This is a genomic window from Brachybacterium sp. FME24 (assembly GCF_014897705.1).
Taxonomy (GTDB): Bacteria; Actinomycetota; Actinomycetes; order Actinomycetales; family Dermabacteraceae; genus Brachybacterium.
The window spans coordinates 1-226,848 of sequence record NZ_JABUXV010000003.1 but is presented as its reverse complement, the minus strand read 5'-3'; the positions used below and the strand labels follow the sequence as shown (position 1 = coordinate 226,848).

General features: G+C 69.2%; 213 protein-coding genes, 5 tRNA genes and 2 pseudogenes. 135 read left to right on the top strand and 85 right to left on the bottom strand.

Translation table 11 applies throughout. The features are described from left to right. Window positions 1–60: 60 nt before the first annotated feature. Complete coding sequence (ilvD, locus tag INT51_RS04750) at window positions 61–1,893, top strand: dihydroxy-acid dehydratase (protein WP_193104054.1); 1,833 nt, start codon at window positions 61–63, stop codon at window positions 1,891–1,893. 26 nt (window positions 1,894–1,919) lie between these two features. On the opposite strand, the gene cobA (INT51_RS04745) is transcribed toward ilvD, so the two are convergent. The 6 genes from cobA (INT51_RS04745) to INT51_RS04720 form a co-directional block, all read right to left on the bottom strand. Further along, the gene (cobA, locus tag INT51_RS04745) at window positions 1,920–3,479 is read right to left on the bottom strand and encodes a uroporphyrinogen-III C-methyltransferase (RefSeq protein ID WP_193104053.1); all 1,560 of its coding nucleotides are present in this window, start codon (window positions 3,477–3,479) and stop codon (window positions 1,920–1,922) included. Between the two features lie 80 nt (window positions 3,480–3,559). Further along, entirely contained in the window at window positions 3,560–4,486 is a 927-nt protein-coding gene (locus tag INT51_RS04740; protein ID WP_304502074.1) for a sulfite exporter TauE/SafE family protein, read from the bottom strand. Window positions 4,487–4,496: 10 nt separating this feature from the next. Continuing rightward, the gene (locus INT51_RS04735; RefSeq protein ID WP_193104052.1) at window positions 4,497–5,804 is read right to left on the bottom strand and encodes a sulfate adenylyltransferase subunit 1; all 1,308 of its coding nucleotides are present in this window, start codon (window positions 5,802–5,804) and stop codon (window positions 4,497–4,499) included. Then, window positions 5,804–6,769 (bottom strand): sulfate adenylyltransferase subunit CysD, encoded by a 966-nt coding sequence (cysD, locus tag INT51_RS04730; protein WP_193104051.1) that lies wholly within the window; start codon window positions 6,767–6,769, stop codon window positions 5,804–5,806. The genes INT51_RS04735 and cysD overlap by 1 nt, the downstream gene beginning before the upstream one ends. Further along, a complete protein-coding gene (locus tag INT51_RS04725) occupies window positions 6,766–7,623 on the bottom strand; it encodes a phosphoadenylyl-sulfate reductase (protein WP_193104050.1) in 858 nt (285 codons plus the stop codon). The genes cysD and INT51_RS04725 overlap by 4 nt, the downstream gene beginning before the upstream one ends. Then, on the bottom strand, window positions 7,620–9,368 hold the full coding sequence (locus tag INT51_RS04720) for a nitrite/sulfite reductase (protein ID WP_193104049.1): 1,749 nt from the start codon (window positions 9,366–9,368) through the stop codon (window positions 7,620–7,622). Before INT51_RS04720 ends, INT51_RS04725 begins: the two co-directional genes overlap by 4 nt. Before the next feature lie 332 nt (window positions 9,369–9,700). On the opposite strand from INT51_RS04720, the gene INT51_RS04715 reads away from it, so the two are divergent. The 3 genes from INT51_RS04715 (at window position 9,701) to ilvC (ending at window position 13,197) form a co-directional block, all read left to right on the top strand. Next, a complete protein-coding gene (locus INT51_RS04715) occupies window positions 9,701–11,458 on the top strand; it encodes an acetolactate synthase large subunit (RefSeq protein ID WP_370540780.1) in 1,758 nt (585 codons plus the stop codon). A gap of 50 nt (window positions 11,459–11,508) precedes the next feature. After that, complete coding sequence (ilvN, locus tag INT51_RS04710) at window positions 11,509–12,024, top strand: acetolactate synthase small subunit (RefSeq protein WP_193104136.1); 516 nt, start codon at window positions 11,509–11,511, stop codon at window positions 12,022–12,024. 141 nt (window positions 12,025–12,165) lie between these two features. Further along, window positions 12,166–13,197, top strand: a complete 1,032-nt coding sequence (gene ilvC / locus INT51_RS04705) for a ketol-acid reductoisomerase (RefSeq protein WP_193104047.1) — start codon at window positions 12,166–12,168, stop codon at window positions 13,195–13,197. An 85-nt stretch (window positions 13,198–13,282) separates the two neighbouring features. On the opposite strand, the gene INT51_RS04700 is transcribed toward ilvC, so the two are convergent. Further along, the gene (locus tag INT51_RS04700; protein ID WP_193104046.1) at window positions 13,283–14,074 is read right to left on the bottom strand and encodes an ABC transporter permease; all 792 of its coding nucleotides are present in this window, start codon (window positions 14,072–14,074) and stop codon (window positions 13,283–13,285) included. Further along, window positions 14,071–14,940, bottom strand: a complete 870-nt coding sequence (locus tag INT51_RS04695) for an ABC transporter ATP-binding protein (RefSeq protein WP_193104045.1) — start codon at window positions 14,938–14,940, stop codon at window positions 14,071–14,073. Before INT51_RS04695 ends, INT51_RS04700 begins: the two co-directional genes overlap by 4 nt. 185 nt (window positions 14,941–15,125) lie before the next feature. Between INT51_RS04695 and INT51_RS04690 the strand changes: the two genes are divergently transcribed. From INT51_RS04690 to INT51_RS04645, 10 genes are all read left to right on the top strand, one after another. Next, window positions 15,126–16,100, top strand: coding sequence for a TetR/AcrR family transcriptional regulator (locus INT51_RS04690; protein ID WP_193104044.1), 975 nt, complete (start codon window positions 15,126–15,128; stop codon window positions 16,098–16,100). A 180-nt stretch (window positions 16,101–16,280) separates the two neighbouring features. Then, the gene (gene serA, locus INT51_RS04685; protein ID WP_193104043.1) at window positions 16,281–17,888 is read left to right on the top strand and encodes a phosphoglycerate dehydrogenase; all 1,608 of its coding nucleotides are present in this window, start codon (window positions 16,281–16,283) and stop codon (window positions 17,886–17,888) included. A 37-nt stretch (window positions 17,889–17,925) separates the two neighbouring features. After that, window positions 17,926–19,005: a 3-isopropylmalate dehydrogenase gene (locus INT51_RS04680; RefSeq protein WP_193104042.1), complete on the top strand. Its 1,080-nt coding sequence runs from the start codon at window positions 17,926–17,928 to the stop codon at window positions 19,003–19,005. Between the two features lie 39 nt (window positions 19,006–19,044). Then, on the top strand, window positions 19,045–20,136 hold the full coding sequence (locus tag INT51_RS04675; protein WP_193104041.1) for a branched-chain amino acid aminotransferase: 1,092 nt from the start codon (window positions 19,045–19,047) through the stop codon (window positions 20,134–20,136). Between the two features lie 7 nt (window positions 20,137–20,143). Beyond that, window positions 20,144–21,766: a citramalate synthase gene (gene cimA / locus INT51_RS04670; RefSeq protein WP_193104040.1), complete on the top strand. Its 1,623-nt coding sequence runs from the start codon at window positions 20,144–20,146 to the stop codon at window positions 21,764–21,766. 49 nt (window positions 21,767–21,815) lie between these two features. Continuing rightward, the gene (locus INT51_RS04665) at window positions 21,816–22,343 is read left to right on the top strand and encodes a glycine cleavage system protein R (protein WP_193104039.1); all 528 of its coding nucleotides are present in this window, start codon (window positions 21,816–21,818) and stop codon (window positions 22,341–22,343) included. A gap of 56 nt (window positions 22,344–22,399) precedes the next feature. Beyond that, window positions 22,400–22,963, top strand: coding sequence for a histidine phosphatase family protein (locus INT51_RS04660; RefSeq protein ID WP_193104038.1), 564 nt, complete (start codon window positions 22,400–22,402; stop codon window positions 22,961–22,963). Between the two features lie 11 nt (window positions 22,964–22,974). Further along, window positions 22,975–23,232: a hypothetical protein gene (locus INT51_RS04655; protein WP_193104037.1), complete on the top strand. Its 258-nt coding sequence runs from the start codon at window positions 22,975–22,977 to the stop codon at window positions 23,230–23,232. A 157-nt stretch (window positions 23,233–23,389) separates the two neighbouring features. Further along, window positions 23,390–24,415, top strand: a complete 1,026-nt coding sequence (locus INT51_RS04650; protein WP_193104036.1) for a serine protease — start codon at window positions 23,390–23,392, stop codon at window positions 24,413–24,415. Window positions 24,416–24,543: 128 nt separating this feature from the next. Next, window positions 24,544–24,933 (top strand): hypothetical protein, encoded by a 390-nt coding sequence (locus tag INT51_RS04645; protein WP_193104035.1) that lies wholly within the window; start codon window positions 24,544–24,546, stop codon window positions 24,931–24,933. Window positions 24,934–25,026: 93 nt separating this feature from the next. Here INT51_RS04645 and INT51_RS04640 read toward each other — a convergent pair whose 3' ends face one another. Then, on the bottom strand, window positions 25,027–27,594 hold the full coding sequence (locus tag INT51_RS04640; protein ID WP_193104034.1) for an RNA helicase: 2,568 nt from the start codon (window positions 27,592–27,594) through the stop codon (window positions 25,027–25,029). Between the two features lie 58 nt (window positions 27,595–27,652). Continuing rightward, entirely contained in the window at window positions 27,653–28,645 is a 993-nt protein-coding gene (locus INT51_RS04635; protein WP_193104033.1) for a 3-methyladenine DNA glycosylase, read from the bottom strand. A gap of 177 nt (window positions 28,646–28,822) precedes the next feature. On the opposite strand from INT51_RS04635, the gene INT51_RS04630 reads away from it, so the two are divergent. Further along, the gene (locus tag INT51_RS04630; RefSeq protein ID WP_193104032.1) at window positions 28,823–29,365 is read left to right on the top strand and encodes a DUF2199 domain-containing protein; all 543 of its coding nucleotides are present in this window, start codon (window positions 28,823–28,825) and stop codon (window positions 29,363–29,365) included. A gap of 16 nt (window positions 29,366–29,381) precedes the next feature. Here the strand turns inward: INT51_RS04630 and INT51_RS04625 are convergent, their stop codons facing one another. Together INT51_RS04625 and INT51_RS04620 are read right to left on the bottom strand one after the other, a co-directional pair. Beyond that, window positions 29,382–29,597 carry an ECF-type sigma factor gene (locus INT51_RS04625; RefSeq protein WP_193104031.1) on the bottom strand — a complete coding sequence of 72 codons (216 nt, stop codon included), beginning with the start codon at window positions 29,595–29,597 and terminating at the stop codon, window positions 29,382–29,384. Between the two features lie 111 nt (window positions 29,598–29,708). Continuing rightward, window positions 29,709–30,791: an LLM class flavin-dependent oxidoreductase gene (locus tag INT51_RS04620; RefSeq protein WP_193104030.1), complete on the bottom strand. Its 1,083-nt coding sequence runs from the start codon at window positions 30,789–30,791 to the stop codon at window positions 29,709–29,711. A gap of 309 nt (window positions 30,792–31,100) precedes the next feature. Here INT51_RS04620 and INT51_RS04615 point away from each other — a divergent pair, with 309 nt between their 5' ends. Continuing rightward, window positions 31,101–31,427: a DUF4333 domain-containing protein gene (locus tag INT51_RS04615; protein ID WP_193104029.1), complete on the top strand. Its 327-nt coding sequence runs from the start codon at window positions 31,101–31,103 to the stop codon at window positions 31,425–31,427. A gap of 63 nt (window positions 31,428–31,490) precedes the next feature. Here the strand turns inward: INT51_RS04615 and INT51_RS04610 are convergent, their stop codons facing one another. After that, window positions 31,491–32,009 carry a hypothetical protein gene (locus tag INT51_RS04610; protein WP_193104028.1) on the bottom strand — a complete coding sequence of 173 codons (519 nt, stop codon included), beginning with the start codon at window positions 32,007–32,009 and terminating at the stop codon, window positions 31,491–31,493. A 208-nt stretch (window positions 32,010–32,217) separates the two neighbouring features. Between INT51_RS04610 and INT51_RS04605 the strand changes: the two genes are divergently transcribed. The 7 genes from INT51_RS04605 (at window position 32,218) to INT51_RS04575 (ending at window position 36,095) form a co-directional block, all read left to right on the top strand. Further along, window positions 32,218–32,994, top strand: coding sequence for a fumarylacetoacetate hydrolase family protein (locus INT51_RS04605; RefSeq protein WP_193104027.1), 777 nt, complete (start codon window positions 32,218–32,220; stop codon window positions 32,992–32,994). 148 nt (window positions 32,995–33,142) lie between these two features. Continuing rightward, entirely contained in the window at window positions 33,143–34,573 is a 1,431-nt protein-coding gene (gene gltX / locus INT51_RS04600; protein ID WP_226831977.1) for a glutamate--tRNA ligase, read from the top strand. 182 nt (window positions 34,574–34,755) lie between these two features. After that, a tRNA-Gln gene (locus INT51_RS04595) sits at window positions 34,756–34,827 on the top strand. Window positions 34,828–34,860: 33 nt separating this feature from the next. Further along, window positions 34,861–34,933 (top strand) — tRNA-Glu (locus tag INT51_RS04590). A 28-nt stretch (window positions 34,934–34,961) separates the two neighbouring features. Next, window positions 34,962–35,034, top strand: a tRNA-Glu gene (locus INT51_RS04585). A 28-nt stretch (window positions 35,035–35,062) separates the two neighbouring features. After that, a tRNA-Glu gene (locus INT51_RS04580) sits at window positions 35,063–35,135 on the top strand. 120 nt (window positions 35,136–35,255) lie between these two features. After that, complete coding sequence (locus INT51_RS04575; RefSeq protein ID WP_193104025.1) at window positions 35,256–36,095, top strand: universal stress protein; 840 nt, start codon at window positions 35,256–35,258, stop codon at window positions 36,093–36,095. A gap of 5 nt (window positions 36,096–36,100) precedes the next feature. Here the strand turns inward: INT51_RS04575 and INT51_RS04570 are convergent, their stop codons facing one another. Then, window positions 36,101–36,835, bottom strand: coding sequence for an IclR family transcriptional regulator (locus tag INT51_RS04570; RefSeq protein ID WP_193104024.1), 735 nt, complete (start codon window positions 36,833–36,835; stop codon window positions 36,101–36,103). 141 nt (window positions 36,836–36,976) lie between these two features. On the opposite strand from INT51_RS04570, the gene leuC reads away from it, so the two are divergent. The 7 genes from leuC (at window position 36,977) to INT51_RS04535 (ending at window position 44,043) form a co-directional block, all read left to right on the top strand. Continuing rightward, entirely contained in the window at window positions 36,977–38,416 is a 1,440-nt protein-coding gene (leuC, locus tag INT51_RS04565) for a 3-isopropylmalate dehydratase large subunit (RefSeq protein ID WP_193104023.1), read from the top strand. Window positions 38,417–38,430: 14 nt separating this feature from the next. After that, window positions 38,431–39,051, top strand: coding sequence for a 3-isopropylmalate dehydratase small subunit (gene leuD / locus INT51_RS04560; RefSeq protein WP_193104022.1), 621 nt, complete (start codon window positions 38,431–38,433; stop codon window positions 39,049–39,051). A gap of 124 nt (window positions 39,052–39,175) precedes the next feature. Beyond that, entirely contained in the window at window positions 39,176–40,492 is a 1,317-nt protein-coding gene (gene murA / locus INT51_RS04555; protein ID WP_193104021.1) for a UDP-N-acetylglucosamine 1-carboxyvinyltransferase, read from the top strand. Between the two features lie 51 nt (window positions 40,493–40,543). Then, window positions 40,544–41,128: a hypothetical protein gene (locus tag INT51_RS04550; protein ID WP_193104020.1), complete on the top strand. Its 585-nt coding sequence runs from the start codon at window positions 40,544–40,546 to the stop codon at window positions 41,126–41,128. Beyond that, window positions 41,125–41,928: a 1-acyl-sn-glycerol-3-phosphate acyltransferase gene (locus tag INT51_RS04545; protein ID WP_193104019.1), complete on the top strand. Its 804-nt coding sequence runs from the start codon at window positions 41,125–41,127 to the stop codon at window positions 41,926–41,928. The genes INT51_RS04550 and INT51_RS04545 overlap by 4 nt, the downstream gene beginning before the upstream one ends. Next, on the top strand, window positions 41,925–42,914 hold the full coding sequence (locus tag INT51_RS04540) for an NAD(P)H-dependent glycerol-3-phosphate dehydrogenase (RefSeq protein ID WP_193104018.1): 990 nt from the start codon (window positions 41,925–41,927) through the stop codon (window positions 42,912–42,914). Before INT51_RS04545 ends, INT51_RS04540 begins: the two co-directional genes overlap by 4 nt. 13 nt (window positions 42,915–42,927) lie before the next feature. Then, window positions 42,928–44,043: a D-alanine--D-alanine ligase family protein gene (locus INT51_RS04535; RefSeq protein WP_193104017.1), complete on the top strand. Its 1,116-nt coding sequence runs from the start codon at window positions 42,928–42,930 to the stop codon at window positions 44,041–44,043. Window positions 44,044–44,061: 18 nt separating this feature from the next. Here the strand turns inward: INT51_RS04535 and INT51_RS04530 are convergent, their stop codons facing one another. Continuing rightward, a complete protein-coding gene (locus tag INT51_RS04530; RefSeq protein ID WP_193104016.1) occupies window positions 44,062–44,556 on the bottom strand; it encodes a DUF3515 domain-containing protein in 495 nt (164 codons plus the stop codon). A 33-nt stretch (window positions 44,557–44,589) separates the two neighbouring features. Here INT51_RS04530 and thiL point away from each other — a divergent pair, with 33 nt between their 5' ends. Genes thiL through INT51_RS04515 form a run of 3 tightly spaced genes read left to right on the top strand, consistent with a single transcriptional unit; the run spans window position 44,590 to window position 47,673 of the window. Further along, the gene (gene thiL, locus INT51_RS04525) at window positions 44,590–45,588 is read left to right on the top strand and encodes a thiamine-phosphate kinase (RefSeq protein WP_193104015.1); all 999 of its coding nucleotides are present in this window, start codon (window positions 44,590–44,592) and stop codon (window positions 45,586–45,588) included. Window positions 45,589–45,637: 49 nt separating this feature from the next. Continuing rightward, on the top strand, window positions 45,638–46,714 hold the full coding sequence (locus INT51_RS04520; protein WP_193104014.1) for an NAD(P)-dependent alcohol dehydrogenase: 1,077 nt from the start codon (window positions 45,638–45,640) through the stop codon (window positions 46,712–46,714). Between the two features lie 5 nt (window positions 46,715–46,719). Further along, a complete protein-coding gene (locus INT51_RS04515) occupies window positions 46,720–47,673 on the top strand; it encodes a GNAT family N-acetyltransferase (protein ID WP_193104013.1) in 954 nt (317 codons plus the stop codon). A gap of 3 nt (window positions 47,674–47,676) precedes the next feature. Here the strand turns inward: INT51_RS04515 and INT51_RS04510 are convergent, their stop codons facing one another. Beyond that, window positions 47,677–48,423 carry a peptidase E gene (locus INT51_RS04510; RefSeq protein WP_193104012.1) on the bottom strand — a complete coding sequence of 249 codons (747 nt, stop codon included), beginning with the start codon at window positions 48,421–48,423 and terminating at the stop codon, window positions 47,677–47,679. Window positions 48,424–48,550: 127 nt separating this feature from the next. After that, entirely contained in the window at window positions 48,551–48,748 is a 198-nt protein-coding gene (gene rpmB, locus INT51_RS04505; RefSeq protein WP_304502073.1) for a 50S ribosomal protein L28, read from the bottom strand. Between the two features lie 308 nt (window positions 48,749–49,056). On the opposite strand from rpmB, the gene INT51_RS04500 reads away from it, so the two are divergent. Together INT51_RS04500 and rsmD are read left to right on the top strand one after the other, a co-directional pair. Next, the gene (locus INT51_RS04500; protein WP_193104010.1) at window positions 49,057–51,267 is read left to right on the top strand and encodes an ATP-dependent DNA helicase RecG; all 2,211 of its coding nucleotides are present in this window, start codon (window positions 49,057–49,059) and stop codon (window positions 51,265–51,267) included. Window position 51,268: 1 nt separating this feature from the next. Beyond that, complete coding sequence (rsmD, locus tag INT51_RS04495) at window positions 51,269–51,829, top strand: 16S rRNA (guanine(966)-N(2))-methyltransferase RsmD (RefSeq protein WP_193104009.1); 561 nt, start codon at window positions 51,269–51,271, stop codon at window positions 51,827–51,829. On the opposite strand, the gene INT51_RS04490 is transcribed toward rsmD, so the two are convergent. Beyond that, window positions 51,784–52,653: a helix-turn-helix transcriptional regulator gene (locus INT51_RS04490; RefSeq protein ID WP_193104008.1), complete on the bottom strand. Its 870-nt coding sequence runs from the start codon at window positions 52,651–52,653 to the stop codon at window positions 51,784–51,786. The genes rsmD and INT51_RS04490 overlap by 46 nt on opposite strands. Window positions 52,654–52,754: 101 nt before the next feature. Between INT51_RS04490 and INT51_RS04485 the strand changes: the two genes are divergently transcribed. From INT51_RS04485 to INT51_RS04475, 3 genes are read left to right on the top strand one after another with little or no spacing between them, the layout of a single operon-like run. Next, window positions 52,755–53,519 (top strand): SDR family oxidoreductase, encoded by a 765-nt coding sequence (locus tag INT51_RS04485; RefSeq protein ID WP_193104007.1) that lies wholly within the window; start codon window positions 52,755–52,757, stop codon window positions 53,517–53,519. A gap of 18 nt (window positions 53,520–53,537) precedes the next feature. Next, entirely contained in the window at window positions 53,538–54,110 is a 573-nt protein-coding gene (locus tag INT51_RS04480; protein WP_193104006.1) for a GNAT family N-acetyltransferase, read from the top strand. Between the two features lie 54 nt (window positions 54,111–54,164). Continuing rightward, window positions 54,165–54,545 (top strand): DUF3224 domain-containing protein, encoded by a 381-nt coding sequence (locus tag INT51_RS04475; protein ID WP_193104005.1) that lies wholly within the window; start codon window positions 54,165–54,167, stop codon window positions 54,543–54,545. Window positions 54,546–54,559: 14 nt separating this feature from the next. On the opposite strand, the gene INT51_RS04470 is transcribed toward INT51_RS04475, so the two are convergent. Both INT51_RS04470 and INT51_RS04465 read right to left on the bottom strand, forming a co-directional pair. Further along, a complete protein-coding gene (locus INT51_RS04470; protein ID WP_193104004.1) occupies window positions 54,560–55,210 on the bottom strand; it encodes an NAD(P)H-binding protein in 651 nt (216 codons plus the stop codon). Window positions 55,211–55,354: 144 nt separating this feature from the next. Beyond that, window positions 55,355–58,096 (bottom strand): LuxR family transcriptional regulator, encoded by a 2,742-nt coding sequence (locus tag INT51_RS04465; protein ID WP_304502072.1) that lies wholly within the window; start codon window positions 58,094–58,096, stop codon window positions 55,355–55,357. Between the two features lie 263 nt (window positions 58,097–58,359). Here INT51_RS04465 and INT51_RS04460 point away from each other — a divergent pair, with 263 nt between their 5' ends. From INT51_RS04460 to mutM, 8 genes are all read left to right on the top strand, one after another. After that, window positions 58,360–59,376, top strand: a complete 1,017-nt coding sequence (locus INT51_RS04460) for a protein kinase (RefSeq protein WP_193104003.1) — start codon at window positions 58,360–58,362, stop codon at window positions 59,374–59,376. A gap of 103 nt (window positions 59,377–59,479) precedes the next feature. Further along, window positions 59,480–60,055, top strand: a complete 576-nt coding sequence (locus INT51_RS04455) for a small multidrug efflux protein (protein WP_193104002.1) — start codon at window positions 59,480–59,482, stop codon at window positions 60,053–60,055. Window positions 60,056–60,119: 64 nt separating this feature from the next. Next, window positions 60,120–61,061: a CPBP family intramembrane glutamic endopeptidase gene (locus INT51_RS04450; protein ID WP_193104001.1), complete on the top strand. Its 942-nt coding sequence runs from the start codon at window positions 60,120–60,122 to the stop codon at window positions 61,059–61,061. 114 nt (window positions 61,062–61,175) lie between these two features. Then, a complete protein-coding gene (locus INT51_RS04445; protein ID WP_193104000.1) occupies window positions 61,176–62,123 on the top strand; it encodes a CPBP family intramembrane glutamic endopeptidase in 948 nt (315 codons plus the stop codon). 115 nt (window positions 62,124–62,238) lie between these two features. Continuing rightward, window positions 62,239–62,730, top strand: coding sequence for a pantetheine-phosphate adenylyltransferase (coaD, locus tag INT51_RS04440; RefSeq protein ID WP_193103999.1), 492 nt, complete (start codon window positions 62,239–62,241; stop codon window positions 62,728–62,730). A gap of 57 nt (window positions 62,731–62,787) precedes the next feature. Beyond that, complete coding sequence (locus INT51_RS04435) at window positions 62,788–63,381, top strand: DUF177 domain-containing protein (RefSeq protein WP_193103998.1); 594 nt, start codon at window positions 62,788–62,790, stop codon at window positions 63,379–63,381. Then, entirely contained in the window at window positions 63,381–64,133 is a 753-nt protein-coding gene (rnc, locus tag INT51_RS04430; protein ID WP_193103997.1) for a ribonuclease III, read from the top strand. Before INT51_RS04435 ends, rnc begins: the two co-directional genes overlap by 1 nt. A gap of 3 nt (window positions 64,134–64,136) precedes the next feature. Next, the gene (gene mutM, locus INT51_RS04425) at window positions 64,137–65,069 is read left to right on the top strand and encodes a bifunctional DNA-formamidopyrimidine glycosylase/DNA-(apurinic or apyrimidinic site) lyase (protein ID WP_193103996.1); all 933 of its coding nucleotides are present in this window, start codon (window positions 64,137–64,139) and stop codon (window positions 65,067–65,069) included. Between the two features lie 811 nt (window positions 65,070–65,880). Here mutM and INT51_RS04420 read toward each other — a convergent pair. Further along, entirely contained in the window at window positions 65,881–66,303 is a 423-nt protein-coding gene (locus tag INT51_RS04420) for a hypothetical protein (RefSeq protein ID WP_193103995.1), read from the bottom strand. A gap of 305 nt (window positions 66,304–66,608) precedes the next feature. Continuing rightward, window positions 66,609–67,169, bottom strand: a complete 561-nt coding sequence (locus tag INT51_RS04415; protein WP_193103994.1) for a hypothetical protein — start codon at window positions 67,167–67,169, stop codon at window positions 66,609–66,611. 686 nt (window positions 67,170–67,855) lie between these two features. Between INT51_RS04415 and INT51_RS22815 the strand changes: the two are divergent. Both INT51_RS22815 and INT51_RS04405 read left to right on the top strand, forming a co-directional pair. After that, window positions 67,856–67,963: pseudogene (locus tag INT51_RS22815) on the top strand (zinc finger domain-containing protein); the annotation flags it as partial. 32 nt (window positions 67,964–67,995) lie between these two features. Continuing rightward, a complete protein-coding gene (locus INT51_RS04405) occupies window positions 67,996–68,583 on the top strand; it encodes a response regulator transcription factor (protein WP_226831972.1) in 588 nt (195 codons plus the stop codon). 1 nt (window position 68,584) lies between these two features. Here the strand turns inward: INT51_RS04405 and INT51_RS04400 are convergent, their stop codons facing one another. From INT51_RS04400 to INT51_RS04380, 5 genes are read right to left on the bottom strand one after another with little or no spacing between them, the layout of a single operon-like run. Next, a complete protein-coding gene (locus tag INT51_RS04400) occupies window positions 68,585–69,724 on the bottom strand; it encodes a sensor histidine kinase (protein WP_193103992.1) in 1,140 nt (379 codons plus the stop codon). Then, window positions 69,721–71,394: a thiol reductant ABC exporter subunit CydC gene (cydC, locus tag INT51_RS04395; protein WP_193103991.1), complete on the bottom strand. Its 1,674-nt coding sequence runs from the start codon at window positions 71,392–71,394 to the stop codon at window positions 69,721–69,723. Before cydC ends, INT51_RS04400 begins: the two co-directional genes overlap by 4 nt. Next, complete coding sequence (gene cydD, locus INT51_RS04390) at window positions 71,391–73,082, bottom strand: thiol reductant ABC exporter subunit CydD (RefSeq protein ID WP_193103990.1); 1,692 nt, start codon at window positions 73,080–73,082, stop codon at window positions 71,391–71,393. Before cydD ends, cydC begins: the two co-directional genes overlap by 4 nt. A 10-nt stretch (window positions 73,083–73,092) precedes the next feature. After that, complete coding sequence (cydB, locus tag INT51_RS04385) at window positions 73,093–74,175, bottom strand: cytochrome d ubiquinol oxidase subunit II (RefSeq protein ID WP_193103989.1); 1,083 nt, start codon at window positions 74,173–74,175, stop codon at window positions 73,093–73,095. A 16-nt stretch (window positions 74,176–74,191) separates the two neighbouring features. After that, window positions 74,192–75,748: a cytochrome ubiquinol oxidase subunit I gene (locus tag INT51_RS04380; protein ID WP_193103988.1), complete on the bottom strand. Its 1,557-nt coding sequence runs from the start codon at window positions 75,746–75,748 to the stop codon at window positions 74,192–74,194. Window positions 75,749–76,180: 432 nt separating this feature from the next. Here INT51_RS04380 and INT51_RS04375 point away from each other — a divergent pair, with 432 nt between their 5' ends. The 5 genes from INT51_RS04375 (at window position 76,181) to proB (ending at window position 82,725) form a co-directional block, all read left to right on the top strand. Further along, window positions 76,181–79,075, top strand: coding sequence for an Rne/Rng family ribonuclease (locus tag INT51_RS04375; protein WP_193103987.1), 2,895 nt, complete (start codon window positions 76,181–76,183; stop codon window positions 79,073–79,075). 255 nt (window positions 79,076–79,330) lie between these two features. Then, a complete protein-coding gene (gene rplU, locus INT51_RS04370) occupies window positions 79,331–79,639 on the top strand; it encodes a 50S ribosomal protein L21 (protein WP_193103986.1) in 309 nt (102 codons plus the stop codon). Window positions 79,640–79,675: 36 nt separating this feature from the next. Then, window positions 79,676–79,930, top strand: coding sequence for a 50S ribosomal protein L27 (gene rpmA, locus INT51_RS04365; RefSeq protein WP_193103985.1), 255 nt, complete (start codon window positions 79,676–79,678; stop codon window positions 79,928–79,930). A gap of 96 nt (window positions 79,931–80,026) precedes the next feature. Further along, window positions 80,027–81,559 (top strand): GTPase ObgE, encoded by a 1,533-nt coding sequence (obgE, locus tag INT51_RS04360; RefSeq protein WP_193103984.1) that lies wholly within the window; start codon window positions 80,027–80,029, stop codon window positions 81,557–81,559. Window positions 81,560–81,648: 89 nt separating this feature from the next. Then, the gene (gene proB / locus INT51_RS04355) at window positions 81,649–82,725 is read left to right on the top strand and encodes a glutamate 5-kinase (protein WP_304502078.1); all 1,077 of its coding nucleotides are present in this window, start codon (window positions 81,649–81,651) and stop codon (window positions 82,723–82,725) included. A gap of 4 nt (window positions 82,726–82,729) precedes the next feature. On the opposite strand, the gene INT51_RS04350 is transcribed toward proB, so the two are convergent. After that, complete coding sequence (locus INT51_RS04350; RefSeq protein ID WP_193103983.1) at window positions 82,730–83,365, bottom strand: DedA family protein; 636 nt, start codon at window positions 83,363–83,365, stop codon at window positions 82,730–82,732. 163 nt (window positions 83,366–83,528) lie between these two features. On the opposite strand from INT51_RS04350, the gene INT51_RS04345 reads away from it, so the two are divergent. The 7 genes from INT51_RS04345 (at window position 83,529) to INT51_RS04315 (ending at window position 87,470) form a co-directional block, all read left to right on the top strand. Beyond that, entirely contained in the window at window positions 83,529–84,824 is a 1,296-nt protein-coding gene (locus tag INT51_RS04345; RefSeq protein WP_193103982.1) for a glutamate-5-semialdehyde dehydrogenase, read from the top strand. A gap of 88 nt (window positions 84,825–84,912) precedes the next feature. Further along, a complete protein-coding gene (locus INT51_RS04340; protein WP_193103981.1) occupies window positions 84,913–85,092 on the top strand; it encodes a hypothetical protein in 180 nt (59 codons plus the stop codon). A 35-nt stretch (window positions 85,093–85,127) separates the two neighbouring features. Then, window positions 85,128–85,706: a nicotinate-nucleotide adenylyltransferase gene (gene nadD, locus INT51_RS04335; protein ID WP_226831971.1), complete on the top strand. Its 579-nt coding sequence runs from the start codon at window positions 85,128–85,130 to the stop codon at window positions 85,704–85,706. Continuing rightward, on the top strand, window positions 85,699–86,319 hold the full coding sequence (locus INT51_RS04330; RefSeq protein WP_193103979.1) for a hypothetical protein: 621 nt from the start codon (window positions 85,699–85,701) through the stop codon (window positions 86,317–86,319). The genes nadD and INT51_RS04330 overlap by 8 nt, the downstream gene beginning before the upstream one ends. Beyond that, window positions 86,316–86,693 carry a ribosome silencing factor gene (gene rsfS, locus INT51_RS04325; RefSeq protein ID WP_193103978.1) on the top strand — a complete coding sequence of 126 codons (378 nt, stop codon included), beginning with the start codon at window positions 86,316–86,318 and terminating at the stop codon, window positions 86,691–86,693. The genes INT51_RS04330 and rsfS overlap by 4 nt, the downstream gene beginning before the upstream one ends. Continuing rightward, the gene (locus INT51_RS04320) at window positions 86,690–87,343 is read left to right on the top strand and encodes a histidine phosphatase family protein (protein WP_193103977.1); all 654 of its coding nucleotides are present in this window, start codon (window positions 86,690–86,692) and stop codon (window positions 87,341–87,343) included. Before rsfS ends, INT51_RS04320 begins: the two co-directional genes overlap by 4 nt. Before the next feature lie 54 nt (window positions 87,344–87,397). Further along, window positions 87,398–87,470, top strand: a tRNA-Ala gene (locus tag INT51_RS04315). A gap of 152 nt (window positions 87,471–87,622) precedes the next feature. On the opposite strand, the gene INT51_RS04310 is transcribed toward INT51_RS04315, so the two are convergent. The 3 genes from INT51_RS04310 to INT51_RS04300 form a co-directional block, all read right to left on the bottom strand. Then, window positions 87,623–88,846 (bottom strand): MFS transporter, encoded by a 1,224-nt coding sequence (locus tag INT51_RS04310; RefSeq protein WP_193103976.1) that lies wholly within the window; start codon window positions 88,844–88,846, stop codon window positions 87,623–87,625. Further along, a complete protein-coding gene (locus INT51_RS04305) occupies window positions 88,843–89,373 on the bottom strand; it encodes a helix-turn-helix transcriptional regulator (RefSeq protein ID WP_193103975.1) in 531 nt (176 codons plus the stop codon). Before INT51_RS04305 ends, INT51_RS04310 begins: the two co-directional genes overlap by 4 nt. A 62-nt stretch (window positions 89,374–89,435) precedes the next feature. Continuing rightward, a complete protein-coding gene (locus INT51_RS04300; protein ID WP_193103974.1) occupies window positions 89,436–90,437 on the bottom strand; it encodes an aldo/keto reductase in 1,002 nt (333 codons plus the stop codon). 100 nt (window positions 90,438–90,537) lie between these two features. Between INT51_RS04300 and INT51_RS04295 the strand changes: the two genes are divergently transcribed. Then, window positions 90,538–91,377 carry a helix-turn-helix transcriptional regulator gene (locus tag INT51_RS04295; RefSeq protein ID WP_226831947.1) on the top strand — a complete coding sequence of 280 codons (840 nt, stop codon included), beginning with the start codon at window positions 90,538–90,540 and terminating at the stop codon, window positions 91,375–91,377. Window positions 91,378–91,380: 3 nt separating this feature from the next. Here INT51_RS04295 and INT51_RS04290 read toward each other — a convergent pair whose 3' ends face one another. The 4 genes from INT51_RS04290 to INT51_RS04275 are packed head-to-tail and all read right to left on the bottom strand — an operon-like array spanning window position 91,381 to window position 94,767. Further along, a complete protein-coding gene (locus tag INT51_RS04290) occupies window positions 91,381–92,403 on the bottom strand; it encodes a nitronate monooxygenase family protein (protein WP_193103973.1) in 1,023 nt (340 codons plus the stop codon). Next, window positions 92,400–93,704 (bottom strand): acyltransferase, encoded by a 1,305-nt coding sequence (locus INT51_RS04285; RefSeq protein WP_304502069.1) that lies wholly within the window; start codon window positions 93,702–93,704, stop codon window positions 92,400–92,402. Before INT51_RS04285 ends, INT51_RS04290 begins: the two co-directional genes overlap by 4 nt. 8 nt (window positions 93,705–93,712) lie before the next feature. After that, complete coding sequence (locus INT51_RS04280; protein WP_193103971.1) at window positions 93,713–94,297, bottom strand: GyrI-like domain-containing protein; 585 nt, start codon at window positions 94,295–94,297, stop codon at window positions 93,713–93,715. Next, window positions 94,294–94,767, bottom strand: coding sequence for a MarR family winged helix-turn-helix transcriptional regulator (locus INT51_RS04275; RefSeq protein WP_193103970.1), 474 nt, complete (start codon window positions 94,765–94,767; stop codon window positions 94,294–94,296). Before INT51_RS04275 ends, INT51_RS04280 begins: the two co-directional genes overlap by 4 nt. A gap of 57 nt (window positions 94,768–94,824) precedes the next feature. Here INT51_RS04275 and INT51_RS04270 point away from each other — a divergent pair, with 57 nt between their 5' ends. Beyond that, window positions 94,825–95,661, top strand: a complete 837-nt coding sequence (locus tag INT51_RS04270) for an alpha/beta fold hydrolase (RefSeq protein WP_193103969.1) — start codon at window positions 94,825–94,827, stop codon at window positions 95,659–95,661. Here the strand turns inward: INT51_RS04270 and map are convergent. Next, window positions 95,645–96,415 carry a type I methionyl aminopeptidase gene (gene map / locus INT51_RS04265; protein ID WP_193103968.1) on the bottom strand — a complete coding sequence of 257 codons (771 nt, stop codon included), beginning with the start codon at window positions 96,413–96,415 and terminating at the stop codon, window positions 95,645–95,647. The genes INT51_RS04270 and map overlap by 17 nt on opposite strands. 66 nt (window positions 96,416–96,481) lie before the next feature. Between map and INT51_RS04260 the strand changes: the two genes are divergently transcribed. Continuing rightward, complete coding sequence (locus INT51_RS04260) at window positions 96,482–96,745, top strand: helix-turn-helix transcriptional regulator (protein WP_193103967.1); 264 nt, start codon at window positions 96,482–96,484, stop codon at window positions 96,743–96,745. On the opposite strand, the gene INT51_RS04255 is transcribed toward INT51_RS04260, so the two are convergent. The 6 genes from INT51_RS04255 to INT51_RS04230 are packed head-to-tail and all read right to left on the bottom strand — an operon-like array spanning window position 96,714 to window position 101,373. Beyond that, window positions 96,714–97,328: an endonuclease III domain-containing protein gene (locus INT51_RS04255; protein ID WP_193103966.1), complete on the bottom strand. Its 615-nt coding sequence runs from the start codon at window positions 97,326–97,328 to the stop codon at window positions 96,714–96,716. The genes INT51_RS04260 and INT51_RS04255 overlap by 32 nt on opposite strands. Before the next feature lie 22 nt (window positions 97,329–97,350). Next, a complete protein-coding gene (locus tag INT51_RS04250) occupies window positions 97,351–98,403 on the bottom strand; it encodes a sulfate/molybdate ABC transporter ATP-binding protein (protein ID WP_193103965.1) in 1,053 nt (350 codons plus the stop codon). Beyond that, the gene (locus tag INT51_RS04245) at window positions 98,400–99,170 is read right to left on the bottom strand and encodes an ABC transporter permease (RefSeq protein ID WP_193103964.1); all 771 of its coding nucleotides are present in this window, start codon (window positions 99,168–99,170) and stop codon (window positions 98,400–98,402) included. Before INT51_RS04245 ends, INT51_RS04250 begins: the two co-directional genes overlap by 4 nt. Further along, window positions 99,167–99,910, bottom strand: a complete 744-nt coding sequence (modA, locus tag INT51_RS04240) for a molybdate ABC transporter substrate-binding protein (protein WP_193103963.1) — start codon at window positions 99,908–99,910, stop codon at window positions 99,167–99,169. Before modA ends, INT51_RS04245 begins: the two co-directional genes overlap by 4 nt. Continuing rightward, window positions 99,907–100,314 (bottom strand): molybdopterin-binding protein, encoded by a 408-nt coding sequence (locus INT51_RS04235; protein WP_370540779.1) that lies wholly within the window; start codon window positions 100,312–100,314, stop codon window positions 99,907–99,909. Before INT51_RS04235 ends, modA begins: the two co-directional genes overlap by 4 nt. 30 nt (window positions 100,315–100,344) lie before the next feature. Beyond that, window positions 100,345–101,373, bottom strand: a complete 1,029-nt coding sequence (locus INT51_RS04230) for a YeiH family protein (RefSeq protein WP_193103961.1) — start codon at window positions 101,371–101,373, stop codon at window positions 100,345–100,347. A gap of 71 nt (window positions 101,374–101,444) precedes the next feature. Here INT51_RS04230 and INT51_RS04225 point away from each other — a divergent pair, with 71 nt between their 5' ends. After that, entirely contained in the window at window positions 101,445–102,353 is a 909-nt protein-coding gene (locus INT51_RS04225) for a LysR family transcriptional regulator (protein ID WP_193103960.1), read from the top strand. 30 nt (window positions 102,354–102,383) lie between these two features. Here the strand turns inward: INT51_RS04225 and INT51_RS04220 are convergent, their stop codons facing one another. Continuing rightward, entirely contained in the window at window positions 102,384–102,845 is a 462-nt protein-coding gene (locus tag INT51_RS04220; RefSeq protein ID WP_193103959.1) for a hypothetical protein, read from the bottom strand. 98 nt (window positions 102,846–102,943) lie between these two features. Between INT51_RS04220 and INT51_RS04215 the strand changes: the two genes are divergently transcribed. Further along, complete coding sequence (locus INT51_RS04215; protein ID WP_193103958.1) at window positions 102,944–103,300, top strand: cupin domain-containing protein; 357 nt, start codon at window positions 102,944–102,946, stop codon at window positions 103,298–103,300. A gap of 6 nt (window positions 103,301–103,306) precedes the next feature. Here INT51_RS04215 and INT51_RS04210 read toward each other — a convergent pair whose 3' ends face one another. After that, window positions 103,307–104,965, bottom strand: a complete 1,659-nt coding sequence (locus tag INT51_RS04210; RefSeq protein ID WP_193103957.1) for an HNH endonuclease signature motif containing protein — start codon at window positions 104,963–104,965, stop codon at window positions 103,307–103,309. A 538-nt stretch (window positions 104,966–105,503) separates the two neighbouring features. Between INT51_RS04210 and INT51_RS04205 the strand changes: the two genes are divergently transcribed. The 8 genes from INT51_RS04205 to INT51_RS04170 all read left to right on the top strand — a co-directional run bounded on the left by INT51_RS04205 (window position 105,504) and on the right by INT51_RS04170 (window position 113,179). Further along, window positions 105,504–106,499 carry an NYN domain-containing protein gene (locus tag INT51_RS04205; protein ID WP_193103956.1) on the top strand — a complete coding sequence of 332 codons (996 nt, stop codon included), beginning with the start codon at window positions 105,504–105,506 and terminating at the stop codon, window positions 106,497–106,499. Window positions 106,500–106,618: 119 nt separating this feature from the next. Then, window positions 106,619–107,497, top strand: coding sequence for a formate/nitrite transporter family protein (locus INT51_RS04200; protein WP_193103955.1), 879 nt, complete (start codon window positions 106,619–106,621; stop codon window positions 107,495–107,497). Then, window positions 107,494–110,058, top strand: coding sequence for a nitrite reductase large subunit NirB (gene nirB, locus INT51_RS04195; protein WP_193103954.1), 2,565 nt, complete (start codon window positions 107,494–107,496; stop codon window positions 110,056–110,058). Before INT51_RS04200 ends, nirB begins: the two co-directional genes overlap by 4 nt. Then, a complete protein-coding gene (nirD, locus tag INT51_RS04190; protein WP_193103953.1) occupies window positions 110,055–110,438 on the top strand; it encodes a nitrite reductase small subunit NirD in 384 nt (127 codons plus the stop codon). The genes nirB and nirD overlap by 4 nt, the downstream gene beginning before the upstream one ends. Further along, on the top strand, window positions 110,435–111,205 hold the full coding sequence (gene cobA, locus INT51_RS04185) for a uroporphyrinogen-III C-methyltransferase (protein WP_193103952.1): 771 nt from the start codon (window positions 110,435–110,437) through the stop codon (window positions 111,203–111,205). Before nirD ends, cobA (INT51_RS04185) begins: the two co-directional genes overlap by 4 nt. Beyond that, window positions 111,202–112,038 carry a uroporphyrinogen-III synthase gene (locus INT51_RS04180; RefSeq protein WP_193103951.1) on the top strand — a complete coding sequence of 279 codons (837 nt, stop codon included), beginning with the start codon at window positions 111,202–111,204 and terminating at the stop codon, window positions 112,036–112,038. The genes cobA (INT51_RS04185) and INT51_RS04180 overlap by 4 nt, the downstream gene beginning before the upstream one ends. Next, window positions 112,035–112,751 (top strand): sirohydrochlorin chelatase, encoded by a 717-nt coding sequence (locus INT51_RS04175; RefSeq protein ID WP_193103950.1) that lies wholly within the window; start codon window positions 112,035–112,037, stop codon window positions 112,749–112,751. The genes INT51_RS04180 and INT51_RS04175 overlap by 4 nt, the downstream gene beginning before the upstream one ends. A gap of 53 nt (window positions 112,752–112,804) precedes the next feature. Beyond that, complete coding sequence (locus INT51_RS04170; RefSeq protein WP_193103949.1) at window positions 112,805–113,179, top strand: DoxX family protein; 375 nt, start codon at window positions 112,805–112,807, stop codon at window positions 113,177–113,179. Window positions 113,180–113,190: 11 nt separating this feature from the next. On the opposite strand, the gene INT51_RS04165 is transcribed toward INT51_RS04170, so the two are convergent. Then, window positions 113,191–114,000 (bottom strand): cation-transporting ATPase, encoded by an 810-nt coding sequence (locus tag INT51_RS04165; RefSeq protein WP_193103948.1) that lies wholly within the window; start codon window positions 113,998–114,000, stop codon window positions 113,191–113,193. Between the two features lie 153 nt (window positions 114,001–114,153). Here INT51_RS04165 and INT51_RS04160 point away from each other — a divergent pair, with 153 nt between their 5' ends. The 4 genes from INT51_RS04160 (at window position 114,154) to INT51_RS04145 (ending at window position 117,414) form a co-directional block, all read left to right on the top strand. After that, the gene (locus INT51_RS04160) at window positions 114,154–115,113 is read left to right on the top strand and encodes a squalene cyclase (protein WP_193103947.1); all 960 of its coding nucleotides are present in this window, start codon (window positions 114,154–114,156) and stop codon (window positions 115,111–115,113) included. 484 nt (window positions 115,114–115,597) lie between these two features. After that, a complete protein-coding gene (locus tag INT51_RS04155; RefSeq protein WP_193103946.1) occupies window positions 115,598–115,813 on the top strand; it encodes a hypothetical protein in 216 nt (71 codons plus the stop codon). A gap of 90 nt (window positions 115,814–115,903) precedes the next feature. Beyond that, window positions 115,904–116,665 (top strand): hypothetical protein, encoded by a 762-nt coding sequence (locus INT51_RS04150; protein WP_193103945.1) that lies wholly within the window; start codon window positions 115,904–115,906, stop codon window positions 116,663–116,665. Continuing rightward, complete coding sequence (locus INT51_RS04145; RefSeq protein ID WP_193103944.1) at window positions 116,665–117,414, top strand: hypothetical protein; 750 nt, start codon at window positions 116,665–116,667, stop codon at window positions 117,412–117,414. Before INT51_RS04150 ends, INT51_RS04145 begins: the two co-directional genes overlap by 1 nt. 91 nt (window positions 117,415–117,505) lie before the next feature. On the opposite strand, the gene INT51_RS04140 is transcribed toward INT51_RS04145, so the two are convergent. Together INT51_RS04140 and INT51_RS04135 are read right to left on the bottom strand one after the other, a co-directional pair. After that, window positions 117,506–117,811 (bottom strand): hypothetical protein, encoded by a 306-nt coding sequence (locus INT51_RS04140; RefSeq protein WP_193103943.1) that lies wholly within the window; start codon window positions 117,809–117,811, stop codon window positions 117,506–117,508. A gap of 50 nt (window positions 117,812–117,861) precedes the next feature. Beyond that, entirely contained in the window at window positions 117,862–118,812 is a 951-nt protein-coding gene (locus INT51_RS04135; protein ID WP_193103942.1) for an SMP-30/gluconolactonase/LRE family protein, read from the bottom strand. A gap of 287 nt (window positions 118,813–119,099) precedes the next feature. Between INT51_RS04135 and INT51_RS04130 the strand changes: the two genes are divergently transcribed. The 8 genes from INT51_RS04130 (at window position 119,100) to INT51_RS04095 (ending at window position 128,821) form a co-directional block, all read left to right on the top strand. After that, window positions 119,100–120,737 (top strand): ABC transporter substrate-binding protein, encoded by a 1,638-nt coding sequence (locus INT51_RS04130; protein WP_193103941.1) that lies wholly within the window; start codon window positions 119,100–119,102, stop codon window positions 120,735–120,737. Further along, a complete protein-coding gene (locus tag INT51_RS04125) occupies window positions 120,734–121,816 on the top strand; it encodes an ABC transporter permease (RefSeq protein WP_193103940.1) in 1,083 nt (360 codons plus the stop codon). Before INT51_RS04130 ends, INT51_RS04125 begins: the two co-directional genes overlap by 4 nt. 1 nt (window position 121,817) lies before the next feature. Beyond that, complete coding sequence (locus INT51_RS04120; protein WP_193103939.1) at window positions 121,818–122,849, top strand: ABC transporter permease; 1,032 nt, start codon at window positions 121,818–121,820, stop codon at window positions 122,847–122,849. Beyond that, window positions 122,846–124,540: an ABC transporter ATP-binding protein gene (locus INT51_RS04115; RefSeq protein ID WP_193103938.1), complete on the top strand. Its 1,695-nt coding sequence runs from the start codon at window positions 122,846–122,848 to the stop codon at window positions 124,538–124,540. The genes INT51_RS04120 and INT51_RS04115 overlap by 4 nt, the downstream gene beginning before the upstream one ends. A 332-nt stretch (window positions 124,541–124,872) precedes the next feature. Next, on the top strand, window positions 124,873–126,090 hold the full coding sequence (locus INT51_RS04110; protein ID WP_193103937.1) for a metallophosphoesterase family protein: 1,218 nt from the start codon (window positions 124,873–124,875) through the stop codon (window positions 126,088–126,090). Window positions 126,091–126,183: 93 nt separating this feature from the next. Beyond that, window positions 126,184–126,555, top strand: coding sequence for a YciI family protein (locus tag INT51_RS04105; RefSeq protein ID WP_193103936.1), 372 nt, complete (start codon window positions 126,184–126,186; stop codon window positions 126,553–126,555). Then, the gene (locus INT51_RS04100) at window positions 126,552–127,871 is read left to right on the top strand and encodes an RNA polymerase sigma factor (RefSeq protein WP_193103935.1); all 1,320 of its coding nucleotides are present in this window, start codon (window positions 126,552–126,554) and stop codon (window positions 127,869–127,871) included. The genes INT51_RS04105 and INT51_RS04100 overlap by 4 nt, the downstream gene beginning before the upstream one ends. Window positions 127,872–127,996: 125 nt before the next feature. Then, window positions 127,997–128,821, top strand: coding sequence for an alpha/beta fold hydrolase (locus tag INT51_RS04095; protein WP_193103934.1), 825 nt, complete (start codon window positions 127,997–127,999; stop codon window positions 128,819–128,821). Between the two features lie 21 nt (window positions 128,822–128,842). On the opposite strand, the gene INT51_RS04090 is transcribed toward INT51_RS04095, so the two are convergent. The 4 genes from INT51_RS04090 to INT51_RS04075 form a co-directional block, all read right to left on the bottom strand. Beyond that, window positions 128,843–129,496 (bottom strand): (deoxy)nucleoside triphosphate pyrophosphohydrolase, encoded by a 654-nt coding sequence (locus tag INT51_RS04090; RefSeq protein WP_226831946.1) that lies wholly within the window; start codon window positions 129,494–129,496, stop codon window positions 128,843–128,845. A gap of 34 nt (window positions 129,497–129,530) precedes the next feature. Next, the gene (locus tag INT51_RS04085; protein WP_193103933.1) at window positions 129,531–130,625 is read right to left on the bottom strand and encodes a hypothetical protein; all 1,095 of its coding nucleotides are present in this window, start codon (window positions 130,623–130,625) and stop codon (window positions 129,531–129,533) included. 94 nt (window positions 130,626–130,719) lie between these two features. Further along, window positions 130,720–132,603 (bottom strand): DNA helicase RecQ, encoded by a 1,884-nt coding sequence (gene recQ, locus INT51_RS04080; protein ID WP_193103932.1) that lies wholly within the window; start codon window positions 132,601–132,603, stop codon window positions 130,720–130,722. Window positions 132,604–132,837: 234 nt separating this feature from the next. Beyond that, on the bottom strand, window positions 132,838–133,470 hold the full coding sequence (locus INT51_RS04075; RefSeq protein ID WP_193103931.1) for a maleylpyruvate isomerase family mycothiol-dependent enzyme: 633 nt from the start codon (window positions 133,468–133,470) through the stop codon (window positions 132,838–132,840). A gap of 105 nt (window positions 133,471–133,575) precedes the next feature. Here INT51_RS04075 and INT51_RS04070 point away from each other — a divergent pair, with 105 nt between their 5' ends. Both INT51_RS04070 and INT51_RS04065 read left to right on the top strand, forming a co-directional pair. Further along, window positions 133,576–134,262 (top strand): helix-turn-helix domain-containing protein, encoded by a 687-nt coding sequence (locus INT51_RS04070; protein ID WP_193103930.1) that lies wholly within the window; start codon window positions 133,576–133,578, stop codon window positions 134,260–134,262. A 97-nt stretch (window positions 134,263–134,359) separates the two neighbouring features. Beyond that, complete coding sequence (locus INT51_RS04065) at window positions 134,360–135,595, top strand: Fic family protein (RefSeq protein ID WP_226831945.1); 1,236 nt, start codon at window positions 134,360–134,362, stop codon at window positions 135,593–135,595. 6 nt (window positions 135,596–135,601) lie between these two features. On the opposite strand, the gene INT51_RS04060 is transcribed toward INT51_RS04065, so the two are convergent. After that, window positions 135,602–135,964 (bottom strand): DoxX family protein, encoded by a 363-nt coding sequence (locus INT51_RS04060; RefSeq protein WP_226831944.1) that lies wholly within the window; start codon window positions 135,962–135,964, stop codon window positions 135,602–135,604. After that, window positions 135,958–136,560: a TetR/AcrR family transcriptional regulator gene (locus INT51_RS04055; RefSeq protein WP_193103929.1), complete on the bottom strand. Its 603-nt coding sequence runs from the start codon at window positions 136,558–136,560 to the stop codon at window positions 135,958–135,960. Before INT51_RS04055 ends, INT51_RS04060 begins: the two co-directional genes overlap by 7 nt. A 317-nt stretch (window positions 136,561–136,877) precedes the next feature. Here INT51_RS04055 and INT51_RS04050 point away from each other — a divergent pair, with 317 nt between their 5' ends. Continuing rightward, on the top strand, window positions 136,878–137,867 hold the full coding sequence (locus tag INT51_RS04050; protein WP_193103928.1) for a TM2 domain-containing protein: 990 nt from the start codon (window positions 136,878–136,880) through the stop codon (window positions 137,865–137,867). Between the two features lie 92 nt (window positions 137,868–137,959). Here the strand turns inward: INT51_RS04050 and INT51_RS04045 are convergent, their stop codons facing one another. Then, on the bottom strand, window positions 137,960–139,537 hold the full coding sequence (locus tag INT51_RS04045) for a DHA2 family efflux MFS transporter permease subunit (protein ID WP_193103927.1): 1,578 nt from the start codon (window positions 139,535–139,537) through the stop codon (window positions 137,960–137,962). A 160-nt stretch (window positions 139,538–139,697) separates the two neighbouring features. Beyond that, a complete protein-coding gene (locus tag INT51_RS04040) occupies window positions 139,698–140,705 on the bottom strand; it encodes an alpha/beta fold hydrolase (protein WP_226831943.1) in 1,008 nt (335 codons plus the stop codon). A 46-nt stretch (window positions 140,706–140,751) separates the two neighbouring features. Here INT51_RS04040 and INT51_RS04035 point away from each other — a divergent pair, with 46 nt between their 5' ends. Further along, window positions 140,752–141,360 (top strand): TetR/AcrR family transcriptional regulator, encoded by a 609-nt coding sequence (locus tag INT51_RS04035; protein ID WP_193103926.1) that lies wholly within the window; start codon window positions 140,752–140,754, stop codon window positions 141,358–141,360. Here the strand turns inward: INT51_RS04035 and INT51_RS04030 are convergent. Beyond that, the gene (locus tag INT51_RS04030) at window positions 141,332–143,380 is read right to left on the bottom strand and encodes a GMC oxidoreductase (RefSeq protein ID WP_193103925.1); all 2,049 of its coding nucleotides are present in this window, start codon (window positions 143,378–143,380) and stop codon (window positions 141,332–141,334) included. The two genes, INT51_RS04035 and INT51_RS04030, sit on opposite strands and share 29 nt — an antisense overlap. Window positions 143,381–143,705: 325 nt before the next feature. On the opposite strand from INT51_RS04030, the gene INT51_RS04025 reads away from it, so the two are divergent. The 4 genes from INT51_RS04025 to INT51_RS04010 all read left to right on the top strand — a co-directional run bounded on the left by INT51_RS04025 (window position 143,706) and on the right by INT51_RS04010 (window position 147,399). Then, window positions 143,706–144,515: an endo alpha-1,4 polygalactosaminidase gene (locus tag INT51_RS04025; RefSeq protein WP_193103924.1), complete on the top strand. Its 810-nt coding sequence runs from the start codon at window positions 143,706–143,708 to the stop codon at window positions 144,513–144,515. Window positions 144,516–144,689: 174 nt separating this feature from the next. Beyond that, on the top strand, window positions 144,690–145,739 hold the full coding sequence (locus INT51_RS04020; protein WP_193103923.1) for a hypothetical protein: 1,050 nt from the start codon (window positions 144,690–144,692) through the stop codon (window positions 145,737–145,739). Between the two features lie 53 nt (window positions 145,740–145,792). Beyond that, a complete protein-coding gene (locus tag INT51_RS04015) occupies window positions 145,793–146,683 on the top strand; it encodes a hypothetical protein (RefSeq protein ID WP_193103922.1) in 891 nt (296 codons plus the stop codon). Continuing rightward, window positions 146,680–147,399 carry a hypothetical protein gene (locus INT51_RS04010; RefSeq protein WP_193103921.1) on the top strand — a complete coding sequence of 240 codons (720 nt, stop codon included), beginning with the start codon at window positions 146,680–146,682 and terminating at the stop codon, window positions 147,397–147,399. Before INT51_RS04015 ends, INT51_RS04010 begins: the two co-directional genes overlap by 4 nt. 68 nt (window positions 147,400–147,467) lie before the next feature. Here INT51_RS04010 and INT51_RS04005 read toward each other — a convergent pair whose 3' ends face one another. Continuing rightward, window positions 147,468–147,968, bottom strand: a complete 501-nt coding sequence (locus INT51_RS04005) for a hypothetical protein (RefSeq protein WP_193103920.1) — start codon at window positions 147,966–147,968, stop codon at window positions 147,468–147,470. Between the two features lie 113 nt (window positions 147,969–148,081). Between INT51_RS04005 and INT51_RS04000 the strand changes: the two genes are divergently transcribed. Genes INT51_RS04000 through INT51_RS22515 form a run of 3 tightly spaced genes read left to right on the top strand, consistent with a single transcriptional unit; the run spans window position 148,082 to window position 149,110 of the window. Continuing rightward, window positions 148,082–148,813, top strand: coding sequence for a hypothetical protein (locus INT51_RS04000; protein WP_193103919.1), 732 nt, complete (start codon window positions 148,082–148,084; stop codon window positions 148,811–148,813). Beyond that, the gene (locus INT51_RS03995; RefSeq protein WP_193103918.1) at window positions 148,810–148,977 is read left to right on the top strand and encodes a hypothetical protein; all 168 of its coding nucleotides are present in this window, start codon (window positions 148,810–148,812) and stop codon (window positions 148,975–148,977) included. Before INT51_RS04000 ends, INT51_RS03995 begins: the two co-directional genes overlap by 4 nt. Before the next feature lie 10 nt (window positions 148,978–148,987). Further along, window positions 148,988–149,110, top strand: a complete 123-nt coding sequence (locus INT51_RS22515) for a hypothetical protein (RefSeq protein WP_255509768.1) — start codon at window positions 148,988–148,990, stop codon at window positions 149,108–149,110. A 30-nt stretch (window positions 149,111–149,140) separates the two neighbouring features. Here INT51_RS22515 and INT51_RS03990 read toward each other — a convergent pair whose 3' ends face one another. From INT51_RS03990 to INT51_RS03980, 3 genes are all read right to left on the bottom strand, one after another. Beyond that, window positions 149,141–149,521 carry a hypothetical protein gene (locus tag INT51_RS03990; RefSeq protein WP_193103917.1) on the bottom strand — a complete coding sequence of 127 codons (381 nt, stop codon included), beginning with the start codon at window positions 149,519–149,521 and terminating at the stop codon, window positions 149,141–149,143. 917 nt (window positions 149,522–150,438) lie between these two features. After that, window positions 150,439–151,248, bottom strand: coding sequence for an ADP-ribosylglycohydrolase family protein (locus tag INT51_RS03985; protein WP_193103916.1), 810 nt, complete (start codon window positions 151,246–151,248; stop codon window positions 150,439–150,441). Window positions 151,249–151,322: 74 nt separating this feature from the next. Beyond that, complete coding sequence (locus INT51_RS03980; protein ID WP_193103915.1) at window positions 151,323–151,964, bottom strand: hypothetical protein; 642 nt, start codon at window positions 151,962–151,964, stop codon at window positions 151,323–151,325. Window positions 151,965–152,373: 409 nt separating this feature from the next. On the opposite strand from INT51_RS03980, the gene INT51_RS03975 reads away from it, so the two are divergent. Both INT51_RS03975 and INT51_RS03970 read left to right on the top strand, forming a co-directional pair. Continuing rightward, window positions 152,374–153,258, top strand: coding sequence for an Ltp family lipoprotein (locus tag INT51_RS03975; RefSeq protein ID WP_304502068.1), 885 nt, complete (start codon window positions 152,374–152,376; stop codon window positions 153,256–153,258). Between the two features lie 475 nt (window positions 153,259–153,733). After that, entirely contained in the window at window positions 153,734–154,303 is a 570-nt protein-coding gene (locus tag INT51_RS03970; RefSeq protein ID WP_193103914.1) for a DapH/DapD/GlmU-related protein, read from the top strand. 99 nt (window positions 154,304–154,402) lie between these two features. Here INT51_RS03970 and INT51_RS03965 read toward each other — a convergent pair whose 3' ends face one another. Continuing rightward, window positions 154,403–154,759: a helix-turn-helix transcriptional regulator gene (locus tag INT51_RS03965; protein ID WP_226831964.1), complete on the bottom strand. Its 357-nt coding sequence runs from the start codon at window positions 154,757–154,759 to the stop codon at window positions 154,403–154,405. A 52-nt stretch (window positions 154,760–154,811) separates the two neighbouring features. Here INT51_RS03965 and INT51_RS03960 point away from each other — a divergent pair, with 52 nt between their 5' ends. After that, the gene (locus INT51_RS03960; protein WP_226831998.1) at window positions 154,812–155,009 is read left to right on the top strand and encodes a hypothetical protein; all 198 of its coding nucleotides are present in this window, start codon (window positions 154,812–154,814) and stop codon (window positions 155,007–155,009) included. Window positions 155,010–155,291: 282 nt separating this feature from the next. Here INT51_RS03960 and INT51_RS22810 read toward each other — a convergent pair. Continuing rightward, window positions 155,292–155,930 (bottom strand): annotated as a pseudogene (locus INT51_RS22810) (phosphotransferase enzyme family protein); the annotation flags it as partial. 411 nt (window positions 155,931–156,341) lie between these two features. Here INT51_RS22810 and INT51_RS03950 point away from each other — a divergent pair. Further along, on the top strand, window positions 156,342–157,367 hold the full coding sequence (locus tag INT51_RS03950; protein WP_193103912.1) for a Gfo/Idh/MocA family protein: 1,026 nt from the start codon (window positions 156,342–156,344) through the stop codon (window positions 157,365–157,367). A 51-nt stretch (window positions 157,368–157,418) separates the two neighbouring features. Here INT51_RS03950 and INT51_RS03945 read toward each other — a convergent pair whose 3' ends face one another. Beyond that, window positions 157,419–158,306 (bottom strand): helix-turn-helix domain-containing protein, encoded by an 888-nt coding sequence (locus tag INT51_RS03945; protein ID WP_193103911.1) that lies wholly within the window; start codon window positions 158,304–158,306, stop codon window positions 157,419–157,421. Window positions 158,307–158,397: 91 nt separating this feature from the next. Between INT51_RS03945 and melA the strand changes: the two genes are divergently transcribed. From melA to INT51_RS03920, 5 genes are all read left to right on the top strand, one after another. Beyond that, complete coding sequence (melA, locus tag INT51_RS03940; RefSeq protein WP_193103910.1) at window positions 158,398–159,786, top strand: alpha-galactosidase; 1,389 nt, start codon at window positions 158,398–158,400, stop codon at window positions 159,784–159,786. A 42-nt stretch (window positions 159,787–159,828) separates the two neighbouring features. Next, window positions 159,829–161,112, top strand: a complete 1,284-nt coding sequence (locus tag INT51_RS03935; protein WP_226831942.1) for an ABC transporter substrate-binding protein — start codon at window positions 159,829–159,831, stop codon at window positions 161,110–161,112. After that, window positions 161,096–161,998 (top strand): carbohydrate ABC transporter permease, encoded by a 903-nt coding sequence (locus INT51_RS03930; protein WP_193103909.1) that lies wholly within the window; start codon window positions 161,096–161,098, stop codon window positions 161,996–161,998. Before INT51_RS03935 ends, INT51_RS03930 begins: the two co-directional genes overlap by 17 nt. Next, window positions 161,995–162,882 (top strand): carbohydrate ABC transporter permease, encoded by an 888-nt coding sequence (locus tag INT51_RS03925; protein ID WP_193103908.1) that lies wholly within the window; start codon window positions 161,995–161,997, stop codon window positions 162,880–162,882. The genes INT51_RS03930 and INT51_RS03925 overlap by 4 nt, the downstream gene beginning before the upstream one ends. A gap of 76 nt (window positions 162,883–162,958) precedes the next feature. After that, the gene (locus tag INT51_RS03920; RefSeq protein WP_193103907.1) at window positions 162,959–163,720 is read left to right on the top strand and encodes a cyclopropane-fatty-acyl-phospholipid synthase family protein; all 762 of its coding nucleotides are present in this window, start codon (window positions 162,959–162,961) and stop codon (window positions 163,718–163,720) included. An 18-nt stretch (window positions 163,721–163,738) separates the two neighbouring features. On the opposite strand, the gene INT51_RS03915 is transcribed toward INT51_RS03920, so the two are convergent. From INT51_RS03915 to INT51_RS03890, 6 genes are all read right to left on the bottom strand, one after another. Next, window positions 163,739–164,707 carry an aldo/keto reductase gene (locus INT51_RS03915; RefSeq protein WP_193103906.1) on the bottom strand — a complete coding sequence of 323 codons (969 nt, stop codon included), beginning with the start codon at window positions 164,705–164,707 and terminating at the stop codon, window positions 163,739–163,741. Further along, window positions 164,704–165,465: a VOC family protein gene (locus INT51_RS03910; protein WP_193103905.1), complete on the bottom strand. Its 762-nt coding sequence runs from the start codon at window positions 165,463–165,465 to the stop codon at window positions 164,704–164,706. Before INT51_RS03910 ends, INT51_RS03915 begins: the two co-directional genes overlap by 4 nt. 13 nt (window positions 165,466–165,478) lie before the next feature. Beyond that, window positions 165,479–166,327 carry a carbohydrate ABC transporter permease gene (locus INT51_RS03905; protein WP_193103904.1) on the bottom strand — a complete coding sequence of 283 codons (849 nt, stop codon included), beginning with the start codon at window positions 166,325–166,327 and terminating at the stop codon, window positions 165,479–165,481. Next, entirely contained in the window at window positions 166,324–167,196 is an 873-nt protein-coding gene (locus INT51_RS03900) for a carbohydrate ABC transporter permease (protein ID WP_193103903.1), read from the bottom strand. The genes INT51_RS03905 and INT51_RS03900 overlap by 4 nt, the downstream gene beginning before the upstream one ends. Before the next feature lie 86 nt (window positions 167,197–167,282). Next, window positions 167,283–168,590 (bottom strand): ABC transporter substrate-binding protein, encoded by a 1,308-nt coding sequence (locus INT51_RS03895; RefSeq protein ID WP_193103902.1) that lies wholly within the window; start codon window positions 168,588–168,590, stop codon window positions 167,283–167,285. A 240-nt stretch (window positions 168,591–168,830) separates the two neighbouring features. Continuing rightward, window positions 168,831–170,027: an ROK family transcriptional regulator gene (locus INT51_RS03890; protein WP_193103901.1), complete on the bottom strand. Its 1,197-nt coding sequence runs from the start codon at window positions 170,025–170,027 to the stop codon at window positions 168,831–168,833. Window positions 170,028–170,144: 117 nt separating this feature from the next. Here INT51_RS03890 and INT51_RS03885 point away from each other — a divergent pair, with 117 nt between their 5' ends. Next, window positions 170,145–170,942 carry a sugar phosphate isomerase/epimerase gene (locus INT51_RS03885; protein ID WP_193103900.1) on the top strand — a complete coding sequence of 266 codons (798 nt, stop codon included), beginning with the start codon at window positions 170,145–170,147 and terminating at the stop codon, window positions 170,940–170,942. 79 nt (window positions 170,943–171,021) lie between these two features. Here INT51_RS03885 and INT51_RS03880 read toward each other — a convergent pair whose 3' ends face one another. Both INT51_RS03880 and INT51_RS03875 read right to left on the bottom strand, forming a co-directional pair. Next, window positions 171,022–174,147, bottom strand: coding sequence for a hypothetical protein (locus tag INT51_RS03880; RefSeq protein WP_193103899.1), 3,126 nt, complete (start codon window positions 174,145–174,147; stop codon window positions 171,022–171,024). A gap of 420 nt (window positions 174,148–174,567) precedes the next feature. Continuing rightward, window positions 174,568–176,121: a DUF1846 domain-containing protein gene (locus tag INT51_RS03875; protein WP_193103898.1), complete on the bottom strand. Its 1,554-nt coding sequence runs from the start codon at window positions 176,119–176,121 to the stop codon at window positions 174,568–174,570. Window positions 176,122–176,624: 503 nt separating this feature from the next. On the opposite strand from INT51_RS03875, the gene INT51_RS03870 reads away from it, so the two are divergent. From INT51_RS03870 to INT51_RS03815, 12 genes are all read left to right on the top strand, one after another. Continuing rightward, the gene (locus INT51_RS03870) at window positions 176,625–177,917 is read left to right on the top strand and encodes an extracellular solute-binding protein (protein WP_226831941.1); all 1,293 of its coding nucleotides are present in this window, start codon (window positions 176,625–176,627) and stop codon (window positions 177,915–177,917) included. Between the two features lie 14 nt (window positions 177,918–177,931). Next, window positions 177,932–178,888 carry a carbohydrate ABC transporter permease gene (locus INT51_RS03865; RefSeq protein ID WP_193103897.1) on the top strand — a complete coding sequence of 319 codons (957 nt, stop codon included), beginning with the start codon at window positions 177,932–177,934 and terminating at the stop codon, window positions 178,886–178,888. Between the two features lie 4 nt (window positions 178,889–178,892). Continuing rightward, on the top strand, window positions 178,893–179,753 hold the full coding sequence (locus INT51_RS03860) for a carbohydrate ABC transporter permease (protein ID WP_193103896.1): 861 nt from the start codon (window positions 178,893–178,895) through the stop codon (window positions 179,751–179,753). Between the two features lie 98 nt (window positions 179,754–179,851). Next, on the top strand, window positions 179,852–180,658 hold the full coding sequence (locus INT51_RS03855; RefSeq protein ID WP_193103895.1) for a ThuA domain-containing protein: 807 nt from the start codon (window positions 179,852–179,854) through the stop codon (window positions 180,656–180,658). Continuing rightward, window positions 180,655–181,824: a Gfo/Idh/MocA family protein gene (locus INT51_RS03850; RefSeq protein ID WP_193103894.1), complete on the top strand. Its 1,170-nt coding sequence runs from the start codon at window positions 180,655–180,657 to the stop codon at window positions 181,822–181,824. The genes INT51_RS03855 and INT51_RS03850 overlap by 4 nt, the downstream gene beginning before the upstream one ends. Before the next feature lie 32 nt (window positions 181,825–181,856). After that, the gene (locus INT51_RS03845) at window positions 181,857–182,837 is read left to right on the top strand and encodes a LacI family DNA-binding transcriptional regulator (RefSeq protein WP_193103893.1); all 981 of its coding nucleotides are present in this window, start codon (window positions 181,857–181,859) and stop codon (window positions 182,835–182,837) included. Window positions 182,838–182,968: 131 nt separating this feature from the next. Continuing rightward, the gene (aqpZ, locus tag INT51_RS03840; protein ID WP_193103892.1) at window positions 182,969–183,715 is read left to right on the top strand and encodes an aquaporin Z; all 747 of its coding nucleotides are present in this window, start codon (window positions 182,969–182,971) and stop codon (window positions 183,713–183,715) included. A gap of 374 nt (window positions 183,716–184,089) precedes the next feature. Beyond that, window positions 184,090–185,301 carry a peroxidase-related enzyme gene (locus INT51_RS03835; RefSeq protein WP_193103891.1) on the top strand — a complete coding sequence of 404 codons (1,212 nt, stop codon included), beginning with the start codon at window positions 184,090–184,092 and terminating at the stop codon, window positions 185,299–185,301. 44 nt (window positions 185,302–185,345) lie between these two features. After that, window positions 185,346–186,419, top strand: a complete 1,074-nt coding sequence (locus INT51_RS03830) for an ABC transporter substrate-binding protein (RefSeq protein ID WP_193103890.1) — start codon at window positions 185,346–185,348, stop codon at window positions 186,417–186,419. Next, window positions 186,416–187,519: an iron ABC transporter permease gene (locus tag INT51_RS03825; RefSeq protein WP_193103889.1), complete on the top strand. Its 1,104-nt coding sequence runs from the start codon at window positions 186,416–186,418 to the stop codon at window positions 187,517–187,519. The genes INT51_RS03830 and INT51_RS03825 overlap by 4 nt, the downstream gene beginning before the upstream one ends. Next, complete coding sequence (locus tag INT51_RS03820; RefSeq protein WP_193103888.1) at window positions 187,516–188,388, top strand: ABC transporter ATP-binding protein; 873 nt, start codon at window positions 187,516–187,518, stop codon at window positions 188,386–188,388. The genes INT51_RS03825 and INT51_RS03820 overlap by 4 nt, the downstream gene beginning before the upstream one ends. Beyond that, window positions 188,385–190,310: an FAD/NAD(P)-binding protein gene (locus INT51_RS03815; protein ID WP_226831940.1), complete on the top strand. Its 1,926-nt coding sequence runs from the start codon at window positions 188,385–188,387 to the stop codon at window positions 190,308–190,310. The genes INT51_RS03820 and INT51_RS03815 overlap by 4 nt, the downstream gene beginning before the upstream one ends. Window positions 190,311–190,379: 69 nt before the next feature. Here INT51_RS03815 and INT51_RS03810 read toward each other — a convergent pair whose 3' ends face one another. The 5 genes from INT51_RS03810 to INT51_RS03790 form a co-directional block, all read right to left on the bottom strand. After that, window positions 190,380–191,372, bottom strand: coding sequence for a glycoside hydrolase family 130 protein (locus tag INT51_RS03810; protein ID WP_193103887.1), 993 nt, complete (start codon window positions 191,370–191,372; stop codon window positions 190,380–190,382). Window positions 191,373–191,451: 79 nt separating this feature from the next. After that, entirely contained in the window at window positions 191,452–192,288 is an 837-nt protein-coding gene (locus INT51_RS03805; RefSeq protein WP_193103886.1) for a carbohydrate ABC transporter permease, read from the bottom strand. A gap of 1 nt (window position 192,289) precedes the next feature. Beyond that, the gene (locus INT51_RS03800; protein WP_193103885.1) at window positions 192,290–193,213 is read right to left on the bottom strand and encodes a carbohydrate ABC transporter permease; all 924 of its coding nucleotides are present in this window, start codon (window positions 193,211–193,213) and stop codon (window positions 192,290–192,292) included. Continuing rightward, window positions 193,210–194,517, bottom strand: coding sequence for an extracellular solute-binding protein (locus tag INT51_RS03795; protein WP_193103884.1), 1,308 nt, complete (start codon window positions 194,515–194,517; stop codon window positions 193,210–193,212). Before INT51_RS03795 ends, INT51_RS03800 begins: the two co-directional genes overlap by 4 nt. A 29-nt stretch (window positions 194,518–194,546) precedes the next feature. Further along, complete coding sequence (locus INT51_RS03790) at window positions 194,547–195,581, bottom strand: LacI family DNA-binding transcriptional regulator (RefSeq protein WP_193103883.1); 1,035 nt, start codon at window positions 195,579–195,581, stop codon at window positions 194,547–194,549. Window positions 195,582–195,946: 365 nt separating this feature from the next. Between INT51_RS03790 and INT51_RS03785 the strand changes: the two genes are divergently transcribed. From INT51_RS03785 to INT51_RS03770, 4 genes are all read left to right on the top strand, one after another. Then, the gene (locus tag INT51_RS03785; RefSeq protein ID WP_193103882.1) at window positions 195,947–197,080 is read left to right on the top strand and encodes a LacI family DNA-binding transcriptional regulator; all 1,134 of its coding nucleotides are present in this window, start codon (window positions 195,947–195,949) and stop codon (window positions 197,078–197,080) included. Further along, window positions 197,077–197,994 carry a phosphodiesterase gene (locus INT51_RS03780; RefSeq protein ID WP_193103881.1) on the top strand — a complete coding sequence of 306 codons (918 nt, stop codon included), beginning with the start codon at window positions 197,077–197,079 and terminating at the stop codon, window positions 197,992–197,994. The genes INT51_RS03785 and INT51_RS03780 overlap by 4 nt, the downstream gene beginning before the upstream one ends. Further along, window positions 197,991–198,824 (top strand): HAD family hydrolase, encoded by an 834-nt coding sequence (locus INT51_RS03775; protein ID WP_193103880.1) that lies wholly within the window; start codon window positions 197,991–197,993, stop codon window positions 198,822–198,824. Before INT51_RS03780 ends, INT51_RS03775 begins: the two co-directional genes overlap by 4 nt. A gap of 104 nt (window positions 198,825–198,928) precedes the next feature. Continuing rightward, a complete protein-coding gene (locus tag INT51_RS03770; RefSeq protein ID WP_193103879.1) occupies window positions 198,929–199,651 on the top strand; it encodes a hypothetical protein in 723 nt (240 codons plus the stop codon). A 46-nt stretch (window positions 199,652–199,697) separates the two neighbouring features. Here INT51_RS03770 and INT51_RS03765 read toward each other — a convergent pair whose 3' ends face one another. Then, complete coding sequence (locus INT51_RS03765) at window positions 199,698–200,921, bottom strand: MFS transporter (RefSeq protein WP_193103878.1); 1,224 nt, start codon at window positions 200,919–200,921, stop codon at window positions 199,698–199,700. A 317-nt stretch (window positions 200,922–201,238) separates the two neighbouring features. Between INT51_RS03765 and INT51_RS03760 the strand changes: the two genes are divergently transcribed. The 5 genes from INT51_RS03760 to INT51_RS03740 are packed head-to-tail and all read left to right on the top strand — an operon-like array spanning window position 201,239 to window position 206,880. Beyond that, a complete protein-coding gene (locus INT51_RS03760) occupies window positions 201,239–203,059 on the top strand; it encodes an ABC transporter substrate-binding protein (RefSeq protein WP_193103877.1) in 1,821 nt (606 codons plus the stop codon). A gap of 9 nt (window positions 203,060–203,068) precedes the next feature. Then, window positions 203,069–204,079 (top strand): ABC transporter permease, encoded by a 1,011-nt coding sequence (locus INT51_RS03755; RefSeq protein ID WP_193103876.1) that lies wholly within the window; start codon window positions 203,069–203,071, stop codon window positions 204,077–204,079. A 1-nt stretch (window position 204,080) separates the two neighbouring features. Further along, window positions 204,081–205,088: an ABC transporter permease gene (locus tag INT51_RS03750; RefSeq protein ID WP_193103875.1), complete on the top strand. Its 1,008-nt coding sequence runs from the start codon at window positions 204,081–204,083 to the stop codon at window positions 205,086–205,088. Further along, window positions 205,085–206,026, top strand: a complete 942-nt coding sequence (locus INT51_RS03745) for an ABC transporter ATP-binding protein (RefSeq protein WP_193103874.1) — start codon at window positions 205,085–205,087, stop codon at window positions 206,024–206,026. Before INT51_RS03750 ends, INT51_RS03745 begins: the two co-directional genes overlap by 4 nt. Then, window positions 206,023–206,880, top strand: a complete 858-nt coding sequence (locus tag INT51_RS03740; protein WP_193103873.1) for an ABC transporter ATP-binding protein — start codon at window positions 206,023–206,025, stop codon at window positions 206,878–206,880. The genes INT51_RS03745 and INT51_RS03740 overlap by 4 nt, the downstream gene beginning before the upstream one ends. Here the strand turns inward: INT51_RS03740 and INT51_RS03735 are convergent. Then, window positions 206,870–207,493 (bottom strand): TetR/AcrR family transcriptional regulator, encoded by a 624-nt coding sequence (locus INT51_RS03735; RefSeq protein ID WP_193103872.1) that lies wholly within the window; start codon window positions 207,491–207,493, stop codon window positions 206,870–206,872. The genes INT51_RS03740 and INT51_RS03735 overlap by 11 nt on opposite strands. 118 nt (window positions 207,494–207,611) lie before the next feature. Between INT51_RS03735 and INT51_RS03730 the strand changes: the two genes are divergently transcribed. Then, complete coding sequence (locus INT51_RS03730) at window positions 207,612–208,436, top strand: sugar phosphate isomerase/epimerase (RefSeq protein ID WP_193103871.1); 825 nt, start codon at window positions 207,612–207,614, stop codon at window positions 208,434–208,436. Then, on the top strand, window positions 208,433–209,566 hold the full coding sequence (locus tag INT51_RS03725; RefSeq protein ID WP_193103870.1) for a Gfo/Idh/MocA family protein: 1,134 nt from the start codon (window positions 208,433–208,435) through the stop codon (window positions 209,564–209,566). The genes INT51_RS03730 and INT51_RS03725 overlap by 4 nt, the downstream gene beginning before the upstream one ends. An 89-nt stretch (window positions 209,567–209,655) precedes the next feature. Here INT51_RS03725 and INT51_RS03720 read toward each other — a convergent pair whose 3' ends face one another. The 5 genes from INT51_RS03720 to INT51_RS03700 form a co-directional block, all read right to left on the bottom strand. Then, window positions 209,656–210,378, bottom strand: a complete 723-nt coding sequence (locus INT51_RS03720; protein ID WP_193103869.1) for an MgtC/SapB family protein — start codon at window positions 210,376–210,378, stop codon at window positions 209,656–209,658. 179 nt (window positions 210,379–210,557) lie between these two features. Next, the gene (locus INT51_RS03715) at window positions 210,558–212,093 is read right to left on the bottom strand and encodes a UDP-N-acetylglucosamine 1-carboxyvinyltransferase (RefSeq protein WP_193103868.1); all 1,536 of its coding nucleotides are present in this window, start codon (window positions 212,091–212,093) and stop codon (window positions 210,558–210,560) included. Between the two features lie 258 nt (window positions 212,094–212,351). Continuing rightward, window positions 212,352–212,888, bottom strand: coding sequence for an HNH endonuclease (locus INT51_RS03710; RefSeq protein WP_193103867.1), 537 nt, complete (start codon window positions 212,886–212,888; stop codon window positions 212,352–212,354). 198 nt (window positions 212,889–213,086) lie between these two features. Continuing rightward, a complete protein-coding gene (locus tag INT51_RS03705; protein ID WP_226831939.1) occupies window positions 213,087–214,337 on the bottom strand; it encodes a DUF418 domain-containing protein in 1,251 nt (416 codons plus the stop codon). A gap of 55 nt (window positions 214,338–214,392) precedes the next feature. After that, entirely contained in the window at window positions 214,393–214,974 is a 582-nt protein-coding gene (locus tag INT51_RS03700; RefSeq protein WP_193103866.1) for a small multidrug efflux protein, read from the bottom strand. A gap of 349 nt (window positions 214,975–215,323) precedes the next feature. Between INT51_RS03700 and INT51_RS03695 the strand changes: the two genes are divergently transcribed. Then, window positions 215,324–217,027 carry a sodium:proton antiporter gene (locus tag INT51_RS03695; protein WP_304502067.1) on the top strand — a complete coding sequence of 568 codons (1,704 nt, stop codon included), beginning with the start codon at window positions 215,324–215,326 and terminating at the stop codon, window positions 217,025–217,027. Between the two features lie 197 nt (window positions 217,028–217,224). Then, a complete protein-coding gene (nagE, locus tag INT51_RS03690; protein ID WP_193103865.1) occupies window positions 217,225–219,156 on the top strand; it encodes an N-acetylglucosamine-specific PTS transporter subunit IIBC in 1,932 nt (643 codons plus the stop codon). Window positions 219,157–219,224: 68 nt separating this feature from the next. Here the strand turns inward: nagE and INT51_RS03685 are convergent, their stop codons facing one another. Together INT51_RS03685 and INT51_RS03680 are read right to left on the bottom strand one after the other, a co-directional pair. Continuing rightward, window positions 219,225–219,965 (bottom strand): TSUP family transporter, encoded by a 741-nt coding sequence (locus INT51_RS03685; RefSeq protein WP_193103864.1) that lies wholly within the window; start codon window positions 219,963–219,965, stop codon window positions 219,225–219,227. Window positions 219,966–220,006: 41 nt separating this feature from the next. Next, the gene (locus INT51_RS03680; RefSeq protein WP_193103863.1) at window positions 220,007–223,927 is read right to left on the bottom strand and encodes a phosphodiester glycosidase family protein; all 3,921 of its coding nucleotides are present in this window, start codon (window positions 223,925–223,927) and stop codon (window positions 220,007–220,009) included. Between the two features lie 144 nt (window positions 223,928–224,071). Here INT51_RS03680 and INT51_RS03675 point away from each other — a divergent pair, with 144 nt between their 5' ends. From INT51_RS03675 to INT51_RS03660, 4 genes are all read left to right on the top strand, one after another. After that, window positions 224,072–225,472, top strand: coding sequence for a hypothetical protein (locus tag INT51_RS03675; RefSeq protein WP_226831938.1), 1,401 nt, complete (start codon window positions 224,072–224,074; stop codon window positions 225,470–225,472). A gap of 175 nt (window positions 225,473–225,647) precedes the next feature. Further along, complete coding sequence (locus INT51_RS03670; RefSeq protein WP_193103862.1) at window positions 225,648–225,881, top strand: hypothetical protein; 234 nt, start codon at window positions 225,648–225,650, stop codon at window positions 225,879–225,881. Window positions 225,882–225,993: 112 nt separating this feature from the next. Further along, complete coding sequence (locus tag INT51_RS03665) at window positions 225,994–226,431, top strand: GNAT family N-acetyltransferase (RefSeq protein ID WP_193103861.1); 438 nt, start codon at window positions 225,994–225,996, stop codon at window positions 226,429–226,431. Between the two features lie 274 nt (window positions 226,432–226,705). Next, window positions 226,706–226,848, top strand: a 143-nt coding sequence (locus tag INT51_RS03660) for a leucine zipper domain-containing protein (RefSeq protein ID WP_193103860.1), incomplete at its 3' end; no start/stop codon positions are given.

Below are 226,848 nucleotides of genomic sequence, written 5' to 3'. Positions count from 1 at the left end.
CCCACTACTAGTATTCGGACCGTCTTGGTGGGCAGGGGCCGCCCATGGCCTAATGGTCGTATGCCTCAGCTCCGTTCCCGCACCTCGACCCACGGCCGCAACATGACCGGTGCCCGCGCCCTGTGGCGCGCGACCGGCATGCAGAGCGGTGACTTCGGCAAGCCCATCGTCGCGATCGCGAACTCGTACACCCAGTTCGTCCCCGGTCATGTGCACCTCAAGAACATGGGCGACCTCGTCGCCAGCGCGATCTCGGAGGCCGGCGGGGTCTCCAAGGAGTTCAACACCATCGCCGTGGACGACGGCATCGCCATGGGCCACGGCGGCATGCTCTACTCGCTGCCCAGCCGCGACATCATCGCCGACTCCATCGAGTACATGGTCAATGCCCATACCGCGGACGCCCTGGTGTGCATCTCCAACTGCGACAAGATCACCCCGGGCCACATGATGGCCGCGATGCGCCTGAACATCCCGGTCGTCTTCGTCTCCGGCGGGCCGTCGGAATCGGGCAAGCCCATCGAGGGCGTCACCGAGAACCGCATCGACCTGGTCGATGCGATGTCCCTCAGCGCGGACGACTCCATCACCGACGCCCAGCTCGCGGAGGTCGAGGAGAACGCCTGCCCCACCTGCGGCTCCTGCTCGGGCATGTTCACCGCGAACTCGATGAACTGCCTCACCGAAGTGCTGGGACTGTCGCTGCCGGGCAACGGCACCACACTGGCCACCCATGCCTTCCGCAGGGAGCTGTTCCTCGAGGCCGGCCGGAAGATCGTGGACCTGTCCAGGCGCTACTACGAGGACGACGACGAGTCGGTCCTGCCGCGCTCGATCGCCACCAAGGCGGCCTTCTCCAACGCCATGGCCATGGACGTCGCGATGGGCGGTTCCACCAATACGGTGCTGCACATCCTCGCCACCGCGATCGAGGGCGAGGTCGACTTCGGCCTGGACGACATCGACCGCATCTCCCGCCTGGTGCCGACCCTGTCCAAGGTCGCCCCCAACGGCACTGCCCACGTGGAGGACGTCCACCGAGCCGGGGGCATCCCCGCGATCCTCGGCGAGCTCGACCGTGCCGGCCTGCTGGACCACACCGTCCACACCGTGCACTCCCCGGACCTCTCCAGCTGGCTGGCCGAATGGGACATCCGCGGCGGCTCGGCCTCCAAGAAGGCGGAGGCCCTGTTCCATGCCGCCCCCGGCGGGGTGCGCACCACGCAGGCGTTCTCCACCACGAACACCTGGGACGAGCTGGACACCGATGGCGAGGAGGGCGTGGTCCGTGCGGTCCCGCACGCCTACACCAAGGATGGCGGCCTCGCCGTCCTCAAGGGCAACCTCGCCGCCGAAGGCGCCGTGTTCAAGACGGCCGGCATCTCCGAGGATCTCTTCCACTTCGAAGGGACCGCGGTGGTCTGCGAGTCCCAGGAGGAGGCGGTCCAGAAGATCCTCGACAAGACCGTCAAGGACGGCGACGTGGTGGTGATCCGTTTCGAGGGCCCCCAGGGCGGCCCCGGGATGCAGGAGATGCTGTACCCGACCTCCTTCCTCAAGGGACGCGGCCTGGGGAAGACCTGCGCGCTGATCACCGACGGCCGCTTCTCCGGCGGCACCAGCGGTGTCTCCATCGGACACATCTCTCCGGAAGCGGCCGAGGGTGGCCTCATCGCTCTGGTCGAGGACGGCGACCGGATCATCATGGACGTCGACAAGCGCCTCCTGGAGCTCGACGTGGACGAGCAGGAGATCGCCCGCCGCCGGGAGGCGAAGGGTCCGCTGCCCTGGCGTCCCGCACAGCGTGAGCGCAGTGTCTCCCAGGCGCTCAAGGTCTACGCGCACCTGGTGCGTTCGGCCACCTACGGCGCCACCCGGCGGCACCTGGACTGATCCCGCCGGACTGATCCGGGTCGCGCTCAGGCGCCGAGGATCGAGCGGTACCGGTCCACGGCGACCTCCGCGACCAGGTGATGGTCGCCGAGGGGGGCGGAGACGAGGTCCGCCCCGGCGTCGTCGAGCTGGGAGTGGAACTGTCCGGGAGCGAGCAGGTAGGTCGCGACGGCGATCCGGTTCGCGCCCGCGGTGCGCAGGCGGTCGACGGCCTCGGCCACCGAGGGTGCTGCGGCCGAGATGAAGCCGACGGCCACCTCGCGGCCGAGCTGCGCCGCGAGCAGGCGGCCCATCTCCTGGGCCATCTCCTGGCCGGCCGGGTCCCGGGTTCCCGCCACCGCCATCACCACCGGGTCGGCGCTCGAGGCCCCGGCCTCCGTGAGCCGCTGCGCCATGACCTCCGCCAGCCGGGGGTCGGGGCCGAGCGGCCCGGCGGCGACCGCATCCCGGTCCGCGACGGCGGCTGCGATGTCCTGCCTGACATGGAAACCGGTCGAGAGCAGCAGCGGGACCACCACGGTGGCGGGCGGGACATCGTCCTCTCGGGTGCGCACGTCCGAGGCCACGGAGGACAGGTCGGCGACCACCTCGGCCACGTCGGGGGACTGCACGTCGACATAGGCCTCGCGCACCGGCACCTCGGGCACGAGCGCCGTGATCCGGCGCAGGATCGCCCGCACCATGTCGCGGCCTTCGCGCAGGCGGGTGCCGTGGGCGCAGCCGATGAGGGTCGGGACGGTCGCCGGGGGCGGGGTCTGCTCGGGACGCGGCAGGGACTCGCGGCCGGCGCCGTGGACCGGGTCGGCGAGGATCGGAGGCTCCAGGAAGCCCTTGGCGGCGGTGCGACCGACGGTGATCACGGCGGGGTGGGAGATCTCGGCGTCGGCGGCGACCTGCTCGATGGTGGCCAGGGTGCCGCGCACCACCTTCTGATCCGCCATCGTCGCACTCTGCACGATCGCGACCGGGGTGGCCGCGTCGACCCCGTTCAGCAGGGATTGCGCGACCAGCCGCGGCAACCATTCCACGCCCATCATGAGCACTGTGGTGGTGCCCGGGTCCCGCAGGGCGGCGAGGTCCGCCGGCCCCAGGTCGCCATGGGCGTTGACGATGTGGAGGGCGACGGCGGTGCCACGATGGGTGACCGGGACGTCCCCGGCGGTGGGTCCGGCGATCGACGAGGTCACGCCCGGGACGACCTGGACGGGGACGCCGACGGTGCGGCAGGCGAGCACCTCCTCGCCGCCGCGGCCGAGGACGAAGGGATCCCCGCCCTTGAGGCGGGCCACCCGATGACCGGAGAGTGCCTTCGACACCAGCAGCTCCTCGATGCCGGACTGGCGCAGGGAGTGCGCACCCGGTCGCTTGCCGACGTCGATCACCTCGACCTCCGCGCCGAGCAGCTCGGTGAGACCGGCCGGTCCCAGTCGGTCCACCACCACCACGTCGGCCTGGCGCAGCAGAGTCAGGCCGCGCACCGTGATGAGGTCCAGGGCGCCGGGGCCACCACCGATGAGGGCCACGGAACCCGGCTCGAGCACGGCGGTGGACAGGGCATCGCCCAGCGCAGGGTGGGGGGAGGTCATAGTGGACTCTCGATCAGGACAGCACTGGACAGGACAGGACAGGACAGGCGGGGCACAGCAGGAGATGTCTGCGCGGGCGCTCAGGGGGCCGGCGCGGAGAGAGGCCGGGGGCGGTCCTCCACGGCGATCACGGCGGGCTGTGTGCGTGAGGCCCGGTGTCGTCGCAGGGCGACGACGAGGAACAGCAGGCACAGCAGCGCCCCGACGATCTGCGCTGCGAGCCGCACAGGGGGTGCCACCGCGAGAGCGGTGAGCGTCGGCCCGAGGTTCAGGGTGATGATCAGGCTTCCGACGAGCACCCCCAGCATGCCCGCCGGAAGGCGGCCCGCCAGCCGTGCCGCGATCGGAGCGGCGAGGACGCCACCGATCATCAGGGCGAGGGTGAGCCCGAGGGACACACCGCCGAGGCCCAGACCCAGGAGGAAGCCGATGCTCGCGCAGACGGTGACCACGAACTCGGCGGCGGCGACGGAACCGATCACGGTGCGGGGCGCCGTGCGCGCCGAGGTCAGCAGGGTAGAGGTCACCACCGGCCCCCACCCGCCACCGCCCGTGGAATCGACCAGACCACCGACCAGTCCCAGGGGAATCAGCAGACGCCCGCCCGGGCTCCCGGGGGCCGTCGTGGTCGCCCGGTCGCGACGGGTGGTGAAGCGCAGCACCACCAGGATTCCCAGGGCGAGCAGCAGGGCCGACATCACCGGTGCTGCGGCGTCGAGGGAGAGGGCGGACAGCACGGTCGCCCCGACCAGGGCACCGATCCCACCGGGGACGGCGAGACGGGCCACGATCCGACCCTCGACATTCTTCGCCTGCCAATGACTGGCCCCGGAGGCGAGCGTGGTGCCCAGCTGGGCGAACTTCACCGTCGCGGCGACCACGGCCGGTGCCATGCCGGTCGCCAGCAGGAGCGAGGCCGAGGTGACGCCGTAGCCCATCCCGAGAGCACCGTCGACCATCTGGGCCAGGAACCCGGCGATCGCGGCGGGCAGCAGCTCCACGACCACGAGGCCCGACTCAGGACCGCACAGGGACGTCGACCATCCCCGCGGCGAGGGTGGTGGCGTCCTGGGGGTCGATCACGATGAATGCCCCGCCCTCGCGGGAGACGGAGTACGACTCCAGCGGCAGCGCCTGGGCGAGGTCCAGGTCCACCCGGACCAGGTCGTTGAGCTCCGCCTGCTCGGCCGGTGCGTGCTCGAGGGTCGAGATGTCCAGGCGATCGCGGACTGCGCCCACCTTCGCCTGCACGGTGCTGGTGCCGTGCTTGATCAGCACCCGGGCGCCCGGTCGCAACGGGGACTCGGACAGCCAGCAGAGCACGGCGGAGAAGCTCCGGCTGGGAGCGGGCACGTCACCGGCGGCGAGCAGATCGCCGCGGGAGAGATCGACGTCCTCGCTCAGACGCACCGTGACCGACAGACCCGCCTCGGCGCGCTGCACACTGGAGCGGTCGAGGTCGATCCCGGCCACCGTGGTGGCGCGACCGGAGCCGGCGACGACCACGCGATCGCCCACTTCGATCGCTCCGGAGGTGATGAGTCCCGCGTAGCCGCGGTAGTCGATGTGGGCGGCGTCCCGGGCACCGTGCTGGGGACGGATCACCAGTTGGACCGGCATCCGGAAGGCGTCGTTCCGCAGGTCCCGGGCGGCCGGCAGCGATTCCAGCAGGGCCAGCAGGGTAGGCCCGGTGTACCAGGGAGTGGACCCGGCGGCGTGCACCACGTTGTCGCCGCGCAGCGCCGAGAGCGGGACCACCGGCGGGACGGGCAGGGAGAGCGCATCGGCCACCTCGGCCAGCTGGGAGGTGACCTGCTCGTGCACCTGCAGGGGATCCTCGACCAGGTCGATCTTGTTCAGGGCCACGACCACGTGGGGGACCCGCAGCAGCGAGGCCACCGCGAGATGGCGACGGGTCTGCTCGACCACTCCGTTGCGGGCGTCGACCAGCACCACGACCACGTCGGCCGTCGAGGCCCCGGTGACGGTGTTGCGGGTGTACTGGACGTGCCCCGGGGTGTCGGCCAGGACGTAGGACCGCTCGGCCGTCGCGAAATAGCGGTACGCGACGTCGATCGTGATGCCCTGCTCGCGCTCGGCGCGCAGTCCGTCGGTGAGCAGGGCGAGCTCCGCCAGCTCGCCGGTCCAGCCGCGGCGCCGGCTCGCGTCCTCGACCGCTGCCAGCTGATCGGCCAGCACGGACTTCGTGTCGTGCAGCAGCCGGCCGATCAGGGTCGACTTGCCGTCGTCCACGCTGCCGGCGGTCGCCAGGCGAAGGAGGGTCGGGGTCGTGGTCGGGGCGATGGTGCTCGTCGTGGTGCTCATCAGAAGTAGCCCTCCTTCTTGCGGTCCTCCATGGCGGCCTCGGAGAGGCGGTCGTCGGCGCGGGTGGCGCCGCGCTCGGTGACGGTGGTCGCCGCGACCTCGGCGATCACCGCCTCGACGTCCCGGGCGGTGGAGGCGACGGCGCCGGTGCAGGACATGTCGCCCACGGTGCGGTAGCGGACGGTGCGCACGCTCGGCTCCTCGTCGTCGCGCAGCTGAACCCAGTCCCCGGGGGACAGGAGCATGCCGTCGCGCTCGACGACCGCCCGCTCGTGGGCGTAGTACAGCGAGGGAAGGGCGATGTCCTCGCGGGCGATGTAGCGCCACACGTCCAGCTCGGTCCAGTTCGACAGGGGGAAGACGCGCACGTGCTCGCCCGGGCGCCGCCGGGTGTTGTAGAGGTGCCACAGCTCGGGGCGCTGGTTCTTGGGATCCCAGTGTCCGAAGGAGTTGCGGAGGCTGACGATGCGCTCCTTGGCGCGGGCCTTGTCCTCGTCGCGCCGGCCGCCGCCGAAGACGGCATCGAAGCGATGCTCCTCGATCGCGTCGAGCAGGGGCATGGTCTGCAGAGGGTTGCGGGTGCCGTCGGCGCGTTCGCGCAGCCTTCCGTCGTCGAGGTAGTCCTGCACCGAGGCGACATGGAGCTGCACGCCGTAGTGCTCCACGGCGGCGTCCCGGAACGCCAGCACCTCCGGGAAGTTGTGCCCGGTGTCCACGTGCAGCACGGGGAAGGGGACCGGGGCGGGCCAGAGCGCCTTCTCCGCGAGATGCAGCATCACGACGGAGTCCTTGCCCCCGGAGAACAGCATGACGGGGCGCTCGAGCTCGCCGACCACCTCACGGATGATGTGGAGGGCTTCGCTCTCGAGCGCGTCGAGCAGATCGGGCGGGTCCGTCGAGGGGACCGTGGACAGGGCAGTGGCGGTCGCGGCGGTGGGCCGCGGGTCCGGGATCAGGGTCGTCATCGGTTCTCCTGGGCGGTGTCGACGGTGAGCAGGGACAGCGGGGTGACGGTGGACGAGGCGCCGCCGGAGAGAGTGTCGCCGGAGGGACTGTCGCTGGAGGAGTGCAGGCCGCACTCGGTCTTGGCGGAAGCCGCCCAGCGCCCTGCGCGGGGGTCCTCGCCGGGGGCGACAGCGCGCGTGCAGGGCGCGCAGCCGATGCTCGGGAACCCTTGCTGCAGCAAGGGGTTCTCGGGCAGCCCATGGTCGTGCGAGTAGCCCATGAGCTGTCCGAACGACCAGGTCACCAGCGGGTTGATCTTCACCAGGTCGAAGGACTCGTCGTAGGAGATCAGAGGAGCGTTCGCGCGGGTGGGACCCTCCTCTCGTCGCACCCCGGTGACCCAGGCGTCGTACCCGGACAGGGCCTTGCGCAGCGGGTCCACCTTGCGCAGCGCGCAGCAGGTGGCGGGGTCGCGGTCGTGGAGCCGGGCGCCGAGCGCGGTGTCCTGCTCGGGCACCGTGCGCTCGGGGAGCACGTCGACCACCGTGACGTCGAGTTCGCGGGCCACGCGGTCCCGGGTCTCGAGGGTCTCGGGGAAGTGATAGCCGGTCTCGAGGAACAGGACGTCCACCCCCTTCTGGTGACGGGCGACGACGTGCGGGAGCACGGCGTCGGCCATGCTGCAGGCGACGGCGAGGTCGCGGCCGAAGGTCTGCGCCGCCCAGGCGCTCGCGGCCTCGGCGAGCTCGTCGGGGCCGAGCTCGTCCTCGAGCGCCGCGAAGCGCTGCGAGGCGTCGTCGGCGAGGGCGCGCAGTCGGGCGGTGCGCTGAGCCCGATCGGCCGTCGCGGCGGTGGTGTCCTTCGTCGTGCTCATCGCAGCTCCTCGTCCTCGGCGCGGTGCGCCCACACGGCGAAGGATTCGCCGGGGGCTCGGGATCCGACGAAGCGCCGCACGACGCGTTCGACGTAGTCGGGCAGGTCGCGGGCGGCGACCTTGTGCTGGCGCAGAGTGCGGCCGAGCTGAGGCTGCTCGAGCTCGGGAGCTGCCAGTGACCCCCCGAGGTGCACCTGGAACCCGGGCAGCTGCTCGCCGTCTGCAGTGGTGATGATCTGGCCCTTCAGGCCGATGTCCGCGGTCTGGATCCGGGCGCAGGAGTTCGGGCAGCCGTTCACGTGCAGGCTGATCGACTGCTCCAGCTGCGGCGTGAGATCGCTCAGCCGCTCCTCCAGGACCGAGATGGTGTGGGCGGCGGTGTCCTTGGTGTCGACGATCGCCAGCTTGCAGAATTCCAGCCCGGTGCACGCCATGGTGGAGCGGCGGAAGGGGCTGGGACGAGCGCTCAACCCGAGCTCGTCGAGGCCGGCCAGCAGTTCGTCGACCCGGTCGGCGGGGACCCCGAGCACCACGAGGCTCTGGAACGGGGTCAGTCTCACGGAGTCGGCGCCGACGGTCTCGACGAGGTCTGCGAGTGCAGTCAGCAGACCACCGCCGACCCGGCCCACCGTGGTGGCGGCACCGACGTAGAAGCGGCCATCCTTCTGGGGATGGACGCCGACGTGGTCGCCGGGGCCGACGGGGGCGCCCGGAGCGGGGCCGTCGGCCAGGGCGTAGCCGAGATACTCCGTCTCCAGCACCTCCCGGAACTTCTCGGGGCCCCAGGCGGCCAGGAGGAACTTCAGTCGGGCCTTGTTCCGCAGCCGGCGGTAGCCGTAGTCGCGGAAGATCCGCACCACCCCGTGCCAGACGTCGGCCGCCTGCTCCTCGCGCACGAAGGCGCCGAGCCGCTCAGCCAGCCGCGGCGTGGTCGACAGTGCGCCGCCCACCCACAGGTCGTAGCCCGGGCCGAGCTCGGGATGGACCACGCCGACCAGGGAGATGTCGTTGATCTCGTGGACGACGTCCTGGCTCGGGTGGCCGGTGATCGCGGTCTTGAACTTGCGCGGCAGGTTGGCCAGCTCGGGGTCACCGAGGTAGCGGCGCTTGATCTCGGCGATCACCGGGGTGGGGTCGATGATCTCGTCGGCCGCGATCCCTGCCACCGGGCTGCCGAGGAAGCCGCGCGGGGTGTCGCCGCAGGCGGTCGTGGTCTCGAGGCCGACGGTGGCCAGGCGGCTCCAGATCTCCGGGACGTCCTCGATCCCGACCCAGTGGTACTGGATGTTCTGGCGGTCGGACACATCGGCCGAGCCGCGGGCGAGCTCGGTGGAGATGCCGCCGAGGACTCGCAGCGCCTGCGGATCCAGGGCGGCTCCGTCGGTGCGCACCCGCAGCATGAAGTAGCGGTCCTCGAGCTCGTGGGGCTCGAGCTGGGCGGTGCGCCCGCCGTCGATGCCGGGCTTGCGCTGCGTGTACAGGCCCCACCAGCGGAAGCGGCCGTGGAGGTCGTCCTCCGGGATCGAGTCGAAGCCCCCGGGAGCGTAGATCTGCTCGATCCGGTCGCGGACGTTCAGGCCGTTGTCGGCGGCCTTGAGCTCCTCGTTCCCGTTCAGTGGGGCCGGGCCATCGACCTTCCACTGTCCCTGCGGTTTCTCGGTGCGGGGTGGGCGCACTCGTGGGGGAGCGGCAGCTGGTCGAGCGGGACCGGCCTCGCTGTTCTCGACGGTCTCGGTACGCGGCATGCCTCGAGGATGCACGCTTATGTCGGCCATTACAAGCGCTTTGGGCGATTGTGACGGCGTGCGTCCCGGCGGTCATCTCGCGATCCGGACGGGTGGCGTGCGTCGCGGCGAAGGCCCTAGCATGTGGTGCATGCAGATGATTCTTCTCGTAGTTACCGAGCGCGGCTGACCCCGTTCGTTTCGTCGAGACGTCATCCGCGCCCCTCCCTGAGCCCCAGGCGGAGGGGCTTTTTCGTGTCCCGGTCATGGGTGCGGAGCGTGTCGGAGGGGGATCGCGGACTGCAGAGAAGGTGACCGCCATGCCCACCGTCCGAGACGACGAAGGAGTTCCGATGACCGGACAGCAGATGACCGGCGCGCAGGCGCTGGTCGAGTCCCTCAAGCACGCCGGGGCCGAGGTCGTCTTCGGCCTTCCCGGCGGTGCCATCCTGCCTACCTACGACCCTTTGATGGACGCCGAGGGCCTGCGCCACGTGCTGGTCCGCCACGAGCAGGGAGCCGGGCACGCCGCGAGCGGCTACGCCCACGCCACCGGCAAGGTCGGCGTGTGCCTGGCGACCTCGGGTCCCGGCGCCACCAACTTGATCACGGCGATCGCCGACGCCCAGATGGATTCCATCCCGATGGTCGCGATCACCGGCCAGGTCGGCTCCGCGTTCATCGGCACGGACGCGTTCCAGGAGGCCGACATCGTCGGCATGACCATGCCGGTCACCAAGCACAACTTCCTGGTCTCCGACGCCGATGACATTCCCCAGGTGATCAAGCAGGCCTTCCATATCGCCTCGACCGGTCGGCCCGGCGCGGTGCTCGTGGACGTCACCAAGGACGCCCAGCAGGCGCAGACGTCCTTCGTGTGGCCCGAGGCACTGAACCTGCCGGGCTACCGCCCCGACCCGCGACCTCACAACAAGCAGATCCGCGAGGCCGCCCGGCTCCTGATGGAGGCCAAGCGCCCGGTGTTCCTGCTCGGCGGTGGCGTGCTGCGCGGCCGCGCCAGTCAGGAGGTCGGTGAGCTCATCGATGTCTCCGGGGCGCCGTTCGTGACCACTCTGATGGCCCGCGGTGCGCTGCCCGACTCCCATCCCAGTCACCTCGGCATGCCGGGTATGCATGGCACCGTCTCCGCGGTCTCCGCCCTGCAGCGCTCGGACCTCATCGTCAACATCGGGGCGCGGTTCGATGACCGCGTCACCGGCGTCCTGGAGTCCTTCGCTCCCGGTGCGAAGATCGTGCACGCCGACATCGACCCGGCGGAGATCTCCAAGAACCGCGACGCCGACGTGCCGATCGTGGGCCAGGCCGCCGAGATCGCCCGCGCTCTGACCGCCGAGCTGCGCGAGAGCATCGCCGTCTCGGACGTCCGCGACTACGCGGCGTGGTGGAACACCCTGGACATGCTCCGGGACAACTACCCGCTGGGCTGGAGCGAGACCGAGGACGGCTTCACCGCGCCGCAGAAGGTGATCTCCCGGATCGGAGCCATCTCGGGTCCCGAATCGATCTTCGTCGCGGGCGTGGGTCAGCACCAGATGTGGTCCAGCCAGTTCATCACGTACGAGCAGCCCCGCTCGTGGATCAACTCCGGGGGCCTGGGCACCATGGGGTACTCGGTGCCCGCGGCCATGGGTGCCAAGGTCGGTCAGCCCGACAAGGTCGTGTGGTCCATCGACGGTGACGGCTGTTTCCAGATGACCAACCAGGAGCTCGCGACCTGCGTCATCAACGACATCCCGATCAAGGTCGCGATCATCAACAACTCCAGCCTCGGCATGGTGCGGCAGTGGCAGAACCTGTTCTACGAGAAGCGCTACTCCCATACCGACCTGAACACGGGGCACGGCACCCGTCGCGTTCCCGACTTCGTCAAGCTCGCCGATGCGTACGGCGCCGCGGGTCTTCGCTGCGAGCGCGACGAGGACATCGATGCGACCATCCAGCAGGCGATGGAGATCAACGACCGACCGGTGGTCGTCGACTTCACGGTCAGCGCCGACGCCATGGTGTGGCCGATGGTGCCGTCGGGGGTCTCCAACGACGAGATCCAGATCGCGCAGGGCATGAGCCCCGAGTGGGAGAGGGACATCTGATCATGACCACCACCAATTCCGTGAACCCCCCGAGCACCTCGGACTACGTGATGACTCCGGACAGCCAGACCCTCTCGGTGCTGGTCGAGAACAAGCCCGGTGTGCTCACCCGCGTCACCGCTCTGTTCTCGCGGCGCGGGTACAACATCTCCTCGCTCGCGGTCGGACCGACCGAGCATCCGGAGATCTCCCGCATCACCGTGGTCGTCGACGTGGATCAGCGTCGACTCGAGCAGATCACCAAGCAGCTCAACAAGCTGGTCAACGTGCTCAAGATCGTCCAGCTCGACGCGCGACAGACCGTCCAGCGCGAGCTCATCCTCATCAAGGTCACCGCGGACAACTCGACTCGGACCTCGGTGCTGGAGATCGTCCAGATGTTCCGGGCGAAGGTGGTCGATGCGGCCGCCGACTCCGTGACCATCGAGGCGACCGGTACGGAGGACAAGCTCACCGCACTGCTGGAGATGCTCGAGTCCTTCGGCGTCCGCGAGATCGTCAAATCCGGCGCGGTCGCCATCGGGCGCGGCGGGCGAGCGATCACCGACCGCAGCCTGCTGGGCTGACGCCCTCGGGGCATCCAGCGCGCCGTCCCATATCCGGAGACGCGCTCTCATCATGTAGGACAACCGGCGATAGGATCGTCCCGTCGCCCGGTGCGTCATCACGCAACCGGCGTACCGCACACCAACACGAAGGAGCACATCGTGGCTGAGATCTACTACGACGACAACGCTGATCTGTCCATCATCCAGGGCAAGAAGGTCGCGGTCGTCGGCTTCGGCTCCCAGGGCCATGCCCACGCGCTGAACCTGCGCGACAGCGGCGTCGAGGTCCGCGTCGGCCTGCGCGAGGGATCGAACTCCCGAGCCAAGGCCGAGGAGCAGGGCCTGGGCACCGGCACGGTCGCCGAGGTCTCCGAGTGGGCCGACCTCATCATGATCCTCACCCCGGACCAGGACCAGCGGAAGGTCTACGCCGAGTCCATCCAGCCCCACCTGACCCAGGGCAAGGCACTCGCCTTCGCGCACGGCTTCAACATCCGCTTCGGCTACATCGAGGTGCCCGAGGGCGTCGACGTCCTCCTGATCGCTCCGAAGGCCCCGGGTCACACCGTGCGCCGCGAGTTCGTCGCCGGTCGCGGCATCCCGGACATCGTCGCCGTCGAGCAGGACGCCACCGGCTCCGCCTGGGACCTCGCCTTCGCCTACGCCAAGGGCATCGGCGGCACCCGCGCCGGCGTCATCAAGACCACCTTCACCGAGGAGACCGAGACCGACCTGTTCGGTGAGCAGGCCGTGCTCTGCGGCGGCATGAGCCACCTCGTCCAGGCGGGCTTCGAGACCCTCTCCGAGGCCGGCTACCAGCCCGAGATCGCCTACTTCGAGGTCCTGCACGAGATGAAGCTGATCGTCGACCTCATGTTCGAGGGCGGCATCGCGAAGCAGCGCTGGTCGATCTCCGACACCGCCGAGTTCGGTGACTACGTCTCCGGCCCCCGCGTCATCACCGATGACACCAAGAAGGCGATGAAGGACATCCTGGCCGACATCCAGGACGGCACCTTCGCCAAGCGCTTCATCGAGGACCAGGACAAGGGCGCCCCCGAGTTCACGGAGCTGCGCGACAAGGAGGCGAAGCACGAGATCGAGGTCGTCGGCCGGGATCTGCGCAAGATGTTCTCCTGGAGCGCGCAGGCGCTCGACGAGGACTACACCGAGGGCAGCGCCGCGCGCTGATCCACCCTTCCTCACCGCGACGGCGGGCGCACCCCTCGAGGGGTGCGCCCGCCGTCGGCGTGCGGGGGCCGTGCAGACTGCGAGCTCAACGGTCCTTGCTGCGGGGCAGGGCGAGCGTGATCAGCACCATCGACAACGCGATGATGCCGCAGCTCCACGCCAGGGAAACCAGGGCAGGCGCCTCGCCGGCACCGGTCAGCAAGGCGCGGATGGCCTCGACCAACGGACCCATGGGCTGATGGGTCGCGATCGGCTGCAGCCAGGCCGGCATGGTCTCGATCGGCACGAAGGCGCTGGAGAGATAGGGCAGGAACAGCAGGATGAACCCGTAGCCATTGGCCGCCTCCACGCTCCCCGAGACCAGGCCGATGCACGCGAACAGGGCGGTGATGGCGAGGATCCACATCGCCACGAGTCCCAGGGCGCCGAACCACTCCAGGACGGTGGCGGAGGGGCGGAACCCGATCGCGAGAGCCACCAGGATCACGATCATCGTCGCCACGAGGTTCCGCAGGACGCTGGCGACCACGTGGCCGGCCAGCACCGTTGCGGAGACGATCGGCAGGGTGCGGAATCGTCGCATGGCGCCGAGGGTGATGTCCCGGTTCACGGAGACGGCCACCGAGGCTGCGCCGTAGCCGGCGCAGGTGAGGATGACGCCGGGCACGACGAAGTCCACGTAGCCGTCGGCGATGATCGCGCCGCCGAACACATAGGTGAACAACAGCAGCAGAATCACCGGCAGGGCGACGGCCATGAGCATCCCCTCGCCGTCGCGGAGGCTGTGACGCAGGCTGCGGCCGATGAATACACCGCTGGAGCGCCACGGCCCCACGCCGTGCGCGGAGCTGGGTCGGTCGGGAGCGAGAGCGGTCATGCTGCCACCTCCTGGTGGGTCTGGGTCAGGGCGATGAAGGCGTCGTCCAGGCTGGGGGAGCGCAGAGCGACGTGCAGTCCCTGCTCGTGCGCGTGCAGGGAGGACATGGCGTGGGCCAGGGAGGCAGCGGTGCCGTCGGTGTCGATGCTGCGCACCTCGTTCCTCTCGGAGTCGAGCAGGACCAACCTCTGACCGCCCACGGCGGCGATGAGCTCCTCGGCGGTGCCGTCGGCGACGAGCCGCCCCGCCCGCAGAACGGCGATGCGGTCGGCGAGCGCCTCTGCCTCGTCGAGCGTCTGGGTGGTGAGGAAGACCGTCGTCCCCGTCTCGGCCAGGGCTCGGATGTCGTCCCAGACCCGGTTCCTGCTCACGGGGTCGAGCCCGGTGGTGGGCTCGTCCAGGAAGAGCACGGCGGGCTGCGTGAGGAGGGAGGCGGCCAGATCGAGCCGCCGCCGCATGCCACCGGAGTACGTGGCGACCGTGCGACGCCCCGCGGGTGCGAGGTCGAACTGCTCGAGCAGCGCGTCGGCGCGCCGCGTCGCGCCCCGGCCCAGTCCCAGCAGTCTCCCGAGCATCACGAGGTTCTCGCGGCCTGTGAGGAGGTCGTCCAGGGTGGTCTCCTGCCCGGTGGCGGCGAAGAGCCGGCGTGCCTCGCGCGGTGAGGTCACGACGTCGACGCCCCCGATGCGGGCGTACCCGGAATCCGGCAGCACCAGGGTGGTGAGGATCGAGACCAGTGTGGTCTTCCCGGCGCCGTTGGGGCCGAGCAGGGCGAACACCCCGTCGTCGATCGTGAGGTCGAGGTGGTCCAGGACGGGCTCCCGATATGACTTGGAGAGCCCGGAGATCTCGAGGGTGCCGTTCATGGGCGTTCCGTTCCGTTCGTGGTGGAGTCGATGACCGCGTTGCTGTATGCAACATAAACAGTATGCATGGCACGCAGTGGACGGGCAAGGGTTCTCGGGAAGGAACTGTGTGTGACGTACGCTGTCGGGGAGTACGGCGGTGCGGCTCGAGGGAGTGCGTGCCGAGGATGACCAGGAGGCGGAGCGTGGCGCGACAGGATGAACGGCAGGGCGACGAGGGCGTCTCCAGACTGGTGGCCATGGCGTGGGGCGTCGCGGCCGCTCCGCAGCGCGGGCCCAAGCGGGAGCTGAGCCACGAGCGGATCGTGGAGGCGGCGATCGAGATCGCGGACAGCGAGGGTCTGACTGCTGTGACCATGCAGCGGGTGGCGCGAGTCTTCGACTTCACGACCATGGCGCTGTACCGGTACGTCTCCTCCAAGGACGACCTGCAGGGGTTGATGCTCGATGCCGCCATCGGCGACAAGGGGTGGGTGATCGACGACAAGGACTGGCGCGCCGGGCTCGAGCAGTGGGTGCGCACGATCATGGAGGCCTATCGGCGTCATCCCTGGGCGCTCGACATCCCCCTGGCGAGCGAGACCATGCTCATGCCGGGCCAGGTGCGCGCGGTCGATGCCGGGATGCGGGCCATGCGCACGCTCCCCGGCGCCGCGGAGGACAAGCTAGGGGTGCTGATGCTGCTGGCGGTCAATGCGCGCGGCTTCGCCTCGATGAATCGCGAGATGAACGTGGAGCAGGATGGCGGCGGTGAGGCGACCCAGCAGCTGCTGCGCGAGATCGTCGCCGAGGGCCGCTTCCCGGACGCTCGGGACCTCATCGACTCCGGGGCCTATTTCGGGGACCCCGCGGCGGGGTCGGAGTCGACGGGCGGGGACGACGATGTGGAGGTCGCGCTCTCGCTGCTGATGCCCGGTATCGAGCGGGCCTTCGAGGAGGGTGGGACCGCGAGCGCGCCGTCCTCGCCGACGGAGCCTGCACGCCCGGCGGCCGCAGCGCTCGTGGCGGCCGAGAGCGAGCTGGCGTCGATCATCGCGCTGCGCAAGGCCACGCAGCGCCGCGCGCAGGAGCTCGAGAAGCGCGAGGGGCGCCTGCGGGCGGAGCGGGATCGGGCGAAGGTGCTCGCGAAGGAGGCGGCGAAGAGTGCGGCGAAGGAGTGAAAGGCGTCACCTCGCACGCGCCGGCGGTGCCGCCCGGCGGTGGCGACGGATGGCTGCGGGCCACGATCTCCCGTCTCGAATCTTGGCCAGTGTGACCGTATGGCGGACACCGTCGTATTCTTTCCGTGGCCCCGGAGACGGCTTTTCCGAGTGCCGCCACCCGACCCGGAGGAACATCCCGTGACGCGACCCGTCGTGCTCTTCGCCGAAGAACTCTCGCCCGCCACTATCGAGGTCTTCGGCAGCGACGCCGATGTCCGCCATGTCGACGGCACCGACCGTGCCGCACTGCTCTCCGCCATCGCGGAGGCCGACGCGCTCCTGGTCCGCTCCGCGACCCAGGTCGACGCCGAGGTGTTCGCCGCGGCGAAGCAGCTGAAGGTCGTCGCCCGTGCAGGCGTCGGCCTGGACAACGTCGACGTCCCGTCCGCGACATCGGCCGGCGTCATGGTCATCAATGCACCCACCTCGAACATCGTCTCGGCCGCCGAGCTCGCCGTCACCCTGATCCTCACCTCGCTGCGCAACCTCGCGCGCGCCGACGCCTCGGTGAAGTCGGGTCGCTGGGAGCGCAAGCAGCTCACCGGTGTCGAGCTGCTGGGCAAGACCGTCGGCGTCGTGGGCTTCGGCCGCATCGGGCAGCTGGTCGCCGAGCGCCTCGCCCCCTTCGGCGTGAACCTGCTCGCCTACGACCCCTATGTCAATCACACCCGGGCCGCCGAGCTCGGAGCCCGGGTCGTCGAGCTCGACGAGCTGATGGGCGAGGCCGACATCGTCACGGTCCACATGCCGAAGACCCCGGAGACCACCGGGCTCATCGGGACGGAGCAGTTCGCGCTCGCGAAGCCGAACCTGCACATCGTCAACGCCGCCCGCGGTGGCCTGATCGACGAGGACGCCCTCTACGAGGCGCTCAGCTCGGACCGCATCGCCGGCGCCGGACTGGACGTGTACACCTCCGAGCCGCCCGCATCGTCACCCAGTGCGAAGCGACTCCTGGACCTCGAGAACATCACCCTCACCCCGCATCTGGGCGCCTCGACCGCCGAGGCCCAGGAGAAGGCCGGAGTCGCCGTCGCGAAATCGGTGCGTCTGGCACTGGCCGGAGAACTCGTCCCCGACGCCGTGAACGTCGCCGGCGGCGCGATCGACGACCTGGTCCGCCCCGGCGTGGCCCTCGCCGACCGTCTCGGCCAGCTCTTCACGGCCCTCGCGGGCGAATCGCCCGAGCTGCTCGATATCGAGGTGCACGGCGAGATCGCGTCCCGGGACGTCACCGCGCTCAAGCTCTCCGCCCTGCGTGGCCTCTTCCGCAGCGTGGTGACCGAGCAGGTCAGCTACGTCAACGCGCCGGTCCTGGCCGAGGAGCGCGGGATCACGGTGCAGCTCGTGACCGACGAGACCTCCGAGCGCTTCCGCAATGTCATCACCCTGCGCGGCACTCTGCGCGACGGGGAGGTCGTCTCCGTCTCGGGCACCCTGAGCGGCGTCGACCAGGAGCACAAGCTCACCGAAGTCGCCGGCCACGCCCTGGACGTGCCGCTGAGCGACCACCTGCTGCTGATCCGCTACGACGACGGGCCGGGCCTGATCGGCCAGTACGGCGTCCGACTGGGCGAGGCAGGCGTCAACATCGCCGGCATGCAGGTCTCCCGTGCGGGCAACGTCCGCGGCGCCGAGGCCCTCGTGGTCCTGGACCTCGACGAATCCGTGGACCGCGAGCTCGCCGAGCAGATCGGCACGAGCATCGGCGCCCACGCGATCCACGCGGTCGATCTCGTCTACTGACCAGCGTCCCGACGACCCCGAAGAACCGGAGTTCCCCATGAGCACCACCCGTGCATCCGCCTCGCCCGACGTCCTGAGCCTCGCCGTCATCGAGGGAGACGGCATCGGCAAGGAGGTCGTGCCGCAGGGCGTGCGTGCCCTGCGCGCCGCCCTCGAGCCGGTCGGCGTCAGCGTGGCGACCACCGACTACGACCTCGGAGCGGGCCGTTGGCACCGCACCGGTGAGACCCTCACCGACGAGGACATGATCCGGCTGGCCGAGCACGACGCGATCCTGCTGGGAGCCGTGGGCGACCCCGATGTGCCCTCGGGCGTGCTCGAGCGCGGACTGCTGCTCAAGCTCCGCTTCGGTTTCGACCACTACGTGAACCTGCGTCCCACCAAGCTCTTCCCGGGGGTGGCCTCGCCGCTCGCCGATCCCGGCGACATGGACTTCCTCGTGGTCCGGGAAGGCACCGAGGGCCCGTATGTCGGCAATGGCGGCTCCATGCGCACCGGGACGGCACTGGAGGTCGCCACCGAGGTCTCCCTGAACACCGCCGTCGGCGTCGAGCGCGTGGTCCGCTACGCGTTCGAGCAGGCCGAGCAGCGTCGCGGGAAGCTCACCCTGGTCCACAAGCACAACGTGCTGGTCCACGCAGGTCACCTGTGGCGCCGGATCGTCGAGGAGGTCGGCGCCGAGCACCCCGACGTCGTCGTGGACTACGCCCATGTCGATGCCGCGATGATCTACCTCGCCACGGATCCCGGCCGTTTCGACGTCATCGTCACCGACAACCTCTTCGGGGACATCGTCACGGATCTGGCCGCGGCCGTCGGCGGCGGCATCGGCCTCGCTGCGAGCGGCAACCTCAACCCCTCCGGTGCCTTCCCCTCGATGTTCGAGCCGGTCCATGGCTCCGCCCCGGATATCGCGGGCAAGAACCTGGCCGATCCCACGGCCACGGTGCTCTCGGTCGCCCTGATGCTGGACCACCTCGGACACGTCGAGCCCGCCGCCGCGGTGCGCGCAGCCGTCGAGATGGATCTCGCCGCACGCGCCGAGACCGCGGATCTCGCGGCCCGCGGCACCACGGAGATCGGCGACGCCCTGGTCGCCGCGATCTCCGGGCACTGACACACTTGCCCCGAACCCCACTGCCTCGAGGAGAATCCCATGAGCGCGCTCGCCTTCACCCAGTCCGACCTGACTCGCCGCATCGGCGAGGATGAGCGCGCTCGAATTCTCGCCGACCCGGGCTTCGGCCAGTACTACACCGACTTCATGGCCCACGCGACCTGGCGGATCGAGGGCGGCTGGAGCGGGGGGGAGGTGCTGCCCTTCGGCCCGCTGTCGCTGTCGCCGGCCGTCGCGGTGCTGCACTACGGCCAGGAGATCTTCGAGGGACTCAAGGCGTTCCGGCACGCCGACGGATCGGTGTGGACCTTCCGTCCCGAGCGCAATGCGCAGCGCCTGCAGCGCTCCGCTCGCCGACTCGCCCTGCCGGAGCTGCCGGTCGAGGACTTCCTGAGCTCGCTGAAGGCCGTGGTCGCGGCCGACGAGCCCTGGGTGCCCGAGGCCACCAGCGAGGAGTCGCTGTACCTGCGACCCTTCATGTTCGCGAGCGAGGAGTTCCTCGGGGTGCGGGCCTCCCACACCGTGGAGTACTACGTCATCGCCTCTCCCGCCGGCCCGTACTTCCCGCGCGGCGTGCAGCCGCTAGTCGTGTGGATCACCGACGAGTACGCCCGCGCCGGCGCCGGCGGCACCGGCGCGGCCAAGTGCGGCGGCAACTATGCCTCCTCGCTGCTGGGCAAGAACGAGGCCGCCGAGCACGGCGCCGATGAGGTCCTGTTCCTGGACTCCGAGACCCACACGAGCATCGACGAGCTCTCGGGGATGAACGTCTTCGCGATCACGAAGGACGGTCGTCTCCTCACCCCGACCCTGACCGGATCGATCCTCGAGGGCGTCACCCGCGAATCGATCCTGCGCCTGGCCGCCGACCGCGGGCTCGAGACCGTCGAGCAGAAGCTCGTCATGAGCGACCTCCTCGCGCAGCTGGACTCCGGGGAGATCACCGAGATGTTCGCCTGCGGCACCGCGGCGGTGATCAACCCCATCGGGGAATTCCGAGCCCACGGCGGCAGCTGGAGAGTCGGTGACGGCGGCTCCGGCGACGTCACCCTCGCGCTGCGCCAGGAGCTCACCGACATCCAGTACGGCCGCATCCCGGACCGTCACGGCTGGCTGACCCGACTGGTCTGAGAACACGATGAGTACACGAGCCACTGCGCCCCTCCACGACTTCCACGTCTACGACACGACCCTGCGGGACGGCTCCCAGCAGGAGGGACTGACCCTCTCGGTCGCCGACAAGCTCGCCGTCGCCCGACTCCTCGACGAACTCGGCGTGACGTATATCGAGGGCGGCTGGCCCGGCGCCGTGCCGCGCGACACAGAATTCTTCGCCCGCGCCGCCGGCGAGCTCGAGCTGACCACCGCACGCCTGGCCGCCTTCGGCGCCACCCGCAAGGCGGGCATCCAGGTTGCCGAGGATGCCCAGGTGGCAGCCCTGGTCGACTCCGGAGCTCCCACCATCACCCTGGTCGCGAAATCCGACCTGCGGCACGTCACCGGCGCTCTGCGCACCACCGGGGAGGAGAACCTCGCCATGGTGCGCGACACCGTGGCACACCTGGTGGGACTTGGCCGCGAGGTCTTCGTCGATGCCGAGCACTTCTTCGACGGCTTCGTCCACGACGCCGACTACACAAGTTCCGTGGTCGTGGCCGCCTATGAGGCGGGGGCCGAGGTCGTCGCCCTGTGCGATACCAACGGAGGGATGCTCCCGCATCAGGTCACCGAGATCATCGAGGACCTCCGTGCGCGTCTCGTCGCCGCCGGGCATCCGCAGGCGCGCTTGGGAGTGCACACCCACAACGACTCCGGCTGCGCGGTCGCCAACGCGCTGACCGCGGTGCGCGCCGGGATCTCCCACGTCCAGGGCTGCATCAACGGCTACGGGGAGCGCACCGGCAACGCCGACCTGCTCACCCTGGTCGCGGATCTGCAGCTGAAGATGGGGATGGATCTGGTGCCCCCGGGGACCTTCGGGGAGACCACCCGCATCGCGCACGCGATCGGAGAGATCGTCAACATGCCGGTCACCCCGCGGGCGCCCTATGTCGGTGCGAGCGCCTTCGCGCACAAGGCCGGTCTGCACGCCAGCGCCATCCGCGTGGACCCCGACCTCTACCAGCACATCGATCCGCGCGCGATCGGCAACGACATGCGCATGATCATCTCTGACATGGCCGGCCGCTCCTCGATCGAACTCAAGGGCCGTGAGCTGGGCTTCGACCTCACCGGGGACCCCGATCTCCTCTCGCGCCTGGCCGCAACGGTCAAGCAGCGCGAGGCGGAGGGTTACTCCTACGAGGCGGCTGATGCCTCCTTCGAGCTGCTCGTGCTCGATGAGCTCGGCCAGGTGCCGAGCTTCGTGCAGGTCGAATCCTGGCGGACGACCTCGCAGCAGGGGCGCGATGGCGTGCTCGAGACCGAGGCGACCGTGAAGCTCGCGGGAGATGCCCAGGGGGAGCGGGAGCGGAAGGTGGCGATCGCCGAGGGCAACGGGCCCGTCCACGCCCTGGACCTCGCACTGCGGGCTGCTCTGCGGGACCGATACCCGATGATCGACGACTTCGAGCTGCAGGACTTCAAGGTGCGGATCCTCGACGCGCAGCACGGCACCGATGCCACCACCCGGGTTCTCGTGCGCACCTCCGGTCGCGGGCTCGAGTTCCAGACCGTGGGCGTGGGGCCGAACCTCATCGAGGCCTCGTGGGAGGCGATCTTCGACGCGTACACCTACGGGCTGTACAAGGCAGGCGTCTGATCCCGCGTCGCGGCTCGTCGCACCAGGAAGGAAGCATTAGCCTGTGGCCATGACGACCTACCTGCTCACCGCCCTCGGAGACGACCGCCCCGGCCTCGTCGCCGCCCTCGCTGCCGCCGTCGACGAGCACGGCGGGAACTGGGTCGACAGCCAGCTGGCCCTGCTCGCCGGGAAGTTCGCCGGAATCGTCCAGGTGGACCTTCCGGAGGAGAACGTCGAGGGATTCCTGAACACTCTCCCCGCCCTGGCCGACGAGGTGGGCCTCGAGGTCGAAGCCAGCGCCGCTGCGACCGGTGCGGGCCGGGCCGCCACCGGCGAGTCGCTGCAGCTGCATCTGCTGGGGCAGGACCGCACCGGAATGGTCCGAGAGATCACCACGGCTCTCACCTCGCAGGGCGCCACGATCGACGGTCTGCGCAGCTGGACCCGCGCGGCTCCCGAGGGGGGCGGCATGCTGTTCGAGGCGGAGGCCGAGGTGCGTCTGGCCACCGGCACCGACGAGACCCAGATCCGCGACGCGCTCGAGCGGATCGCCGCGGAGCTCATGGTCGACCTGGAACTCGACGCGAGGGACTGACCCCGACGGGCCTCTGAGCACGGGCCTCCTGGGCTCTCCTTGATAGGTTCGGCGCCATGGACCGGATCCTGCTCGTACGCCATGCCCAGGCGGCCGCACACGACGACGCCGACCCCGCACTCAGCGAGGTCGGTGCCCGTCAGGCCCAGGCGCTCGCTGCACGTCTTCGAGGAGAGGACATCGATGAGCTGCGGCACGGACCGCGACGCCGCGCCCGGGAGAGCGCCGAGATCCTCGCACAGGGCATCGGCCTGGACTCCCGCCCGACCTCGCTCCTCGAGGACCGCACGCCGCGCCCCTCGGCCGACCGCTGGGGAGACTACCCGCGCCACCGCTGGGAGCGCCTGCAGCAGACCCCGGTCCAGGAGCGGGACGAGGATGCGGCGGCGCTCGGCCGGGCATGGGAGGAGCTCAGCGCGTCGGGGGAGCCCGGAACGCTTCTCGCGGTCACCCACGCCTTCGTGGTCGGCGCCTTCGTGAGCGCCGCGCTCGGAGCCCCGCCCGCCGCCTGGATGCAGCTGCCGGTGGCCGCTGCGAGCCTCACCGAACTGCGCATCCGTCCGACCGGAGAATGGTCGGTGCTCGCTGTCAGCGACGTCGGCCATCTCGTCGACCTGTGAGGAGCTTCGCCATGACTGCACGACGCTCGGAGGATCCCGCCGCCCGCGAACTGTCCGACGGTGTCGGGTCCGCTGCCGCCTATTGGACCGCGCAGCGGCGACACGCCGCACGGCCCGCCCCTTTCGAGAGAGAGCTTTCGGCGGATTCACCCGGTGCGGCGCACGGAGACGAGGCGGAGTCGCAGGAGCCGGGGGAGTCGGGACTCGGAGTGACGAAGGGTGGAGCGACCTGCGTTGACGGGGTGCAGGCTGCAGAGCGCGACGACTAGCGGAGAGGGCGAAGGGTGGCAGTCGGTCGCCGCGGCAGATGGTGACCCTTGGGTCACTTGATCGCGTCGAACCTCTGGTGTGAACGGCATCACGTCGCATAGCGTGGCACCGCGGTTCCTCAGACCGCGCCCGTTCCCCCGAAAGGATCCCCCAGTGATGCACTCCCCAGATCCCCAGGATGATTGCACCCCCTTCCTCTCCCGCCTCGGCCGCGGCGCCAGGGCGGCAGGCGGCGTCGCCTTCGCGGCAGCCCTGACCTTCGGCGGTGCCGGCCTCGCCACGGCCGACCCGAGCGACAACGATCTCGAGGCCACGACGCTTTCAGAGTCCTCACAAGGTGACGCCGTCGAGTACTGGACCGCGGAGCGCATGGAGTCCGCGACCCCGGCCGACGAGCTCATCGCCGAGAACGAGGCGCCGGATGGTCAGGTCGAGGCCTCCGACTCCGTGAAGATTCCGGCCGTCGAGGTGAACCCCCAGGCGGACGCCTCCCCACAGGCCGCGCCCGGTACCCACGACGGGTCCCGGACCGCCGCTGCCGCCGGCACCGATCACGTCGGCAAGGTGTTCTTCACGGTGAACGGCGCCGACTACGTGTGCTCCGGCAACGCGGTCGCCTCCGGGAACGGCTCGACCGTCTCGACGGCAGGTCACTGCGTGAACGAGGCCGGCACCTGGGCCAGCAACTGGGTGTTCGCCCCGGGATACGACAACGGACAGGCCCCATACGGTCTGTGGAGCGCCTCTGATCTCTTCGCCACTGACCAATGGGTCGGCCAGGAGGACATGAACTACGACATCGCCTTCGCGACCGTCGAGCCCGAGAGCGGAACCGCGACGCTCACCGACACGGTGGGCGGTTCCGGGATCGAGTTCAATACCGACCGCGGGGCGCTGTACACGTCCTTCGGCTACCCGGCCGCCGCACCGTTCGACGGCGAGACTCTCGAGCAGTGCCAGGGCACCGGCTTCGATGACACCCTGGGTGGCACCGATGACCAGGGGATCGACTGCGATATGACCGGGGGGTCGTCCGGCGGCCCATGGTTCGTCGGGGACGGCCCCGAGGGGTACCAGGTCTCGGTGAACAGCTTCGGATACACCTCGCAGCCGAACGTCATGTACGGCCCGTACCTCGGTGACGTCGCCGAAGAGGTCTACGAGGCGGCCTCCGCCGCGTGAGCCGTTCTGCTGCGTGATGTGCAGGAAGGACAGGCGATGGCGCCCCCTGGTGTGAAGCGGGTAACATTGCGTATTGTCGGACTTGTCCGTGCTGGTCCCGACGCCAGTCTCCTGAAAGGTGACCCGTGATGACTCAGAAGAGCCACATGCAGTCCGTCCGTTCCCCCGCCATGTCCTGGATGAGCCGAGGCGCCCGCGTCGTCGGCGGCGCCGCTCTTGCTGCGGGGCTGACTCTCGCAGGTGCGGGCTTCGCTTCAGCAGTCGAGGTGAATCCGCAGCGGGTCGAGGTCAACCCGCAGGTCGAGGTCAACCCGCAGTGGGTCGAGGTCAATCCGCAGGTCGAGGTCAACCCGCAGTGGGTCGAGGTCAATCCGCAGGTCGAGGTCAACCCGCAGCGGGTCGAGGTCAACCCGCAGGTCGAGGTCAACCCGCAGTGGGTCGAGGTCAATCCGCAGGTCGAGGTCAACCCGCAGTGGGTCGAGGTCAATCCGCAGGTCGAGGTCAACCCGCGGTACTAGTTGCGCGGCGGCGCTCCACGGCCGCCCGAGCAGCTCACAGTGACACAGGCCGGTGCCCGAGAGGGTGCCGGCCTGTGGCGCGTGAAGGGCATCTCAGCGGTCGGCGATGTCTCCGACATGGGTGATCGTGAGCACGGGTTCACCGGCCTCGTCGGTCGCCTCGAGGTCGAGCTCCGCCTCGATCGCCCAGTCGTGGTTGCGGTCAGGATCGTCCAGCACCTGCCGGATCCGCCAGAGTTTCGACTCCTCGGTGATCTGCAACAGCTGTGGTGAGCGGGCCGGGCCGTCGATGCCGACGTGGTCGTAGGTGTCGTAGTACGCGTCCATGGCTTCCGCCCAGCGAGGACGGTCCCAGCCCGATCCGGCGTCGAGTTCCCCGAGTCGTCCCTCGCGTTCGAAGGCGAAATGCTCGACCCGCTGCCACAGCGAGGCCCGCACCATGGTGCGCAGCACCTTGGTCTGGGCGGACAGTCCGCGGGGCGTCGTGGGGCGCAGGTCGCTGGCGACATCCCCGGAAGCAGGATCGCCGTCCTCCGGGTGGGACAGGGCCTCCCACTCATCCAGCAGAGAGGAATCGATGCCGCGCACCAGTACTCCGAGCCACTCGATGAGATCCTCGAGAGCCTCGGTGCGCAGGTCCTGGGGAAGGGTGCGGCGCATCGCCTGGTACGCGGCGGAGAGATACCGCAGCACGATGCCCTCGGAGCGCTGCAGTCCGTAGCGCTGGACGAACTCGCTGAAGGTCTGACCGGTCTCGTACATCTCGCGGACGACGGATTTGGGGGAGAGGTCCTCGATGCGCACCCAGGGTCGGGTCTTCGCATAGATCTCCAATGCGGCCTCGAGATCCTCGGCCAGCGGCTTGGGCCAGCCGACCTCGTCCAGGAGGGCCATGCGCTCGGTGTACTCCACCCCGTCGGCCTTCAGCTCGGCGAGCAGCTCCCCCTTGGCTGCGTTCTGCTGGGCCATCAGCACCTGCCTGGGGTCCTCCAGGATCGCTTCGAGGATCGAGACGGTATCCAAGGTCAAGGACTCGGAATCCTCGTCGAGGGAGTCGATCATGGCGATCGCGAACGGCGCCAGCGGCTGGTTCATCGTGAAGTCCAGCTGCAGGTCCTCGACCAGGGCGATGCGTCGGCCGAGATGGTCCGGGGCCTCGAGCACCTCGATGATCTCGGCTTCCCGCAGGCCCCGGAAGAGCTCAACCGCGTCCCTCACCAGCTTGAGCTTCTGGGTGCTGGTCTGGTGGCTGGTCATGATGAGGTGCCGGCCCGAGGCGATCGCATCCCCGGGGCGGGAGATCAGCGCGATCGCCATGCCTGCGGTGATCTTCAGATGCGGGCGCAGTGGCTCCGGGGCGTTCTCGACCAGTTTGGTCATGTTGGCCTCCGACCAGGAGACCGCGCCGTCCGGGATCCGGGGCTTGGGCTCCTTCTTGCGCTTCTTCGCACTGTTGGGGGCTTTGCCGGCCTCTTCGCGCTGGCGCTGCTTGGCCCGTTCGCGCTCGAAGTCGATGGTCCACGTCGGCGCCTGCACCACGATGTGACCGATCGTGTCGAAGCCGGCTCGGCCCGCGCGCCCCGCGATCTGGTGGAACTCCCGAGCGTTCAGCAGACGCATCCGCTTGCCGTCGAACTTCGCGAGCCCTGTCAGCAGCACAGTGCGGATCGGTACGTTGATGCCCACGCCGAGGGTGTCGGTGCCGCAGATGATCTTCAGCAGTCCGGACTGGGCGAGCTTCTCGACCAGACGGCGGTACTTCGGGAGCATCCCCGCGTGGTGCACGCCGATGCCGTCGCGCACGAGCTTGGACAGGGACTGCCCGAAGCCCTTGGAGAAGCGGAAGTCGCCGATGATCTCGCGGATCCGCTCCTTCTCCTCACCGGTGAGGATCTTCTGCCCGAGCAGGGCCTGTGCCTGCTCGAGGGCGTCCTTCTGGGTGAAGTGGACGATGTAGACCGGGGCGTCGCGGTCCTGCAGGATCGTCTCGATCGTGTCCGGCAGCGGTTCGAGCGACCAGCGGAAGTCGAGCGGCACGGGGCGCGGGGCGTCATCGATCACGCTCACGTCGCGCTCGGTGCGGTCCCGGAGGTCCGTCACCAGGCTGGTCACGTCGCCGAGGGTTGCGCTCATGAGCACGAACTGGCAGTCGGGCAGTTCGACCAGCGGCACCTGCCAGGCCCAGCCGCGCTGGGGGTCTCCGTAATAGTGGAACTCGTCCATGACCGCGAGGCCGACGTCGCTGCCGGGGCCGTCGCGCAGGGCGTGGTTGGCGAAGATCTCCGCGGTGCACACGATGATCGGGGCATCGTGGTTCACGCTGGAGTCGCCGGTCATCATGCCCACGTTCTCGGCGCCGAACTGCCCGACCAGGTCGAAGAACTTCTCGCTGACCAGCGCCTTGATGGGGGCCGTGTAGTACGAGCGCTCCCCGCGGGCCATGGCGGCGAAGAGCGCGGAGTACGCGATGGTGGTCTTGCCCGAGCCGGTGGGAGTGGCGGCGATGACGTGATCGCCGGCAGCGATCGCCAGCAGCGCCTCCTCCTGGTGCGGGTACAGCGTGCGGCCGACGGATTCCTGGGCCTCCATGAAACCGTCGACAACTGCGTCCTGACCGGCGGCGGTGTGGTTCTCGGGCAGGAACGGCGTCAGGATCGGCATGGGGCCAGTCTGCCAGGGGGAGCAGGCAGCACCGGCCCCGAAGGGTCAGCAGTCCAGCTCAGTGCTGCCGGCCTCGATCGGCACGGCCAGTCGCGTCGTCGAACGCGAGGACATGGTCCAGAACCCGCATGCGCAGCGCGTCGGCGTGCTCGGCGAGCACGCGCTGGCGTTGCACGTACTCGGCCTTGCCCTGTGAGGTCTCGATCGGCACGACGCCGTAGCCGAGCGGCCGCACGTCATACGGACTCGCCTCCATGTCCAGCACCCGGGTCTCGCGGGCATGCTCGAAGCAGTCCAGGACGAGTGCGGACGGCACCAGCGGGGTGAGCTTCATGGCCCACTTGTACAGATCCATCCCGACATGCAGGCACGCGGGGTTGTCGAGATCGACCTGGGTGGCGCGGCTGGGCTGCAGGGCATTGAGCGGGGAGGCCGACGGGGTGAAGAAGCGGAACGCGTCGATGTGCGAGCACACCAGGTTCTCCCGCTCGACGACCTGGTCGGTCTCGGTCGGGGTGAGGCGCAGCGGCAGGTCCTCATGGCGCTGCTGTCCCTCCCCGAGCCGGTGCACCATCGCCCACTCGTGCAGGCCGAAACAGCCGAACTGCGGCCGGCGCCTGCTGAGCGAGGACGCCGAGAGCAGGCGGGTCATGAAGGCAAGGGCCGAGGACCGCTCGGCCAGGTAGCGCTCGACGTCGGCCCGTCGCGTCGTCACGGCGCGGTCGGTGGACGTTCCCGCGGGAACGTCGAGGTACCAGGAGCGCTGCCCGGTGGTGTCGACGTCGGCGATGGACGGCTGTCCATGCACATCGAGATCGGCGCGTGCGTCGTAGGCGATCTCCCAGCCCGGATGCCAGCGGCGCAGCTTGGCAGGGGAGAAGGGGTAGTAGGTGAACAGGAAGTCCTCGACGGGATGCTTCATCCCGCGCTGCTTGCGCTCTCGGTGTGCGGCGGTCAGGGCGTCGGCGCGCGCTTCATGCTCCTGGCGGGCCCGCGCAGCCTCCTTCGCCGTCATGACGAGCCACGGAGCAGCGATGGACGGTGTGCTCACCTCGTGCTCCTTCTGCCGGCGGGATCGGGGTCTGACCCATCGTACGAGCCCGCGGCGTTCGTTCCTCCCCATGGTGCCGACGTCCACAGCCGTGCCCCGGCCCCCGCAGCGCGGTCAGGTGCTCACCTACGGTGAGCTCAGAGCACGAGACGCTGCGACCGGGCGAGGAGCATCAGGATGACCGGCATAGATTTCGACTGCGCATATTGCGGAGAGCACCACGAAGGCACCGACGGCACAGCGACCAGCCCGTGGCCCGTGCTCGCCTTCCGTCGGCCCGATCCGTATCTCGAGCTCGGCACGCACGCGAGGAGATTCCACGCCCAGGCCACCGACGACCTCTGCGTGATCCACCATGGAGGCCGCCCCGACTGCTTCGTGCGCGTGATCCTCTCGATGCCGATCATCGGGGAAGCCGTCACGCTCGAGTACGGGCCGTGGGCCGGCCTCAGCGGCGTGAGCTACGAGGACTACGTCGAGCACTACGACGATCCCGACCATCGTGAGCACTACTCCGGGCAGCTGGCCACGGCGATTCCCGGATACCCGAACCCCTTCGCCGTGCCGGTGCAGGTCATCACGCGCGGCATGAGCCGGCCCCTGATCGTGCCCGACTCGACGTTCGGGCATCCGCTGGTGCGGGACTTCTACGACGGAATCACGAGGAGGGAGGCGGAACTGCGCATCCGCTCGACGCTGCTGCCCGCGATCGACCTCTGAGGGATCGCCGCAGGGATCACTCGCGGCGGAACCGGGATCCGCTGTACTTGCGATGCGCTGCTTGCCGGGTGACGCCGAGCGCGAAGGCTATCTCCGCCCAGGAGAGGCCCTCCACCCGTGCCCGCCGGACGAGCGCGGATTGATCCTGTTCGAGCTGAACGCGCCGCGCGGCGCATTCACGCAGCCCGTCACGAGGGTCTGGATTCTCGGCCTGTTCCAGTGCGGTCTGCATGAGCTTCCCTCCGACAGCGAGTCGATGAACCTAGGCGTCAATATGTGTTGACACACTACGCGGCGCGCCCCCGTTCGTCAATAGATGTTGACGATCGATACGAAGCGGGCCTCAGGCCTCGTCGAAGGCTGAGTGCTGTTGGGGCACGGTGGCGCCCTGCTCGAGCAGCTCACGCACGCGCGGGATGACCTTCGTGCCGTACAGCTCGATGGATTCCGTGAGCTGGCCGTGCGGCATGGGGCCGCTGGCGTACTTCAGGTCGAATCGATTCACGTCGAGGGTCTGGAGGGTGGTGGCGATCTTCTGCGCGACGGTCTCCACGCCGCCGACGTACAGGGCGCCGTGATGCACCTCGGCCTCGAACTCGGCGATGCCGGCGGGCCCCCATCCTCGTTCCCGGCCGATCTCGTTGCGGTTGTGGAGCCAGTGCGGGGCGAGCTGGTTGCGGGCGGTGGCATCGTCGGCCGCGATATGGCCGGGGGAATGCACGCCGACCGGCAGGCGGTCGCGACCGAGCTTCTCGGAGGCCTCGTGGAACAGGCTCACGTAGGGCGCGAAGCGCTCTGCCGGGCCGCCGATGATCGCGAGCATCAGGGGGAATCCATGCCGGGCTGCTCGCACCACGGAGTTCGGGCTGCCGCCGACGGCCACCCAGGTGGGCAGCGTGCGCTCCATGCGGGGGTGGACCGACTGCTGCCTCAGGGGTGGGCGGATGCTGCCGGACCAGGTGACCGGCTCCTGGGGGAGTACCGCGCCGAGCAGGTCGAGCTTCTCCTCGAACAGGGTCTCGTAGTCCTGCATGTCGAATCCGAACAGCGGGAACGACTCGGTGAACGAACCCCGCCCGACGGTGAGCTCCGCCCGGCCGTGCGAGAGGGCGTCCAAGGTCGAGAAGCGCTCGAAGACACGAATCGGATCGTCGGAGCTCAGCACGATCACGGCGGTGCCCAGCGTGATGCGCTCGGTGCGGGTCGCGAGGCCGGCCAAGACCGTGTCCGGGGCGCTCACGGCGAAGTCCGGTCGATGGTGCTCGCCGATCGAGAAGTGGTCGATGCCCACCGCATCGGCGAGCTCACCCTGGGCGACGATGTCGCGAATGACCTGAGCGGCGGGAACGGGCTGGCCTGCGTCGTCGAGGGTGACGTCCCCGAAGGTGTCCAGGCCGAAGGTGACGGATCGTGGGTCGATGCTCATGCTGATGCGAGCCTCCTGGGTAGCCGGGGGAGCGGGATTCGCTCTCTCCAGTATTGTTGATGTTTCAAGTATGGGGCTGACGGGCCCTGGTGTCCAGTGGGTGAGGCGACCGAGCGTCACCGGATCTCCGTCAGCGGCGTGGCCGCGCAGAAGGTGGAGCGGACCGCCCGGCCGCGCGGTGACCTCGAACGGTGGGGACTTCTCCCCATCGACGGATCTGCCTCGTGCCCTGAGGATGGACCTTCATCGCTGTGCTGTGTCCGGTCGCCGTCATGGGCTGCTGCACCGGCAGATATCCAGGAGGAAACCATGTCGACCACCCGCCTACGCTCCGTCGTTCGCCCGCTCGCCCTCACCGCTGCGGCAACCTTCGCGCTTGCCGGGTGCGGATTGCTCGGCGCCGGCTCTCTTCCCGCCGACGAGGTCGAGACGAAGATCTCCGAGCAGCTCACCGCACAGGTCGGGCAGGAGCCCGACGAGGTCTCCTGCCCGGAGGACCTCCCGGCCGAGGAGGGCGCCGAGATGACCTGCGAGCTCACCGCGGACGGGGAGAGCATCGACGTGATGGTCACGGTCACCGCCGTCGAGGACGACACCGTGAACTTCGACATCGAGGTCGCCGACGAGGCCAACTGACCGGGGCCACGGACCGCGGCCGTCGACAGGGACGAACCCTCGTGGGACGTCGTCCGGCAGGGCTCAGAGGGCCCCGTGCAGCCATCGACGATGCGTGTCGATCGCGGCTCGCGTGGGACGAGCAGGCTGCAGCAGGTCGGATCCGTGGTCGTGGATGGACTCGCCGCGATACAGGGCGAAGCGGGATCCCGTCAGTGCGCTGCGGATGCGTCGGCCGTCCCGCAGCACGACCACGGTCGCACCCCGGTTCATGAGGGCACGGTCGATCTCCACGACGGCGATCTCCGCCCAGCCGAGGCGGTGGGCGACGAGGTACCCCCGCACCTCGATGCCGACGGTGGTCACGCGGAAGGCGGGGCGGAGCAGGAGCGCGACCCCGGTCCCGAGGACGCACAGCATCAGCAGGCAGACCGCCGCGAGGGGAAGGTGCGGGTCCTCCGGGACGAGGACGGCGAGCAGGACCCCGCTCGACATCGTGAGGGTGAGGATTGTCAGCTGGACCGCCACCAGCACCTTGTACAGCGTGGAGGGCCCGGCGCGATAGAAGACGCGCGGGTTCCGGTGGGCAACGGGTGCGGACACGGCGCGGGTTCCTTCCGACGGCGAGGATCGGCGCATCGCGTGACCCCCTTTACGGTCGAGGCGATCGTAGAGGACGCTCCGTCGGACTCCAGGAGGATCCGTCGGGACTCCGCCTCGGTTCCACGACCTCCGCCACCCCCGTCCCCGGGGAGCCCCGCGGCGACGGCGCCCCGGAGCACTCGCGATGGGCGGGCCTAGACTGGCGACCATGCGTATTGCTCGATTCACCACCGGCGAAGATCCCATGTACGGCATCGTCCAGGCGAAGGATGGCCAGGACATGGTCTACGGGATCACCGGGGACCCCCTGTACACCGAGATCAGTCCGACCGGAAAGATCGTCCCTCTCGAGGACGTCCGCCTGCTCGCCCCCGTCATCCCGCGCTCGAAAGTGGTGTGCGTCGGCCGCAACTATGCCGCGCACGCCGCCGAACTCGGCAATGAGGTTCCTGAGCAGGCCCTGTTCTTCCTCAAGCCCAACACCGCCGTCGTCGGCCCCGGTGATCCCATCGTGATCCCGGAATACAGTCACGAGGTGAGTCTCGAGGCCGAGCTCGCGGTGGTCATCAAGCGGATGGCCAAGAACGTCTCCCCGGAGGATGTCGCCGACGTCGTCCTCGGATACACCTGTGCCAACGACCTCACCGCGCGCGACGCGCAGCGCGAGGAGGACCAGTGGTTCCGCGCCAAGGCGTTCGACACCTCGTGCCCGATCGGTCCGTGGATCGAGACCGACCTCGACCCCTCCGCCGTCGCGATCACCTCGAGCGTCGACGGCGAGGTCGCGCAGAACGGCACCACCGCCGACATGGTCCGTTCCGTCGCCGACCTCATCGCCGAGATCTCCACCGTGGTCACCCTGCTGCCCGGTGACCTGGTCCTGACCGGCACCCCCGCCGGCGTGCGCACCGTCGAGGCCGGCTCGAGCATCGACGTCACCATCGCGGGAATCGGCACGCTGTCCAATCCCGTCGTGCGCCGCTGACCCGCGGCGCAGCCCCGCCCGCCCCGACATCATCCCCCCACCTCCAGGAGCATCCCGCGTGACGACCACCCCGGCACAGACCTCAGCACCCACCGACGAGGTCCGGGTGCGCTTCTGCCCCAGCCCCACGGGCACCCCGCACGTCGGCATGGTGCGCACCGCTCTGTTCAACTGGGCACATGCCCGGCATCACGGCGGCAAACTCATCTTCCGCATCGAGGACACCGATGCCGCGCGTGACAGCGAGGAGTCCTACCACCAGCTGCTGGACGCCATGCGCTGGCTGGGCATCGACTGGGACGAGGGCGTCGAGGTGGGTGGTCCCGATGGCCCCTATCGTCAGTCCCAGCGCGCCGATATCTACCAGGGCGTCATCGCGAAGTTGAAGGACGCCGGGCACATCTACGAGTCCTACTCCACCGCGGAGGAGATCTCCGCGCGCCATCGCGCCGCGGGCGGGGACCCTCAGCTCGGGTACGACGGCTTCGATCGGGACCTCACCGATGAGCAGAAGTCGGCCTACCGCGCGGAGGGCCGCGAGCCCACCTGGCGCCTGCGCATGCCCGATACGGATCTCACCTTCACCGACCTGGTGCGCGGTGAGATCACCTTCAAGGCCGGCACCACGCCGGACTTCGTCGTGGTGCGCGCCAACGGTCAGCCGCTCTACACGCTGGTCAATCCCGTCGACGACGCGCTCATGCGGATCACCCACGTCCTGCGTGGCGAGGACATCCTGTCCTCGACCCCACGTCAGATCGCGCTGTACCGGGCCCTGATCGACATCGGCGTCGCCGAGCGCGTCCCCGAGTTCGGTCACCTTCCCTACGTCATGGGCGAGGGCAACAAGAAGCTCTCCAAGCGTGATCCGCAGGCAGACCTGTTCCTCTATCGCGAACAGGGATTCGTGCCCGAAGGCATGGTCAACTACCTCTCGCTGCTGGGGTGGGGCTACAGCGCAGACGAGGACATCTTCAGCCGCCAGCAGCTCGTCGAACGCTTCACGGCCGAGGACGTCAACCCGAATCCGGCTCGCGTGGACATCAAGAAGGCCACCGCCATCAACGCGGACCATATCCGGCTGCTGCCCGAGGCCGATCTCAGCGAGCGACTGATCCCGTATCTGCAGCACGGTGGCGTGCTGGGGGAGACCGTGACGCCGGAGCAGCGCGCACTGGTCTCCGCTGCCACCCCGCTCGTGCAGACCCGCATGAACCTGCTCGGCGAGGCCCCGGACCTGATGGGCTTCCTGTTCACCGCCGACGAGGACCTGGTGGTCCAGGACGATGCTCTGAAGAAGCTCGGGGACGACCCGGTGGCCGTGCTCGAGCGGGCGATCTCCGAGGTCGAGGCGGTGCCGACCGAGTCCTTCACCGCAGCGCCTCTGGAGGGCGTCCTGCGCGAGGCGATCGTCGAGGACCTCGGCATCAAGCCGCGACTGGCTTTCGGGCCGTTGCGCAGCGCGATCTCCGGCCGACGCATCTCCCCACCGTTGTTCGAGTCCATGGAACTGCTGGGCAAGCCCTCGAGCCTGGCCCGCTTGCGCGCGCTGCGCGATCGGCTCGCCACGGCTCGGTGACCTGATGAGCGCTGTGGGGCGGCGTGCTCAGCCTCACAGCGCTCAAGGCCCTTCTCGCTTTGTCAAGGACGAGAAGACCCGGTAGTGTCTTACCTCGGTACGCCACTGCGGATCAGCTCGATAAGGCCTCGGATTCCACCGGGGAACAGATCGGGAAGAGACAAGGAAACGTGCTCTCACCATGGGGTATGGTGTAATTGGCAACACAGCGGTTTCTGGTACCGTCGTTCTAGGTTCGAGTCCTGGTACCCCAGCGCTTCACGGCGATTGTTCGCCGTGCGGTCCGCGCCCCGTTCGTCTAGCGGCCTAGGACGTCGCCCTCTCACGGCGGTAACACCGGTTCAAATCCGGTACGGGGTACGACGCGAGTGCTTCGGTTCTTGCGCAGGCCCCGTTCGTCTAGCGGCCTAGGACGTCGCCCTCTCACGGCGGTAACACCGGTTCAAATCCGGTACGGGGTACGACGCGAGTGCTTCGGTTCTTGCGCAGGCCCCGTTCGTCTAGCGGCCTAGGACGTCGCCCTCTCACGGCGGTAACACCGGTTCAAATCCGGTACGGGGTACGGACTGGAGTCGATGCCATAGGTATCGGCTCCTTTTCTGTTTCCCCGCAATGTTCTTCTGCCGCCTCCAGGTGTCCAGTTCTCCTGGGAATCGGGCGCCGGACGGAGTATCGTCGCGATATGACGCACGTCACTCCGCCAGCGCCGCAGAATACGCCGCCGATGATCACCGTGGGCGTCTTCGACGCCGACGAGTCGGACCTCGCCGTCCAATGGGCCGCTCGCCATGCCGAGCGGGTCGGCGGCACCTTGCACCTGATCCACGCCTTCGTGTGGACAGAGCTCGATGTGAACACCGATCCGATCCCGGGCATGACCGGATCGGGCATCCGCAACGCCGCGCACAGCCTGATCAAGGACGCCCTGGCGATCGCCCGGGAAGGGCATCCAGATCTCCCGATCACCTCGGAGATCGTCGACGGCAATGCCGTGCCGGTGCTGGTCGAGGCCAGCAGCGACTCTGACGTGATCGTCGTCGGCGGGCGGGGGATGGGCCGGTTGCTGACGCTCATCGTCGGCTCCAAGAGCCTGGCGCTTGCCGCCCGCTCCCACTGTCCGGTCGTGGTCGTGCGCGGCATGGTCGACAGTGACGGGCCGATCGGGCTGGTCCATCACGAGAGTGCGACCGAGGTCGTCACCCGCGCTGCCGATCTCGCCTCCGCGTATCGCCAGGACATCCAGCTCATCGTCCGCGCCGAGACGACCCCGGAGCAGGCGCAGGAGATCCTTGCGCGCACCAGCGAACGGATCGCGCTGTCGCACCCGAACGTGTACGTGCGCGATGTGAGCGTCGCCGCCACCGGGAGCGCGAAGGAACTCGTGCATGCCAGTGAGGGGGCGAGCATGATCGTGGTGGCGGGGGACCGCGTCCACGGGCCCGACAAGCCTGTCTCCGCGCCCCGTCAGCTGGTCACCGTGCTGCGATACGCCAATACGCCGGTCTGGATCGAACGGGACTGAGGAGCTCAGGCCCCTGCGCGGCGCAGCAGTTCGGTGAGGTGGTTCGCGGAGCTCATCACGGAGGCCGCGTGCAGTCGGCCCGGCTGGCGAGTGATGCGCTCGATCGGACCGGAGATGCTCAGGGCGGCCACGACACGGCCATTGGGGCCCCGCACCGGGGCTGAGACGGAGCCCACGCCGGGCTCGCGCTCGCCGATGGACTGCGCCCACCCGCGACGGCGCACGGCGGAGAGCTGAGTGGCTGTGAAGCGCGCCCCGAGCAGTCCGCGATGCAGGCGATCCGGCTCCTCCCAGGCCAGCAGGATCTGTGCAGCGGACCCGGCCTTCATGGTCAGCGCCGAGCCCAGCGGGACGGAGTCGCGCAACCCGATCGGGCGCTCGGCGGCGGCGACGCAGATGCGGTGGTCGCCCTGGCGACGGTAGAGCTGGGCGGACTCGCTGGTGTGATCGCGCAGGGCGGCCAGCACCGGGCCGGCGGCGGCGAGGAGTCGATCCTCCCCGGCGGCGGCGGCCAGCTCACCCAGGCGCGGTCCGAGGATGAAGCGGCCCTGCATGTCGCGGGAGACCAGGTGGTGGTACTCGAGCGCCACCGCCAGGCGGTGGGCAGTAGGGCGGGCCAACCCGGTCGATTGCACGAGCTGGGCGAGAGTGGCAGGTCCAGCTTCCAGGGCACCGAGCACGATGGCCGCCTTGTCGAGCACGCCGACGCCGCTGCCGTTCTCCTCCGAGATCTTGTCCATGCTCCGATACTGCCGTCTTATTTGGTGAGACGCAAGTGCGTCAGATCATGGACCGGCACACGATGGGACCTGCGCTTGCACCCCGAGCGCGTTTCAGCATGCAGACGCGCGTCCCCACGACGGACGCAGGGAAGGATCGACATGGCGGGGACCCTCGCGGAGAAGGTCTGGGCGGATCACGTGGTCCGTCTCGGAGAGAACGGCGAACCGGATCTGCTGTACATCGACCTCCAGCTGCTGCACGAGGTGACCAGCCCGCAGGCGTTCGACGGTCTCCGCCAGGAGGGCCGCACCCCCCGTCGCCTCGATCAGCAGCTCGCGACCGAGGACCACAACACCCCGACGATCGACATCGACAAGCCGATCGCGGACCTCACCTCGCGCACCCAGATCGACACCCTGCGACGCAATGCCGAGGAGTTCGGGGTGCGCATCCACAGCCTGGGCGATGTGGACCAGGGCATCGTGCACGTCGTGGGCCCGCAGTTGGGCCTGACGATGCCGGGCATCACCGTGGTGTGCGGGGACTCGCACACCTCGACCCACGGTGCGTTCGGCGCGCTCGCCTTCGGCATCGGCACCAGCGAGGTCGAGCACGTGCTCGCCACCCAGACGCTGCCCCTGAATCCGTTCAAGACCATGGCGATCACCGTCGACGGCACTCTGAAGCCGGGCGTGACCGCGAAGGACATCATCCTCGCGGTGATCGCGAAGATCGGGACCGGCGGCGGCGCGGGCTATGTGCTCGAGTACCGCGGCGAGGCCATCCGCACGCTCTCCATGGAGGGCCGGATGACGATCTGCAACATGTCCATCGAGGCCGGCGCCCGCGCGGGCATGATCGCCCCGGACGAGACCACCTTCGAGTACGTCCAGGGCCGTCCCCACGCCCCGCAGGGCGCGGACTGGGACGAGGCGGTCGAGTACTGGAAGACGCTGCGTTCCGAGGACGACGCCACCTTCGACACCGAGGTGCACATCGACGCCGATGACCTCGAGCCGTTCGTCACCTGGGGCACCAATCCCGGCCAGGGTCTGCCGCTGTCGGCCTCCGTGCCGGCCCCGGAGGACTTCACCGACGACAACGCCCGCGTCGCCGCCGAGAACGCCCTGGAGTACATGGACCTCGTCCCCGGCACCCCGTTGAAGGACATCAAGGTCGACACCGTCTTCATGGGGTCGTGCACCAACGGCCGCATCGAGGACCTGCGGGCCTTCGCCTCCGTGCTGGAGGGACGCCGGAAGCACCCCGAGGTGCGGGTCATGGTCGTGCCGGGGTCGGCACGGGTGCGGCTGCAGGCCGAGAAGGAGGGGCTGGATCAGATCTTCCTCGCCTTCGGTGCCGAGTGGCGCCAGGCCGGCTGCTCCATGTGCCTGGGCATGAACCCCGACCAGCTCGCGCCGGGGGAGCGTGCGGCCTCCACCTCGAACCGCAACTTCGAGGGCCGCCAGGGCAAGGGCGGACGCACCCACCTGGTGTCCCCGGTCGTCGCCGCTGCCACCGCGGTGCGCGGCACGCTGTCCACCCCGTCGGATCTGGGCGCCCCGACCGCGCCCTCCGATCTCCAGCCCGTCGCCTGATCAGGAGCATCGCCATGGAAGCCTTCACCACCCACACCGGCATCGGTGTCCCCCTGCGTCGCAGCAACGTCGACACCGACCAGATCATCCCGGCCGTGTACCTCAAGCGGGTCACCAAGACCGGATTCGACGACGGCCTGTTCCACGCCTGGCGCACGAACGATCCCGACTTCGTGCTGAATCGTCCCGCCTACACGAAGGGCTCCGTGCTGGTCGCGGGTCCCGATTTCGGCACCGGATCCTCCCGTGAGCACGCCGTGTGGGCACTGCGCGACTACGGCTTCAAGGCCGTGCTCTCGAGCCGATTCGCGGACATCTTCCGCGGCAATGCCGGCAAGCAGGGCCTCGTCGCCGGCGTGCTCTCCGAGGACGACCTCGAGCAGCTGTGGAAGATCCTCGAGGAGGCGCCCGGCACCGAGGTGACCATCGACCTCGAGAACCGTCAGGCCCACGCGGGCGAGGCTGGAGCCGTATTCCGCTTCGACGTCGACGACTACACCCGCTGGCGCCTGATGGAGGGCCTGGACGATATCGGCCTCACCCTGCGCCACGAGCAGGACATCACGGACTTCGAGGCGAAGCGCCCGGCGTGGCTGCCCAAGACGCTGCCCGCGCGCAACGCCGAGAGCGTCTGACCCACCGCCCGGTCGGTCGGCGCGGGTATGACGGGGATCGCGGTGTCCGCGCAGTGTGCTCCGGTATGGTGAGCTGGTCAGACACCGGGCGTCCGTGACGCCTGTCCAGCGAAGCAAGGACACTATGAGCTCGACATTCCACGTCCGCGGAGGGCGCCCCCTCGACGGTGAGATCACCGTCCGCGGGGCGAAGAACCTGGTCTCCAAGGCGATGGTGGCGTCACTGCTGGGCAACCGCCCCAGCGTGCTGGAATCGGTCCCGGACATCCGCGACGTGCAGATCGTCTCCGAGCTCCTGTCGATCCACGGCGTCAAGGTCGAGCGCGACGTCGCCGGCGGCACCCTGCGCATGGACCCCTCGAACGTCGAGCGCGCCCACGTGGCCGATATCGACGCGCATGCGGGCAGCTCCCGCATCCCGATCCTGTTCTGCGGTCCGCTGCTGCACCGCCTCGGCGAGGCGATCATCCCCGATCTCGGCGGGTGCCGGATCGGGGACCGTCCGATCAACTACCACCTCGATGTGCTGCGCAACTTCGGCGCGGTCGTGGACAAGCGCGAGATGGGCATCTACATCACGGCGCCGAACGGGCTGCGTGGTGCCAAGATCCACCTGGAGTACCCCAGCGTCGGTGCGACCGAACAGGTCCTGCTGACCGCTGTGCGCGCCCAGGGCATCACCGAGCTGGTCAACGCCGCCGTCGAGCCCGAGATCGAGGACCTCATCGCGGTGCTGCAGAAGATGGGTGCGCTCATCTCGGTCCAGACCGACCGCACCATCACCATCGAGGGCGTCGAGGAGCTGGGCGGCTACGAGCACGTGGCACTGCCCGATCGCATCGAGGCCGCGTCCTGGGCCTGCGCGGCGCTGGTGACCAAGGGCTCGGTGCTCGTGCGCGGCGCCCAGCAGAAGCCGATGGCGACCTTCCTGAACACCTTCCGAAAGGTCGGCGGCGGGATGGACATCACCGAGGCCGGGATCCGCTTCTACCACCCGGGCACGCCGTTGCGCGCGATCGCGGTGGAGACGGATGTGCACCCCGGCCTCATGACCGACTGGCAGCAGCCGTTGGTGGTCGCGCTGACGCAGGCCGACGGCATCTCCATCGTCCACGAGACGGTGTACGAGAACCGGCTGGGCTTCACGTCGGCGCTGAACGACATGGGCGCCCACATCCAGGTGTACCGCGAGTGCCTCGGTGGCTCCAGCTGCCGGTTCGGGCGCAGCAACTACAACCACTCCGCCGTGATCTCCGGTCCCAAGACCCTGCGTGGCGCGGACATCACAGTCCCCGATCTGCGCGGCGGCTTCTCGTACCTGATCGCTGCGCTCGGCGCCGAGGGCGTCTCCACGATCCGCGGCATCGACCTCATCGACCGCGGCTACGAGTCCTTCCGGGAGAAGCTCACGGCGCTGGGCGCTGAATACTGGGAGAACTGACGTCGCGGGAGCACCGACCACCCATTGCGAGCCGAGGGAGCACAGCTGACCATGAGCGACGACGTCCCGTCCGACGCGGATCTGCACACGGGTCCGGCCACGACCGCCGGCAGTTCGCTGGCACTGCGCGACATCCCGATCCCGGACTACTGCGATGTGGTCATCGTGCCCACCGCAGGGGTCGACGAACCCGATCCGCGGGTGTGGGCCGACGCGATCTTCTCCCACGAGAACACCCCGCTGTCCCAGCGGGGGATGAGGGCGCTGCGCGATGAGGCGATCCGCCTGTTCGACATGGTCCCGCCACCGAACAAGGAATACCTGGCCGACGAGGTGGTGGGCTCCGAGGCGCTGATCATCGACGACGACGAGAACATGAGGGTGCGCATCGGGGTGGCGCTGCTGCCGGGCGGTGACCTGCTGCAGGTCACCACCGCCGTGAAGTACCGCTCCGTGCGGGGCCGCCTGGCCTTCGCCCCTCGCAGACTCATGCATGCGGCCGCCGTGAACACTCTGGCCCGGCGAGCCCCGACCACGCTGCGCCGTCGCACCATGACCGGAGGCTCCGGCGTGCGGGCTCTGACCGGTCAGGCCACCCGCAAAGCCCTGGGTCGCACGCCCGCCACCGACCGGTGAGCGTATCGCTGCTGCGCAGCTGGGACGTCGGCACTGCCCGGGCCCCTTCCCGGCGGGCAGGGATCGTCGTGGCCCTCGCCCAACTTCCGCTGCGCCCGGCACTGACCCTGCTGGCCCGGCCCACCTGGATCGGCGCCGAGAACGTCCCGGCGAAGGGCGCCGTGGTGGCCTGCGGCAATCACCTGGGCCCGCTGGACGCCTTCGCCTACGGCCACCTCCTGCAGGCTCAGGGCATCGCCCCACGCTTCATGGCCAAGGACGCCATGTTCCGCGTCCCCGTCCTCGGGACGCTGCTGCGCCTCGCCCGGCAGATCCCGGTGAATCGGGGCACCTCCCGCGGCTCCGATGCTCTGGACGCCGCCCGGGAGGCCCTGGGCCGCGGCGAGGGGCTCATGGTGTTCCCCGAGGGCACCTACACCCGAGATCCTGAGCTGTGGCCGATGCGGGCGCGCACCGGCGCGGCCCGGCTCGCGCTGGACACCGGGGCTCCGCTGCTGCCGATCGCGAGCTGGGGCGGGCGCGCACTGTGGCCCGTGGGGTCACCGATCCCCCGCCCCGGCCGGGGCCGTCGCCTCGAGGTGCGGATCGGGGAGCCGTACACCGTCACCCGCCGCGAGGACGAGACCGTCCATCAGGCCGCATTCCGGGTCACCGAGGAGCTGATGGAGACCATCGCCGCCCTGCTGGGCGAGATCCGCCAGGAGCAGCCGCCGACCGTGCTGCATGACAGCCGCCTGGACACCCACCGCCCTGAAGCGGGCAGGCCGCAGCGCGGCTATCGAGCAGTGAGGCAACGATGACACGACTGAGCATTCTCGGGGCCGGCAGCTGGGGCACCACCTTCGCGCAGGTCCTCGCCGACGGCGGCGCCGACGTGACGCTGTGGGCGCGCCGCGAGGAGGTCGCCCGCGAGATCCGCGAGGAGCATCGCAATCGTGCCTACACCGGGGAACGGGAGCTGCCGCCGACGGTGACCGGCACGTCCTCCATCCGCGAAGCGCTCGACGGGGCCGACGGGATCATCGTCGCGGTCCCGGCCCAGTCGATGCGGGGGACTCTCGAGCAGTGGCCGGCCCTGCCACCCGTCCCGGTGCTCTCGCTGACCAAGGGCATCGAACGGGGCACGGACGCCAGGATCAGCGAGATCCTCGTCGACGCCGGGGGAGCGGATCGCGAGCGCGTCGGGGTCCTGTCGGGCCCGAACCTGTCGGCGGAGATCGCCGAGCGCCGCCCCTGCGCGAGCGTCGTCGCCGCCGAGTCCGAGGAGCTCGCCTCCGTGCTGGCCACCTGGTGCGAGGCGCCCTACCTGCGCGCCTACACCTCGACCGACGTCGTCGGCGTGGAGATCGCCGGAGCGGTGAAGAACGTCATCGCGATCGCGGTAGGTGCGGCGAGCGGACTCGGGCACGGCCACAACACCACCGCGAGCCTGATCACGCGCGGCCTGGCAGAGATCACCCGGCTCGGAGTGGCCCTCGGCGGCCGGCGCGAGACCTTCGCCGGGCTCGCCGGGATGGGCGACCTGGTCGCCACCTGCTCCTCTCCTCTGAGCCGCAACCACAGACTGGGCCTTGCGCTGGGGCGCGGGCTCGACGTCCGCGCCGCCGCCGCCGAGGTGGGGCAGACCGCCGAAGGCGTCGCGACCGCCCGGGCCGTGGCCGATCTCGCGACTCGACTGGGCGTGGACATGCCTATCACCGCGGCCGTGGTGGATGTCGTCGATCACGGTGCCCGGATCGATGAGGTCACCACGGCCCTGCTGGCGCGCGGCGTCCGGCCGGAATGAATATCCTTCCCTCATGAGAACCACCGTCGCCCTCCTGTTCGGCGGCCGCAGCGGCGAGCACGGCATCTCGTGCGTCACCGCCGGCGGCATCCTCGCTGCGATCGACCGTGAACGTTTCGACGTGATCGCCGTCGGCATCACCCGGGACGGCCGCTGGGTCCACGTCTCCGACGATCCTTCGGACTGGACCCTGGTCGACGGGAACGCCCCGGAGGTCGCCTCCGAGGGCCCCGAGGTGCTGCTGCCCGCCACCCGGCACCGGGCAGGGGAGCGCAGCGTGCTGCGCCAGGTGCGGGACGGAGCCGTCACCCCTCTGGCGGAGATCGACGTGGTCTTCCCGGTGCTGCACGGCGCCTACGGCGAGGACGGCACCGTCCAGGGCATGCTCGAGATGCTCGATATCCCGTATGTGGGCTCCGGAGTCCTGGCCTCGGCGTCCTGCATGGACAAGGCCGCCACCAAGCAGAATCTGCGCGCCGCAGGGATCGAGTGCGCTCCCGGCATCGTGGTCCACGAGGACCGCTGGGCCGCCGGGGCCGATCAGGTGCTGACCCACCTGGAGCGCCATCACCCGCTTCCGTGGTTCGTGAAGCCCGCGCGCGCCGGCTCGAGCCTGGGGGTGACCCGCGTGAGCGACCCGACCGAGCTCGACCTCGCCCTGAAGACAGCCTTCGCGGAAGACCCCAAGGTGCTGATCGAGGAAACCGTCCTCGGCCGCGAGGTCGAGTGCGGCGTCCTGCAGGGCGTCGAGGGCACTCCTGTGCGCACCACCGTGCCCGGTGAGGTCAAGGTGGGCGATGACCTCGACTTCTACGACTACGAGGCGAAGTACTTCGGCAAGGGCACCGTGAGCATCGACGTGCCGGCCTCCCTGCCGGACGCCGTGCTCGAGGAAGTCCGCGAGATCGCCTCCCGCGCGTTCACGGTGCTGGGACTGGAGGGACTGGCCCGAGTGGACGTGTTCGTCTCGCAGGAGGGTCGCGTGGTGGTCAACGAGGTCAACACGATGCCCGGCTTCACGCCGTACTCGATGTTCCCGGTGCTGTGGCAGAACATGGGCCTGAGCTACTCCGACCTCATCACGGATCTCGTCGAGCAGGCCCGCGGCCGCCGACTCGGTCCCCGCTGAGCAGGACCGAGGCAGCGCTCAGGCGGGTTCGTCGCCGGGACCGACGCAGTGGTCGGTCGCCTCGATGTTCCGGCTGACCACCTGGGACAGGTCGAGCGCAGCACCCGAGGGCTGATCGGGCGCGGCCGAGCGCGGCACGGAGACGTCGATGGCCGGCTCGCGCCCGTACGTCGTGTACAGGAACACTTCGTCCTCGAGCTCGCGGACGATCCAGTCGATCTGCACGCCGTTGCCGTCCTCGAGGGTGGTGCAGATGTCGGTGGTGGGCCCGGGTGGTGTGACGCCGCAGCGCATCACCACGGTGTCCTCGCCGCTTCCCCAGGCGGCGGTGCCCTGGCTGGAGGTCTCCGTCCGGTCCATGCCCAGCACCTGCGGCGGGGCGGCGAGGAGGATCTCTGCGCAGGTGGGATCCGTGGCGGCGGGACCGGCGGGCACCTGCACGGTTCCGCAGGCCGCCAGCGACACGGTCAGCAGGCCCGCGGCGGCCAGGGCGGGAAGTCGGAGGCGGGGCACGACTCGAGGGTACCCGTCCGGCACACTGGGGTGATGACCGGCGACACGCACCTCGGGGAGGCCGGGCTCCTGGCCCGGATGCTCCCGCACCTGTCCAGCGACCCCCGCGTGGAGGTGGGCCCCGGGGACGATGCGGCCGTCGTGCGCCTGCCCACCCCACGGGTGGTGGTCACCACGGACACCCTGGTCCAGGGGCACGATTTCCTGGCGCACACCACGACCGCGCGCTGGATCGGTCATAAGGCCGCCGTGCAGAACCTCGCCGATGTCGCCGCCATGGGCGCCCGCCCCGTTGCCCTGGTGGTCGCGCTGTCCGCACCGGCCGACACCCCTTCCCGGGTGTTCGAGGAGCTCACGATCGGGATCGCCCACCGCGCGCAGGCCGATGGGGCGCAGGTCGTCGGCGGCGACCTGGGGCAGGCCGAACAGCTCGCCCTCACCGTCACCGCGCTCGGTGCCCTCGAGGAGGGCCAGGAACCGGTGCTGCGCTCCGGCGCCCATCCCGGGGACGTGCTCACGATCGGCTCCCCGCGCCTGGGTCGCTCCGCCGCGGGCCTCGCCCTCGTGCTGTCCGGACGGGTCCGGGTGCAGGACGGAGCGGTCGACGGAGCCGGTGGGCACGGTGATCTCGTCACCTGGCATGACGCTCCCGATCCCGACCTCGCTCTGGGGTGGACCGTCGGCCGTACCGCGAGCGCGATGATGGACCTCTCCGACGGACTGGTGCGCGATGGCGGCCGGATCGCGCGAGCCTCCGGCGTGCGGCTGGACCTGGACCCCGCAGCTCTGGGACCCGATGCGCAGCAGCTCGCCGTCGTCGCTGCAGAGGTCGGCGCGGACCCCTGGGACTGGGTGCTGCACGGCGGGGAGGAGCACGCGATGCTCGCGACCTTCCCGGCCGGCTCCGTCCCCGCGGGGTTCCGACCGATCGGGCGGGTCCTGCCCGGCGTCGGAGAGAAGGAGCACTCCGTCCTGCTGGGGGGCGCCGAGATCGCCGGAACGGGCTTCGACCACTTCGGTCCGTCCGCCTAAGCTGAGGCGCGCCCTTCGAGGGCGACCCCCAGGAACTGAAGGAGACACCATGTCGATCACGGTCAAGGCACTGCAGAAGACCGGCCCCGACCAGCCATTCCGCGTCACGACCATCGAGCGCAGGGACCCGCGCCCCGATGACGTCGTCATCGACATCAAGGCCGCCGGGATCTGCCACAGCGACATCCACACCATCCGCAACGAGTGGGGCGAGGCACACTTCCCGCTGACCGTCGGCCACGAGATCGCCGGCATCGTCGAGGCCGTGGGTGAGAACGTGACCGGTTGGACGGTCGGCGACCGCGTGGGCGTGGGCTGCCTGGTCGATTCCTGCGGGCAGTGCGAGGAGTGCCGCGCGGACCAGGAGCAGAACTGCCTGCAGGGCAACGTCGGCACCTACAACGCGACCGATGTGGACGGCACCATCACCCAGGGCGGCTACGCCCAGAAGGTCGTGGTCAACGAGCGCTTCGTGTGCCGCATCCCCGACGCCATGGCGTTCGATGCCGCGGCCCCGCTGCTGTGCGCCGGCATCACCACCTACGCGCCGCTGGCCCGCTGGGGAGCCGACCAGGCGAAGGACGGAGCCCCCAAGAAGGTCGCCGTGCTGGGCCTGGGCGGGCTCGGCCACATGGGCGTGCAGATCGCCGCCGCCATGGGCGCCGACGTGACTGTCCTGTCCCGCTCCCGCAAGAAGGAGCAGCTGGCGATCGAACTCGGTGCGCAGCAGATGCTCGCCACCACCGAGGACGGCTTCTTCCAGGACCACCGTGGCCAGTTCGACCTGATCCTCAACACGATCAGCGCCGACATCCCCGTGGACAGTTACCTGGGCCTACTGAAGCCCCGCGGCGTCATGGCCGTGGTGGGCCTGCCGCCGGAGAACCAGTCCCTCAGCTTCGGCTCCGTGATCGGTGGCGGCAAGGTGCTGGCCGGCTCCAACATCGGCGGCATCGCCGAGACCCAGGAGATGCTCGACTTCTGCGCCGAGCACGGCATCGCTGCCCAGATCGAGACGATCGGTGTCGACGAAGCCGACGCGACCTACGACCGCGTGGTCGCCGGCGAGGTCTTCTTCCGTGCCGTCATCGACACCGCGACCTTCGAGGACGCCGAGGTCGCCTGATCCCGATGCGCGACGGTGCTGAGAACGCGGTGGCCGGGCGGAGCATTCGCCCGGCCACCGCGGCCGATCGAGGGCACGACGGCGCCCGCTTCAGCTGGCTGCAGCCCGACGGCTGGCGCGAGGGCTGCCGGGCCCTGGTGGTGACGGTCGAGGATCCCGACGTCCGGGAGGGCCTCGTGATCGGTGTCGGACGTATCGGCCCGAACCGCGTCCACCCCGGTCGCGACATGGCCGAGCTCGAGATCGACCCGGCGCACCGACGCCGTGGACACGGCACAGCGCTTTTGCGCGAACTCGGCAGGTTCAGCGGGAATCCTCTGTCGGACAGAGTGGTGCCCGGTTCCGAACGTGATCAGTTTCTGCGCTCGCTCGGCGCCCACGTCTATCTCCCGATCCCGATCCTCAGCGTCGACCTGACGGATACTCGCACCGCCGCGTGGTGCACCACGGTGCGTGCGGCCAGAGAATCGGACGAATCCGTCCGGGTCGCGCGCTGGACGGATCTTCCGCGGGAGCAGGTCATCGACGCCCTCACGGATCGCTACCTCTGGCAGCATGCGAGCTGGTCGCCGACGGCGTCCCGCAAGACCATCCGCCCAGTCGTCGGCGAGGAGTTCTACGACGAGGCTGTGCTAGAGCACTGCTGGGCAACAGTTCGAGAAGGTCGGATCACGGCTCTGGTCGATCTCTACGACGAACCGGTCGGTCCCCATCGTGAAGGCAGTGTCGAAGCCGTCGACTCTGCCGGCCCGCATTCCCGCACCGACGTCGCCCTCTGCCTCGCGGCGTTGCTGACGGACCTCCGCGGCCTCGGGGTGCACTCGCTGGATCTCGACAACCACCCGACGGACCCTCACGCAGCGCCTCTGCTGGCAACGCTCCCGCTCCTCGAGGCAGGGCAGGTGAATCTGGTCGAGATCCCGAATGGACTCACCGCCGCGCTGCGGGGCTCCGCCTGAGGCTCAGCCCAGCAGACGGATCGGGAGCTCGGTCTCGATGACCTGGCCGGAGGGATCGCGCATGATCCGGGAGGCCCTCGCGCCGTCCACCTCGGTGACCGCCTCGACCAGCTCCGTGCCGCGATACAGCAGCCCGGCGCCGTCATCGGTGCACACCGTGGCGCCGAGTGTTCCGGCCGCCACCAGCTCCCGGATCAGCGGGCGGCGCCGCTGTTCGGAATCCATATGCACACCGTTGGCACCGGGCAGGAAGCCCAGGCCGTTCGTGACCGGGGCCAGCTGGGGGCCGAATGAATCGGTCACCCCGCCCTCGAACCAGCAGATCGATCCGGCGGAGACCCCGGCGAGCACCACGCCGTCCTGCCAGAGCCGGCGCAGGATCTCCGGCAGGCCGTGGGCGCGCCACACCGCGAGCAGGTTCACCACCGAGCCGCCGTTGACCCAGATCACGTCGAAGCCGCGCAGGTATCCCTCGACGTCCTCCACATTCGGCATCGAGAACAGGCTGAGGTGGTGCAGCTCGTACCCTGCCTCCCGGGCGGCCTCCTCCATGTCCCGCTGGAACCCGGAGTCGTCCCCGCCAGCCGTCCCGATATGGCAGATCCTGGGCCCTCCGCCGCGGTCAGAGCGGGGGATCTCCTGCGCGAGCTGCACGGTGAAGGCCATCATCGGCCCGAAGCCGAATCGCAGTCGGGGATGAGGGCGATACCCGGCGCTGGTGGCCAGGATCGTCGGGGAGGACGCAGGCATCGGATCTCCTTGGAAGCTGGTGACCGCGAGGTTACCTCGGTGCGCCGCCATGGCGTGGCCGGACATGCATGTGAGCCCCCACCCCGAAGGGTGAGGGCTCACATGGATGTTCCTGGTTCGGTCCCGCTCAGGCGCCGAGCGTGCTGACCTTGCCTGCCTTGAGGCAGGAGGTGCACACCTTCACGCGCTTGCTGGTCCCGTTGATCACAGTGCGAACAGACTGGATGTTCGGGTTCCAACGACGCGAGGTACGGCGGTGCGAGTGGGAAACGCTCTTGCCGAAGCTCGGGTGCTTGGCGCAGATGTCACACGTGGAAGAAGCCACTGTCGTCTCCTGAAAAGTCGAATTCTGATCGGGGTGCCCGCCCATCCCACAATGTCGATTCGCAGGAGTCGGTGACCATGGGTGAGCGCAGGGGCGCTGGCCCCCGGAGGTCAGGGCAACCACGGAAGCATAGCCCAGAAACCCCTCGGACATGAAGGGGAGGGGCGGTGCGGCACGCTGTGGAGTCCGCCACAACGTCACTCCCGGGTGGCACGATGGACCCCGGTGCGCGCGCGACCATCATCCCACGTGGCGCCGCAGGCGCCCAGGGGTCGGCCGGAGAACACGAGAGAACGAGGAGGCGCCGCATGGCCAGGAGACGGGAAGCCGCCCGCGGGTCCATGCCGTTGACGGAGCTCCTCGAGGCCAAGGAGTCCAAGGCCATGTCCTCCTTCGGGGTCAAGGATCTCGACACGATGCTGCGCTTCGCGCCCCGCCGCTACACGATCCCGGCACCGCTGCGCTCCCTCCACGAGGTCCAGGTGGGGGAGGAGATGAGTGCGACCGTCTCCGTCGTGGGCGTCACGGAGCGCAGCATGCGCAGTCGCCGGGGATCCATCCTGGAGGTCATCGTCTCCGACGGCATCGAGGACATCACCCTGACCTTCTTCCTCGCCAAGCCGCACCTCGTGGCCTGGCATCGCAGCCGCCTGAGCGTCGGCAAGAGCGTGGTCGTGCGCGGGACCGTCGGGTGGAACACCTACGCGAACAAGCCCCAGATCACCCATCCCGACTACGAGGAGTACGAGGACACCCCCGAGGGCCTCGCGTACGCGCAGCGCCCGCTGCCCGTGTACCCGCTGAAGCAGAACATCGCCCAGCGGACGATGCGGGCGGCCACCGAGAAGGGTGTCGACTTCGCGCAGTACCTGGCCCGACCGGTGCCCGCCGAGGTGATCTCGGCACGAGGCCTGCTGCCGCTCCCGGCGGCCGTGGCGAAGGTCCACCTCCCACGGACGGCTCAGGACACCCGCGACGGCGTGGCGCACCTGGTGTTCGAGGAGGCCTTCGTGCTGCAGGCGATCTTCGCCCAGCGCCGTGCCCTGGACGCCCGCACCCCGGCTCCGGCGCTGCAGGCCGAAGGACCCCTCCAGGGAGCCTTCGACGAGCGCCTGCCCTTCGAACTCACCTCCGGGCAGCGCGAGATCGGCGGCCAGATCACCGAGCGGGTCGGCCGCGACCACCCCACCAGCGTGCTGCTGCAGGGCGACGTCGGCTCCGGTAAGACCGTCATCGCGCTGCGCGCCATGCTGCGCGCCGTCGACTCCGGTCACCAGGCCGCTCTGCTGGCCCCCACCGAAGTCCTCGCCGAGCAGCACTACCGCACGATCACCGATCTGCTCGGGGAGCTCTCCGGGGCCGGCCGGCTCGATGCCCACGCCGACGCCACCCGGGTGCGGCTGCTCACCGGATCCCAGAAGACCTCTGCGCGGCGCGAGACCCTGCTGGACGTCACCTCGGGACAGGCAGGGATCGTGGTGGGCACCCACGCCCTGCTCACCGAGAGCGTCGAGTTCGCCTCTCTCGCCCTGGTGGTGATCGATGAGCAGCACCGCTTCGGCGTGGACCACCGTCGGCGCCTGCGCACCAAGGGGCCTGCCGGGATGAGCCCGCACGTCGTGGTGATGACGGCGACCCCGATCCCGCGCACCGCGGCGCTGGCCACCGTGGGCGACCTCGACGTGCTCACGCTGCGCGAGAGTCCTGGCATGCGCGCTGGCGTCGACAGCTTCGTGGTCCCGGAGAAGAGCCCGAAGTGGGAGCAGCGCATGTGGGCGCGCGCCGGGGAGGAGGTCACCGCGGGCCGCCAGGTCTTCGTGGTCTGCGCGCGCATCGACGAGACGGACGAAGCTCCCGCCCCTGTGATCCTCGACGAGGACGGGCAGATCTCCGAGACCGCGCTCGAGGAGGCGCGCGGGGTCACCGCAACCGCCGAGCGCCTCGCCCAGCGCCCGGAGCTGGCCGGTGCCCGTCTCGGCATCCTCCACGGCCGCCTGACCACCGAGGAGAAGCAGCGCACGATGGATCGCGTGGTCGCAGGCGAGATCGATGTGCTGGTCGCGACCACCGTGATCGAGGTCGGCGTCGATGTCTCCAATGCCTCGGTGATGATCGTGCTGGACGCCGAACGCTTCGGCGTCTCCCAGCTGCACCAGCTGCGCGGCCGTGTGGGCCGCGGCGAGCACGCCGGCATCGCGTTCCTCGACACCCGCACCGAGCCGGGCACCGAGACGTTCCAGCGCTTGGAGGGCATCGCCTCCGCGGCCGATGGCTTCGCGCTGGCCGAACTGGACCTGCAGGTGCGCGGCGCCGGCGACCTGGTGGGGGAGGAACAATCGGGACTGCAGCGCACCCTGAAGCACCTCGACGTGATCCGTGATGCCCGCGTGATCGAACAGGCCCGCGAGGATGCCTTCGCCGTCATCGCCGCAGACCCCGATCTCACCGCCCACCCCGATCTCGCCGGCGCCATCGACAACCGCCTGCGCGACGCCGACCCCGACGTGGAGAGGAGCTGATATGCCCCGGATCATCGCTGGCACCCTCGGCGGCCGCACCATTCCCGGCCCGCCCGGCAAGGGCACCCGGCCCACCTCCGATCGGGTGCGCGAAGCCCTGTTCTCCCGACTGGACGGCTGGGACGCGCTCGCGGGTGCCCATGTGCTGGACCTGTACGCGGGGACCGGGGGCCTCGCCTTCGAGTCCCTCTCCCGCGGCGCCGCCGATGCCCTGCTGGTCGAGCTGCACGGCCCGACGGTGAAGCAGCTGCGACGCACCGCCGCCGACCTGGACCTGGCATCTCGCTGCGAGGTGCGCGCAGGGAAGGCCGAGACCGTCGGCGCCCAGCTCGGCGGGCGGGAGTTCTCGCTGGTCTTCCTGGACCCGCCCTACGATGTCGCGACCGACGCTCTCGAGATGCTGCTGGTCACCCTGCGACCGGCCCTGGCTGACGACGCCCTCGTGGTCATCGAGCGCTCACGTCGCTCCCGCGCGCTCAGCTGGCCGATCGGCTGGGCCGACGACGGCACCAAGGCCTACGGGGAGACGGTGCTCCAGTTCGGTGGGCCCGCCACCGACTGAGTGCCGAGGGCGGCGAGCAGGTCGAGCTTGCCGGCGTCCTCGCTGCGCGGGGGAGCGGTGAGCACCAGCAGCACCTGGGAACGATCCTCCGTGAACAGCGCCTGGCAGTCCACCTCGAGGCGGCCGATCTCCGGGTGCAGCAGCACCTTGTGGTCCTCGAATCGCCGGGCGACGACCTGCGAGTCCCACAGATGTGCGAACTCCGTACTGCGCGCGCTCAGCATCTCGGCGAGCTCCGCGGCCCGGGAGTTCGGCCCCATCGCCCCGTAAGCGGCCCGCAGCGAGGCCACCTGGGCGCGGCTGTGATGGGCATGATCCTCGGGCGGATATACGGTGCGGGACCGTTCGGGGTCATCGAACCAGCGGAAGATCGCACTGCGCTCCCACCCGCTGAGATGGTCGTCGTCACCGAACAGTGCGCGGGCCGGACCGTTCTGCACGAGCGTCTCCTCCAGCGCGGACAGGATCAGCGCCGGGGTATCGCTGAGGCGATCCATCACCCGCATCAAGGCGGGCGCCACATATCCGTCGACCGGAAGACGCTCCGGGGCGCTGTGCCCTGCGACCCGATACAGATAATCACGCTCGTCGGCCGTCAGGCGCAGCGCCCGCGCGACGGAGGCGAGCATCTGGGTGCTCGGCTGCGGGCCCCGACGCTGCTCGAGCCGGGTGTAGTAGTCGGTGGACATCGTCGCGAGCTGGGCGACCTCCTCACGACGCAGTCCCGGGGTACGGCGGCGAGCACCCGGGGCCAGGCCCACGTCGGCCGGGGTCAGGGCGGCGCGATGCCGCCCGAGGAAGTCTGCCAGCGCGTCCCTGTCCATCTCGCCAGTATCGACCTCACCGCGCCGGGGAGCCAGGGATCGGCGATCCCTTGATGACCGCACTCTGGTGGCGACCGCCGGGGAGTTCCAGACTCGAGGGCATGGACATCAGCGGACACACCCTCTTCATCCCCGGCGCCACCAGCGGTATCGGTCTCGCCCTCGCCCTGCGCCTGCACGAGCGCGGCAACCACGTGATCGTCGGGGGCCGGCGCACCGAGCTCCTCGAGCAGATCGCCGCCGAGCATCCGGGCCTCGCCACCGTGCGCATCGACACCACCGATCCGGCGAGCATCACCGCCGCCAGCCGCCAGGTGCTCGCCGAGCACCCCGACCTCGACGTGCTCGTCGCCATGGCCGGCATCATGCGGGCCGAGGACTGGAGAGATCCCACGGACTTCCTCGCCACCGCGGAGGTGACCGTCACCACCAACCTGCTGGGCCCGATCCGTCTGATCGCCGCGTTCATGGAGCACCTGCTCGCCCAGGACTCGGCGACGATCATGACGGTCTCCTCGGGACTCGGTTTCGCCCCGCTGCGCGCGACTCCCACCTACAACGCCACCAAAGCCGCGATCCACATGCTCTCGGAATCCCTGCGCCTCCAGCTGGCCGGCACCGCCGTCGAGGTCCTCGAGATCGTGCCGCCCTCGGTGGCCACCGATCTCATGCCGGGCCACGCCGAGGACGAGATGGCGATGGGACTGGAGGACTTCGCCGACGAGGTGATCGAGATCCTCCAGACGCAGCCCGCGGCGACGGAGATCCAGGTCGAGCGGGTGAAATTCCTGCGCTACGGCGAAGCCCGTGGTGACTACGACCAGGTGGTCGCGGCCCTGAACGCGCGCGATCCGATGAACGGGTGAGCGTCATAGGGTTCAGGCATGACGACCGAACTCACCGACCTCGATTGGCCGCAGCACACCGACCGCCTCGAGCTGCGCCTCGCCCGCGCGCAGGACGCGGACGAGATCTGGCCCTGGCATCGCTCTCCCGAGGTGCAGGAGTGGACCACGACCCTCAGCACCACGCTCGAGGACCATCGTGAGCGCTGGGACAGTCACCTCCCCGTCTCAGTGGTCGGTCTCCAGGGCGGCCACGTCGTCGCCGTCGGCAAGGTGGAGCGCCAGGACGCCTGGTCCCAGGCCGACATGGTCGGCCAGGCCCGCGGGCAGCAGGCCGAGCTCGGCTGGGTGCTGGACCCGGCCGTCCAGGGCCAGGGCCTGGGCACCGAGTTCGCCCTCGCCCTGCTGCGCGTTGCTATCGAGGGCCTCGGTGTGCGACGCGTCGAAGCGGGGTGCTTCGCCGAGAACCTCGCCTCGCGTCGCATCATGGAGAAGATCGGAATGCGCTGCGAGGGCGTGTTCGTCCAGGAATCTCTGCACCGCAGCGGGCGCTGGCTCGACGGGATGAGTTGGGCGATCCTCGCCAGCGAGTACGGGGCCCGGCAGAGCTGAGGGCTCAGCTCCCGGCGGCCGCCACGGGCCGCAGGAGCCTGGGACACTGGAGGCATGAGCACCCTCCGCGCCACCTTCTCCGTGCAGATGAGTCCCGGGGAGCCGATCCCCGGCGTCGCCGGACGCTTCGACCTCAGCAAGACCTGGACCGGCGAGGCCGAGGGCACCTCCCGCGGCGTCATGCTCACCGCGGGCGACCCCGCGAGCGGCAGCGCCGGCTACGTGGCGACGGAGACCTTCGAGGGCAGCCTCGGCGGCCTCCGGGGCACGCTCGCCCTCCAGCAGCTCGGCACCATCACCGCCGGCGAGCCGGCGCTGCAGTACGTCATCGTCCCCGGCTCCGGCACCGACGAACTCGTGGGCGTCAGCGGACTGCTCACCATCGGCACGATCCATGAGGATGGCCTCCACGAGGTGCTCCTCGAGCTCGCCTGAGCCAGAGGAGCCGGTCACGGAACGTTCGCCAGCACCGCCCGAGCGATCGGGGTCGAACCCTGGGTGAGCTCGAGGATCCGCTGGTGGATCCGAGGCTCGTGGAGCAGCTCCGCCAACGTGGCGGCCACGTCCTGACGTGCGATCTCGTCGTGGGGCTGCGCCGGACCGAGCGAGATCGTCCCGATCCCGTCGCGGTCCACCAGCAGGGACGGCCGCAGGATCAGCCAGTCCAGGTCGCTCATGCTGACCGTGACGTCGACCAGCTTCTTCACCGCGAAGTAGAACTCCACCTCCTCGCCGAGGTCGTGCCCGCGCCCGGCCTCGGGGAGCACGGACACCAGCACGAAGCGGCTCACGCCGGCGAGGCCGGCCGCCTCCAGGGCTGTCACCACCCCCTCGCCATCGATGGCGGCCGTGACCTCCCTCGTGCCGCCGTTCGACCCGGCGGTGTAGACGACCGCGTCCGCCCCGGTGAGCAGGGGAACCAACGAGTCAGCAGTCAGGTCTGCGAGCTCAGCCACGTCGACCTCGATGCCCCGGGCGGAGAGTTCCGTGCGCTGATCGTGGCGACGTACGAGTCCGGCGACCTCGTCGCCGCGGTCGATCAGGTTCCCCGCCAGCAGAGACCCGATCGCCCCGCTGACGCCGATGATGAAGACCTTCATTCCTTCTCTCCGGTTCGTGGACGGCCGCGCTGCTCGAGAGGAGTGAGTGCGAGACCGCTCATGCATGATGCCAGGCTGGTCCGCGCGGCCTGGCCGTCGCGTCGGTAGAACCCACCGATCTTCGGCCGGCCCGCCGCCGCCCGGTCAGGGCAGGGGGAGCGCTTTGAGCTCGCGGCGCGAGGTGATGCCGAGCTTGCGGAAGATGTTGCGCAAGTGGGCCTCGACGGTCCGCGGACTGAGGAACAGCTGCGCGGCGACCTCACGGGAGGTTGCTCCGGTGACCACCAGCCGTGCGACGTGCAGCTCCTGGGTGGTGAGCTCATCGGTGGGCTGGGCTGTTCGGGCGCGGGGGTGCTCGCCCGTCGCTCGGAGCTCGCGGGCGGCGCGGGCGGCGAACGCCTCGATGCCCATGGTCGACAGCAGCCGGTGAGCGGTGCGGAGCTGCTCCCGGGCATCCTGGCGGCGGCCCTCGCGGCGCAGCCACTCGCCGTAGACCAGATGGGTGCGGGCGAGGAAGACGGCCCACCGGCAGTTCGTCAGACGCACGATCGCCTCGCGGTAGTGCTCCTCGGCAGCAGGACCAGGAGTGGTCAATGCTCGCGAGCGCGCAGCCAGCCCCAGCGCGAAGTCCGTCCCGCTGGCGCGGGCCCGGGAACTGAGACGCTCCAGCGCGGCCGCTGCTTGCTCCGGCTCACCAGCGCGGGCTGCAGCTTCGACGAGCTCGGGAAGGGCAAGGCTGCTGTACGCCAGGTCGTCGTGCTCGCACGGTGGTCTCGCGGCGGCGAGGGCGTCGCCGTAGTTGCCCAAGCCGTTGTGCAGCACTGCCAGCGTGGCCTGGGCCAGGCTGACCGTCGCGCCCTCACCACGTTCCGTCGCCTCGTTGACCATAGTGCCGTACAGGTCCAGCGTTTCGGGCTGGCGGCCACGCCAGGCAGCCAGCATGAGCCGGGCATTCGGCAGCGGCGGGGCCCCGATCGCCTGCGTGATCGCGGCCTCTTCGGCGGCCAGCTCAGTGGCATGGGTGAGTTCACCGGTGAGCACCAGTATCGAGGCGACGGCGTTGAGCGCGGCGGGGAGTGTGGACAGCGATCCGGCGTCGCGGGCGAGGCGGACGGCGCTGGTGGCCAGTGTGTAGAGGGCCTCGTCATCCCACAGCATCGACGCGACATGGGAGGCCAGCCACAGCCAACGGCGGTCGTCGTCCTCCACACGGGACTCGTGGTGGAGAAGTGTCGCCAGTGACCGCTGCAGGGTAGGAACGCTCGCCTCGAACCCTTGCGTGAATCTCGCGGCCAGACCGTCCAGGAGCAGATCGACCGGTCGGGGCGGCGTCGGCGACGGGGGTGCGTCGACGGCGGCCTCGGCCGCCTCGGGCAACCCGCAGCCGCGGGCGAGGTGACCGGCGTGGATCGCGGCATCGAGCGCGTGCAGGGAGGTTTCGCGGGACAGCGACGGGTTCAGCGGGGCGAGTGTCTTGGCGGCGTCGAGCAGCATCCCGGGTATATCGCCGCCTCGTGTCAGGTGGAATGCGATCTGGGCGCGGAGCAGTTCGAGACGGGCGCGTGGCAGGGCGTCCATCGGCCCCGTGGCCGCGACGGCCAGGAGGTCCAGGGCGGCGTCGAATGCACCGGCCTCGTACTTGGCGTAGGCGGCCTCCAGTGCCCGCCTCGCCCGCACGGCAGGCTCCGGAGACAGCTCGGCGGCGCGCTGCAGGAAAGCGGCCGCGGCGGCCACGCCCCCACGGGCGCGCGCCCGCTCCGCCGAGTGCTCCAACCCCGCGGCGACGTCTTCGTCCGCCCCGAGCACCGCCTGCGCGCAGTACCACGCACGACGATCCGGGTCGGCCTGCGGGTCGCTCGCCTCCGCCAGGGCGCCGTGGACGCGGCGACGGTCCGATGGCATGGCCGCCCGGTACACCGCCGACCGCACCAGCGGGTGGCGGAATCGTACCCGGACACCGATCTCCAGCAGCCCGGCATCCTCCGCGGGCGTCGCAGCCTCGGGAGCGAGGTCCAGGTGCACGCTCGCGCGCCACAGCAGCGCTGAGTCGCCTGTCGGCTCGGACGCGGCGAGCAGAAGCAGCAGCTGCGTCTGCGGAGGCAGGCTGACTGAACGGCGCCGGAAGCTCTCCTCCACGCGATGCGGGACGCTCAGCGCGTCGGGCAGCTCGAACCCGCCGGCCGAGCGTGTCGGCTGCATGCTGCGAGGCAGCTCCAGCAGCGCCAACGGGTTGCCGCCCGCTTCGGCGAGGATCCGTTCGCGCACCCCCTCGTCCAGCGGTGTGCGCACCGCCGCCCGGAGCAGTGCACGGGCATCGGAATCGCCGAGCCGCTCCAGGCGCAGCTCCGGCAATCCGGTCAGCGGAAGGCGATCGCCGTCATCGGAGTCGCGCACGCCGAACACGAGGGCCAGCTTCTCGGCCCCCACCCGCCGGGCCACGAAGGCCAGGACCTGCGCCGATGCTTCGTCCAGCCACTGTGCGTCGTCGACGAGGCACAGCAGAGGCACCTCGTCGGCGACTTCGGCCATCAGGTTCAGGATGGCCAGCCCGACCAGGAACCGGTCCGGTGCGGCGCCACCGTGGAGTCCGAACGCCACTCCGAGCGCGGCCTGCTGCGGCTCGGGCAGGGAATGAGTGCGATCCAGCAGGGGAGCGCACAGCTGGTGCAGCCCGGCGAACGCGAACTGCGCCTCGGACTCGACGCCGGCCGAGGACTCCACGCGGAACGCAGAGAGGCCCGCCCTGCTCTGTGCGTGTTCGAGCACTGCCGTCTTCCCGATACCGGCTTCCCCGCGCACGACCAACGCTCCGCTGTGTCCCGTCCGTGCCAGGGCGAGGAGCTTCTCGATCACGTCGTGCTCGGAGCGCCGGCCCACGAGGTCCACCAGATCACGCTCCTGTCAGGAGTCCAAAAAGTAAGTAGTCGCCACCGTAGTCGTCCCTGATGCGGAACGCGATAGCCGCGGATCCTCTCCGGTCGACCCCGAAGTGCTCGGTGGCCTCGGGTGGTGACGAACTACGTGGTTGCCACCGACGCGAGGGCTCGGCGGCCGGTGCGAGGCTGACCACGTCGCGACAGCGTGGCACCCGACCGCCGTCCGGGAACGCACGGACCAACGCACGGACCAGTGGAAAGCAAGGAGACCTCATGGGCACGGATCGCGTGCTGGGCAGACGCTACGTACTGCACGATGTCCTGGGCCGCGGGGCCACGGCCGTCGTCCACCTGGCTCGCGACATCCACCTCGAGCGCTGGGTCGCGGTCAAGGTGCTTCACAGCGAGCTGGCCCGGGATCCGCTGTTCCGATCCAGGTTCCGGGAGGAAGCGCAGGCCGTCGCCGGCCTCAACCATCCCGGCATCGTCTCCGTGTACGACGTCGGTCAGGGGCCCGTCGGAGGCAGCCGGGCGGAGGAGCCGGGCGTCCCGTTCATCGTGATGGAGTACGTCGCCGGCCAGTCACTGCTGGCCCGCCTGCGCGAGGGCGCGCTCACGCTCGAGGAGTCGATCCGGTACCAGGCCAGGATCCTGTCGGCGCTCGAGTCCAGTCATCGCGCAGGCGTCGTCCATCGCGATATCAAGCCTGCCAACGTCATGGTCACGACCGACGGCAGGATCAAGGTCGTGGACTTCGGGATTGCGCAGGTCGAGAGTGATCCCGCTGCCACGCTAACCCGGACCGGAACGATCTTCGGCACTGCTGAATACCTCTCTCCCGAACGGGTACGCGGTGATCCCGTCGACGCCAGGAGCGACCTGTACTCCGCGGGGTGCCTGCTCTACGAGCTGCTGACCGGACGGCCGCCCTTCATCGGCGAGGATCCGGTCGCCGTCGCCTACGCGCAGATGCACGGGGACACCCCGCGGGCCAGCACCTACCGCACCGAGGTCTCCCCAGCGCTCGATGCGGTGCTCCTCACGGCGCTCGCCAAGGACCGGGAGGACAGGTTCCAGAGCGCTCGATCCTTCCGGGAAGCGCTCCTGACCGCAGCGCAGGGCCCGGCGGATGACCAGGTGCCGATCCCTCCTACCCGGCACACCACGACGACGGACGTCGCCGTCTCGCGGCCGGGTCGATCGCCTCGTCGATTCGACCGTGACGCGAAGAACGCCACCGCACGATTCGCCCGGGCGAATGGTTCGCACCGAACTCACCACAGGACGTGAAGACCATGGGATACATCAGTGTCGCCGCGGAGAACAGCACGCCGATCGTGCGACGCGGTCGCGTGGTACCCCACCTGAGAGGACAAGAGAGGAAAGGCCGAACATGAATCCCATCGAGCAGCTCATCGGCAGCTTCCAGGAGCTCGTCGCCCACGTGCCCGAGATCCTCCAGCCGTTCATCATCCTGCTCGCGGGCGCGATTCCGTTCGTCGATGGGGAGGGAGCGGCGATCATCGGGATCGCCGGTGGCCTTCACCCCCTCATCGCGGGCGTCGCAGCGGCCGTCGGGAACTTCCTGAGCGTGCTGGTGGTCGTCGCGGTCTCCTCACGCGCCAGGACGGCTGTCGTCGATCGACGGCGCAGCCCGGTCGCAGTGGGCGCCGGCGCAGGAGCGGGATCGAGCGTCGCTCAGGAGGCGATCCCGGAGCCGGCGGCCACGAAACCGGACTCCAAGGGACGCCAGCGCTTCAAGCGATGGGTGGTCCGCTTCGGCGTCCCCGGAGCGAGCATCCTCGGTCCGCTCGCCATACCCGCCCAGTTCACCTCGGCGATCCTCGTGGGCGGAGGAACCCCGCGCCGGTGGGTGCTGCTCTGGCAGGCCATCGCGATCGTCCTGTGGACGACGATCGCCACCGTCTCGGCGTGGGCCGCGCTCACCCTCGTCGTCGGAGTGTCGTGAGCCCTACGCCCTCCCACTCCTTCGCCCGACCCCTTCTGACTCCGACCCTCAAGGAACATTCACCATGAACTCCCGCACCCACACCATCGCCCCCGGGGTCGAGTATCACCGCGTGCTCGCCGGGGAGGACCGTCGCATCGTTCGCGGCATCCTCGCGATCGTGCTCCTGATCGGCGGGATGCTGTTCTTCAACGTCCTGTTCACCGTCGCGGTGTCGCTGGTGGAACCCGTGACCGGCGCCGACGGCCGCGCGGCATACACCCCTCTGTTCCACGCGGCGGGCCTGGCCTCCGTCGCGCTGCTCATCCCGTGGAGCATGCTCATCCAGCGCTGGCTCTACGGGGTGAAGGGCGCATCGCTGCACTCGGTGATCTCGCGCTTCCGGTTCGACATCTTCGGGCGAGCGCTGGTTCTCATCATCCCCGCGTGGGCCCTCGTCACAGTCATCCTGTACTGGTCCCCGCTGCCGGAGACCACCTGGAGCCACACGGATGTGGTCTGGTTCCTCCTTGCCACGCTGCTGCTCACCCCGCTCCAGGGCGCCGGCGAGGAGTACGGATTCCGTGGGTTGATCCTCCGCGTCGCCGGCGGGTGGACGCGGCGGGCACGGGCGGGCCTGGTGGTCGGCATCGTGGTCTCGAGCGTGCTGTTCGGTCTCGTCCACTTCTCGACCGACCTGCTGCTGAACCTCAACTACCTCTTCTTCGCCGTGGGGATCGCGCTGATCACCTGGCGCACCGGCGGTATCGAGATCGCAGTGGTGCTGCACGCGGGGTTCAACACGCTGGGCTTCCTCTTCGACACTGCGCTGCACGTCGACGTGACGGCCGCCTACGACCGCTCGGCGGGCGTCGGGACATGGACGACGCTGCTGCCCGCCGTGGTCATCGTCCTCACGACCGTGGTGGTCTGGATGCTGACCCGGCGCACCGGGCCGGCGCGGACACCGAGCACCGCCGGCTCGAGCGTCGAGGAAGGCCGAGCCGGGAAGCCCATCACGGTGTGACGGCCCGTCCGCTCGCCACTCGGGCCCAGTGCACCTCGGCGATCCTCGTAGGCGGTGGAACCCCACGCCGGTGGGTCCTGCTCTTCCCAGCCTGATCCGAAAGGAACACGCACCATGAACTCCCGCACTCACACCATCACCCCCGGGGTCGAGTATCACCGCGTGCTCGCCGGGGAGGACCGACGCATCGTTCGCGGCATCCTCGCGATCGCGCTCCTTCTCGGCGGCCTGCTGCTCATCAGCATCGTCGTCGTCGCCGCTGCGACAGCACTGGATGGCGCGATCGGCACCGACGGCGGTCCGGAGTACTCGCCTCTGATCCACGCCGCCGGCCTGGCATCCGTCGGGTTCCTCATTCCGTGGAGCATGCTCATCCAGCGCTGGCTCTACGGGGTGAAGGGGCCATCGCTGCACTCGGTGATCTCGCGCTTCCGGTTCGACGTCTTCGGGCGAGCGTTCGTTCTCATCCTTCCGACGTGGATCGTCTACCTGGCCGTTTCCTACTCAGCGCCGCTGCCGGAGGGCACCACCTGGCCGAACACGGACGTGCTCTGGTTCATCCTCGCCTCACTGCTGCTCACCCCGCTGCAGGCCGCGGGCGAGGAGTACGGATACCGCGGTCTGGTCTTCCGTGTCGCCGGAGGATGGGCGCGCGGACCGCGGGCGGGCCTCATCGTCGGCATCCTGGTCTCGAGTGCGGTCTTCGCGGTCATCCACTTCTCGACCGACATGTGGTTGAACGTCTGGTATTTCGTATTCGCCATCGGGACCGCGTTGATCGCCTGGCGCACCGGCGGCCTCGAGGTCGCGATCGTCCTGCACGCCGGACTCAACACGCTGACGTTCGTGATCGAAGCTGCACTGCGCCAGGACTTCTCCGTCCTGGCGGATCGCGCGTCGGGGGTCGGGGACGTGCTGTCGATTCTCGGGCCTGCCATCGTCGTCGTCCTCGCGACCGTGGTGGTCTGGATGCTGACCCGGCGCACCGGGCCGGCGCGGACACCGAGCGCCGTCGGGTCGAGCGTCGAGGAAGGCAGAGCCGGGAAGCCCATCACGGTGTGACGGGAGGCATCGGAGGGCAGGACATCCCCAGGCGGGGGTGAGCGCTCGGGACCCGAGTGCTCACCCCCGTCCCGGTGACGACGACGTCCTCTCCCGCACCTACTACAGTGGCGCCATGAGCACTGTCGTCCTTCCCGGCTCGTTCGACCCCTTCACACTGGGCCACCTCGATCTCACCCGCCGGGCCGCCGCGCTCGGCCACCAGGTGATCATCGCCGTCTCCCATAACCCGTCGAAGCAGGGGATGCTCGATCTGGAGACTCGGAAGGCGGCGATCTCCGCCAGCGTCGAGGACGAGGGCCTGACCGCCACCGTCGAGGTGCGCACCCTGCCCAAGGGCCTTCTGGTCGATTTCTGCCGGGAGATCGGAGCCGGGGCCGTCGTGCGCGGACTGCGCTCGCAGCTGGACCTCGCCTATGAGGAGCCGATGGCGCGCATGAATCGGCACCTCGCGAGGATCGACACGATCTTCCTGCTCACCGACTCCGCCAGCTCCCACATCTCCTCGAGCCTGGTCCGGGAGGTCCATGGTCTCGGAGGTGACGTCTCCGACATGCTGCCCGGGCCGTCCCTGGACGCGCTCCGGAGGGCTTCGCCCGTATCCTGAGTGGTCCCCCAGGCCACCGCGCATCACATCCGTCGACCCGAACAGGACCGCCACGCCATGTCTTCCGACACCGCTTCCGTCTCGCCGCTCGACAAGGACCTGCTCTTCGAGGCGGTCGACCTCGTCGGCCGCACCGGCTCGCATCGTCATGTCGAGCGCACCATCGCCGCCACCGCCCGCGAGGTCGGCGGCGCCGCGATGCAGGCCCCCGAGGGTCAGGACCTCGTCGTGCAGGCCGAACTCGAATCGGTCGTCGAGGGCGTCTACGTGCACGGCACCGTGACCGCCCACCTCGAGGGCGAGTGCTCCCGCTGCCTCGACCCGCTCGAGCAGGACGTCACCGCCCGCCTCGACGAGCTGTTCATGTACCCCGAGAAGGTCAAGGCCGACGAGCGCGAGGACACCGTGATGCTCGAGGGCGACGACGTCAACCTCGGCCCGCTGGTGCGCGACGCACTCGCCATGGAGGCCGACGAGCGCCCCCTGTGCCGCGAGGACTGCCCGGGGCTGTGCGCCCAGTGCGGCTTCCGCATGGAGGACGATCCCGAGCACCACCACGAGGTCCTCGACGACCGCTTCGCCGCTCTGCAGGGTCTGTTCGAGGAGGACGGATCCGAGGGCGGACCCGAGAGCAAGAGCGAGGACCGCTGATGGCGCGCAGGCGCCGTTCGACCGAGGCCGCCGACCCGCAGAAGCTCCTCGACGGGCTCCCGCTGGACGCTGCGCAGGCGGCCGATCTGCAGGCCTCCGAGCTGCTCGATCTCGCCCTGACCCATCGCTCGTACTCCTACGAGCACGACGAGATCCCCCACAACGAGCGCCTGGAGTTCCTCGGTGACGCCGTGCTGCAGCTCGCCGTGACCGAGCAGCTCTACGCCACCCACCCCACGCTGCCCGAAGGTGACCTGGCCCGGCGCCGCGCGGCGACCGTGAGCACCCGTGCGCTCGCCGTGATCGCCTCCAAGGTGGACCTGGGTGCGTACGTGAAGCTCGGCCGGGGCGAGGACCTCACCGGCGGCCGTGCCAAGGCCTCCATCCTCGCCGACACCACGGAGGCCGTCATCGGCGCCGTGCACCTCGCGCTCGGGCAGAGCGTCTCGCGTCGGTTCGTGCTCGACCTGATGCGGCCCCTGCTGGATTCCGACGAGTTCCTCGAGTCCAGTTACGACTTCAAGTCCCGCCTGCAGGAGATCGCGGCCGCCTCCGGGCTGAGCCCCGCGTACCAGATCTCCGAGGACGGGCTCGAGCACCAGAAGGTCTTCACCGCGACCGTGAGCGTCGAAGGCGTGGTCACCGCGAGCGGAGAGGGTGCCTCGAAGAAGGATGCCGAGCTCGCCGCGGCCCAGAGCGCGGTGCGCACCGTCCTCGCCGAGCGCGGCGAGACGCTCATCCCTCGGGGCTGAGTCGTGCCCGAGCTGCCGGAGGTCGAGGTCGTGCGGCGAGGCCTCGCGCCCCGCACCGTCGGCCGCACGGTGGAGGCCGTCGAGGTGCTCGATGCCCGGATCATCCGCCGTCAGAGCGGGGGAGCGGACCGCCTGCGCGGCGCCCTGCTCGGGACCCGGCTGAGCGCCGTGGTGCGCCGCGGCAAGTTCCTGTGGTGGCGTCTGGCCGACGAGGGCGGCGCAGACACCGGGGAGGCCCTGATGGGCCACCTCGGCATGAGCGGCCAGCTGCGCGTACGCGTACCGGGGCCGATCCACGAGCCCGCACCCTCGCAGGGCCCGGCGTCGGATCCCCTGCGCCACCGCCGCCTGACCCTCCACCTCGACAACGGCGCCGCGATCGACCTCATCGACCAGCGGCTCTTCGGCGGGCTCTGGACCAGCCCGTTGGAACCCGTCACGGACGGCGCCTTGGCGGGGATCGGCAGCCCGGACGCGCTGCTCCCGCACGACGCCGCCGGCATCGCCCGCGACCTCCTGGACCCCGCAGCGGACCTCCCGACGATCGCCCGCACCCTGCGCACTCGCCGCGCCGGGGTGAAGTCCCTGTTGCTGTCCCAGAACGTAGTCAGCGGCATCGGGAACATCTACGCCGATGAGGCACTGTGGGCGGCCCGCACCCGCTTCGACACCTCCGGTACCGCCCTCAGCCAGCGCCGCGCCCTGATGATCCTGCGCGCGGCGCGGGAGGTCATGGAGCGGGCACTGGCCCAAGGCGGCACGAGCTTCGATGCCCTGTACGTGAATGTGGACGGCCGCAGCGGCTACTTCGCCCGCTCGCTCAGTGCCTACGGTCGCGAGGGGGAGCCCTGCCCGCGGTGCGGGACGCCGATCCGGCGCGTGCTGCACCAGAACCGATCGAGCCACTTCTGCCCGTCCTGCCAGCGGAAACGCTGAATCTGTGCGCGCTCGGGACTCGCCGCGGCGGCAATGTCGCGGAGGTGAGGCTTCGACAAGGTGTACGTGAATGCATAGCGGTGAAAAGCTCACTTCCTAGATTCAGCGACATTGACGTACAGCGGTTCGAAGCGCGTCCCGCCGGCCCGCACCGGTTATGACCGGGTCGACCAGCACGCCGTGGGCACCGGGGCGGTTTCACCGTTGTGAGAAAGTTCGTGGTGTGCGGGGCGCGCACCGGACCCAGAAGGTGCGGCGATATGGCTGGGCCCTGGCTGTCTACTGAGGCTATTGCCGCCCACCTGCGCATCACGAAGATCCGCAGCGAGACGTAGTCGCTGTCCAGAGACAGTGTCTTCCCGGCGTGTGGAGCTGTAGGTTCCGAAGCATGTTGTCTTCAGGCCAAAGGCGCTTTTGAGTAGCGCGCGGTAGCCCTCCTCAGCGATCTGCGGGTGAATCCTCTGGTGGGGCCGTGTCGGCGGGCATCAAGATCCGACGGAATCCGTCCTTGACACAGGAGATGTCCACTCTGCAGCGTCGGTTGAGAAGAACTCATGGCGGACACCGCTAGGGTGTTTGAACGGATCGCAGCGCGCACCAAGATCGATGACGAAGAGAACGATGCATTCTTAATCGGCGACGAGTATTGGGGATCAGGTCGTCTTCGACCTCGACGAGTACCGCCAAGACGTGATCGACACTATGGACTGCTGAGAGCCGCTCGGGTCCGCTGCCTTGGCTTTCCTGCGTGCTTGGGCCGTCCGGGAGGCCCTGCAGGCGACTAAGCGTGTGCCTACTGCGCAGTCGCAGATCATCTGACCTGGATGCTCACGCCTCTGGACTTCTTGCACGCACCGGACTCCCAGGTCTCCCCGGATCGTGCCCAACTCGTGTACCGGTCAAAGGAAGCGATGCAATCGAGATGAGCTCGCGCTTCCGTTCCACCGGAGATCTTCCCGCACGAGATCGTCGACCGGTGATAAGTGGTCAATCCACCACCTGCCGAATTGCGCGCCTTAAACTCGATAATCTTTGCGGTGCATCCTTTTGACGAGACAGTCTTGATGACGCGTGGATCAATATCAGTCTTTTTCATAGGAGCAATAACGGCGTCTTCTGCGCCTTCGCTTGGAGCGGGCTCCTCGTTCGCCCATGCTGCTGACGATCCTGCAAAGATGCCGACACTAAGTGCAATCGCGGCAACGGATGTCGACATAATGCGTCTGGTGCTCATGGTGCGAACCCCTTGTTATGTTCCCTGTTGGTGCAGCTCATGAGTGCCACAGGATGTAGTCAACGATAAAGTACAGAATGCCTGGGGAGATAATCTCTACTATGCCGAGCGGAATAGTCCACCAAGAGCGCTTCGTGAACGACACAATTAAGGAAGCTACTCCCAGTAATGGCACAATTAAGTAGACCCCGCTGTTCATGAGTGGCGCGATCACGCATATTATGAGCGACGCAACGAAGATCAGTAGATTGATCGTCGTGCCTGAAAGCGGCGGCTTTGAATGGACTGCTTCGGTGGACATCGGCTCAGCACTTCACCTTGATTTGTGCAGAGAAGTATGCCTTTACGGCGGTGGAGGCGATCTTCTCTGTCGTGTGCATTCGGTTGTAGTCGCGCTTTATCGCTGAGATCAGGCTTCGGTCGCAGCTGCAGTTGAAGTACCCGTTGCTGGCATAGCACTTGTCGTGGGTGCGGCACGCTCTGTCGAGGAGGTCCACGGCGGATCCGCCCCCGTACCCTGGCCCGCACCAGTTTCCCCAAACCGGCAGAGACAGCTTCATCGTGGTCATGCCGTCTGTGCTGTCGCTCGCGCTTTCCGATGCATACGCGGATGCCATCTGGTTGTAGATATCGCCAGCCTGGACCAGTTCGTCGGATGCGCCATCGGCAAGTGCCCGATCGCGATCAAAGCTCGGCACGCTGGAGTCACTGACGGGACCCGTCAGGTACTGATCGAGCGCCGCCGAGAAGTCCCCCGATGAATCCGATGCTCCTATCGTCGTGACATCGACCTGGGCCTCTGTGCCTTCCGCGGATGCGGTGGCGATCGGCGCGAGCAAGATCGCCCCGGTGGCGAGAGCGATCACCAGGCGACTGTGCCGAGCGATGGATCTGTGCCTCATGTGCATCCCCTTGTGCATGCGAGTGTCCTGGTTCACACGATATGCCCTCGGTTACCGTTCAGCAACTTGCGTCTTGGGCATTAGGTGCGAAGACCGAGATGTCCGTGTCGTCGTGGGCCCGCGAGATATAGGTCCCCTCCCTGATTGTCCATCCGCCGGTGATCGACCGAGGGCGGTCGAAGCCCTGCATGCAGTTCGCGATTGAGGACGGGGCGAGCCGGTCCCAGCCCTGCACGTCGCCGGGGCAATCTTGGCGTACCTGCTTCCGGGTCTGACCGCCACCACCCTCCTCACCGGTGGATGTGTCCTCCTGGTCCTGTTCCCGGTGATCAGGCTGACGATGATGACTAGCCATCTCGCGAGGCTGGCCAATAAGGGCTTCGTCGCCATCACGCTCGGCGTGCTTGCCCTGGTTATCGCCGGCGGTGTCGTCGGGGTGATCCTGTGACGGACGGGCAGAGGGTCGCTGGTCGCTACCCTGGTCTCACCTCACGTCCGGCTGGACCAGCTGGACTACGCTGAGATGCAACCCTCTTTGAATAGCCATTCGGCTGACGATTCGAATGGTGATATGTGAACATGATTGACATGGCGAGTCGGGCTACTTCGCCCGCGGCCTCTCGGTCCACGGCAAGGACGGAGAGCCCTGTCCGCGTTGCGGTAAGGTGTTGCGGCGAGCTGTCCACCAGGCGCGGAGCAGTCATTACTGCCCCCGATGCCAGCGCCCTATCGCCCCTCCGAGGAAGGACGTCGCGTGAGCACTCCCGAGGAGCACCACCCGATCCGCGTGATGCTGGTCGATGACCATGAGGTGGTCCGTCGCGGGATCGTCACCGCACTGGATGCCCAGGAGGGCCTGAGCGTGGTCGGCGAGGCATCCTCCGTCGCCGAGTCGCAGCGGCGTCTGCCCGCGATCCGCCCCGATGTGCTGGTGGTGGATCTGCAGCTGCCCGACGGCACCGGCATCGACGTCATGAAGACGGCCCGCGCGCTGGAGCCCGATCAGGCGATCCTGGTGCTGACCAGCTTCGACGACGACGCCGCGCTGCGGGAGTCGCGCTCGGCGGGCGCTGCCGGGCTGATCCTGAAATCTGCGCGTTCCCAGGAGATCCTCGAGGCGATCCGGTCCGTCCACGCCGGGAGGACGATCTGGCCTGCGGACCGCGCCGCCGACGGCCCGCAGCTGTCGGTCTCCGATCAGCGCATCGTCGACCTCATCGGGGACGGGCACTCCAACCGCGAGATCGCCGAGGAGCTCGGCATCGCCGAGAAGACGGTCAAGAACCGCGTCACCGTGATCCTGCAGACCCTCGGCATGCAGCGCCGCACCCAGGTCGCCGCGCTGGTCGCAGCCCGCCGGCGCGCCGGCTGGAAGTGACTCAGCGGGCAGGCAGCGTCACGCGCCAGGAGACCATCGTGCCCGGTTCCAGCGAGAGGGCGTCGACCCATCCCGAGTGACGGCGTGCCCGGCTGGACATGTTCGCCAACCCGCTGCGCCGGCTCACTGCGGGGTCGATCCCGCGTCCGTTGTCGGAGACGTTGATCTGGACCACGCGGTCCACGCCCTCGGAGTACACGCTCACCGAGACGGCGACGGCGCTGGCGTGTGCGTGCCGGGCGGCATTGGCCAGGCACTCCCGCACCACGGCGACGACGTCCTCGGCGATCTCGGCGGGCAGCTCGGCGTCCATCTCGGCGGGATGCGGGGGCAGGCGCAGCGCCGGCACGAAGCCCAGGCCCGCGGTGGCGAGTCCCACCTCGTGGCGCAGCTGCTCGGTGAGCGTCGCCTCGAGCCGCTCCCGGCGCAGGGACTGCACGATCTGGCGGATCTGCGCGACGGCATTCTCGACTCCCTGCACGGAGGCGGCCACGGAGCTGCGGATACGGGTGTTGGATGGTGGCTCACCGGGGGCGGCCAGGGCGTCGGTGAGTCCTTCGAGCTCCATGCCGACGGCGAACAGCTCCTGGATGGCGAGGTCATGCAGATCGCGGGCAATGCGGCTGCGCTCGTCCTCGAGCTCGCCCGAGGAACCCAGGCTCGGCGCGCGCAGGGTCAGGGCGATGAGCCCGGCCAGCGCGTCGAGCCGTTCACGGTCCGCAGCGGTGAACGTGGCAGGTGGGGCCCCGGAGCACTCCCGCAGCACCGCGAGGAACCCTGCGCCGAACTCGGCGGCGTCGATCGCGGCCAGCAGCGCAGGCCGCGGCGTCCCGTCCACCCGGAGCGCGCCGATCCGCTCGAGGGCACCGACATCGGCGTCCTCCAGCGCGCGGCCCGCGGGGGAGCCCGGATCGACCAGACCGCCGAGCAGGCCGGCGGCGTCCGGGCCCTCGACCAGCTCGTAGGCCCAGGTGCCCGGCGCCAGGGGCAGCACCAGGACGGCGGTGCGGGCGTGGAGGTCGGTGCGCGCGGAGCGCACCAGCAGGCCCAGCAGGCCTTCGGTGTCGCCCCCGGCGAGGACGGCGCCGGCGAGGTCCTGCACCCGGGACCGGCCTGCCCGGGGCGGCGTGGTCGACGTCATCGGTTCTCCTCGTAGCGGGTACGAGCATTCTCGCCGATGTGCAGCACCGCGGTGCCCTCCGGGATCGCCTCGACGCGGTGGGTGACCACGACGACCGTGCTCGTGGCGGGCACGAGGGAGGTGTCCGCAGGGTCCAGCAGGGCGCGCAGCAGGGCGTCTCCGCGGGCGGTGTCGAGGTGCTCGGTGGGCTCATCGAGCAGCAGTACGGGACCGCGCCGGATCACCGCTCGGGCGAGCAGCAGGCGCCGGCGTTCCCCGCCGGAGACGGTGGTGCCGTCCGGGCCCAGCGCGGTGTCCAGCCCTCGCGGGAGGGTCGCCACCCAGTCGTCCAGCCCCACGGCCGACAGGGCGGCGCGGGCGGTCTCGTCATCGAGGTCCCCGCGCACCACCCGCAGGTTCTCCCGCACGGTGGTGGCGAAGACGTGGGCGTCCTCGGCGAACAGGACCACCCCGGACCGCAGAGGAGCACTGTCGTCGAGCACCACGTGGCCCGCGAGCGGTTCCAGCAGCCCGGCCAGTGTCGCCAGCAGAGTCGACTTCCCGCTGCCGGAGGCGCCGACCACGGCCAGTCGCGAGCCGGCCGGCAGGTCCAGGTCCAGTCCCGACACCCGCGGCGCCGATGCGCTCCAGCCCGCGCTGAGCCCCACGGCCCGCAGGTGCGCGGTCTCCGCCCTCTCGGGCCCGGGGACCGCGGTGGTGACCGTGGAGATCGGCGACCCGACGATCTCCGCCAGGCGTGCCGCCGCCGCGCGGGAGCGGGCGTACTGCGAGGCCGCGGCCGGCAGCGCTGTGGCCGCCTCGAAGGACGACAGCGGCAGCAGCAGGAGCACGCCGACCTGGCCCGCCGAGGCACCGCCGGTGACCCAGGCGGCGCCCGCCGCGAGCAGCGAGCCGGCGAGCGCGAGGATCATCGCCAGCGGCACCGCGGCGGAGGCCACGGCGGAGGGCAGCGCCGCCCGATCGATCGCCTGGTCGTGTTCGGCCTGGCGCTCGTGCAGCTCCGCCAGCGCGGCGTCCAGGCGCCCGTCCAGGCGCAGCGAGGTGGCGTCGTCGAGGATCTCCAGGGCGGGGGCGCTCACGCCGGAGCGGGTGGTGACCACGGCGTGCTCGGTCACCGTCGCGGCGCGATAGGCGGCCAGCGGGGCCAGCACGCCGGCGCTCACGAGGGCCAGCAGCATCGACGCTGCGGCGAGCAGTGACAGGGGGGTGATCGTGGCGAGCACCACGACGCCCATGAGGGCCGCGACCAGTCCTGGCACCAGCGCCTTGATCACGTGGTCGCCGAGCTCCTGGGCGTCGTCGCCCAGGCGTGCGAGCAGGTCGCCGCGGCGCAGGCGGGTCACCGCGTCGTCGGTGCGTGCGGCCAGCGCGGTGAACAGGTTCGTGCGCAGCGAGACGACCCCGCGGAAGGCGACGTCATGGGTGAGCATGCGGTCCAGCCACCGGAACACGCCGCGGGAGATGCCGAGGGCGCGCACCATCACCACGGCGACGGTCAGGTCCAGCACCGGCGGCATGGTCCAGGCGCGGGTGACGAGGTAGGCCGAGACGGCGGCGAGGGCGAAGGCGGAGCCGAGGGTGGCGCCGGCGGCGAGCACGGCGGCCAGCAGCCGGCCGTGGGGGATCTCGAGGGCACGCTCTGCGCGGCGCAGCGCTGTCGGAGCAGTCATGCGGAGGCCTCCACCCGGGCGATGTCGTCGGCGACCTCGGCCAGCCGGGAGCGGTGGGCGATGACGAGCACGGTGCGGCCCTGCTCGCGCAGGGTGCGGATCAGGTCCAGGACCACGCGCTCGGTGGCGCCGTCGAGATGGGCGGTGGGTTCGTCGAGCACCACCAGCGGTGCCGGGGAGAGCAGGGCCCGCGCCAGGGCGAGGCGCTGGCGCTCGCCCAGGGAGATGCCGGCCCCGGCGCGCCCGAGGTCCGCTTCCCAGCCGCGTTCGGCGACCACGAGGTCCAGACCGGTGGCGCTCGCGACGCGCGCGAGGTCTGCGTCGCCCGCCCCGGGCCGGGCGGAGGCCAGCACCGAGCGGATGGTGCCGGGCGGGAGCACGGGGCGCTGGGGGAGCAGGGCCACCTGGTCCCACAGGCTGCGACGCTGGAGGTCGCGCACGTCGGTGACGGCGCCGTGGACGTCGATCACCTCGGCGCGCCCCCGGTCGGGATCCAGCAGGCCCAGCAGCACGTGCACGGCCGTGGTCTTGCCGGAGCCGGAGGGGCCGGTCAGCGCGAGCACCCGTCCGGGGTGCAGCGTGAGGTCGGCGTCGTGCGGGGCCAGACCGTCGCGGGAGGCGACGGCGACCCCGCGCAGGGCCACGGTGGCGGTGCGCAGGTCCGGGGCGGGGAGCGTGCCGTCGGCCGCGGGCTGTTCGTCGAGCACCTCGAAGGAGGCGGTCACGGCGGCGAGCCCGTCGGTGGAGGCGTGGTACTGGGAGCCGACGTTGCGCAGCGGCTGGTAGACCTCCGGGGCCAGCACCAGCACGGCCAGCGCCGGGGCGAGGTCCATCTCCCCGTAGACCAGGCGCATGCCGATGCTCACGGCGACCAGCGCGACGCACAGGGTCGCGAGCAGCTCGAGCACCATCGAGGAGAGGAAGGCGAACTTCAGCGAGCCCATGGCGGAGGCGCGGTGGCGATCCCCGAGCTGCGCCACGACCTTCTCCGGGCCCTTCTCGCGACCCAGCGCCCGCAGCGTGGGCAGCCCATCGACGAGGTCGAGGAGCTGGGTCCACAGCGAGCGCATGTCCGTCAACAGCTGCTCGGAACGGCCCACGGTCATCGTCCCCACCAGGATCATGAACAGCGGCACCAGGGGCAGGGTCACCAGCGCGATCAGCGCACTGAGCGGGTCGAGGATCCCGATGGCGAGCAGGCACAGCGGGGTGACGGTCACCGACAGCATCAGCTGCGGCACATAGCCCACGAGGTAGGGGCGCAGGTTCTCGACGCCCGTGGTGGCGAGCGTGGTGAGGTCGGCGCCGCGACCGGCGCTCCCGCGCGGCCCCAGGGTCGCGGCGTGAGAGACCACCCGGCCGCGCAGCTCACCGATCGCATCGGTCGCGGCGCGGTGGGCGGTGCGCTGTTCGAGCAGGACGGCACCGGCGCGCAGGGCGAGCGCGGCGAGCAGGGCGAGCAGCAGGGCGGGGGCATCCTGGGGGAGCTGTCGTTCCACCAGGAGCTGCGCGCCGAGGCGCCCGATCACGAGCGCGGTGACGATCACGCACAGCGCTTGCACGAGGCCCAGGGCGACGGTGCGGGCGACATGGCGCCGGGCCGCCGTGACCTCGCGCAGCAGGCGGGGGTCCAGGGGCGCTCGGCGGGTGCGGCGCGTGGGACGGGGGCCCGCGGTGGTGGCAGTCATCGAGGCGCTGTCAGTCCTGCTCGAAGGCCTCGCGGTAGCCCCTCTTCGCCCGCTCGAGCAGCTGCGCGCCGGGGGCAGGAGCGTCCTCATCGGTGATGCGATGGCGGAAGACGCGATAAGCCCAGATGGTGTACGCGATGACCACCGGCATGATGAGGCAGAGGGCGATCAGCATGAGCGTGAGGGTGTGCTCCGTGGAGGAGGCGTTCATGACCGTCAGCGAGTTCGCCGGGTCGTTGACGGCCGGCATGACGTAGGGGAACAGTCCGCCGAACAGGGTGATCGTGGCGGCGCCGATCGCGGTGATCGTCGCGAGGAAGGCAGGGCCCTCCTTGCGCATCCGGTTCAGCGCCGCCACCGCGATCAGGGCGACGGCGGCGATCAGCACCGGGATCCAGGTGAGCCCGGAATGCGAGTGCGTCAACTGGTACCAGACCAGGAACGCAGCGCCGGCGACGATCGTGGGCCACACCAGGATGCCGGCGAGGCGGTTCGCCTGCTCGCGCAGGGCGCCGTCGACCTTGAGCGTGAGATACAGGGTGCCGTGCAGCCAGAACAGCAGCACGAACACCACGCCGCCGAGCAGCGCGAAGGGGTTCAGCAGGCCCAGCAGGGACGTGGTTACCCAGCGGTTCTCATCGATCCCGACCCCGGCGACGATATTGGACATCGCCACACCCCACAGCAGCGCCGGCGCGAAGCCGCCGACCACGTGCACGACGTCCCAGGACGTCCTCCAGCGCGCACTGTCGACCTTGTCGCGCCACTTGAACGCGCACACGCGCACGATCAGCACCAGCAGGAGCAGCAGCAGGGCGAGGTAGAAGCCGGAGAACAGGGTCGCGTACCACTCGGGGAAGGCCGCGAACAGCAGTGCACCGCCGGTGATGAGCCAGACCTGGTTGCCCTCCCAGACCGGCCCGACGGTCTTCAGGAGGGTGCCCCGGGCGTCGTCGCCGCGGCGCCAGAAGGCGGCCAGATTCATCTGCACGCCGAAGTCGAAGCCCTCCAGCACGAAATAGCCGAGGAAGAAGAAGGCGATGAGGGCGAACCACAGGGTCTGCAGCACCGTGGGATCGAGCATGGCATCCATGTTCTGGGGTCCCTTCTCAGTAGTCGAAGGAGAGGGTCGGGGTATCCAGCTCGTCTGTCGTCGCATCCCGCTTCGGCAGCGGTACGCCCTTCAGGGCCGCCTTGCGCATCATCAGGAACCAGATCACGGCCAGCACGCCGTAGACGAGGGTGAAGGCGATCAGAGAGGTCGCCACCATCCAGGCGGGATGGCTGGAGACCGCTTGGGTGGTCATCAGGCGGACCGTGGGATCGTCCGGATTCGGGTGGACGACCCAGGGCTGGCGGCCCATCTCGGTGAACACCCAGCCGGCGGAGTTCGCGAAGAACGGCATCGGGATCGACAGCACCGCGAACCATCCGAAGAGCTTCGAGCCGGTGGTGCGTGCGTTCTCGCCTTTGCCTCGGGTCAGCCACAGCGCCCAGAAGGCGAGGATGCCGCTGAAGGCGGCCAGGCCCATCATGAGGCGGAAGGACCAGTAGGTCACGAACAGGTTCGGGCGGTAGTCGGCGGCGACCTCGTTGCCGTGGATGTCGGTGACGGTCTCGCCGAACTGCTCCTGGTACTGGGCGCTCAGATCGTTCACGCCCTGCAGCTCCGCGTCGACGGTGTGAGTGGCCAGCAGCGAGGTGACGTAGGGGACCTCGATGAGGTGGGTGACGCCGTCGCAGTCGGTCGCGAAGGCGTCGGGCCCGCCGACGGCGAGGATCGAGAAGGCGGCGCCCGTCTCTGTATCGCACAGAGCCTCTGCCGACGCCATCTTCATCGGCTGCTGTTTGAACATGATCTGCGCCTGGAAGTCTCCGGAGATCACCAGCACCGAGGCGGAGACGAACATGGCGAGGACCCCGAAGCGCACGACGGGCCGGAACAGGTCACGGGCCGCCAGGTGGTGGTCGTGGCCCTCGGGGCTCTCCAGGCCGATCTCTCGGGCCTTGTTGTGGTGGCGGACCATGTGCCAGGAGGCGACCCCGGTGACGAACGCCGCGGCCACCAGCCAGGCACCGGAGACGACATGGGGGAACGCGGCCAGGGTGGTCACGTTGGTGAGCACGGCCAGGAGCGATCCCTGGGACGGGTCGAGCTCGGCGCGACCGGTCTCGGGGTTCAACGCGGCGCCCACGGGATGCTGCATGAACGAGTTCGCGGCGACGATGAAGTAGGCCGAGGCCGTGGTGCCCGCGGCGACCGCCCAGATCGTGAGGAGATGGATCCTCTCGGGCAGCTTGCCCCAGCCGAAGATCCATAGGCCCAGGAAGACCGATTCCAGGAAGAACGCCACCAGGCCCTCGAGGGCCAGTGGGGCGCCGAACACGTCGCCGATGTACCGGGAGTACTCCGACCAGTTCATCCCGAACTGGAACTCCTGCACGATGCCGGTGGCGATACCGATGCCGAAGTTCACGATCAGCATCGACCCGAAGAACTTGGTCATCCGCATCCAGGCATCCTTGCGGGTGGGGTCCTTGGAGGCCACCGCCATGGTCTGCATCATGGCGACCAGGAGCGACAGGCCGATCGTGAGCGGTACGAAGATGAAGTGGTACACGGTGGTGATGCCGAACTGCCACCGTGCGATATCGAGGGCTTCCATGAATCCTCCCGGGAGAACGGCTCGCTGTGAAGAAACTTAGGCGATGGGCTCCGGCGCTCTGGGGACCATGGTCCCCCTGTACGGGTGCAGCGGCCAGTGCCCGTGCCTGCGGAGTGCGGATCGAGGTGTGGGACACGTCGGCCGGCAGCACGCCCCAGGACGGCGGGCGAGCATGTCGTTCCCTGCGCGAGGTGCGTGCTGTGCCATACTGACCGCGGCACTCTCCTGCTCCGTACCGGGTGGGGGAACCTCCCGGCGTCGTGACGTCGGAGCACCGGTAACGCGACACGCGGCCGGGTGTGCTCCCGCGATCGGCATCGCAGCGCTTCCTCCGGGGAGCTGCGCGACGGTGAGGGCTTGAGACTTCCGTCCCCAGGGACGATGACCATACGGGGCCAGGGTGCGCTGGTTCCTTCAGAAGGAGACGGCCGCATGGCTGACAGCACCCATAATTCCGAGAACGATTCGTCGGAGACGACTGCCCCCGCACCCCCTGCGCGACGTCGTCGCCGGGCCGGCGCCCCTGCCGGAGCCCCCACTCCTGCGGCGGCCGCCGCACAGGTCGAGGCTCCTGAATCGACGGCGCCGCGCACAGTCGTGGCGCACCAGAGCGAGACCACGCCGGAGCCCGTCGCGGCTCCGACCACCACGAAGCGCCCGCGTCGTCGTGCCGGCGCCGCAGCCGGCGCCCCGGTGGTCCCGGCGCAGCCGGTGGCAGAGTCCGTGGCAGAGCCCGAGCGCGAGCCGGAGGTCGAGGCCGAGGAGCTGCCCACCCCGGAGCCCGCGACCGACGAAGTCGACGCGGGCGACAACCCCGTCGTCGGCGACCTGCGCGCCCTCGCCACCTCTCGCGGTGCAGCCGACGACGCCCACGACGATGCCCAGGATGATCGGGCCCGTCGTCGCGAGCAGGTCCAGATGGACTTCGCCTCGCTGCTCTTCCAGGCGCCCACGCCGCAGCCCCGCACCACCGTCGGCCCGCAGGATGCGCCCGTGGGCGATGCGGGTTCCGCCTTCGAGTCCGACGACGAGGACAGCAACGAGCAGTCCGAGCGGTCCGAGCAGGCAGAGCAGACCGAGACCGAGCAGTCCGGCCGCTCCCGCTCCCGTCGCAGCCGTTCGCGCCGCTCCTCGCGCCGCGGCTCCGGCGGCCAGGACGACAGCGCTGACGAGGACACCCCCGAGAGCAGCACCGACACCGAGGACCCCGACACGGAGGACTCGGACGATTCGGAGTACGCGGACGGCTCCGAGCAGTCCGGCGAGAGCTCGGCCAGTTCACGTCGCCGGCGCCGCCGCGGGGGCCGTGGCCGCCGTGGTCGTGGCCGCGGTGAGGACGACGAGGGCTCGGAGGACGAGGACGACGCCGCCGGGAGCGATGATTCCGCGGAGGGTCACGATTCCGACAGCGACCAGAGCGACGACAAGGACGACAAGGGCGGCGACCGCCACGAGGACGGCTCGTCCAGTTCGTCCAGCTCCCGTCGCCGTCGCCGTCGCCGCCGTTCCAGCGGCAGCAACGACGACCCCACCACCTCGGATGACCCGCCGAACACGGTGGTCAAGGTCCGCGAGGCCCGCGAAGCGCGGGAGGCGCGCGACGAGGTCAAAGCCGTCAAGGGCTCGACCCGTCTCGAGGCCAAGCGTCAGCGCCGCCGTGAGGGCCGCGACAACGGCCGCAAGCGCAACGTCATCACCGAGTCCGAGTTCCTCGCCCGCCGGGAGTCGGTGAAGCGATCCATGGTGGTGCGCGAGCGCGCCGGTCGCACCCAGATCGCCGTCCTCGAGGACGACGTGCTGGTCGAGCACTACGTCGCACAGAAGTCACAGACCTCGATGGTCGGCAACGTGTACATGGGCAAGGTCCAGAACGTGCTGCCCAGCATGGAGGCGGCCTTCGTCGACATCGGCAAGGGCCGCAACGCCGTGCTGTACGCCGGCGAGGTCAACTGGGACGCCGTGGGCCTGGAGGGACAGCCGCGTCGCATCGAGCTCGCACTCAAGAGCGGCGACCCGGTCCTGGTGCAGGTCACCAAGGACCCGATCGGACACAAGGGTGCCCGTCTGACCAGCCAGATCTCCCTGCCCGGCCGCTACGTGGTGTTCGTGCCCGGCGGCTCCATGACCGGTATCTCCCGCAAGCTGCCCGATACCGAGCGCACGCGGCTGAAGAAGATCATGCGCCAGATCATTCCCGAGGATGCGGGCGTCATCGTGCGCACCGCCTCCGAAGGGGCCAGCGAGCAGGAGCTGACCCACGACGTCGAGCGCCTGCGCACCCAGTGGGAGAAGATCCAGAAGGCGCAGAAGTCGAAGTCCGCGCCGGTGGCTCTCTCGCAGGAGCCCGACATCGCCATCAAGGTGGTGCGTGACGTCTTCAACGAGGACTTCACCTCGCTGATCGTCGAGGGCGGCAAGGTCTACGACGACGTCCACGAGTACGTCTCGGACGTCGCTCCCGATCTGCTCGAGCGCGTCACCCGTCACGTCAGCGAGAAGGACGTCTTCGCCAAGCACCGCATCGACGAGCAGCTGCTGAAGGCCATGGACCGCAAGGTCTACCTGCCCTCCGGCGGCTCCCTGGTCATCGACCGCACCGAGGCCATGACCGTGGTCGACGTGAACACGGGCAAGTTCACCGGCTCCGGCGGCTCCCTCGAGGAGACCGTCACCAAGAACAACCTGGAGTCGGCCGAGGAGATCGTGCGCCAACTGCGGCTGCGTGACATCGGCGGCATCATCGTCATCGACTTCATCGACATGGTGCTGGAGTCGAATCGCGACCTGGTGCTGCGTCGACTGGTCGAGTGCCTGGGCCGTGACCGGACCAAGCATCAGGTCGCCGAGGTCACCTCGCTGGGCCTGGTTCAGATGACCCGCAAGCGCGTGGGGCAGGGCCTCGTCGAGACGTTCTCGGCCACGTGCGAGCACTGCAACGGTCGCGGTCTCGTCGTCGACATCGACGGCGACCACCAGCACGACGGCAACTCCGGCAGCGGCGGAAGCGGCAACGGCGGCAATGGTGGTGGGGACGAGTCCTCGAAGTCCTCCAAGCGCCGCGGCCGACGCACCCGCAGCGGTGGTGCCAAGGAGGAGTCCGAGGGCGAGGAGCGACCGGCGGAGGATTCCGGGGCGGATGTGCATCGCCTCGAGGACGACGCCGACAGTCGCGCGCTCGCCCGCGCCACGATCGCCTCGATCGCGGCGGCCTCCGGGGGGCAGGCGAACCCCGAGGTCACCGTCGACGGGGAGGTCATCTCCGCGGAGGAGCAGGAGGCTCAGCAGGCTCAGGAGGGTCAGCAGACCCCGGATCACCCTCAGGCGTGATGCGTTCCACAGTGTGTGACCGCGTTCTCGCAGGTCGCACCGCCTGTGGTGGTTGACCCGGTGTAGCAGGGATCGTAAGCTGTTCCCTGGCGCAAAACGTGCCGCAGTCGTGTTCCCGGTGACTGCCGCGCGACCGCATCTCCCGCTTGCAGCTCCACGGGGCAGCAGGACCGGTTGACGGTCGCAGGTCCGTGGTGACACCGAGCAGGGCGCACGACTCGAAACGCAGATCGACTTACAAGATGGAGCAGTGACGTGGTGTACGCAATCGTCCGCGCAGGCGGTCGCCAGGAGAAGGTGTCGGTCGGTGACGTCATCGAGATCAACCGCGTGGCAGGCGGGGCGGGCGACAGCATCGAACTCGCTCCCGTGCTGCTGGTCGACGGAGATTCGGTGACCTCCGCCCAGGCCGAGCTGGCCAAGGTGAAGGTGTCCGCAGAGAAGGTCGAGGACCTCCGTGGTCCGAAGATCCGCATCCTCCGCTACAAGAACAAGACCGGTTACAAGAAGCGCCAGGGCCACCGCCAGGAGCTCAGCCGGCTGAAGATCACGGGCATCGCCTGAGCGATCCCTTCGAATACAGAGAAGGATTGATTCCAGATGGCATCAAAGAAGGGCGTTAGCTCCTCCAAGAACGGGCGCGACTCCAACTCTCAGCGCCTCGGCGTCAAGCGCTTCGGCGGCCAGATCGTCGGCGCGGGCGAGATCATCGTGCGTCAGCGTGGCACCAGCATCCACCCCGGAGACGGTGTGGGTCGCGGCAACGACGACACGCTGTTCGCACTGACCGCGGGCACCGTGGAGTTCGGTCGCAAGCGCGATCGTCGCGTGGTCAACGTCGTCGAGACGGTCTGATCACCCGCCCCGGATACCGGGGCACCAGCTGCCTTCGAGGGGCGGAGCCGACTGCTCCGCCCCTCGTTGCATACCTCAACCCCTTGGAGGAACCCCATGGCCACGTTCGTCGACCGCGTTGAGCTGCAGATCGCTGCAGGTTCGGGCGGCCACGGCGCCGCCTCCATCCGGCGTGAGAAGTTCAAGCCCCTCGCCGGGCCCGACGGGGCCAACGGCGGTCGTGGCGGTGACGTGATCCTCGAGGTCCACGCCTCCACGACCACGTTGCTCAGCTACCACCACCGGCCCCACCAGAAGGCCACCAGCGGCGGATTCGGCAAGGGCGACCTGCGCCACGGCGCCCGGGGCGAGGACCTGGTCCTGTCCGTGCCCGATGGAACTGTGGTCACCGCCGAGGACGGCACCGTGCTGATCGACATGATCGGCGTCGGCACCCGGTTCGTGGCAGCTCGCGGCGGCAACGGCGGCCTCGGCAACGCCGCGCTGGCCTCCACGAAGCGCAAGGCGCCCGGCTTCGCCCTGCTCGGGGAGCCCGGGGAGGAGCGTACTCTCGTGCTCGAGCTGAAGTCGGTGGCGGACGTGGCCCTGGTCGGCTACCCGAGCGCCGGCAAGTCCTCGCTGATCGCCGCGATGAGTGCCGCGCGCCCCAAGATCGCCGACTACCCGTTCACGACCCTTGTCCCGAACCTCGGCGTGGTCGAGGCCGGCGAGTTCCGCTACACGGTCGCCGATGTGCCGGGACTGATCCCCGGAGCGAGCCAGGGCAAGGGCCTGGGCCTGGACTTCCTGCGTCACATCGAACGCTGCCACGTCCTGGTGCACGTGCTCGATGCTGCCGCTCTGGAGTCGGATCGCGACCCTCTGAGCGACCTCGAGACCATCGAGAACGAGCTCGCCACCTACGCCGCCAGCCTTGACGAGGAGGCCGAGACCCGCGTGCCGCTCATGGAGCGACCCACGGTGATCGTGCTGAACAAGACCGATCTGCCCGATGGCACCGACATGGCCGACATGGTGCGCGCACGACTGTCCGAGCGCGATGTTCCGGTGCTCGACGTCTCCGCCCTGTCGCACAAGGGGCTGCGTGAGCTCTCCTTCCTGCTCGGCGGCCTGGTCGAGGAGGCACGCGCCGCGCTGCCCGAGCCGATCACCGCGCCCATCGTCCTCACTCCGAAGGCGGTCGACGCCCAGGAGTTCCGGGTGGTCAAGGAGCAGTTCGACGGGGCGACCGCCTTCCGCGTGCAGGGCGACAAGCCCGAGCGCTGGGTGCGCCAGACAGATTTCGCCAACGACGAGGCCGTGGGCTTCCTCGCGGACCGCCTGGCCACCCTGGGCGTCGAGAGCCAGCTGTTCACGGCGGGCGCGGTCGCCGGCTCCACGGTGCTCATCGGTCCGGGCAACGACGCGGTCGTCTTCGACTGGGAGCCCACGATGGTGGGCGGCGCCGAACTGCTGGGCGGGCGCGGCTCCGACCGGCGCGTCGAGGACAACCACCGCCCCACCCGCGACGAGAAGCGCGAGGATCAGCGCGCCAGGACCGAGGCCCGCATGAACCGCATCGCGGCGATGGAGGCGGAACGTCACGCCGGCCACTGGGCCGATCCCTCGAAGGATGGGCAGGACCACTGAGCGCGACGAGCACATCGAGCGGACACGGCGCCGGGCTGCGCCAGCCGGCCCGGATCACGCGGCGCGAGGATCTGGCCACGGCGACCCGGATCGTGGTGAAGATCGGCTCCTCGAGCCTGACGGACGAGCGGGGCCGGCTGGACCAGTCCCGCGTGGCGGACATCGCCGCGATCGCCGCGGACCTCGCCGGGTCCGGCACCGAGGTCGTGATCGTCTCCTCCGGAGCGATCGCGGCGGCGCTGGGCCCGCTGGGCCTGTCCGAACGGCCCACCTCGGTCTCACGGCAGCAGGCCGCCGCGAGCGTCGGCCAGGCACTGTTGGCCACCTCCTGGTCGTCGGCCTTCGGCGAGCACGGCAGGATCACGGGGCAGGTGCTGCTCACGGAGTCCGATGTGATCCGCCCGAAGACCTATCGCAACGTCCGCAGCGCCCTGGAGTCGCTGATGGATCTCGGTGCGATCCCGGTGGTCAACGAGAACGACACCACCGCCACCCATGAAATCCGTTTCGGGGACAACGACCGTCTCGCGGCACTGGTCGCGCAACTGCTCGGTGCCGATGCGCTGTTCCTGCTGACCGACGTCGACGCCCTGTACTCGGCGCCGCCGAAGGAGCCCGGCGCCAGGCGCATCGCCCTGGTCGAGGATGCCGCGCGACTGAGTGATGTGAGCATCGGGTCGATCGGGTCGAAGATCGGCACGGGCGGGATGGTCACCAAGCTCTCCGCCGCCCAGCTCGCCTCCACGACCGGTACCGCTGCGCTGCTGACCTCGGCGGCGCAGTTCGCCGCCGCGACCGCAGGGGAGGACGTCGGCACCTTCTTCCCGGGCCACCATGGCCGGCGCCGTTCGCGACTGGTGTGGCTGCGTTTCGCGACCCGCGGCGCGGGCACCCTGGTGCTCGATGAAGGCGCTGCGCAGGCGGTGCTCAGCCATCGGCGCTCCCTGCTCGCAGTGGGCATCACGGGCGTCGAAGGCACCTTCCCGGACGGCGTCCCGGTGGACATCGCGGCACCGGACGGGCGGGTCATCGCCCGCGGACTGACCTCCTTCAGCAGTGACGAGCTGGGGGCCATGGTCGGCCGCGGCTCCGACGAGCTGCGCGAGGTGCTGGGGGAGCGGTTCCGTCGGCCTGCGGTGCACCGCGACCAGCTGGTGGTGCTCTGAGGGCTCACCGGTCGGCGTGGACGACCTCGCGCTGCGGCGGGTCCGCAGCCCGGCGTTCGCGCGCTCTGCGCACCCGCTCCAGGGCGATTCCCACCACGAGGGCGAGACCGACTCCGATCACCACGCCCAGCAGCGGCTGATCGCGGAAGGCGAAGCCGCCGAGCATCCCGATCCCGACGTTGTAGAGCGCCCATGCGGTGCCGGCGAGCAGGGAGAAGGCGAGGAAACGGGGGCGCGGGTAGCCGATCATGCCCGAGGTGATCGAGAGAGCGGTGCGACCACCCGGGACGAACCGGGCGCCGACGATGATCATCCCTCCCCGGGTCATGAGGCCTTTCTCGGCCCAGACGAAGAGCGCATCACCTGCTCGGCTGCGTCGCAGGCGGCGCGCGATCGGCCCGGCACCGCGCCCCACGTGGTGGGCGGTGAGGTCTCCGATGACCGCTCCTGTGATGGTCACGAGCAGCAGCAGAACCGCGCTCGGAGAGTCCTGCACGACGGCGTAGGCGCCGGCGGTGATGACAGCGGCCTCCCCGGGGACCACCGGGAACACGGAGTCGATCGCGACCAGCAGGAGGACGACCAGATAGAGCCAGGGCGAAGCCATGACACCGTCGAGCAGGTGCATCACGGAGTCCATCGGCGGTCGCGTCTCCTCGGAGTGGGGGCAGGGCGCCGGTGGATCTGCTGAATCTGCCCGGCGAGGTGACGTTACGTGGGCACCCAGGACATTGCCTGGGGGAGAGCCTCGGATCCCCTGGACGCCCCGGTCGGGGTGGGCGTGGCGCCCGTAGACTCGGCCCATGACTGCTGTACCCCGGAACACTCCTGTCGAGCAGGCCGTGCATGAGGCCGCACGGGCCGCGAAGAAGGCCCAGCCGCGCCTGGCCCGTCTGCACCGTGACACGAAGGACGCCGTCCTGCACGCCATGGCCGATGGCCTGGTCGTGCGGGCCGAAGAGATCGTCGCCGCCAATGCGCGGGACCTCGAGGTCGCCGACGCCGCGGGCATCGCGGCCGGACTGCGGGACCGCCTGGCCCTGGACCCGCAGCGGGTCTCGTCGATCGCCCAGCAGCTGCGCGATGCCGCAGGCCTGCCCGACCCGGTCGGTGAGGTCATCCGCGGCTCCGTACTGCGCAACGGCCTCGAGCTGCGCGAGGTGCGCGTGCCCCTCGGCGTGATCGGCATGGTCTACGAGGCACGTCCCAACGTGACGGTCGACGCCGCAGGCCTCGCCCTGAAGTCCGGCAACGCCGTGGTGCTGCGGGGCGGTTCCGCGGCGCTGCACTCGAACACCGCCCTGATCGCAGTGCTGCGCTCGGTGCTCACCGCGCACGACCTGCCCGAGGACCTGATCGTCGGCATCGACGAGCACGGCCGCGAGGGCGTCGACGCCCTCATGCGCGCTCGCGGACTGGTCGACGTGCTGATCCCCCGCGGCGGAGAGGGCCTGATCCGTCGAGTCGTCGAGAACTCCCTGGTCCCGGTGATCGAGACCGGTACCGGGAAGACCCACATCCTGGTCGATGCGAGCGCCGATCTCGAGCAGGCCGTACCGATCGTCGTCAACTCCAAGACCCACCGGGTCGGCGTGTGCAACGCGCTGGAGACCCTGCTCGTGCACCGCGACATCGCGGGCACCGCACTGCCTCGGTTGGCCGCCCCGCTCGCAGAGGCCGGGGTGCGCCTCCACGCCGACGAGGAGTCCGCCAGGATCCTCACCGAGTCGGGCACCGCTGCCGAGGTGCTTCCCGCGACCGCCGAGGATTGGGACACCGAGTACCTCGCCCTCGAGCTCGCCGTGAAGGTGGTCGACGACCTCGACGAGGCGCTCGACCATATCCGCGAGCACTCCACCGGGCACACCGAGTCGATCCTCACCCGCGACCTGATCTCCCAGCAGCGCTTCCTCGCAGAGGTCGATTCTGCGGTGGTCATGGCCAATGCCTCGACCCGCTTCTCCGACGGCGGTGAGTTCGGCTTCGGGGCGGAGATCGGCATCTCCACCCAGAAGCTCCACGCGCGCGGTCCCATGGGCCTGGTGGAGATGACCACCGGGAAGTGGCTCGTGGTCGGGCAGGGCCACGTGCGTCCGTGACCGCGCTCCCATCGAACGCCGTCGGGCGTGACTGTGCTCCCCGCTGTGGGATGATGGGCCGGTCACTCGTGGAAAGGCTCTCCAGAACATGATCGACCAGCTCATGATCCTCGCCGAGACCGGCGAACACGCCACCGGTGGGGTCACCCCGCCGATGGTGGGTATCGGCGTCTTCATCATCATGATGATCCTGCTCGGGATCACCTACCTCACCGGCGGCACGCACCAGCGCAAGCGCGGGGAGTCCGACAAGCACGGCGATCACTGATCGACGTGGAGCAGCAGCGACGCCGGATCGGCGTGATGGGTGGGACCTTCGATCCCATCCACCACGGCCACCTCGTCGCAGCCAGTGAGGTCCAGAGCGTCTTCGGTCTGGACGAGGTCGTCTTCGTCCCCACCGGACGCCCCTGGCAGAAGGCCGATCGGGAGATCTCCGACCCCGAGCACCGGTACCTCATGACCGTGGTGGCGACGGCCGCGAACCCGGTGTTCACCGTCTCCCGCGTCGACATCGACCGCCCCGGCTCCACATACACGATCGACACCCTGCGCGATCTGCACCGCCAGCAGCCCGATGCGGATCTCTTCTTCATCACCGGTGCCGATGCGCTGCAGTCCATCCTCACCTGGAAGGACTCCTCGGAGATCTTCTCCCTGGCGCACTTCGTCGGCGTCACCCGTCCCGGCCACGAGCTCGACACCTCCGGGCTGCCGGCGGACGGGGTCACCCTCATCGAGGTCCCCGCGATGGCGATCAGCTCCTCGGATTGTCGCGTGCGGGTCGCCGCCGGAGAACCCGTCTGGTACCTCGTGCCCGATGGCGTCGTCCAATACATCAACAAGTACGCCCTCTACACAGGAGGTGACGGCGATGACTGAGTCCGACACCACCCCGCGGCGCGGCCGCCGCGCCCGTGCACTGAGCCCCGAGGAGACTGCCGCCCTGGAGTCCCGCGGCGCCGACGCGGCCACCGACGATCCCGCGCCCGTCCCCGGGGTGCGCGGCGCCGTCGCCCCGCCGACGGCCGAGGCCCCCGTGCCCACGCTGCGCAAGTTCGGCCGTCGCGCGCGCATCATCGAGCTCAGCGAGGACCCCACGGATCCCGAGGCCACGGCGGCCTTGGCTCCGGTCCCCGACGAGAAGCCCGCGAGCGATGCGTCGATCGCGCCGGCCCCGGCCGCGGGCCCCGCGCCCCGGACCGCGGTCGTGGACCGCGACCAGGACGGTGTCGAGCTCGGGGAGCTCTCGGTGGGAGACGCCCCTGATCCCCGCCCCGCTCCGCGCTTCGACGGGAAGGTGCTGCATCGACCCGAGCGTTCCGGCAACCGCCAGCTGCTGTGGCTCGTCTGGATCCTCATCGCGGTCGCACTGATCGTGCTGATCGCCCTGTTGCTGTCCGGGGTCATCGGCCCCGGTGAGGCGTCCGCCCTGGATGCCTCCGTGCATGACCTGTTCGCCGACCGTCTCGTCCTGGAGGTACCAGCCGCGTGAGTGCTCCCGAAGAATCCCTCGACCTCGCCCGGGTGGCCGGTCAGGCCGCCGCCGACAGGCTCGCCGGCGAGGTGATCGGCCTCGATGTCTCCGAGCAGGTGGTGATCACCGACGTCTTCCTCGTGTGCAGCGGTGACTCGGAGCGTCAGGTCTCCGGCATCGTCGATGGCGTCGAGGAGGCCCTGCTCAAGGAGCGCCGGCGCAAGCCCCTGCGCCGTGAGGGACAACGGGACGCGCGCTGGGTGCTGCTGGACTTCGGCGACATCGTCGTGCACGTCCAGCACGCCGAGGATCGCGCCTTCTACGCGCTGGAGCGTCTGTGGCGGGACGCCCCCGTCATCGACCTGCAGATCGACGCGAACCGTTCGGCGTGACGCCCTCGCATTCCCCGGGTGACCATGTGCGCACCCGCCTCATCCTCGTGCGCCACGGGCAGACGGACTACAACCGTGATGGCCGCCTGCAGGGCCAGGTCGACATCCCGCTGAACGACACCGGGACCCGGCAGGCCGCGACGCTCGCCGCCTCGATCGCGGTGATTCCACCGGACCTGCTCGTGGCTTCCCCGCTGCAGCGGGCCGAGCGCACCGCGAGCATCGTCGGCGAGGCCAGTGGCCTGGACGTGACCACCGATGCGGCGTTCCTCGAGCGCGGCTTCGGGCGCTGGGAAGGTCTCACGGGCGAGGAGATCCGCCGGCACTGGCCGACGGAGCACGCCGACTGGCGCGCTCACCGCCCGGTGGTGGGCCTGGACGTCGAGGACCGCCCCGAGGTGGGCGACCGCGTGGCGGCAGCCTGCCATCGACTGGTCGCGGAGAACATCGGGCGCACGGTCATGGTGGTGGCGCATGGCGCCGCGATCACCCTCGGCATCACCACCATGCTGGGGCTGGACGCCGACGGGTTCCGCGGCATCGCTGGACTGGAGAACTGCCACCGTTCAGTGCTGGAGCCGCTGCAGTCCGACACCACCGGACGGCTCATGAGGTTGGTGTCACACAACCTGGCTCCCGATTTCATCTGAGCTCGGGATCGGGGTAATATCGACGAGTCGCCTGCTGAGGGCGGCGCCCGATACGGGGCTATGGCGCAGTTGGTAGCGCGCTTCCATGGCATGGAAGAGGTCGGGAGTTCGAATCTCCCTAGCTCCACTCGAGAAACCGTGAGACAGTGACTCGTCGAGAAGGCCCCACCGCGAGGTGGGGCCTTCTTGCTGTGCCCTGACGGTATGGACGCCACCCGCTTGTGACCGTTGAGCGGTCTTGAAGGCGTCATGCCGTGCCGAAGGTCGCAACAGTTCCACTCAACTCGGCCGTGACGTGCGCACCAGGAACAGCGGAGCCGCGAGGGCGAGCACGATGCCGCCCACGGCGATCGCGAGGCCGGTCGATGCCCCGGTGGCGATCGCCCCGAGGACCACGGCTCCGAGCGACCCGGCCGGCTGCATCGCCATGGAGGCAAGGGAGAGCACCGTGGCGCGATGAGGGCCATCGACCTGCCGATGCAGGAGCGACTCGTACGCCACTCCGGCAGCCATGTGCACGACGTAGGTGGCGAGATAGCCGACGATGAGGCCGGCCGCTCCCCAGGCCAGGCCCATCGCGATCACGGTGGCGCCCTGGACCAGTCGCAGTGCGACGGAGATCGGGACCAGCCCCCACCGACGCGTCAGGAGAGGCAGCGCCGCGGCGCCGAGGGCCGAGACGCCCCAGCCCAGCGCCACCACCGGGCCCATGGTGGCGGCGGCGAGGTCGCGATCGGCCAGCAGCTCGGCCAGTCGCACCGGCATGAGCGTCTCGAAGGAGACCATCCCGAAGCCCCAGAACAGCTCGACGGCGATCAGTGCCCGCAGCACCCGGGAGCCGGCAAGCAGGCGGATGCCGTCGCGCACCGCCACGAGGGTGTCCACGACAGGGGATACCCTCCGGGACGGGCCCCCGCGCGGAGGCTCGTCCATGAGTGCTCCGGTCGCCACGATCTGGGCGACAGCGAGGGCGGCGGCCACGAGGAACGGCACCACCAGCGCCGAGTTCGCGCCCCACGGCGCCCAGGCGACCAGAGCGGCCGAGAGCACGGACCCGGCGGCGATCGACCCACCGATCACGCCGCTCGCTCCGCCCAGCCCTGCGGTCACGGCATCGGTGCGGTCGGCGGGCGCTGTGGACTCATGCACCTGGTCGACGAACCAGGCATTCAGCGCTCCGCTGTCCAACGCGCGGAACACTCCGGACAACGCCGCGGCCAGGGCGAGCGCGAGCGGTGCGGTCGCCGCGGCGAAGGCCACATAGGAGCTCAGCGCGACCATCGCGGAGAGGGCGAACAGCGGCCGCCGCCCCACGGTGTCGGCCAATCCGCCGGTGGGAAGCTCCAGGCAGAGCACGACGATGCCCTGCACGGCCAGGGCGGCGCCCATCTCGGCGACGGTCATGCCGCGCTGCAGCGGCAGCAGGGCCATCACCGGGATGATCAGCCCAGTGGGCAGCCACCGCAGGGCGGTCAGGAGCCAGAAGCGCGAGCGCAGGCTCATGAGGAGCGGGGCAGCGCCAGGACGTGCAGGGAGACCGGGTTGGAGCCCGCCTTTGTGCGGTACCGCTCGACGAGGGCGGAGATCTCCTCGGTCAGCTCGCGCAGGTCGTCCGGGTCGAGCTCCAGCAGGTAGTCGCTGTGGCCGTATCCCTCACCGGACCCGGTCGCACGCCAGGTCTCGACCCCGTCGGCCAGCACGCGCAGCTGTCGGTCGTGGACCTGGTCGAGGGCTTCGCGGGCTCCGGGGAGCTCGGCGAGGGAATCGGGGAGCGTGGTCATATCGTGGACCGCGCGCCAGCGGCGCTCGCGTCCCGAGGGCTGCTCCACGGCATCGGCGACGAACCCGTAGCGCTCCAGCTGGCGCAGGTGGTAGGACGTCGACCCGCTCGATTCCTCGAGGGTGCGGGCGAGTTCCGTCGCCGTCGCGGGCCCGTCGCTGCGCAGCATTCCCAGCAGGCGCAGACGGATCGGGTGGCTGAGCGCTTTGAGGGTCTCGACGTCTTCGACGACGCGTCGGGTCATGGACATGCGGGCACCCTACAACCGCAAAGCATCCGTTGCAAAGAATGCTTTGCGGTTGTAGCGAGACGTCAGCGCTCGCTGTCGAGCTGCCCCATCAGCGCGGCGGGGTAGCGGTCGCCCTGGGCGGCGCCGACGGGCAGGGCCGCGTCGATCCGTGCCAGGTCCTGAGTATCGAGGTGGACCTCGGTGCTGCCGAGCATCGAGGTGACCTGGTCGATCCGTCGGGCGCCGACGACAGGGACGATGTCCTCGCCCATCGCCGTGACCCACGCGATCGCGAGCTGAGCCATCGAGACACCCTTCGCCGCCGCGATCCCCTGGATCTGCTCCAGCAGTTGACGGTTGCGGGCGAGGTTCTCGCCCTGGAACCGCGGGAACATCTCCCGCGACCCTCCGCTGCGACCTGCCACCAATCCCTTGGCCAGCACCCCGTAGGCGGTGACGCCGATCCCGAGCTCACGGCAGGTCGCCAGGATCCCGTTCTCCTCGATCCCACGGGTCAGCAGCGAGTACTCGATCTGAAGATCGCTGATCGGCGCGACGGCCGCCGCCCGTCGGATCGTCTCCGCGCCGACCTCGCTGAGGCCGATGTGGCGCACGTACCCGGCATCGACGAGCTCCTGGACGGCGCCGATGGTCTCCTCGATCGGGACGTCGGGATCCAGCCGCGCCGGCCGGTAGATGTCGAGGTGGTCGGTGCCCAGGCGGCGCAGGGAGTACGCCAGCGAGGACGCGACGTGCTCCGGCCGCCCATCGAATCCCAGCGGCATGCCGTCGGCGGTGAGGGTGGCGCCGAACTTCACCGAGAGCACGACGTCCTCGCGGGGGCGTTCTCGCAGGGCCTGGCCGATGAGCATCTCGTTGTGCCCGGCGCCGTAGAAGTCGCCGGTGTCGATCAGGGTGCCGCCGGCGTCGAGGTAGGAGTGCAGCACCTGGATGCTCTCGGCGTCGTCGGTGGGGCCGTAGGCGCCGGAGAGGCTCATGGCGCCCAGGCCCGGCGAGCTGACGGTGGGGCCTGTGGCCCCGAGGCGGCGGGTGGTGGGACGGAGGTCAGTTCCTGTGGTGGTCATGAGAACAGCGTGCCCGCGCTCGGGCCCCGGGACGAGGCCCGGTTCATCCAGGGAGAGCCTGTCCCTGGCTACGGGGCCGATGAGGGAGCAGGATGGGGCGATGATCGATAGAGAAGGTCTCGCGGACTTCCTGCGCCGTCGTCGTGAGCTGCTGAGGCCCGTCGATGCCGGGCTTCCACCCGGCGCCCGGCGCCGCACGCCGGGGCTGCGCCGCGAAGAGGTCGCGATGCTCGCAGGCGTCTCGGTCGACCACTACGCGCGGCTCGAGCAGGGCCGCGGCTCGGCGCCGTCGGCAGCGGTGGCCACCGCGATCGCTCGGGCGCTGCAATGCGACCGCGACCAGGGCGATCATCTGCTGCGTCTCGCCGGCCATCCCGCACCGCCGCGGCGCGCAGGGAACCACGTGCGGCCCGGTCTGATCGCCCTGGGCAACCGACTCACCGACATCCCGGTCCTGATCTCGACCGATCTCGGGGAGATCCTGTGGACCAACCGGCTCGGCCATGCCCTGGTCGGGGACCTGATCGAGGATTCCCCGCGAGGTCGCAACCTGTTCTGGCAGTGGTTCGCGGATCCATCGGCCCGGCCGATGCCCCGGGAGCACTGGGAGCGGATCTCTGCTGCGCATGTCAGCAGTCTGCGAGCGGCGTTCACCCGGCGCGACGGCGACCGCGAGGTCAGTGCACTGATCTCGGACCTGCAGGCGCACAGCGATGAGTTCGCACGGCTGTGGGCGCTGCACGACGTGGCCGGGCGGCAGTCGGACCTCAAGGTGATCGTGCATCCCGAGGTGGGGGCGATCGAGATGCGCTGCGAAGAACTGCTCACGCCCGACGAGGACGTCTCGCTGCTCGCCTTCTTCCCGCTCGAGGGCACCGACGCAGCCGAGAAGCTGGAGCTGCTGCGCGTGATCGGCACGCAGGTGTTCCAGGACAGCTGACGCTCAGATCCCGGTGGCCAGGTGGTCGATCACGGCGCCTGCGGGCCCCTCCGGAGCGCTGCGCCACCCGGTTCCGGCCCAGAGATGGAGCCGGTCGAGATCCCCGGCCTTCGCAGCCGCCCGGCGCAGCTCGCGGGTGAGGTGATGGACCGCCGGGTAGGCGGTGGGGGCGGTCTCCTGGTGACGGTCGATGAACCCGTTGCGCAGCGCACGCGCGGGCCGACCGGTGAACGCCCGGGTCAGAGTCGTCGACGTGAAGGAGCGATCCGCGAGGGCAGTCCGGTGCGCCGGTGAGGTGCCGGCCTCGTCCGTGCGCAGCAGTAGGGTGCCGACGGCCACCGCCTGGGCGCCCGCAGCAAGGAGGCGCCGCACCGCGGCAGGTCCGTCCACGCCGCCGGCCGCGATCACCGGCAGATCCACGGCGGCGAGCACCTGGCGCACGAGCTCCGATGTCTGGATCGGATCGGGGCAGCGGGAGGGGTCGTGGGTGGCGCTGTGGCCGCCGGCCTCGGGCCCCTGGACCACGAGACCGTCCACACCCAGCCGGACTGCGGCCCGTGCCTCCGCCAGGGACGTGACGCTGGCCAGCACTGTCGAACGCACGGCGTGCAGCGCGGCCACATGATCCGCGGACGGCAGCGCGAAGGTGAAGGACACGACGGGGACGGGGCTGCTCGTGAGCAGCTCGAGCTTGTCGTCGAAGGAGTCGTCGTCGCTGTGAGGCGCGGGATCCAGGGTGATCCCGTGGGCCTCGGCCTCCGGGGCGAGCTCAGCGGCATAGGCCGCGAAGGCGGCCTCGTCGATGCTGCGGGGCGGGAGGGCGAACAGATTGACCCCGAAGGAGACGTCGAGCCGGCGGACAGCGGCGATGTCCGCGCCCAGCTGGTCGGCGGTCGTGTTCCCGCCCGCGAGGAACGGGAAGGCACCCGCGGCGGCGACTGCCTCGGCGAGGGCGGGCGTCGAAGGGCCGCCGGCCATCGGTGCGGCGACGAGGGGGAGGCGGGAGTCCAGCAGAGCAGGGGTCATGCCGTCGATCCTCGCAGGCGCACCACGCCGCAGGCCACCATGCCCAGCAGCGGGAGCAGCGGCCAGATCCAGTTCAGCCCGCCCGGCCCCACCATGCCGGCATCGGCCATGACCGCGAGACCGGCGCACACGAGCACGGCGGCGAGGACCGGCTGCCACAGCGGCGGGGCGGGCCTGTCATCCGCACGCGGGTCCTCGAATCGGCCGAACACCAGCACCAGCGCTGCGGTGACGGCGAGCAGGACCAGGGCCCACAGGGGCCGGGTCGCCCACCACAGCCCGCTCAGCGGCGTCGGCCCCAGGCCGATCCCGCCCAGGGCGAGCAGCAGATGGGAGAGCCCCACGAGCGCGGTGAGGTGCCACAGGAACCAGGTCATGATGCGCTGGTTCACCAGCACGGTGACCAGCCAGACGCGGGGACGACGCAGCCAGGAGGTCAGCGGCCGCTCGGCCAGCAGCACCAGACCGGCCTGCAGCATGCCCAGGAACGCCATCGTCACGCGGGTGGGGCTGGAATTGCTGATCTCCTCGGAGCCCGCGGTGATCATGGAGATCGGGTACGGCCCGATCCCGACGAGCACTCCCAGGCCGACGGCGCCGATCCCGGCCAGCGCCAGTCGCCTGCCGGAGCCGGCCAGGCGCCCGTCCAGCCAGGCGAAGCCGACCAGATGGAAGCTCGCCCACACCAGCACATAGTTCGGGTATCCCAGTAACGGCCGGTGCGCGGCGATGCTCACGGCATCCACGAGTCCCGCCAGTGCGACCCCGACGACGACCGACCACCAGCCCCAGCGCTCCCACAGCACCAGCAGGGGAGGGGCGATGACGATCACCAGCAGGTACGCGGCCAGGAACCAGGTGGGCACCAGAGCCATCTGGGTGGCGAGCTGCAGAGCGGCGGTCGGGGCTCCGGCGGCCAGGGCGATCGCGCTGACCAGGAGCCACACCACCAGAAGCGGCAGCAGCGGGATCCCGAGCCGGCGCAATCGGGTGCGCAGCCACGCCGCATAGCCGATGTCCTGGCGTCGTGCGGAGCGCCAGGACAGGGCGTTGGAGTAGCCGCCCACCAGGAAGAAGATCGGCATCACCTGGAACACCCAGGTCAGAGGGTGGGTCCACCGGGCGGCGTCGAGGACGCCGTGGGGGGAGATCCCCCCGTCGGCATCGACCGCGACGATCGTCCAGTGCCCGAGGACCACCACGGTGATCGCGGCGGCCCGCAGGAGGTCGACCACCCGGTTGCGGGTCGCGGGGGTGGCGGCATCGACCTTCTGCGCACGGGTCTGCGGTGTCGTCGTCACGGATCGCATCATCTCACCGAGACCGGCTGGCGCAGGATCGTGCGAAGGCGCTCCGGGGCGGCGCGACGCGGATCGCCGAGATAGATCTCGTGGTGCCGTCCGGTCATCCTCAGGCCCTCCTCGGGGATCACCTCGTGATGCATCCGTTCCAGCACCGGCCCTTCCGCGTCGTACGGCCCGACGTGCAGGGTCTGCACGCAGCGACCCTCGTCGAAGAGCTCCCACCGCACGTCACCGGGGGTCTCCACCAGTTCGCGCGGGATCCAGTCGGGGGTCATGAGCATCAGCCGCCAGTGCCAGCGGTCCTTGTCACGGGCGGCGGTGAAGGCCTCCATGTCCTCGGCCCACCACAGACCCTCCAGCGGTGGCACGACATAGTCGCGATCGAGCTCGCCCCTGCTGCGGAACTTCAGCGCGTAGGCCAGCGGATAGAGCGTCGCGAGGGCAGCGGCGTACTGCGGCGAGGTGTTCGGATCGCCCTGTCCGTCGATCAGGAGGAAGGTCATGGCCGGGACGTCGAGCACCCGGAACTGCCCGCGGCGGGCCCGGTACGCGTCGATCTCCTTCTTGGCGTCGAACGGCGTGGGGGTCATGGTCGTCCTTCCTTCTCCAGCTCGAGCAGTGCGAGGTCCATGTGGTGGAGCACCCGCAGCGTCGCGTCGAGCTCGACGTCGGTGAGATCCCCGCCGACCCGACTCATCAGCTCATGCTCTCGGTCGATGACCCTCAGGATGGCCTCCAGCCCTCTCGGAGTCATCCGCACCAATCGGGAACGGCGGTGCGCCGGGTTGTCGATCAGCTCGACCAGACCGGCCTCCTGCGCCTCGTTGACCATGCGCTGGACGAACTGACGACTCAGCTCCTGCGACCGGGCGAGCTGGGGCACCGTGCGCTCTCCGTCCCGTCGCAGCTGATCGAGCACATTGCGCACGCCGACGGAGAGCCCGCTGAGCGCCTCGTCCCGCTCCACGATCCGCGCGACCCGCCGATAGACGGGCCCCAGCGCCACGTACACCGCGGCCAGGTGGTCCGCCAAGGAGTCGGGGTCCAGGGGAGTGCTCATCCACCAAGTATGACACCTAGGTTGTCACAGCATTCAGGGCATGACACCCTGGGTGTCATGTTAGCGACGACGCACTACCTCGACCTTCCCGACCAGCGCATCGCCTACCTCGATGTGGGGCAGTCCCACTCGCCCCCGCTCGTCCTCCTCCACGGTGGGGCGGTCGACAAGCGCATGTGGCATCCCCAGCTCGACGCCTTCCCCGATCACCGCCTGATCGTCCCGGACGCCCGCGGTCACGGCGAGTCCTCGGACGCACAGGCTCCTTACCGCCTGGGCGACGACGTCGTCGCGCTGCTGGACGCGCTCGAGATCGAGCGGGCCGTGCTCGTCGGCGTCTCCATGGGTGGCGGCACCGCCTGCGACGTCGCCCTCGAGCACCCGGACCGAGCCGCAGCGATCGTGGTCAGCGGCGCTGGAACCAGCGAGCCAGAATTCACCGACCCCTGGACCGTGCAGGCCTTCGCCGATTGGAGGGCCGCCGAGCAGGCCGGTGACCTCGAGGCGTGGCTCGAGGTCTTCCGGCGCTTCACCGTCGGCCCTGAGCGCCGGTTCGAGCAGGTCGATCCCGACGTCCGGGAGCTCATCGCGACGATGGGCCGCGACACGGTCACCGGCCATGTCCGGATGACCTCTGACGGCACCCCGATCCCGCCTCACCCGGTCACGCCGGTCACGCACACCTGGGAGCGGCTCGGTCAGCTCGAGATTCCCGTCCTCGCCCTGTGCGGAGCTCTCGACGCCACCGATCTCCGCGCCAACGGGCGCCGGCTCGCCGCCACCGTCCCGGACGGACGATATGTCGAGGTGCCCGGATCCGCGCACTACCCCAACCTGGAGAACCCCGGGGCCTTCGACCGCGAAGTGCAGGACGTGCTCAGCGCGGCAGGGTGAGGATCTCCGCGCCGTCCTGGGTGATCGCGATGGTGTGCTCGCTGTGGGCGGCGCGGGCCCCGGTCGCGCTGCGCAGCGTCCATCCGTCGGGGTCGACGACGAGCTCGGCGGTATCGGCCATCACCCACGGCTCGAGCGCCAGCAGCAGTCCGGGGCGCAGTCGGTAGCCGCGGCCGGCACGACCGGTGTTGGGGACGTGCGGGTCCTGATGCATCGTGGATCCGATGCCATGGCCGCCGAACTCGGTGTTGATCGCGTACCCGGCGGCGCGCAGCACGGTGCCGATCGCCGCGGAGATGTCGCCCAACCGTGCCCCCGGCCCCGCCGCCGAGATGCCGGCCGCCAGGGCCTGCTCGGTGGTGTGTATCAGCGCCGTGTTCGCCGCTGGCTGCGAGGCTCCCACGGTGAAGCTGATCGCGGAGTCCGCGGCGATCCCGTGGCGCAGCACGGCGAGGTCCAGGGTCAGCAGGTCACCGTCGGCGAGCGCCTCGTCGTGCGGCATCCCGTGCAGGACGGCGTCGTTGACGGCCGTGCAGACGTAGTGGCCGAAGGGCCCGCGACCGAAGGACGGTGCGTAGTCGACGTAGCAGGACTCCGCGCCGGCCGCGAGGATCAGCTCCTTCGCCCATCCGTCGATCTCCAGCAGGTTCGTGCCGACCGTGGTGCGGGCGCGCAGCTCCTGCAGGATGTCGGCGACCAGGGCACCGGAGGTCCGGGCGTGGGCGAGTTCGGCGGGACTGAGGATCTCGATCATGGGGTGCCTCTCGGGCGTGGCCAATAACTATCCCGGTAAGAGTATCCCGGGATTACTATCGGTGTCATGGTCAGACTTCCCCTCACTCCCGCCGAGATCGCCCGCGGAGAACGCCTCGGTGCCCTGCTGCGCCGCGCCCGCGGCGAGCGCCCGATGCTCGAGACCGCGCTCGCCGCCGGCGTCTCCCCGGAGACGCTGCGCAAGATCGAATCGGGCCGGGTCGCCACCCCGGCGTTCCCCACTGTCGCCGCGCTCGCCGACGTCCTCGGTCTCTCCCTCGACGACGTATGGGCCGAGATCAGCGAAGCAGCGCAGCGCGCGGCCTCCTAGCCGACTTCCCCTGCTCGACGATGAGCCCGTGCAGCTCTGCGAGCTCGGCGACGCTGAAGCGCCCCTGCTCGAGGGCTGGGGCGATGGCCCGACGGAAGGCCCGGTAGGACGCGGGCACCACTGCGCCGCGCTCCCGGAGCAGACGTCGTGCGTACTCGTCGCAGATGAATGCCGGGCGGCCGAAGCAGTAGAGGCCGATCGCGTCGGCGGTCTCCTCGCCGATGCCCTCGACCCCCAGCAGTTCCGCGCGCAGCTCCGCATCGCTCAGGGCCGTTGCGGCCGTCCCGCGCTCGAGCACCCAGCGCGCGAGTGCCTGCAGCCGTCGGGGCTTGGAGGTCGGGAACCCGGAGCCGCGCACCAGCTCCCGCACCCGCGCCTCCTCCGCTGACGCGAGGGCCGCCGGCTCGAGCAGATCGGCGGCGCGCAGAGCGGAGATCGATACAGCGGCCTGCTCCCAGCGGCTGCGCTGGACGAGGACGGCCCCGACAGCGATCTCGAAGGGCTCCTGGCCGGGCCACCACCAGCCCTGCGGGCCGTGCCGGTGCAGCAGCTCGGCGTGGAGTGCGCGCAGGTCGACATCCATCGGTGCCTCTCCGTCCGTGGGCTCAGTGTGCAGGATAGATGCTCACATCCTCCGCCCTCACGCACAGGGCGACCGTGTCCCCGGGCCGCAGGGGCAGGTGTGCCAGCTGATGGGGCGTGAGGTCCGCCGCGATCCCGCCGGCCCGCACCCGCACCAGGTCCCCGAACGGCTCGAGCCCGGTCACCACACGTCGCAGAAGAGTGGCCCCTGGGGGAGCAGCGCCGCCCTCCTCCACCACCCCGACGCGCGCGGGCCGCACCGCCGCGCGCACCCGGCTGCCCGACTCCAGCGGACCCACCGGGCAGCCCGCAAGGGCGTCCGCCGACCTGTCGGATCCGAGCCGCACCACGCGCCCGTCCCAGATCCCGGTGAGCAGGTTCAGCCCTGCCAGGCGCGCTGTGAACGATTCCTGCGGCCGCGCCAGGACGTCCTGCGTCGGGCCCTGCTCGAGGATCCGCCCATGCTCGAGCACAGCGACCCGGTCGGCGAGAGTCACAGTGTCCAGGACGTCATGGCTGACGATGATCGCCGTGCGCTCGGCAAGGGACCGACGCAGCTGCTCGCGCAGCGCAGGCGCGACGTCGATGTCCAGCGCGGCCATCGGCTCGTCCAGCAGCAGCAGTCGTGGCCCGGCGGCCAGCGCGCGGGCGATCGCCACGCGCTGTGCCTGCCCGCCGGAGAGCTGGGAGGGTCGACGGCTCGCGAGCTCGGCCAGGTCGATCTCGGTGAGCCATTGCGAGGTCGCCGCACGGGCTTCGCGGCGCGGCACGCCGTGGGAGCGCAGCGCGAACATGATGTTCCCGGCGACCGTGAGATGCGGGAACAGCACCGGGTCCTGGGTGAGTGTGGTGACCGCGCGATCATGCGGCGGCACCCAGGTGCCCGGGGCCGTCAGGACGCCGTCATCCAGCGTGATGCGCCCCGTGGCCGGTCGCAGGGTCCCCTCGATCAGCGAGAGGATGCTCGACTTCCCGGCGCCGTTGGGGCCCACCAGCGCGAGGGTCTCGCCGTCGGCGACCTCGAGGGCGACATCGAGGTCGCGGTCGGGCACCGTTGCGCGCAGGGTGAGGCTCATAGGGGCACCCGGCGTCGGGCCACGGCGATGATGAGGACCGCGACGATCATGAGGACGACGGAGAGGGCAATCGCGGCCTGCGGGTCGCTCTCGCGCTGGAGATAGATCTCCAGCGGCAGGGTGCGGGTGGTGCCCTGGAGGCTGCCGGCGAACGTGATGGTCGCCCCGAACTCCCCGAGCGCCCGCGCGAAGGACAGCACGGTGCCGGAGAGCAGGGCTGGCAGCGCGAGCGGCAGCGTCACCCGCGACAGCACCCTAGACGGCTTCGCCCCGAGCGACGCCGCGGCCACCTCGTACCGGGTTCCCGCCGTGCGCAGCGCCCCCTCGAGGCTGATCACCAGGAACGGCAGCGCCACGAAGGTCTGCGCGAGCACCACCGCGGTGGTGGAGAACGCGATCTGCACGCCGAGCACCTCGAGATGGCGACCGATCAGGCCCTGGCGCCCGAAGGTGTACAGCAGGGCGATGCCGCCGACGACCGGGGGCAGCACCAGCGGTATCAGCACCAGTGAGCGCAGCAGGGAGAGGCCGGGGAAGTCCGAGCGGGCCAGCAGCAGTGCCATCGGCACTCCGAGGATCACGCAGGCCAGAGTGCTCGTGGCGGAGGTCTGCAGGCTCAGGCGCAGTGCCGCGAGTGAGGATTCGCTGGTCAGCAGGGCGCCGAAGCTGTCCCACTGCACGCGGGCCGCCATCGCGACCAGGGGGAGGAGGACCAGGAGTCCGCCGAGCAGGGCAGGGATCAGCACCCAGCGGGGAAGGGTTCTCATGCTTCGGCGAATCCGTACTCGTCCAGGACGGCGAGACCCGCCCCGCCGGTGACGAGGTCGACGAACTCCTGGCCGAGCTCCTCGTGAGCACTACCGTCGACGGTGGTGATCGGATAGGTGTTCACGGCGTCGGCGGCCTCGGCGAACTCGATCCCCTCGACGGCATCGCCGGCCCTGCGCACATCGCTCACGTACACCAGCCCGGCGTCGGCCTCCCCGCTGGTGACCTTGGTGAGCACGTCGGTGACGGACTGCTCCTCGCTGACGGGCGCGAACGTGAACCCGGAGGAGTCCTCGACCTTCGCGCTGGCGGCGCCGCACGGCACCTCGGGCGCGCAGACGACGAGATCGACGCCCTCCCGGGCCAGGGACGCGAGGTCCCTGACGTGGGCAGGATTCCCTGCGGGCACTGCGATCATCAGCGTATTGCTCGCGAAATCCACCGGCTCGGCGGACGTGAGCCTGTCCATGGTCGCTGTATCCGCCGAGGCGAACACGTCGGCCGGAGCGCCCTCCTGGAGCTGCGCGACCAGCGTGGAGGAGCCAGCGAAGCTGAACTCCACCTCGACGTCCTCGTGGGCGGCCTCGAACTGCTCGCCGAGCTCCTCGAACGGCGCCTGCAGGGACGCCGCGGCATAGACGACCAGCGTGGTGGACGCATCGCCGCCGCCGCAGCCGGCAGCACCGAGCGCGAGGACCACTCCGGACGCAGCCCCAGCAAGGCGGACGCGGGCTCTCATGCGCTCTCCGCCTCGATGACGACCTGGGTGGCTTTGACGCTGGCGGTGGCGACCTTCCCGGGCTCGAGCCCCAGTTCGCGGGCGGCTTCGCTGCTCATGAGCGAGACGACGCGGAACGGTCCGCACTGCAGCTCGACCTGGGCCATGACCGTGTCCATCACGACGCTGGTCACGAGGCCGACGAAACGATTGCGGGCCGAGGACCGCACGCTACCGGCGAGCTCCGGGGCCACTGCGATCTCGCGCGCCACCCGGGCGACCTCCACCCCCTCGAGCACCCTCCTGCCGGCGGCGTCGGTGGTTGCCTCCAGCGTCCCCCTGTCGATCCAGCGGCGCACGGTGTCGTCGCTGACTCCGAGGAAGGTCGCGGCCTCACGAACTCGCATCTGCGTCATAGATGCCATGATAACGGCGCAGATGCGGGCATTGGGGGCCTATCCCGCGAGAACCACTCCGAGCAGCGCGAGGGTGGCCATCAGCAGGGTGGACAGTGCGGCCAGGGCGAAGGGTCGTGCTCCGACGTGGAGCAGCATGCGGACCTTCACGCCGGTGCCGAGCGCGAACATGGCGGCGGCGAGCAGGGTCGACTGCAGCACGGACCCCGCCCCGAGCACCACGTCCGGCAACGGCACGAACGAGCGCAGCAGCACCATCACCAGGAAGCCGAGGACGAACAGCGGCACGAGCGGCGGGCGCCTCGCATCGACGGCTCCGCGACGGCGCTCCCGTACGCTCAGCACGGCCATCACCGGGGCCAGCATGAGGACGCGCGCGAGCTTCACGACGACCGCGACCGCGAGTGCGCCGCCGCCGAGCACGCCGCCGGCCGCGACCACCTGGGCGATCTCATGGATCGACGCGCCGGCCCACAGTCCGGAGTTCTCCGTGCTCAGCCCCAGCACGGCGGCCGTCGCCGGCACCAGGGCGATCATCAGGGTCCCGAAGATGACCACCAGGGCGACGGCGGTGACCGTGTTCTCCTCGTGCTCGTCGTCGGGATCGGTGACTCCGGCGGCGGCGGCCACGGCGGCGGCACCGCAGATCGAGAAGCCGCAGGCGATCAGCAGGGACAGGCGCGGCTCCACCTTCAGCAGCCGCCCGAGCGCCACGGTGCCGAGGGTCCCGCACGTGACCACGAGCACCACGACCAGCAGCATCGGGGCGCCGAGCGCGAGGATGTCGCCGAGCACGAGCTGCAGGCCGAGCAGCACGATCCCGGCCCGCAGCAGCTTCTTCGCCGAGAAGTCCATACCCGCCCCGAACGACGGCGGCAGAGTCGCCGCGTTGGCCAGGACGATGCCCGCGACGATCGCGAGGATCAGCGCGCTCACCCCGGGAACGAAGGGCGCGAGGACCTGTGCGAGCACGGCGACGGACAGCGTGAGCGCCAAGCCGGGAGCGAGCTGAGGCCGGCGCCGCGGGGTAGCGGTGGCAGCGGTGTCGACAAGATCGGTCTCTGGCATGCGAAGAAGCCTTCCATCGCCGTTCCCCCTTCGGTAGACGGCAATACTCGAGCAGGGCATATCCTTCTGATATGCCCGATGCTCTCCCGAACCTGCAGGCCCTCGCACTGTTCATCGCCGTCGTCGACGAGGGCGGGCTCGGCGCGGGCGCCCGGCGGCTCGGCATGTACCAGCCCAACGCGAGCCGCATGATCGCCCAGCTCGAGGCCCAGGCCGGCATGCCGCTGCTGGACCGGGACCCGCGCGGCTCGCGCCCGACCTCGGCCGGGCTGCTCTATGCGGCCCATGCTCGCGAACTGCTCGAGGCAGCCGACGACTTCTCGGCCTGGCTGCGACACAGTCGCGACGACGACACGCTGGATCTGCAGGTCGGTGCCTCGATGACGATCGCCGAGAACCTCATGCCCGCCTGGCTCACCGATCTGCGCCGCACCAGCCCACGCGTACGGGTGGACCTGCGGGTGCTGAACTCCACCCAGGTGCTCGAGGAGGTCCGCAGCGGGCAGCTGCAGCTCGGGTTCATCGAGACTCCGCATGTGCCCCGGTGGGTCCACGCCCACACGCTGCGCGAGGACGAGCTCGTGCTGGTCGTCGCCCCGGGCCATCCCTGGGGGGATCGCGAGCAGCCGGTCGGGCTCGAGGAGCTCGCGCAGACTCCACTGGTGGTCCGCGAGGGAGGGTCAGGAACCCGGGACGCCTTCGAAGAGCTGGTCCCCGACGCGGCCGGTACCCCACCGGTGCAGGAGCTCAGCAGCAATGCGGCGGTACGGGTCGCCGTCGCCTCCGGGGCAGGGCCCGCGGTGCTCAGCATGCTGGCCGTGCGTTCGCAGCTCGAGACCGGCCAGCTGCATCGGGTGCCGGTCGCAGGAGCATCGCTGCGCCGGCCCCTGACGGCCGCCTGGAAGGGGCCGAGTCGACTCAGCGGGGCCGCGGCAGAGCTCGTCGCCGTCGCCACAGGACCCCTGCGGCCGGCGCTGTGATGGTGCCCCACGTCGACGACGGACGGAGCGCTATCCCGCGACCGGCTCCTGACGCCGCCGCAGCAGCGACAGGGCCCACGCGAGCAGGCCGGTGAGCGCCCCGATCACGACACCGGTGACGAGGCTGGAGATCGCGGCGAAGCCCCGGATGATCACGGACTCCAGGGTCGGGTCGAGGCCGGCGAGGTTCCCGCCCAGCTGCGGCACGTCGCCTGCGAGGCTGACGTTCCACAGCAGCTGGTGGGTGAGGGCCAGGAGCACCCCGTGGATCGCGCCGACCGCGAGCAGAGTCAGAAGCGGACGGGGCACCCGCCGCCACAGCACCACGGCGATCCAGATCAGCAGCGGGAGGGCGACGAAGAGGGCGTTGGGCAGCGTGCCCTCCTGGAGGATGTCCAGGTCGTGCAGCACGACCCGCGGCACGCCCAGCAGGGCGAGGCCGACGAGAGCGAGCAGGGGAAGGCGTCGGGTGGTCGTCATGGTGTCCGTCATGGCCACGACGCTAGGGTGGCACCGGGTCGCTGCACATCCGCCGGGAAGCGGGTTCCCTGTACGTTCAGAGGCGACGACGAGAGCCGGGAGACGACGACATGCCGATCCTCACCAACACCCACGACCTCCCGGACGACCCGCGCCGCGGCGCGGTGTGGTCCATCGCGGAGCCGGACCGCCAGCTCGACACCAACGTGATCCGGCTGCCCGCAGGCGACGCGATCCAGGCGCATGTCGGCGCTGAGGTGGACACCCTCGTCCACGTCCTTCGCGGGGGCGGCACGCTCGTCACGGAGGCCGGGGAGCAGCCCTTGCGTCCTGGAGACATCGCGTTCCTGCCGCGACGCACGCTGCGCGGGTTCCTGGCGGGGGAGGACGGCTTGGAGTACCTCACGGTCCATCGCCGGCGGCAGTCCCTGCAGATCCAGAGTGGCCCGAGCACGATGAGCAGTTGACCTTCCTCAGAAGGGTGGAGGATCGTCAGGATCCCAGGGGCCGGGCGGAATCTCCGGTGCCGCAGGACGATGCTCATCCGGTGGTCGAGGGATGATCGGTGGGCCAGGGGCTCCGCCCGGCTCCGGATCGTGTCCCGGAGGATCCTCGCCAGCAGCAGGGCCGGGCGGCGAGGGCGACTTTCCGGCAGTATTCCTGTCCGCATGGAGTACCCACGCCTGCTCGAGCTGCCTCACGGCGATGCGCGTGGCGATGTCGATGTCGTCGGTGGTGACGACGTGATCGCCCGGGGCGCCGACACGCCAGGTCGTCCGTCCGGGGTCGTTCCGCGGTGTCGGGAGCCGCGTCGGGTCCAGGAGGCCGAGGGTCTTCTCGAGGTGGTGCTGCCAGCACAGCAGGTGCAGGTTCTCGATCTCGGTGCGGCCGCCGCGTGAGGGCTCGACGTGGTTGTACTCCTCGATGTGGTCGCCCTCCGCAGCCCACGAGGTGGACCTGGTGCACCCAGGGACGGCACAGGTCGAGTTCCGCAGTCGCAGATGCTCGAGCATCGCTGTGTCGGGCTGGTACTTCTCGGGAGGGCAGGGCAGGAAGGCGCCGGTGGAAGGTTCCGTCAGGACGCGGAACCAGGTCGACGAGGTCCCGGCGAGCGAGCGTGCCATGCCCGGCGGGATCGGGTGGCGACCCTCGACCATCCCGGGTGCATCGGAGGCGCCGAGCAGGGTCAGCGCCGGCACCGTGACGTTGAGGCGGAACCGCTCCGCGGGGACCTTCGCGCCGTCGGCGTCGAGGTGAGCTCCGAGCGTCAGTGCGTAGCGCAGTCGAGCCAGGGGGATCGGCCGGCCCGTGCGGGTCGCGATCTCGTCCATGTCGAACGGAATGTCGCCACCTTCCTTCAATGCTTTGCGCTGGGCGGCCTGGATGCCCTGGGCGGATTCCTCGAGCGATTTCCAGTACGCCAGGATCTCGGGGATCGGGCCGCGCACGGTGATCGACCCGATCCCCTGGAGGGCCTCGGGGGCGAGTTCGACGGTGCGGACGGGCTCGGCCCGCTCTTCCTCCGGCTCCTCCTCTCGCCGTGCCATGAGCTGCACGAGGGCATTGAGGAGCGTGACGAAACGTTCCGCGGTGATGTCCGTGGACCAGGTGGCGATCGCCATGTCGATCAGGCGGCGCGACTCATCGGTCAGCGACCGCGCCTCGCGGAGCATCCGCGAGAACCACCAGGAGGGGAAGCGGCCGGTCCCCAGAAGCTCGAGGGTGCGGGGGAACTGGTCCACGGCCTGGTGTGCGGTGCGGAGTTCCCAGTTCGCGACACCGTGGGTGACGCGCAGTGCGAGGGCGGTGCGCACGGTGTCGAGATCGTCCTCGTCCTCCGGCACCTCACCGTCGACCTCGCACGAATAGAGCGCAGCCACGGCGCGGTACCGCTCAGCGAGGGCGAGGGCGCTGTTCTTCTCGGCGTCCCACGCGCGTTGGGCGGCGGCGCTCAGCACGGGATCGCCCGTGCTCTCGCCTCGAACCGGGAGGGCCGCCCGCGTCAAGGGTTTGCGGGCGTTGACCTGGCGCAGGCGCCGCGGAAGCGAGTCGAGGAAGGCCAGGACCGAGGGGTCCACACCGCGGCCTTCATCGCCGCTCTCCGCAGAGGAGCCGCACGTGACTGCGCTCATGGCCATCCACCCCCAGCTCCCGGATCCCGGGTGCGTCTTCGCACCCCGCACGTGTGTTCGATAGCTCCGACAGTAGCGAAGAAATATCTGCGAGGGAAGAGGTGTGGACAACGTCAATATCGTTTCCGACGTGTATCCACAGAGTGTGGAAAAAGGGGGTCCATGGAGGAAGGAGGAATGGCTCCTCCTCCGGGGTTGTTTATCCACAATTGGAGTGGAGGGGGTTGACGGGTGACGACACGCTCTTGATGCGGGCCGCGCCTGCTGCTGCACTCAGAGGCCAGGGGCGGGTGCAGGACCGTCGAACCGTAGGCTGATCGCGTGGAGAGAGAAGGCATCCGGGTGCTTCTGGGGAATACTGCGAAATAGAGGTGCGCCCGCCTCGATCGCGCTGCGTGACGCCGCCCACATGTGCGCACCGCAGGGTGTGAGCCGGGAAGGTGTTATGGATTTCTCGCGATGCCGATCGGCGGAGCATCGTGACGCGCTGGCGTCTCTCCCGTCCGCCATCCCTGCGGCGACCAGTCAGACTGGACCCATGGCAGAACCACAGGATCCCCGCGTCGCCGTCTACCTGGACTTCGACAACATCATCATGTCCTGGTACGACCGCGTCCACGGACGCAATGCGTACAGCCGCGATCGCCAGCGCATCGCGGAGGACCCCACCGAACCGGAGATCGCCGAGCGCCTCGCGAAGGCCACGGTCGACGTCGGCGCGATCATCGACTACGCAGCCTCCTTCGGCTCCCTGATGCTCACCCGCGCCTACGCCGACTGGTCCGCCCCGCTGAACGCCGAGTACCGCTCGCAGCTGGTCTCCCGCGCCGTCGACCTCGTCCAGCTGTTCCCGGCCGCGGCCTACGCGAAGAACGGCGCCGACATCCGCCTGGCCGTCGACACCGTCGAGGACATGTTCCGCATCCCCGACCTGACCCACGTGGTGATCGTCGCCGGCGACTCCGACTACGTTCCCCTGGCCCAGCGCTGCAAGCGCCTGGGTCGCTACGTGATCGGCATGGGGGTCGCCGGTTCCACCGCGAAGTCCCTCGCCGCGGCCTGCGACGAGTTCGAGTCCTACGACAACCTACCCGGCATCGAGCGGCCCGAACCCGCCCAGCGGACCCGCTCCCGACGGGGCCAGGGCAGCGCGGGCACCACCACCGGGAACGAGGGCCGAGGTCGTGGCAAGGCCCCCGACACGAGCTCCGCTGATGCAGCGGTCGACGTTGCCGCGCAAGCAGCTCAGGACGCCGCTGACGCCGCGGACGCTGCGGAAGAGGCCGACGAGGTCACCGAGGATCCGCGGGAGGCGGCGACCCGTCTGCTCCAGCGCGCGCTCCAGCTGGGTGGTCGCGGCGACAGCGAGTGGCTGCACAGCTCCGCCGTGAAGTCCCACATGCGCCGCATGGACCCCTCGTTCAGCGAGAAGTCCCTCGGCTTCCGCTCCTTCTCCGACTTCCTGAAGTCCAATGCGGATATCGCCGTGCTCGAGGAGACCGGGCACGAGCGGCTGGTGCGCGCGAAGTACTGATGCTCCACTCCTGAGACGGCACGTCACGAGAAGGTCACGCAGCCCCCTGGGCCTAGGGGATCCCCGGCTCCGCCCATAGTTTGGCGGCCAGCCGGATCCCCGACTCCCCAGGAGCGTCCATGTCCTACGTCAAGCCCGCTGACCTCGTCGGACGCATGATCGACGCCGGCGCCGGCAAACTGATCCTCTCCACCCGGGACACCCTGATCCGAGGATTCATGGGCGGTGCGCTCCTGACCCTCGGTGCGGCCTTCGCGATCACCGTCTCCACCCAGACCGGCGAACCGCTGCTCGGCGCTCTGCTGTTCCCCGTCGGATTCATCCTGCTCTACCTGCTCGGCTACGACCTCCTCACCGGAGTCTTCACCCTCGCCCCGCTGGCTCTGCTCGCGAAGCGCCCCGGAGCGAGTGTTCGAAGCGTCCTGCGCAACTGGGGTCTGGTGTTCGTGGGGAACCTCCTGGGAGCCGTGACGGTCGCGGTGGTGATGGCCATCTACTTCACCTACGGCTTCACCACCGAGCCCAGCGCAGTGGGCCAGGCGATCAGCGAGATCGGGCACGGCCGCACCGTCGGATACGCCGAGCACGGCGCCGGCGGCATGCTGACCCTGTTCGTCCGTGCCGTCCTGTGCAACGTCATGGTCTCCACCGGCGTCGTCGGGGCCCTGATGTCCGACAGCATGATCGGCAAGATCGTCGCCATGTGGATGCCGATCATGCTTTTCTTCTACATGGGCTTCGAGCATTCCATCGTGAACATGTTCCTGTTCCCCTCGGGCCTGCTGCTCGGCGCCGACTTCACGCTCCTGGACTACCTGCTCTGGAACGAGATCCCGACCGTGGTGGGGAACCTCGTCGGCGGTCTGGTCTTCGTCGGCCTCGCGCTCTACTCCACCCACGGCCGCACGGCCCCGTACCGGATCCCCGCCCCGGTGAAGGGCGCTGCGATCCCGGCCGAGCCCGCCTCCGCCCCTGAGCCGGTCGGAGCGACCCGATGAGCGCCACCCGCGTCGTGGTGGTCGGCGCCGGCATGGTCGCCCACCGCTTCCTCGAGAGCCTCCTGTCCCGCGCCGAGACCCCCCTGGACGTCGTCCTCCTCGGCGAGGAGGACCGCCATCCGTACGATCGCGTGGGCCTGAGCCGGTTCTTCGCCGGCGACGATGCCGAGGCGATGACGCTGGAGCGCTCGGTCCTGGACGATGCCCGCGTCCGCTTCGTCGCCGGGGACCCGGTCGAATCCATCGATCGCGGAGCCCACCTGGTCGTCACCCGCAGCGGTGAGCGGATCGGGTACGACCGCCTGATCCTGGCGACCGGATCCTCGGCCGCGCGCCCGCCGATCGACGGCGCCGACCTCCCCGGCGTGTTCGTCTACCGCACCCTGGACGACGTCCAGCAGCTGCGCGAGCATGTCGAGGGCATGTCCCGGCAGATCGAACGGCCCCTGCGCGGCTGCGTGATCGGCGGCGGCCTGCTCGGGCTCGAAGCGGCCGGCGCCCTGCAGGGTCTCGGCGCCGAGGCCACCGTGATCCAATCCAGCGACCGCCTGATGTCGGCCCAGTTGGATCTGCCGGCGGGGGAGTCCCTGCGGCGCCTCATCGAACAGCGCGGCATCACGGTCCGTACGGGAGCACGCACCACCCGACTCGTCGCCGGGCCGGCCGGCGCCGTCATCGGCCTCGAGTTCACCGACGGCACCGCCGAGCCCGCAGACCTCGTCGTCCTCACCGTCGGCGTCCGGCCCCGCGACGAGATCGCCCGCGCTGCGGGTCTGGACTGCGGGGACCGCGGCGGCGTCGAGATCGACGCCACCTGCCGCACGAGCGACCCCGCCGTCATGGCGATCGGGGAGGTCGCCAGCTTCGAGAACCTCTGCGTGGGTCTGGTCGCGCCCGGCTACGCCATGGCCGAGGTCGCCGCCACCCGGCTGCTCGGCGGTGAGGCGATCTTCGGCGGCTACGACCTCTCCACCAAGCTCAAGCTCTCCGGGGTCGACGTCGCGAGCTTCGGTGATGCCTTCGCGACGACGCCCGGGGCGCTGGACGTGGTCTACTCCGATCCCGTCGGCGGCGTCCACAAGAAGCTCGTGCTCTCCGACGATGCGACGACCCTCCTGGGCGGCATGCTCGTCGGCGACGCCTCCGCGTACGGTGCGCTGCGTCCCCTGGTCGGCAGCGTGCTGGGGGCCGACCCCGCCGCTTTCCTGCTGCCCGAGGGCGGCGTCACCGCACCGACCGGCGAGCTGCCCGATGAGGCCGTCGTCTGCTCCTGTGCCGGGGTGACCGCCGGCGGCATCCGCCAGGCGGTGCACGAGCAGGGCTGCGAGGACGTCGCCTCGATCAAGACCTGCACCCGCGCCGGCGCCACCTGCGGCTCCTGCGTGCTCATGGTCAAGGGGCTGGTCAGCGCAGAACTCACCTCGATGGGCCGCACCGTGTCCAGCGCCCTGTGCGAGCACTTCGACATGCCGCGCCGGCAGCTGTTCGACGCCGTGCGGGTCTCCGGGCTGGGCACCTTCAGCGCGATCATCGAGCGCTTCGGCCGCGGACGCGGCTGCGACACCTGCAAGCCGGTGCTCGCGAGCATCCTGTCGACCCTCACCGGCGCGCACGTGCTGGACGGAGAGATCGCGACCCTGCAGGACACGAACGACCACGTCATGGCGAACATGCAGAAGGACGGCACCTATTCCGTCGTCCCCCGCATGCCCGGCGGAGAAGTCACCCCGGAGGGTCTGATCGTGATCGGCGAGATCGCCCGCGACTTCGGGCTGTACACGAAGCTCACCGGCGGCCAGCGCATCGACATGTTCGGGGCTCGGCTCGAGGAGCTCCCGCTGATCTGGCAGCGACTGGTCGACGCGGGATTCGAATCCGGACAGGCCTACGGGAAGTCCCTGCGCACCGTGAAGTCCTGCGTCGGAACGGCCTGGTGCCGCTACGGGGTGCTCGACTCGACCGCGATGGCCGTGCGGCTCGAGCTGCGCTATCGAGGGCTGCGCGCCCCGCACAAGCTCAAGATCGGAGTCTCGGGCTGCGCCCGCGAGTGCGCGGAGGCCCGGGGCAAGGACGCGGGCATCATCGCCACCGCCCAGGGATGGAACCTGTACGCGGGCGGCAACGGCGGAGCGACACCCCGCCACGCCGAGCTGCTCGCCGAAGGGCTCGACGACGAGGCGCTGGTGCGGATCATCGACCGGTTCTTCATGTACTACATCCGCACGGCCGACAAGCTGCAGCGCACCGCCCCCTGGCTCGAGGACCTCGACGGGGGGATCGACGGACTGCGCGAGGTGGTCATGGAGGACTCGCTCGGGATCTGCGAGGACCTCGACGCGGCGATGGACCTGCACGTGGAGCACTACGAGGACGAGTGGGCGGCGACCCTCGCCGACCCCGTGAAGCTCAAGCGCTTCGAGTCCTTCGTGAACGCCCCGACGACGGCGGACCCGTCACTGGCCTACACCCCCTCGCGGGGCCAGGCACGCCCGGCGAGCACCGAGGAACGACGATCAGGAGAGGTCCTGATCGCCGGCACACGACTGGAGGTACGACGATGAGCACGCAGACCCTCGATCGCACGACGACGACGGCCGGACCCACCTGGCGACGGGTGTGCTCCGTGGACGACCTCGAGGTCGAACGCGGCCGCGCGGCGCTCGTCGACCACGCGCAGATCGCCCTGTTCCTGCTGAGCGACGGCACCGTCAGGGCGACCTGCAACCGCGACCCGTACAGCAGCGCCTACGTGATCTCGCGCGGCATCGTCGGCTCCCGCGAGGATGCTCCGACGATCGCCTCCCCGATGTACAAGCAGGTGTTCGACCTGCGCACCGGCTCCTGCCTCGACACTCAGGGAAAGGACCCGGCCCGCCTGCGCACCTGGCAGGCACGTCGGAGCGACGGCGACGTCTACCTGCTGTGGGGGAGGGCGTCATGAGCGGCAGGGTCGCGCTCGTGGGCGGCGGGCCCGGGCCAGTGGACCTCATGACCGTGCGGGCGCATCGCCTGCTCTCAACGGCCGACGTGATCGTCGCCGACCGTCTGGGTCCCGGGCCCGAAGTGCTGGCCGAGCTCGGCTGGTGCGCCGACGTGATCGACGTCGGCAAGCGCCCCGGCCACCACCCGGTCCCGCAGGAGGAGATCAACGCCCTGCTCATCGAGCACGCCCGGGCCGGCCGGCACGTGGTGAGGCTCAAGGGCGGCGACCCGTTCGTCCTCGGACGCGGCGGCGAGGAATACACGGCCTGCGTGGCCGCCGGCATCCCGGTCGAGATCGTCCCCGGGGTGAGCAGCGCGATCGCCGTGCCGCAGGCCGCCGGGATCCCGGCCACCCACCGAGGCATCGCCTCGGCACTCCACATCGTCCACGGTCAGGGGGAGCCGACCCCTGCGACCCTTGCGGCGCTGACCGAGGACACCGTGACCACGATGGTCCTCATGGGCGTCGGCGGCCTGCCCCGACTGGCGCAGGCGGCACTGGCGCACGGCGTCCCCGCCGAGCGCCCGGTCGCGATCGTCGAGAACGGCCACACCGACCAGCAGCGGACCACCTGGACCACGCTCGCGGAGGTCGTCGGGGACGCCCGTGCGAACGGCGTGCGCAGCCCCGCCGTGATCGTGATCGGCGAGGTGGCCCGCGAGGGGCTGCTGCTGCCCGAGCCCGCGCTCGCTGCAGAGCTCGTGCTGGACAATGCTGGGGTATGAGCACTGTTCCCCTGCTGTCGACCGCCCTCGCCGACCGCACCCTCGTGATCGCCGTCGACCGTCGGGCCGATGAACTCGCCGCAGCCCTCGCCCGCCATGGCGCGCGGGTCGAACGTGCCCCGGCCATGTCGACCATCCCGCATCTCGATGACGATTCCCTGCTCGAGAGCACCCGCGCGCTGATCGCGCAGAGACCGCAGGTGGTCATCGCGCTCACCGGCATCGGCTTTCGCGGATGGATCGAATCGGCCGACGCCGCCGGGCTGGGTGAGCAGCTGCGTGCCGCGCTCGCCGAAGCGACGATCCTCGCGCGCGGGCCCAAGGCCCGCGGCGCCGTGCAGCAGGCTGGACTGAAGGTGGCCTGGGTGGCTGCCACCGAGACGGCGGCCGAGGTCGGCGAGCACCTCCTGTCCGGCGGCGTCCAGGGGCAACGCATCGCCGTGCAGCACCACGGTTCCGGATCCGACGGACTGGACGATCTCCTGACCGGGCACGGGGCGGACGTCGTGAGCCTGACCGTGTACCGCTGGGGGCCCACCCGCGACCCCGAGGCGCTGCGACGCTCCGTGGTGCGTGCGGGGCAGGGCGAGATCGACGCGGTGCTCTTCACCGCGGCACCCGGCGCGGCCGCCTGGCTCCAGGACGCGGACCGGGCAGGCACCCTCGACGCGATCCGGGGCCACGCCGAGACGGGCCGTCTGGTGATGGCGGCCGTCGGCTCGGTGACTGCGGGCCCGCTGCTCGAGCACTCACTGCCCGTCCTCCTGGCCGAGCGGGGTCGTATGGGTTCCCTCGTGCGCACCGTCGTCCAGCACTTCGAGGAGGCTCGATGAGCACGCCCCCCACGACGCCCACCCTGATCGCCTGCTCGCACGGGACCCGGTCCGCCGAGGGGCGTGCCACCGTCTCCGCGCTCCTGGACCTGCTCTCCCAAGAGCTGCCGGAGACCCGCATCGTGCAGACCTTCGTGGATGTCGAGGAGCCCGAGGTGACCGACGTGGTCGCCCGGGTCGCGCCCGACGGCCCTGCCGTGGTGGTCCCGCTGCTGCTGTCCACGGGACATCACACGAAGGTGGACATCGGTGGCGCCTGCGCCCGGTATCCGCAGCTCATCGCTGCTGCTGCGCTGGGCCCGCATCCATTGCTGGTCCGGGCACTGCTGAACCGACTGCACGAGCTCCCGGGCGGGACTGCCGGGTTCCTGCCCGGTGACCATGTGGTCCTCGCCGCGGCAGGGTCCACCGATCCGGAGGCCGCCCTCGCCGTGGAGCGCCTGCGCGCCCTGCTGCAGGAGGAGATCCCCGCGCCGATCTCCGTGGGTTACGGGGCCGGTGCCTCTCCTCGCCTCCCGGAGGCGGTCGCGGCGGCCCGGGCCACCGGGGCACGGCGGGTGATCGCTGCGAGCTACGTCCTCGCCCCGGGTCATTTCGCGACCCTCGTGCAGCGTGCCGGCGCGGATGCGGTCTCAGCTCCTCTGGGGACGGATCCCGCCGTGGTCTCGCTGATCGCCGAGAGGTACCGGGAGGCCGCGCTGGTGAGCGTGTGACAGGAACCATCCGGGAGAGGGATACTTGAGAACCCGACGAAGGAGACGCCGACATGAACATGTTCCTGTGGATCCTGGCCTTCCTGCTCGCTGCCGTCTTCATCGGCTCGGGCGTCGCGAAGCTGATCACCCCGCGCGAACAGCAGATCGACCGCACCCCCTACGCCGAGGACTTTCCGCACAGCGTGATCCTCGGGATCGGGGTGCTCGAGATCTTCGGGGCGATCGGGCTGATCCTGCCGGCGCTGACGGGCGTCGCCACGGTCCTGGTGGCCCTCGCCGCAGCCGGCCTCGCGATCACGATGGTGTTCGCGGCGCTCGTGCACGTCCGTCGCGGCGACGGCTTCAAGGCCGCGCTGCCCTCGATCCTGCTCGCGATCGGCTCGGTATTCATCGCCTGGTCGAGGTTCGGGCCCTACCCCCTCTGATCAGGCGCGGATCAGCGTCCGAAAAGGTCCCCGAGGTTCACGTTCGAGAGGCCCTCGCCGAAGCCGGAGACCCGGTCACCGGCGTCGGAGACACTGCCTCCGAGACCGTCGGCGGCGCCGGACAGATCGCCCCCGAAACCTTCGATGCCTTCCGTCACGCCTCCGAGATCCATCTCGAGCCCTTCGGTGAGGCTGTCCACGTCGATCCCCGAACCGATCGCGTCCTGCAGGAGGGAGCCACCTACGGCCGTGGCGATCGCGCCACCGGCGACGACGCCGAGGAGCCCGCCGGCCGCACCGATCGCGAGCCCGCGACCCGATCCGCCGCCCGAGCCGCCGGAGCGGGAGAGCAGTCGGGTGAGCTTGCGCGGATCGAGGGCGCCGAGGCGCGTGGCGGAGCGGGCCAGGTCCTGGGGAGCGTCCGTGCGGGGACGCTCGGACTCGGGCAGCTCGGAGCGCATCGTCGCGGTCAGCTGGGCGCGCTGGTGCGGTGTGAGCCGCTCGAACGCCTCACGGTGGACCTGCTCAAGCTGGTCCGGCTCCGCAGTGCGTACGAGGTAGTCGTAGCGGGCGATCGCGCGGCGGTCGGTGTCGGAGAGGTCCGCGCCGGGGGCCGGTGGAGAGGCTGGCGGCGCGGCCGACGGGTCGGACTGCGGCCTCTGGCCGCCGCCCTCGCCGGTGATGGCGTCTGCGGCGCTACGGACCATGGAGCGCCAGTCGGAGCCCTGGCCCGCTGCGGGGCCACCGGAGCCGGTCGAACCGGTCGTCTTCGTCTCGAGCGCCTTCTTCGCGAGGCCGAACATGCGGTTCAACGTGCTCACCACGGTCCTTCCGATCGTCGTCGCGCCCGGAGGAATCAGGGCGCGGTCCGAGGATGCGGCACGAACCTCCGTGCTGCCCGAGAGTCCGCCCGAGGGCACCTGGAGTGGGAGCGCGGCCTGGCCACGAGCCACCAGGTGAGGCAGGATCTCCCCATGTCACCCACCGATGTCATCGCCTGGCTCCTGGACACCGACCCCGCCCTGCGGTGGCAGGTCGAGCGGGATCTGCTGGACGCTCCGCCGCAGCAGTGGGAGGCGACCCGCGCCCGCATCCCCCAGGAGGGCTTCGGGGCCGCCCTGCTGGAGAAGCAGGACCCGGACGGGCAATGGGCCGGAGGGGCCTTCTTCCCGAAGGGGTTCTTCGAGGACCCCGCGAACCAGGGCCTCCCTGGCCAGCCCTGGACCGCGACCACCTGGACGCTGACGACCCTTCGCGAGTGGGGCATGGACCCCGCGCCGCTCATAGAGCGCGACACCGCCGCCCTGCTCGCGAAGAACTCCCACTGGGAGTACGACGAGACCCTCCCGTACTGGGGCGGCGAGGTCGACTGCTGCATCAACGCGATGACCCTCGCCAACGGGCTCTGGCTGGGGGCCGATGTCGAGTCCCTGGCCACCTGGTTCGTCGAGCATCGGCTTCCCGACGGCGGGTGGAACTGCGAGTGGGGGAACGGCTCGGTCCGCTCCAGCTTCCACTCCACGCTGAACGCTCTGCGTGCCCTGCTGATCCACGAACAGGTCACGGGCGGCACCGAGGCCACCCGCGCCGCGCGGGCTTCCGGCGAGGAGTACCTGCTGAAGCGGCAACTCACGCGGCGCCTGAGCACCGGGGAGATCGTCGGCCCATGGGTCGACCACTTCCTCTACCCGCCGCGCCACATCTACTCGGCTCTGCGCGCGCTCGATCACTTCCGCCTCGCCGGCCAGCGGGATCCGCGGATGGAGGAAGCGGCCCAGATGGTGCGCGACGCCCAGCAGGACGACGGCACCTGGCTCCAGCAGAAGGTGCTGCCCGGCCAGGTGTGGTTCGAGATCGACGTCCCGGAGGGGGAGCCCTCGACGTGGCTCACCTTCGAGGCGCTGCGGGTGCTGCGCTGGTGGAACGAGGGGTAGTGGCCCCGGGCTGTCGAGGCAGCCGATGATGAGTTAGCATCTGCAAATACCCCAGGGGGAACCGCGGGAGCGGCTGGGGTGACCGCAGATGACGGATCAGGGGGGGGCATCATGGGGGAGAAGACACATCGCAGGTGGCCGCTGATCGCGGCGGCAGCCGTGCTCGTGGCTGCGCTGGTGATCGCCGGGATGGTGACGATCTTCGTGCGCGGCGGGGTCGCACATCCGGCGGACCGGGCCCGGGCAGGTCCATCAGGAGTGCTATCTCTCGGTGCTCACGACGTACGCGGCAGCATGGCCGGACCCTACCGCCGGTATCGACGACTTGATCGCTGTGCTCAAGGGGACGGCAACCGTCACGGGGCCGGGCGAGAAGTGGAGTCCTCGCGCGGACGAATTCGGCGGGCCTCTTGGGGCCATGGTCGCGACGGCTGGGAAGCGCGGGTCCGTGGTCGTGCACGAGCCGGGGAGAGGTCCTGCTCTGATGAGGGAAGTCGGCGAGCCGGACGTGTTCCCCGGCAGTTCGCTGGAGAAGAGCACGATGGAGCTCGCCGAGACCCCGGAACAGTCATGGACCGTGGAGGTCAAGCGCACCGTGAAGGTCTCCAGGACGAATGTCGGGTGCATTCCGGTGCCGGTGCGGGGATGCGAGACCCTGATGCGTGAGGCGGCGATGCCGCAGATCGAGGGGTTCAGCTGACCAGATGTGGATATATGGCGTCTTGTCTCAGGGGGAACCGCGCACGCGGCTGGGGCGGGAAAGAAACGAGCAGGACGAGGGGGAGTTGTCATGGGGGAGAAGACACGCAGGACGTGGGTGATCGCGGGAGCCTCAGGGGTCGCCGTGCTGGTCGTGATCGCACTCGTGGTCGTCGTGGCGGTACTGATCCAGCGAGACGGGCCCACGCCGACCGGGACCGCGACGGCGCCGGAGGCGGAGGCCCGTGCGATCGCCGAACGGGCCCGGACCGAAGCCGAGGCCGGGTACGAGGAGCACGCCAAGCCTTTCGAGGAGCGCGCTGCAGACCGGCAGACGGCGCTTGAGACGGTGCTCGGGGCGTCGATCGACCGGACCTGGTACATCGAGTGCTCAGGCATCCCGGGCAAGGACGGCGGCCCCGCCGAGCAGCTCTGCTCGCTGACCGAGGTCACGACGTACGCGATGGACTGGTCGGACCCGACGGCATCGGTCGACGAGATGGTCGCTGCGCTCGAGAGCACCGACGACGGTTCATGGACGCTTCTGTCCACGCCGAAGGGCGAGGACCCGCACGGCATGGTCGCGGAGAGCGACGACGGGTATGCCTACGTGCGGGAACCGGGGTTCGCATCCGAGGTCGGCCATACCCCTGTGGCCGGTCTCTTCCCGGACGGGGTCCTCACGAAGCAATCGGTCGCCGCGCAGGAGCCTCCGCGCGGATCGGGCACCGCGGAAGTGCGCGTCAGGACCGACATCTCCCGCAGCGACATCGGCTGCGAACCGCTGGAGGACGGTCGCTGCGGGTCTCCGCTGGAGGAACCGGCCATGCCGCAGATCGACGGGTTCTCCTGATGGCGACGAAGACCGGGAGCAAGCCGCTGATCGCCGTCATCGTGGTGATCGCGCTGGTGGTGGTGATAGGCGTCGTGCTGTTCGTGCGCGGCGGGGTCGCGCACCCGGCGAACCGTGCCCGGGTCGAGGCGGAGGACGGGTACGCGCGGTGGTCCGGGCCGTTCGGTGAGGAAGCCGCGGCACGCCAGGCCGCTCTGGAGCCGGTGCTGGGGGAGCCTATCGGGGAGATCTGGTACATCAGCTGCGACGGCATCGCGCGGGGAGGCCCGGTGCCGACGGCGCAGTACTGCGACCTCGGAGTGCTGACCACTTATGCGGTGGACTGGTCGGATCCGCACGGCGAGATCGCCGAGATGATCATGGTGCTCGAGGGGACCGAGGCCACCACAGGGGATGAGGCCACCGCAGGCGACGGCGCTCCCTGGAGGGCGCTTCCGCCGATGGAGCCGGGCGGGGATCCGCGCGGGTTGGTCGCCGAGGCCGGCAGCAACGGCACAGCCTACGTGTTTGCCCCGGGTGTGGAGCAGATCGAGACGGGCGAGGCCTTTCCTGGGCCGCTCTTCCTGGACGAGTCGATCACGCAGCAGACGGTCCCGGACACTGAGCCGCCGTCGGGACATGGCCACGTGAAGATCCGCCGCGAGGTCGGACTCTCGCGCACCAACATCGGCTGCCTTCCGAGTTCGACTCTCGGCTGCGGGACCCTGCTGGATGAAGCGTCTATGCCGCGCATCGAGGGGTTCAACTGACCGTCACGCGGTGTCGTTCACCGCTCCACCAGCCACTTGATGAGGAAGGCAAGCGGCACCAGGGGGATCGCGGACAGCCCGAGGATGCCCATCACCAGCGCACCCTTGGACTCCGCATCCAGGGTCTGCCCCAGCCGGCCATCTTCATCACGTGATCCAGCGGCACGTTCACGTCACGGGTGGAGAACCGGTAGTCGACGACCTTGTGGAAGCCGTACCGGTTCAGCGCCCATTCCTTGCGCCGGGAGAAGTGCCAGCTGCATCCCGACGACAGTGCGGCGACGGCGCCCAGCCCGGCCGGCCCGGCGGCGAAGGCACCCCGGAGCCACTCGTCCAGGAACCCGAGGACGACGAGCAGCGTCCCGACGCCGAGGAAGACGGCCGTCAGGGCGCTCAATCCGATGAGCTTCAGGGCGAATAACCTGCTCGGACTCGCCCTTACCTCGATCATGGGGCCGGGGCTACCGGCGCCGTCGCGCTCGCATCTCGCGTGATGGTGGCGATCCGGTACACGCTCGAAGTGGCCACGATGTACAGGGTGCGGCCGTCGTCCCCGCCGAAGCAGAGATTCGCGGTCTTCTCCGGGACAGGGAGATCCAGCAGGCGCTCGCCTTCAGGAGAGAAGACCTGCACACCGGACAGGCTCGAGCTCCAGATGCGGCCCTCGACATCCACCCTGATCCCGTCGGGCAGGCCGGGGGAGACCTCGACCAAGGGCCGGCCGTTCTTCGCGTGGCGTCCCTCGACGACGTCGTACACGTGGATCGCGCGACCGCGCGGGCGGGCCGTGCTGGTGGTGTCGGGGTCCGCCGGGGACCGCGAGGAATCCGCGACGTAGAGCAGCGTCTCGTCGGGGGAGAAGGCGAGGCCGTTGGGTGCCTCCACATCGATCACCACGGGGGTGAGGACGCCGGTGGCCTCGTCGAGACGGAACACGTATCGATCCCCGTACTCCTCCTCGCCGGCATGGCCTTCGATGTCGCGCTTGATGCCGTAGGCGGGGTCGGTGAACCAGATCGCGCCGTCGGAGGCGACGACCACGTCGTTGGGGGAGTTCAGGCGATGCGCGCCGAAGCGGTCCACGAGGGTCCGCGGGGCGGGGGTGTCCCCGGGGCCGACGGCGGTGTCGCGCTGCACGGCGCGACGGCCGTGGGAGCACTCCACGACGTGCCCGTTCAGATCCAAGGTGCGGCCGTTGGTGTACTCGGCGGCGTCGCTGAACACTGTGAGCTCGCCGGTCTGCTCCGAGTACTCCAGGATCCGATTGGTGTGGATGTCGCTGAAGCGCAGGGCGCGGCGTTGGGGCACCCAGACCGGGCCCTCGGCCCAGGTGGCGCCGGTGGCGACCTTCTCGAGCTGTGCGCCGTCGGCCAGCAGCGGGGACTTTTCGTCGTGCATGAGGATCTCCTTCGACCGGTCGGGGCAGTCCGCGTGAGGCGGGCGGGCCGCTGCGAGCAGTATGGCGTGCCCACGGGGCGCTGAGGGCCCCGATGCCCCGCCGAACCACCCGTCGACCTGAGTCACGTTTCCATTACAGGTCCTCAAAATGCTCCCAGGAACCGGGGCCCGGCGCGTGACGCTGTTACGTTGCATGGCGCACCATCAGTGCGTCGCGTCACAACGAGGCGTCCTGGTGCATCACAGAGCCGTGATCCCGCGGACCGTTTCATCTTCTGGAGGAATCCATGTTCGAGGCCGCATTCACCCCCAAGCGACGGACGGTCCTGCTGTCCCTGGCCGGGGTCCCTGTTCTGCTCACCGCCTGCGCGCAGACCACTGATGACGGTGGGGGCAGCGATGGTGGCGGTGAGAACGCCCTGACCGTCGGCACGACGGACAAGGTCACCGCGCTCGACCCGGCCGCCGCCTACGACAATGGGTCCTCGACGGTGTGGACCCAGGTCTTCGGCTATCTCATGAACACGAGCATCGGCTCGACGGACGGCAAGCCCGAGCCCGACCTCGCCGAGTCGGCCGAGTTCACGAGCGAGAGCGTGTACACGGTGACCCTCCAGGAGGGCCTGACCTTCGCCAACGGCAACGAGCTCACCAGCGAGGACGTCAAGCACACCTTCGATCGACAGCTCACGATCGCCGACCCCAACGGACCCTCGAGCCTGCTGGCGAACCTCGAGTCGGTCGAGATCGTCGACGATCTCACCGTCGAGTTCCACCTCAAGGAGGCCAACGACCAGACCTTCCCGTACGTGCTGTGCAGCCCGGCCGGTCCGATCGTGGACGCCGACGTGTTCCCGGCGGACGCCGTGCTGCCCGATGACGAGATCGTCTCCGGCAACGCGTTCTGCGGCCCCTACCAGATCACTAGCTGGAAACTCAACGAACTGGTCTCCTACCAGGCCTTCGAGAACTACAAGGGCCTGTTCGGCACCCCCGCCACGGCGAACGTCTCGATGTCCTACTACGCGGACCAGAACAACATGAAGCTGGACATCCAGGAGGGCAATATCGACTGCGTGTGGCGCTCGCTGTCCGCCACCGACATCGAGGATCTCTCCGGAGACGACGCCGTCACCGTGCACGAGGGGCCCGGCGGCGAGATCCGCTACATCGTGTTCAACTTCCACACCATGCCGTACGGCGAGAAGACCGAGGATGCCGACCCGGCCAAGGCGAAGGCCGTGCGTCAGGCCGCGGCCGATCTCATCGATCGCCAGGCGATCGCGACCTCCGTCTACAAGGACACCTACACGCCGCTCTACTCGTTCATTCCGGAGGGCCTGCCCGGCAACGGCACCCAGTTCCAGGACCTGTACGGCGACGGCAAGGGCGGGCCCGACGCCGCCAAGGCGAAGAAGCGGCTCGAGGAGGCGGGCGTCGAGATCCCGGTGCAGCTGAGCCTCCAGTACAACCCCGACCACTACGGCAACTCCTCGGGAGACGAGTACGCCGCGGTGAAGTCGCAGCTCGAGGAGGGTGAGCTGTTCGTCGTCGACCTGCAGTCCACCGAGTGGGTGCAGTACTCCACGGACCGCACCACCGACGTCTACCCCGCGTACCAGCTGGGGTGGTTCCCGGACTACTCGGACGCCGACAACTTCCTGTCGCCGTTCTTCCAGACGGAGAACTTCCTGGTCAACCACTACTCGAACCCCGAGGTGGATGAACTGATCGCGAAGCAGCGCGGCACCCAGGACGCCGCCGAGCGCGAGGCGCTGTTCGTGGAGATCCAGGACATCGTCGCCGACGAGATCTCGACGCTGCCGTTGCTCCAGGGCGCTCAGATCGCCGTCTCCACGGCCGAGGTGCAGGACGTCACCCTGGACTCGTCGTTCAAGTTCCGCCTCGCTCCGCTCAGCAAGTGACCGCGGAGCTCGACTCCGCGGTCGAGACTGCCCCCCGACCGGCGCGCAAGCGCTCCTCGGGGGGTCTCGGCCGTTACATCCTGGTGCGGTTCCTGCTCATCATCCCGACCGTGTTCATCCTGATGACGGTCGTGTTCTTCCTGATGAGGATCACAGGGGACCCGATCACGGCGGCCCTGGGCGGTCGCCTCACCCCTGATCAGCTCGCGGAGCGCCGCGCCGAGGCCGGCTACGACCGCCCGCTGATCGTGCAGTACTTCGACTATCTCGGCGGCGTCGTGCGCGGCGACTTCGGCATGTCGTACACCGACCGCACCCCGGTCACCGAGATCCTCACGACCTACGGTGGTGCCACCTTCGAGCTGGTCGCCTACGCGGTGGTCGTGGCGCTGGTCGTCGGCGTGCCGCTGGGCATGATCGCCGCGCGCAGCCGTGACCGCTGGCCCGACGCGGTGCTGCGGATCATGGCGATCCTCGGATACGCGACCCCTGTGTTCTTCGTGGGCCTGCTGCTGAAGCTCGTGTTCTCGGTGGGCCTGGGCTGGCTCCCGGTCGCCGGGCGCATCTCCACCCGCGGTGAGCTGACCATGGGCACCATCCTGAACCCCAGCCCGTTCTACCTGCTGGACGCCCTCCGTCTCGGTCGGGTGGACGTGATCGTCGACGTCGCCAGTCACGCGGTGCTGCCGGCGATCGCACTGGGCGTGCTCACCGGCGGCATCTTCCTGCGCCTGGTGCGCACGAACATGATCGGCACGCTGGAGATGCAGTACATCGACTCCGCACGCTCCCGCGGGGTCGCCGAATCCCGGCTCACGACCCGGCACGCCCTGCGACCCGCCTTGATCCCGATCGTCACGGTGATGGGGATGCAGCTCGCGATGATGCTCGGCGGGGCGGTGCTCACAGAGACCACCTTCGAATGGAACGGACTGGGCTACATGCTCGCCGAGTACATGAAGGCCCGTGACTACGTGGCCGTGCAGGGCATCGTGATGATGCTCGCGGTCATCGTCGCCGTCTCGAACTTCCTGGTCGACGTCGTCGCGGCCCTCATCGACCCGCGAGTGAGGTACTGATATGACGCTCTCGAACCCTGTGCCTCCCGGCGACAGCGGCAGCGCCGACGCCGACCTCGCCGCGTCCTCCGAGACGGTCGCCACCACGGCCCGCTCTCCCTGGTACCTGCAGCTGCCGATCATCAGTCATCTGCGCCGCAGCGTCGGCCTCCAGCGCGGCATGCTGATCACGGGCCTCGTGCTCGTGATCGGCCTGCTGCTGACGGCCCTGTTCGCACCGCTGATCGCCCCGTACGGCTTCGCGGCGACCGGGGCGGACGGCGTGAAGTTCGGCGGGCAGCAGCCGCCGTCGGCCGAGCATCTGCTCGGCACCACCGTGACCGGCTTCGACGTTCTCTCCCGCGTGATCTGGGGGACCCGTACCGCGGTCGCCGTCATGGTGTGCGCGGTCGTGGCGTCCTTGTTCCTGGGGGTGGCGCTGGGCCTGCTGTCCGGCTATGTCGGCGGTTGGCTCGACCGTGTGCTGGTGATGCTGGCCGATGCGATCTACGCCTTCCCCTCGCTGCTGCTCGCGATCGTCATGTCGATCGTGATCTCCGGCGGGCAGTCCAACGCCTGGGGCGGCATCCTCGCCGCCGCACTCTCCATCACCGTCGTCTTCGTCCCGCAGTACTTCCGGGTGATCCGCGCGGAGGTGGTCCGGCTGAAGGCCGAACCGTTCGTGGAGGCCGCGAAGGTGATCGGCACCGGGCACCGCCGCATCATGGGTACCCATCTGCTGCGCAACTCGACCCGCACGCTGCCGCTGATCTTCACCTTGAACAGCTCCGAAGCGATCCTGACGCTCGCCGCGCTCGGCTTCCTGGGCTTCGGCATCGAGCCGACCAGCGCCTCCGAATGGGGCTACGACCTCAACCGCGCGATGGCCGACGCGACCAGCGGGATCTGGTGGACCGGACTGTTCCCGGGCCTGGCGATCGTCGCCGCAGTGCTGGGCGTGACCCTGGTGGGCGAGTCCATCAACGACCTCAACGACCCGCGCCTGCGCACGCGCAAGAAGCGATCGCGCGCCGCGAGAAAGGTGGCGGCATGACCGACACCCGGAGCCCGCAGCGGCTCGCCATCGAGGACCTCGACGTCCACTTCGCCACCGACGGCGGCGATGTCCACGCGGTCGCCGGAGTGAGCCTCGAGGTAGCGCCCGGGGAGATCCTCGCGATCGTCGGCGAGTCGGGGTCGGGCAAGTCCGTCACTGCTCGCGCGATCCTCGGGCTGCTGCCCGAGACCGCGGAGGAGTCCGGGGCCATCCTGCTCTCCGGCACCGACGTGGTGGGGCTGTCCGGGAAGCGACTGCGCGCCCTGCGCGGCGAGGACGTCTCGATGATCTTCCAGGAGCCCTCGAGCGCGATGAACCCGGTCTTCCCCATCTGGTGGCAGATCGGCGAGGGTCTGAAGGCGCATCGGCCGAAGATGACCCGCAAGGAGATCCGCGCGGAAGCCATCGAAGCCCTCGAGAAGGTCGGCATCCCCGATCCCGCCGAGCGCATCGACCGCTACCCGCACGAGTTCTCCGGTGGCCAGAAGCAGCGCATCATGATCGCTATGGCGCTCGCCCTGGGCGCGGAGCTGATCGTCGCCGACGAACCCTCCACCGCGCTCGACGTCACGGTGCAGGCAGAGATCCTCGACCTGCTGCGGGACGTGCGGGACCGCTTCGGCACCTCCATCATCATCATCACGCACAACATGGGTGTGGTCGCCGATCTCGCCGATTCCGTGGCGGTGATGTACCGCGGCAGCGTCATCGAGCGGGCCGGGGTGAAGGAGCTGTTCGCCAGCCCCCGCGAGGAGTACACGCAGAAGCTGCTTGCCGCGGTGCCTCACCTGGGCCGCAACTCCGCCTGGACGGCATTGAGCCAGGAGCAGCAGCAGGAGATCGAGGACGCAGCGCCCGTCGTGGTCGCGAAGGACCTGGTCATCGAGTACCCGGGCCGGCTCGGTCGAGCTCCGTTCCGCGCCGTCCACGGCGTGGACTTCACGATCCGCGCCGGCGAGGTGTACGGGCTGGTGGGGGAGTCGGGCTCCGGCAAGACCACCATCGGGCGCGCCATCGCCGGGCTCGAGCGCACCACGGCGGGCAGCCTCCAGGTGCTGGGGCACGAGATGAACGGGGTGCGCGAACGGGACTTCAAGCCCGTGCGTCGACGCATCGGCTTCGTCTTCCAGGACCCGGCGACCTCCTTCAACCCGCATCTGACGATCCAGGAGTGCATCGCGGAGCCGCTCATCGTGCACGAGCCCGGGCAGAGCCCGGCACAGCGCGCGCAGACCGTGCGGTCCCTGTTGGAGTCCGTCGAGCTGCCGGGCACGTACGCGGGCCGCTATCCGCACGAGCTCTCCGGCGGGCAGCGCCAGCGCGTGTCCCTCGCCCGCGCCCTGGTGCTGGAGCCGGAGCTGCTGGTCGCCGACGAGCCGACCAGTGCGCTGGACGTGTCCGTGCAGGCGACCGTGCTCGAGCTCTTCCGTGAGCTGCAGGAACGTCTGGGTTTCGCGGCACTGTTCATCAGCCACGACCTCGCGGTGGTCGACTCCCTCGCCCACCGGATCGGCGTACTGCTGCGCGGGGAGCTCGTCGAGGACGGCCACGGTCCCGATGTGCTCCATCGACCCAGCCACTCCTACACCCGCAAGCTCATCGCGTCCCTGCCCGTGCCGGACCCGATCGAGCAGGCGACGCGGCGTGCGGCCTTCGCGAAGGAGTGGGGCCGCGACGCCGCGACCTGACGGGGACTTCTCCCCATCGCCGCTCGGTGCTGAGCGGGGCTGCCTTATCGATCAGGATGTCGGCGGTACCGCGGCCATCCAGGTGGGCGGCGACGAGCCGGACTGTGCTCAGGGTGAGAGCTTCACCGTCGAGGACACCACGTTCACCTGCACCGAGGTCGGTGACGAGTCCATCGTGCTGGACACGGTGCGAGGCTGAATCCTGCCCGAGGTTCACCGAGTGTTCGGGGAACGGACCGCCGCTGCTCACGGCGGGGACGACGGCAGGGGCAATCGGGTGCGTACCGTGCTGGTGGTCCGCAGTCCCCTCGGAGAATCAGGCCCCACGCGTCATGACCCATGAGAAGCTGAACCGTCCCGACAGCAGCCGCAGGGATCTCCTGCGATACACCACGGCGGCCGCCACCGGACTCGCTGCAGTGGGCTCGATGGGTGCGGCCTCGGCCGCACCGGCCGAGGGCCGGGGACACGGCCGGCAACCGAAGGACGGGATCGTGCGCGGAGACCTCCGCTTCCGGGACGACGGCACGTTCACCGTCGTCCAGTTCAACGACACCCAGGACACCCACCGCACCGACGTGCGCACCACCGCCCTGCAGGAGGCGGTGCTCGAGGACGTGCAGCCGGACTTCGTGGTCATCAACGGCGACGTCATCAACGGCTCCCCGGCCACCGCACTGGAGGCCAAGCAGGCGATCAACAACGTGGTGCGGCCGATGGAGGACCGCGGGATCGCGTGGGCGCTGACCTTCGGCAACCACGACGAGGACTCCACGGAGAAGACCGGTCTCGACGAGAGCGACTTCCTCGACTTCGTGGGCCAGTACCGCCACAACGTGAACACGCGCGGCGCCGAGGGCATCACCGGCACCGGCAACCAGGTGCTCACCGTGGCTTCGGCGACCTCGAAGGCCGATGCCTTCGCCCTGTGGCTGCTGGACTCCGGTCGGTACGCGCCCGAAGAGATCGCCGGCCAGGACTTCGAGGGCTACCCCGACTGGGACTGGCTGCGTCCCGACCAGATCCAGTGGTACCTCGAAGCCTCCGCCGAGCTGGAGAAGAAGAACAAGGACCTCGTGCCCGGCCTCGTGTTCCAGCACATCGCCCTATGGGAGCACCGTTTCATGTGGTTCGCGAGCGTCGATTCCCGCACCGACGCCGATCATGCCCGGGCACTGGAGAAGCACAGCATCGTGGGGGAGCGCCATGAGGACGAGTGCCCCGGCCCGCTGAACTCCGGCATGTTCGCCGCGATGCAGCATCGCGGTGACGTGAAGGGCCTGTTCGTCGGCCACGACCACATCAACACCTACGTCGGGAACTACTACGGCATCGAGCTCGGGTACGGGCCGGGCACCGGCTTCGGCACCTACGGGCTGGGCGGCGGTGAGGACCACCGCCTGCGCGGCGCACGCGTGTTCCACCTCGACGAGAACTCCGAGGACGTCTACGCGGGCACCGAGCTGCGCTTCGCCGCGGAGTACGGCATCGACCTCGCAGAGGGCGCCCAGCCCGGCGAACCAGCGCAGTTCCCGGACGGGGTGCGCTGAGCCGATCCATCGGGCATTGTCGATCCTGGCGTTCCTGTTCGACAACAGGGTGAGGACGGCGAGAGGCGCCGCCCCGCAAGGAGGATGATCCCTATGGCTCGGTACACCGTGTTCCTGTACCACCCCACCGACCAGTGGGAGACGGATCCCGACGTGCTCAGCGCACAGATGGCCGAGCACGATGCGCACGGCGAAGAGCTGGTCCGGGAGGGCGTGATGCTCTTCGGCAGCCCGCTCGAGGACCACGACGCCACCACCTCGATCCGTGCCGACAGCCTGGTGGACGGCCCGTTCGTGGAGGTCAACGAGGTGATCGTCGGCTTCTACGTGATCGAGGTGCCCGACCTGGACGCGGCGATCGCCGTGGCGAGACGCAATCCGATTCTGCACCAGGGCGGCGGCATCGAGCTGCGGCCGATGGTCTCCGAGAGCGATCCCGGCACGCACGGGGCCGTCCCGGAGTGAGGACGTCCGGTGCCCGCGAGGGCATTGCCGCGGCCGTCGCCGCCGCGCACCGTGCCCACTGGGGATCGGTGCTCGCGGCGACGGTCGCCCTCACGCGGGACCTCGACCTGGCCGAGGACTCGGTCCAGGAGGCGTTCGCGCAGGCGCTGACCGCGTGGGCAGATGCCGGAGTCCCCGCGAACCCGGCCGGGTGGCTGGCCACCGCGTCCCGCCGTCGCGCTCTGGATACGATGCGCCGACAGCAGACGCTGAACCGCAAGCTCCCGCTGCTGGTGTGGGACGAGGGACCCCCACGGGACGAGGCGTCCGTCGAGAGCCACCGCATCGCCGACGAGGAACGGGCGGTCGTGCTGGATGAGCAGTTGCGTCTGATCTTCCTCGCCGCGCATCCTGCCCTCGCCCCGACCTCCCGCATCGCGCTCACCCTGCGGCTGGTCAGCGGGCTCCCCACCGCGGTCATAGCCGCCGCGTTCCTGGTCCCTGAATCGACCATGGCCGCGCGCCTGACCCGCGCGAAGAAGCGCATCGTGCTCAGCCGCATCCCGAGCCGCGTCCCCGATGCCGAGGAGATCGGGCAGCGCCTGGTCGACGTCCTGGACGTGCTCTCGGTGCTCCTGACCACCGGTGGCCGCCCCGGCGCCGACAGCGCAGAGGACGCCAGGCTGGGACGGGATCGCGTGCTCGAGGCGGCCGTGCACACGCTCGAGGTCCTCGTCGAACTCCTCCCTGCTCAGACCGAGCCGCGAGGTCTGCTCGCCCAGGCCCTGCTGCTGCGGGCACGCGCCACGACCTGGACCGACGAGCAGGGCCGACCCGTGGCGATGGCCGAGCAGGACCGCACCAGGTGGGACCGAGCCCTGATCGATCGCGCGGACCGCCTCGTCGTCGATGCTCTCGCGCGCGGCGGGCGCGGTCCGTATCTGCTGCAGGGCGCCATTGCGGCCGCAGTCGCCGTCCCGGCCCGCCACGAGGACATCGACTGGCGCGAAGTGGTGCAGCTCTACGACGCGCTGCTGATCCACTGGCCCACTGCGATCGTGCGCCTCGGGAGGGTCGTCGCAATCTCCGAAGCGGTCGGAGCCGACGAGGCGCTCGGCCACCTGGGACCGCTCGCCGAGGAGCTCGCGACGCACCGCCGGTTCCACGTCATCCACGGGGAGCTGCTCAGCCGGCTGGGCGAGCATGCAGCAGCGGCCGCAGCGTATCGGGCAGCGCTCGCCTGCCGGGGAGAGGAGGGGGAGTCGGAGCTGCTGCGCGAACTGGTGCGGCGACACGTCCCCCGAGGGAACGGGGCGCCGGACCCGACTGCGAGCTGACCCGCGAGACGGCCGCTGCCGCCGAGATGCGCCCGGGCTCGAGCAGAAGCTCGTCGGCACACGAGGCTTGCGAAGCGGGCGCTGGCTTCGTAGCGTCCGGGGTACCACCGAGGAGAGGAAGCGCGATGTCTGACGTCACCACGCATGACGGAGTCACACTGCACGTCGAGGACAGCGAGGGTACCGGCCATCCGGTGGTCCTGATCCACGGCTGGCCGCTGTCGGGCGAGTCCTGGGCCCACCAGACGGGCGTCCTCCAGGAGAACGGGTATCGGGTGATCACCTATGACCGTCGTGGGTTCGGCCGCTCGGACAAGCCCCAGGGCGGCTTCGACTACGACACCCTGGCCGCCGATCTAGCGACCGTGCTGACCCAGTTGGACCTGCAGGACGTGACCCTGGTGGGCTTCTCCATGGGCGGTGGTGAGGTGGTGCGTCACCTCGGCACCCAAGGCTCACGCGGCGTGCGCGACATCGTGCTGGCCGCTGCGGTGCCACCGTATCTCCTGCAGGCCGACGACAACCCCGACGGCCCCCTGACCCGTGACGCCGCCGCCGAGATGCGCGCCGGGCTCGACCAGGACCGCGACGCCTTCTTCCCCGAGTTCGCGGCCGGTTTCTTCACCGCGGGTGACCAGCTCGCAGTGGACCAGGCAGAGGTCGACGACGCCGTGCGCCTGTCGCAGCAGAGCGATCAGGCGGCGGCGCTGGGATGCATGGAGTCCTTCGCCACGACCGACTTCCGCGCGGATCTGACGGCCATCGACGTGCCGCTGCTGGTGATCCACGGCGACTCCGACGGCACCGTGCCGTTCGAGGGGTCCGGCAAACGGACCCACGAGTCCGTTCCCGGCAGCCAGCTGGTGGTGATCCCCGGAGGACCGCACGGCATCAACGCCAGTCACCCCGAGGAGTTCAACACGGCCCTGCTGAAGTTCCTCGGGCGCTGACCGCGCATCGCAGGGGCGGCGTCAGCCGAGGTCGAAGATCGGCTCGGCGCCGCCCAGGATCTCCTCCAGGACCGGGACGTCGGCCTCGGCCCATTCCCGGTCGGCGAGGTGTTCCCGGCCCACCCATTCCAGCTGGTCGTGGTCCGTGCTGGAGACGGGGCCCGAGGCGTCCAGGCGGGCCCAATAGCAATCCAGGTGAAGGACGCGGTCACCGGCCCGGGCCTGCCCGCGGCCGATCAGTCGGCCGACGGTCACCTCGACGCCCAGCTCCTCCTGCAGCTCCCGGGCGAGTGCCTGCTGCGGGGATTCGCCGAGCTCGATCTTGCCGCCGGGGAACTCCCAGAGACCGCCGGAGCTCTTCCCGGGGCGGCGCCGGGCGGTGAGGATCTGCTTCTCGCGCACGATGACCGCGCCCACGACGCGCAGGGGAGCGGGCGCCGCGGCGAAGCCGACGTCGTCGGACCACCAGGCGTATTCGCAGCGACGGCATTCTCGGTCGGGGCCGAGGCCTGTGCAGCCCTCCCATCGCACCCATGGTGGCGACGACTGCATCGACTCCGCCAGCGGCATGCCGAGGACGTGGTGCAGCACGTCCTGGCTTCCACAGCGCGCGCAGGTGCCGCGCACCCACTCGGTCGCTGGCACGTGCTCCTCGGCCTCGGCTCGGATCATCATGGGACCAGTGTCCGTCACGGGTCGGACAGGCGGTTCAGCTCCAGGTCACCGGCAGCTCAGGATCGGCCATGTCCACGTTCGGGATGCTCATGCCGCCGCCGAGCCAAATCTCGCAGATGCCGTTCTGCCCGTTCTTGGTGCACTCCATGGTGGTGTCCAGGGAGCCGATCGAGTCCCCTTCGACGTAGGTGGGCTCGTCGTAACTGGGGGTGCCCTCCATGGTGTCGATGGTGCGCTGGGTGTCCTCGGACATCGTCCGCTTCACGGTGTCCTCCGTGACAGTCCAGCCGTCGGAGGACTCCGCGGGAACGGACTGCATCCCGCATCCGGCCTCGAGGGTGGTCTGGGCGATGCAGTCGTCGACGGCCTCCTGGACAGCGCCGCGGAACGTGTTCTGGCCGTCCTCGGACAGGACCGGGTCCGGGAACGAGAGGCTCTCCTCGCCGTTGGCGACCAGCAAGGGCTCCTCGCTGGACAGCGCGAAGTTCTCGAGCTCCGTTGCCACGGTGTAGGCGCCCGGGAGGAGGTAGACCTGCTGTTCGTCCTCCACCGCAGCGCCGTTGATGGTCACGCCGAGGCCGGACAGCGACTCGGGCACGTTGGCTGTGGCACCCAGTCCGATCAGCGACCAGGTGTCGTCGTCGGAATAGTTGAACAGCGTGAATTCGTGCTGCATGGGCTCGCCGCCCACGGTGTAGTCAACGCTGACCGCACCTTCGCTCTCATCGGCGGAGTCGTAGACGGGCTCGGCGATCGCGGTGACGACGACCGGTGCCGCTTCGAGGGCGGCGGCGTACGCGTCATCGGGGAGCTGTGCGGAGGCGGACTCGAGCTCCGGCTGTTCGATCTCGAGGGCGCCGGCCCCGTCACCCGCGGCCAGCGCGTCCATATAGTCGGTGACCACGGCCGTCATCTTCTCTTCGGGGGAGGGGCCCGCGACCGAGCCGCCGTTGCGCACCGCCAGGAAGATGACCAGGGCGATCACCACCAGCACCGCGAGCAGTACGAATACGCCGCCGGCGATCAGACCGATGATCAGGCCGGTGCGCTTCTTCTTCGGGGGCGTCTGGAGCGGAGGTGTCGGCATCGAGCCGCCGTAATCGGGCATGGGGGCGAACTGCTGCGACAACTGGTGCTCCTGAGTGATCTTTGACGGATGCGTCCAGAATATCCGGATCTGTCCACGGGACCGGCGGTCGATGCAGGATCGAGACCGGGGGATCTCAGGCGGCGGATCCCCCGAGTGCCGCCAGCACGCCCTCGCCGTACTCCGCGAGCTTCTTCGCGCCCACGCCGCTGACGCCGCTGAGCGCACCGACCGAGGCGGGCCTGGTCTGGACGATCGCGACCAGCGTGGCATCGGAGAACACCATGTACGGGGGAATCTGCTTCTCCGTGGCGACCGAGGTGCGCCACTCGCGCAGGGCCTCGAACCTCTCACGCTCGGCGATCTCGAGACCGTCGGCCGCGCGGGAGGCGCCTCCGCCGCGGACGGAGCGCGACCGCGAGGGCTTGGCAGGGGTCCGGTCCACGGCGAGCTCGACGGCGGCCTCGCTGCGCAGCACCGGCCCGGCCTGGGCACCGGGCACGAGCACGCCGTAGTCGCCCTCGGCGTCGACGATGCCGCGGGCCAGCAGTTGCCGCAGCGCGGAGCGCCACTCCTTCTCGCTGAGATCGCTGCCGATGCCCCACACGCTGAGCTCCTCGTGGCGGGACTGGCGTGAGCGGTCGTTCTCGCGGCCCAGCAGCACTTCGATGATCTGGCCGGAGCCGAACTTCTGGCCCCGTTCGCGATCCAGGCGGATCAGCGCCGAGAGCACCTTCTGCGCGGCGACGGTCGCGTCCCAGGTCTGCGGCGGGTTCAGGCAGATGTCGCAGTTCCCGCACGCCGTGGAACCCATGTCCTGGCCGAAGTACCGCAGCAGCTGCACCCGGCGGCAGGAGACCGTCTCGCACAGGGCGAGCATTGCCTCGAGGTGGGAGCGTGCGTTGCGCTTGAACTGCTCGTTGCCCTCCCCGGAGTCGATGAACTTGCGCTGGCTGACCACGTCACCGAGGCCGTAGGCCATCCACGCGGTGGCCGGCTGACCGTCGCGGCCGGCGCGCCCGGTCTCCTGGTAGTAGCCCTCGATGGACTTCGGCAGGTCGAGGTGGGCGACGAACCGCACGTCGGGCTTGTCGATGCCCATGCCGAAGGCGATGGTCGCGACGATGATCAGACCGTCCGCGCGCAGGAACCTCTCCTGGTGGTCCTGGCGCACGCGAGCGTCGAGGCCTGCGTGGTACGGCAGCGCGGGGATCCCGCGGTCCGAGAGCCATTTCGCAGTCGTCTCCACGCTCTTGCGGGAGAGGCAGTACACGATGCCGGACTCGCCCTCGTGCTCGGCGCTGATCAGGCGCAGCAGCTGCTCGCGCGGGGTGGCCTTCGGCTCGATCCGGTACTGGATGTTGGGGCGGTCGAAGCTGGAGACGAAATGTTTCGCCTCCTCCATCCGCAGCCGCTCGGTGAGCTCCTGGTGGGTGGCCTCGGTCGCCGTAGCGGTCAGCGCGACCCGGGGGACGGTGGGGAAGGCGTCCGCCAGCACCGACAGGCCCATGTAATCCGGGCGGAAGTCGTGGCCCCACTGGGAGACGCAGTGGGCCTCATCGATCGCGAACAGGGAGAGCTCGGCGCGATGCAGGAGATCGATCGTGCGGGGGAGCACGAGACGTTCCGGAGCCATGTACAGCAGATCGATCTCGCCGGCGAGCAGCTGCTGCTCGACGGCCTGCGCCTCGTGCCGCTCCAGCGTGGAGTTCAGGAACGCGGCCCGGATGCCGACGGCCTCCAGCGCCGCGACCTGGTCCGACATCAGCGCGATCAGCGGGGAGACCACGACGCCGGTGCCCTGCCGCAGCAGGGCCGGGATCTGGTAGCACAGCGACTTGCCGCCGCCGGTGGGCATGAGCACCACGGCGTCCCCGCCGGAGGCGATCTGCTCGATGATCGCGGCCTGGTCACCGCGGAAGGAGTCGTAGCCGAAGACGGTCGAGAGCACCTCGAGGGCCGCGTTCGCGGGGCCGTGGGGCTCGGCGGTCGGCGGGGCAACGGGGTGCGGAGAGGTCATGGTCGCCACTGTAGGCGCGGCCGCCGAAGGGCGGCGACTCGAGCTAGGTGATGTGGACGGCGCCGGAGGGCGCCCCGGCACAACCCCTCGAGCTCATCGAGGCACGGCCCGGAACTCGGCCACCAGAGTGAGGGCGGTCAGGCGCGCCCGTCGTGCGCCAGAGCCCACAGCTGCGTCGTCTCCTTGCGCCATGGTGCGGCGCTCCTCACCTCGGGTGTCGGCGAGCTTCCGGTCTCAGCGGGATGTCAGATCCGCTGCTCCGAGTCCGGACAGCAGCTGCGGCGCGAGCGAGCGGCCCGAGACGGCCAGCAGCAGATCGATCGACGCGCCCTGCACCTCCGGTCCCTCGCCCCAGGACGTCCCGTCGTCCACGTCGACCAGGCGCAGTCCCGCGGCCCGCTCACGACCGCCGTCGAAGGAGAGTGGGGTGCGCAGCTGGTGGTCGAGCGCCGCCTGCACCGCGGCGCGCGGGTACTCGCCCGGGAGTCCCAGGGGCCGACGGATGTCCTCGCCGTGGACGATCGCCTCGACCAGACGGGTGGCGCGATGCGCCGGTGGTGTCCGGGTCAGCGAGCTCGCCTCGTGGAGGTCCGCGAGGGTCTGCAGCGGGTCCTGGCGCCGGCGGTGGTGCACGCCCGCCTCGTTGGCGCGGTGGAAGTCGCCCCGGGCGCGGACCATGCTCGCCACGAAGGCGAGGCGGCTCATGTGTGCGGTGTCGACGAGGTGGGCGAGCACGTCGTGGACCGTCCAGTTCTTGCACAGCGATGCCGTGTTCCAGTCCGCGCCCCGCAGGGGTGCGAGATCGTGCACCAGGTGTCGCCTTTCGGCGTGGACGAGGTTCCAGACCTCGGCGGTGGGCAACGTCATCGCTGGACCCTCACAGACTCTCGCTTCGTCATGCCCTGGTGGTGAGTGCTACTATAAGAGTAGTGCGTAGTAGTGGTCAAGTAGTCATGGTCGTAGTATGGAGGCATGAGCATTCGACGGTCCTATGGTTCGTACAACGATGGGTACGCCTCCGCCCACGCGCTCGACCTCCTCGGCGAGCGTTGGACCTTGATCGTGGTGCGCGAGCTCCTATTGGGCCCCAAGAGATTTGCTGACCTGCAGCGGGACGTCCTCGGCATCAGTCCCGGGGTGCTGTCGCGACGTCTGCAGGAGCTCGAGTCCCGCGGTATCGCGGTGCGTCGCACGCTGCCGGCACCGGCCCGTGTGGACGTCTACGAGCTCACCCCGTGGGGCTCGCGCCTCGAGGCGGTGAACACCGCGCTCTCGCGATGGGCTGTCGATTCCCCGCAGCTCCCCTGGGAGGCGGACATGAGTCCCGATACCCTGGTCCTGGCCATGCGCGCCCATGCCCGCCCGGTGGCGAGTGCGACGGTGCCGATCACGGTGGCCCTATCCCTGCTCGACTCCCGGCTCGAGGAGTCGGAGCCGGTCGTCTACGCCGCACGGATCAGCGCTGAGGGGACGACGATCGTGCGTGACCCAGCCAACCCGGCCCCCGGCCCCGCTGATGCCCGGGTGGCCGCGACGACCGCCGACTGGAAGGCCTGCATCCTCGCCGGCGTCGCGCCCGGCGATCTCTCGGAGCTCGAGATGGCCGGCAGCGATGCGGCCGTCGATGCCCTCCTCGAGGGGACCGCACTCACGCACTGACCGTCACCCGTAAGTGGGAACACCTCGTCCACTATTCCAGGTAAGCTGAGTAACCTGGAATAGCGAGAGTCGTGTTCCCGCTTCGAGGAGGTGCGTGATGATCAATGACGTGCAGTCACCGTCGGATCCTGGGCGAATTCCGCCCCATCATGCAGAGGTCCGCCCCTGGCGGCAGAAGGCTCGTGCCGGTACCCGAGCGGATCGGATGATGGACGCCGTCACCACGCAGATCCCTCCGCAGATCGCCGCGTCGACGGTGGGGTTGAGCGCCGAGATGGCCGCGCAGGGGGAGGAGGCCGTGCAGAGGATCGCCCGTGCGGACGGCGCGGCCGGCCCCGGGTCGTCGGCCTTGGCGCGTTTCATGATCCGCAGCGAGTCGGTGGCCTCCTCGCGCATCGAGCACCTGGAGGCGAGCGGCGAGGATCTCGCGCGAGCAATCGCGGGAAGCCGGGCGAACGCGAGCGCGCTGAGCATGGTCGCGGCGTCGCGGTCCTTGCAGGACCTTCTGCGCACCGTCGGCGCGGATCGCGTCATCACCCTGGAGAATCTGCGTACCGCACATCGTCGCCTGATGGAGAACGACGAGCACCTGGGCGACAGGCAGTGGGCAGGAACAGTTCGCGAGGACCAGAACTGGATCGGCGGAAGCGCGTTCTCGCCGCGCGACGCGCTGTTCGTACCGCCGCCGCCCGGCCTCGTGAAGGGGCTCCTCGAGGATCTCGAGGAGTTCGTGAATCGAGACGACGTGCCGCTGCTCGTGCAGGCGACCGTCGCCCATGCCCAATTCGAGTCCATCCACCCGTTCACGGACGGGAACGGCCGCATCGGGCGGGCGTTGATCGGTGCGGTACTCCAACGCCGCGGGGCAACCTCGAATGCCGCAGTGCCCGTGGCGAGTGGTCTGTATGCGGTGAGGGACCAGTACTTCGCAGCGCTCGGCAGTTATCGCGAGGGGGACGTCGGCCCCCTTTTCGATGTGCTGTGCCGGACGGCATCCGCTGCGGCAGACGAGTCGGTCACGTCCTTCGTGCGGCTCCGGGCCATGCCGGAGTTATGGCGGGAGGAAGCGGGCGGCCGACGGGGCTCGGCGACCTCACATCTGCTGGACGCGCTCTTCGAGCATCCGACGCTCACCGCCGAGGAAGCAGTCGAGCTCAGCGGCGGGTCGACCTCGGCGGCCTACACCGCGCTGGAGAGGCTCGAGACGTTCGAGATCCTCCGTGAGGTCACCGGACGCAAGCGCGATCGGATCTGGGTCGTGGCGGACGTCGTCGATGAGCTCGAGGACCTCGACCGGCGGATCCGGGCACGGATGCACCGGCGGACCGTCTGAAGTCGTTCAGACGGCGAGCGTCACCAGCAGCACCGCGAGCGACAGCGCCAGCATCCCCAGGCAGTTGACCCAGAACGCCGAGCCGAAGAATCGGGCACGCAGGTGTGCCACCACCGCACAGCCGAAGTAGGCCACCACCCCCACGTTCGCGGCGACGGCGACGCCGGGCACCCAGATGCCGACGAGCAGGCCCGCGGCCGCGAGCGTCTTGACGACGATCAGCACCCACCACCACTGTCGCGGGAATCGGACGCCGTCCAGGCAGTCGCGGATGAAGGCGGGCGGGCGCAGGGACAGCGCGGCATCGACGGACAGAGCCAGGGCCAGCAGGGCCAGGGGCCACCATAGGGTGGGGTCGAGGATCAGCATGAGGGCTCCGGGGTGTGGAAGAAGGCGGCGAACACGGGCAGCAACGTCTCGGGGAGCTCGTGCGGCTCGGCGTCTGCACGGGCGGCCCAGCTGAACAGCACGCCGACGTAGGCGAAGTAGATCGACCGGGCGGCGGGGGCGGCGTCGTCGGCGCTGCGGACTCCGCTACGCAGGAGAACCTGCTCGATCTCGTCGATGAGCTCCCCCGCAAGCTGGGTGAACAGCGTGGACGAATGGCGCGCCCGGACCAGGATCGCGGCGTAGGCGCGCGCGAGCTCGGCGCGCTCGGTGAACAGCTGGATGAAGGGGTCCACGAGGGCGAGGATCTGCTGCGCGTGATCCGCAGCAGTTTCCGATGGCGTCGGCGCTGCAGGAGCTGAAGAGCCTTGGTGCTGGTGGGCCGCGATTAGGCCGTCGAAAACCCGGACCAGCAAGGCGTCCTTGTCTCCGACGGCGATCACGGTGCCGACGCTGACGCCGCCCTCGGTGGCGATATCGCGGATGGTGGTGACCGCGAATCCCTGCTCGGTGAAGAGTCGATCCGCTGCGGCGAGGACCCGGGACTGTGTGGCACGACGGAGTTCTTCGCGACTCATCGTGGGCACCCCTCTCGGGTGAACAGGTTCAGTGAACGCGTTCAGCGTAGCAGGGGGTCCTGTACTCCGGGCCCCTGGGTGCGGACGTGATGTCCGGCACTAAGAAGCCCTCGCGTGGTGTGAAACGCCTGGTGGATCAAGATCCATGGAGGGCAGTTCGCCGTTTTTCCGGACAGGTGGCGTCGACTGTCTGACGGATAGCTTAATCTTCCATCAGATCGGCGCGGCAAGATCCTGTGCGCTTCGGAACGACCCGCTGATCCCGCCCTTTTTCGCTGGTCAGGCGCATTCGCGCGCAAAAATCCTGAAGGAGCACCATGTCTTCCTCTCTCCCGCCGCCCTCCGGCGATCTTCCTCCTCAGCCCGGCGACGGCCAGTTCACCCCGGGCCAGGGGCAGCCCTACGGGGCCCCGCAGCAGCAGTCCATGCCGGGAGGCCCGGGCATGATGCCCGGATACGGAGCTCCGACGGCCCCGCAGAAGGACTTCGTCGTGGCGTGGCTGCTCGCGATGTTCCTCGGGTTCCTCGGCGTGGACCGCTTCTATCGAGGCTTTATCGGCCTGGGCATTCTCAAGCTGATCACCTGCGGCGGCGCCGGTATCTGGACTCTCGTGGACCTTCTCCTCATCGTATTCACCGGAGGCCGGGACAAGTCGGGCCAGCGGCTCGCTGGCTATGACAAGCACAAGAAGGTCGCGTTCATCGTCACGCCGATCGTCCTGCTGCTCGGCCTGATCGTGGCCATTGTCAATGGGGCGACCGTCGGTGTCGACTCGGCGGCGCCCGTGCCCGAAGAGGTCGTCGCCGCGGCGCCGGCCGATGGGGAAAAGGACGCCGAGAGCGCTGTCGGCGACGAAGCTCCCGCTGACGACGCGGTCGAGGAGGAACCCGCAGAGGCTCCTGCGGACGAGGCTCCGAAGGAGGAAGCACCCGTGGAAGAGTCTGAGCTCGGTCTGGAGATCACCGAAGTTGAGCGCACGTCGCAGATCGGAGACCAGTACCTCGCCTCCGATGCCCAGGGCGAGTACGTCGTGGTCGGCTACACCTTCACCAACAACTCCGATGAGGCAATCGATCTCACGTCGAGCGAGATGATGCTCCTCGGGGCCGACGGTACCGAGTTCGCCGAGTCGACCGACGGGGTCATGGCCTACCCCGACCAGTACGCGGTGTTCGAGACCATCAACCCGGGCAACACATTCCAGGGAGTGGTCGTGTACGACATCCCCGAGGGCACAGAGGTGACCACGCTGTCCTACCAGGCGTGGCTCTCCTTCGACGACCCCATAGAGGTCGCTCTTCCCTGATCAGCGACGGCGGATGAGAAATCGAGTGACCCCGCCGGTCATCCGATGAGGGCGGGGCTGCGGCATCGTGCTGCGGCCCCGTCCTTTCGTTCTCAGGCGTCCTTCGCCCACGCCCCGGAGTCCACCGGCTTGCCGATGAAGAAGGCGGCGATGACGCCGACCAGGGACAGCAGTACCGGCAGCAGCATCGCATCGGCCATGGCCACGGCGAAGGGGGCGTGGAGGATCTCGGGCAGGTCCGCCGGCGCACTGCGCTCACCCCCGAACCCCACCATCGGGCCCGGCGCTTCGTGGATCGTCTCGGAGATCCGCGCGGCGATGCGGTCGTTCATGATCGTCGCGATCGCGGCGGAGCCGAGCACGGATCCGATCTGGCGTGTCTCGTTGTACACCCCGGATCCGGCGCCGGCCCGGGACGGCGGGAGATTGCGCGTCGCCGTCAGCGACAGTGGCCCCCAGATCAGCGCATTGCCCAGGCCCACCAGCACGAAAGGCAGCAGGAGCAGCACGATCGACGCGTCCGGCATCATGAGGCGGCTGAGCCAGAACAGGCCGGTCGCGAGCGAGACGAAGCCGCCCACGGCCATCCAGCGCGGGTTGTATGTGACCATCCACTTCCCGACGAGCGGGGCAAGGCCCAGGGAGACCAGCGCCATCGGCACTGTCATCAGCGCCGCCTGGGTGGGGGACATGCTCAGGACCCTCTGGAAGTACAGGGTGATCGGGAAGGACAGAGCCATCACGGTCGCGCCCATCATCGCGATCGCGATGTTCGCCACCGAGAAATTGCGGTCGCGGAACAGCGACAGCGGCACCAGCGGCTCGCGCCGGTTCTTCGCCTGCCACACCACGAAGGCACTCAAGATGAGTGCTCCGGCGATGATCAGGCCAGGCACACTGATCGGCACGTGGGTGTCGATCGGGCCGATCTGGAGCGAGTCGGTGACCGTGCCCCAGTTGTAGGTGTTGCCCTCCTGGATTCCGAACACCAGCAGGAAAAGGCCCACGGCCGAGAGCATCACCCCCAGCCAGTCGAAGGAGTGGGCGCGCCGGGAGAACCGGGGCACGTTCTTCCAGGCCAATGCCAGGCCGATCACGCCGACGGGGATGTTCACGAAGAAGATCCACTCCCACCCGGGGCCGTCCACGAGCAGGCCGCCGGCGATCGGGCCCACGAGAGTGGCCACCCCGGCGGTCGCGCCCCACAGGGCCATCGCCTGGCCGCGATCCTTCGGTGCGAACATGCGCGTGATCATCGACATGGTCTGCGGAGTCATCATGCCCGCGCCCAGTCCCTGCACGATGCGGGCGATGATGAGCATCTCGACGCTGCCAGCCAGCCCGCACCACAGGCTCGAGGCCGTGAAGACCGCCAGGCCCGCCATGTACATGGTCTTCATACCGAAACGGTCACCCAGGCGTCCGGTGATCAGCAGCGGCACTGCATAGGCGAGCAGGTAGGCACTGGTGACCCACAGCAGAGATGCCAGGTCGGTGCCGAGGTCCGCCTGCATGCGGGGGATGGCGACGGTGACGATGGTCGTGTCCACGAGAATCATGAAGAACCCCAGGACGATCGACCACAGAGCCGGCCAGGGCCGATCCAGGCGAGGGTCGTGAGCGGGCTCCCCGGCGCCGGGAACGGCGGGGGTCTGGTCGGTGGTGGACATGCAGAAGCCTTCGGTGCGCAGCAGATGACGCCCCGTGGTGGAGCACAGAGCGAAATCTACGCCTGTCGGGTCTGCCGGCGTCCACCGGGCAGGAGCATGAGGTGCTCGGGGGCGACGCAGTACCAGTCAGGTGCGGGCGGCAGTCGTGTGCGAACCGGGGTCATCGGCCTTCGACGTCGGCGACGAAGTCTGCGACCAGGGCAGCGATCTCGTCGGGATACTCGCCGGAGACCGCGTGTGAAGCATCGGCGAATACCTCCACCCGTGCGTCGGGGAGAGCGGCTCGCGCGGTGTCGGCGGCTTCCTGTGCGTCATGAATCACTGATCGACCGGCGATGATCGCGAGGAGCGGGGCGTCGAGCCCACCGAGGTTCTCGGGGGTGATCCGTGCGGTCGGGGCCGAGGCCATCCGGAAGTGATGCATCCCCGCTTCGATCATGCGAGCCACCGGCACGTCCTCGACCGGGGCCCCGCCAGCGGTGTAGGAGGTGAAGGAGTCGCGCCAGGAGCTGGGCAGCCAGGGCAGGACGGCGGGGGCTGAGCGGAGGAGGGTGCTCCACGGGATGTCGGCGAAGCAGAGCACCGCCTCGAGGGCGACCACGCTCGCGACGCGTGCATCCTCATGGAGGGCCAGGTTGATCGCGGTCCACCCGCCGAGCGACATGCCGATGAGATGGAACCTCTCCTCGGGGAGGGCGGCGAGGACCTCATCGAGCCATGAGGCCTTGTGTGCGGCCTCCGTGATCGGTCGGTCCTGGATACTGCGACCCGGCTCCCCGAGCAGGTCGAGGGTGTAGACATCGCCGACCTCCAGCAGTGAGGGCATGTTGCCGGTCCAGACGGGAGAGCCCGATGTGGTTCCGGGCAGGAGCAGCAAGGGGTGCTCCGACTCGCCTCGGCCGGTGAATCGGTACACGCGGACCACTCCATGACCGGTGCGTACATCCAGCGTCTCGGCGGGATCGGGAAAGTCGGCGAACGCTTCGTCGTAGGCCTCGAGGTAGCTGGAGCGGCCCGTCGCGGAGCGCCAGTACCCCACCGGCGCCGGGTTGCGGGAACGCAGCGCCGCTGTCAGGGCGGCGCCGCACAGCAGGCCGGTGGTCAGGAGGAGGCCGGACCGACGCTGTCGGCGGGCAGTCGTGTGGTGGACCATGGTGTTTCCAATCATCCGATCGGTCGATTCTCTTAATCGACCATGCGGTATATTGGCGGTCATGTCAAGCAGACGAGGCCCAGGGCGCCCAGCTGGTGCCCCCGCACCGCGCCGTGAGCAGCTGATCGACGTCACCATCGACCTGGTCTCCGATCAGGGCTACGCAGCGGCCACGCTGGGGCGCATCGCCGCAGCGGCGGGCCTGAGCAAGGCGAGCGTCCTGCACCACTACCCGTCGGTGGTCGAACTCGTCGGCGCCGCCTACCAGCACGTGCTGGCATCGATGGTCTCGGTCCTCACCGCGGCGCTCGAGCCGGCGGCCCCGGCCGACAGGCCGCTCGTCTACGTGACCGCGACGGTCGGCTACTTCCGCGACCATCCGCGGCACACGCGCATGATCTCCGAGGCCCTCGTCCACCTGGAGGAGCCCGGAGACTCCCGTGGACGACAGGAGGCGCTGGCAGAGCTGCTCGACGAAGCGCGCGCAGCCCGCGGTCTGCCCACCGGCCAGGATCTCCGGACCGCGGCCGTGATCACCGGGGGCGCGATCGATGGGATCGTGCGCGAGCAGCTGGCCGACCCGACCTTCGACACCTCAGCCGCCGCCGCGGACCTTGCCGCCGCGCTGGAGATGACCGTTCTCAGCCCGCTCGAACAAGCCCTTCGCTGATCCGCAGGGCGTTCGCGTAGATCGTCAGCACGGGGTTCGCGCCGCCGTTGGTGACGTGGGTGGAGCCGTCGGCGACCACGATGTTCTCGTGCCCCCACACCCGCCCATCGGGCCCGACGACCGACGACACCGCGTCGGTGCCCATGCGGCAGGTCCCGGCCTGGTGCTGGCCGCCGTTGGGCGGGGTCGGCAGACGCATGGGGCCCATCGCGCGCACCTCGCGCGCGCCTGCCTCCCGCAGCCAGTCGGCGGCCCGGGCGGAGAGCAGGTCCCTCCCGCGCAGGTCCTCGGGGTGGAGACTGCCGGAGAGTCGCACGATCGCCCGCCCGAAGCGATCTCGCCGGCCCCGGTCCACCTCGACCCGTGAACTGCTCGTGGTGACCTCCTGGATGGGCCCGACCACGCGTCCGAGCCGAAGCATCGCCCGTTCCATGACGGAGGAGCCGACCGGGGAGTCCGGAGCGACCAGCCCCGCCTCGCGCAGGTACCGCTGGCTCCCGGCGGGGGTGGGTACGAACTCGTCGGCCAGGATCCCGCCGCCGACGATGCCGTCGTTGCCGTGGCGGAAGTCCGCGGTGGAGACGTCCGGGCCAGGACCGTGGAGATCGACGACCTCGTCCTCGAACAGCGCCGTGGCACCGCCGTAGGCGTGGCCCTGAAGGTGTCGTCCCACCTGGTCCGTGTCGTTGCCGAGGCCCTGTGGATGCGTGTCGCTCGCGCTGTCCAGCAGCAGGCGCGCGCTCTCGATGGTCCCCGCCGCGAGCACCACCAGGTCGGCGCGGACGGTGCGTCGCCAGATCGTGCCGCCCACCTCACCGACCAGCTCGACCGCGCGAGCGCGTCCGTTCGCTCCGACCTGGATCCGGAAGGCCTGCGCAGCGGCCAGCAGGGTGGTGTTGCCGGTGGCGAGAGCCGCCGGGAGGGTGGTGTTGTGGCTGCCGGCGCGGGCGCCGACGGGGCAATCCAGTCCCACGCATTGCGAGCAGCGGATGCATGCGGGGCGTCCGGCGTACTGGCGGGTGTTGATCAGCAGCGGCACCGGTTGGGTTCCCCATCCCAGCCGCGTGGCCGCGGCGCCGAGCAGCTGGCCCAGCGGGGAGCGGGCCAGCGGACCCATCGGCAGCTGCGCGCTGCGCGGGCCGTCCCAGGGATCCGTCGACGGGCCACCGCTGACCCCGAGCAGGGACTCGACGCGCGTGTAGTACGGCTCGAGCTCCTCGTAGCTGATCGGCCAGTCCGCGAGCGAGCTGCCGTCGGGCACCCCGTAGGTGCTGGCCATGGCGAAATCCGTGGGGCCGAACCTCCAGGCCTGCGCCCCGTAGACGCGGGTGCCGCCGCCGATGGTCATCGCGTTGTTGCCCCACAGGCCATCGCCGGCGGTGACGTCGCGCAGCGCAGCGTCTCCGATCCGCACCTCGCGGGGCTCGGCGTCGGGACCGGGGCCGGAATGCGGGAACAGGCCCAGGCCCGCGCGGGGCGAGCGCAGATGGTCGGCGAGCAGATCGCGACGGCCCGGGAGGTCGCCGCGCTCGACGACGAGCACGCGTCGACCGGACTCGGCCAGGGTCTGCGCGGCGATACCTCCGCCGGCTCCGGAGCCGATCACGATCGCGTCATACTGCTCGGCGATCGATTCGGGCGCGGCGAAGGCGGCGTGATCCAGCAGCAGCGGTGCGACGTGCTCCGGGGACGGCGGGGACCAGGCGTCGACGTGCGGAGCGAGGGTGGGGCCGACGGTGTGCGGGGCAAGGCCTCGCTCGTAGAGCAGATCGCCGACGATCGAGCGCAGCGCCTGCTCGGAGGTTGGATCGCCGGCGGTGGTTCCCATGATGGTGTCGATCCAGCTGACAGGGGACGTCGCGTCGATCGACTGGAGCCGCGAGACAAGGCTGTCGAGGAGCGCCGGGGTGACGAGAGTCGGATCGAGAGCGCGGGAGAGTCTGGAACGCAGGGCGGATGGCATGGCGCCTTCAGCCCTGGCGGCGGAGAGTGGCAGGCCTGCCACGTGGGGACGGTTCATGGCAGTCAGAGTAGTGAGGTTACGTCCGGGCGGCAGGTGGTACGGATGATGACTGCGCATGCGATCGTCGCGCGAGAACCGGCAAGGGCTGAGGCGCCGTGGCCTCCCTTGACGGAGAAGTGCAGGATGAGTGCCTGGCGCGAGCGTTCTGGGAACGGGAACCGTGGTGCGAGAATCTGCTGCCGGGTTAGTCGCCACTGCGCTGTGCGCGAGAGCTCGTCCATGCTGTCCCCTCGGACGAACGGATACAGACCATGACCGCTGCTGGGCCGGCACCGCACACTGTGCGTGATGATGTCGTGCACGGTACTGAGCCGACGTCGCTATGAGGCGTCCCCTTCGAGTCGCTCTCGCGGCCTGCCTCGTGCTCGGCGGCTGCACGACTGCTTCCGACGGTCCCGCAGTTGTTGCCCTCCCGCCCCACGAGGGCGGGTTCGACTACCAGCTCGGCGGGGCGTACGCCGCTGACGTGGCGGTGGTGGTTCGAGATGCGAGCGCCGACCCGCAGCCGGGCGCGTACAGCATCTGTTATGTCAACGGCTTCCAGACCCAGCCGGACGAGGCCGAACTCTGGCTCGACCACTCGGAGCTGCTTCTGCGGGACGACGCGGGTGACCCGGTGACCGATCCGGACTGGCCCGAGGAGTACGTTCTGGACCCGTCGGCCGCCTCGCAACGCGAGGGCATCCTCGAGATCCTGGGCCCCGTGATCTCCGGCTGCGCCGAGGCCGGCTTCGAGGCCGTGGAGATCGACAACCTCGATACCTGGACCCGCTTCGACGGCATCGACGAGGACGGAGCCTCCGCCCTCGCCGCCGAGTACGTCGAGCTCTCTCACTCCGCGGGGCTCGCCATCGCCCAGAAGAACGCCGCAGAGATGGCCGAGCATGCGCACGGCGAGCTCGGCTTCGACTTCGCCGTCACCGAGGAGTGCGGGCGGTACGACGAATGCGCCGCCTATACCGATGTCTACGGAGACCACGTGCTGCAGATCGAGTACCCCGGCAGTCTCGCCGAGTCCGGGGTCTCCTTCGCCGAGGTCTGCGCCCTCCCGGACCGAGCGCCGCTGACGATCCTGCGCGATAGCGACCTGGTTGCCGGCGGCGAGCCAGGGTATGTGTACGGGTCCTGCTGAACAGCAGCGCCCGCCGGGCTCCGAGGTGCTCAGAATCCGGGCCCGCGAGGCATCCCCGTGGCGTGGACCCAGGTCAACCGGGCATCTGCGTGGGGGTGGGGAGTTCTCCCCATCGCAGTGGACTCCCGTTGTCGTTACGGTGAGTTCGTTCACCGAGACACCTGAGGGGGAGTCGTGGCCATTTCCTACGGCGCGGACACCGAGGCGCTGCGCACACTCGCGGATCGATTCCGCGACGGCAGCCGCCGTATCGACGAGATCCGCTCGAGGCTCGAACCCACCGTGATGGACGAATCGATCTGGCAGGGCGGGGACGCCGATACCTTCCGCACTACGTGGGCCTCCGGGGTCTCGCCCTCGTTCGGCTCCGTCGTCGAGGGCGTCGTGAAGCGCCAGGGTGACCTCGATCAGCAGGCCGAGGAACAGGACAGGACCTCGGAACCCGGAGACGGGAGCGGCGACGGCGGCGGGGGCGTCTGGGACACGATCATGGACGTCGCCCGCATCGGGTCCAAGGCATTCAGCCTGTACAAGGCAAGCACAACGATCATGAGTGGCATCGACGACATGAAGCGCCTCGCGGATGCGGCCAAGCTCGGGCCCGAGGACTATGCGCGCGTCATGGAGTCCCTCAAGCTGCGCAACGCGATGAAGTTCGCCTCCGAAGGCTTCTCGAAAGCGTTCAAGACTGCAGGTGACGTGTCTGGCCTTCCGGGCCTAAACCACCTGGGGGAGTGGGCGGGGAAGAAGCTCGACGCTCTCCCGGCGAAGCTCGGTGAGGGCAGCAAGATCCTCGACAACATCGGTGCGAAGCTGGGCCCGGAGGGCCTCTCGGCGCTCGGCAAGGGGAGCAGGGCCCTCGCCAAGTTCGTCCCCGGCGCCGACATCCTGCTCGGCGGCCACCAGATGCTGACTGCCGACGATGGGTACGGGAAGGTCTCCGGTGGACTTGCCGTGGCGGGCGGCGCGCTGATGGCGGCCGGTCTCGTGTTCCCGCCACTGGCAGTCGTCGGAGGGGTGCTCTCCGGCGCGAGCCTCGCGATGGACCTCATCGATATGGGCGGTGAGCTGTTCGGTGTCGATCCCTCCGAGGCAGTCTCCGATGCCGTCTCCGCGGGGGTCGAGAACGTCTCCGACGCGGTCTCGGACGGAGCCGACAAGGTCGCCGACGCCGCGGGGGATCTCGCCGGTGGCATCAAGGACGGTCTGGGTAGCATCTTCTGATGACGCCCGCCGTCGACGTCTGAACCGCCCGTACCGATCATCGGAGAGAGCGCATGTCCTCGAGCAGTACCCCGCCCCCGCAGCCCACCGAGGCTCGGGGCGACAGCACCTATGACGACCGCTCCCTCGCCAGCGCGGTCGGCCTCCTGGATCGTGGCCGGGAGGGCGTCCAGAGCGTCGCCGTCCTCACCGACGAGGAACTCATGGCACTGGATGGTGTGGAGACCGCTCAGCTGACGGCGATGCCCTTTCTCGACGAGCACGCCCCGGATCTCGAGTCCCGCGTGCTGCTCGCGCGCACGGCGATGCGCTCCCTCATGACTCGCAAAGAGGTCGCCACCGAGATCGAGGTGGCGGAGTTCGAAGAGCGCCCCTTGGCCGACGAGAAGCTCCTGGACGTCACGGTGGATCCGACGATCCTGGGTGCGCTCGTGCTGCGCCGCACCAGCCGTGACCTGGTGTGGTTCGAGCGCGAGGTCTCCACGCAGACCCACCGCTTGTACTACTACCCGCACGATTCCGACATCGTGCTGGAGGAGGAGGTCACCGCCGACGGCGTGCACATGTTCTCGATCATGCCCCTGCCCACCGTCGCGGCCCGCGTGCGCCATCTCATCGATCAGCCGGGTGTGGGCGGTCAGGACGGCCCGGTGAGCACGCTGGCCGTCACCGCTCTGGAGGACGACGCGGATCTGGGCCCCCGGCTCGGCGACACCCGTGCGCTGACGATCGGCACGATGGTCAGCCGCGTCGACGACACGGCGAAGCGGGTCACCTTCCACATGACAGGATCGGAGGTCATCGCGGGCCAGCCGTCCTCGGACGGCGAGGAGATCTCGCTGATGGCCGTCTCCCCGACCTCGGTCGAGGAGATCGTGCGGGACCTCTTCGATGACGGCAGCGAGGACGACGCGGAGGGCGACGCAGCGGACGGGACCCGATGATCCCCCTGCGTGCACGGCTGCTCGCGTCCCGTCACCGCGACATCGTCGGAAAGCCCCTGCGGTCCTGGCGCATCGGCGCCGGGCCGGCGCTTCCCCTCCTCCTGCTGGGAATCCTGGTGCTGCTCGGCATCCTGCTGGCCCTGAACCCGAACGGCAGCTGGGCGGGCAATGTCGCGTTCCTGCTGTTCTTCGCGATCCTGCTGGGCCTCGCATATCTGTTCACCGTCGATGCACGCCTGGTGGTGTGCGAGCGCGGTGTGCTCATGGGGCGATTGATCCCCGGCCTGCCGCTGAGCCCCACCTACGTGATCGGTGGGCGGGAGATCGACCCGCGCACGGTGTGTGTGGTGAGCAATGGCGTCAAGGCTGCGAACGAGGTCGGCATGGGTCCGCTGTTCCCCCAGTTCTTCATGTTCCCGCCCGCGGCGCTGGGGCAGAGAGCGGTCAGCTTCAACGGGCCATGGGGCAACGACATCGCCGCGAACCGCGAGATCACGCCGCACCGGCCCGTGAGGAAGTCGCTGTTCATGTTCTCGCGCCGCAACGCCGGCCGCATCGCCGATGAGATCCTCCATGCCATCGGCCGCGACGGCGCCATCCCCGCGGGGTTCCGCCCCCACCAGGGGCTGCAGGTGATCGCGGTGACGGGCAACCGGCAGGACGCCATGCAGCAGATCCCCGGCGCCTGGCCGCCGGGCTCAGCTCCGCGGCGGTGAGACCGCCGCCGGGGCGGGAGCGTGCCGAGCGCTGGCCCGTGGTCGCGTGCCCCGTCGATACCGAGTGCTCACCCGATATCGAGTGCCTCCGCGGTGCAGGGGTCGGCCTCCACCGTCGCGTCCCAGATCCGGACCTCGCCTTCCGCAGTGATCCTGAGCGTCGCGCCGTGCTCGTCCTGTGATTCCAGGACCGTGCGGGAGCCCTGCTCGGTCACGTCCTCGATCGTCTCGAAGCCGTATCCGGCGATCACCGTGTTCACGGTGTCGGCGCGGGCTTGCCAGGCCTCGTCGTCGGCCGGCTCGGGCAGTGCCGATTCCGGGGTCCAGGTGCCCGGGGTGAAGAGGCAGGCGTCCTCCGCGGTCTTCACGGTGCGGGTGTCCTCGGCGAGCTTCCAGGAGGTCCCGTCGACAGCGAGGGCCGCTTCGAGCTCGGTGGCGAGGTCGTCGTACCGGGCGTCGGCGTCGGCGCCGGGGAGCGGATCGGTGCCTCCACCACAGGCGGACAGCGGCAGGGCGAGGCACAGGAGGAGAAGCGCAGGGGTGATCCGGCGGCCGGTACGACGGGTCATGGGTCCTCCCGGACGATGGGTCCTTCTCCCCATGGCCGAGTGCCGTGGGGTCCTCTGCTGTCCACCGTATCCCGCGCCGGCGCGGGGGCGGGTTGGGGACAGGGGAGTTGGGGATGAGCGGATTCCAGGGCGCGGACATCGAGCAGATGCTGACCCACGGTGACCTCACCGAGGTGTCGGGGCAGCGACTGGGGGAGATGGCCGAGGAGTTGGTCTCGAACGCGTCGGGCCTCAGTTGGGCGGGCCCGGATGCGGACGCCTTCCATGAGCAGCTGACGCAGCAGGTCGCCTCGACGCTGCGGGAGGTCGGCGGGAAGCTCGGCGCAGGGGCGAGAGCGCTCGCCCAACATGCCGCCCAGCAGGATCTCGCCTCCGATCCCGACGGTTCGAGCAAATCCTGGGGCGACGACCCGATCGCCTACATGTCGATCTACGAGCAGGCTGCGATCAACCACCTCGGGCCCGACTATGAATCCGTCATCGCCGACACCCCGGTCGCCGGCCTCGAGCTGATCACCGGGGAAACTTCCGGGGACGATTCGTTCTTCGGCGGCAACCCGTCGATCGAGGAGTTCGAGTCTGCGCTGGCCGAGAATCGACCGATCACGGTGATGTCCGACCCGATTCATCCCTGGCGCAGCGACATCTCTGCCGCCCACGTCTATCAGGTCCAGGGTGTCGACCCGGACAGCGGAGAGCTCATCCTGGTCAACCCCTGGGGGAACAGCGGCGAAAGCGCCGACGACATGACCCACACCGTGCAGGTCTCGATCGAGGACTACAACGCGAACTTCGTGATGGCCGGGGTGGGCGCGAAGCCCGACAAGTTCGGAGGGGACCGATGAGCACGGTGGGGACGATGACGATCCGCCTGGCCGGACGGCGGGCGATCGGTGACGTGGTGGTCGGTGTGCTGCGCGCCGCGATGGATGAGGAGCTGGGGAGCCGGGTGGCCGAGCTGCAACCTCGCCCGGGAAAGTCACCCCGGGCGACGCCTCGAGGTTCGTGAGGGGCAACTGGTGGACGTCGGCGACGGTGCGCTGCGGGTGGAGTCGATCCATCCGTACACCGGGCAGCGACCGGCCGGCATCGTGGTCTCGAGGGTTGCCAGCGGCAGCGCCGTCAGCGACGACCTGGGCTGACGGAGATCCCCGCGCGAACGTTCCCGCGGATCAGCCGCAGGTGTCGCACACCCCGGTGTACGGCATCGCGTAGAAGCAGGACGGGCAGATCGTGAGGACCTCTTCGCCCTTGATGGGGAGCTTCTCGCGGACGGTCGACAGGTCGAAGCCTTCGACCTCGGGGTTCTCGCGTCCCTCCGGGGCCAGGCCCTTGTTGAAGGTGACGTGGCCCGGGTGGACGTACATGAGTACCCGGCCATCCTTGTCCTGGGCGGTGATGCTGCCGTTGGACTGGGTGCGGTAGAAGCTCTGGGCTCCGAGGCGATCGAAGTTCTCCCCGATCGCCGTGATGTCGGCGGGGGACCAGTCGGAATTCCAGGCAAGCGCCTCGTCACGGGTCATCGTGCGGCGAGTCGAGGAGAGAGTGTTCATCCCTCCAGTAGAGCACGCATGTCCAGAGCCGTCGTCCTGGTCATCTGGCGCTGATTGACGGATCAGGCCGCGCGTGCGGTAGCAATCGGCCTGGTCACGCGGCTGTGACGAAATGGGTCGGCGAGCCGCGGCGCAACCAGGGCGACGAGGCTGTTGAACCCGCGCGGAACGGCGACTGACCCGATCGACCCCGACGGTGGAACAGCAGGCCGGAGGCCACTCCCGCGACGAACGGCGTGGGAAGCTCAAGGCCGATTCAGGGGGTTGCGGAGAGGGCCGCGGCACCGAGGGGATCGCGGTTAAGGGCGTGGTGTTCCCGAGCAGCGCGTCGGCGAGCGCTCCCCGGGAGAAGGCTTCGTCCCCGTGCGGTGTGATGATCGCCCCGGCTGCGGGTGAAAGCATCGGGCTCAAGGCGCCGAAAGCGACCAAGCTGCGGTTGGTGGTGACCAAGGCAATCATGTCCATCCGTACGGAGGCACGGAGGCACGGAGGCACGGAGGCCGGCGCGAGTGCCGGATGGCCGATGCGCAGCAGCAGGTGGGCGACGAGCCCATGTGCCTGGGCAGGGGAGCAGGCTCCGCTGAGGAACTCGGGCCATCCAGGACTGGTCGGGCTGGACCGCCACGGGGTGTTCATGCCTCGAGTGCGAACCTGGCGCCCGTCAATCGCTCGGAAGACTCTGGTGGCCATCATGCAGAACCCGCTTCGGACAGTAGTTATCTACGGTTAGTACTGATACAGCGTCGTCAGTGCGTGACATGTGATCCATGGGGCCTTTGCGAAGAGAGTCCGGGGCCGGATGGACTTCTCCGCCGCCGGGAGGAGGGAGAAGATCCCGAGAAACTCACGACTCATGGGTCGTAAGGCCCGAAGGCGCTGAGGCAGCAAGGCGACGCCACTGCTGGTGCCGAAGCCGACTATTGCGCGTACTGCTCCAGCACCGGCCCCGCGACCAGCGATTTCACGAGTTCACGCGGCGCTTCGCGGCCGGAGACCGCGCACAGCGCGCCGTAGACCGCACCGATGGAATCGGTGTCGCCGCCGGCCGCATTGATCGCGTCCATCCCGTGAAGAAACGAGGTCGAGGTCTGCAGGGCGTATTGCGCCAGATACAGCGTGGACTCGCTGAACCCCGTCGGTTCCATGGCCGGAAGCAGGGACACGTCGACCTTCGGCACTGCCTGAATCCCGTCGCGAGCGTTGTCGAGGATCTCCAGCATCCGCCCGGCGTCATGGACCGCCTTGTCACTGTGGTGGGTGGAGCGGACCAGGCTCTCCAGGTGCTCTGCACCATTTCCTCGCGCGAACACGCCGATCGCGACCATGAGGCAGGCGTTGCCGGAGGAGTTCGTCGGCGCGGGGTCGACGCCGTGCTTCAGATCCGCGATCGCGCTGCTGGTCTGGATCCCCACGTCGAGCCGCACGCCGGTCGGTGTGAATGCCCCGCGTTCCCAGGCGATGAGGTTCTCGCGGTAGGCCGCGACCGGATGCGAAGGTGCACGGCGCAGGGCGTCCAGCACCATCAGCACGATCTGGGTGTCGTCCGTCCAGGTCCCGTACGGTGCCTCACCGCCGAGGATCCGGACCGTCGGCCGCACCGGAGAGTTCGGACCGTCGAGGGTGAAGGAGTTCGACGGCAGCCCCGGCCCGGGATGCAGGCCCAGCTCGTACGGCGCCCCGAGAGCATCGGCGACGGCAACGATCTTGACGATGTCCAGACGATTCATAATGCCCACCTCTGCGAGAGAATCTTGCGGTTCATACGTCGCTGCCTGCGTATCGCGGGCACCTCATCAGGGACTCAGCGGCCCGCGAACGTCGCAGTCACCACCCTGGTGCTCTCGGGTTCTCCCTTGTCCACCGAGCGCTCGGAAATCCACAGGTCACCGCGTTCGAAGGTGGCGTCGATACTCTCCTTCGTGAGCAGCTCGGAGTTGTCGTCGCAGCGATACCAGCTGAACATGCTGTTCCAGTGCTGGTCATGGTCATGGGTGACGGTGGAGCAGATTGCACCGTCGGGCAGCTGCGCGTGCAGCGGTACGGGCTGCTGCTCGGAGGGCCACACCTCGGCGTCCGGGTCGGCGGCGGTGGGGGAGTCGAAGCGGACCGCCTGCTTGTCCAGCGCATTGACGATGCACAGCACCTCCTCGTCGTCCTCGAGTGCGCAGGCGTCCGCGCCCGCAGCATTCGGGCCGCAGGTGAACATGTCGTCCTGCTCGGAGTAGATGGTCTCGCTCATGCCCATGGAACACAGGTCCTCGTCGAGATCCTCCACGGTCCAGGAGTCATCGATCCACAGGGTCTCGATCGCGGTATCTTCCGGTTCCTGCGGGGCTTCGGCGACCGGAGGATCCGAGGGATCCTCTGATGGAGAGTTCGACGCACAGGCAGCGAGCGTGACCAGGAGCAGGGGAGCGGCGAGGGCGGCGACGGTGCGGCGCATGATGATCCTTCGGCACGGAGGAGCGCGGCTCTCGCACCGGGATGTCGACCCCCGGCCCCGTGCGTGATGCCGCAGTAGTGCTCCTATTCGACCTGGACGCATGGCCGTTCGCAAGCGATCCTCGAATTCGAGGGTCACGAGGTGCCACGCAGCGCACGGGGATTGAGTCGTGCATCACTGGTTCAGAAGTCAACGACGTCGCCTGTCATACCCCTTTCGTACTTTTCTTCTACAGGCCCCACGCGGTAGTTGTTCCCCGCTTCGATCATGGAGCGGACGCCGACGCTCAACGCAGATCCACTGCAGCTCCAGAGTTCACGCACCTCGCACAAGGCCTCTCTTCTCAGCAGTAGCCCTGGCACGCCTGTGTTCAAGGGCCCTCGTCCCCCACCCAGAACGGAGTGCAGCTGTGAACAGCAATGCGCCCTCTCCCCAGGATTCGGGCTCTCCGAATCTTCCTCCTGCCCCGAACTTCGGCGGCCCCCCGCACGGCGACCCCCAGGGCGATGCCTCGGCCGGTTCGCCGATGGTCCCCGCCAGGAACGGCAAGAAGAAGGGGCTCATCGCCGCCGGCTGCGGCTGCGTCGTGCTCTTCCTGATCCTGGTGGGAGGCTGCTCCGTGTTCGCCTTCTCGGGCAGCGACGATCCCAAGGCCGCCGAGACCACTGCCGCCGAGCCGGCCGAGCTGGACGGCGAGGCGGAAGAGGTCGTAGACGCCGAGCCCGCCGAGGGCGAGGAGCTCGTGGAGGACGAGGCGCCTGCCGAGGAAGAGTCCCCTGCGGACGAGGCTCCCGCTGAGGAAGCCCCCGCCGAAGACGCTCCGGCCGAGAGCGAGGTCCCCGCCGAACACACCTCTGCACTGAACAGCGCGCAGAGCTACTCCGATCTCATGCACATGTCGAAGCAGGGCCTGTTCGACCAGCTGACCTCCGAGTACGCGGACCAGTTCTCCGACGAGGCCGCGCAGTACGCCGTGGACAACGTCGACACGGACTGGAACGAGAATGCGCTGGCCTCCGCCGAGAGCTACTCGGAGACCATGCACATGTCCAAGGCCGGCATCTACGGCCAGCTCACCTCGGAGCACGGGGAGCAGTTCCTGTCGGAGGAGGCCCAGTACGCCATCGACACTATCGAGGTGGACTGGAACGAGAACGCACTGCAGAGCGCCCGCAGTTACCGGGACACGATGGACATGTCCCCGGAGGCGATCCGCGACCAACTGACCTCCGAGTACGGGGACCAGTTCACGCAGGAGCAGGCCGACTACGCGATCGAGAACCTCGACGGCTGACCCACCGCGGCCCGGCGCCGCGGACCAGGAACGCGGGACCTCTGTTGTGCACAGGGGTCCCGCGTCCTCGTGCGGACGTCGGCCCCCGGTGCCGCGAGGGGAGGCGCCGACGTGCTCCAGGGGCCCTTGACCATCACATGCTCTCGGTCGAGACTCTGCGATGCTGCGCCACCGTGCTCGCCGCCCTGTTGCTGTCCGCCAGCATCACCGTCCCGTTCCTCGGGGATCGGACGGTCGACGTCCCCTGGGTTCCCGTCGGCGGGGCCGGGAGCTGGCACGCCTGCGCATCCAACTGATGATCGTGGTGCTCGCTGCGGCGCTGTCCGCCGTGCCGTTCCGGGCAGGAACTGCGCACCGCGCCGCTTCGTGAATGCTCTGGTCGCTGGGGCGGTCGGGCATCGTTCCGTGTCGCGCTGGCTACGCTGGGAGGCACTGCGCTCCGAACTCGGCGCGAACCACTGCGGAAGGCGGACCCATGACCCTCACCGACTTGCTGGTTGCCCTCGATTCCGGCGAGACGATCCCGGCGAACTCCCCGCTGCACGCAGTCATGCACGAGACCAGCCAGGAGGCGCTTCGAATCACCGGCGAGCTCAACGGCAGCTACCACGAGCCCGCCCGCGTGCGGGAACTGCTGGCCGAGCTCACCGGGAGAGTGGTCGACGAGTCGGTGACTCTGTTCCCGCCGTTCACCTCCGACTTCGGCAAGAACATTCGACTGGGCAAGCGCGTCTTCCTCAACGCCGGGTGCCGCTTCCAGGACCAGGGTGGGGTCGAGATCGGCGACGACTGCCTCATCGGGCACAACACCGTGATCGCGACCCTGAACCACGACCTCGCTCCCAGCAGTCGCGGAGACCTGATGCCGGCGCCCGTGGTCGTCGGACGCAACGTGTGGATCGGTGCGAACGTGACCATCCTGCCCGGCGTGAGCATCGGCGACGACGCCGTCGTCGCCGCGGCCTCCGTCGTCACCAAGGACGTGCCCGCCAGGGCCCTCGTCGTCGGCTCACCGGCCAGAGTGATCCGTTCCGTCGAGGACTGAGAGCGAAGCAGTAGCGCGTCGCTGAGTGTGCTCCGTGGCCCGTCGGGGCGCTGACATGTCCGAATGAGCAGTCGAGCGAACCGAGACAGAACAGCCCGATCAGCGGTGAACGGGAGAGAGCCCGGCCCGGGCCGCAGAGCGATAGCGGGACGGCGCCACACCGACCTCGCGGGTGAACGTGCTGCTGAATGCTCCCTCCGAGGAATACCCGAGGCCGGCTCCGACCTCGCCGATCCGCGCATTGCCATCGGTGAGGTCACGCTGGGCGAGCAGCATCCGCCGGCGGATCAGGTACGCGCGCGGCGGCAGTCCGACGACGGCGCGGAACCGTTGGGCGAATGTTGTGCGCGACATCGCGCAACTCCTCGCCAGCTCTGCCAGGGTCCAGGAGACTGCAGGGCGCTCGTGAAGGAGCGCGAGAGCGGGTCCCAGCTGCGGGTCGGCGATCGCCGCCATCCATCCCGGAGGCAGGTCTGGATCCTGAGAGACGGCGCGCAGCACGTCCAGAATGAGGAGCTGGGCGTGCTGGCGCACCGCGAAGATCTCTCCGGTGCGCCGTTGCGCCATCGTGGCCACCGATCTCAACGGCCACCGGGGCGTGCTGACCCCGGCAGAAGGTGCGCGGCAGGCCGTGCGGATGACGACGATCCCGTCGGACGGCCCGACGGCGACGTTCACCGACGTGAACGGCCCGGTTGCCTGGTGAGCGTTCCGATGCGCGTCCTGACCCGCGCGGATGCGGCCGCTGAACTCGCAATATCCCGCGGTGCGGAGCCTGTCCGGAGTGCTCTCCGGGCTGTCGCACCGAGAGGTCGGACGGCCGCCAGACTCCGTATCGGCCCCTATCCGACCAGCTCCCGGCACCCTCGCTGGTGGCCGCTTCGATTCGGTGGTCAGACAGCTCTGACCTCGGCGAGCTGCTCGAGGGCGAACTCGTGGCCCCAGCAGCGAGCGGCGTCCCCCATCCCGCGAACGCCTGCGCGGCGACGTCGTGCGCATCCTCGTCGAGGTCTGCGGCGTTGTGGGGCAGCAGGAGGTCGAAGTCCGCGGGCCCGACGTGCGACTCGTCCCAGTCGATCAGCGCGACCCGATCGGCGGTCATGCGGATGTTGCCCGCCGTCGGGTCGCTGTGGATGACGCAGGACGGAGTGTCGGCGAGTCGCGCCCAGGCTGCTCGGCATCGGGCAACGCCTTCGGCCGGCATCGCCCGAAGGTCGATCTTCGTCCCTGTGTCTGCGTGAAGCAGATCGGTCGCCGACCGCCAGCCCGGGCGCTGCGGCCAACCCTGCGTTGACCGATGCAGCTGGCGGAGGGTGTCGGCCACGCGACGCCAGTCGGACTCTGTCCCGGGCGGTTCGCCCTCCACGTAGGTCGTCACGACCAGACCGTCCGCGAACAGTCGGCCAGAAGTCGTGGCGAGCGGTACCGGCACCGCCAGACCCTGGCGATCGAGATGCCGCAGCAGATCGGTCTCCCACGCAAGATCAGCGTCGCTGCGGGAACCGAGCCGGGCGACCGCTGACTGCCCGGCGACACGCACGCTCCACACCTCGTTGACGCCTCCGCCGGTGAGCGGTTCGATCCGAGCGGCCTCGTCGCCCCACTGCCTCAGTGCTTCCCAACCCATGGCTCGCACCCTCTCATGGCGCGGTGGACGTGTCGCCAGAAATTCCGGCGCTGCTCGAGACTCTCCCGGAACTTCCGTCCGCTGGGATCCACCAGCACCGATCCTGCCAGGCCGGCCGCCATGAACCAGCGCGCTCACCGAGGTCGTCTATCGGCCATGTCATGACAAAAAAGCAGATCGTGGGCATCAGGTCAGCGCTGCGGACGACAGTGGTCGACCTGGATCGAAAGTGGCACTTCGCCTACCAGCAAGAGCGTTTGATCTGCAGCGATAGACGCAGTTCCGATGGACGTGCCGGCGGAGGTGGGTGACTCGTGCTCGCAGCATTCGCCATCTGCTGGAAGTGCACTCGATGGATCATGGCCCTGGCTATACAGTATGTTCCGACATGCAAGCGACGGAGGGGTGCTGATGAAACTCGGTCTCGTAGGGTTCGGCAACGGCGGACGATACTTCCACGCTCCGTTCATCGACGCGGCGCGCGGCGTCGAGCTCGCCGGCGTCGTGGCGCGTGCTGAACAGACCAGGCAGCGCGTGCACGAAACGTATCCGGACGTCCCGATCTACGCGAGCCTCACGGAGATGCTCGCAGCGGGCGTCGACGCCGTCACGATCACCACCCCGCCGAGCACGCGGCGAGACCTCGTGCTCGAGGCGATCGCCGCCGGTGTCCACGTCGTCGCCGACAAGCCCTTCGCGCCATCGGCCGAGATCGCCCAGGAGATGACCGACGCCGCCCGTGAGGCCTGCGTGGTGCTCTGCGTGTTCCACAACCGTCGGTTCGACGCGGACCTGCGCACTCTCAAGACTGTCCTGGACTCCGGTCGTCTCGGTGAACTGTGGCGGGTTCATTCGCGCTTCGACCTCGACCAACCCGAACAGCTCGAAGCCGGCCCGGACGGTGGGCTGCTGCGAGACATCGGCACCCACGTGGTCGACCAGCTGATGTGGCTGTTGGGGCCTGTCGTGGAGATCACGGCGCAGATCGACCACCTGGACCTGCCCGAGGGCCGCACAGATGCCTCGTTCCTGATGACGCTGCACCATCGCTCGGGCGTGACCTCCTATGCCTCCTCGACCAAGATGAACCACCTGCACGAACGCACGCTGCGGGCGTACGGGTCCCTCGGCGCCTACGAGGCGCACAGCACCGACGTCCAGGCCGACGCCGTCTTCGCGGGCTCGAGCCCCGCGGCGGGTCGGGAATCCTGGGGCTACGAGCTGCCCGAGCGCTGGGGAACGCTCCACACAGCGGATGGGGACGAGAAGGTGCCGTCGGCCCAGGGTGCCTACTTCGAGTTCTACGAGGAGTTCGCCGCAGCCTGCGCCGGCCGGGGCGTGCCGCCCTCGACGGGCACGGAGGGCGTCGCCGTGCTCGCCGTTCTGGACGCCGCTCGTCGCAGCGCGTCCGAGGGGCGAGTGCAGGTGGTGCACTGAGCGGCGCGGGACATGGTGCGCGTCGGCCGACGGGGGCCGCCCGGTCGACGTCTATCGGGTCTGTCGCCGGTAGTCCTTCGGCGCCATGCCGCAGGCGGCGGTCACATGCGAGTAGAAACTGCTCAGTGATCCGAAGCCGCTGCGCTCGGCGATCTCCGTCGTGGTCAGCGACGTGGTGATCAGCAGTCGCTGCGCCTCGGCGACCCGGCACATGGTGAGGTACTCGCCGATGGTGGCACCCACGGTGTCCCGGAAGACGGTCATCGCGTGCGAGGGCGTCAGGTGCGCCGCGCGGGCGATGTCCTCGACGCTCAACGGGGAGCGGCAGTGCTCGACCACGAACTGCGCCATGGTCATGGTGTGGCGGATCCGCTCGGGCCGGACCCGGCGCGAACCGGCGCCGCCGCGGAACACCTCGGAGCCGGGGTCGATCTCCGTGAACGGGGAGCAGGAAGCGTCGTCGGTGAGCCCTGCTCGGAGGATCCGGCGCACGGTCGCCTGGATCTCCAGCAGCGCCACCCCGGACTCGGCGGCGTCCTGGACCTCCTCGAGCCAGGAAGGCACCATCGACTCCATCCGGGCGCGGACCAATGGGGAGGCGGTGACCACGGGTTGCGGGCGCAGCAGCACGCTCAGTTCGACCTCCGGCAGGTTCCACGCCATCACGGTGGGCACGGGTACATGCACCCAGCACACATCTCCCGCGCGCGAGTCCACCAGCCCGTGTGGCTGCGCGGCCCAGAACATCGCGGTCTGGCCCTCGCGCACCACGAACGCGCGCCCGGCGAACACGTAGCGCAGCTCGCCGCGCAGCACGATGTTGATCTCGATGTCGTTGTGTCGGTGCATCGAATGCATCTGCGGCGGGTCTCCGCGGCGGCACCACAGCGCGGGTGCCACCGTCTCCACGTCGGGCGCTGAGTGCGGGAGGGCGGGCATCGGCATAGCGTAAGTCAGAATCGAAGGATCCTGGAAGAATTCCGCATGATGGGGCGAGACCTCCACCCTTCGTGGTCCCTAGCGTGGCGTCATGACCTCCCATGCCTTCGTCAGCCATCCCAAGATCACGATCATCGGAGCCGGCGGCTTCGTGTTCCCCTTCCGCCTGATCGGCGACATCCTCAGCTTCCCCGCCCTGCGTGACGCCACGCTGACCCTGATGGACGTGCGTCCCGACAAGCTCGGCCCCGTCGCGAATGCGACCCGCGAGCTGATCGCCCACCACGGCTTCGGCGCCACCGTCGAGGAGACCACCGACCGTCGCGCGGCCCTCGACGGAGCCGACATCGTCATCATCACCTTCCAGGTGGGCGGCGTCGCCTCCTACGAGCACGACGTGATGATCCCGCGCAAGTACGGCATCGACCAGGCCGTCGGCGACACCGTGGGACCCGGCGGTGTGTTCCGCTTCCTGCGTTCGGTCGCCGCCTACGACGCGATCATCGACGACGCCCTCGAGGTGTGCCCCGACGCCGCGTTCATCAACTACGCCAACCCCATGGCGATGGCCACCGCCTACCTCAACGCCCGCGGCCTGAACTGCGTGGGCCTGTGCCACAGCGTGCAGGGCACCACCCGCATGCTGGCCCGCACCCTCGGCGTCCCCTACGACGAGGTCCGATACCGCTGCGCCGGCATCAACCACCAGGCCTGGGTGCTGGAGTTCTCCCACGGCAAGGAGGACCTCTATCCACGGCTGCGCGAGGCCATGAACGAGCGCCACCAGCGCGGACGAGGTGGCGCCGAGCTCGCCGGGGACGACGGCGACCACAGCGAGGCCGCCGAGGAGTTCAACGTCTACGAGGGCGGCAACGAGCAGGTGCGCACCACGATCATGAACGCCTTCGGCTACTTCGAGACCGAGTCCAGCCACCACGCCTCGGAGTACCTGCCCTACTTCCGCAAGACCCCCGAGCTCACGGAGTCCTACATCCCTGAACGCTGGGACTACTTCGAGATCTGCTCCGCGCACGACGACCAGGGCGACATCGACACCCAGCTCCAGAAGCTCAAGGCAGAGCTGGCCCCGTCGGTCGAATACGGCGCGAGCATCGTGAACTCGATCGTCACCGGCATCCCCAGCGTGGTGCACGGGAACGTCCCCAACGCCGGCGCACTGATCACGAACCTCCCGGCCGACGCCTGCGTGGAGGTGCCCTGCCTGGTGGACGCCAATGGGGTCCAGCCCACCGCTGTCGGAGACCTGCCCCTGCAGCTGGCCGCCCTGAACCGCACCAATGTGAACGTCCAGACCCTCGCGGTGCAGGCGGCGCTGACCGGGAGCCGGGAGCACGTCCACCACGCCGTGGCTCTGGACCCGCTGACGGCCGCGCAGGTGACCCTCGAGGATGCCCGCGCGATGACCGACGAACTGCTGGAGGCGCACGCGGAGCTGCTGCCGGCCAGCTTGCAGATGTAGGCGCACCGCACTGCGCGCCGTGACTCAAAGGAGAGTGACCGCATGAGACGCCCCACCGTCGGACGCCGCCAGATCCTGGCGGTCGCAGGGATCACGATGGCCGGTGCTCTCGCCGCCTGCAACGGCGAGAGCACCGACACCCAGCACCTGCGCCTGTCGTCCTGGAACATCCCGCCCGACCTGGTGTCGTACCAGAAGATCGCCGACGCCTTCGTCGCCGACCATCCGGGCACCTCGGTCTCGGTCGAAGTGACCACCGGCCAGTTCCACCAATGGTTCATCACCCGATTGGCAGCGAACCTGGCTCCGGACATCATCCGGATCACCCCGCAGCAGCTGGGCCGGTACGCCGCGAACGGAAGCCTCGTGGATCTCACGGGATCCGTCCCCGAGGATTACCGCGACGACTGGAGCGAGCCTTTCTGGGCGATCGGACAGCGCGAGAACGGGCTGTACGGGATCTTCCAGCACACGGACAACTTCATCACCTACTACGACAAGCAGGTGATGGAGCAGATCGGCGTCCAGCCGCCCACGCGGCTCGAGGACGCCTGGCGGTGGGACGAGTTCCTCGAGATCGCCCAGGAGGTGAAGGCAGCGACCGGCCACTACGCGTTCTCCTACGGGTGGAGCGGATCCGAGACCGCCTACCGGTGGATGCCACTGATCTACCAGAACGGCGGGGCCTTCCTCGGGGAGGACGGGCTGACACCCTCGATGGACACCGCGGAAGCGATCGGCGCGCTCGAGTTCGGGCGCAGCTGGTACACGGAGGGTCTGGTCAGCCCCAGCAACATGAGCAAGTCCGGAGGAGGACACGTCGACTTCGACCTGTTCAACACCGGGCAGGTGGGCATGGCGCTGACCAATCCGGAGGCCATCGCCTCCTTCGACGAAGCCCGGCCCGGGGAATGGGGCGTGGCGCCCATGATCCGGAATACCGGGGAGGCCTCGGACCTGGGTGGGAACACTCTCGCGGTCACGAAGTCCTCGAAACACCCCGAGCTCGCCGCCGAGCTGGTCGCCTACATGACCAGCCGGGAGAACATCCAGACCTTCTGCCACGACGGGAACTGGATCCCCTCCCGCAGCTCGTTGGCGGCCGAGGACATCGGCTACGCCGACCACGAGGACGTGATGCAGCTGTTCATCGACCAGGGCACCACGATCCCGCTGTCCATGGTCAAGGCGCAGTCCGGGGAGTACTTCAGCTCCCTGAACGCCGTGTTCGCCGACTATCTGGACCTGTGCCTGCTCGGCGAGCTCACGCCCCGAGAGACCTCCGAGCAGATGATGGAGGCGATGCTCAGTGTCACGTCCCGCTGAGACCCCCGTTCCTACCGGCCGGCGCGGCCGCCGGCTCACCCCGTACGTCTTCCTCGGTCCTGCCGCGCTGCTGTTCCTCACCTTCTCCCTGGTGCCGATCGTCATCGCGATCGCGCTGAGCTTCCAGGACACCCAGACCCTCGGTGAGGGGCAGTGGGTGGGAACGCAGAACTTCGAGGAGCTCGGTTCCGACCGGTTGTTCCGCACCGCGCTGCTCAACACGGTCGTCTTCGCCGTCGGCACCGTCCCCACCTCGATGGCCATCGGGCTCGCGCTCGCGACGGCCCTGAACCGCCCCCTGCCGGGCCGGGGCCTGTTCCGCGCCCTGTTCTTCGTCCCGATGGTCGCGGCCGGCGTGGTGGTCGGCGTGGTCATGTCATGGATCTTCAACACCGACTACGGGGTCGCGAACAATGCGCTGGAGATCCTGGGCCTCGGCCGCATCCCCTGGCTGACTTCGCCGAGCATGGCGATGCTCACCCTGATCCTGGTGGTGGTCTGGACCCGCGTCGGGTTCTGCATGGTGATCTACCTCGGGGCGCTGCAGTCCGTGCCAGCCGAGATCGTCGAGGCCGCGTCGATCGACGGCGCCGGCCCGTGGGCCCGCTTCCGCCGCATCACGCTCCCGATGCTCGCGCCCACCACGTCGATCCTGCTGATCCTGAACGTCGTGTTCTCGCTGCAGGCCTTCGACATCATCTACGTGCTGACCGGCGGTGGCCCGGGCTTCTCCACCACCGTGCTGATCCAGTACGTGTTCCGATCGGCCTTCCAGGACGGCCAGATGGGATACGCCGCAGCGCTGGGACTGGTCCTGGTCGCCATCCTCCTGCTGTTCACGCTGCTGCGTCAGCGCGCCTCGAAGAAAGCGGAGAGCTTCCTATGAGCACCGACACCGTGACCACCACGACCCGCACACCTCGCTCCGCGACCCGCGTGCGCCGTCGCTCGACCCCGCCGCGTCGCTGGTTGCTGGTCGCCGTCCTGGCGATCCTCGCCGCGTTCGTGGTGTTCCCGCTGTACTGGATGGTGGTCTCCGCCCTGACCTCCGGTGGCCAGTCCCAGAGCACCGAGTTCTACCTGTGGCCGAAGGAGCCGACCTTCGCGAACTTCACGGAGGTGTTCTCGACCCAGCCGGTGTGGCGCTGGATCGGGAACTCGGTGCTGATCTCGGTGGTCACCACCGCCCTGTCCGTCGTCGTCTCGCTCGGCGCGGGCTATGCGCTGGCGAAGTACCGATTCTGGGGGCGCGGACTGTTCTACGCGGCGTTCATGCTCACCATCATGATCCCCATCCAGGTCACCATCGTCCCGTCGTTCCTGGTGGTTGCACGGATCGGCCTGGTCGATTCACCCTGGGCCGTCATCCTGCCCACCGCGTTCGACGTGGTCGGCATCTTCATCGCCCGACAGTTCATGCTCGGGGTGCCCGACGCGATCGTCGAGGCCGCTCGGGTGGACGGCGCCGGCGAGTATCGCGCGTTCTTCTCCGTGGTGCTCCCGACCTGCGGGCCGCTGGTGGGGGTACTGGTGATACTCGCCTTCATGGCCCGCTGGAACGACTTCCTGTGGCCGATGGTGGTGCTGCAGGGCGCCGAGAACCTGACCGTTCCGGTGGGCCTGTCGACACTGACGAACAATCCTGCTTTCGCGTCCCCCTGGGGCGCGGTGATGGCCGTCGCGACCGTGACGGTGCTGCCGATCCTCGCGGTTTTCCTGGTGTTCCAGAAGCAGTTCGTGCAGGGGATCTCGAGCACCGGGATCAAGTGATCCGGGTGACGGCGAGGGCCCACCCGTCCCGTAAATCAGTGGAGATCGCACGGACGGTCGGCGCAGGATCGACCCCATGAGCACCCCGCAGAGTCCTCCCGCCGCCGGCAATGGAGCGGCACTGAGATTCAACTCGCCGCTTTCGGACGAGCGCGCCGCCCGACTGGTCACGCAGCTCGCCGCATCCGCCCCGACGGACGTTCTCGACGTGGGGTGCGGGTGGGCAGAGCTGCTCCTCACGCTCCTCGACACCGTCCCGTCGGCCCGGGGCAGAGGAGTCGATCTCCACGCCCCGGACATCTCCCGGGCCCGGACAGCCGCACGGCAGCGAGGACTCCACGAGCGGGTGCAGCTCGAGGCGAAGGAGGCCGACGACACCCTCACCCAGGCGGACCTCGTGCTGAACATCGGAGCCTTCCAGGCGTTCGGTGATATCCGCACGGCGCTGACGAAGCTGCGGGGACTGGTCCGTCCTGGAGGAAGACTGCTGTTCGGCTGCGAGTACTGGGAGCACGTCCCCACCGAGGAAGAGCTCGCCGCGCTGTGGGAGGGCATGAATGTCGAGGACTGCCTGCTGCTGCCTGATCTGGTGGATGCCGCGATCAGTGCCGGCTTCCGGACGCTCAGCACCGCGACCGTGACCCGACAGGAGTGGGAAGCCTACGAATCGGGGCACATGGCGCCTCGGGAGGAATCGCTCGCCGCCCACCCGGAGCATCCCCAGGCAAAGGAGGTCCGCGAACAGCTCGACCAGCAGCGCACGATCTGGCTGCGCGGCCACCGCGACCTCCTGGGGTTCGCGTATCTGACGCTGCTGCCGGTGCAGACCGCCCGCTGAGCAGAGCGCGTCGATTTCCTAGTGCAACCAGTCCTCCTGCGGTGGGACGAGCTCTTCGAGGCAATCCCAGAGTTGTTTCGGCACGTCGGTGTTCAAGGCGGTGAGGGTCTGTTCAATGCGCGACTGCTTGCTGAAACCGACTGCCGTGGACGTGATGCGCGGATCCCGCAGCGAGAATTGGATCGCCAGGGTGGACAGAGGGATCCCCTCCGCCGATGCTGCCTCCTCCATACGCCGAGCGGCGGCGAGCACGCCCTCTTCGATGGGCAGGTACCCATACAGGGAGTGATCTTGCTGGGGGCGGGAGAGAACCCCGGCCCCGAGCACCGCGGCATTGACGATGCCGACGCCTTCGGCGGCCGCCCGGTCATACAGCTCGTCCGCGCTTCGATCGAGGAGTGTGTACCGCGAGTGCATGAGCAGTACCTCGAACTGGCCTGTGTCGAGGAAGCGGTGGGCGAGCTCGATGCTGCCGGTGGCGATCCCCAAGTGCTGCACGCACCCCTCCTCCCGTGCCGCGACCAGAGCCTCCACGGCGCCGCCCGGGGCGAAGAAGTCCACCTCCGGGTAGTACTCGGGGTCGTGCAGGTGCAGCAGCGGAAAGGACTCCATGCCGAGCCGGTCGGCGGATTCCGCGATCGACGCACGGACCCGCTGCCCAGAATAGTCGCCGGCCTGACCATCGACCTTCGTGGCGATCACGAAGTCGTCCGGAACGCCCCCTCGAGTCCTCAGCGCCGCACCGATCCTCCTCTCGCTCTCCCCACCCGAATACCCGTTCGCGGTGTCAAGGAACGAGATCGGGGACTCGAACAGCGCCGCGAGCAGCTCGGACGCCGCATCGGCCGTGACCTCGTACCCGAAGATCTGGGGCACCGATCCGAGCACGCCTCCACCGGCGCAGATCGCGGAGACCTGGAGACCGCTGCGACCGAGGGGCCGGATCCACCCCGGGGACCGGGGGAGAGGGACCGCCGTGCTGCTCATGCCTCGGCCCGCCGCAGGGCGAGACCGTCCGGGTCCAGCGCCACGTCCTCTTGGTGGGCCGATCGCGCCGGCGGCCACTGCTCGCCGCCGCCCAGCACGATGCTGTCGAAGCCCGGGGCGCCGGGCACGCGCTGCGTCGGGACCTTCGGCGTCGCGTACGAGAAGATTTCGAGCACGCCGTCACCCGCCTTGAGGAAGCGGATGCGAAAGCCCCGTGGATCCTGCGCCTGTTCGATGGTGCCGTGGTGCCGGAACCCCAGGGGGGAGTAGAAGTCTCGCGTCGTCTCGAATTCCTCGACCGTCTCGGCGACGTGGTCGAAACGAGGGCGCTGCGGGATCCCGAGCGCGTACTCGGCGTCGACGAGGTCCTGGTCGACGACGTCGTGGTACTGCAGATCCCCCTGGACGAACTCCAGGAGGGTGCCGTCCGGATCGAAGAAGAACGCGATCCGGACCCCGCCCTCGGCATCGAGCGGGGCGAGATGGACCGGCACCCCATCAGCGGCGATACGGGAGAAGAGTGCGTCGGTGTCGGCGACCTTGAATCCGATGTGTCGGAATCCGCGATGCAGATCATCCGTCTGCCAGGACGACTCGACCGCGCCCTCGACTCGCTGCAGACGGATCGTCGCCGTGACCATGTCCAGCAGGGCGTGGTCCGGGCTGACTTCGAGGACGTGCGCGGCAAGGTAGGTCTCGTAGAAGGCGCGCGAGCGCGCGACATCGCGGACGTTGATGGTGATCGTGGTGATGCTCATGGGGACTGCTCTCTCAACTCTTGACGGCGCCGAGCGTCATGCCGGCGATGAACTGTTTCTGGAGGAAGACGTAGACGAGGATGACGGGGATGGCAGACAGGGTCAGTCCCGCACTGAGTGTGGTCCAGTCCGTGGAGTACTCGCCCTGGAGCGAGAACAGCACAGGTTGCAGCGGCAGCTTCTCGGGAGTCTGCAAGATGGTGTTGGCCATGAGGAACTCGTTCCAGGTCGAGAGGAACTGGAAGATCAGCACGGTGGCGATCCCCGGCCTCGCCAGCGGGAGCACGATGCGTAGGAACACGCTCAACTCGCCCGCTCCGTCGACCCGCGCGGCATGCACGAGTTCGTCCGGGAGAGACTCGAAGAACGCCCTCATCAGGAACATCGAGAACGGGGCCGCGCCCGAGGCATAGACGAGAATGAGCCCGAACTGACTGTCCAACAATCCGAAACTGCGCAGCTGCAGATAGACCGGGATGATGAGTGCGGTTCCTGGCATCATCAACGTGGCCAGCAGGGCGATGTACAACGTGTTCTTGAAGGGAAAGCGCAGCTTGGCGAACGCGTACCCGCACAGCGTCGACAGAGCGAGGACGATGCCGCAGGTCACCGTTGTCATCCACAGGGAATTCCAGTAGTGGCCCATGAACCCGGTGAACTCGAGGACCCGGGCGTAGGCGTCGAAGGTGATCCGCTCGGGGAAGAAGGACCCGCCGAAGACGGAGTTCGACTCCCGGATCGAGGTGAGGATCATCCACACGAACGGGTAGACGGTCGCGATGCTGATCAGCAGCAGCACGGCGCTGTTACCCCAGCGAACTGCCCGTGCTTGCGTGCGCATCGACGTGGTGGGGGTGCTCATCGGCCGGCCCTCCTGCTCAGACGCATCTGGAACAGCACCGCGACGGTGCACAGCGCCATGACGACCACGGACAGGCTCGAGGCGTATCCGAGCTGCGGTACCGACCCCGACGCGGATCCGAAGGCGAGGCCGTAGAGATAGGTACCCAGCACCTGCGTGCTGTTGTTGGGCCCGCCACCGGTCATGACGTAGATCAGGTCGAAGACCTTGAAGCCGTTCATGAGGTTCAGCGCGAGCACGATCGCGGTCACGAAACGCAGGCTCGGCAGGGTCACGTGTCGAAACCGCTGCAGGACCCCAGCGCCGTCGACCATCGCTGCCTCGTTCAGGCCGGGATCGATGCCCTGGATCCCGGCGAAGAAGATGAGCATGCTCATGCCCACGCCCTGCCAGACCGCGACCACCAGGAGCGCCGGGATCGCCGAGTCGGCGGACCCGAGCCAGGGATGGTTGAAGTCCTCGAAGCCGAGCTTCTGGATCGCGGCGTTCAGAGTGCCGAAGTTCGGGTCGTAGATCAGCCGCCAGAGAACCCCGGAGACGACGAACGAGACGATTCCCGGCATGAAGAGCGCTGTGCGCACGACCACCGAGACGGGGCCCGGGACAGCTGCGACCATCGCCGCGATCACCAGTGGCAGGGCGGTCTGCAGCACGGTCGTAGCCAGCGCCCATCCCACCGTGAGCAGGAATGCCCGCTGGACGACGGGATCGCCGGCGGCACGGACGAAGTTGTCCAGCCCGATGAACGACGCCTCGCCGAAACCGCTCCATTGGGCGGTGCTCAGATAGAACGTGTGAAGAATCGGGTACCCGACGAAAAGAACGAACAGCACCATCGTGGGCAGGACGAAACCGTATCCGGCGACCATCTCCCGACGCCGGATCGGAGGGACGCCCCGGCGCCGACGCACAGGCCGCGCATCAGGAGGCGACGCAGGGCGCGCCAGAGTGGGAGTCATGAGGTGGCACCCCGCGCATTCATCACGGCGTCCTGCATCGCCTGGGCCGCCTGTTCCGGGGTGCCGGACCCATTGAGGATCGTGGCCAGCGGTCCGCCGGCTTCGGAGGATCCGGGGCCGAAGGGGATGTGCGGGCAGCCGTCGCCGTCGAGCAACCAGGACGTCATCTGCTTCATGATCGGGTCCTCGATCTTCTCGGCGGCCGCCTTGGTCGCGGGCATCGAGCTCGAGTCGTTCATGAGCGAGGAGTACTGCTCATCGGAGTACAGGAACTGCAGGAACTCGAGCGTCGCGTCCTTCGTCTTCTCGGCCGAGGAGAGGGACCATCCTGCTCCGGCCTGGTTCGCGGTCCAATGCCGTTCTCCGCTGCTGATCGCTGGGGTCTTCATGACCTTGTAGGTCTTCACGAACTCCGGGTCGGCGTCCTGGCCGAGGCCCTGCGGGGTCCACGAACCACTGAAGAGCATCGCGGCCTTCCCGGTGTAGAACAGCTGGGTCGCGGCGGGGCCCTGGGTGGCACCGGCGCCGTCCTGGAAGACCTTCCCCTGGACGATCTGCTCGAAGAGCTCGAGCGCTTCGACCACCTCAGGGGACGAGTAGTCGTAGCCCTCTTCGCCTCGGTCGAGCTTGAGGTACCAGGTGGGGTCATCCGTGACCTGCGTGAGCAGGGGGAGGAAGAAGTCCAGACCGCTGGTGCCCGGGTTGAACGGCGCTGCCAACGGGGCGGTGCCTGCGGCGCGCAGTAGCTCGGAGGCTGCGATGAGGTCCTCCCAGGTCTCCGGTTCGCCGTCGACCCCCGCCTCGGTGAGCAGTTCGGGGTTGTAGAACACGCCGAAGGTCTGGGCCATCCATCCGATGCCGTACTGCGCGCCGTCCGCCGTGTACTGGTTGTTCGCGGATTCGAAGAACTGGTCGGTGAACTCGGAGCCGAGCTCCTTGGCGATGTCCAGGCTGATCCCGTTCTTGCCGTACTCCAGCGCGCGGGTGTGGGGCGCGAAGATCTCCGGCAGATCGCCGCCGGAGACGGCGGCCTGGAGCGCCGGGAGGTATTGGTCGGGGCTGCCGAAGATCCTGTTGGTGACCGTGATCGACGGGTTCTTCGCCTCGAAGTTCTCGATCACCTTCGGGAGGAGCTCCTGCTGCTGGCTGTACCAGGACCACATGCGGACCTCGGTCTTGCCTCCGCTGCCGCCGCTGCTTCCACACGCGGCCAGACCAGCCGCTGCAGCCGCCGCAGCGGAGGTGGTGGCGCCGACCTTCAGCGCAGTGCGTCGGGTGAGAGTCGATGTGGTGGACGTTCCCATGGTGAAGCTCCTCGTTGAACTGGCTGCGATCGCCGTGATGGGGATGGACGACTCCCTTTCTAAACCTGAGTAAGTAGAACTGTCAAGGGTGCTCCGCCTGGCGTCGACACCAGCCGACCACGGGTCCGGTGGGGAGGTTGATTCGCTGCGGGCACGTCTATCGGCGACCCTGGTGATCAGGGTCGCGCAGCCATCGATCGCGGTGCTACCTGCGCGATCGGCGAAGAAGGATGGGCGTGGTCAGAGTGCGGTGACCTCGGATCGGAGCACGGAGATTGCTGCACCGAGCGCAGCGCCGTCCAGGCCCAGCCCGGACAACCTCACCGATACGCCGTGGACCGGGCGCATGAAGGAGCAGCGGTCCACGGCGTCCTGGATGGTCGTCGTGAAGATGTCGCCGACGAGCTCGAGCGCCGGGCCGGCCAGCACGATTTCACTGGCGTCCAAGGTGTTGACCAACCCCAGGATCGCCTGTGCGAGGCGGTCCGCGGCTCCGGAGATCAGTCGCAGTGCGCCGTCGTCCCCGGCGACTGCCGCGCGGGCGATCTTCTCGAAGTCCGCACGGATGGTGTCGCGGGCACCGGTCAGCCCGAGCCGCGCCGCCAGGGCGGTGTCGGAGACCGCGGCTGCCACCAGGTACTGAGGCGCCGCGATGCGCTCGAGGCAGCCTCGGTTCCCGCAGCGGCACTCCGGCCCGTCGGGATCGAGAGGGAGGTGGCCGATCTCGCCGGCGTTCGACGAGCTGCCTCCGTACAGCTCGCCGTCCACCACGATGCCCGCCCCGATGCCGTTGGCGATATAGACCGTCACGAAATCGGAGGGAGTGTCGCGCGCGACCCAGTGCTCTGCGAGCGCCGCGCACCCATAGTCCTTCTCCAGCCTGGCCGGGATCGACGTGAGCTCGGTGAACTGCTCCTGGACGTCGAAGTCCTCCCAATCGGGGGCGATGCTCGACAGGCGCAGCTCCTTCTTCTCCTGGTCCATCCTGCCGGGGCTCGCCAGGCATGCCCCCGCGACATCCGCTGCGGCGATCCCGGCAGTGGAGAGCATGCCGAGCGCGGCGGAGGCGATGCGCTGGGTGACCGAGTGGGGGAGTTCTCCGCGCGTACCGGTGAGCTCGTCGGACGCGAGGATCGCCCCACTGAAGTCGGTGAGCACGCAGGTGATCCGCGTGTCGTCCAGGACGACGCCGAGCGCGTACATCGCGGTCGGGGCGAGCCGCAGCATGGTGCGCGACTTACCGCGTCCGCTCGAATCGCGACCGGCCTCCTCGACGAGCCCGGCTTCCAGTAGGCGGCGTACAGTCTTCGAGATCGACGTCTCCGTCAGGCCCGTGGTGTGCGACAGCTCGACGCGGGAGATGGGTGACTCGCGCCGAACGAGGTCCAGCACGGCCATAGCCGTGTCGGCGGCCGTGCGAGTGCGCAGTGGGTTCACGAAGGGCTCCTCGGGAGTGCTGAAGGCATGCGTCGAATTCTTCCTTGCCGCGGCGGGCTCCACCTACCATACTTACTGAACGAGAGTAAGTAGTGCAATCGACTCAGGAGGACGACGATGGCTGACAAGGGACTGGCTCTCTACGCCGTACGGGACGCGCTCGCGCAGGACCCGGATCGCACGCTGGAGCGGGTCGCGGAGATCGGCTTCACGGGGGTCGAGCCGTTCGGGCTGGGCAATCCGTCGCAGTATCGGGGGGAACGTGTCACTGCGGCGAAGATGCTGCGCCGCAGCATCGACCGTGCCGGCCTCGAGGTGAGTTCGGCGCACACCCGGTTCCCGGCGCCCTCGGAGATGGACTGGCTGCTGGAGGAACTGGCGATCGTGGGCGCTCCGGTCGCGATCGCGAGCATCCCGGAGCACGTGTTGGGCTTCGGTCGGGACGTGCTCACCGACCGGGACGGCGTGCGGAGGTTCGCCGAGGCCTTCGGACGTCTGGCACAGATGGCGGCCGAGCATGGGGTCCAGGTCGGCTATCACAACCATTGGTGGGACTGGCCCGAACTGGAGGACGGAACTCGAGGACTCGACCGGTTCTTCGAGGATCTTGACGCCTCGGTCGTCGCCGAGGTCGATCTCTACTGGGCGCACACCGCCGGTCGGGATCTCCCGTCCCTCCTGCGTCGTCTGGGGGAGCGTGTGCAGCTCGTGCACTTCAAGGACGGCCCCGGGTTGTCCGAGGATCCACTCGCTGATCAGGTCCCGCTCGGGTTGGGGAGCGCGGACCTCGAAGGCGCGGTGGCCGCATTGCCCCCGCAGCTCAGGTGGAATCTGGTCGAGCTCGACCGCACCTCGCTGGACCCTTTCGAGGTCGTCTCCGACGGCTACGCCTGGTTGGTGGCCCACGGTCTGTGAGCCGAGACCATTGCGGTCAAGGGCCGCACTAGTATCTTCCCGGACAGAGTGGTCTAGATGTCTAGATTTCGGGGGTGTTCTATTGTGATGAGTTGCCGGACGCGATATTCGTTAACGCATCGGCCACCCAAGACTCGAGTTGGATTTGTGCGGGGCCCAACATGACCATCTCGCTGACCTCTACCGCCTGGCGCCCGTCGATTGTCGTGGAAGCGTCGGTGCCGATCGCAGAAAACAGGACGATGCCGGAGTCCCCGTCGAAGTACTTCTCGGGAAGGCCGCTGACGTCGATCAAGATCGTGACCGACCCGCCAGATCCACGCACTGTTAGCAACACGAACCAGGCGATGGGTTTAACTTCTGGAGGCCCAACCAGCGGACCGATTTGCGATAGAGCAGTCATATCCCACGGGGACAGCACGATGGTCCGCAGAGAGCCACTTCGATTGATCGCCAGAGCCTCGACAGCGTGTGGCCGCTCCGACCACCGGTATAGGGCGTCGAAGGTCAGCGTGGTCGCACGGAGGCTGACGGACTCCTCCTCGGAGAGGCGATCCGCGTTACCGTCGAGTGCGGTCTGTGCGCGGTCCAGCAGTCGTCGCGCATCGGACTTGGCTGCCAAGACGGCATGCACCGCGAGGGTGATGTGTGTACGCACCTGATTCCCGGGGAGACCCTCGATCCGTTCGGGATCTGGGAGAAAGGGGAGGAGCGCCCCGATCGCTGCGGCGTGCTCGTGCCGATCACGAATGACGGCGCTGTAACCCTCGGTTGCACCGCTTACGAGGGCGCGGGACCACGCGGCGTGTGCACAGTCCACAGTGGCACTCGCGACGTGCGTATGGCCCGCACCCAGCGAGTCCGCGATGTTGGTGGCTAAGGCGAGGATCTTCGGAGCCGAGGGCGGGTCGCGGTGTGCGGCCAGCTCAGCGCGATGTGCTTGCATTTGCAGTTGGACGAGGAGGTCGGCCTCCTCCTCAAGGCAGGTCGCGATCAGGTTCTCTGCATCGTCGAGGCGGCGTTCCCGCAGCGCTATCTCTACCTGCTCGAGCGGATGCGACGGGAGGTCCACTGTGGCTCTTCGAATCGTCTTGAGAAGGTTGTCCCGCCGGCTCCGGAATTCTTCGTGGCGGATCGATCCGACGGCGATCTCTACGGAGCGAAGGAGCTCCTTCTCCTTCAGGCGCGTGAAGGTTCCCGGATTCGCCGTCAGTAGTCTGACGACGATCTCCGCCGCGTCGAGCGCGACGCTCGGGCTTCCTGCTCGGCAGGACATCATGATCAGCTGGACGTAGGTGAGCAGAGCCATGCTGGCGGCTGCGCGACGCGCGACTGGCGGAACGTCGTCATTCGCGGCGATCGTGTGGGCGAGGTCAACCTCCCACAGAAGCAGGGCTTCGGCCTCCTCATACTCTCCTCGCTCGTCGTGGAGAAGGGCAAGATTCCCGTGGAGCGTAAGCCCCGGAAGCGATGTGGGCCGGTTCCCATGATGGGTCTCGTCCAAGATTGCCGAGACGATCGGGCTGAGCGAAGCAGTGTCATGGAACTGGCGGTTATCGATGCTCGTGCGGAGGGCGACGTCGAGCACCTCCCAGGCGCGGATCTCCGAATCGTCGTCCGAGAGGGCTAGTTCCAGGGTGAGCCGACCGATGATGTCATTGACGACGAGGCGATCACGCCATTGTGGCCGAACGGGAGCCTCGAGCTGTTCTCGGCGCACTAGAGAGCTTTCGCGCAAGGCTGCGATGGCGGCGTCAATAGCTGTCGTCTGCGGTGGCGGTGGCGTGAGTGCCTGGGTCAACAGGTGAACGGGAACGCTCCGCGAGCCTAGGCGCGCGCAGGTGAGCAGAACGTTCCAGGCGAGGGGATCAGGCCCTGCTTGCACTGTGTCCAGGGCATCGATCACCGCAGCGACGACGGTGGCGGGGTAGCCGCTCGGCACGAGCTTGTCGTGGTCAAGGAGAACTTCGGAGAGGTGATCGAGATGGACGTGGATGTCGGTGATCGGGCGACCGGTCCGTGCGAGCCACGCGATGATCATTTCGATCGCCAGCGGCCACCCTGCGGTGGCGATGGTCAGCCGTTCCAGTGCCGCCTGGGCTCCTACAGCATCTATCGTCAGCGACTCGGGCCCGAGTCGTCTCGCAATCAGCGACTTGATCTCGGAGGCGCCCATTGCCGGAACCTCGATCGATTGTGCCGAGCTTGGGGGCCAGGTGGAATCTGTCGTGGTGATGAGTACATGTCCGAAGCCACGCGACGGCAGCCATCGCCGTATCACCTTCGACGATGAGGCATCGTCAAAGACGAGGAGCCAGGAGAGCGGGGTACGCCCAAGAAGGTCCAGGAAGGCAACGCGCACTTGCTGCAGGTCCCAGAGCAGCACATCGTCTCCGAATTCTGCAGAGAGCAGCTGGCGCACGGAGTCAGCAAGTGGCTCCTCGTCGGAGGCGGTAAGCCACAAGACCATTCCGTACCGTTCCTGGTGGAGGTCCGCCCACCCGGCGGCGGCGGAGGACTTGCCGGCACCTGAGAACCCGGTCAGGCACGCGTACCCGGGAGGGCCGGGAAGGGCTAGCGCAGACTCCGGCAAGGTACCGGAGAGCCAACTGAATACGTCCTCTCGGGGAACACGGTTCGTCGCCGGAATAGCCCAGTGCCTACCCCAAGGAACGACGCCGAGCAGGGAGGCGATCTGCTGTCCTGAGATATCGAGCAGCTCGGCCCACTCGGCCGACGTCATGACCCGTCGAGCGGTCGATCCTGAGGGGAATGGTATGGATCCCAGTTGAAAAAGCTTGGCCTCAAGCACGAATGAGAGATGTCGGATGCTTGTCGGATCTGTGGTGATGCCGCTTTGAAGGCGGCTATTGCGCAGTGCGGCGGCGATATCGGCCTCGACGTCTTCGATCTGCCGACCGTCGTGCTCCGCTGTGAGAGTCGGTCCCGATTTCCCCTCGGACGTTGAGCACTCTGCCTCAAGTTGAGCCCAATCTCCCTCTCGCCGTCGGTTGCTCTCTAGCACGACGACGTCCGCGCTCGGATTGCGGCGAGAGAGATGGTCGAGGATTTCGCGCGCGTCGCCGGGATAGAGACGGGTCGACGAGGTCGGCGCTGACGCCTTGACCTGCACAGCGCGAGTCAAGCGCTGGGAATGCCATTCCGCGTAATCGACCTTCTCATCGGTGGCTGACTCGATCTCCACCTCCCATGGTCCGGAGGGAGACGTCCGATGGAGCTCGAGAAGACGCTCAATAGTGCGGAGCATCTGATATCGGAACCCGAAGAGTGCGATGGGCCCACCGTTCACGAAAACCCCTTCCCTGCCGCATCGCCATCTGCCGAGCTCCTCGCTTCGACGTCGCCCATCTTTGCACCGCGAGCCGTCGTCGGCCAAGCGCGACGAAAGACTCGTGGTGGCCTTATACATCGGCATGGGACACGAGAGCTCGACGAATCGTAGGGCGATGCCGACCACTAACCGAAGGACGGGCACGCGGCGACCTTCTAAGAGGGAGCCCTTTCGAGGTGCTCGCCGAGGACCCGCTCTGGCCCTCGGACATCCTCGACGTAATCGGCTCCGCCACCCGGGTCGAACAAACGGTACGTGCGGTTTAGTTGCGCCTCAGCGCTTGTGGTATAGCGATCTGCGCTGGAAGCGCGGCTCCGAAGTGACGAAGATGCCGAGGTTGCGGAAGATGTCCTCGTCCACGGTGCCCAGGATCGTGGTGGTGTGCACGTCGCAGCCGGCGAGGCTGCGCAGCTCGTCCAGTGCGCGCCGCGCATGCGCATCGCCCGCGGCGGAGACCGACAGGGCGATCAGCACCTCATCGGTATGAAGGCGCGGGTTGCGCGAGCCCAGGTGGCCGGTCTTCAAGGTCTGGATCGGTTCGATCGCGGACGGCGAGAGCAGGTGGACGGTGTCGTCGAGACCGGCCAGATGCTTCAGGGCGTTCAGCAGCATGGCCGCGGAGCAGCCCAGCAGCGGTGAGGTCTTGCCGGTGATGATGGTGCCGTCGGCCAGCTGGAGCGCCGAGCCGGGCTCGCCGGTGCGTTCCTCGATCGCGAGCGCCGGGCCGACCACGGCGCGGTCCTCTACGCGACAGCCTGCCTTCGACATCACCATCGCCACGCGCTGGGAGACGACGTCGTCATGGTCGTTGATCCGCTCGTCCACCGCGGCCTTGTAGTAGCGGCGGATGATCTCCTGGCGAGCGGCTTCCCGGCACACGTCGTCATCGACGATGCAGCGGCCGGCCATGTTCACGCCCATGTCGGTGGGGGAGGCATAGGGGGAGGCGCCGGTCAGCTTCTCCAGCAGCGTGCGCAGCAGCGGGAACACTTCGACGTCCCGGTTGTAGCTGGTGACCTGTTCCCCGTACGCGCTGAGGTGGAACGGGTCGATGAGGTTGATGTCGTCGAGATCTGCCGTGGCGGATTCATATGCGAGGTTCACCGGGTGCTCCAGCGGCAGGTTCCAGATCGGGAAGGTCTCGAACTTCGCGTACCCCGAACGGATCCCGCGCGCGTGGTCGTGGTAGATCTGCGAGAGGCAGGTGGCGAGCTTGCCGGAGCCCGGTCCCGGGGCGGTGACCACGATCAGATCCCGCTCGGTCTGCGAGTACTCGTTCGCGCCCAGACCCTGCTCGGAGACGATCCGGGCGGTGTCCTGCGGGTAGCCGGGGATCACGCCGTGGCGAGCCACCTTCAGGCCCAGCCGCTGCAGGCGCTCCGCGAAGGCGCGTGCGACGTGGTTGGTGTCCTCGAGTTGGGTGAGCACCACGTTCTCGACCAGGAATCCGTGCTCGCGGAACACGTCGATCAGGCGCAGCACATCGTCCTCGTAGGTGATGCCCAGATCGGCGCGGACCTTCTGCCGCTCGAGGTCCTTGGCGTTCAGGCACACCAGGATCTCCAGCTCGTCCTTGAGCCGTTCGAGCATCGCGATCTTGTTGTCCGGGGTGAATCCGGGCAGCACACGGGAGGCGTGGTGGTCGTCGAAGAGCTTCCCGCCCATCTCCAGGTAGAGCTTGCCGCCGATCTGCTCGCGGCGCTCCTGGATGTGGCGCGACTGGAGCTCGATGTACTGCTCCGGGTCGAAGCCGACGACCCCTCCTCCGCGGGCCCCCGAGGAGGGGGCGGTGGTCGAGGCGGGGGAGCGGGTATCCGAGTCGGTCACTCCGGCACGCTAGCACCGACGGCAGCGGAACCGTCGATGTCTGGACGAACCTCGCCGTCGGTGTGGAGGAGATCGCAGGCCAGGTCGGGTGAAGCGGGTGACGGAAGAGTCGTGGCCGATGACGTCCTGGCCGCCGATCTCGCAGAGCCGCATACAGCGGGCCGCCTCGCTCCGGTGCTCTCCCGACGGGCTTGCACTTCGCGCCGGTGATACGAATCGATGACATTCGGAGGGAGATTGCGCAGTGACGTGCGACCTGCGCGAACGGCTCGGATGATGGTCGGCCCGATCGCCTGCCGCTAGCGCCGCAGGAGGGGCGAGCCCTTGCTTCCCTGCAGAACCTGGGCCATGATGGCTCGCGACGCCGCGAGCGGCCCGCACCATCGCCGGTGCGCGGAGATCGCGTCGAACACCACCGACCACCCTGACGCCACCGTCGATGACAGCTCACCGGATCGATACGTATCGACACGGACGGGCAGACCAGAGGAAGCAGGACGACGATGCCTACGACCCCGATGCCGGACCGCCCCGTGGTGGACGCCGGTCGCCGCACCCCACCGGAGCCGAATCAAAGCCTGACGCGACGCGCCCTCGGTCTCGGGGCCCTGGCCGCACCCGGCCTCCTGGCTCTGGCGAGCTGCGGCAGCTCCGGGTCCACCGGCGGGCCGAACGCGATTCGGGTCGTGGACTACTACAACACCCCGGCCGATGACGTCGCGATCAACGGGACCTTCACGAAGTGCGCCGAGGAGCTGGGCCTGACGTTCTCGCGCGAGCGGGTCCCCGGCGACCAGCTGATCGCGAAGGTCCTGCAGATGGGCTCCTCCAAGACGCTTCCGGATCTGCTGATGCTGGACAACCCCAACGTCCAGCAGGTCGCCGCCTCCGGGGCGCTGGCGCCGCTGGAGCAGTACGGGATCACCACCGACGGCCTCACCCCGGCGGTCGCGGACCTCGGCATGCACGACGGCACCCTCTACGGCATCGCCCCCACCGTGAACACCATCGCCCTGTTCTACAACGTGGCGATGCTCGAGGAGGCGGGCGTGACGCCGCCGACCACCTGGGACGAGCTGCGCGCGGCCGCCGAGGCGCTGACCACGCCGGACCGCTACGGCTTCGCCTTCTCCGCGATCGCCAGCTACGAAGGGACCTGGCAGTTCATGCCGTTCATGTGGTCCAACGGAGGAGAGGAGACCGACCTCTCCGGTGAGGGCGTCCTCGGCGCCAGCCAGCTGTGGTCGGACTTCGTGAGCGCGGGGCTCACCTCCCGCTCCGTCGTGAACTGGGGTCAGGGCGATGTCATGGACCAGTTCAAAGCCGGCAACGCCGCCATGGTGATCAACGGCCCCTGGAACATCGCCGGCCTCGAAGCAGACACCCCCGATCTCGACTGGGACGTGGTCACCATCCCCGTGCCCACGCCCGGAGGGGAGTCCGTGGCCCCGCTGGGCGGAGAGGTCTGGACCGTCCCGGTGACCGGAGACGAGGAGAAGCAGGCCAAGGCGGCCGCGCTGCTGAAGGCCTTCGTCGCCCCCGAGAACCAGCTGTTCATGGCCGCCGAGCGCTCCACCATTCCCGGAGACGCCGAGGCCGCCATCCAGTTCGCGAGCGAGAACCCGGACCTGGGCACTTTCGTCGAGCAGGTCTCCACCGCCCGATCCCGCACCGCGCAGCTCGGCCCCGACTGGCCGCGCACCGCGAAAGCGATCTACACCGCCAACCAGCGCGTCCTCGTGGACGACACCGACCCGGCCGAGGCGTTCGACGAAGCCGCCAAGACCGTCCGCTGAGCGAGAGAGACGACATGACCACCACCCAGCCCGCCGCCACCCGGACCGGGATCCCGGCCCTGCCGCCGACCCGCCGTCGTCGACGCCTCACCGGCGACCTCCTGGTCCGCTACGCCTTCATCGCCCCGGCCGCGCTCTACATGATCGCCTTCTTCGGATACCCGATCCTCAAGAACGTCGTGATGAGCTTCCAGGCCTACGATTTCGCGACCTTCTTCAACGGCAAGGCGCCGTTCGTGGGATTCGCCAACTACACCGCCACCTTCTCGGACCCGATCTTCCTGCGGGCCCTCGGCAACACCGGATTGTTCACGATCGGGTCGATCATCGGGCAGTTCGTGATCGGCATGGGCCTGGCGCTGTACTTCCGCAAGAAGTTCCCGCTGTCCGGCTTCCTGCGCTCCCTGCTCCTGCTGCCGTGGCTGCTGCCGATGATCGTCTCGGCCGCCGTGTGGCGCTGGATCCTCGAGCAGGACAACGGCGCCCTGAACCAGTTCCTGGCAGGCATCGGACTGATCTCCGATCCGATCCCATGGTTGAACAGCTCAGACACCGCCCTGATCGCCGTGATCATGGTGAACATCTGGCTGGGGATCCCCTTCAACGTGGTGCTGCTGTACAGCGGCCTGCAGTCCATTCCCGACGAGCTCTACGAGGCCGGCCAGCTCGACGGCGCCACCGGCTGGAAGTCGTTCTGGAACATCACGCTGCCGATGCTCCGGCCGGTGGTCTCGGTGGTGCTGCTGCTGGGGGTGATCTACACGATCAAGGTCCTGGATCTCATCATCGGACTGACCGGCGGCGGCCCCGCCAACGCCACCCAGACCCTCGCCACCCGCAGCTACGAGATGTCGTTCGTCGAGTTCGACTTCGGGCAGGGCGCCGCACTGAGCAACGTCCTGATCCTGATCGCCCTGGCCTTCAGCCTCGTCTACCTGCGCGCCAACGCCCGCGCCGCGAAGAACGGATGACCCGATGAGCACCGCCACCCACGCCGCCCCCGCCCTGCTGGGCGCTCCCCGCCGCACGCGCACGGGCCGCTCCTGGATCCACACCGTGATCGGCATCGTCCTGGTCGCCATCATGCTGTTCCCGGTCTACTGGATGCTCAACGCCTCGCTCGCCCCGGCGGGCAACAGCCTGAACACCCAGTGGCTGCCCCTGAACCCCGACTTCTCCGGCTACTCCCGCGCCATCGCCGACCAGGGGCAGAACCTCATCACGTCCCTGATCGTCGCCGTCGGCGCGTGCCTGCTGTCGATCACGATCGCCGCACCCTGCGCCTACGCGCTCGCCCAGTTCAAGATCAAGGGCACCGCCGCACTGCTCTTCCTGGTGCTCATCAGCCAGATGATCCCCGGCATCGTCATCGCCAACGCGCTGTACACCGTGTACACGCCGCTGGGGCTGATCAACTCGATCCCCGGACTGATCCTGGCCGACGCCTCCCAGGGGATCCCCTTCGCGATCCTCATCATGCGCGCCTACCTGGAAACCTTCGAGACCTCCATCGTCGAAGCGGCCCGCGTGGACGGCGCCGGCCACGTGCGGGCCTTCTGGTCGATCGTGCTGCCGGTCTCGAAGAACTCGTTGATCACCGCCGGGATCTTCTCGTTCCTGTTCGCCTGGAGCGACTTCCTCATGGCGCTGACCCTCACCACCGGGGAGACGATCCGCCCGGTGACACTGGGCCTGTACACCTACATCGGCACCAACGACACCGACTGGAGCGCCGTGATGTCCACCGCGGTGCTCTCCTCGCTGCCCGCGGTGGTCCTCATGATCGTCGCCCAGAAGTACGTCGCCGCCGGCGCCACCGGCGGAGCCGTCAAATGACCCGCGGGCGCCAGACGCCCGGCACCCAGACCCCCGGCCCGCAGACCTCCGTCAGCCGGAATCCGCTCGACCAGCACGTCCCCGAAAGGACCTCCACCATGACCAGCACCACCACCGCGGCACCGCTGCGCGTCACCGTCTGGGGCGAGAACCGCCACGAGCAGCGCGACCAGCGCGTGCGCGACCTCTACCCCGACGGCATGCACGCCGCGATCCGTGACGGCATCGTCGAGAACCTCGGCGAGAACGTCACCACCCGTTTCGCCCTGCTCGATGATCCCGAGCACGGACTGAGCGAAGAGGTCCTCGCCCAGACCGACGTCCTCACCTGGTGGGGCCACATGGCCCACGACGAGGTCTCCGACGAGGTCGCCGAGCGCGTCCAGAAGCACGTGCTGGCCGGGATGGGCCTGATCGTGCTGCACTCCGGCCACTGGTCCAAGCCCTTCACCCGCCTCATGGGCACCACCTGCACGCTGCGCTGGCGCAATGAGGCGGATCGCGAACTGGTGTGGACCGTGAATCCCTCCCACCCCATCGCCGAGGGAGTCCCGCACCCGATCGTGATCCCCGAGCAGGAGATGTACGGCGAGCACTTCGACATCCCCGTGCCCGACGAACTGGTCTTCGTCTCCTCCTTCAGCGGGGGAGAGATCTTCCGCTCGGGCTGCACCTTCCGCCGCGGCAAGGGCAAGATCTTCTACTTCAGCCCCGGCGACCAGGACTACCCGGTCTACCTGCACACCGACGTGCGCCGCGTGATCGCCAACGGTGTGCAGTGGGCGCGGCCCGCCGTCGCCGACCGCGAGGTTCCGTTCCTGGACCGCTACGAGACGAACTGGTTCGTCACCGGTGCTACCGGGCAGGGCGTGGGGGACGCGGCCGCAGCGGGCAAGAGCGCATGAACGTCGCTCCGCAGAATCCGCAGACGCTGCACACTCCCCGGGCCCCGCAGAACCAGCCGGGCCCCCTGAAGGTCGTCGTGATCGGCGCCGGCGGCATGGGCCGGGCCTGGATCGCCACCGTGCTGCGCAGCGCCGACGCGCAGCTGGTCGGTGTGGTCGACGTGATCGACGGCGCCGCCGCCCGTGCGGTCGACGACGTCGTCCCCGAGGCGCAGCGCCCCGAGATCGTCACCGGCACGGACACCGTCGTCGTCGCGCAGCGCGCGGGGGCCGACGCCGTCATCGACGTCACCATCCCCGCCGCCCACCACGCGGTCACGGCCGATGCCCTGCACGCCGGGTTCCCGGTGCTGGGGGAGAAGCCCTGCGCGGCCACCCTCGCCGAGGCCGTCTCGCTCGCCGGGCACGCGGAGACCACCGGGAAGCTGTTCATGGTCTCCCAGTCCCGTCGCAACAACCCGCACCTGCACGAGACCCGGCGCCTGGCCGACTCCCTCGGTGGCGCCGGCATCATCGACACCCGCTTCTACAAGGCGCCCCGCTTCGGCGGGTTCCGCGACGAGATGGAGCATCCGCTCATCGTGGACATGGCCATCCACGCCTTCGATGCCGGGCGCGTGCTGCTGGACGGCAATCCCGTCTCGGTCACCGCCACGTCGTACAACCCCACCTGGAGCTGGTACGCGGGGGACGCGGCGGCGACCGTCGCGATCACCTATGACACCGGCGCCGTGCACACGTTCTCCGGGTCCTGGTGCGCCCCGGGTCGCGAGACCAGCTGGAACGGGGACTGGTCGCTCAGCTGCGCGGGCGGCTCGGTGCAGTGGGACGGGGAGACGCCGCCGACAGCTCAGCCCGAGGGTGGTGACGACGTGGTCGGACGCGATCCCGCTGCGACGGAGCTGTGGGAGCTCGACAGCTCCCTCGCCCAGTTCTGCGCTGCGCTGCGCACCGGCAGTGCGCCGGATTCTCACGTCCACGCCAACGTCTGGACCCAGGCGATCGTCGAGGCCGCGGTGCGCTCCGCGGACACCGGCCGACGCGTGACCCTGGCGGAGGTGCTCGATGAGGCCCTTGCCACCGGGCGGGAGTTGGATGTGACCGATGGGCGCAGCCAGGCGCTCGCCTCGTGGAAGACTGGGATCTCGGGGCTGACCATCGCATAAGCGGCTTCGGGAAGGGGGAGGGAGCTGTGACCGTGAGGAAGAAGTCGCCGACGAGTCAGGACGTCGCCCGCCTGGCGGGTGTCTCGCAGTCCACCGTGAGCTATGTGCTCACCGGCTCTCGCCCCATCTCCGAGTCCACTCGCACGCGTGTCGAGGACGCGATCGACAAGCTCGGCTACCATCCCAACTCCGGGGCCCGCACCCTGCGCTCCCAGCGCAGCGGCGTGATCGGCCTGATGGTCCCCGAGGCTGACGCCGACGACGGTGTGCTGATGGTGTTCATCGGCGCCATCGCCCGCGAGGCCCAGCGCTTCGGCTATGACATCCTCCTGGTCACCGCCCAGGAGGGCGCCCGCGGCATCCACAGGGTCGTGCGCACCGGGGTGTGCGAGGCGCTGATCCTCATGGAGCTGGGTCGGCACGACGAGCGCGTCGCGCCGGTGATCGACTCCGGACTGCCCTTCGTGACCATCGGCAAGCCCGACGAGTTCCCCCAGGGCTCCGTCGTGGATCTCGACTTCGAGATGCTCGGGCAGATGGTGGTGGAAAGAGCGCTGGAGGAGCAGTGCGATCATCTGCTGCTGTTCGGTGCCCCCGACCGCAAGCGCCATCGCAATGATGTCTCCCGGTTCCTGGCCGGGGTCGAGGACGGCGCGGACGAGGCAGAGCTTGACGTGGTGCTCGACGGCGGGCCGCTCGCCGACGTCCCCGATCAGGCGCTGCGCCTCACCCTGCCGAGCCAGCGCACCGCCCTGTTCGGCATCACCGGAGTGCGGCAGGCGCTGTTCGCCATGGCCGCCACCGGGGCGCTCGTCGACGAGTCACGCCTGCTGATCGCGCTCAGCGGGGAGGACCTGGTGGACGTCAGCCCGCTGCTGGCCAGCGTGCCGCAGATCGATCCCCGCAGGGTCGAGATCAGTGAACTGGCCGTGCAGGAGCTGGTGCGCCTGCTGCGCGTGGACGGCGCGGGACCACGGATCACACTGGTCGAGCCGCGATGGGTCGAAGGCTGAGCACGTCGTGAGGAGAGATCCGTGCCCAGCAGGTATCGATCTTCCTGGGGGAATCGTGAAAGACTTCTGAGGAGATTCGAGCACTCCTCTTCTCGAGTCGCACAATTCCCTACGTACGGATTCCCCCTGAGGTGCCCGAGACCGCAGTTTCGGCCCCTTCCCTCGCCTCCCGCCTGGCCGCCGAGGCTCTCGGCACGTTCTGGCTCGTCTTCGGTGGCTGCGGCGCGGCCCTGTTCGCCGCGGGATTCCTGAACGCCGACGGAACCCATCTCGGCATCGGTTTCCTCGGTGTCGCCCTCGCCTTCGGCCTGACCGTGGTCACCGGCGCCTACGCCGTCGGTCACATCTCCGGCGGCCATTTCAACCCCGCTGTCACGCTCGGCGTGTTCCTCGCCGGCCGCCTCGAGGCCAAGGCGATCGCCCCGTACATCGGCACCCAGATCGTCGCCGGCCTCGTCGCCGCCGTGGCTCTGTTCGTGATCGCGAGCGGCCAGAGCGACTTCGCGATCGACTCCTCCGCAGCGGGATCCTTCGCGACCAACGGCTACGGGGATCTCTCGCCCGGCGGCTATAACCTGCTGTCGGCCCTGCTCATCGAGGTCATTCTGACCGCGGTGTTCCTGTGGGTGATCCTCGGAGTGACCGACGGGCGCGCCCCCGTCGGCTTCGCTCCGCTCGCGATCGGCCTGGCGCTGACGCTGATCCACCTCATCTCCATCCCCGTGACGAACACGTCGGTGAACCCGGCCCGCTCCATCGCGGTCGCAGTGTTCAACCCGGCGGCCCTCGCTCAGGTGTGGCTGTTCATCGTGGCCCCGCTGATCGGTGCCGCCATCGCAGGCCTCACCTACAAGATCCTGTTCACCGAGAAGCACTGAGCAGTTCCCCGGCCGCCCCGCATCGGGGCGTGCTGCGCGCCGTCCGAGGATCCTTCGGGCGGCGCGCTCTGGTGCGGGGTGCACGGCCGCGATCCCTCCGCCGGCCGAGAGTGCGGGGACCGTGCGGGCGAGAGATGTGACGAAGCATGACCCACCATCAGGTCATCTTTGCGCTGTCAGCGAGCAGGACGATCTACGTCCTGATCCGTCTGCCGTCGCGCGCAGGTGACGTTCCTTCGCAGTTCACAGCGACCGGGGGAGCCCCGAGGACGGGGCCGTCCGCGAATTTTCGCGGGTTCACCATGGCGTCGCCGTGACCCCGAACACACCGCTGACCAGCAAAGTTCGACTTGGGGCACGCATAAGATGTCTGTATGTCTCACGACCTCAGCCCTGTCGATGCCCACCAGATCCTCGCCGCGATCCTCACAGAGGCCCCGGACGCACCCGAGGTGCTCTCGGCGCTGCGTCCCGAGGTCCTCGCCCCCACCCGCGAGGCCTACGACGCGCTGTACCGGCACGCGCAGCCCCTTCCCGCACCGGTGCTGCATGCGTTTGCCGCGATCACGGCGGACTGGCAGGGGAGTCGCCCCCTCGCCGACTGGCACCGTGCCCAGGGTGCCGATGCACAGATCGCCGCCGCCGATCCGGTCGCCGCGGATCTCCACGGTCTCGATGCCGCCGCCCTGAACGCCCTGCGCGACCACGTCGACCTGCTGTCGATCTCCCCGGCGCTGACCACTCGCGAGGACCAGGACCGTCTCACCGCCGCCGGCATCACCTCGCCGGTCGCCGTCCTGATCAGCCAGCTCGTCTCCTACGAGAGCTACCTCCAGCGTCTCCTCGTCGGCCTCGCCGCCCTGCAGGGGACCGACGTCCCGTCGGCCGACGCCCCCACCCGCGCCCCGCTCACCCGGGGTCGGACCGCCGAGCACGGTGGCGCCACGATCACCGGCCGCACCCGCCCGTCGGCCTTCACCCGCGAGATGCTCCAGTGGGAGCCGTGGGTGACCGTTCCTGCCGAGGACGAACTCACCGAGGAGCAGCGCGCCTCGTTCGCCTCCAAGGCCAGCACCAACAGCGTCTACTTCCGCATGCTGTCGCAGACGCCCGGCATCACCACGGCCCGCAGCGCGCTGGACAACGCGATCTTCCTGCCCCGGGACGGCCTGCCCAAGGCCGAGCGGGAGCTCGCGGCCGCCGCAGCCAGCAAGGTCAACGACTGCATCTACTGCGCCTCCGTGCACGCCCGCAAATCCGCCGGGTTCTCCAAGCGCGAGAGCGATGTCGACATCCTGCTCGCCGTTGCTCTCGACCGCAACGAGGACTGGGTCTCCGCGAACCTCGCCCCGCTGGCCGAGGAGCAGAACCCGCGCTGGGCCGCGGTGATCACGACCGCCGCGGAGCTGTCCCGCCCGCGCCCGCAGTTGGGCAGCGCCACTCTCACGAGCCTGCGTGCGCTCGAGCTGAGCGATGCGGAGATCGCGGACCTCCTGACCGCCGCGGCCTTCTTCGCCTGGGCGAACCGCCTCATGCTCAGCCTCGGGGAGCCCTCGCTGCCCGAGGCCGATCGCGCCGCCGCCTGAACCCCGTCTCCTCCCGCCCCAACCTCACCACCCATCGAGGACCCATGACTCCTGTACTTCGCCGCCGCACCCTGCTCGGCGCCGCCGTCGCCACCCTGCCCGTCCTGGGGCTCGCCGCCTGCGGCGAGGTCACCGTGGAGGGGGAGACGGGCGCCGAGGCGACCGGTTCGATCACCGTCGTCGATGACCAGGATCGCGAGGTCGTCCTGCCCCGCGCCGCGACGCGCGCCGTGGTCGTGAACAGCTACGCCAACGAGTTCGTGCGCGCCATCGGCGCGGGCGACACGGTCGTGGGCGTGGATCGGGCCTCCCTGGACCGTCTGCCGTACCTCCCCCTGGAGGAGAGCGAGGTCATCGCCGAGGGCCTGGACCAGTTGAACTACGAGGCCATCGCTCAGCTCGAACCAGACGTGGTCATCGTGCCGCGCAACGCGGTCTGGCAGGAGGCCGTCGAGCAGCTCGAACCCTTCGGCATCCCGATGATCGTGGCCACCGCCTGGGACACCGAGGTCGTCGACGAGACCATCACCCTGCTCGGGAAGGTCTTCGGCGCCGAGGACGCAGCCCGGACCGTGCTCGACTTCCGCGCCGAGATCTCCGGTCTCCTCGAGGAGCGCCTGGCCGGCGTCGAGCCCGTCCCGGTGTACTTCGAGACCGTCGAGCCGTACCTGACCACGTTGCCCGGGTCCGGTTTCCACGCCATGATCCTGGCCGGCGGCGGCAGCAACATCTTCGACGACGCCTCCGGCGGCGACGCCCAGGAGGAGCTCACGGTCGACCCCAGCGAGGTCGTGCTGCGCGATCCTCAGTTCATCGTCCACGAGTTCGAGCCCTCCGCCGAGCCCGTCGACCGTTTCGAGGACCTCCGCGCCGATCTCGCCGCCCGCCCCGGCTGGAGCGACATGACCGCCCTGACGGAGGGCAACGTCGCGATCGCCAACGGCTGGGCCACCAGCGCGCTCGGGAAGTCCCTCGGCGCTCTCTACCTCGGCTCCTGGCTGCACCCGGCCGAGCTGGACGGCGTGGACCCCGACGAGTACCTCACCCGCTGGGTCACCGAGTTCCAGGACACCGAGCTGTCCGATCCTGCCGACTTCATCCAGGGACCGCTCTCATGACCGCCACCCTCGAGCAGCGCACCGGGGCCGCCGCGCCCGGGCCCGAGAGCTCCGGTGCACGGACCGCGCGCAGCCACGAGCTGCGCAAGCGCATCTTCCTCGCCGTCGGCCTCGTGATCTCCGCGCTCGCGCTGATCGTCTCGGTCACCATCGGCACCGCCGGGGTCGGCATCGCCGATGTGGTCCGCTCGATCCAGGTGAGCATCTTCGGCGGCACCATCAGTGCGGACTTCTCCTCGACCTACGCGGTGATCACCCAGCTGCGCCTGCCGCGGGTGCTGCTCGCCTTCGCCGCGGGCGCAGCCCTGTCCGTCTCCGGCGTGCTCATGCAGGGCCTGCTGCGCAACCCCCTGGTGAGCCCCTTCACCCTGGGGGTCTCCCCGGCGGCCGCCTTCGGTGCGGCGCTGGTGATCACCCTGGCGGGCACCAACCAGCTCCCCACCTGGGCCACCATCGCCGGGGCGATGATCATGTCGCTCGCGGTCTCCGCTCTCGTGCTCGGCATCGCCACCGCCCGCCGGATGGCGGTCGCGACGCTGCTGCTGCTCGGCATCGCGATGACCCAGATCTTCGAGGCACTCACCTCGGCGCTGCAGTTCACCGCCAACGAGAACACGCTGCAGGCGATCATCCGCTGGACCTTCGGCTCCGTCAACGACGCCACCTGGCAGGACGTGATCATCGTCGGAGTGGTGGCGCTCATCGCCATCCCGATCACGCTGTGGTTCTCCAAGGACCTCAACGCGATCGCCTTCGCCGGCGACGACGCGGCCCGCAGCTTCGGCGTGAACGTGGGCCCGCTGCGGGTGGGCCTGATCGCCCTGTCCGTCACGCTGGCCGCGGTCGTGGTCAGCTTCTGCGGGATCATCGGGTTCGTCGGACTGGTCGGCCCCCACATCGCGCGCCTCGCGATCGGCGCGGATCACCGCCACCTGCTGCCCTTCGCGGCACTCTCCGGCGGGCTGCTGCTGCTGGTCGCCGACGCCGTGGGCCGCACCGTGATCGCCCCGGCGGTCGTGCCCGTCGGCATCGTGGTCGCCTTCATCGGCGGCCCCGTGTTCATCTACCTCATCCTCACGCGAAGGAACACCCTGAAGTGAGCCTCACCGTCGACCACCTCTCCTTCTCCTACGGCAAGCGGCAGATCCTCGAGGACATCTCCTTCGAGGTCGCCCAGGGCACCTTCTGCGCGCTGCTGGGACCCAACGGCTCCGGCAAGTCCACCCTCGTCAAGGCGATCGCCGGGGTCCACCGCGCCCGAGCTGGCCGCGTCACCGTCGAGGGGCAGGACACCGCGACGCTGGGTCGTCGCGAGCTCGCCAAGGTGGTCGGCTACGTGCCGCAGGCCGGCGACGCCCCCTTCGACCTCACGGTGCGCGAGGCCATCATGCTGGGGCGTACCCCGCACTTCGGGCTCGCCCCCGGGGCGCAGGACCGCGCGACGGTGGAGGACGCGATCGTGCGCATGGGCCTGGAGGATCTTGCCGAGCGCAGCATGTCCGAGCTCTCCGGTGGGCAGGCGCAGCGCGCGCTGATCGCCCGGGCGCTGGCCCAGGAGACCCGCGTGCTGCTGCTGGACGAACCCACCAGCGCGCTCGACCTGCGCTACCAGATCGAGACCCTGCAGCTGGTCCGCCAGATCACGCGCGAGGAGGGCATCAGCGCCCTGATCGCGATCCACGACCTCAACCATGCCGCCCGCTATTGCGACCAGGTGATCGTGCTGCACGGCGGCCATCTCACCGCCGACGGCGCCCCCGCCCAGGCGCTGCAGGCTCACACCCTGCGCACCGTCTACGAGGTGGACGTCGAGGTCGCGACCCGTGATGACGCGGTCGAGGTGCGTCCTCGCGTCGATGCACACGGCTTCACCCGCACCGGGGCGCGACTGGACGAGCTCGACGCCGACGGCCACGTCCGCGAAGCCGACCTCGCGCCTGAGCTCGCAGCACCGGTCAGCGCACGATGACCAACGGCTCGATGCCCGACCTCGCGAGGACTGACTTCGACGCGATCGTGGTCGGCGGCGGACCCCGCGGCGTCGCCACCGTGCTGCGCACCGCCGCCCGCGTCGCCGCCGGTGGGGGAGCGCCGGTGCGGATGGCCGTGATCGACGCGCTGGCCGTGGGCTCGGGGGCGACCTGGCTGATCGACCAGAGCGAGCATTACCTCAACAACACGCAGTCCGACGCCACCACCATCCACCCCGACGACTCCACCCCGATGAGCGGCCCCGCCGATCCCGGTCCGGACCTCGTCCAGTGGGCCCAGATGGTCACCGCCTCCGGGGGTCACCCGCGGGGGCAGTGGGTGCTCGAGGAGGCCCGGCAACTGGTCGGCGCCACCTTCCCCACCCGCCGTCTGCAGGGCGTCTACTTCCGCGACCAGCTCGACGCTGCGATCGCCTCCGGGCACGTCGTGGTCCAGGAGTTCGAGGGACTCGTGGTGGATCTGGAGCGCGCCGGAGAACTGGCCGTGGTGGTGCTCGCCGACGGGCAGCGTCTGGGCGCCCCCACCGTGGTGCTCGCCCAGGGAATGGTTCAGGCGCGCCGTACTCCCGACGTGGACGCGCTGGTCGGGTCCGCCTCTCGGTGGGGTCTTCGCTACGTCGAACCCGGCATGCCCGCCGAAAGGGACTACACCGCGCTGCCGGCGGGGGAGCCCGTGCTGGTGCGCGGCCTCGGCGCGAACTTCTTCGACGTGATCGGTCAGCTCGCCGCCGAATGGGGCGGGCAGGTGGTGCCCGTCGACGGCGACCCCACCGGGCGTCTGCGTTATCTGCCCAGCGGCCGGGAGCCACGGCTCGTGGCCGGGTCCCGGCGCGGGGTTCCCTACCGCTCCAAGCCTGATGGCGGCCGCGCCGTGCGTCCCTTCACCGCCCGCTGGGCCACGGCAGGCTGGTTCGGTGAACTCGCGGAGCGCTCCGACGTGGACTTCGCTGCCGAGGTGTGGCCGCTGCTCGCCCGGGAGTTCGCCCGCGTGTACCTCGAGGCCCTCGTCGAGTGCGCCCCCGACGCCGTCACCGGGCAATGGAGGGCGGCACTGGACGAGGCGACCACGCAGGACGAGGTCGACGCAGTGCTCGAGGCCGCGATCGGTGATCCCCGCTGGACCTGGACCCTGGAGGAGCTGCACCGCCCCACCGTCGGAGAGCCGATCCCCGGTCAGGCGTGGGACGCGATGGTCGAGCGCCTGATCGAGGACGAGCTCGGCTCGCTGTCGGACCCTTCCCACCACCCGCGCGCGGCCGTCAACGGCGCCATGGGTGCCCTGCGCAAGCAGGTCGGTCGCCTCACCCGGCTCGGAGCCTTCCACGGCGAGTCCTTCGCCCGCGACGTGCTGGGCTGGTTCGACGGCGACTCCCTGGCACTGGCCTCCGGCCCGCCGGCGGACCGGGTGCGCCTGGTCCTGGCCCTGCTCGACGCCGGAGTCATTTCGCTGCTCGGTCCGGGCTGCGCGGTCGAAGTCGACGAGGAGCAGGGCGTCTTCCGCATGGCGTCGCCGCTGACCGGCCGGGTCGCCACCGCGCGCGTGCTGCTGGAGACCCGCATGTCCAAGGGTCGGATCCCGCAGACCGATGATCCGCTGCTGCAGTCCCTGCTGCGCGACGGCCGCGCCCGCATCCACACCGTCGACGGTGTTCGGACCCAGAGCCTCGAGGCCACCGGAGCGGAGATCAGCGAGAGCGCCGTACCCGGCCACAACCTCATCGCGGCCGACGGCACGGTCGACCCCGCGGTGGTCGTGCTCGGAATCCCCGCCGCGAGCACGCAGCCGGGCAGCGCGATCGGTGCCACCCCCGGCTTGCCCTCTCCACTGCTGGCCGGGGCGGACGTGGCCGCGAAGCAGATCATGGCGCGGGTGCGGGCTGCGGTCGCCGCGACCAGCTGAGCTCCGGACATCCGGTCTCCAACCACCTCCACGACTCCCGCGAAGGGGCGGGCCGCTTCGCGAAGAGCCTCAGGCGTCGGCGCGCAGCCCGGCCCCGTATCCCTCGTCCGGGTCCGCGACGGCGACGGCGAGGGTGGTATCGGACTGCCCGTAGTAGGCGAACCACTTTCCGCGGAACTTCACGAGACCCTCCACGAAGGTCACGTTGGAGACCAATCCGTGGGTGTCTTCGAAGGTCTGCGGGCGCAGCCACGGTTCCTGGAGGCGGGCGAGGACCATGGTGGGGTTCGCGGGGTCGATGACGATCTGGCCGCAGCGGTAGTCCACCTCTCGGGTGCCGTCCTCCAGGTCGCGGCGGGTGGCTCCGTTGATGAGCATCAGGAGGAGGCCGTTGTCGGTCAGCACGGGCGAGGTGCCGATCTCCACGAGCGCTTCGTCCCAGGTGCCTGCGGTCGGGGAGTACATGGGCTCCTCGTCGGTGGTGCCCGGGGTCCAGTGGATCAGGTCGTCACTGGTGGCCCAGTAGATCCCGCCCTCTCCGAAGTACATCCACCACTGGCCGTCGATCCGCTGGGGGACGATCACGCCGGCCTTGGACCAGTTGAAGCCTCGCGGATTCATGGTCTTGAAGGTGTCGAAGTCGTCGAACAGAGGGCCGTGCTTGGTCCACGTGCGCAGATCCGCTGAGGTGGCCAGGCAGAGCTGGGCGGAGCGCCGGTCCCACCCGGTGTAGGTGAGGTAGTAGGTGCCCTCGATGAACGCGATGCGCGGGTCCTCGCAACCGAAGCGCTCGTAGTCGTGCTCGGGGGAGAGGATCGGGGCGTCCTCGCGCTCGAAGTGGTAGCCGTCGTCGCTGAAGGCGATGCCGACGTGGGAGATGATGTCCTCCGCGTGCGCCCGGTACAGCAGCACCACCTGGTCGCCGACGACGAGGGCCGCCGGGTTGTACAGGTTGGAGGATTCCCAGGAATCGCCCTTGGGGCGCAGGATCGGGTTGTTCTCGTACGGGGTGAACGGGCCCAGCGGGAAGCGGGCGTCGCCGAAGAGGCTGGCGGTGGTCATGAGGTTCCTTTGCGAGATGGGTCGGGAAGGGCAGGTCAGGGGTGTGACGCGGGAAGCGGGGCTCGGTCGGGGCGGGCGGTCACCCCTTCACACCGGCGCCGATGTCGGAGGCCGTGAAGTACTTCTGGAACAGGCAGAACAGGAGCACGACCGGAAGCGCCAGGGCGCAGGCTCCGGCGAGGATCGCACCATTGGGGTTGGCGACGGTCTGGGCGATGTTGGAGATGTAGTTCGCCAGCGCCACTGCCAGAGGTTGCATCGAGGCGTCCTTCGTGATGAGGAAGGGCCACAGGAACTCGTTCCACGGGCCGATGAAGGTGATCAGCACAACCGTGGCGATCGCCGGGCGCACCAGCGGGATCGCGATGGACCAGAGCACGCGCAGCTCACCGGCGCCGTCGATCCTGGCCGCCTCGAACATCTCCTCCGGCAGTGCCAGGAAGAACTGCCGGAAGATGAACACCGCGGTGGTGTTGATGAAGAACGGCAGGATCATCCCGGCGTAGGTGTCGCCGAGCCCATAGGAGCCCGCGACCTGCACGTACAGGGGGATCATCAGCAGTTGGAAGGGAACCATCTGCACGCCGAGCATCACCACGAAGAGCACGCCGCGACCGCGCCAGTGCAGGCGCGAGAGGGCGTATCCGGCAGCGAGGCCGAAGGTCAGGGTGCCCAGCAGGACCCCGGCGGTGAACACCACCGAGTTCAGCAGTGCCCGCAGCAGCGGGAGCCGTTCATTGATGTTGGCGAAGTTCTCCAGGGTCCAGCCGCCGGTGGGGAACATGCCGGCCGGGGTGGTGGTCGGGTTCTCCTGCAGGGCACCGACGATCATGAAGTAGAAGGGGAAGATGAACACTAGCGCCGCGAGCGCGAGGAGCACATACAGGGCGATACGAGTACGGGTGCGGGTCGTCATATCAGCTCTCCTTCGTCAGGCGGGTCGAGGCCAGCGACAGCGCACCGACGAGGATCACGAGCAGCACACCGATCGCGGAGGCCACGTCCGGGTTCCCCTGCTGGATGCCCTTCTGGTAGATCATGAGCACGGGTGAGGTGGAGGCGCCGTCGGGGCCTCCGCCGCTCGTGAGCAGGTAGGGCTCGGTGAAGAGATTCGCGCCGGTGATGATCGAGAGGATCAGCACGAGCATCGTCGTCGCGCGCAGGCTCGGAACGGTGATGTGGCGGAAGCGATGGACGATGCCGGCGCCGTCGGTCGAGGCGGATTCGTACAACTCCTTCGGCACGTTCTGCAGCGCTGCGAGGTACAGCAGGATGTAGAACCCCAGCTGCTTCCAGGTCACGTACAGAGCGATCGACGGCATCGCGAGCGCGTCGTTGACCAGCCAGGACGGATCCGGAGCGAGCGGCCCGAGGATGGTGTTGACCAGACCGCTCTGCGAGAACAGCAGCATCCACACGCCGATCAGGGACACGCTCGCGGTCACGTAGGGCACGTAGAACGCGATGCGAAAGGCCGCCGCCCACCGCGTGACCGCGTTCAGGGCCGAGGCGAACACCATCGAGAGGATCACCGTGAGGGGCACATTGATCACGAGGAACACGGCGATGTTGCGGAAGGACTCCAGCACTCGGGGGTCGGTGAGTGCGGTGCGGTAGTTCTCCAGCCCCACGAAGGGGTGGTCGATGTGCATGCCGGGGGCGGTGAACACGTAGTCGAAGAACGAGATGTAGACGGCGTAGATCAGCGGGTACGCCATCACCGTGGCGAGGAAGATGATGTACGGCAGGGCGAGGCCGAGACCGAAGGGCTGCTTGCCGAGCAGGCGGCGCAGCGGACCGGGCGGGGCCTGGAGGCGCGGGGTGGTATCGGTGATGGTCATCGTGCTCCCTCCTGGACCAACGAGTCGATCTGTTCGGCGGCATCGTGCAGGCCCTCCGCGACGGTCTTCTTCCCGAAGATCGCGGAGGCGGAGAACTCGTCGCGAAATCGCTGCCAGATCTCGATGGCCCCGGACAGATAGGGGACGTCGGCGACGCGGTCGGCTTGGTCGGCGAAACTCGAGTAGTCGGGGTTCTCGGCGAAATAGTCGGGGTAGGTGTGCAGCAGATCGGTGCGCAGCGGCATCTGACCGGACAGCTCGAGCAGCTTTCCGTCCGCTTCCTCGCTCGTGGCGTACTTCAGGAACTCCCAGGCCGTCAGCCGGTTCCGGCTCGAGCTGAACATCGCGACGTTCTTCGCGTCGGAGAAGGTGATGGTCTCCTCGGGCGCGATGCCGTCGGCGCTGGGAACCGGCATGAAGCCGTAGTCGAGCTGGTCCTTGTAGGTGGCGATCGCCCAAGGGCCGGCGAGCTGCATGGCGGTGGTGCCCATAGTCATAGCGTCGTCCGTGGACTCCTCCTTCGGGGCGAGCCCCTCCTCGTACAGCGCCCGCCAGAGCTCGGCGACTGCCAGACCGTCGGAGGAGTCGAAGGTGGTCGCGCCGTCCTCTACCAGCAGGGTGCCGCGGGTCTGGGCAAGGTACATCGGGTAGAAGTCGAACCACGGCTGGTAGAAGTCACTGGTCGGGGCGGGCCAGAGGGCCGAGTGCGAAGCGCCCGAGCCGACGATCTGCCGCGCCCCCTCGAGGAACGACTCGAAGGTGTCCATCCCGGGGGAACCGGGGTCGATGCCCGCGGCGTCAAAGATCTCCTTGTTGAACATGACCATGACGGGGTTCGACTTCCAGGGCAGCTGGTAGTAGCCGCCCTCGCCGTCGTCCTCCGCGTAGTTGCGGGCCCGCTCGCCAGTGCGCTGTTCGATGTGCTCGCGACCGCCCTCGAAGGTGGTCAGGTCCACCAGGCCGCCGGCGCGCACCCAGTCGGGCAGCGCGGCGGGGGACGCGTTGAAGACTAGATCCGCGGTGGTGCCGGCCACGATCGCGGCGGAGATCGCCTCCTCGGAGCTGGCCCCGGCCGGGACCTCCTGCAAGGTGACCTGCTCATCGGGATGCTCCGCGTTCCAGGCGGCCGTGACCGCCTCGCCCCAGGCGAGCTCCTGCTCGTTGTTGGAGACCCAGATCCGGATGGGGCCGCGGGAGGTCGCCGCCTGCGTGGCGTCGACCGCACTGCGTGAGCAGGCGCCGACGGCGAGGGCGAGAGGAAGTGCGAGGGTGGTGGCTCCGAGAGCGCGCCGGGTGAGGGTCATCGTCGATCTCCTCGGTCGTGGGCAGGTGGTCAGGGACGGGGTGGCGGAGCGATGCTGCCGCGCCGCACGACGACCGTGCCGTCGACGAGCACCGAAGCATCGGCCTCGCCGCGGAGCGCGGCCAGCAGCGTGTCGGCCGCGACGGCACCGCGCACGTCGGCACCGGTGGAGACACTGGTCAAACCGGGGGAGAGATGCGCGGAGAGCTCGCTGTCGTCGAAGCCCGTCACCGAGAGGTCCTCCGGGACCCGCAGCCCGGTGCTGCGCGCGAAGGAGAGACCCGCGATCGCCATCACGTCGTTCGCGTAGACGATCGCCGTGGGACGGTCGGAGGCATCGAGCAGCCCGGCCGTCGCGTCGCGGCCGGAGGCGGCGGTGAAGTCGCCTTCGACGAGCCGGTCTGCGGGCAGCTCGTGCGAGGTCATGGCGGCGATGAAGGCATTGTGGCGGGCTGCGGCGTGCACGTACCGCAGCGGACCGGAGACGTGGGCGATGGAGGTGTGACCGTCCTCGACGAGCAGGTCGACGAGCTCGCCGATGGCTGCTGCATCCTCTGTGTAGACCACGGGGACGTCGGTGGGGGAGTCATCGCGGGGAGCCTCGGCGCTGAGCATGACCGAGGTCAGGCCCAGCTCGCGGACCAGCTTAGGGCGCCGGTCCCCCTGCTGGACGTCCAGCAGGATCACCCCGTCCACCCTGCCAGCGGCGTACCGCTCGTAGGCGGCGGTCTCGTCCTCCTCGGAGGCGACGACGTTGAGCATCAGCCCCATACCGGCCCGGGCCAGGACGGCTTCGCAGCCGGCGATGAAGCGCGGGAAGAAGGTGTCGGTCGCGATGATCTCCGGGCGGCGTGCGATCACCAGGCCGATGGTGCTGGTGCGCGAAGTGGCCAGTGCCTGGGCGCTCGAGCTCGCGGTCCACCGCAGTGACTCGGCCGCCGCGAAGACTCGTCGACGGGTCTCCTCCGCCACCGGGCGCTTGCCGGAGTAGGCGAGGGACACTGTGCCCTTGGAGACCCCGGCGGCCCGCGCGACGTCGCCGATGGTGGGTCGTGAACCGGCCATGGCCTGCCTCCTAAGGATGGAATGGGGTGCGATCGCTTCGGGTGCGGCCGCGTCGAATCCGCCCACATCAGATGTGCTCAAGCCGGCAACGGCACGCAACAGCAAACCGGTTTGAACAGAGAGCAGTCAAACCGGTTTGCTCCGTTCTGTCAATCGGCCCGGGGCGGAATGTTGCTCGCGAGCGGATGACCACGCCACCGCCACCCGGGGTACTTGTGCGGGCCGGTCGGCGTCGCTAGTGTTGCTGATCACGTACAGAGGGGGGAGCGCTCCCCTGTACGGTCGGAGTTCACCGGGCGAGGTCCAGGGACTCGAGCAGCCCTCGGTGCCGCCGGGGCGACAGTCGTCGACCAGGAAGTCCGTTCATGACCACTTCTGCCCCCGCCTCTCCTGAGCCCCGCTCTTCCGGTCGCGTCCGGCTGGAGGACGTCGCTGCTGCAGCCGGGGTCTCCCGAACCTCCGCCTCCCGTGTGATGCTCGGACAGGGCAAGGTCTCCGAGGAGACCCGTCGTCGGGTCCACGCCGTCGCCGAGGAGCTCGGCTACGTCACCAACGTCGCCGCCAGCGAACTCGCCTCCGGGGGGTCCTCCACGGTCGGCCTGCTGCTGCGCGATGCGTCCAACCCCGCGTACGGACTGCTCTTCACCGAGCTGCAGAAGGCGGCCCATGCCGCCGGGGTCACCCTGCTGTCGATGACCATCAAGGACGACGACCAGGGCCGACAGCAGATCGCGAGCCTGCACCGGCTGATGGGTATGCGGGTCGCCGGGCTGATCGTCGCCACCGGCGGCGTCACCAGCGAGCAGCTCGAGCCCTTCCGCAGCCGCCTCCCGATCATCCGCGCCGGCCGCCCCGAGAGCAGCGGCCGCATCCACGCCGTCTCCTACGACGAGGCAGACGCCGCACGGCATCTGGCCGAGCACCTCCTGAACCTGGGCCACAACGCCGTCGCCGTGCAGACGGCCCGCGCTGTGGACTCCTACCCGGAGTTCGTGCGCAGCAGCGTCATGGCCGAGGTGCTCGAGGAGCGCGGCGCCACCGTGCACCGGCTCGAGTACGGTCCCGCCGGGGACGCGATGAAGGAGTCCGTCGACCTCGTCCGCTCTGGCCGGGTCACCGCCGTGATGGCGCCCTCGGATCTGCGTCAGCTCAACCTCATCCGCCACCTGCAGGCGGCGGGGCTGCGCACCCCCGAGGATGTCGCCACCACCGGCTGCGACGGCATCCTGCCCGGCGTCGACCTGCTGGGCCTGACCACCATGCGCATCGCCGTGGAGAACGTCGCCGAGCGGACCATCGCGAACATCGCCCGGATGATCGGCGTGGCCGGCACCGGGCACGACGCGAGGGGGAACGGTGAGACGGCGGAGCGCGGGCCAGAGGGGCCCGGGCCGGAGGACCCCGCGGGAGGCAGAGTCGTGCACGAGCGACTGCCCGGTCGATTCATCCAGGGGCGCACCGCCGGGCCGCCCCGCACCACCGGAAGGAAACCCACATGAGCGCACTGCGCGCCGCCGAGTACCCGAGGGCGAACCACACCCTGGTCCACCTCTCGGACACCCACTTCGTGCCCCCGGGGGAGCTGCTGTCCGGGGTCGCCCCTGTCCGCGAGCACCTTGAGGGTCTGCTCGAGGACCTGGTCGCCACCAATCTGCGACCCGAGGCCCTGATCTTCACCGGGGACCTCGCCGATCGTGGGGAGGCCTCCGCCTATCGCCAGCTGCGCGAGCTGGTCGAGCCGCTCACCGAGCGCCTCGGCGCCGAGCTCATCTGGGTGATGGGCAATCACGATGATCGCGCCACGATGCGCACCGAGCTGCTCGACGCCGAGGCAGACGACGCCCCCTACGACCGGGTGGTCATGCTCGGCGGGCTGCGGATCATCGTGCTCGACTCCACCGTGCCCCGCGAGGCCTACGGCGAGATCCGTCCCGCCCAGTACGCGTGGCTGCGCGAGGTGCTCTCCGAGCCCGCCCCGGAGGGGACGATCCTCGCGCTGCACCACCCGCCGATCCCGTGCGTCCAGGATCTCGCGATCACCGTCGAGCTGCGAGACCAGGCCGCACTCGCGCAAGTTCTGGCCGGCAGTGATGTACGTGCGATCATCGGCGGTCATTTCCACTACTCGACCGCCGCGACCTTCGCCGGTATCCCGGTCTCCGTCGCGTCGGCGACCTGCTACACCCAGGACCTGCAGACCCCCGACCGTGGCACCCGCGGTCGAGACAGCGCGCAGGCCTTCAACCTGGTCCATGTCTACGACTCCACGATCATGCACTCCGTGGTGCCGAAGGGCGGAGGGGCGAGCGTGAGCCGCCACGTCGACGGAGCCGCCACCGCCCGCAAGCTCGCTGAGAAGGGGCTTTTCATCCCCGATGCCCCGGCCACCCCAGGATGGACCGGGACCAGGTGATCCTGGAGCAGGGACGCCGCATCGTCTTCCTCGACGTCGACGGCACGATCATCGCCCACGACGGCACACTCCCCACCTCCACGATCGACGCGATCCGCTGCGCCCGCGCGGCCGGACACCGAGTGCTGCTGGCAACCGGTCGCTCGCCGAGCGAGCTGGACCCGCGCCTGGCAGCGATCGATTTCGACGGCGCCGTCCTGGGAGCAGGTGCCTTCGTGCGACTCGGCGAGGACTGGATGATGCAGCGCACCATGAGCGAGGAGCAGGCACGTCGTATGATCGACGTCTTCCTTCGGCTCGATCTGGATTACGTGCTGCAGGCTCGCGACGGCGTGTACCCCGTCTCCTCACGGCGGGAGGAGATGCGCAGGATGCTCGGCATCGAGGACCGTCCCGGCTTGCGGGCCGGGGAGCAGCTTGACGCCGAGCACGTCGCCGAGAAAGCCCCCTTGGACGCGATCGCCAAGGCGATCTTCCTCGGCCGCTCCGCTGACGCCTTCGATCAGGTCCACGCCGCTCTGGCCGAGGACGGCTTCACGGTGATCACCGGGACTATCCCGCACCTGAGCACCGGCGGGGGAGAGGTCTCCCTGGCTGGGGTGAATAAAGGCGCGGCGATACGTGACCTGCTCGCATACCTCGAAATCGGGCTCGAGGCCTCGATCGGGATCGGCGACAACAACAACGACCTGGAGATGCTCCAGGTCGCCGGGGTCGGGATCGCGATGGGCAACGGCACCTCGGCGGCGAAGGCCGCTGCCGATGAGGTCACCGGGACGGTCGCCGAGGGCGGGCTCGCCCAGGCCTTCGCGCGTCACGGCCTGGTGTGAGGTGCCGACCGACGGACGCCAGGGCGCCGGGCACGACGCGCTGACATGATGCGCTGGTGCACCGGGCCAGCGGGTTCGATGCGTTCGATCTCAGGAGCCTGCCCATGTCCGTCGGTCTCGCCCTAACTATCAGCCTCGTCGCCATGTTCCTCGCGCTCCCGATGGGGATCGCCGCCGCGGCCTGCGCCGTGGTCGCGCACAAGGAGCGCCGGCGCGACGTCGTGCTGGTGAGCGCAGGCGCGGCGCTGGTCTCCGCGATCGCCACGCTGCTGCTCCCGCTGGGGCTCACGCAAGTCGTCGGGACCGCGCTGCTGCTGATCGGGGCGGCCGGCGCGGCGGTGGCCGCCGCGCTGATCCTGCTTCGCCGCGGCGGCGCGGCCCCCGGGACCGTCGTCGGCCTGGTCGGGGCCCCGCTCGCCACCGCCGGGCATCTCATGGAATCAGCCCCGGCGCTGGCCGGATTGGTTCCTCTGGCGACCCCGGGCGGCGCCGCAGTGCAAGCGGACGGACTGGACCTCGTGCTGGGCAGCGGACTGGCCGTCGGGGCCCTCACAGTCCTGGCCGTGATCGTCGTGCTCCTGCTGCTGCGACGCCTGGGTGAGATGGTCACGAGCGGCATCGCCGTGGGCGCCGGCGCTGCGGGGCTCGCCACGATCGCGCAGGTCGTGCTGCATCTGCTGCGCAGCCAGGTCCCCCAGATGCCTGCCTTCTCCCCAGGGACCACACTCATGCTCACCGTCCTCGGCCTCGTGATCGGGACGCTCCTCGGGGCGATGCGCGCCGATCGCTCCGGTGCGCTGGCCGGGATGCCGCCCGGCAACCACTGAGCTCTGCTCCCGAGCCCAGTCGCCGAGCCGAGCTGCAGAACCCAGCTCAGTCGCTGCGGGCACCGCGCAACGGGGAGGCAGCAGCGACCACGACAGCGGCCGCGAAGATCCCCGTGACCACTGCGAACGTCGGCCGGAACCCGAGCGAGGCTGCCAGGACACCGCCGAGAACCGCGCCGAGGACGGCGGCAGAGCGGTTCGCCGAACGCTTGGTGGCATTGACCCGCCCGAGCATCGCCCTGGGGGTCACGGACTGCTGATAGCCCATCTCACTGGGGTCCTCGATCCCCATCGAGAAGCCATAGACGAGCTGCACGCCACACAGGTACGCAGCCGTGATCCACGGCGCAGCCTCGGTCGGGGTCAGCGCGGTGGCGAGCCAGGTCACCGCGCACACCGTCCGGGCCGCGATGATCACCGTGCCTTCGCCGAGATGTGCGGCAGCGCGGGTGGCGCCGAACGCGCCGAGCAGGCCACCGACGCCGGCCGCGGCGAGCACCAGTCCGTAGACGAGGGCGGACAGACCGAGCCCGCGCAGGACGAACAGCCCGAGCACCGTGAGCGCGATGCTGTTGGCCAGGAACCACAGATGGGTCGAGATCGCCAGCGGCGCCAAGGTGCGATGGCTGTACATGAAGGCCAGGCCCTCGAGGATCCCCCGCCACAGCCGTGGATGCGCGGGATGCGGCGCCGGCTCGGGGTCGTGGATCCGAGCGATCGTCCCCGCCGTGATCAGACGGGTGAGGCTGGAGACCAGCAGGGCTGCGGGGGCGCTGACGACAGCGACCAGCAGACCGCCCAGGGCTGGGCCGGAGGACTGGGCCACTGCCATCGACTGGCCCAGACGGGCGTTGGCCAGCACCAGGGAGCGACGAGGAACCAGATCAGGCAGGTAGGACTGTTCGGCAGCGACGGTGACCACGGCGCAGCACCCCACCGCGAACAGGATGATCCCGGTCGTCGTGATGGTGAGAAGGTCTGCCAGGACCAGGGCAGGTATCGCCAGCAGCAGGAGGGCGTGAGCGAGGTTCGCGACGATGAGAGTCGGCTTGCGTCGCCATCTGTCCACGTAGGCGCCTGCCAGGAGACCGATGAGCAGGTACGGCAGGAACTGCGCACCGCGGACGAGACCGACCTGCACCTCCGACGCATCAAGGACCTCGATGACCAGCACGTCTACCGCGACTGTCGTGATCGCGAGCCCGAGGAAGCCCACGGTATTGGCCAGCCAGAAACTGCGGAATCCCGGGAGACCGAGTGGCTCGCTCATAAGTCGGCCTCGCGCGCAGCGCCGCTGGGACTGGCCCGGGACCAGTGGAGTCGACACGCCTCGCTCGGCTGATCGGCGACCGCACGTCGTCTCATCAGGCCACTATGCCTGCCGGGCCGTGACGACGTCGAGAGTCCGGGCGAGGACCGAGGTCTCGCAAGTGTGAGCGGGTTAACAAAATGTTTCGACGGATTGTTATCCGAACGTAACGCCTACCAGTGGATTGTTTCTCCTCCAGCGATGCTTCAATCTGTCCAACGGGTCGAAGGCGATCCGGCGCTCCAACGGAGGGGCGAACACAGAGAGGCAGGTCTGCCATGACCGAACTTGAACCGCGTCGCATCTCGGACAGAACCTCACGCCGCCGCTTCATGGCGGCCACCGGGACACTCGGCGGCGCCGCGGCGCTCGCAGCCTGTGGCGGTGCCACCGGCGGAGGAGGCGGGCAGAGCGACTCCGGCGACCTGGTCGGCGTCGGCAACAACGGGCAGGCCGGCACCGGTCGCAGCGGCGACGGCGCCGATCAGCTGTTCATCGCGGGTTTCCAGTGGGGCCCGCCCACCAACTTCAACACCTTTGCCGGTGCCCCCGCCTGGCCCGCATCCTCGAACGTCGCCCAGTACGTCTACGAGACGCTGCTGCGCTTCCACATCGTCTCCGGTGAGCTTCTCCCGGGTCTGGCGGCTTCCCACGAGATCACGGGCAACGAGTCCATCTCGCTGACCCTCCAGGAGGGCATCACCTGGCACGACGGCTCGGAATTCACGGTCGATGACGTGCTGTACACCTTCGAGCTCGGCAAGATCGACCCGGGTCTGGGCATCGCCTCGTTCTGGACCGAGGTCGACGAGATGACCGCCGAGGGAAGCACCATCAACATCTCGCTCAACACGGAGCGCAAGAACGTCGGCGCCGTGCTCGCGCAGCTCGCTCAGCAGTTCATCGTGCCCAAGGCCGTCTTCGAGAAGGCCGCCGAGGAGACCGGTAACAAGGTGGCCAGCTGGGAGACCGACGAGGCGATCGGAACCGGGCCCTTCACACTCGAACTGGCCGATCAGACGCAGGTCATTCTCGCCCGCAACGAGGACTACTGGGGCGAGGACTTCTACGGTGCCCTGCCGGCGATGACGAAGATCATCCATCCGATCTTCAAGTCCAACGAGGACGGCAACCTCAAGTTCCAGAACGGCGAGCTCGACGTCATGCAGCAGTTCGTCCCCCAGATCTCCAAGATGTGGGATTCGGGCAAGCCTGTGGGCACCTACCTGCAGGAGGAGCCCTACTTCGTCCCCGGCTCCATGCCGATGTTCCTGATGAACACCACCAAGCCCGGCCTCGACGATGCCGCGGTGCGCAAGGCTCTCGCCCACGCCGTGGACTACGCCTCGATCGCCGAGACGGCCATGTCCGGGTACTCCTCCCAGGTGCTCGCCTCTCTGGTGATCCCGGACGGCGCCGAGGACCAGTGGATCGACCGCGACAAGGCGGATTCCGACGGGTGGACCTTCGACGCCGCCAAGGCCGAGACCCTCCTGCAGGAGGCCGGCTACGCCAAGGGCGACGACGGGTTCTACGCCAAGGACGGCGAGAAACTCGGCCCTTGGAAGCTGATCACCCCGCAGGGATGGACCGACTGGAACGCAGCCCTGGAGATCGTGGCCAAGAACTTCCAGGCCATCGGCGTCGATGCCGCGACGAACTTCCCGCAGGAGGCCCAGACCTCCACCGCCATCCAGAACGGCGACTTCGACATGGCCTGCTGGTATGTGGCCGGCACCAACCCCTCCACCCCATGGCAGCGGTTCAGCGACGTGATGAGCAATGTCGAGATGGTCGACCTCGGCCAGACGGCATACCGCAACTTCGGTCGCTGGGAGAACGCTGAGGTCAACGATCTGCTGGAGGTCGCTGCCGCTGCACCGGACGACGCCTCCAAGAAGGAGGCGATCACGGCGCTGGATGATCTGTACCGCGTCGAGGTCCCCGCTTTCCCGCTGATGTACCGCCCCGACGAGTTCTTCGAGTTCAATGCCTCGAACTGGTCGAACTGGCCCACCGAGGACAACGACTACGCCCCGCCGATGTTCCGCGGCGCCGGCAACGAGTGGATCTTCCAGCTGAAGAAGATCGGCGCCTGAGGCACCTTCGTGAATCTCGGTCGCTACATCGCCCAGAAGACGGTGTGGTACCTGGTCGCGCTGGTGGCAGCAGTAGGTCTGAACTTCCTTCTGCCCCGGCTCGTCCCAGGAAACCCCGTCGACGTCATCGTCTCCAACCTGTCCCGCGGAGGCAGCGTCACCAGTGAGCAGCAGAAGGAGGTCTACGAGAGCTACGTCCAGGAGTTCGGTCTCGATCAGACCCTGTGGCAGCAGTTCTTCACCTACCTCGGCAAGGTGTTCACCGGTGACCTGGGAACGTCCTTCGCGTACTACCCGGCCAGCGTCAACGAGCTGGTCGGACAGGCGCTTCCCTGGTCCATCGCCGTGCAGCTGCCCGCGATCCTCATCGGCTGGGTCCTCGGCAACATCATCGGCGCGATCGCCGCATTCCGCGGTGGCAACTGGGACCGCTCGGTCTTCACGACCTCGCTGTTCCTGTCGGCCATGCCGTACTACTGCTTGTCGATCATCCTGCTGTACGTGCTAGCGGTGGTCACCGGGATCTTCCCGGTGGGAGGCGCGTACTCCCTGGGATTGACCCCTGAGTTCAGCATCTCCTTCCTGTGGGATGCGCTGAGCTACTACTGGCTCCCGTTCCTGTCCCTGGTCGTGGTGTTCATCGGCGGTCAGGCCGTCGGCATGCGCTCCATGGCCATCTACGAGCTCGGCGGCGACTACGTCAACTACGCCCGAGCGATGGGCATCGGGGATAACAAGATCACCCAGTACATCTTCCGCAACGCGATGCTCCCGCAGATCACGGGTCTGGCGCTGGCCATCGGTACGTTGGTCGGAGGCGCGCTGATCACCGAGCTCGTCTTCAGCTACCCCGGGGTCGGGACGCTCCTGTTCAACGCGATCGCGGCGAACGACTACCCGGTCATCCAAGCCATCACGCTGATCATCACCGTGGCCGTGCTGCTGGCGAACTTCGGCGTGGAGATCGTCTACGGCATCGTCGATCCGCGCATCCGTGCCGCCAAGTCCGGGGAGAAGTGACATGTCCACTGTGAACTCCTCCATGGCCGAAGAGACGGCCGCCCCTCGCGCGAACACGCTGCGCTCCTTCAACTTCTCCGCCCGGTTCTGGGTCTCCCTGGTCCTGGTCGCCTTCGTCATTGCCATGGGCCTGTTCGGGCTGGTCTATCCGACCGGACCGGGGGAGAAGGTGGGCTCCCTCTACGACGCACCGGGCAACGGTCTGCTGCTGGGCACTGACAACTTCGGGCACGACGTGCTCGCGGTGCTCATGGCCGGCACGCGCACCTCGCTGATCATCGGGCTTGTCGCCGGGACCGTCGCAACCACCATCGGCGTGAGCGTCGGTCTGCTGGCCGGGTATGTCGGCGGCTGGTTCGAGGAGCTCCTGATGGGCGTCACCAACGTGGTGCTGGCCATCCCTTCGATCGTCGTGCTGATCCTCATCTCGATGTCCCTGCCCGAAAGCACCATCTGGTCGCTCGCCATCGTGATCGGGATCACCTCGTGGCCCTGGACGGCCAGGGCGGTGCGCGCCCAGGCCTCATCGGTCGCCACCCGTGAGCACATCGACGTGGCCCGGCTCTCCGGGGCGAGACTGCCCGGGATCCTGCTCAAGGACGTCCTGCCGTACATCCTGTCGTACGCCGTGATGGCCTTCGTGCTGCAGGTCGCCGGCGCGATCCTCGCCGAGGCAGCGCTGTCGATGCTGGGCCTCGGCCCCTCCGGGGCCAACTCCCTGGGAACCCAGCTGCACTGGGCACTGGCCTTCCAGGCCGTCGCCAGCGGCGCCTGGTGGGCGTTCCTTCCGCCGACGATCGTGCTGACCCTGGTCTCCTTCGGGTTCCTGCTGCTGCAGGCCAGCCTCGACGAGGTGTTCAACCCGCGACTTCGTCGGGGCAAGCGCAAGCAGATGAAGCAGGCCGCGGCCCGCCGCGCCGAGGAGGCGCGTTCGCTGGCGCAGCACCGCACTGTCGACGCCTCGACCGTCTCCCCACCCGATCGAACCAGAGCAGGAGGCCCGTCATGAGCACCGAGGGTATGAAGCCGTCCACCTCGGCGCCGGGAATCCTGGCCCGCGCCCGGGACATCAGGTGCGTCTACGGGGGTGGTGAAGAGGACTTCACGGCCGTCGACGGGGTCTCGATCGAGCTCGGCGAGGGACAGATCCTCGGCCTGGCCGGGGAATCCGGCTGCGGCAAGACGACGCTGGGCAATGCATTGGCGATGATCGCCACCCCGCCGCTGTACGTGCTGTCCGGCAGTCTCGAGATCGACGGGGAGACGATCGACCTGTCGACCCTGTCGACCGCCGATCTCAAGAGGCACCAGCCCTACCGCGGCCGGACCGTCTCGATGCTCCCGCAGGGCGCGATGAACTCGATCAGCCCGACGCTGCGGATCAGCAGCCTGGTGCGGGATGTGATGCGCGCCCACGACCCGAAGATCACCAAGGACGAGTCGCTCGACCTGGCTCGGGACCGCTTGAAGATGTTGGAGATGCCGGTGCGGGTGCTCGATTCGTACGCGCATCAGCTCTCCGGGGGGATGAAGCAGCGCATGATCACGGTGATCTCCACGCTGCAGAATCCCCGTCTGCTGATCGCGGACGAGCCCACCTCAGCCCTGGACGTGTCCAGCCAGCGCATGCTGGTCGAGATGCTCCTGGCGATGGTCGAACAGCGGATCATGTCCGGCATCGTCTTCGTGACCCATGATCTGCCGGTCCTCTCACAGGTCTCGGACAAGCTGGCGATCATGAACGCCGGCAGCATCGTCGAATCCGGCCCCACCCGGCAGCTGGTCGAGAACGCCCAGCACCCCTACACGCGCACGCTGCTGTCCTCGGTGCTCGACCCGAGCCAGGAGACCCGCAGACGCGGATTGGCCCGGCGCTCGGCCGCGCAGGCAACGACGACCACGGCCGAGGAATCGGCCACGACCACCGAGGAGGTGGGGAAGCCATGAGCCAGCCGAACACGGGCACACCCCAGGAGCGCACGCCCCAGGAGGAGATGATCACCCGCAGCACGACGGAGGGCAAGATCCTTCTTTCCTGCCAGAACGTGACCAAGGAGTTCAGCGTCGCGGGGTCGAAGATCACGGCGGTGGACGATGTCAGCCTCGAGTTCCCCGAATCGAGCGTCCTGGCCGTGGTGGGGGAGTCCGGCTCCGGGAAGTCGACGCTGGCGAGGATGCTGCTGCGCCTCATGCCGGTCACCGCCGGCACCATCACCTTCCGCGATCAGGACGTCACGCACCTGAAGGGGAGCGGGCTGCGGAAGTACTGGACGGAGGTGCAGGCGGTCTTCCAGGACCCCTTCGCGTCCTTCAACCAGTTCTACACCGTCGGGTCCCTGCTGCGACGTGGCCTGTCCCTCGCCCAGGTCCCGAAGGACGAGGCGGACGTCCTCATCGAGGAATGCCTCGGCTATGTCGATATGAAACCCAAGGAGGCGCTGCACAAGTTCCCCCACCAGATGTCCGGCGGTCAGCGCCAGCGCATCATGGTGGCGCGAGCGCTGATGATGCGCCCCACGGTGCTGTTGGCCGATGAGGCCACCAGCATGCTCGATGCGACGCTGCGGGTGAACGTGCTCAACGTGCTCCACGACCTGAAGAACGACCTCGGCCTGACGGTCCTGTTCATCACGCATGACATCGGCCAGGCCTCCTACCTCGCCGACAGGGTCGCGGTGATGGAGCGCGGCAAAGTCGTCGAGCGGGGCACCACGGAGGAGGTCATCTTCTCCCCGCAGGGCGACTACACCCGGCGCCTGCTGTCCGACGTGCCGGATCTGCGGGGCAGTCTCAAGTCGTAGGTGCCAGCAGGACCGCGAAGGTCTCCAAGGTGCGCTCCAGCTCGACCGAGGGCTCGAGGAGCCATTGGATCTGCAGTCCGTCGGACGCCGCGATGAGCAGGGCCGCCATATCGGCGGGATCCACATCCTGACGCAGCAGGCCGGCGCTCTGCTCCGCGCTCAGACGGTCAGTGAGCTCCTCACGGATGCGGGCGAAGCGGGCGGAGAAGAACTCGTTCGAGGGGGTGCCCTCGGCCGCGAGCGAGGAGGCGACCAGCGTCGTGTACAGCTCCACCATCCCCGGGACCTCGACATTGATCATGGCCGCCTTGACCAGCACGTCCAGGGCGGAGATGTCGGTGTACATCTTGGCGGTGTCCCGCTTGGACTCGGCATGTTCGTAGACCGCGACGAGCAGCTGCTCTCGGGAATCGAAATAGTGCAGCAGCGCGGCGTGCGAGACGCCGATGGCTGTCGCGATGCGGCGCAGCGACGTCCCGTCGGCCCCGCGTTCGCGGAACACCTCGATGGCGCGGTCGAGGATCTCCTGGCGTCGAGCCACGCCTTTGGAGTACGAGCCGGCGCGGCCGATGACGGCGGGCTCGGCGACGGCGCTGGCTTCATCGGGGGACATGTGCAGATGCTACCGGGACAAAACCTCCATGTGGAGGCTTTGCGTGCTAGCGTTTCCCCAACGCCCCCACCGTGACGTGCGGCATAGCGGGTGAAAGACGCCAGAAAGAAGGTTCGCCGTGGCCCTGCCCATCGCCTCCATCCAGCTCTACTCCTTGGCCTCCGACTTCTCGGCGGACATGAACGGATCCCTCGACAAGCTCGCCGGCATCGGCCTGCGCACCGTCGAGGCCTTCGACTTCGTGCGCCGCCCGAAGGAGATCCGTGCCGCCCTCGACAAGGCCGGCCTGACCTCGCCGACCGGCCACGCCCCGCTGCTCTCGGACGAGCTGTGGACCCCGGACGGCTCGATCCCCACCCCGGCCAACGAGATCGTGTTCGAGGCCGCCGCCGAGATCGGCATGAAGACCGTCATCGAGCCGATGGTCGCCGCCGACCGCTGGCTCACCGAGGACGGCGTGAAGGACATCGCCGATCGCCTCAACGCCGCTTCCGAGAAGGCCAAGGAGTTCGGTCTGAGCGTCGGTTACCACAACCACGCCCAGGAGTTCGTGGCCTCGTTCGACGGCCAGACCGCCTACGAGCTCTTCCTGGACCTCGTCGACCCCTCCGTCGTGATCGAGCTGGACCTGTTCTGGGCGCTGGCCGGCCAGCAGGACGCTGTGGCCCTCGTGAAGAAGCTCGGCGACCGCCTCGCCGCGATCCACGTCAAGGACGGCGTTGCGCCCGCCTCGAACCCCTTCGCCCCCGATGCGCCGAAGTTCGACTCCTCGAGCCTGGACCAGCGCCACGCCGGCGACGGCGAGGTGCCCACCATCGAGGCGCTGCAGGCCGCGACCGCGCTCCAGTACGCCGTCATCGAGTACGACAACGCTCCCGGCGACGTGTTCGAGGACATCGCCGACAGCTACACCTTCCTCATCGAGAACGGCCTCGCAGCATGAGCGCCTCCACCGGACCCGTCGGTATCGGTGTCATCGGCGTCGGCGTCATCTCCGACACCTACCTCGAGCATCTCGGCTCCTTCCCGGACGTCGACGTGCTCGTGCTCGGGGACATCGACACCGATCGTGCCCGCAGCCAGGCCGAGAAGCACGAAATCGCCGCCTGGGGCACCGCGCAGGACGTGCTGGACCACCCGGGTGTGCAGGTCGTCGTGAACCTCACGATCCCTGCCGTGCACGCCGAGATCTCCGCCTCGGCGATCGCCGCCGGCAAGCATGTGTGGACCGAGAAGCCGCTGGGCCTGGACCGCGAGTCCACCTCGGCACTGCTCAAGGCGGCCGATACAGCCGGGCTGCGGGTGGGGTGCGCGCCCGACACCGTGCTCGGCCCGGGCGTCCAGACCGCCAAGCGCGAGATCGCCAAGGGCACCATCGGTCGCCCGCTGTTCGCGCAGACCTCCATGCAGTACCAGGGTCCCGAGGTGTTCCACCCGAACCCCGGCTTCCTGTTCGCCAAGGGCGCCGGCCCGCTGCTCGACATCGGCCCGTACTACTTCACCACGCTGGTGAGCCTGTTCGGCACCGTCGAGAAGGTCGCGGCTGTGGGCCTGAAGGCGAAGGAGGAGCGCGCGATCCAGGTGGGCCCGAACGCGGGGGAGACCTTCCCCGTCGAGGTGCCCTCCACGATCTCCGTGCTCACCCAGTTCGAGGCCGGCCAGACCGGCACCTCCCTGGTCAGCTTCGACTCGCCGCTGGCCCGCCAGGGCGTCGTGGAGATCCACGGCACCGAAGGCTCGCTCGTGGTACCCGACCCGAACATGTTCGAGGGTCGCATCGCCTACGTGAAGCCCTTCGACTCCTTCGGCGAGCAGCCCCCGGAGCAGGAGTGGATCGAGATCCCGCAGGAGGGTGTCGTCGCAGGTCGCGGCACCGGTCTGCTGGACATGGTCCGCGCGATCGCCGAGGACCGCCCGCACGTGGCCAGCGGCGAGCTCGGCTACCACGTGCTCGACGTGATGCTCTCGGCCGAGGAGTCCGCAGCCTCCGGAGAGTTCGTCACCGTCAACAGCTCCGTCGCCGAGGTGCCGCTGGTCCAGGAGGGATTCGACCCCTTCGCCAGCACACTCTGACCGACGCCTCACGCGCGGCAGCCCCCGTCACCCCCGCTGATCCGGGATGGTGGCGGGGGCTGCTGCGTCGGACGGCCCGCAGAAGGCCCTCAGTCTGACTCGTCGTCATCGTCGACGGCTTCTTTCAGAACGACCCGCTCCACGCCGTCCAGGGAGATCAGCTCCGGGATCAGAGCGCGCATCGGAGGCCGGCCGATGAAACGGATGTCCATCACCACCAGGCGGCGCGAATCCTCGACGATGCGTCGGCTGCTCTCGAAGGAGCTGGTGAAACCCGTGGCGGTGGCGGTGGAGAGGACGTCACGAAGCACGCCGGCGCCGTCGGAGTAGGTGATCCGCAGCAGTCGCTTGCGATCAGGGTCGGGCAGCCGTCGGATCAGGGGCGCGACCAGGAACAGGGTCACCAGGTGCAGTGCCGTGAGCACGATGGCCAGAGACAGCATCCCGGCGCCGCAGGCCATACCCACCGCCGCCGCGACCCAGATGGTCGCCGCCGTGGTCAGTCCGCGCACGACATTACGGCCCTTGAAGATCACCCCCGCGCCGAGGAAGCCGATGCCGGAGACGATCTGGGCGGCGATGCGCGAGGGGTCGAGCGTGACCTCGCTGCCGAGCACCGCGGAGAACCCGTAGGCGGAGACCAGCGTGAAACTGCACGACCCGAGGCCCACCAGGACATGGGTGCGGTACCCGGCCGCCTTCTGGCGGAACTGTCGTTCGACACCGATGAAAGAGCACAGGACGAAGGTCGCGACCAGGAGCTGAGCTTCGACCGCGCTCGAGGTCGTCAGGAGACCGACCAGCGGTTCCATAGGGTTGCTGCCTCCGCGTATCTTGTCGCGTCACTCCTGGCGAGGACTCGAGAGGACGTGTTCGCGACGCGGTCAAGCGTACAGAGGGGTGGCAGGAATCTCACGACGAGGCAGCGGATGGCGCGCCCTGAGGGTGTGCGAATGCAGCAGATTCAGAGGGCTCAGATGCCTCAGAGGGCTCAGATGTCTTTGAATGTCTCGATCCGGGCACCGAGCTTGTTCAGACGCGCGGCGAGATCTTCGTAACCGCGGTTGATGACATAGACGCTGCGCAGCACCGAGGTGCCCTTCGAGGCGAGCATCGCCAGGAGGATCACCACGGCCGGGCGCAGGGCCGGCGGGCACACGATCTCGGCCCCGCTCCAATGCGTGGGCCCATCGATCAGCACGCGGTGCGGATCCATGAGCTTCACCTTCGCGCCCAGCTTGTTGAGCTCGGTGAGGTAGATGGCGCGGTTCTCGTAGACCCAGTCGTGCAGCAGCGTCTGGCCCTCGGCGGTCGCCGCGATGACCGCGAAGAACGGCAGGTTGTCGATGTTCAGCCCCGGGAACGGCATCGGGTGGATCTTGTCGATCGGAGCCTTGAGGTCCGAGGGGTGCGTGGTGATGTCCACCAGGCGCGTCTGGCCGTTGCGGGCCACGTACTCCTCAGAACGGTCGTAGCGGAATCCCATCTCCTCGAGGATCGCCAGCTCGATCTCCATGAACTCGATCGGCACCCTCTGCACGGTGATGCTCGAACGGGTCACGATCGCGGCGGTGATCAGGCTCATGGCCTCGATCGGGTCCTCGCTGGGCGCGTACTCCACGTCCGTGCGGATCTCGGACCTCCCGCGCACGCGCAGCGTCGTGGTGCCGATGCCGTCGATCTCGACGCCGAGCTTCTCGAGGAAGAAGCACAGGTCCTGGACCATGTAGTTCGGGCTCGCATTGCGGATGACTGTTTCGCCCTCGGACAGGGCTGCGGCCAGCAGGGCGTTCTCGGTGACGGTGTCGCCGCGCTCGGTGAGCACGATGGGCCGACGCGACTCGGCGATGGCAGTGGCAGTGACCTGGTAATGACCCTCGGCGGCGACGACGTCGAGGCCGAAGGGGCGCAGCGCCGTCATATGCGGCTCCACCGTGCGGGTGCCGAGGTCGCAGCCGCCGGCGTAGGGGAGCTGGAACTGCTGGGCGCGGTGCATCAGCGGCCCCAGGAACATGATGATCGAGCGGGTGCGGCGGGCGGCCTCGGCGTTGATCGAGGCGATGTCGAGCTGCTCGGGGACCTGCAGCTCGAGATCATTCTCCTCGTTCAGCCAGCGGGCCTTGACCCCGATGGAGGTGAGCACCTCCAGCAGACGATTGACCTCCTCGATGCGCGCAACCTTGCGCAGCACGGTGGTGCCGGTGTTCAGCAGCGACGCGCACAGCAGTGCGACGCCGGCATTCTTGGAGCTCTTGACCTCGATGGAGCCGGAGAGCGTCGCCTGCCCTTCCACGCGCAGGTGGCTGGGGCCGGAGGCGCCCATGCCGACCAGTTCGGAGTCCAAGGTGGTGCCGATCCGCGAGAGCATGTCGAGAGTCAAGTTCTGCTGTCCTTTTTCGATCCGATTGATGGCGCTCTGGCTAGTGCCCAGATCCGCGGCAAGTTGAGCCTGCGTGTACCCGGAATGATGCCGGGCATCCCGGATCAGGCTTCCGATGCGGGCCAGATAGTTCTCGTTCTCGGTCATGGACCGAACGTATCTCACATATGAGATAACGACTCCCAGGGTGGGTGCGGCGCTCGTCACGTCTCGTGGCTGCGCCACGGTGTGACGACCTCCTGGGGAGCGTGCGGCCGGCGCCGAGATCGAGGAGGATCCGGGATCGGTCCGCAGGTCTCCAGCGTCGCACCAGGCAGGGCGGGTGGCTACTTCCTGCGTCCAGTGCCACATGGTCCAGCGCGCGCGAGTGCCCACGGCCGCCTCCGGGCCGGTACCGGGATGAGGTCAGACCGAGGCCGCCGCTGTCAGGACCGGCAGGAGCTCGACGTACCCGCCGATGCGGTAGGCGCGCGCCGGGTCGTAAGGCTCGAAGCGCAGGTCCATACCCGCTTCCTGGGGCGTGCGATCTGCCTTGCGGTTGTTGCACTCCTTGCAGGCGCAGACCAGGTTCAGCCAGGAGGATTCGCCTCCGCGGGAGATCGGCTGGATGTGGTCCACCGTCGCCAGAAGGGCTTCGCAGGCGGGAGTCTTCGAGACGCTGCGGCCGCAGTAGACGCAGGTCCAGTGGTCGCGCTCGTGGATCGCCCGGAACGAGAAGCCGACGGACCGCTGGCCGGCGCCCTCGACCCACGCGCCGCTGAGTTCACGCGTCAGCTCCAGCGCCGTGGGAATGATGCGGTCCTCGACCAGAGTGAGCTCGACGGGATCGGCCACCTCGCGGCGGATCATCCCGAAGGCATGGCGCACGGTGGTGGTGTGCAAGAGCTCGCCGATGCCCGTCTCCAGGTCGTATCCCAGGTTGTACACCTTGACCGAGGACATCTCTGCCACCTCCTTCCGCCGGACGCGAGGTCACGCGTCGGCCCGGTCGCCAGGAGGAGCTCGAGGACCGAGCAGTTGCAGTCTTGCGCCCCGAGCGACGAGATTCCACTGTTTTGTCCTCCATGCATCGTCCACCGACTGCTTGACATCGAGGTGACCTGCACCTGCACAGTCCAAGAATTCGATGTGCCACAGATCTCACCGGGCGCGTCGCCGGTAGCTCAACCGACGCAGCAGCACCTCGGCGGGGCCGCGCCTGCCGCCGCGCTCGAGCGCGAGCGCCGTGGCGATGCTCAACAGCCAGACGGAGATCGCGATCACCATCACCGACCAGCTCGACAGGTGAGCCCCGAGCCCCAGTCCCCAGGCGGCCAGCAGTGGTCCGTAGACCAGGGACTGTGCGAGGTAGCCGCTGAGGGACCTCCGTCCCAGGGCGGTGAGCCCGCGCACCGGGAGGCTCCGGCGGGCGGGATGGTTCCGGAGACGGTGGGCGATGAGGCCGAAGAGGGCGGCGTAGCCCACGCCCGCGAAGATGCCCACGAAGAAGTGCAGGGGTGCGATGACCGCGGCCGTCCGCGGTTCCAGGACCCCGATGTGCGCGAACGCCTGGACGCCTCCGACGAACCATCCGGCTCCGATGCCCGTCCCGGCGACCCAGCGCAGCAGGGACAGGTGGCGCTCCGGCTCCTCGAGGACTCGATGCCGGGCGCCGAGCAGTCCGATGAGGAACACCGTCGGCAGCGCGAGGGTCGCGACCCCGGAGATCAGGCCGACGAGCCACTGAAGGATGCGCACACCGCCGGCCAGGAGGTAGTTCGGCTCGGCGAGGCTCGCGCGCTGCATCTCGGCGGCCATCGCGCCGGCGCCCTCGGCCGGTGCGTACAGCGCGCTCACGGTCGAGACCGCCATGGCGGCGGCGCCGATCACCAGCAGGACGCCGATCCAGATCCCGAGGGTCCGATCGGAGCGGCGGAAGAACAGCGGCATCATGAGCAGGCCGATCAGCCCGTAGGTGCCCAGGATGTCGCCCTGCCACAGCAGGGCCGCGTGCACGAGGCCGAAGACCAGCATCCACAGATGCCTGCGGCGCAGGGTGCCGCGGATCTCGCTCTCCGGGCCGCCGCGGGAGGTCTGGCGGGCGTACATCTGCCCGATCCCGTACGCGAACAGCAGACCGAACATCGTGTGCGTGCGCCCGTCGACGATCACGATGTTCACCGCCTGTGCGAGGCGATCGGCGAGGTTGCCCTCGGCCGGATGCATCTGGCTGTCGCCCACGCGGGACAGGTATAGGAACCACGGTGCGTGGGCCAGGGCGATGAGCAGCAGCATCATCCCGCGGGCGAGATCCGGGGCGAGGGCACGCTGGGCGAGCGGAGTCGGTGCGGCGGCCTGCGTGGGCTGGGTGGGCAGCACGGCGACGGGTGGGGAAGCTGGAGCGGAGGTCATGACGGCTGTCCTTCCTGAGTGGTGCGTCGTGCGGGGCGGGGGTGCGGGGAGCCGATCAGCCGACGAGCACGGTGAGGACGCCGGTGGTCGCCAGGGTGACCGCCGCGGTCCACAGGACGATCGCGATGACCTGCCACAGCAGTACCCAGTTGCGGCGAACTCCGGAGGCCACGAGCGTCGCGGCGGTCAGGTGGGTGGGCAGGGCGAGCGGCCCGATGAGGCTCGCGCCGGGGACGCCGAAGCGCACCACCCAACGCATCAGCCGGTCACGACCCTTGGAGGGCGTCGTCGCCGGGGCACGGTCCTGCTCGTCCGCGGTGATGCCGCCCGTGGAGTGGTCCGCCGGAGCACCGGCGAGTACCTCGACACGGGAGCCGACGGTGGCCTTCCGGGCCCGTCGGCCCACGATCGCGGACCGCAGTCGGTCTCCGAAGTGCACGATGATGAACACGATGAGGATGTTGCCGGCGGCGCCTGCCACCGCGGCGATGACAGGGTTGAGCCCGGCGAGCACTCCGAGGGCTGCGGAGCCCTCTCCTTCGATGTACGGGACCATGCCGGCCAGCGCCACGATGAACGGCTGGATGAGTGCGGGCACCTGGTCGACGAGGTTCTGGAGGCCTTCGTAGGGGTTCATGCTGTCTCCTTCAGGAGCGGTGGGCCGTCTGGCGACCCGGTGGATTCGATGTACTCAGCCTGGTCGTCCCGCACTGCCCGCAGTAGAGCGGTCTCTCAGCACTTCCCGTGACCGATTCACGGATTCGATCTGACAGATCTCATACGAATCGGTGAGAGCGACCCCTTCTGCGCGGGGTCACGGTGCGAGCGTGTCGCCGAGTTCGCCGCCCTCATCCACCTCGTCCAGGGGGGCGATGTGAAAATATCTGTCCGACGCCGCTGCGAAGCTGGGCGTCACCACCGGGCACGCCGCCGCTCGACCGGCTCGCGCGCGCGGCTGGATCCGAGAGCGAGCGTGAGGACACACCGTGGGACTGGAGCAGTTCGAGATCGTCGCCGTGCTCGCCGTGCTGATCATCGTCGCGGCGTCGTACTTCTCCAGCAGGTTGGGCCTGGCGACACCGATCATCCTGGTGATCGTGGGCCTCGCCGTGAGTCTGATCCCGGGGACGCCGCCGATCGCGCCACCACCCGAGCTCATCCTCGCCGCCGTGCTGCCACCGTTGCTGTACTCCGCGGCGGTCAACATGCCGGTGATGGACTTTCGTCGTGATCTCAAGACCATCGGCGCGCTGTCCGTGGTACTCGTGCTGGTCTCCGCGTTCGGCATCGGGGTGCTGCTGTGGGCGATCTTCCCGAAACTGAGCTTCGCGGCCGCCGTCGCTGTCGGAGCTGTGGTCAGCCCGCCCGACGCCGTCGCCGCCACCTCGATCGGCAAGCGCCTCGGCCTGCCCCCGCGCCTGCTGACGATCCTCGAGGGCGAGGGTCTGGTCAACGACGCGACGGCTCTGGTGCTGCTGCGCACCGCGGTGGCGGCGACTGCCGGTGCCTTCTCGTTCTGGCAGGCCGCCGGGGACTTCTTCTACGCCGTCGTGGTGGCGATCGCGGTCGGAGGCGTCGTCGGTGTCCTGTCGGTGCGGATCCGTTCGAAGATCGACCAACCGGCGCTCACCACCGCGATCTCCTTCGTGGTCCCGTTCATCGCATTCCTGCCGGCCGAGCTCGCCCATGCCTCCGGCGTCCTCGCTGTGGTCGCTGCGGGACTGGTCACCGGCGCGAGCGGAGTACGACGCCTCAGCGTCCAGGACCGCAACGCCGAGCGCACCAACTGGCTGACGGTGCAGCTGCTGCTCGAGAACGGGGTGTTCCTGCTGATGGGCCTGCAGCTGCGCACTCTGGTGGCCGACGTCGAGAACGTGGGACTGTCGGTGTGGAACGCGGTGTGGGTGGGCTTGGCCGTGACCGTTCTGCTCGGCATCATCCGGGTCGGCTTCGTCATCCCCGTGGTGTTCACCGCGCGAAGGCGCCGGCCCGACCACGAGAAGAAGGCTCAGCGGTTCGGGGCGGCCCTCGATCATGTCTCGACCGACGAGCGGTTCCAGCAGCACCCTCGCGGGGTGCGCATCGAACGCTGGCTGCAGCGCCGCCACGCGGACGCACGCTTCTATGCCGGCAACGGACTCGGATGGCGCGGCGGAGCCGTGCTGGCCTGGTCCGGTATGCGCGGGGTGGTCACCCTCGCCGCCGCCCAGTCGCTGCCCACCGACTTCCCCTATCGCACGCAGCTGATCCTGGTGGCCTTCGTGGTCGCCCTGGTGACCCTGGTGGGGCAGGGCGGCACCCTGCCGATGCTGATCCGGGTGCTGGGCATCCGCGGCACCGATGAGGAGAAGGCCCATCGTGAGCTGAGCCTGCTGCTCCTGGAGGTCAACGAGGCAGCCGTCGGCCAGGTGCTGGGGAACCCCGATCTGCGCCGTCGTGACGGAGAACCCTTCGCTCCGGAGGTGCTCGAGAGAGCCCGCCAGATGCACGCTCGGATCACCGATCCGCAGAATCGCGAGCGGGACGCCGACCCAGTAAGAGCGCAGTACCCCGAACTCATGCAGCTGATCCTCGATGCCCAGCAGGACGCCCTCAACGAGGCGCGCTCCACGGGCTCGTACGATTCGACCACGATTCGCACGGCGCAGAAGAGGCTGGACCAGGGGAGCGTGCGGTTCACGCAAGCGTGACGCACTCCTCAGAACGTCCCGCACGGCGCCCGGGGACGGTGCTCGAGCGCCGCCCGGATGCGGTATCGGTCATGTCCGCTCCGGCTGATAGCCGCTCCACGCGGCACGACGAGGCACAATGACCGCCGTCCCCACGAGCCCACAGGCCGGCACCGCCGTCGGCATGATCCGTGTGCTCTCGACGTCGAGAGGCCCTCATGAAGTTCTTCCAGCGACTCGGTAGATCCCTGATGCTGCCGGTGGCCGTCCTGCCCGTCGCCGCGATCCTCAGCGGCATCGGCTACTGGATCCTGACCGCGACCGGCAACGAGGAGAACCTCGTCGGTGTGATCTTCAAGGTCGCCGGCGGGGCACTCCTGGACAACCTGCCGCTGCTGTTCGCGATCGGTGTGTCGATCGGTATGGCCAAGAAGCCCGACGGTACCTCGGCCCTGGCCGGCCTGGTCTCCTGGCTCATGGTGACGACCCTGCTGAGCCCCGCGAACGTCGCGCTCTTCCGGGGGATCGAGGAGGAGGCCGTCAACCCCGCCTACACCAACCTCGAGAACGTCTTCGTGGGCATCATCTGCGGTCTCATCGGCGCGTGGGCGTACGACCACTTCAAGGAGACGGAGCTGCCCGACGCGCTCTCCTTCTTCTCCGGTCGACGCTCCGTCGCCATCGTCACCGCAGGGGTCTCGATCCTGGTGGCGCTGGTGCTGTTCTTCCTCTGGCCGCTGGTGTACACCGGCCTGGTCGGCTTCGGCGAGTTCATCCTGACGCTCGGCCCGCTCGGCGTGGGCATCTACGGCTTCCTGAACCGTCTGCTGATCCCGCTGGGCCTGCACCACGCCCTGAACTCCGTGTTCTGGTTCGACGTGGCAGGCATCAACGACCTCGGCAACTTCCTCGACGCCACCGGCACCTACGGCGTGACCGGCCAGTACATGACCGGCTTCTTCCCCGTGATGATGCTGGGCCTGCCGGGCGCCGCGCTCGCCATGTACGTGACGGCCAGGACGACTCGCCGCAAGGTCGCCGCCGGTGTGCTGCTCTCCAGCGCCATCGCCTCGTTCTTCGTGGGAGTCACCGAACCGCTCGAGTTCTCCTTCATGTTCCTGGCGCCGGGCCTGTACGTGGTCCACGCCCTGTTCACCGGTATCTCCATGGGCATCAGCGCACTGCTGCCGGTGCGTATGGGCTTCGGCTTCTCCGGCGGTTTCATCGACCTGGTGCTGGGCTGGGTGAACCCGATGGCACAGAATCCGTGGGCAATCCCGCTGATGGGCATCTTCTGGTTCGTCGTCTACTTCCTGGTGTTCCGCGCGATCATCCTGCGGTTCGACTTGAAGACCCCTGGCCGTGAGGACGGCGAGATCGAGGACGACGAGGCCGCCACGCCCAACGGTGAGGGCAAGTACCTCGCCACCGCGACCGCGTTCCTCGTCGCGCTCGGCGGCAAGGAGAACATCGTCGACCTCGAGAACTGCGCGACCCGACTGCGCATGGAGGTCGCCGATACGACGAAGGTCGACGAGTCCGCGCTCAAGCGTGCCGGCGCCGCCGGCACCATGAAGCCCGGTGGCCAGTCCGTGCAGGTCATCTACGGCACCAGCGTCCAGTTCGTGAAGGATGCGATGGAACGGATCATCACCGGGAAGGCCGAGCCGGTCACCGATGCCACAGCAGTGGTCCAGGAGCAGGCTGCGTCCGAGGGCGGCACCGCCACCGCGGTGCGCACCACCCACCTGGTGCGGCTGCGTCAGCCGCTGGCCGGCGCCGTCGTCCCGCTGTCCGAGGTCCCCGACCCCACGTTCGCCCAGGGGATCATGGGACCGGGCGTCGCGATCGAACCGACCGGCGGCGAGGTTGTCGCCCCCGCTGCGGGCACCATCGGGCACGTGTTCCCGACCGGTCATGCCGTGGCGCTCGTGCTCGATGACGGCACGGAGCTGCTCATCCACGTCGGATTGGACACCGTGCAGATGAAGGGCGAGGGCTTCACCACGCTCGTCGAGCCCGGTCAGCGCGTGGGCGCAGGGACGCCGCTGCTGCGCGCGGACCTCTCGGCCATCCGCGTTGCCGGGCACCCGACGATCACTCCGATCATCGTGCTCAATGACAAGGACGCGCAGATCGAACTGGTCTGAGTCCCTTCCTCGTGCAGCGGCCGCCCGGAGTGATCCGGGCGGCCGCTGTCGTGTGCACAGCCTCGAGGTCAGAGCAGGACGACGAGCCCGCGCCCCAGCGCGAGCAGTGCGCCGATCATCGCCAGCACCATCACCAGGCGCATCGCGGTCTCCGGTTCGATCTTCGGTGCGACGTGGTTGCCGAGCAGCAGGCCGATCAGCAGGGCTGCCAGAAGCACTCCCCATTGGCTGAGCGCGAGGGTGGGCAGCGCGCGCTTCGCCCCCAGCGAGACGAGGCTGAGGACCAGGAACTGCACCTGCGCGGTGGCCGCGAAGTGGTGGTGCGACCAGTTCGTGGCGCGGGCATAGACCACCACACCAGGGCCGCCCACGCCGGCCGTCACGCTCATGAAGCCGGAGGCCAGGCCCCCCGCGGCGGCCAGGGGCCGCGAGTTCGGCAGGGAACGGCCGCGCAGCGCCATGGTCGCCGCGAGGCCGACGACGACCACCACGCTCACCGAGATCATCAGTGGAGGGGCCGGCAGCAGCTCCACGGCGATCGCCCCGGGGATGACGCCGACCACGCCCATCGGCACCAGGACCGCCGCGCGCGGCCAGTCGATGTCCCGCCACACCAGAGCGAGGTTCAGCAGGGCCGACAGCGCGCCGCACACATTGGTCACCAGGATTCCCTCGAGCGGCCCGAGCGCCAGCACGAGGAACGGGGAGGCGAGCAGGGCGAAACCCATCCCCGTGGAGCGCTGGGCGATGGCGCCCACGAGGGTGGCGAAGGCCAGACCGAGGGTGATGAGGATGCTCGGTTCGGTCATCGGCCCAGGCTACGGCTCGCCGCGCTCGGTGCCTGCGAGCCTCACCGGCGGCGACGTGCGAGATACAGCGCGCCGCCGCCGAGCGCCATCAGAGCGAGCGCGCCCAGCAGCACCGGCCAGGCCTCCGCGCCGGTCCGGGCGAGTGGGCCGGCGCTCTCGGCGGATACCGGGGCGTGGGATCCGTCGCCACCGTCTGTCTTGGCGCCGGCGTCGTCGGATGCATTGTCGGAGGCGCCCGCGGGGAGGCCCGGGGCGGTGCCGTCTCCCTCGTCCGGCTCAGGTGCGGTCGAGGTGCTGTCCCCGGGGTCGCCGGCGCCGCCGGAACCGTCGTCCTCGCCGAGGTTCCCCCCAGCGTCGGGTGACTCCCCATCTCCGGGTGCTTGGTCGTCGCCAGGTGTCCCGCCCTCGCCGGGCGCCTCCTCGTCGCCGTCGCCGGGTTCCTCGGGCTCGGGCTCCTGCGGAGTCGGGCCCGGCTCGTCGCCGGCGACCACGACGGTGCTCTGAGCAGTGCGGCCGTTGACGGTGACCTGGACCGTCGCGGTGCCCGGGCGCAGCCCCGTGATCTCCCCGGTCATCGGGTTCACGCGCACCACGGCGCTGGAATCGGCCTGTTCCGGGGCATCCCCGGCCGAGACCGCCCGGATCTGCGCGCCGTCGGCCGGAGCGGACGGGGACCCGCCGTCGACCTGGACGCCCTGGCCTCCCCATTGAGCGGTGACCGGCCAGGCGACCGGTATCGTGCGGTCGTCCTGGGTGAAGGTCGCCGACACGTCTGCGACCCCGCCGACGCTCAGCTGCTGCGCAGCCGACAGGGAGATCTCGTCGACCCACGGGTGAGTCTCCGCAGCGAGCCAGTCCACCCGATCCTGCGGGGAGGGGTTCTCGCCGACCGTGCCGGCTCCCGGGTTCACCCCGAGCATGGTCCAGCCGGTGAAGCCCCCGGTCTCGGGGGTCCCGGCCGGATCCTTGCCGGAGTTTCCGTTGATGAGGGTGGTGACCCCCTCGACGGCGGCGCCGTGGAAGACGCCCACGTGCCCGTTGATCAGCGCGGCGGACTTCCCGGAGGAGCGCCGGAACTCGGCGAGGGTTTCCTCGAGGGCCCGTGCCTCGCGCTGATCGCCGAGCTGGCTGGTCTTGCTGGCCAGCGGGTCCGTCGGCGGGTGGTGGAAGAACACGGTGATGCCGGTGAGGTTGTCGGACTGCGCGACCTCCGCCAAGGTGCTCTCCAGCTCGGCGATCTGGTCGATCCCGCCTCCTGCGAGGGAGCCGGTGGAGGTGTTCAGGGTGACCACCTTGGTGCGGCCCAGGTTCCGCTGCGTGGTGACGGGGCCGAAGGCGGCCTCGAAGGTCGAGATGTCCCCGCCCATGATCTCGTGGTTGCCCGGGACATAGACGTAGGGGATGTCCGTGCCCCATTCCTCGTCGAGGATCCGCTGGGCGAGCTCGAAGTCCTCCGAGGAGGCCTCGTCGACGAAGTCGCCGTTGATGACCAGCAGATCGGGTTCCGCGTCCTTGATCTCGCGCAGAGTGCGACGGGCTCCGTCGACGGCGCCGCTGGTCGGATCGGCGGCGATGAACTGGGCATCGCTCATCACGGCGATCTGCTGCGGACGCTCCTCCACGCTGCCCTGGGCCAGCAGTGCCGCATCACGGACCGGAGCCTGGGCCGGGGTCTCCGCCTCAGGGGTGGTCATGGCCTCGAGGTTCGCGATCGCGATGTCCCCCTCGTACTGTGCTTCGGGTCGGGTCTCCATCATCCGTACCCGTTCGACGGTCAGTGGCTGCGCGAGCCCTTCCGGGACGTTGAACTGCACAGTGCGCCAGCCTTCCTCGGTGATGTGGTCCCCGTCGAGGTTGGTGACCGTGCCGTGCGCATCGGTGACCTGCAGACGCGGCCAGACGCCGCTGGCGTCGCCGCGCACGTCCATCGAGAAGGCGAGCGCGGTGCCGTCCACGGTCACCGGATCATTCGCCACCAGGTAGAAACCTCGGGTGGCGGTGGCGGAGGCGAAGTCGTAGGCCATCCCGATCGCCGGGGAGGGAGCGCCGTCCACGCCCGGCGGGCCCTCAGCGGCAGAGATGGCGCCGGTGGCCCGAGCGGCGTCAGTGCTGAAGGCAGTCGGATCGGAGAGATCGAAGACCTGCTGGACCTCGATGCCGTGCGTGAGTGCGACGGTGGTCGACAGATCGCCGGCGGTGAAGGTGACTGAGCCGGTCTCGGAGTCGCCGGTGGCGGTGAGGGACCAGGTGCCCAGGCCGTCGTCGGAGACCGTGAAACCACCCTCGACGCTGACCTCCACGTCGCCGGCCTCGATCCGGGTGCGCTGACCGTCGGCGTCGTACCCCGACAGCGTCAGCTCCGCAGAATCCTCGGTGCTGGGCAGGTTCAGCGAGCGCTCACTGGCCTGCAGACCGACAGGGTCACCGAGCACCCGCAGCTGCGTGCCTGCCTCATGCCCGCCGGCCGCGTAGGTCAGCGTGCCCGTGCCCCGCTCGGTGCCTTGCACGATCGCGCCCTCGGTGTCGGAGGCGACGATCTCCAGCGGTCCGTCGGCCGTGAAGGACCCATCGGCCATCACCGGCTCGAGATTCGCGCCCAGGCCGGTGCCCTTCAGGGTCCGCTGCATGCCCGGGAACACCGCTGCGGAGTCCTCCTCCTCGAGGGAACGGGTGATCTGCACGTCGCCGAGCTCCTGCGTCGGGGCATCGGAATAGAAGACGAGGGCGTTGGGGACCTCTCGCACTTCACCGTCCGACGGGCTGTTCCAGATGGCCGAGCTCTCGGCACCGGCAGTGCGGGCAGCCAGCGCCGAGGAGCCACCACCATCGAGGTTCAGCGCATTGTGGGCACCCATGTCTCGCAGGATCTTCCCGGCCTCAGGGAGGGTCATGCCGCGCGAGGCGGTGGTGCGACCATCGATGACCATCACGAACAACTGCGAGCCGTCCTTCGAGACGCCCACCGCGGTGCGAGGATGCTCGCCGGTGACCAGGGAGTCCTCGCCCATCTCGGGCACCTCGCCGTCGGCGAGGATCTGATGGGACCCGGCGATCCCGAGATCCACGTCCTCGCTGGGGCCGACCTCGATCTGAACCTCCTGGCCGACCTCGAGCGCAGCGACTGCCTCGGCCCCGCCCTCTCGACCCAGCAGCACCTGCTCGCCGTCGGCGATCTCGGGATCTCCGGCGATGTCCTGGAGGCCGCTGACCTCGGTGACCACACCGTCGACCACGGTCGCGCGGGCCACGGTGGTCGCAGGCGACTCGGGGGCGCCGACGGGCCGATCCAGTGTGTAATCGCCCCAGGCGGCGGTGTACAGGCCGATTCCGCCCTCCGAGATCGACGGATTGTTCACCCCGGCCAGCTCGTGGGCGGTATCGCCTTCGACAGTGAGGGTGCCGGTCGCGGAGAGGGCCTGCACGGCGGCCTGCCCGTCGGCGACCGTGAAGGCGGGACGCGGGGTGGGTGAGCCCATCTGGACGCCGTCCTGGGAGACCGAGGTGTAGATCGGTGCGTCGGAGTGGTTGATGTCGAAGAAGGTGCCGTTGACGGCCGCGACCGCCTTGTCCCCGCTCGGTCCCGAGGCCATCACGTCCTGCAGCGGGGCGCGGCCGGTGACCTGGCCGCCGTGCGCCACGTCCATCGACAGGCTCGATTCGCGCAGGTCCGCGGTGAGCACGCTGCCCTCGTTCCAGCCCCCGGATTCCAGGCGGGAGAAGTTCGTGAGGTCCAGCCCGGGGGCGACTCGGTAACTGCGGGAGTCGCGCAGCACACCGCCTTCGGCGAGCTGCGCGTCGGTGACTTCGGCAGCGGCGGGCGGCGCCTGCAGGCTCTGCAGCGCGAGCACCGAGGGCGTGAGCAGCGCGAGCGCGGCGAGCAGTGCGAGGAGTCTCGCCGGGCTGCTCGGGTGGATCGAGGCGGTCTGGGCGGTCGGGGCGGCGGGCGAGGCGGGGACGGCCATCACGAATCCAAGGGACGAGGGAGTGGGAGCGCTCTCACCCTAGAGGGCCGAACGCAACGGGGCAGGGGTATCCGGTGAATTGCCGATGAACCTGTTCGGGGCGCCGTGGTGGCCGGATGGGCCCGACACCGTCATGCTGGAGGGATGTCGCAGAAGAAGCATCATGGACGCTCCTCGCGGGAACCGGATCCGGCCACCAGGCAGAAGTGGCAGCGGGACCGGGAGCTCGTGCTGTCCGAATACGGGACCTGGCGCCTGACTGCCGACGAGGACGCGCCGGCCGCCACCGAGGTGCAGACGCTGGAGACGCTGCTGCGCCTGAAGGCCGAGCAGCAGGGCAGTCCGGAACCGGGGAGGTGGACCGAGGAGCAGACCACCGCTCTGCTCACCGAGGTCGTGCCGCGTACGGTGATCCAGGCGCGTGAGCAGGCGATGGACATGGTCCCGACGCTGGGTCGCTTCTTCACCTATCTGCGGGAGACCGGGCGCTGGGACTCCGAGGCGATGAGCCCTCAGACGGCGCCCATGATGCTCGATGCCCTGGAGTTCGCCACCCTCGAGGCGGCCGATGACCCCTCCCGCCGCTCGTTCTCCACCAACATCCTCGGCCACGGCCTCACCCTCGGGATCGACCTCGAGGACGACGAGGAGCTGGCTGGGTACATGCACTGGTACAACTCGCTCCCCGACGACGAGCGGGTCGAGCTCAGCGACACCGGTCGCCTGAGTGCCCCCACCGTGCCCTTCGACCGTGACGCAGCCGTCAGCGCAGCCCAGGCCGACGGGCACGCGAGCACCTCCTGGCCCTGGTTCCTTCCCGATCCCGAGGACGATGAGGGGATCGCGCTGGCAGACCTCGACGTGAGCCAGGACCCTCATGCCTACACGGACAACGCCTTCGTGCGTCACGCCGTGGAGATCCTGGAGTTCCTCGGCGAGGACGAACACCGGATCACCGGCACCGGTGCGCTCGGCCGGAAGGACGTCGCATTCCTGCTCGTGCAGATCGGCACCCCGGGGCCGGTGCGCAGCATGTGGGATCACCCCGAGATCGCTGGGCCCTGGATGACTCTGCTGGACGGCGGCTGGCTGGAGAGCGACGGCGGGAGGGTGCGCCGCGAGACAGGCCCGGTGCCCTTCGTGCCGACCGCCTCGAATCCCGAGGGCTTCGTCGAGTTCGGCCACGCCGTGCTGACGGCGGCCCTGTTCGGCAAGGATGCCCGTGACGCGGAGGACGGTGGATTCCGCGGAATGCCCGACACCATCGCCGCGCTCCTGGCGGCGTGCGGGCCCTCGGGCCTGAGCCTCGGCGCGGCGCTCACCGATGACACCGCTGGACCGCAGATACCGCTTGACCCGGCCACGGGGGAGTGGGACCGCGACGAGGTCACGCGACTGTTCACCGTCCAGCACGACCTCACCGACCTGGCTGACATCGGCGTTCTCGAACGCGATGGAGAACGCTACCGGGGCTCCTCCGCAGTGATGGTGGCGCTGATCGCGCTGATCAAGGACCAGGGCTCGCGCGGCGCCGCGAGACCCTGACGAGAGACCAGAACCAGACGAGAGACCAGTAGAGAGACGTCGTGATATGACGCGGATCGGTGAGACGACCCCGTACCGGAGGAATGATCGAGTGCTGAGCTTCGCCTTCCTCGCCAAGACGCCGGCCTCGTGGCCGGCACGCCATCAGGACCTTCCTGGAGCGGGGGAGTAAGGCGTGCGAGCAAGTACCGCCCGAATACTCGACGCAGTTCAGGCCTTCTTGGTGGCCGGCGTGGTGATCCTCCTCGGCCTGGCGTGGGCTCTCGACGGGATCCAGCTTGAACAGAACACTCTCGCCGGTTTCGGAATCGTGGTGATCGGACTTGCCCTGTGCGGCGACGCTGTCCGCCGGTTCCTACTAGCTCGCCGGCTGCGTCGAGGAACAGCGCCCCGCGACGGTGGGCGCTGACTCGTGACAACCCCACGACCAGGGCACACGCGGTGCTGAGCAGCCCTGGTCGCCCGGACCACGACGTGGACGGGACGGCAAGGCGCCAGCTCCTGCACGGCACCATGGCTGCATGAATGTCGTCCACTCAGATTCCTCGTATGAGTTCTCCACCGATACTGCCCGGCTCGATGCGCCGTGGATCCATCGACTGCTGTCCACCCAGACCTCGTGGGCGCAGGGTCGCGGGCGCGCCGCGCAGGACCGGATCCTGGAGACCTCCCGGAACTACGGGATGTACGAGGTCGCGACCGGATCACAGGTGGGCTACGCCCGCGTCGTCACCGATGAGGTGACCTTCGCCTGGCTGGCCGACGTGATCGTGGACCCCGCCCACCGCCGACAGGGGCTGGGCCAGGCACTGATCGAGGGGATGCTCGATGACCTCGCGACGATGGGACTGCGACGCATCGCGCTCAAGGCCTCACAGGAGGGCCGCAGGCTCTACGAGGCGGCGGGATGGGAAGAGCTCGAGGGGGCGGACGACTGGCTGGAGCTGCGCCCTCGATGAGCATGGAGCGTGAACCGACCCTGCATCCGGGGCGGGAGGTCGGCCGGCCCGACTCGTGGGACTGGGAGCAGTTCCCGTGCCGAACCGCAGAGCCCGACCGGCCGATTCGTCGTGCGGGGCGCGATTGATCGATGACGTCTCGCTCCTCTGGCCCCTAGCTGTGATGTCCAGGGAGGTTGTCCCGCCGCGAGGCGGTGAGTCGAGATGACAAGGGAAGACCCCCGGTAGTGGAGTGGAGCTGTCTAGTTCACCGCTCCACCGACCGGAGGTCTTCATGTCCCACGCTAACGCTGTCCTGACCCCTCGCACACGCCTGAGGCTGGCTCGGTTGGTCGTCGAGGACGGGTGGACCTACGCGACCGCGGCGAAGATGTTCATGGTCGCGCCCCGTACGGCGAAGAAATGGGCCGACCGCTA

Coding starts and splice junctions, on each gene's coding strand:
- INT51_RS04040 (WP_226831943.1), bottom strand. CDS start 140,705: ATGATTGGAAACACCATGGTCCACCACACGACTGCCCGCCGACAGCGT.
- INT51_RS03825 (WP_193103889.1), top strand. CDS start 186,416: ATGACCGCCACCCTCGAGCAGCGCACCGGGGCCGCCGCGCCCGGGCCC.
- INT51_RS04475 (WP_193104005.1), top strand. CDS start 54,165: ATGAGCACCCTCCGCGCCACCTTCTCCGTGCAGATGAGTCCCGGGGAG.
- INT51_RS03665 (WP_193103861.1), top strand. CDS start 225,994: ATGAATGTCGTCCACTCAGATTCCTCGTATGAGTTCTCCACCGATACT.
- INT51_RS03870 (WP_226831941.1), top strand. CDS start 176,625: ATGCCTACGACCCCGATGCCGGACCGCCCCGTGGTGGACGCCGGTCGC.
- INT51_RS04010 (WP_193103921.1), top strand. CDS start 146,680: ATGATCCCCCTGCGTGCACGGCTGCTCGCGTCCCGTCACCGCGACATC.
- INT51_RS03920 (WP_193103907.1), top strand. CDS start 162,959: ATGAGCACCCCGCAGAGTCCTCCCGCCGCCGGCAATGGAGCGGCACTG.
- INT51_RS04520 (WP_193104014.1), top strand. CDS start 45,638: ATGTCGATCACGGTCAAGGCACTGCAGAAGACCGGCCCCGACCAGCCA.
- INT51_RS04205 (WP_193103956.1), top strand. CDS start 105,504: ATGGCAGAACCACAGGATCCCCGCGTCGCCGTCTACCTGGACTTCGAC.
- leuC (WP_193104023.1), top strand. CDS start 36,977: ATGGCGGGGACCCTCGCGGAGAAGGTCTGGGCGGATCACGTGGTCCGT.
- INT51_RS04515 (WP_193104013.1), top strand. CDS start 46,720: ATGCGCGACGGTGCTGAGAACGCGGTGGCCGGGCGGAGCATTCGCCCG.
- INT51_RS03765 (WP_193103878.1), bottom strand. CDS start 200,921: ATGAGCGAGCCACTCGGTCTCCCGGGATTCCGCAGTTTCTGGCTGGCC.
- INT51_RS03680 (WP_193103863.1), bottom strand. CDS start 223,927: ATGGCCGTCCCCGCCTCGCCCGCCGCCCCGACCGCCCAGACCGCCTCG.
- INT51_RS03815 (WP_226831940.1), top strand. CDS start 188,385: ATGACCAACGGCTCGATGCCCGACCTCGCGAGGACTGACTTCGACGCG.
- melA (WP_193103910.1), top strand. CDS start 158,398: ATGACCTCCCATGCCTTCGTCAGCCATCCCAAGATCACGATCATCGGA.
- coaD (WP_193103999.1), top strand. CDS start 62,239: ATGAGCACTGTCGTCCTTCCCGGCTCGTTCGACCCCTTCACACTGGGC.
- INT51_RS03860 (WP_193103896.1), top strand. CDS start 178,893: ATGAGCACCGCCACCCACGCCGCCCCCGCCCTGCTGGGCGCTCCCCGC.
- INT51_RS04015 (WP_193103922.1), top strand. CDS start 145,793: ATGTCCTCGAGCAGTACCCCGCCCCCGCAGCCCACCGAGGCTCGGGGC.
- INT51_RS03980 (WP_193103915.1), bottom strand. CDS start 151,964: ATGCGCCGCACCGTCGCCGCCCTCGCCGCTCCCCTGCTCCTGGTCACG.
- INT51_RS04645 (WP_193104035.1), top strand. CDS start 24,544: ATGACTCAGAAGAGCCACATGCAGTCCGTCCGTTCCCCCGCCATGTCC.
- INT51_RS03985 (WP_193103916.1), bottom strand. CDS start 151,248: ATGAATCGTCTGGACATCGTCAAGATCGTTGCCGTCGCCGATGCTCTC.
- INT51_RS04030 (WP_193103925.1), bottom strand. CDS start 143,380: ATGAACCGTCCCCACGTGGCAGGCCTGCCACTCTCCGCCGCCAGGGCT.
- INT51_RS04305 (WP_193103975.1), bottom strand. CDS start 89,373: ATGTCCATGACCCGACGCGTCGTCGAAGACGTCGAGACCCTCAAAGCG.
- INT51_RS04720 (WP_193104049.1), bottom strand. CDS start 9,368: ATGCCGCGTACCGAGACCGTCGAGAACAGCGAGGCCGGTCCCGCTCGA.
- INT51_RS04375 (WP_193103987.1), top strand. CDS start 76,181: ATGGCTGACAGCACCCATAATTCCGAGAACGATTCGTCGGAGACGACT.
- INT51_RS04045 (WP_193103927.1), bottom strand. CDS start 139,537: ATGTCCACCACCGACCAGACCCCCGCCGTTCCCGGCGCCGGGGAGCCC.
- INT51_RS04000 (WP_193103919.1), top strand. CDS start 148,082: ATGAGCGGATTCCAGGGCGCGGACATCGAGCAGATGCTGACCCACGGT.
- INT51_RS04625 (WP_193104031.1), bottom strand. CDS start 29,597: ATGCAGACCGCACTGGAACAGGCCGAGAATCCAGACCCTCGTGACGGG.
- recQ (WP_193103932.1), bottom strand. CDS start 132,603: ATGACCTCTCCGCACCCCGTTGCCCCGCCGACCGCCGAGCCCCACGGC.
- INT51_RS03915 (WP_193103906.1), bottom strand. CDS start 164,707: ATGAGCAGCACGGCGGTCCCTCTCCCCCGGTCCCCGGGGTGGATCCGG.
- INT51_RS04090 (WP_226831946.1), bottom strand. CDS start 129,496: ATGATGATCCGAGCCGAGGCCGAGGAGCACGTGCCAGCGACCGAGTGG.
- INT51_RS04145 (WP_193103944.1), top strand. CDS start 116,665: ATGGCGACGAAGACCGGGAGCAAGCCGCTGATCGCCGTCATCGTGGTG.
- INT51_RS04280 (WP_193103971.1), bottom strand. CDS start 94,297: ATGACCCCCACGCCGTTCGACGCCAAGAAGGAGATCGACGCGTACCGG.
- INT51_RS04550 (WP_193104020.1), top strand. CDS start 40,544: ATGAGCGACGACGTCCCGTCCGACGCGGATCTGCACACGGGTCCGGCC.
- INT51_RS03770 (WP_193103879.1), top strand. CDS start 198,929: ATGTCCGTCGGTCTCGCCCTAACTATCAGCCTCGTCGCCATGTTCCTC.
- INT51_RS03910 (WP_193103905.1), bottom strand. CDS start 165,465: ATGAGCATCACCACGATCACCATCAACGTCCGCGATGTCGCGCGCTCG.
- INT51_RS04490 (WP_193104008.1), bottom strand. CDS start 52,653: ATGGACAGGGACGCGCTGGCAGACTTCCTCGGGCGGCATCGCGCCGCC.
- leuD (WP_193104022.1), top strand. CDS start 38,431: ATGGAAGCCTTCACCACCCACACCGGCATCGGTGTCCCCCTGCGTCGC.
- INT51_RS04075 (WP_193103931.1), bottom strand. CDS start 133,470: ATGACGTTGCCCACCGCCGAGGTCTGGAACCTCGTCCACGCCGAAAGG.
- INT51_RS04290 (WP_193103973.1), bottom strand. CDS start 92,403: ATGACCCCTGCTCTGCTGGACTCCCGCCTCCCCCTCGTCGCCGCACCG.
- INT51_RS03830 (WP_193103890.1), top strand. CDS start 185,346: ATGACTCCTGTACTTCGCCGCCGCACCCTGCTCGGCGCCGCCGTCGCC.
- INT51_RS04300 (WP_193103974.1), bottom strand. CDS start 90,437: ATGACCACCACAGGAACTGACCTCCGTCCCACCACCCGCCGCCTCGGG.
- INT51_RS04700 (WP_193104046.1), bottom strand. CDS start 14,074: ATGACCGCTCTCGCTCCCGACCGACCCAGCTCCGCGCACGGCGTGGGG.
- INT51_RS04255 (WP_193103966.1), bottom strand. CDS start 97,328: ATGGATGTCGACCTGCGCGCACTCCACGCCGAGCTGCTGCACCGGCAC.
- INT51_RS03710 (WP_193103867.1), bottom strand. CDS start 212,888: ATGTCCTCGGTCAAGGTGTACAACCTGGGATACGACCTGGAGACGGGC.
- INT51_RS04715 (WP_370540780.1), top strand. CDS start 9,701: ATGACCGGACAGCAGATGACCGGCGCGCAGGCGCTGGTCGAGTCCCTC.
- INT51_RS04130 (WP_193103941.1), top strand. CDS start 119,100: ATGTTCGAGGCCGCATTCACCCCCAAGCGACGGACGGTCCTGCTGTCC.
- nagE (WP_193103865.1), top strand. CDS start 217,225: ATGAAGTTCTTCCAGCGACTCGGTAGATCCCTGATGCTGCCGGTGGCC.
- INT51_RS03895 (WP_193103902.1), bottom strand. CDS start 168,590: ATGGGAACGTCCACCACATCGACTCTCACCCGACGCACTGCGCTGAAG.
- INT51_RS04220 (WP_193103959.1), bottom strand. CDS start 102,845: ATGACGGACACCATGACGACCACCCGACGCCTTCCCCTGCTCGCTCTC.
- INT51_RS03715 (WP_193103868.1), bottom strand. CDS start 212,093: ATGACCGAGAACGAGAACTATCTGGCCCGCATCGGAAGCCTGATCCGG.
- ilvD (WP_193104054.1), top strand. CDS start 61: ATGCCTCAGCTCCGTTCCCGCACCTCGACCCACGGCCGCAACATGACC.
- INT51_RS03720 (WP_193103869.1), bottom strand. CDS start 210,378: ATGGAACCGCTGGTCGGTCTCCTGACGACCTCGAGCGCGGTCGAAGCT.
- INT51_RS04695 (WP_193104045.1), bottom strand. CDS start 14,940: ATGAACGGCACCCTCGAGATCTCCGGGCTCTCCAAGTCATATCGGGAG.
- INT51_RS03810 (WP_193103887.1), bottom strand. CDS start 191,372: ATGACCACCGCCAGCCTCTTCGGCGACGCCCGCTTCCCGCTGGGCCCG.
- INT51_RS03705 (WP_226831939.1), bottom strand. CDS start 214,337: ATGACCTCCGCTCCAGCTTCCCCACCCGTCGCCGTGCTGCCCACCCAG.
- INT51_RS03945 (WP_193103911.1), bottom strand. CDS start 158,306: ATGCCCGCCCTCCCGCACTCAGCGCCCGACGTGGAGACGGTGGCACCC.
- cobA (WP_193103952.1), top strand. CDS start 110,435: ATGAGCGGCAGGGTCGCGCTCGTGGGCGGCGGGCCCGGGCCAGTGGAC.
- INT51_RS03905 (WP_193103904.1), bottom strand. CDS start 166,327: ATGAGCACCCCCACCACGTCGATGCGCACGCAAGCACGGGCAGTTCGC.
- rpmA (WP_193103985.1), top strand. CDS start 79,676: ATGGCATCAAAGAAGGGCGTTAGCTCCTCCAAGAACGGGCGCGACTCC.
- INT51_RS04110 (WP_193103937.1), top strand. CDS start 124,873: ATGACCCATGAGAAGCTGAACCGTCCCGACAGCAGCCGCAGGGATCTC.
- INT51_RS04480 (WP_193104006.1), top strand. CDS start 53,538: ATGACGACCGAACTCACCGACCTCGATTGGCCGCAGCACACCGACCGC.
- INT51_RS03900 (WP_193103903.1), bottom strand. CDS start 167,196: ATGGTCGCCGGATACGGTTTCGTCCTGCCCACGATGGTGCTGTTCGTT.
- INT51_RS04540 (WP_193104018.1), top strand. CDS start 41,925: ATGACACGACTGAGCATTCTCGGGGCCGGCAGCTGGGGCACCACCTTC.
- INT51_RS03675 (WP_226831938.1), top strand. CDS start 224,072: ATGTCGCAGAAGAAGCATCATGGACGCTCCTCGCGGGAACCGGATCCG.
- INT51_RS03995 (WP_193103918.1), top strand. CDS start 148,810: ATGAGCACGGTGGGGACGATGACGATCCGCCTGGCCGGACGGCGGGCG.
- INT51_RS03885 (WP_193103900.1), top strand. CDS start 170,145: ATGGCTGACAAGGGACTGGCTCTCTACGCCGTACGGGACGCGCTCGCG.
- INT51_RS04180 (WP_193103951.1), top strand. CDS start 111,202: ATGAGCACTGTTCCCCTGCTGTCGACCGCCCTCGCCGACCGCACCCTC.
- INT51_RS04230 (WP_193103961.1), bottom strand. CDS start 101,373: ATGCCAGAGACCGATCTTGTCGACACCGCTGCCACCGCTACCCCGCGG.
- INT51_RS04050 (WP_193103928.1), top strand. CDS start 136,878: ATGTCTTCCTCTCTCCCGCCGCCCTCCGGCGATCTTCCTCCTCAGCCC.
- INT51_RS04065 (WP_226831945.1), top strand. CDS start 134,360: ATGATCAATGACGTGCAGTCACCGTCGGATCCTGGGCGAATTCCGCCC.
- INT51_RS03835 (WP_193103891.1), top strand. CDS start 184,090: ATGTCTCACGACCTCAGCCCTGTCGATGCCCACCAGATCCTCGCCGCG.
- INT51_RS03700 (WP_193103866.1), bottom strand. CDS start 214,974: ATGAACCCCTACGAAGGCCTCCAGAACCTCGTCGACCAGGTGCCCGCA.
- INT51_RS03960 (WP_226831998.1), top strand. CDS start 154,812: ATGAGGAGCTGGGCGTGCTGGCGCACCGCGAAGATCTCTCCGGTGCGC.
- INT51_RS03990 (WP_193103917.1), bottom strand. CDS start 149,521: ATGAACACTCTCTCCTCGACTCGCCGCACGATGACCCGTGACGAGGCG.
- INT51_RS03760 (WP_193103877.1), top strand. CDS start 201,239: ATGACCGAACTTGAACCGCGTCGCATCTCGGACAGAACCTCACGCCGC.
- INT51_RS04025 (WP_193103924.1), top strand. CDS start 143,706: ATGAGGCGTCCCCTTCGAGTCGCTCTCGCGGCCTGCCTCGTGCTCGGC.
- INT51_RS04640 (WP_193104034.1), bottom strand. CDS start 27,594: ATGCCGATCCTGACGCCGTTCCTGCCCGAGAACCACACCGCCGCCGGT.
- INT51_RS04175 (WP_193103950.1), top strand. CDS start 112,035: ATGAGCACGCCCCCCACGACGCCCACCCTGATCGCCTGCTCGCACGGG.
- INT51_RS04225 (WP_193103960.1), top strand. CDS start 101,445: ATGCCCGATGCTCTCCCGAACCTGCAGGCCCTCGCACTGTTCATCGCC.
- cimA (WP_193104040.1), top strand. CDS start 20,144: ATGAGTACACGAGCCACTGCGCCCCTCCACGACTTCCACGTCTACGAC.
- INT51_RS04570 (WP_193104024.1), bottom strand. CDS start 36,835: ATGGACAAGATCTCGGAGGAGAACGGCAGCGGCGTCGGCGTGCTCGAC.
- INT51_RS04405 (WP_226831972.1), top strand. CDS start 67,996: ATGCTGGTCGATGACCATGAGGTGGTCCGTCGCGGGATCGTCACCGCA.
- cysD (WP_193104051.1), bottom strand. CDS start 6,769: ATGACGACCCTGATCCCGGACCCGCGGCCCACCGCCGCGACCGCCACT.
- INT51_RS04680 (WP_193104042.1), top strand. CDS start 17,926: ATGAGCACCACCCGTGCATCCGCCTCGCCCGACGTCCTGAGCCTCGCC.
- INT51_RS03685 (WP_193103864.1), bottom strand. CDS start 219,965: ATGACCGAACCGAGCATCCTCATCACCCTCGGTCTGGCCTTCGCCACC.
- map (WP_193103968.1), bottom strand. CDS start 96,415: ATGATCGAGATCCTCAGTCCCGCCGAACTCGCCCACGCCCGGACCTCC.
- INT51_RS04605 (WP_193104027.1), top strand. CDS start 32,218: ATGCGTATTGCTCGATTCACCACCGGCGAAGATCCCATGTACGGCATC.
- gltX (WP_226831977.1), top strand. CDS start 33,143: ATGGTGCGCACCGCTCTGTTCAACTGGGCACATGCCCGGCATCACGGC.
- INT51_RS04270 (WP_193103969.1), top strand. CDS start 94,825: ATGTTAGCGACGACGCACTACCTCGACCTTCCCGACCAGCGCATCGCC.
- INT51_RS04160 (WP_193103947.1), top strand. CDS start 114,154: ATGTCACCCACCGATGTCATCGCCTGGCTCCTGGACACCGACCCCGCC.
- INT51_RS04070 (WP_193103930.1), top strand. CDS start 133,576: ATGAGCATTCGACGGTCCTATGGTTCGTACAACGATGGGTACGCCTCC.
- INT51_RS03795 (WP_193103884.1), bottom strand. CDS start 194,517: ATGACCCTCACCCGGCGCGCTCTCGGAGCCACCACCCTCGCACTTCCT.
- INT51_RS04380 (WP_193103988.1), bottom strand. CDS start 75,748: ATGGAAGCCCTCGATATCGCACGGTGGCAGTTCGGCATCACCACCGTG.
- INT51_RS03745 (WP_193103874.1), top strand. CDS start 205,085: ATGAGCACCGAGGGTATGAAGCCGTCCACCTCGGCGCCGGGAATCCTG.
- INT51_RS04460 (WP_193104003.1), top strand. CDS start 58,360: ATGGGCACGGATCGCGTGCTGGGCAGACGCTACGTACTGCACGATGTC.
- INT51_RS03970 (WP_193103914.1), top strand. CDS start 153,734: ATGACCCTCACCGACTTGCTGGTTGCCCTCGATTCCGGCGAGACGATC.
- INT51_RS04665 (WP_193104039.1), top strand. CDS start 21,816: ATGACGACCTACCTGCTCACCGCCCTCGGAGACGACCGCCCCGGCCTC.
- INT51_RS03855 (WP_193103895.1), top strand. CDS start 179,852: ATGACCAGCACCACCACCGCGGCACCGCTGCGCGTCACCGTCTGGGGC.
- obgE (WP_193103984.1), top strand. CDS start 80,027: ATGGCCACGTTCGTCGACCGCGTTGAGCTGCAGATCGCTGCAGGTTCG.
- INT51_RS03800 (WP_193103885.1), bottom strand. CDS start 193,213: ATGACCATCACCGATACCACCCCGCGCCTCCAGGCCCCGCCCGGTCCG.
- INT51_RS04350 (WP_193103983.1), bottom strand. CDS start 83,365: ATGGACTCCGTGATGCACCTGCTCGACGGTGTCATGGCTTCGCCCTGG.
- INT51_RS04005 (WP_193103920.1), bottom strand. CDS start 147,968: ATGACCCGTCGTACCGGCCGCCGGATCACCCCTGCGCTTCTCCTCCTG.
- nirD (WP_193103953.1), top strand. CDS start 110,055: ATGAGCACGCAGACCCTCGATCGCACGACGACGACGGCCGGACCCACC.
- INT51_RS03785 (WP_193103882.1), top strand. CDS start 195,947: ATGACCACTTCTGCCCCCGCCTCTCCTGAGCCCCGCTCTTCCGGTCGC.
- INT51_RS04245 (WP_193103964.1), bottom strand. CDS start 99,170: ATGAGAACCCTTCCCCGCTGGGTGCTGATCCCTGCCCTGCTCGGCGGA.
- INT51_RS04345 (WP_193103982.1), top strand. CDS start 83,529: ATGACTGCTGTACCCCGGAACACTCCTGTCGAGCAGGCCGTGCATGAG.
- INT51_RS04510 (WP_193104012.1), bottom strand. CDS start 48,423: ATGCCTGCGTCCTCCCCGACGATCCTGGCCACCAGCGCCGGGTATCGC.
- INT51_RS04330 (WP_193103979.1), top strand. CDS start 85,699: ATGACTGAGTCCGACACCACCCCGCGGCGCGGCCGCCGCGCCCGTGCA.
- INT51_RS04035 (WP_193103926.1), top strand. CDS start 140,752: ATGTCAAGCAGACGAGGCCCAGGGCGCCCAGCTGGTGCCCCCGCACCG.
- INT51_RS03790 (WP_193103883.1), bottom strand. CDS start 195,581: ATGGCCGGTTCACGACCCACCATCGGCGACGTCGCGCGGGCCGCCGGG.
- INT51_RS04260 (WP_193103967.1), top strand. CDS start 96,482: ATGGTCAGACTTCCCCTCACTCCCGCCGAGATCGCCCGCGGAGAACGC.
- INT51_RS04725 (WP_193104050.1), bottom strand. CDS start 7,623: ATGAGCACGACGAAGGACACCACCGCCGCGACGGCCGATCGGGCTCAG.
- murA (WP_193104021.1), top strand. CDS start 39,176: ATGAGCTCGACATTCCACGTCCGCGGAGGGCGCCCCCTCGACGGTGAG.
- INT51_RS04575 (WP_193104025.1), top strand. CDS start 35,256: ATGACGCACGTCACTCCGCCAGCGCCGCAGAATACGCCGCCGATGATC.
- INT51_RS03950 (WP_193103912.1), top strand. CDS start 156,342: ATGAAACTCGGTCTCGTAGGGTTCGGCAACGGCGGACGATACTTCCAC.
- INT51_RS03865 (WP_193103897.1), top strand. CDS start 177,932: ATGACCACCACCCAGCCCGCCGCCACCCGGACCGGGATCCCGGCCCTG.
- INT51_RS03740 (WP_193103873.1), top strand. CDS start 206,023: ATGAGCCAGCCGAACACGGGCACACCCCAGGAGCGCACGCCCCAGGAG.
- INT51_RS04310 (WP_193103976.1), bottom strand. CDS start 88,846: ATGAGCCTGCGCTCGCGCTTCTGGCTCCTGACCGCCCTGCGGTGGCTG.
- INT51_RS04660 (WP_193104038.1), top strand. CDS start 22,400: ATGGACCGGATCCTGCTCGTACGCCATGCCCAGGCGGCCGCACACGAC.
- nadD (WP_226831971.1), top strand. CDS start 85,128: ATGGGTGGGACCTTCGATCCCATCCACCACGGCCACCTCGTCGCAGCC.
- nirB (WP_193103954.1), top strand. CDS start 107,494: ATGAGCGCCACCCGCGTCGTGGTGGTCGGCGCCGGCATGGTCGCCCAC.
- INT51_RS04105 (WP_193103936.1), top strand. CDS start 126,184: ATGGCTCGGTACACCGTGTTCCTGTACCACCCCACCGACCAGTGGGAG.
- INT51_RS04615 (WP_193104029.1), top strand. CDS start 31,101: ATGTCGACCACCCGCCTACGCTCCGTCGTTCGCCCGCTCGCCCTCACC.
- cydD (WP_193103990.1), bottom strand. CDS start 73,082: ATGACTGCCACCACCGCGGGCCCCCGTCCCACGCGCCGCACCCGCCGA.
- INT51_RS04455 (WP_193104002.1), top strand. CDS start 59,480: ATGAATCCCATCGAGCAGCTCATCGGCAGCTTCCAGGAGCTCGTCGCC.
- INT51_RS04400 (WP_193103992.1), bottom strand. CDS start 69,724: ATGACGTCGACCACGCCGCCCCGGGCAGGCCGGTCCCGGGTGCAGGAC.
- INT51_RS04620 (WP_193104030.1), bottom strand. CDS start 30,791: ATGAGCATCGACCCACGATCCGTCACCTTCGGCCTGGACACCTTCGGG.
- INT51_RS04420 (WP_193103995.1), bottom strand. CDS start 66,303: ATGAGCACCAGACGCATTATGTCGACATCCGTTGCCGCGATTGCACTT.
- INT51_RS04155 (WP_193103946.1), top strand. CDS start 115,598: ATGAGGGAAGTCGGCGAGCCGGACGTGTTCCCCGGCAGTTCGCTGGAG.
- INT51_RS04435 (WP_193103998.1), top strand. CDS start 62,788: ATGTCTTCCGACACCGCTTCCGTCTCGCCGCTCGACAAGGACCTGCTC.
- INT51_RS04060 (WP_226831944.1), bottom strand. CDS start 135,964: ATGCTGATCCTCGACCCCACCCTATGGTGGCCCCTGGCCCTGCTGGCC.
- INT51_RS04445 (WP_193104000.1), top strand. CDS start 61,176: ATGAACTCCCGCACTCACACCATCACCCCCGGGGTCGAGTATCACCGC.
- INT51_RS04485 (WP_193104007.1), top strand. CDS start 52,755: ATGGACATCAGCGGACACACCCTCTTCATCCCCGGCGCCACCAGCGGT.
- INT51_RS04200 (WP_193103955.1), top strand. CDS start 106,619: ATGTCCTACGTCAAGCCCGCTGACCTCGTCGGACGCATGATCGACGCC.
- thiL (WP_193104015.1), top strand. CDS start 44,590: ATGACCGGCGACACGCACCTCGGGGAGGCCGGGCTCCTGGCCCGGATG.
- INT51_RS04470 (WP_193104004.1), bottom strand. CDS start 55,210: ATGAAGGTCTTCATCATCGGCGTCAGCGGGGCGATCGGGTCTCTGCTG.
- modA (WP_193103963.1), bottom strand. CDS start 99,910: ATGAGAGCCCGCGTCCGCCTTGCTGGGGCTGCGTCCGGAGTGGTCCTC.
- INT51_RS04450 (WP_193104001.1), top strand. CDS start 60,120: ATGAACTCCCGCACCCACACCATCGCCCCCGGGGTCGAGTATCACCGC.
- INT51_RS04295 (WP_226831947.1), top strand. CDS start 90,538: ATGATCGATAGAGAAGGTCTCGCGGACTTCCTGCGCCGTCGTCGTGAG.
- INT51_RS03780 (WP_193103881.1), top strand. CDS start 197,077: ATGAGCGCACTGCGCGCCGCCGAGTACCCGAGGGCGAACCACACCCTG.
- INT51_RS03725 (WP_193103870.1), top strand. CDS start 208,433: ATGAGCGCCTCCACCGGACCCGTCGGTATCGGTGTCATCGGCGTCGGC.
- INT51_RS04735 (WP_193104052.1), bottom strand. CDS start 5,804: ATGAGCACCACGACGAGCACCATCGCCCCGACCACGACCCCGACCCTC.
- INT51_RS04120 (WP_193103939.1), top strand. CDS start 121,818: ATGACGCTCTCGAACCCTGTGCCTCCCGGCGACAGCGGCAGCGCCGAC.
- cydB (WP_193103989.1), bottom strand. CDS start 74,175: ATGGATGCCATGCTCGATCCCACGGTGCTGCAGACCCTGTGGTTCGCC.
- INT51_RS04275 (WP_193103970.1), bottom strand. CDS start 94,767: ATGAGCACTCCCCTGGACCCCGACTCCTTGGCGGACCACCTGGCCGCG.
- INT51_RS04095 (WP_193103934.1), top strand. CDS start 127,997: ATGTCTGACGTCACCACGCATGACGGAGTCACACTGCACGTCGAGGAC.
- INT51_RS04115 (WP_193103938.1), top strand. CDS start 122,846: ATGACCGACACCCGGAGCCCGCAGCGGCTCGCCATCGAGGACCTCGAC.
- INT51_RS04675 (WP_193104041.1), top strand. CDS start 19,045: ATGAGCGCGCTCGCCTTCACCCAGTCCGACCTGACTCGCCGCATCGGC.
- rnc (WP_193103997.1), top strand. CDS start 63,381: ATGGCGCGCAGGCGCCGTTCGACCGAGGCCGCCGACCCGCAGAAGCTC.
- INT51_RS04215 (WP_193103958.1), top strand. CDS start 102,944: ATGCCGATCCTCACCAACACCCACGACCTCCCGGACGACCCGCGCCGC.
- rsmD (WP_193104009.1), top strand. CDS start 51,269: ATGCCCCGGATCATCGCTGGCACCCTCGGCGGCCGCACCATTCCCGGC.
- INT51_RS04650 (WP_193104036.1), top strand. CDS start 23,390: ATGCACTCCCCAGATCCCCAGGATGATTGCACCCCCTTCCTCTCCCGC.
- INT51_RS03965 (WP_226831964.1), bottom strand. CDS start 154,759: ATGGCGGCGATCGCCGACCCGCAGCTGGGACCCGCTCTCGCGCTCCTT.
- INT51_RS04235 (WP_370540779.1), bottom strand. CDS start 100,314: ATGGCATCTATGACGCAGATGCGAGTTCGTGAGGCCGCGACCTTCCTC.
- INT51_RS04150 (WP_193103945.1), top strand. CDS start 115,904: ATGGGGGAGAAGACACGCAGGACGTGGGTGATCGCGGGAGCCTCAGGG.
- cobA (WP_193104053.1), bottom strand. CDS start 3,479: ATGACCTCCCCCCACCCTGCGCTGGGCGATGCCCTGTCCACCGCCGTG.
- INT51_RS04340 (WP_193103981.1), top strand. CDS start 84,913: ATGATCGACCAGCTCATGATCCTCGCCGAGACCGGCGAACACGCCACC.
- INT51_RS04535 (WP_193104017.1), top strand. CDS start 42,928: ATGAGAACCACCGTCGCCCTCCTGTTCGGCGGCCGCAGCGGCGAGCAC.
- INT51_RS03935 (WP_226831942.1), top strand. CDS start 159,829: ATGAGACGCCCCACCGTCGGACGCCGCCAGATCCTGGCGGTCGCAGGG.
- INT51_RS04210 (WP_193103957.1), bottom strand. CDS start 104,965: ATGAGCGCAGTCACGTGCGGCTCCTCTGCGGAGAGCGGCGATGAAGGC.
- INT51_RS03850 (WP_193103894.1), top strand. CDS start 180,655: ATGAACGTCGCTCCGCAGAATCCGCAGACGCTGCACACTCCCCGGGCC.
- INT51_RS03750 (WP_193103875.1), top strand. CDS start 204,081: ATGTCCACTGTGAACTCCTCCATGGCCGAAGAGACGGCCGCCCCTCGC.
- ilvN (WP_193104136.1), top strand. CDS start 11,509: ATGACTCCGGACAGCCAGACCCTCTCGGTGCTGGTCGAGAACAAGCCC.
- INT51_RS04655 (WP_193104037.1), top strand. CDS start 22,975: ATGACTGCACGACGCTCGGAGGATCCCGCCGCCCGCGAACTGTCCGAC.
- INT51_RS03925 (WP_193103908.1), top strand. CDS start 161,995: ATGAGCACCGACACCGTGACCACCACGACCCGCACACCTCGCTCCGCG.
- INT51_RS04135 (WP_193103942.1), bottom strand. CDS start 118,812: ATGCACGACGAAAAGTCCCCGCTGCTGGCCGACGGCGCACAGCTCGAG.
- INT51_RS04630 (WP_193104032.1), top strand. CDS start 28,823: ATGACCGGCATAGATTTCGACTGCGCATATTGCGGAGAGCACCACGAA.
- INT51_RS04170 (WP_193103949.1), top strand. CDS start 112,805: ATGAACATGTTCCTGTGGATCCTGGCCTTCCTGCTCGCTGCCGTCTTC.
- INT51_RS03805 (WP_193103886.1), bottom strand. CDS start 192,288: ATGACGACCCGCACCCGTACTCGTATCGCCCTGTATGTGCTCCTCGCG.
- INT51_RS04055 (WP_193103929.1), bottom strand. CDS start 136,560: ATGAGTCGCGAAGAACTCCGTCGTGCCACACAGTCCCGGGTCCTCGCC.
- cydC (WP_193103991.1), bottom strand. CDS start 71,394: ATGACTGCTCCGACAGCGCTGCGCCGCGCAGAGCGTGCCCTCGAGATC.
- INT51_RS04250 (WP_193103965.1), bottom strand. CDS start 98,403: ATGAGCCTCACCCTGCGCGCAACGGTGCCCGACCGCGACCTCGATGTC.
- INT51_RS04500 (WP_193104010.1), top strand. CDS start 49,057: ATGGCCAGGAGACGGGAAGCCGCCCGCGGGTCCATGCCGTTGACGGAG.
- INT51_RS03735 (WP_193103872.1), bottom strand. CDS start 207,493: ATGTCCCCCGATGAAGCCAGCGCCGTCGCCGAGCCCGCCGTCATCGGC.